Source organism: Oryzomicrobium terrae (assembly GCF_008274805.1).
Classification (GTDB): Bacteria; Pseudomonadota; Gammaproteobacteria; order Burkholderiales; family Rhodocyclaceae; genus Oryzomicrobium; species Oryzomicrobium terrae.
Window position 1 is genome coordinate 2,886,566 of record NZ_CP022579.1, and the last position, 227,290, is coordinate 3,113,855.

Here is a 227,290-nt window from a genome sequence, read left to right on the forward strand (position 1 = left end):
CCAACAAAAAAATTGCTTCGATCGCAAAAATAACCACCACTTTATTTATATAAATTCTTATTTTTTCACAATCCCCTTCAGGGTTGTTTTTAATCAACAAAGTGCCCTGCCCAAGAATTACAACTACAGAAATCATCGCTGCGCTCGCCAATGTTTGAGCGTAAATGCTGTAACTCTTCGCACCAAACGCAGCAACCACCAATGGCAAAAAAATAAAATTTGCGCCTTTTTCAACGCAATAAGCAACAAGCCAAATAATCTTTTCCCGCATCAGAAATTCTTTTATGTGAAAGAAGCAGCCACTTCTGCTTAAACATCAAAAAAAAAAACCAGCGACTTTTAAAAGTCGCTGGTTTTAAAATTTTTACAAAATTGAACGTTGGTGGAGCGGAGGAGGATCGAACTCCCGACCTTCGCATTGCGAACGCGACGCTCTCCCAGCTGAGCTACCGCCCCAAAACATCTTTCGAATTTTAGCATCACTTATATCTTTGTCAAAGGACCTTCTCAGAAAGACAAGTAAACTAAAAATTACGTTTGATCAGCTCCCAAGCCTGCCCCACAAGCCGCACGATCTAACCGATCGTGGATGGCAGCCCAAAGGGCTCCTCTAGGTGGGGACTCGACAAGCAACTGGGCAACACCAAGCTCATCCAGATGGCGTAACGCAGCATAAAGCTCGTGCGCATATGCACTGGGTGTCGTTGGTGCAGAGACCCATATGATATTGGCAGGTAATTCCACTGGTGCCGACCGAGACCAAGCGTAAACCGCCATAGACTGATAACCAGCACGAAAAATTTCGACGTCCAAACCAGCTGATTCAACCAGTGTCATATGTGTGCGCGGGGCGTAATGGGCGGCCAGAGCACCGGAAACTCGAGGAACCTCGGTGTTCCGTAGGTGTGCAGGAAGGGCCAGTGGCTCACCCATTACTGCCTCTAACTGGTCGGGGCGGATGTGCCCGGGGCGGAGAAGGCGTGGTGTACCTGAGGACAGATCCACGATGGTGGACTCGATGCCAACTGGGCATTCTCCGCCATCGAGAACCATGGCCACCCGATCGCCCAATTCATCGCATACATGGCTGGCAGCAGTGGGGCTGATACGACCGAAACGATTGGCCGATGGACCTGCCACGCCACCGCTCCCTCCAGCCCGGGAAAACGCCTGGAGCAGTGCCAATGCCACTGGGTGCCCGGGAACGCGCAGGCCCACGGTATCCTGTCCACCGGTCACAGCATCGGGTACGTAGGGTTGGCGCTTGAGGATCAGAGTGAGCGGCCCAGGCCAGAAATACTCTGCCAGCTCCCACGCAACCGCGGGGATATCCCGCGCCCAGTCCTCCATAGACTGAGAACAGGGCAGATGCACGATGACCGGATGGTCCGCCGGCCGCCCCTTGACAGCAAAAATCTTGGCCACCGCCGCCGGGTTGGCCGCATCTGCTCCAAGGCCGTAAACGGTTTCGGTGGGGAATGCCACCAGTTCGCCGGCCTTGAGCAGGGTCACAGCCCGTTCGATTTCGCTGGCTGGAACTGAGGGACTGGCAGGGGTATCGGGCATGGATGATATAAAGGATGTCGCCGACTAAAACGAGCTAGTCGACAATACCGACAGACGCCCGAGCCGCCCTGGCAGTTTCCAGTGCACGAGCCGGGTCGGCGTCGATCACGGTGAAATGGCCCATCTTGCGGCCATGGCGGGCATGGTGCTTGCCGTAGAGGTGCAGCTTGAGGTTGGGCACGGCGTACAGCTTGGCCCAATCGGGTTCCCGGTAACGCTCGTTGCCATCGGCATCCTTCTCGAACCAGATGTCGCCGAGCAGGTTCACCATCACCGCCGCCGAGTGGGCACGGGGCTCGCCCAAAGGCAGACCACACAGGGCGCGCACCTGCTGCTCGAACTGGTTGGTGATGCAGGCATCCAGGGTGTAGTGGCCGCTGTTGTGGGGGCGTGGCGCCATCTCGTTCACGTACAACTGGCCACGGGAGATGAAGAACTCCACCCCCAGGGTACCGATATAACCCAGCTTTTCGGCGATGCGTTCGGCCACTTCTTGGGCACTGTTGGCAGTGCAGGCAGTGGCTCGGGCAGGGACGATGGAGATATCGAGGATACCCTTGCGGTGGATATTCTCGGCCGTGGGAAAGCAGCGAGTCGCCCCTTGCTCGTCACGGGCCAGGACCACCGAGACTTCGTAATCCAGGTGCAGTTTCTGCTCCAGGACGCAGGTCTCTCCCTTGAAGCCCTGAAAGGCGGCAATGGCCTCCTCGCGGCTGTTCACCACCGCCTGGCCCTTGCCGTCGTAGCCGAAGCGGGCGACCTTGAGGATGCCGGGGAAGAGATGGGCGCCCACCTTGGCGGCATCACGCAGGTCATCCTCGCTGATGATGGCGGCGAAAGCAGCGTGGGGGATGCCATTGTCGCGGAGGAAAGACTTCTCCGCCACCCGATTCTGGCAAATCGCCACGGCGGCAGCATGAGGGCGTACCGGGACGAACTTGGCCAGGTAGTCCAGGGTATCGGCCGGCACGTTCTCGAACTCGGTGGTCACGGCCGCACAGCCTTGGGCCAGCTGGTCGAGGGCCGCGTAGTCGTCGTAGGCGGCCTGTAGGTGACGGTTGGCGATCTTGCCCGCCGGGCTATTGGCATCGGGATCGAGGACCCACACCTGGTAGCCCAGCTCGTGGGCCGCGGCAACGAAGAAGCGGCCGAGCTGGCCGCCGCCGAGCATGCCCAGGGTGGCAGGCGGGAGGATAGGAGTGGTCGCGGCGCTCACGATCACACTTCCGGCAGTTTCATGGCCAGCACCTTTTCGCTCTGGGCTTGGCGGAAGGCGGCCAGTTTGGCGACCAACTCAGCATTCTGGGTGGCCAGCTGGGCCACCGCAAACAGGGCAGCATTGGCGGCACCGGCTTCGCCGATGGCAAACGTCGCCACCGGAATACCTTTAGGCATCTGCACGATGGAATAGAGCGAGTCCTGGCCGGACAGGTGCTTGGACGGCACCGGCACGCCCAGCACCGGAACAACAGTTTTGGACGCCAGCATGCCCGGCAAGTGGGCGGCGCCCCCCGCCCCGGCGATGATCGCCTTCAGCCCCCGGTCGCCGGCTGACGCGGCATAGTCGAACAGCAGATCGGGCGTGCGGTGGGCGGAAACCACCCGGGCCTCGAAAGGCACGCCAAATTCCTTGAGCATAACGGCGGCAGCCTGCATCACCGGCCAGTCCGAATCCGAGCCCATGACGATGCCCACCAGGGGATGCTTGACAGTCATTGTGTGTCCTTGTGCGGGTTACTGGCCGGCGGCCCGTTCGGCCGACTCCAGGGTGTTGGCGAGCAGCATGGTGATGGTCATCGGCCCGACGCCACCGGGCACCGGAGTGATGGCGCCGGCCACCTCCTTCACCGAATCGAAATCCACGTCGCCGCACAGCTTGCCGCCCTGCTCCGCCGGCAGGCGGTTGATGCCCACGTCGATCACCACGGCACCGGGCTTGACCATGTCGCCGGTGACGAAGCGGGGGCGCCCCACTGCCGCCACCAGGATATCGGCACGACGGGTATGGAAGCCCAGATCGGCGGTTTGGGAGTGGCACACGGTAACGGTACAGCCGGCGTGCAGCAGCAACATGGCCATGGGCTTGCCAACAATATTGGAGCGGCCGATCACCACCGCTTCCTTACCCTTCAGCGAGCCGCCAGCCTCTTCCAGCAGCTTCATCACGCCATAGGGCGTGCAGGGCAGGAAGCGCGGATTGCCCTGCATCAGCGCACCCACGTTTTCGGCGTGGAAGCCGTCCACATCCTTTTCCGGCGAAATGGCTTCGAGCACCGCGTCCTCGTCGAATTGGGGCGGCAGGGGCAACTGCACCAGGATGCCGTGGATGGCCGGATCGGCGTTCAGTTCGGCGATCTTGGCCAGCACCTCGGCCGGCGCGGCGTCGGCCGGATAGTCGAGCTTGACGGAGTGAAAGCCCGCCTCGGCACAGGCATTGACCTTGTTGCGCACATAGACCTGGGAGGCGGGGTTCTCCCCCACCAGAATCACCGCCAGCCCGGGGCGGGTGCCCTGGGCGGCCAGGGCCTCGGCCCGGGTCTTGAAGTCGGCGCGCAGTTTCTTGGCCAGCGCGTTGCCGTCGAGGAGTTTTGCCGTCATGGTCGTATCCGGAAAAGCAAAAACGGACACGGGGTCCGTGTCCGGTTAATTTTTGTACTACCTATATGCGGTTAATTTTACCCCACTTTTCCCGGGGAATTCCGGGCGACCTCCACACTAGGCATCGCAGCCGGGCCAGGGGGACAAACGCACCCCTTCCTCGGCCAAGGCCGTCGGCAGCCACTCCGCCGCCCCTGGCACCCAATAGGCCGTCCGGGAAATCGCCACCAGCCCCTTGATCGTCTTCAACGGCACAGGCCAAGCCAGGTCCAGGCGCAGGCAGGGCGATGCCGGGTGGCAGGCCCGCACGGTATGCCAGGCCGGGCCTGCCACCAACAGGCCGATGCGACGATCGGCACCGCGCTGCAACTGCCAGGCACCGAGCGCTTCAACATGGTTGGCCAGGGCCACCGCCCGCGCTTCCGCCACCTCAGGCTGGGCAATCGGCACGGGCAAGGGCGCCAGCAAGCGGCAGAGGTGAGCCGGGTCGATCTGCCGGGCAGGAAGCTCGGGCAGCGCCGGGAGCGCCAGGCAGACCGGCGTGGTGAACTCGCGGGACAGCGCCAGGGCCTGTACCAATAGACGCGCAGCCTCGCCCTCGTCGGCGGGCACGAAAACCGGAAAAGGCGCCCGCCCCAGCCAGGGCGACGGGCCGCAGACCACCAGCAGACGCCCTCCTAGCCCCCCGTCCGCATAGGCGGCGATGAGCGGCGCGAGCAAATCGAAATCGCCCCCCTGCAGCGCCAGAAGCCGCGCCCCACCTCGGTCTTCAAGGTAGGCCAGCAGAGCGCCACTATCCACGGGACTCTCCGGGGTGGCATCGACGAGAACCCCGTGCCTCTTGGCTTCCAGGGCAACGGTCTGCCAGGACGGCAGTGCGGGCAGGTCGGAATCGGCGGGGAGCATGGCGGCCGGCGGCGGGAAACCCCAGAAAAATGAATAAAAACCCACCCCGGACACAGCCCGGCGGCGGACAAAACGCTGCCAACAGGGTGACGGAAAACCCCCGGGAAAACCAGCGCCCATCCATATTGCAGCGCAATATTGCGTATTACAAAAAATCATCTTACGATGCGAAATTGTGCGGCGCGGGACATGATCCCCGAATCACGTATTACGCTGTGTTGCGTTTCTTCCTGCGGAAGGGTCCGCCGGGAAGCGCCCGTAGCACTCCGACGACATTTTTCGCCCCCGCACCGGATCAGCGCCCGTTCCACCTTGTCGAAGGGGAACGTTGCCAACAGCGATGGCGCCGATCCGGCGCTGACATAATCAGGAGACGAACCATGGCAGAGACGCCCGAGAACAATCCTTTGGCGGACGTTGACCCCCGGGAAACCCAGGAATGGCTGGAAGCCCTCGGGGCAGTGGTGGAGAAGGAAGGGGCGGAACGGGCCCATTACCTGATCGAACGGCTGATCGATAGCGCCCGCGACGAGGGCGTAGACCTGCCCTACAGCGCCAACACCGGCTACTACAACACCATCCCGGTCAGCCAGCAGCCCAAGTACCCGGGCAATCCGGATCTGGAAGAAAAGATCCGCACCTACATCCGCTGGAACGCCATGGCCATGGTGGTTCGCGCCAACAAGCACACCAACGTGGGCGGCCACATTGCCTCCTTCGCCTCCAGCGCCGTGCTCTACGACGTGGGCTTCAACTGGTTCTGGAACGCCCCCAGCGAAAACCACGGCGGCGACCTGATCTTCTTCCAGGGCCACTCGGTCCCCGGTGTCTATGCCCGCGCCTTCATGCTCGGCCGCCTGACCGAAGCGCAGATGGACAGCTTCCGCCAAGAGGTCGATGGAAAGGGTATTTCCTCCTACCCCCACCCCTGGCTGATGCCGGACTTCTGGCAGTTCCCCACCGTCTCCATGGGCCTCGGCCCGATCCAGGCCATCTACCAGGCCCGCTTCATGAAGTACCTCGACAGCCGCGGCCTGGCCTCTGCCAACGGCCGCAAGGTGTGGGCCTTCCTCGGCGACGGCGAAATCGACGAGCCCGAATCCATGGGCGCCATCGGCATGGCCGGCCGGGAAAAGCTGAACAACCTGATCTTCGTGGTGAACTGCAACCTGCAGCGCCTCGACGGCCCGGTGCGCGGCAACGGCAAGATCATCCAGGAGCTGGAGTCCGACTTCCGCGGCGCCGGCTGGAACGTCATCAAGGTGGTCTGGGGCACCCACTGGGACACCCTGCTGGCCCGGGACAAGAAGGGCATCCTCAAGAAGCGCATGATGGAATGCGTCGACGGCGAGTATCAGACCTTCAAGGCCAAGAACGGCGCCTACGTGCGCGAGCACTTCTTCAACACCCCGGAGTTGAAGGAGCTGGTGGCCGACTGGACCGACGAAGACGTCTGGAATCTCAACCGCGGCGGCCTGGACATGTTCAAGGTATTCGCCGCCTTCAAGGCTGCCTCCGACTCTAAGAGCCAGCCCACCGTCATCCTGGCCAAGACCATCAAGGGCTTCGGCATGGGCGACGCCGGCGAGGCCATGAACATCTCGCACCAGGCCAAGAAGATGGGTACCGAGGCGCTCAAGCGCATGCGCGACCGCTTCAACCTGCCGGTGCCGGACGACAAGATCGAGGAAGTGCCCTACCTGACCTTCCCCGAAGGCTCCCCCGAACTGACCTACATGCGCGAACGGCGCCAGGCCCTGGGCGGCTACCTGCCGGTGCGCCGGCAGAAGGCCGATCCCCTGCCCGCCCCGCCGCTGTCCGCCTTCGAAGGCCTGCTCAAGGCGTCCGGCGAAGGCCGCGAGTTCTCCACCACCATGGCCTTCGTGCGCATCCTCAACACCCTGTTGAAGGACAAGACCCTGGGCCGCCGCGTCGTGCCGATCGTCCCGGACGAGTCGCGCACCTTCGGCATGGAGGGCATGTTCCGCCAGTACGGCATCTGGAACCAGGAAGGCCAGAAGTACGTTCCCGAAGACCATGACCAGCTCATGTTCTACAAGGAGTCGAAGGACGGCCAGATCCTCCAGGAAGGCATCAACGAGCTGGGCGCCATGGCCGACTGGGTCGCCGCCGGCACCAGCTACAGCACCCACGGGGTGCAGATGATCCCCTTCTACATCTTCTACTCGATGTTCGGCCTGCAGCGCACCATGGACCTGTGCTGGGCGGCCGCCGACCAGCGCACCCGGGGCTTCCTGCTCGGGGGCACCTCGGGCCGCACCACCCTCAACGGCGAGGGTCTGCAGCACGAGGACGGCCACAGCCACGTGCTCTCCGCGGTGATCCCCAACTGCGTTTCCTACGACCCGACCTTCTCCTACGAAGTGGCGGTGATCGTGCAGGACGGCCTGCGCCGTATGGTGCAGGAGCAGGAGGACGTTTATTACTACATCACCGTGCTCAACGAGAACTACGAGCACCCGGAAATGCCGGAAGGCAGCCAGCAGGACATCCTCAAGGGGATGTACCAGCTGAAGAAGGGCCACACCTCCGACGGCCCCCGCGTCCAACTGCTGGGCGCCGGCTCGATCCTGCGCGAAGTAATGGCCGCCGCCGAACTGCTGCGCCAGGACTGGGGCGTGGAAGCCGATCTGTGGTCCTGCCCGTCCTTCACCGAACTGGCCCGGGACGGCCAGGCGGTGGAGCGCTGGAACCTGCTGCATCCGCTGGAAAAGCCGCGTGTCACCCACGTCGAGAAGTGCCTGGCCGATACCCGCGGCCCGGTCATCGCCTCCACCGACTACGTGCGCTTGGTGGCCGAGCAGATCCGCCCCTACGTGGATCGCCGCTACGTGGTGCTCGGCACCGATGGCTTCGGTCGTTCCGACACCCGGGAAAAGCTGCGCCACTTCTTCGAGGTGGACCGCCACTGGGTCACCGTCGCCGCGCTGAAGGCCCTGGCCGACGAAGGCACCATCGAGCGCGACAAGGTCGCCGCCGCCATTCTCAAGTACGGCCTCGATCCCGAGAAGCCGAATCCCATGTCCGTTTAAGGGGAGCCACGGAACATGAGCCAAATCATTGAAGTGAAAGTCCCGGATATCGGCGATTTCAAGGATGTGCCGGTCATCGAGGTGTTCGTCAAACCCGGCGACACCGTCAACGCCGAGGACGCCCTGATCAGCCTGGAATCTGACAAGGCCACCATGGACGTACCCTCCTCCGCCTCGGGCGTGGTCAAGGAGGTCAAGGTCAAGGTCGGCGACAAGCTCAGCGAAGGCAGCCTGGTGCTGCTGCTCGAAGCCAGTGCCACGGCCAGTGCGGCCGCCGCACCTGCGCCCGCAGCGGCGCCGGCTCCGGTCCAGGCCCCTGCCCCCGTGGCCGCCGCTCCAGCCCCGGTGCCTGCCGCCGCCCCCGCTACCGCGGGCGGCCTGGTGGACGTTAAGGTGCCGGACATCGGCGACTTCAAGGACGTGCCGATCATCGAGGTCTTCGTCAAACCCGGCGACACCGTCAAGGCCGAGGACCCGCTGATCAGCCTGGAGTCCGACAAGGCCACCATGGACGTGCCCGCCCCCGCCGCCGGCGTGGTCAAGGAACTGAAGGTCAAGTTCGGCGACAAGGTCAGCGAAGGCACCCTGATCCTGGTACTGGAAGCGGCAGGAAGCGCTGTCCCGGCCGCAGCTGCGGCGCCGGCGCCTGCCCCGAGCACTGTCCCGGCAACCGCGCCGGTCGCCGCCAGCGCCCCGGCCGCATCCGCGCCCGCCCCAAGCCTCGCTGCCCCCCTGCCCGCCCTAGGTGGCAAGGTGCACGCCAGCCCGTCGGTGCGCGCCTTCGCCCGGGAACTGGGGGTGGACCTGACCAAGGTCGCCGCCAGTGGCCCCAAGGGCCGCATCCTGGCCGAGGACGTGAAGGCCTTCATCAAGGGCGTCATGAGCAGCGGCGCCGTGCCCGGCGCGGCCACGGCAGCTGGCGGCGGCATCACCGGCGGCGGCACCCTGGACCTGCTGCCCTGGCCCAAGGTGGACTTCGCCAAGTTCGGCCCCATCGAAACCCAGCCCCTGTCGCGCATCAAGAAGATTTCCGGCGCCAACCTGGCGCGCAACTGGGTGATGATCCCGGCCGTGACCTACCACGAGGATGCCGACATCACCGACCTGGAAGCCTTCCGCGTCGCTCTCAACAAGGAGAACGAGAAGGCCGGCCTCAAGCTGACCATGCTCGCCTTCATCATCAAGGCCTGCGTCAAGGCACTGCAGCAGTTCCCGCAGCTGAACAGCTCCCTGGACGGCGACAACTTGGTGTTGAAGCAGTACTACCACATCGGTTTTGCCGCCGACACGCCCAACGGGCTGGTGGTGCCGGTGCTCAAGGATGCCGACAAGAAGGGCATCTTCGAGATCGCCAAGGAAACCGGCGAACTGGCCAAAGCCGCCCGGGATGGCAAGCTCAAGCCTGCCGACATGCAGGGCGCCAGCTTCACCATCTCGTCGGTGGGCGGCATCGGCGGCACCGCCTTCAGCCCCATCGTCAATGCGCCGGAAGTGGCCATCCTGGGCGTTTCCAAGAGCACCATGAAGCCAGTGTGGAACGGCAAGGAATTCGTGCCCCGGCTGATCGTGCCCCTGTCCCTGTCCGCCGACCACCGCGTCATCGACGGCGCCCTGGCGACCCGCTTCAACGCCGAACTGGCCAAGCTGCTGGCGGATTTCCGCCGGGTCATGCTGTAAGGGGGACGCCATGAGCCAACTGGTTGAAGTAAAGGTCCCGGACATCGGCGACTTCAAGGACGTGCCGGTCATCGAGGTGTTCGTCAAAGCCGGCGACACCGTCAACGCCGAGGACGCCCTGGTCAGCCTGGAATCCGACAAGGCCACCATGGACGTGCCCTCCTCGGCCACCGGCGTGGTCAAGGAGGTCAAGGTCAAGGTCGGCGATAAGGTCAGCGAAGGCAGCCTGATTCTGGTGCTGGAAGCCAGCGCTGCCGCAGTGACACCGGCGCCTGCGCCGACGGCGGCCGTGCCGACCCCGGCACCCGCCGCCCCGGCCGCTCCCACAGCCGCCCCCCAGGCCGCAGGCGCCTACACGGGCCCGGTGGATGTGGAATGCGACATGCTGGTGCTGGGCGCCGGCCCGGGCGGCTACTCCGCCGCCTTCCGCGCCGCCGACCTGGGCATGAAGACCGTCATCGTCGAGCGCTACGCCTCCCTGGGCGGCGTCTGCCTCAACGTCGGCTGCATCCCGTCCAAGGCCCTGCTCCACGTCACCGCGGTGATGGACGAAACCGCCCATTTCGCCGACCTGGGCGTGACCTACGCCCAGCCCCAGGTGGACATCGACAAGCTACGCGCCCACAAGGCCAAGGTGGTGGGCAAGCTCACCGGCGGCCTGGCCGGCATGGCCAAGGCGCGCAAGGTGGAGGTGGTGCGCGGCTACGGCAGCTTCCTCGACGCCCACCACGTGGAAGTGGAAGTCACCGACGGCGCCGGCCAGGACAAGACCGGCGCCAAGCAGGTGGTGCGCTTCAAGCAGTGCATCATCGCCGCCGGCAGCGCCGCGGTGCACCTGCCCTTCATTCCCCGCGACCCGCGCATCGTCGATTCCACCGGCGCCCTGGAACTGCGTTTCGTGCCCGAGAAGATGCTGGTCATCGGCGGCGGCATCATCGGCCTGGAAATGGCCACGGTCTATTCCACCCTGGGCGCCCGCGTCGATGTGGTGGAAATGCTCGACGGCCTGATGCAGGGCCCGGACCGGGACGCGGTCAAGGTCTGGGAAAAACAGAACCTGCACCGTTTCGACCAGGTCATGCTCAAGACCAAGACCGTCGCTGTCGAAGCCAAGGACGACGGCCTGTGGGTCACCTTCGAAGGCGACAAGGCCCCCGCCGGGCCGCAGCGCTACGACCTGATCCTGCAGGCCGCCGGGCGCAGCCCCAACGGCAAGAAGATCGGTGCCGAGAAGGCCGGCGTGGTCGTCGGTGAGCGCGGCTTCATCCCGGTGGACGCCCAGATGCGCACCAACGTGCCGCACATCTTCGCCATTGGCGACATCGTCGGCAACCCGATGCTGGCCCACAAGGCCGTGCATGAGGCCCACGTGGCCGCCGAGGCTGCCGCCGGCCAGAAGGTCGCCTTCGACGCCCAGGTCATCCCCGGGGTGGCCTACACCCACCCGGAAGTAGCCTGGGTCGGCGTCGGCGAGGACGACGCCAAGAAGGCCGGGCGCAAGGTCGAAGTGGCCAAGTTCCCCTGGGCTGCCTCCGGCCGGGCCATCGCCAACGGCGCCGACTACGGCTTCACCAAGCTGGTGTTCGACGCCGAGTCGCACCGGGTGATCGGCGGCACCATCGTCGGCCCCTCCGCCGGCGACATGATCGGCGAAGTGGCCCTGGCCATTGAGATGGGCTGCGACGCGGTGGATATCGGCAAGACGATCCATCCGCACCCGACCCTGGGCGAATCGATCGGCATGGCGGCCGAAGTCGCCCACGGCTCGTGCACCGACCTGCCGCCGATGAAGAAGCGTTAAAGCACCGACGCAACGCCCCCGGCAACCGGCGGAGCGGCGCGAGCCCTCCGCCGGTTTTCTTTTGTGGCGAACTGTTTCACGATAGGCATGAACTGGTGAAAAGACGCACGGTCTTTCCCTAAGACTTTTGTAATAATGCCTCCCATGTTGAAGAGCCTTGTCTCCCGCATCCGTGGTGAACGCAGCGACCACCCCCTGGGCACTGCGGACAACCTCGCCGCCTTCCTGGCCGAATTGACCGGGAAGCGCCCGGCCCATGGGTTGATGGCTCTGCGCGGCTGGCTGGCCGAAGCGGGCACCTTGGTCGAACAGTTGCCGCGGGAAGCCTGTCAGCGCGCCATCCTGCGCCTCGACGAAGCCGCCCAACCCCTGCTCGCCAGCCTGTGGGACGAGGCGGCTCATCAGCTGCAGACCCTGGACCCCCAGTCCGAGATCACCTTCAAGACCCTGGAGTCCTACTACCACACCGCCGCCCGTGCCCTGGAAGTGGCCCTGCACTTGCAGGAGGCCCTGGCACCTCAGCAGCTCAAGCCGCTCGCCGTGATCCTGGCGCGCATGCTGCATGCCCTCTCCCGGGAAAAGCTAGCGGCACGCATCACCTTCCAGGATCTATCGGGTGAATGGTGGCCCGCCACCCATGCCCTGGTCGAAAAGGCCCGCACCCTCGGGGTGCTGCACATCCGTGAAGCGCTCTACCCTAGCGAGCGCGACGACACATCGCCCTGGCGCGAGTACCGCATCGGCCTGTTCTTCGAATTGGGCCCCCTGGGCAACCTCTCGCCCCGCCAAACCCTGCTGCTCGATCGGATCGTCGCCTGGGCCGAACCCCATTTTGCGCTGGCCGAGACCCCCGGCGCCACCACCCCCTGGCGCCTGCGCACCGACGGGCTACGCAGCCCGGAGCGCATGCTCGACCTGCCGCCTGCGGAACAGGCCGCCGAGCCGGGCTGGCGCTACCTGGGCCCGGGGCGGGTGAGCATGCTGCTGTTCCCCCTGAAGAGTGACATCACCCGCCAGCGCCAGTTGCCGGACTGGCTGATCGTTCCGCCAGCCAACGACAAGGAGGTCGTGGCCCTGCTGCTGCGCCTGATGCAGCACTGGTCGCAAACCCCGCCCAAGCGCCGCCATTCGCGCAAGGACGCGCAAAGTACCTTGCGCGTCGTGCCTGGCTTCGACTTGGCGCGGCGCATGGTGGCGGCCGGGGAATACGCCCGCTCGGGCCGCCAGCTCGAATACGCCGCAGAAAGTCAGGAAGCCCTGCGCCAGGCGTTTTCCCTGACCCCGGACGTGACCGAGACCCTGACCCCGGAGCAAGTCCTCGATCAACTCGAAACCGCCGGAGACCGGCAGATGATGGAACGCTGGGAACTGCGCGACATCAGCCTTTCCGGTCTGGGCACGCGCCCAGCGGCCAAGCGCCAGTGGCATGGCGTCGGCGCCCTGCTCGGGCTGCGCACCGACCACTCCCTGCACTGGCGGTTGGCCATCATCCGGCGCATGACCCGCAGCCATGGCCGCAGCAACGTCGGCCTGGCTCTGCTACCCGGGGAGCCCCGCTGCGCCCAACTGGTCGGACTGCGACGCCCGGACGACCCGTGGGCAAGGGAGCGGGGTGGTCTGCGCGGCACGGTGGACGCCCTGATCGTCGACGACAAGAGCGGCCATTTGCTTGCCCCGCTCGGCACGTTTTCCCCCGGCGGCGTCAGCATGGCCCTGGTGGTTGGCGGCGCCCGCCAGACCATCGTGCTCCAGCACCTCCTGGAAAGCGGGCCGGACTACGAATTGATCGCCTACACCATCGGCAGCGACGAAGCCGAACCGAGCGCGGCAGCATAAGCGCCCGCCGCGCCACCGCTAGCTTGGCGCAGCACCGTTTCGAAATCCGTCACCACCTGATCCCAGGAACAAGCCAGGGCCTTGGCCCGGGCGGCCTGGGCCAAGCGCTGCCGCCCGGCCGCATCGGTAGCCACACCTACCGCCGCCGCCACGAAGGCGGCCTCATCCCCCGGATTGACCGTCACGCCGTGCTCCCCGTCCCGGATCAGCTCCGCCGCCGCAGCGCTGCGGTAGGCCACGGTCGGCAGCCCGCTGGCCAAGGCTTCCAAGGTGACATTGCCGAAGGTCTCGGTCAGGCTGGGAAACAGGAAAAGATCGCCGGAGGCGTAATGAGCCGCCAGATCCTCGCCGACCCGCACCCCGGCAAAGTGATGGTCCGGGTGGGCCGCTTCCAAACTGCGCCGTAGCGGCCCATCCCCCACCACCACCAGCCGGGCATCGGGCCGCTGGGCCCGGATGGCCGCAAAAGCCTTCAGGGTCAGGGGCAGGTTCTTTTCCGCCGCGACGCGCCCCACCGACAGCACCGCCAAACCGCCCTCGGCCACCCCCCAACTGGCGCGCAGGGCCCCATCGCGCCGCTGGGGATCGAACAGGGCCGTATCCACGCCCCGTCCGACCACTTTCACCCCGGGGATGCCTTCTCCGGCCAAGGCTGCCGCCAGGGCCACGGTGGGCGCCAGGGTGGCCAGGGTGCGGCGATGAAAGGTGCGCAGATAGGCTGCCACCGCCGGACGCAGGATGCCAAAACCATAATGGATGCTGTAACGGTCGAAGTTGGTGTGGAACCCGGAGGTGGCAGGAATACCTAGCCGCCGCGCCGCGGCCAGGGCTGACCAGCCAAGGGGCCCCTCGGTGACCAGGTGCACCACATCGGGTCGCTCCTGGCGCCAGGCCCGCAGCAGTTTCCCCTTGGCCGGCAGACCGAAGCGTAGACCGGGATAACCGGGCAGGGGCAGACCGCCCAGGGTGGCGTCGCCATCCGCTACCAGGCTTGCCTCCTCCCCCGGCTGGCGCGGCCGGATCACCTGAACCCGGTGCCCTCGGGCGCGCAATCCCTGGACCAGCCGGCCCACCGTCATGGCCACCCCATTCACCTCGGGTGGATAGGTTTCGGTCACCACCGCCACCGACAGGGGGGGGCGCGGCACCTCGACGGCGGGAGCATTCATGGCATCACCTCACAGGAGTATGCAGCCCCATACCAGGGCCACGTTGACCAGCGCGATCAGTACCGCCGCACTGCCGATGTCCTTGGCCCGCTTGGCCAGGCGGTGGTGCTCCAGGGAGACCCGGTCCACCGCTGCCTCCACCGCCGAATTGAGCAGCTCCACCACCAGCACGAGCAGGATGCTGCCGACCATCACGCCCCGCTCCACGCCGGCCACCGGCAGGAAAAAGGCCAGGGGCACCAGCACCGCGGCCAGGTGCACCTCCTGGCGAAAGGCATCCTCACAGGCATAGGCGGCACGCAGGCCGGCCAGGGAGTAATGCAGGGCATTCCAGATCCGTTGCAGGCCGGTCTTGCCCTTGAACGGGCTTTCGTCGTGGGGTGCGTTCATGGCGAAAAAAACAGAGAAGGATCAAGCCCGGCCCTGGGCCATCGGACGCAGCAGGGCAGGTACGGGGTCGGGGTTGCAGTGCGCCCGGTAGCACTCCGCCAGACGGGTGGCCAGGGCCACATCCGACCAGGCAGCAGCCGTTCCCCGGGCGGCACGGGACAGCCGGGGACGGACGTGGGGGTCGTGGCGCAGGCTGGCGAGCAGATCCGCCAGACGCAGGGCGAAATCCGCCACTTCGGCCCGGGGTACGACACAGCCGGGCATGGGCTGGCCGTGGCGATCGAGCAGGATGTCGCGGGTGCCCATCTCGGCCAGGGCGACCACCGGTAACCCGGCGACCAGGGCTTCGAGCAGCACCAGCCCCTGGGTTTCGGTGTGGGAGGCAAAGACGAAGGCGTCGGCGGCGGCGTAGCAGTCGGGCAAGGCACGCTCCCGCTCCAGATAGCCGAGAAAACGTACCGACTCCCCCAACCCCAGGCGGGCGGCCTGGCGCTCCAGGGTGGCCCGGGCCGGCCCTTCGCCGGTCACCAGCAGGAGCAGGTCGGGCAGGTGGCGCCGCGCCAGGGCGTGGGCCTCGAGCAGAAAGGCGATGTTCTTTTCGAAGGCGACCCGACCGACAAACAGGGCCACCGGCCGTTCCTCGGCGATACCGTGGGCCTGGCGAAAGCGTCGGCGCGCGGTGCTGCGCGCTTCGCCCTCGCCGCTGTCGGCAAAGCGCGCCATCGGGATGCCGGTGGGCAGCACGGTCATCGGTGCGGTTACGCCGTAGCCACTCAGGCGCTCGGCCATGGCGTGACTGGGCACCACCACTTCATCCACCCCGTTGCACTGATGGCGCGACAAGCGCCGCGCCAGGCCGCGCAACAGGCTGCCGGGGAGGAACGGCGCGTAGTGGTGCAGGTATTCCTCGAAAAGGGTGTGGTAGGTGGTGAGCACCGGCAAGCGGCGGCGACGCGCTTCGGCCAGGCCGGCGTAATGGGCGAGAAAGGGGGTCTGCAGGTGAATCAGATCGACCCCTTCCGCTGCCGCGGCCACGACACGACGCAGGGCCGTCCAAGCCATCAACCGGTCTTCCGGATCCCGCGGCACCGGCCGGCCGGGCACGCGGCGGATGTCGGCCTGATGCTCATTTTCCAACGCCGTCTCGGCACCATAGTCCGGCACCACCAGGCGGACCGTCACTCCCTGGGGCGCCAGGGCGCGACGGAAGGTTTCGATGGAGGTGGACACGCCGTTGATGCGCGGGAAATAAACGTCGGAAACCATCAGCACCGTCAGGGGACGGGATGGCTGGGCCAAAATGGCGGACATCAGGCGGCCCCTTCGGGATGGGAGGGATAGAAGCCCGGCGCCTCGTCCGATGCCACTCCCCCCTCGGCGCTGCGGGCGGCGACAGGCGAGGGCTGGAGCACGGGGGCAGGCAAGGCGACCGGAGCGTCGGCGGGCGGGCGGAACGGGGAGCCCCAGGCCAGCAACTCCAGGCGCCCGTCGAAGTGTTCGATGATGGCGGTGCACGAGTCGACCCAGTCGCCGCAATTGACATAGGTCAGGCCGTCCACCTGTTTGATTGCGGCCCAGTGGATGTGGCCGCACACCACCCCATCCAATCCCCGGGCTCGGGCGTGGCGGATCACCGCATCCTCGAAGTCGAAGATGAACTGCAGCGCGCTCTTTACCTTGCGCTTGGCGTAACCGGCCAGGGACCAGTAACCGGGGCGACCGAGGCGCCGGCGCACCCAGGAGAGCCAGCCGTTGAGGCGCACCAGGGCGTTGTAGGCCACATCGCCGATCACTGCCACCCAGCGGTGGTAGCGGGTCACCTGGTCGAACTCGTCGCCGTGCACCAGCAGGAAGCGGCGCCCGTCGGCGGTTTCGTGGATCCACTCGGACTCGACCCGGATATCACCGAAAGCGACCCCGACGTATTCGCGCAGGGCTTCGTCGTGGTTGCCGGGAATGAACACGACCTGCTCGCCATGACGGGCACGGCGCAGGATCTTCTGCACCACCGTGTTCTGCGCCGGCGACCAGGCGATCGAACGCCCCATGGCCCAGAAGTCGATGATGTCGCCGACCAGGTAGAGATGGTCGGCGGGGGTCTCCTTGAGGAAGTCGAGGAGGCGTTCCGCCTGGCACGCCCGGGTGCCCAGGTGGAGGTCGGAGATGAAAATCGAGCGGACCTTTGGCATGGCGCCTAGGGTGGTCCCGCCATGTGACCGCACCGTGGCGGGTGCGTGACAAGGCCGTGACAGGTGAATATGTGGCGCCGGACATCGCCAGCCCCGGTTGCCCCCCGTAAAATGGCGGCTTTGCCCCACAGGAGAATTCCCCATGACCCAGGACGAACTGAAGCGAGCCGTCGGCCAGGCCGCCGCCGACTACGTGGCGGCCCACGCCCCCCAAGGCGCGGTGCTCGGGGTGGGGACCGGCTCCACCGCCAACTGCTTCATCGACGCCATAGCTCCCTTCAAGGACCGTTTCCGCGGCGCCGTCTCCAGCTCGGAAGCCTCCACCGTCCGGCTGCGCAGCCATGGCTTTGCCGTGCTCGACCTGAACGACGTCAACGAAATCCCGGTCTACGTAGACGGGGCCGACGAAGTGAACGACCGTCTGCACATGGTCAAGGGCGGTGGCGGGGCGCTCACCCGGGAAAAGATCGTCGCCGCCGTGGCCAGCACCTTCGTCTGCATCGCCGACGCTTCCAAGCTGGTACCGGTGATGGGCAAGTTCCCCCTGCCGGTGGAAGTGATTCCCATGGCCCGGGCCTACGTCGCCCGGGAGCTCACCAAGCTCGGCGGTGAGCCGCGCCTGCGCGAGGGCTTCGTCACCGACAACGGCAACGTCATTCTCGATGTGCACGGCCTTTCCATCGACGATCCGGTGGGCCTGGAAGCCCGTATCAACCAGATCGTCGGCGTGGTCACCAACGGCCTGTTCGCCGCCCGCGGCGCCGACCTGCTGCTGCTCGGCACCCCAGGCGGCGTGGTGCAGCACCTGCCGCGCTAACCCCGATCAGCCCACCGCAACATTTCTGTCATACTGGGGTGGTAGTTTCCCGGTTTTGATCGGCCCCGCCCGCCTTTCCGGACGGGGCTTTTTTCCGGCAAGAGAGACCCCATGCTCGAACACACCTCCAAACAATTCGATCTTGAACTGGAAAGCCTGCGCACCCGGGTGCTGCAGATGGGCGGACTGGTCGAACAACAATTCCGCCTGGCCATGGAAGGCCTCTACTCGGGCGACATCGCACAGCTCGACCGGGTCATCACCGGTGACGCCCGGGTCAATGAACTGGAGGTAGAACTCGATGAGGCCTGCACCCAGGTCATCGCCAAGCGCCAGCCCACCGCCATCGACCTGCGCATGATCACCACCGTGATCAAGGCCATCGGCGACCTGGAGCGCATCGGCGACAAGGCGCAGAAGATTTCCAAGCTGGGGGTTCGCCTCTACAACCAGCACGCCTCGTTCGCCCCGGACGTGGAACTGCGCCACACCGCCGACCTGGCCTTGGCCATGCTGCGCGCCTCCCTGGACGCCTTCGCCCGCCTCGACGCCACCGCGGCCGCCGAGGTGGTGCACAAGGACGACCAGGTGGACACCGAGCACACCGCCATCGTCCGCCAGCTGATCACCTTCATGATGGAAGACCCGCGCACCATCTCGCGCTCCCTCGACATCATGGCCATCGCCAAGGCGGTGGAACGGGTCGGCGACCACGCCAAAAACATCGCCGAATACGTCATCTACATGGTCAAGGGGCGCAACGTGCGCCACGCCTCCCCCGAAGAACTGGACCGGGAAGTCAACGACCACTGACGCACACCTCTGGTGCAACCGGAAACCCAACACAGGCAAGGGTTTCCGGGGCATCGGCGCAGTGACGGCGCCGCCCCCATTCCGCTAGCATCGTTCCCCCCCGGGCGCAATACCCAGCAAGCAAATATTTCTCCGGCAAATTGCTGGCAAACGCTGGCGCAGTGCGGTTTTCCGGGCTATGCTTGCGCCACTCGGAGTCTTAAAGCCACCGTTTGGCGCCTGGCAAAACACGCCTTGCGGGGGTCTGTATAAACAGTCGGGTCTGACGGTCGTTAGCCTGACGACCCGGGGATTACCACTTGTCCTGAATCGGACTTCCAATCTCACGAAGGAGATGTTTGCATGAACAAGAACGAACTGATCGATGCCATCGCCCAGGAAGCGGACGTCACCAAGGCCGCCGCTGGCCGCGTGCTCGACGCCCTGACCTCCACTGTTGTGAAGGCTGTTGCCGCTGGCGACTCCGTCACCCTGGTCGGCTTCGGCAGCTTCAAGTCCAGCAGCCGGGCTGCCCGCGAAGGCAAGAACCCGAAGACTGGCGAAAAGATCAAGATCCCGGCCGCCACCGTGCCGAAGTTCTCCGCCGGCGCCGGCTTCAAGGAAGCCGTGAACAAGCCCGCCAAGAAGAAGTAAGCGACGCTTGACGCCTTGTCTGGGCACCGCGGTGTCCAGACAAAAAAAGCCGCATGGATCACACCATGCGGCTTTTTTGTTGCTCCCGGTCCGACCGGGAGACAGGGGCGAAGCTCAGGACTGCGGGGGGACGTAGCCTTGCACCTGGTCGGCGCCTTCGCCGAAGAAGTGTTTCTCCACCTGCTCCTGCAGGTACTGGCGGTGACGGGCATCGGCCAGGTTGAGGCGGTTTTCGTTGATGATCATCGTCTGCAGCTTGATCCACTGCTGCCACGCTTCCTTGGAAACGTTGAGCCACAGCTTCTTGCCCAGTTCGCCGGGCATGGGCGGGAAATCGAGTCCCTCGGCTTCGCGGCCGAGCTTGATGCAGTTAACGGTACGTGCCATGAAAATCCTCCGCGGATGTGTCGTGATGTAGCGCAGTGTCACCGCGTTGCCGCGGGATGAATAGTTGAGTGATCGCCTCGGGAATTATAACGGCCCCCGCCCGAGGCCGGGCCTTGATCTGTGCCGGGTTGACGCGCCGCGGGCCCGCCCCGTCCTACTCGGCGACGAGGGTCTTGACCATCACCTTGGAGCGGCGCTGGTAGTTGTACATCAGGCGCTTCTCGTCGGGCAGCTCGTCCACCGACGCGAGAGCGAAGCCCCGTTCGAGGAACCAGTGGGAGGTGCGGGTAGTGAGCACGAACAACCGCGACACCCCCGCCACCCGGGCCTGCTGCTCGATGTGGTGCATCAGCCGCTCGCCGTAGCCCCAGCGCCGGTGATCCGGATTCACCGCCAGGCAGGCCAGTTCGGCCATGCCGTTGCCGTAGGGGTAGAGGGCGGCGCAACCGACGATCAGGCCGTCGTGCTCAATCACCGAGAAGCGGTTGATCTCGCGTTCGAACAGCTCCCGGGGGCGGGGCACCAGGGTACCGTCGTTTTCCAGGGGCTCGATGATCGAGAGCAGGCCACCGATATCGTCAGGCTTGGCCACGCGCAGCACGTCGAGGGATTCCCGGGTGATCACGGTGCCCACCCCATCGTGGGTGAACAGCTCCTGAAGCAACGCGCCGTCATCGGTGTAGCCGATAATATGCACCCGCTTGACGCCGCGCCGGCTGGCGCGTACGGCACAGGGCAGGTAGCGCTTGAGGTCCGGGGAGAGCCAGTCGCCGACCCGCATCAGCTGCTCGGCAGCATCCGCGGTCAGCTCGTCGAGCAGCTTGCCTTCGGCATCCGACGCCCCCTGGCTGTCCGTGAGGTAGATCAGCTTGTCGGCCCCCACCGCCACCGCCACCGCCTCGGCCACATCTTCCATGCCCAGGTTGAAGATCTCGCCGGTGGGCGAGGCGCCGATGTTCGACAGCAGCACGATGTTGCCCAGGCCCAGCTGGGCCTTGATGCCCTCGCCGTCGATCTTGCGCACGGCCCCGGTGTACTGCAGGTCCACGCCATCGAGCACCCCCACCGGCCGGGCGGTAATGAAATTGCCGCCGACCACCCGGATGGTGCTGCCGGCCATCGGCGTGTTGGGCAAGCCTTGCGAGAGCAGGGCCTCGATTTCCAGGTAGACGCTGCCCACGGCGTCGATGACGCAATCCAGGGTGGCGGCGTCGGTGACCCGGTAGTTGCCCTGATAGCGCGGCTCGATGCCCTTTTCGCGCAATTCCTCGTCGATCTGCGGCCGTGCCCCGTGCACCAGCACCAGGCGTACCCCCAGGCTGGCGAGCAGGTTCACGTCGTAGGCGAAGGTCTTCGCCAGGGGGCCGGAAATGGCCTTGCCGCCAAAACCGACCACGAAGGTCTTACCGCGAAAGCCATTGACGTAGGGCGCCACCGAACGGAACCAGGCGACGAAATTTTCGGAATGCTGGGATGGCAGGGACTTCGGGAGTTCGGACGAGCCGGACATGGGGGCCTCGTGGTGAGCGGATAGACGGGGCGAACTGAGGGAACCGGCTGGGGCGCGGACGGCACGCCGCAGCGCAGCAATCAAGGCGGGATTCTAGCGCCAAACCCGGCCGTACCGCAGGATCTCGGCACCCCCGGGAATCAACCGGCGCTGTCGTCGAGGGCCGCCTCCAGGCGCTTGACCACCGTCTTCAGCACCTTGATGCGGGCGAAGTTCTTGTCCTCGGCCTCCACCAGGGTCCACGGCGCCACCTCGGTGGAGGTACGGTCCACCATCTGGCACACGGCGGTTTCGTAGGCATCCCACTTTTCCCGGTTGCGCCAGTCCTCGTCGGTGATCTTGAAGTTCTTGAAGCGGGTTTCCTCCCGCTCCTTGAAGCGCCGGTACTGCTCGTCCTTGGAGATGGACAGCCAGAACTTCACCACCACCGCGCCATGGCGCACCAACTGATCCTCGAAGTCGTTGATCTCGCTGTAGGCGCGCATCCAGTCGGCCTCGGCGCACAGCCCCTCGATCCGCTCCACCAGCACCCGGCCGTACCAGGAGCGGTCGAACACGGTGACCCGGCCATGGCCGGGCACGTGCCGCCAGAAGCGCCACAGGTAGGGCTGCTCCCGTTCCTCCTCGGTGGGGGCACCGATCGGCACCACCCGGTAGCTGCGCGCGTCCAGGGCGCCGGTGATGCGCCGGATGGCGCCGCCCTTGCCGGCGGCGTCGTTGCCTTCGAACACCAGCACCAGGGAGCGCTTGGCGAAGCGCTCGTCGCGCACCAGCTGGTTGAGCCGCCCCTGCCAGCGCGCCAGCTCGCTGGCATAGGACTTCTTCGCCAGCTTCCGCGACAGATCCAGGGCGGTCAGCACGTTGGCGCCCGAGGGCACCGGCAGCAGCGGCGCGGCGGCAATGCGCAGGGTCGTATCGGGCTGGGCCAGGCGGCGGCGGATGGCGGCAGCCAGCAGCCGCCCCACGGTCAGGGCGCGGAAACGGGGATCGAAGCCATCCACGGCCACCCAGGGGGCTTGGGCGGTACTGGTCCGGCGCAGCACGTACTCGGCCATGCGGTGGTAGCGATCGTAATTCTCGAAGCGCCACCAGTCCTGCTCGGTGATGCGCCAAGCCGTCTTGGGATCCTTCGCCAGGGTCTTCAGGCGTCGTTTCTGGTTGTCCCGGGAGAGGTGGAACCAGAACTTGAGGATCAGCGCCCCCTCGTCGGCGAGCATCTTCTCGAAGCGCAGGATGCGCTCCAGATGGTGGGCCGCGGCCTCGCGCTTGAGATCCTTGCGCACCCAGCCGGTGATCGGCTCGGCGTACCAGTTGCCGAAGAACACGCCGATCCGCCCCTTGCCCGGCAGGGCGCGCCAGTAGCGCCACATGGTCGGGCGTTGGCGTTCCTCGTCGCTGGGATCGCCGAAGCCTACAGTGTGGATGTGGCGCGGATCCATCCAGGCGTTGAGCAGGTTCACCGTCTCGCCCTTGCCGGCACCGTCCAGGCCGTTGACCAGGATCAGCACGGGAAAGCGGCGGGAGGTGAGCAGGTCGTACTGCAGATCGAGCAGTTCGGCGCGCAGCTGCGGCGCCTCGGCGTCGTAGGCGGCCTTGTCGATACGCTGGCCGAGTTCGGCGGATTCGAACATCACAACCTCCCGACAATGAACGACGGCGACGCAGCGATCAGCCGCCCCGCCTCAGCATGTCCGAACGCCACCGCCCCTCTTGGGCCGGGCCGTCCTGCTCACGGCAGATTAGCGGAAATCGCCGCGCAGCGCGTGCAAGGCAGCCAGGGCCGTGAGCGCCGCCGTTTCGGTACGCAGGACGCGAGGGCCGAGGCGCAGGCCGACGAACCCGGCGGCACGGGCCACCGCTTCCTCCTCCGGATCGAGGCCGCCCTCGGCCCCGACCAAAAGATCGATCTGCTCCCCCGGGGGCAACTGGTCCAGGGTAGTGCCGCCCAGAGGGTCGAGCATCAGGCGCAGGCGCGGGCCATGGGCGGAGGCGGGCTCCCCCAGGGCCGCAGCCAGGGAGGCGATCGGTGCCACTTCCGGCACCTTGTTGCGGCCGCATTGCTCGCAGGCCGACACGGCCACACCCTGCCAGTGGGCCACCCGCTTGGCGGCCCGCTCGCCGGACAGGCGCACCACGCTGCGCCGGCTATCCACCGGCACGATGCGCGCCACCCCCAGCTCCACCGCCTTCTGCACCGTGTAGTCCATCTTGTCGGCGGATTGCAGGGCCTGGTACAGGGTCAGGATCAGGCGCGACTCCCGGTCGGTACCGGTTTCTTCGAGCACGTCCACCCGGGCATCGCGCTTGCCGATCTCGCTCAGCACGGCGCGATATTCGCGGCCGGCGCCATCGAACAGCAGCACTTCGTCGCCGACGGCCAGGCGCAGCACCCGGGCGGCGTGATGGGCGGCTTCGTCGGGCAGCGTAAAGGACGTACCGGGGACGAGGCGGCCAGCGACGTCGGCGGAAACAGGGCAGTGGAATCGGGGAAGGGCCATGGATGCTATTATCGCCCGAACCCCCACGCCGCCCCTACCCCCACGCCTCACCGCCATGGCCTCCCTGCACCCTCCCCTTTGCGATTTCGGCTGGCACGCCCCCGACTTCGACCTGCCCGGCACCGACGGGCAACGCCACACCCTGGCTTCCCTGCGCGGCCCCAAGGGGCTGGTGATCGTCTTCATCTGCAACCATTGCCCCTTCGTCCAGGCCATCGCCGCGCGACTCGTGCGCGACGCCCGGGACTTGCAGGCCAAGGGCATTGGCTTTGCCGCCATTTCCAGCAACGACGTGGTCTCCTACCCGGAGGACGGTTTTGTCGAGATGGGCGATTTCGCCCGCCACCACGGCTTTCCCTTCCCCTACCTGTTCGACGAGGACCAGTCGGTGGCCCGGGCCTATGGTGCGGTGTGCACCCCGGACTTCTTCGGTTTCAATGCCGACCTCGCACTGCAGTACCGGGGACGCCTCGACGACACCGGCCGGGGCCAGCCCAAACCCGATGCCCGGCGCGAACTGTTCGAGGCCATGGTCCAGGTGGCCGACACCGGCCGCGGCCCTGCCGAGCAGATCGCCAGCATCGGCTGCTCGCTGAAGTGGAAGGTCTGATGCCCCACCCAGCGCCCCACGCCCGGAGTCGCCGCAATGCGTGACCCGGCTACGCTCAAGAACATGCTTGACGCCACCATCGGCCTGGTGCGCCTGGTGGCGCGGCAGGAGATCATGCCGCGTTTTCTGCGCGTGGCGCAGCAGCAGAAGGCCGACGGCTCGCTGTTTTCCGAAGCCGACCTGGCCGCCCAGCACTTCCTCGCCCGTGAATTGAAGAAGGTGGCCGATTGCCCGGTGGTCGGCGAAGAAATGACCGAGGACGAGCAGGCCCTGGCCTGGGCCGCCGGCCGGGACGGGCTGTGGTGCATCGACCCGATCGACGGCACCACCAACTTCATCAACGGTATTCCCCTGTTTGCCGTCTCGGTGGCTTTCTTCGAGCAGGGCCGGCCACGTCTGGCAGTGACCTTCGCTCCGGTTACCGACGAGATGTTCTACGCTCGGGAAGGCAACGGCGCCTACCTCAACGGCCAGCGCCTGCCCCTGCGCCCGGTGGCCGACACCTTGGAGCGGGCCGTGGCCGGGGTCGATTTCAAGCGCATTCCCAAGCCCTTGGCGGACCGGCTGGCCTGTGAGCCGCCCTTCTATTCCCAGCGCAATTTCGGCTGCTCGACCCTGGAATGGTGCTTTGTCGCCGCCGGCCGGCTCGACGTGTACCTGCACGGCGGCCAGATGCTGTGGGACTACTGCGCCGGCAGCCTGATCCTCAAGGAAGCGGGCGGAGCCATGGCCACCCTGGAACACACCGACTTCAACGAAGCGCCGGTGTGGAAGCGGCCGGTGATGGCCGCCCTCAACCCCAAGGTATTTTCCGCCTGGCAGACCTGGATCCGCGGCTAAGCGCCCCGCCGCACCGCGGCGCTGGCCCATTCGAAAACCTGACCCGCCGGATCGCCGCGCCAGATAACGATCTTCAGACCCCCATCCCCAAAAGCAAGGCGGGGCGCGCCTCTCCACGGCATATGCCGCGAGAGCCGCGCCCCGCCTTGCGTTCAGGGCTGGTCATTCAGCCGGTCTAGGCCAGCACCGGCTCCCCGGCCGGGGACCAGGCGCCGCGCAGGATCTTGGGCTCGGGGCGGCCGATGTAGTAGCCCTGGGCCAGATCCACGCCCATGCGACGCAGTTCGTCGAGCACCTCGGCGTTCTCGACGAACTCGGCCACCACCTGGATGCCCAGTTCCTGGGCCAGGGACTGCATGCTCTGGACGAAGGCCCGGTCCCGCGGGCTTTGCAGGATGTTCATGACGAAATCCCCCTCGACCTTGAGGAAGTCCACCGGGAAGTGGCGCAGGTAGTGGAACGAGGAGAAGCCGGAACCAAAGTCGTCGATGGCCAGCTTGAAGCCGTCGAACTTCAGGTCGTTGAGGAAGCGCTGCACCAGGCTCAGGTTCTTCACCGTGTCGCGCTCGGTGATCTCGAAGACGATGCGCGACGGATCGACCCCGGAATCGGCCACCACCCGGCGCACCGACTTGGCGAACTCGTTGAGCACCAGGGCCCGGGGCGACAGGTTGAGGAACATCAACCCGTCGTGGCCGGCATCACGCAACTGGCCCAGGGCCGATTCGATGATCAGGCAGTCGAGGCGGTGGATCACCCCCATCTTCTCGGCGATCTCGACGAACTCGTCGGCACGCAGGATGCGCCCTTCGAGCTGCATGCGGCAGAGCACCTCGTAGGCGGCCACGGTGTTGTTGCGCACGTCGAGGATCGGCTGGAAGTGGGGCACCAGCTTGCGCTGCTCGATGGCGTTGAGGATCAGCACGCTCTTGTTGGAGATGTCGCGGAACACCTCGACCACATCCTCGTTGGAGGGGATCGCCACCCGCTCCTTACCCTCGGCCTTGGCCCGGTACATCATGTTGTCGGCGAACAGGAACAGGTCCTTGGCCTCGGTGGCATGGTCGGGGAACACCGCCATGCCGATCGAGGCGGTGGCCCGGATCGGCGTGCCGTCGGGGCCGTCGAGCACCATGTCGCGCACCGCGTGGAGGATGCGGTGGGCCACTTCCGACACCTGGGGCAGCTCGGCCTCGGGCAGGATCACGACGAACTCGTCGCCGCCGTAGCGGGCCAGGATGTCGCCGCCGCGCAGCACGCCGTGGACGGTGCGCGCCAGCATCTGCAGGAAACGGTCGCCGGTGACGTGGTCGTAGTGGTCGTTGACCAGCTTGAAGTTGTCCAGATCGATCAGCAGCAGGCCGAAGGAACAATCGTGGCGCTTGGCCCGGCCGATCTCGTAGCCGAGCATTTCCCAGAACACCCGCTGGTTGAACAGGTCGGTCAGGGGGTCCCGGGTGGCGTAGTACTCCAGATCCCGGGTGTATTTGTAGATGGCCTTCACCGAGCCGACCACGTTGAGCAGGGTGGACAGCACCGAGTCGAGCACCAGGTGGCGGGTCTCGTCTTCCAGCTCGTTGGCATGCACGCCCACCCCGACGATGCCGCCGATCTTGGGCGTATCGACGAAGAACGACTTGACGTGCAGCGCCAGGGTTTCCTCGTCCATGGCCACTTCGGCCGCGTCGGCCTCGGCCACGTGGTGATTGATATTGAAGTGGGTGTAGGCGGAGAAGCGCGGGTGTTTCCCCAGGATCTCGCGGATGTGCCGCTCCACCTGGCTCCGGGCGGCCGCATTGGGCGGGTGGAACCAGAAGATTTCCAGGTCGAACAGTTCGTCGTCGATCTGGAACAGGGAGAACAGCAGGTGGGCCGGCATCACCTTGTTGATGTCGCGCACCAGGTGATTCACGTATTCGTGCCAGTCGCGGATGATCTCCGAGGTAATGACGAATTTTTCCAGCAGGCCGATCTCGAAGGTGAGCATGTCCTTATCGACCGCCACGGCGCGCAGGCGCTGCACCAGCTCCTCAACGGCGGAAAGAATGCGGTGGATCTCTTCGAAGCCCGACTCCTCCCGGGGGAACTCCAGCTTGCGCAGGTCGGCCACGGCGTTGACCTCGGCCACCTTGGCCTCGACTCCTTCCAGGGCCCGGCCGACACGGCGATTGACCAGGAACACGCCGAGCAGGGTGAGAAAGCCCGCCGGCAGCAGCCACCAGGCCGTCTGGGCGAGGAAACCGCCGCGCAGGCCGGCCAACGCACCGGTCAGATCCTGGCGCACCTCGATCACCCCCAGGGTATCGCCGGCGGACACGCCGTCGTGGCACCCCAGGCATTTGCGCTCGGCCTGTAGCGGGTAGAGCAGGCGGATACGCTCATCGCTGACCCGATGGAAGGACTGGCCGCTGGCCAGCACCTGCTGCAATTCGCCATCCAGGGGCGGTTGCTCGATGGCGCCGTACTGGGCCTCGACCCGGGGGCCCCGATAAATCTGCACCACGGCGCCCTGGCCGGCATTGGCCTCCCGGGTGCGGGCGACGAAGCGTTCGGCCTGGGCGCGGCTCCAGCCGGTGGACATCAGCTCGTACATGGCGACGAAGGTGGTCCGGGCGGTGGCCTCGGCCGATTCCCGCGCCTGGGTGGTCACCGCCACGTCGAACGCACGGGACACGGCCAGGTAGCTGCCGGCAAACAGAACGGAGCCGGTCAGAATCGACCCGGCCAGGATGAAGGTGCGAATTTTCATGTGCGTAGGCTCTCCCATGACCCGGGGCACGCCCGGATCCGGCGGCGCTCGGGCCGCCTTCCTGCCAATTTATTTACCGATGGCATATTACCCCACCCCCTCGCCCCGGCGCAGGGCAAATTTCTGTTCCAGAGGGCGAAAAGCCGCTACCGGCGGGCTTCTGCGGCAGCGCAGCACCAGGGCGGGGCATCGCGGTACAATCCGCCGCTGATAGTTGTTATCGCATCCTAGCTTTCGGAGTTTTTCATGCGCCGCATCACCCTCACCCGCTTCCTCATCGAAGCCCAACGCCAGCAAGGCGCCCAAAATAGCGACCTGCGCCTCCTCATCGAGGTGGTGGCGCGGGCCTGTAAAGCCATTTCGGTGGCCATCGGCAAGGGCAGCCTGGGCGGCGTCCTGGGCGATGCCGGCAGCGATAACGTGCAGGGCGAAGCGCAGAAGAAGCTCGACGTGCTGTCCAACGAAATCCTGCTCGAAGCCAACGAGTGGGGCGGCCACCTGGCCGGCATGGCCTCCGAGGAAATGGAACTGCCCCACGCCATCCCCACCGAATACCCCAAGGGCGAATACCTGCTGCTGTTCGATCCCCTCGACGGCTCCTCCAACATCGACGTCAACATTTCGGTGGGCACCATCTTCTCGGTGCTCAAGTGCGCCAACGCCGGCTGTGACCTGCACGACCACGACTTCATGCAGAAGGGCACCCAGCAGGTGGCCGCCGGTTACACGGTGTACGGGCCGTCGACCCTGTTGGTACTGACCCTGGGCAACGGCGTGCACTGCTTCACCCTGGACCGGGAACTGGGCTCCTTCGTGCTGACCAAGGAAAACCTGTCGATCCCCGAGGACACCCGCGAATTCGCCATCAACATGTCCAACCAGCGTTTCTGGGAAAAGCCCGTGCAGCGCTATGTGGACGAGCTGTTGCAGGGCAAGGAAGGCCCCCGCGGCAAGGACTTCAACATGCGTTGGGTCGCCTCGATGGTGGCCGACGTGCATCGCATCCTCACCCGGGGCGGCCTCTTCATGTACCCCTTGGACAGCAAGACCGTGGCCCAGGGCGGCAAGCTGCGCCTGATGTACGAAGCCAACCCGATGGCCTTCATCGTCGAGCAGGCCGGCGGCGCCGCCACCACGGGTCGCGAGCGCATCCTCGACCTGCAGCCCACCGGCCTGCACCAGCGGGTGCCGGTGGTGCTCGGTTCGAAGAACGAAGTGGAGCGGGTCACCCGCTACCACCTCGAAGGCAGCCAAGGCTAAGCCCGCCGGGAGGCCCGCACCCCATGTCGGTCAAGCACCCCATCATCGCCGTCACCGGATCCTCCGGGTCCGGCACGACCACGGTTCGCCACACCTTCGAGCGCATTTTCTGGCGCGAGAACGTCAAGGCCGTGCTGATCGACGGGGACAGCTACCACCGCTACACCCGGGCCGAAATGCATCAGAAGATCCAGGAGGCGGAGACCGCCGGTCACCGCCCCCCCTCCCATTTCGGCCCCGATGCCAACTTGCTGGCCGAACTGGAAATCTTCTTCCGCGAATACGCGGCCAGCGGCACCGGACAGATGCGCCACTACGTTCATGACGAAGCCGATTCGCTGAAGTGGGGCCAACCCCTGGGCACCTTCACCGCCTGGGAAGACATCCCGGCCAATACCGATCTGCTCTTCTACGAGGGGTTGCACGGCGCGGTGGTGACCGACACGGTGGACGTGGCGCGCTACCCGGACCTGCTCATCGGCGTAGTGCCGACCATCAACCTGGAATGGATCCAGAAGATCCACCGCGATACCCGCACCCGGGGCTATTCGCTGGAGGCGGTGACCCACACCATCCTGCGCCGCATGCACGACTATGTGCATACCATCACCCCCCAGTTCTCGCGCACCCACATCAATTTCCAGCGGGTGCCGGTGGTGGATACCTCCAACCCGTTCATTGCCCGGGATATCCCCAGCCAGGACGAGAGCTTCGTCATCATCCGCTTCGCCAATCCGCGCGGCGTCGACTTCCCCTACCTGCTCAACATGATCGCCGACAGCTTCATGAGCCGCCCCAACACCATCGTCGTGCCCGGGGGCAAGATGAACCTGGCCATGGAACTGATCCTCACCCCCTTCGTCTGGCGTCTCATGGAGCGCCGCCTCGGCGCCGGCTGAGCCTCTGCGCCCCATCCCGGGGCATGCACGCGCCCCTGAACAGCCCTGCTCCGGTGGGCAGCCCCGATTGCCGCAGTGCAAAATTTGTTCAAGCCCCCTGTTTTGGCGGATAATTTCGGTTTTTGCTGACTTGGCCGCCGTCGTGTCTTCCTCTGCCTCCGCCACTACCGAATTCCTGCTTTCTCCCCTGACCGGCGCCATCCGTGCCCTTGCCATGGATGCGGTGCAAAAAGCCAATTCCGGTCACCCGGGCATGCCCATGGGCATGGCCGAAATCGCTGAAGTCCTGTGGCGCCGGCACCTCAAGCACAACCCGGCCAATCCGCAATGGCCCGACCGGGACCGTTTCGTGCTCTCCAACGGTCACGGCTCCATGCTGCTCTACAGCCTGCTGCACCTGACCGGCTACGACGTCTCCATCGACGATCTGAAAAACTTCCGCCAGCTGCACAGCAAGACCCCGGGCCACCCGGAAGTGGGCTATACCCCGGGCATCGAGACCACCACCGGCCCCCTGGGTCAGGGCATCAGCAACGCCGTGGGCCTGGCCCTGGCGGAAAAGATCCTCGCCGCCGAGTTCAACAAACCCGGCCACGCCGTCGTCGATCACTACACCTACACCTTCCTCGGCGACGGCTGCCTCATGGAGGGCGTCTCCCACGAAGCCTGCTCCCTGGCTGGCACCCTGGGCCTGGGCAAGCTGATCGCCTTTTACGACGACAACGGCATCTCCATCGACGGCCACGTCGAAGGCTGGTTCACCGACGACACCCCGAAGCGCTTCGAAGCCTACGGCTGGCAGGTCATCCCCAATGTGGACGGCCACAACGCCAGCGCCATCGAGGCCGCCCTGCTGCAGGCCCAGGCCGAGGGCAACAAGCCCACCCTGATCTGCTGCAAGACCAAGATCGGCATGGGCTCCCCCAACAAGGCCGACAGCCACGACGTGCACGGCGCCCCCCTGGGCGATGCGGAAATCGCCGCTACCCGGGCCGCCATCGGCTGGAACCACGCTCCCTTTGAAGTCCCCGCCGACGTGTACGCCGCCTGGGATGGCAAGAAAAAAGGCCAGGCTGCCGAAGCCCAGTGGAACGAGCGTTTCGCCGCCTACGCTGCCGCCTTTCCGGCAGAAGCCGCCGAGTTCCAGCGCCGCATGGCTGGCAAGCTGCCCGCCAACTGGCAGCAGGTGGTGGATGCCTACATCGCCGACACCGCTGCCAAGGCCGAGAACATCGCCACCCGCAAGGCCAGCCAAAACGCCATCGCCGCCCTGGTGCCGAACCTGCCGGAAGTGGTGGGCGGCTCCGCCGACCTGGCCGGTTCCAACCTGACCCTGTGGAAGGCTGCCAAGGGCGTCACCCGCAAGGACGGCGGCAACTACGTCTATTACGGCGTGCGCGAATTCGGCATGACCGCCATCGCCAACGGTCTGGCCCTGCACGGCGGCCTGATTCCCTACACCGCCACCTTCCTGGTGTTCTCCGACTACGCCCGCAACGCCATCCGCATGGCGGCGCTGATGAAGCAGCGCCAGATCATGGTCTACACCCATGACTCCATCGGCCTGGGCGAGGACGGCCCGACCCACCAGCCGGTGGAACACGTGCCTTCCCTGCGCCTGATCCCCAATCTGGACGTGTGGCGCCCCGCCGACTCCACCGAGACCGCCGTGGCCTGGGCCAATGCCGTGGAACGCCATGACGGTCCTTCCGTCCTGGCCCTGTCCCGCCAGAACCTGCCCAATGTCACCGCCGGCATCAGCGCCGAGACCATCCGCCGCGGCGGCTACGTGCTGTCCGAGGCCAAGGGCGAAGCCCAGGTGGTGCTGATCGCCACCGGCTCCGAGATCAAGCTGGCCCTGGACGCCCAGAAGGCCCTGGGCGAAGAAGGCATCGCCGCCCGCGTCGTCTCCATGCCCTGCGTCGAAGCCTTCGAACGTCAGGACGAGGCCTACCGCCAGCAGGTGCTGGGCAGCGTCCCGCGCCGCGTCGCCATCGAAGCCGCCCACACGGGTCTATGGCACAAGTACGTGGGCCGTTGCGGCGCTGTAGTGAGCATCGACCACTTCGGCGAATCGGCCCCCGCCGGCAAGCTGTTCGAACTCTTCGGCTTCACCGTGGCCAACGTGGTGAAGACCGTTAAGGAAGTCCTGCAATAAGGGAGGAGCGCGGCCCGCAAGACCGCGCCATCAGGTTTTTTAGATAGAGGAGAGAAGTACCATGGCTATCAAGGTTGCCATCAACGGTTTTGGCCGCATCGGTCGCTGCACCCTGCGTGCGATCTATGAACAGGGCCTGCAGAACGAGTTCGACGTGGTCGCCATCAACGCCTCCGGCGATCTGGCCACCAACGCCCACCTGCTCAAGTACGACACCACCCATGGCCGCTTTGGCACCTCCGTCGAAACCGAGGGTGAAAACTGCATCATCATCGACGGCAAGAAGATTCCCTTCTACTCCACCAAGGACCCCAAGGGCGTGGACTGGGCCAAGCACGGCGTGGACGTGCTGCTGGAGTGCACCGGTGCCTACACCTCCAAGGCCAAGGCCGTGGCCCTGCTGGAACAGGGCGCCAAGCGCGTGCTGATCTCCGCCCCGGGCGGCGACGACGTGGATGGCACTGTGGTGATGGGGGTCAATGAAGCCGTGCTCAAGGCCGACATGACCGTGGTCTCCAACGCCTCCTGTACCACCAACTGCTTGGCCCCCGTGGCCAAGGTGCTGGCCGAGAATATCGGTATCAAGCAGGGCTTGATGACCACCATCCACGCCTACACCAACGACCAGGTGACCGTGGACGTGCGCCACAAGGACCTGCGCCGCGCCCGCGCCGCCGCCGCCAACATCATCCCCACCAAGACCGGCGCCGCCAAGGCCGTCGGCCTGGTGCTGCCCCAACTGGTGGGCAAGTTCGACGGCTTCTCGCTGCGCGTGCCGACCATCAACGTCTCTCTGGTGGACCTGACCTTCACCTCCGAGCGTCCCACCACCAAGGAAGAGATCAACGCGCTGATGACCGCCGCCGCCAACGGCCCCCTCAAGGGCATTCTGGCGGTGAACAACGAGCCCCTCGTTTCTTCCGACTTCAACCACACCACCGTCTCCTCCACCTTCGACGCCACCCAGACCCGGGTCATCAAGGGCGAAGACGGCTCCACCCTGGTGAAAGTGCTGGCCTGGTACGACAACGAGTGGGGCTACTCCTGCCGCATGCTCGACGCCGCCCGCGCCTGGATGGCCGCCAAGTAAGCCTTTCCTGCGCCAGGCACAAAAAAACCGCCGGCACCCTCACGGGGCCGGCGGTTTTTCTTTAGCCCACTGTCCCAGCAAGACTTGCCGCGTATCCGGTGGCAGCACAGCCACTATCCGCCTTTATGCGGCGCATGGGACGATTATCGTCGCCGCCATATCGGCACATCAGAACAATTCCTATACCGTCCGGGTGTCATTGCCCGCTTCCAGCAGGTAGTTGCGGACTCCCGCTCAGCCAACAGCCACTCCACTTCGCTTCATGACAACACCACCGCTACCCGCTTGGGCTTCTTGAGCCGCTCCAGGCCAGCCAGGACAACTCGACATGCAGCACGTCACGATAGAGGAACAACCAGGCCGCCAAAGCCTGCCGGTGCGTCGATGCGGCCACGTTTTGATCACAAGCCAGATGCCAAAGAAATGCCAGCACCCCGCTCACCCCCATCTCCCGGGCTAGCAGAACGACAAAACCCACTACCCACTCGACATAAATCCGTTCGATTCTTATGCTGTGACGTTTGCAGCGGAGAGGTATGCCGTCCGCTTCACGTTATGCCTCATCAGAAGACGCAGGGGTTGCTTCTTATGAAATGGTTCTTTTTAGCCTTTATTGCACTACTTGCCGTTACTGGCAATGCTGCCATTTTCGAGAGAATTTCCTTGGGTAGGGCGCTTGGTGGTATTGCCTTTAACCTTTTCACCCTTTCTTTGATTTTAATTTGGTTGGCATCGTATTTCTCCGACGCTCCAACGAAAGCACAACGTCTTGTGCTCGGCCATGCGACGCTCATGTTGGCGGCTGGTATTGGAATATCCCGAATCGGCATAAACATGGCATTGGCAAACTCATGTGAGAGCTTGATATTCGGCAACAAACCGAACAGTTTCCTTAGTCTGTTTGCAACCCACCTACAGTCGCTTGGCTATTGCCGAGAGCTTGGATTTGGCGTTTTTATCTTCGGTTTGTTTATGGGATACCCAAGCATTCGTTTATTCGTAGGCATAAAAAGCCGCTCCAGCGGCCCGCCTTACCTTAAATATTAGGCCGCACAATCAGGCCCTGCCGTGCCCTGCTCGTTGCGGCGACAACAGCGCCCCCCCCACCGACGCTGTCTCCGCCCTTGAGTGCCTGAACACCGGCTAGCGCGGGGTCCTTCACTTCGCCGGATTCATCCTTCTTGCCCAGGATTTTCTCCCGCATGCGGCGGCCGATCTCGTCTTCCATCGCCATGCGCTTTTCCGGTGGCAGGGCGTTGAGTTCATCCTCGGTCAGGCCCAGTTCCTTGAGAATTGCTTCGCGCATGTGCTCCATGGGGGAGCGGTTCAGGTAGTCGACCAGATACTGGCGGGCGGTCTCGTTCTCCGCTTTGGCCTTGGCGCTCTTTTCCTCGGCGGTCAGCATCTTCTTGTCGTCCGGAGTGCTGCCGCCCGATGCGGCGGGACTTCCCGCCTGGGCCAGGGCGCCCTGGAAATCTCCGCCGGCGAAGAAGGCCTCGGTCTGATAGCACCGGGCAGTGGACGAAGCGTCGTAGCGAGAATCGACTTTCATGACGGATACTCTGGATGGTTACGGCTATGCATACTGCAAACCCCGTGCCACTTCAGCCGATGCCCCCAAGCGTGGGCACAACGTGCCATTGAGGATCTGCACGCCTCCCGAAGCGGCAAAACCTACCGCTAATCCCGCAGAGATTGCCGCCCATCGCCGTCAGCCGACTCCGAATTTAGTCCCTGAGGCGGTAAAATTCCGCCTTTACCTCACCCCCCGAGAACGCCGTGTCCGGCCTCCCCCGCCCCCTCCGCCTTGCCATCAACGGTTACGGCCGCATCGGCCGCTGCTTTCTGCGCGCCCTGTATGAACGCGGCCTGGCGGACGATCTCCAGGTCGTGGTCATCAATGAACCGGCCAACGCCGAGAGCATTGCCTACCTGACCCGCTTCGACTCCACCCACGGTCGCTTTCCTGCACCGGTGGCCCTGGAAGGCGAAACCCTGATCATCGACGGCCGGCCCATCGCCCTGACCCACGCCACGACGCCGGAAGGGGTGGACTGGCGCAGCCTGAAGATCGACCTGCTGGTGGAATGCTCGGGGCAGTACAGCAACCGGGCCGGCCTGGCGCGCTTCCTCGCCGCCGGCTGCCCCCGGCTGCTGCTCTCCCACCCCGCCAACAGTGCCGCCGACGTGGATGCGACGGTGGTCTATGGCCTCAACCACGGCCGCCTGACCGGGGATGAGCGGCTCATTTCGAACGCCTCGTGCACCACCAACGCGGTGGTGCCGGTGCTCGACCTGCTGCACCGGGAACTGGGGCTGGAGCAGGTGCTGCTCACCACCCTGCATTCGGTCATGAACGACCAGCCCCTGGCCGACGGTTACCACCACGATGATCTGCGCCGCACCCGCTCGGCCATGCAGTCGATGATCCCCGTATCCACCGGATTGGCCCGGGGCGTGGAGCGCCTCCTGCCGGCCCTGGCCGGCCGGGTCCTGGCCAAGGCGATTCGGGTGCCAACCCTCAACGTCTCGGCCATCGACCTCACCGTCACCCTGGCCAGGGACACCACCCCCGCAGCGGTTAACGATCTGCTGCGCCAGGCCGCTCAAGGCCCCTGGCAGGGCGTGCTTGCCACCTCCGGCGATCCCCATGCCTCCATCGACTTCAACCACGACCCCCATTCGGCCATCGTGGACACCAGCCAGACCCGGGCCGGTGGGCCGCGCCTGATCAACCTGTTCATCTGGTTCGACAACGAGTGGGGGTTCAGCAACCGGCTGCTCGATACCGCCGTGGCTCTGGCGGGCGCCAAGTAATACAATCCGTGCCGCATTGATTCCAATGTCAAGATAACTGCCGGCTGCCCGGATCCCGGGCCCGAAACACCACCAGGAGGGGAAACATGTCGTCTGTTCTGCGCACCACCGCACTGGCCGCGGCCCTGGCCATCCTCGGCGCCGGCTGCGCCAGCAAGACGGCCAAGCCCGACGAAGCCACCAAGCCGGCCCAGGAAGCCGCGCCTGCCGCGGCCGCCGCCCCGACCCTGCCACCCTGCCCCGCCCCGGCCAAGGTGACCGACAAGAAGGGCAAGACCACCGGCAAATCCAGCAAGACCAAGGCCGCCCCGGCACCGGCCCCCACCGACTGCACGCCGGCCGACGGCAGCGCCCCCGCTGCCAAGACGGCTCCTGCCCCGGCGGCCGAACCTGCCCCGGCGCCCGCCGCCGGCAAGGACGGCCCGGGCATGAAGAACGGCCTGGTGGTGGACTCGTCCAAGGTTGAGTCCGGCTACGGTCAGAAGGTCAAGGGTATTAACGACTGGGAAGGCGAGATCACCGGCCGCCCCGCCGCCGGCAGCAAGTTCACCCAGCTGAAGATCGGTATGTCGATGTCCCAGGTCACCTATCAGATCGGCCAACCCACCGACCAGGGCGCCTACATCACCGGCAAGGCCTGGATCCCCTTCTACTTCGGCAGCGACCGGCACCGCTACGAACTGGTCTACAAGGGCCAGGGCCGGCTGATCTTTGCCGGCGGCGCCGGCTTCACCGGTGACTGGGGCTCCGGCCACCTGATCTGGATCATCCACAACAGCGGCGAAGGCTGCTGTCGTTAAGCCATTCATTGACGGCACGACGCACCAGCGCCGTGCCGTTTTGTTTTTCCCGTTTTCTTTTTTTCGACGGTTCCCGCCATGCAATTCAAGAAGCTCACCGACCTCGACCTCGCCGGCAAGCGCGTCTTCATCCGCGCCGACCTGAACGTCCCCCAGGATGAAACCGGCCGCATCACCGACGACACCCGCATCCGCGCCTCCATCCCGGCCATCAAGCTGGCCCTGGAAAAAGGCGCTGCGGTGATGGTCACCTCCCACCTGGGCCGTCCCACCGAAGGCGAAATGAAGCCGGAAGACTCCCTGGCCCCCATCGCCCACCGCCTGGCCGAGTTGCTCGACCGCAAGGTCAAGCTGATCGACAACTGGGTGGACGGTAACTTCGAGGTCGCCCCGGGCGAGGTGGTGTTGCTGGAAAACTGTCGCGTGAACAAGGGCGAGAAGAAGAACAGCGACGAGCTGGCCCAGAAGATGGCCAAGCTGTGCGACGTCTACGTGAACGACGCCTTCGGCACTGCTCACCGGGCCGAGGCCACCACCCACGGCATCGCCAAGTACGCCCCGGTGGCCTGTGCCGGCCCGCTGCTGGCTGCCGAGCTGGACGCCCTGGGCCGCGCCCTGGAAAACCCCAAGCGCCCGTTGGTGGCCATCGTCGCCGGCTCCAAGGTGTCCACCAAGCTGACCATCCTCAAGTCCCTGGCCGAAAAGGTGGACCAGCTGATCGTTGGCGGCGGCATCGCCAACACCTTCATGGTCGCCAACGATCTGCCCATCGGCCAATCCCTGGCCGAGCTGGACCTGGTGAACGAAGCCCGCAACATCATGGACGTCATGGACAAGCGCGGCGCCTCGGTGCCCATCCCCGAAGACGTGGTGGTGGCCAACGAACTGTCGGCCCACGCCCGCGGCAACCGGGTGGACGCCAACGACGTGGCGCCCGACGACATGATCCTGGACATCGGCCCCAAGACCTCCGCCAAGTTGGCCGGCATCATCGCCCACGCCGGCACCATCGTCTGGAACGGTCCGGTCGGCGTATTCGAATTCGACCAGTTCGGCGGCGGCACCAAGATGCTGGCGGCAGCCATCGCCCACTCCCCGGCCTTCTCCATCGCCGGCGGCGGCGACACCCTGGCGGCCATCTCCAAGTACGGCATCGAGAAGCAGATCGACTACATCTCCACCGGCGGCGGCGCCTTCCTGGAATTCCTCGAAGGCAAGAAGCTGCCGGCCGTGGAAGTGCTGGAGCAGCGCGCCAACGGCTGATGCCGGCGTTTCACTCCCGCGTAGCAAAAAGGCCCGGAAGATACCGGGCCTTTTTCTTGGGCAGCGACGGCTGGGGGTTTAGCGCGCCCAGTCCCGGCTGAAGGCGTACTTGAGCAGGGCGGCGGTCCCCTCGATGCCGACCTTGCGCTTGATGTTGAGACGATGGGTTTCCACCGTACGCACGCTCAGGCCCAGGGCGCTGGCGATGCGCTTGTTGCCAAGGCCGTCGGCAATCAGGGCCAACACTTCCTTTTCCCGCTGGGTCAGTTGGGGCGAAGGCGACTGCCCTGCCCCGGGCAAGGGGATCACCCCGGCCGAGTAATAAAAACCGCCGGCCAGCACCGCATCGATGGCAGCGAAGATCTCGTCCGAGGGGGCGTCCTTGAGCACGTAGCCCCGGGCACCGGCGCGCATCGCCTCGGCCACGTATTCCGGGTTGTCGTACATGGTCAGCACCACCAGCCGGGTGGCGACCTGCTGCTGGCGTAGCCGGGCGATCAGGTCGATGCCGCTTTCGCCGCGCATGCCGATATCCACCAGGGCCAGGTCGGGACGCTCGGCCAGGATCAGGCGCTCCGCCGCCGCGGCATCGCCGGCCTCCCCCACCACGCGCAGGTGGGACGAGGCTTCCAGGCAGGCCCGTACCCCATCCCGCACCAGGGGGTGGTCGTCCACGATCACCACACGGATGCTTGCCGCTTGCTCACTCATGCACGCTTCCTTCAACCAAAAAAGGGATGGGCCCCGGCGGGGACGAACACGCTCAATTCGGTGCCGCTGGCCCCGGATTCGATCGACAGGGTGCCACGCAGGGCAGCCAGGCGCTCGCGCATGTTGCGCAGGCCGATGCCGCTGCGCGGGTGCTGCTCGACCCCGGCCACGTCGAACCCCTGGCCGTCATCGCGGATCGACAGGCGCAGGCCCAGGGCGTCCTGGGTGGTCTCGATGCTCACCGAGGTGGCCCCGGCATGGCGCTCCACGTTGGACAAGGCTTCCTGGGCGACACGGAACAGGGCCGTCACCACCGCCTCGGGCAACTCGCCTCCGCTGCCCCGGTGCGACACGGAAACCGTCAGCCCGGTTCGATCGGCGAAGTCCCGGCCCAGGTGGTCGAGGGCCGCCGCCAACCCCAGATCGTCGAGCAGCGCCGGACGCAGGGCGTGGGAGATGCGCCGCACCTCGCCAAGGATTTCATTCAGCCGGGTGATGCCCCGCTCCAGCAGCGGCGTCGCCTCCGCCGCCCGCTCCGGCCCCTGGGCGAGGCGGCTGCGCGCCGATTCGAGGAAGAACTTCACCGACACCAGCATCTGGCTGACGCCGTCGTGCAGTTCCCGGGAAAGCCGCGCCCGCTCTTCTTCCTGGGACGACACCACCTGACGCGCCAGGGTGCGCAGCTTGACGTCGGCCAGGCGGTGCTCGCTGATGTTGAGGGCCAGGCCGGCCACGCCCACCAGCAGCGCCGCCACCACGGCGATGGCCGCCACCACCTGCAGGTTGGTATCGATCTGGCGCACCGACTCGCGGTGGATGCGCTTGAGCGCCTCGTCCACGTCGTCCAGGTAGATGCCGGTGCCGATCATCCAGCCCCAGCGTTCGAGCGGAATCACGTAACCGAGCTTTTGCTCCATGCGGCGGGTGGTGGGCCGCTCCCACAGGTAGGGCTCGTAGCCGCCGCCGCCCTTGGCCCGGGCGAGCAGGCGCTGGATGGTGGGGGTGCCGTTGGGATCGCGCAGCTCCCACAGGTTGCGCCCCACCAGCTCGGGCTGGCGCGGGTGCATCAGGTTGTTGCCGTTCTGGTCATAGACGAAGAAGTAGCCGTCCACGCCAAAGGCCAGGCGCGACAGCACGTCCTTCACCTGCTGCTGGGCGGCGGCATCGTTGCGGCCGCTGTCGTAGATCGGCGCGATGGCGGCCCGGGCCAGCTCCATGTAGTGCTTGAGCTCGGCCTCCTTCATGGCGTTGAGCACCGGCGCCACGGCGGCTGCCTCTTCCCGGGCCAGGGCCTCGCCCTGCTGGCGGATCGCCAGGGCGATGGAAATGCAGGCGATCACCAGGGGCACCACCGCCAGCAGCAGGATCTTGCGGCGCAGGCGCCCCTCGGCGGAAGGACGCACCGAGGCCTCGCTACGTGATACCACGTAGTCGGGCTGCGTAGTAGCTCGGATTTTGTCCATTCCCAACTCCTCATACATTTCGCTACCCGGTCGACGTTGCGTCCGGACCGTTAGTTTACCGGCTCGCCCACCGGCGGGACCGGATCGTTTTCATACCAAGGAAAAACGAGGAGATCCATGAAATCCATCCAGCGCCATCTCGGCTGGGCGGCGGTCGCGCTTCTGGGCGCGGCTGCATTCGGTGTCGTCGCCCTGCAGCGCGGCGAGACCATCAACGCCCTGTGGCTCGTCATCGCCGCCGTCTGCACCTACCTGATCGCCTACCGCTACTACAGCCTGTACATCGCCGACCGGGTGATGGAGCTGGACCCGACCCGGATGACCCCGGCGGTGCGCCATAACGACGGCCTGGACTACGTGCCGACCAACAAATACGTGCTGTTCGGCCACCACTTCGCCGCCATCGCCGGTGCCGGCCCCCTGGTGGGCCCGGTGCTCGCCGCCCAGATGGGCTACCTGCCGGGCATGCTGTGGATCCTGGCCGGGGTGGTCTTCGCCGGCGCGGTGCAGGACTTCATGGTGCTGTTCATTTCCACCCGCCGCGACGGCCGCTCCCTGGGCGACCTGGTCAAGTCCGAGCTGGGCGTGGCCCCGGGCGTGATCGCCCTGTTCGGCACCTTCATGATCATGGTCATCATCCTGGCAGTGCTGGCCCTGATCGTGGTCAAGGCCCTGGCCGGTTCCCCCTGGGGCACGTTCACCGTCGCCGCCACCATCCCCATCGCCCTGTTCATGGGCGTCTATTGCCGCTACATCCGCCCGGGCCGCATCGCCGAGATGTCCCTGATCGGCTTCGTGCTGCTGATGGCCTCCATCGTCTACGGCGGCGACATCGCCGCCAGCCCGGTATGGGGCCCCCTGTTCACCTTCGACGGCAAGCAGCTGACCTGGATGCTGATCGGCTACGGCTTCATCGCCTCGGTGCTGCCGGTGTGGCTGCTGCTGGCGCCCCGGGACTACCTGTCCACCTTCCTCAAGATCGGCACCATCGTCGGCCTGGCCATCGGCATCGCCATCGTCGCCCCCAACCTGCAGATGCCGGCCCTGACCAAGTTCATCGACGGCTCCGGCCCGGTGTGGGCGGGCAGCCTGTTCCCCTTCCTCTTCATCACCATCGCCTGTGGCGCCGTGTCCGGCTTCCATGCCCTGATTTCCTCGGGCACCACGCCGAAGCTGCTCGACAACGAGAAGAACGCCCGCATCATCGGCTACGGCGGCATGCTGATGGAGTCGTTCGTCGCCATCATGGCCCTGGTGGCCGCCTCGGTGATCGACCCGGGCGTGTACTTCGCCATGAACAGCCCGGTGGCCGTGATCGGCAAGACTGCCCAGGAAGCCGCCCAGGTGATCTCCCAGTGGGGGTTCGTGGTCACTCCGGACGTGCTGCTGCAAACCGCCAAGGACGTGGGTGAGCAGAGCATCATCTCCCGCGCTGGCGGCGCCCCGACCCTGGCCGTGGGCATGGCCCACATCCTGGCCAGCGTGATCGGCGGCAAGACCATGATGGCCTTCTGGTACCACTTCGCCATCCTGTTCGAAGCCCTGTTCATCCTCACCGCCGTGGACGCCGGCACCCGGGCCGGCCGCTTCATGCTGCAGGACCTGCTCGGCACCTTCGTGCCGTCGATGAAGCGCATGGATTCGATCGTCGCCAGCCTCACCGCCACCGCCCTGTGCGTGGCCGCCTGGGGCTACTTCCTGTATCAGGGCGTGGTCGACCCCCTCGGCGGCATCAACACCCTGTGGCCCCTGTTCGGCATCGCCAACCAGATGCTCGCCGGCGTGGCCCTGATGCTGGCCACCGTGGTGCTATTCAAGATGAAGCGCCAGCGCTTCGCCTGGGTGACCATCGTGCCCACCGTCTGGCTGCTGCTGTGCACCCTCACCGCCGGCTGGCAGAAGGTGTTCCACGAGAACCCCAAGATCGGTTTCCTCGCCGCCGCCAACAAGTACCACGCCGCCATGGACAAGGGCGAACTGCTGGCCCCGGCCAAGACCATGGAGCAAATGCACCAGATCGTGCTGAACAACTACATCGACGCCGGCATGGCGGCCCTGTTCCTGTTCCTGGTGGTGAGCATCCTGTTCTTTGCCGTGCCCGCCTGCCGCAAGGCCCTGGGCAAGCGCGAGCGCACCGACCGGGAAACTCCCTTCGAGCTGATGCCCGAAGGCGTCCGGGTGTAAGGAAGGGCGACCGTGTTTTCCGACCTCGCCCGCGTCGGCAAGTACCTCGGCCAGGCCGCCCGCCTGATGGTGGGCGTCCCCGACTACGACGCCTACGTGCAGCACATGCGCCTGACCCATCCGGAGCAGACGCCCATGAGCTACGAGGAGTTCTTCCGCGAGCGCCAGGAAGCCCGCTACGGCGGCGCCGACGGGCGCCCCGGGCGCTGCTGCTGAGCGCCCGGCCTCATCGCCTCACCGCCGGCCGACCGACCTTGCGTCGTGTCGGCCGGTTTTTCGTTGGACGACCATGAACGTGCCCCACTCCCAACCCCTGCCCCCCATTCCGGTGACCATCCTCACCGGCTTCCTCGGCGCCGGCAAAACCACCCTGCTCAACCGCCTCATCGCCGCCGCCGGCGACACGCGCATCGCCGTGGTGGAGAACGAGTTCGGCGCCGTCGGCATCGACGGCGGTCTGATCGGCACGGCCTCCCGCCCCGACATCACCGTGGTCGAACTGGCCAACGGCTGCGTCTGCTGCAGCGTGCGCGGCGAAATGAGCCGGGCCCTGGCCGACCTGGCCGACCGGCGCGACGCCGGCACCCTGGCCTTCGACCGGCTGGTGCTGGAAACCACCGGCCTGGCCGACCCGGCCCCGGTGGCTCAGGCCTTTTTCGTCGATGAAGGCGTGCGGGAACGCTACGTGCTCGACGGCATTCTCACCCTGGTAGATGCGGTGCACGCCCCCGCCCAGCTCGACGAGCAGCGGGTGGCCGCCGCCCAGGTGGGCTTTGCCGACCGGCTGTTGCTGACCAAGACCGACCTGGTGGACGACGCCCAGGTGGAGGCGCTGACCGAGCGCCTGCGCCGCATCAACGCCCGGGCGCCAATCGCCCCGCCTCCGACGGATGGCCGGGTGGCCGACCTGCTGGCGCTGAACGCCTTCCACCTGGACGACGTGCTGGAGATCGACCCCACCTTCCTCACCGGCCACCACCCCAAGGGGCTGGCCCGCAGCGGGGTCGTGGCCGATGCCAGCGCCGCGGAACACACCCGCTCTTGGGACGACGACGTTTCCTCCCTGGTACTGCGCCACCCCGGCGCCGTTGACGTGGACCGCATCGGCGCCTTCGTCGAGGGCCTGCTCGAGACCAACGGCAACGACATGCTGCGCTACAAAGGCGTGCTGGCGGTGCGCGACAACCCGCAGCGCCTCGTCTTCCAAGGCGTGCACCGCATCACCGGCTTCGACTACGGCCGTCCCTGGGCAGAGGGCGAAGCCCGGGAAAGCCTGATCGTCATCATCGGCCGCCGGCTCGACGCCGCGGCGATCGAGGCGGGTTTTCAAGCGGCCTGCCGCTAAGCCTGCCCGTTACCGGCGTAAAAAAGGCGGCCCCAAAGGCCGCCTTTTTTGTCCTGCCGCCCACCGCGGCGCCAGCGATGGCACCCTAGCGGGCCGCCTCGGCGACGAAGATTTCTACCCGCCGGTTATGCGCCCGGCCAGCGGCGGTGCCGTTGTCGGCCACCGGTTCCCGCGCGCCCCGGCCGTCGATGCTGATCCGGTTCATCGCCACGCCCCGCTCCACCAGGTAGTCCCGGGTGGCACTGGCCCGGTTCACCGACAGGGGCTGATTGATCGCGTCCGAGCCGGTGTTGTCGGTATGGCCGACGATGCGCACCGTGGTCACCGGGTTCTGGTTCAGGGTGGTGGCGAAGCGGTCCAGGATCGGCCGCAGGTTAGGCTTGATCACGTAGCTGCCCGAATCGAAGGAAATGTCGCTGGGGATATCGAGCTTCAACTGGTTGTCAGCGGTCTGGCTGACCTTCACCCCGGTCCCCTGGGTGGCCTGTTCCATGGCGGCTTTCTGCTCCTGCATGTGCCGCGACCACAGGTAGCCGCCCCCGGCCCCAAGGGCCCCGCCGAGCACCGCCCCGGTGGCGGCGCCACGCCCGCCGTGAGTCGCGCCGCCCACCACCGCCCCGGCCAGGGCGCCGATGGCTGCCCCCGTTCCGGTGGTGCGCTGGGTTTCGCTCATGTCGGCACAACCTCCCAGGCCGCCGACCCCGATCACCACAGCCGCAAGCGCGGCACCGATCTTGTTCATGTTCCCGCCTCCAGAGAAACCCGTTGAACTTTATATATAGCCAAACAACGGGGCTTTTTCGCAGGGCGGCACGGACGGGCGGCGTGGAATCACCCTCTCCGCGGCATCTCCCCTCTCCATCCACCCCCAGGCTTGGTCACAGCCACTTGGCCCGCTTGAAGCGGTAGTACAGGTAGCCGCAGGTCATCGCGATCACTCCCAGGGCCATGGGGTAGCCGAATTCCCAGTCCAGTTCGGGCATGGCCTTGAAGTTCATGCCCCAGATGCCGGCGAAGGCGGTGGCCACGGCGAAGATACCGGCCCAGGCGGCGAGCTTCTTGTTCACCTCGTTTTCTTCGATGGTGACCATGGACAGATTCACCTGCATGGCGGTGCCGATGGTGTCGCGGCAGGCGTCGAGGGCGGCGTTGATGCGCACCAGGTGGTCGTAAACGTCGCGGAAGTAGTGCTGGCTGCTGGCGCAGACCTCCGGCACCCGGCCGCCGGCCAGCTTGCCCGCCGCTTCCATGAGGGGCGAAACGGCGTGGCGTAGTTCGGTGACCTTGCGCTTGAGTTGGTAGAGGCGCTCGATGTTGGAGCGGGCGGCGCCCTTGGCGAAGATCTGCTCCTCCACCGTTTCCAGCTCGGCCTCCAGTTCGCTCAGCACCGGGAAATAGCGATCCACCACCGCGTCCATCAGGGCGTAGAAGACGAAGCCGGCGCCGTCCTTGAGGCGGTGCGGCTCGCGCTCGCAGCGGCCGCGCACGCCGAGGAAGTCGTGGCTGCTGCGGTTGCGCACCGACAGCACGTAGTTGTGGCCGACGAAGACATCCACCTCGCCGCAGTTCAGTTCGCCGTCCTGCATTTCGATCAGCTGCATCACGGCAAACAGGGAATCGTCGTATTCCTCGACCTTGGGCCGCTGGTGGCCGTGCAAGGCGTCTTCCACCGCCAGTTCGTGGAGGTGGAACTCCTGGCGCATTTCCTCCAGTTCTTCCCGGGTGGCGTCGCGCAGGGCGACCCAGACGAAACAGCCGGGGAGGACCAGGTAGTCGCTGATTTCGGCAATGGAGATATCGGCGAGTTTTTTGCCTTCTCGGTAGGCGACGCAATTGATCAGCATAGTGGTGCGAAGTGTAGCGGGCCCCAGGCGGGGCGCGGAGATTGGGGTGATGCCGTGGGAGACGGCGGCGCGGGCGCGTTAGAATCCTCACCATAACCACAGAACGGAGGACCGTCCATGCCCCGCCATACCAAGATCGTCGCCACCCTCGGCCCCGCCTCCAGCGATGCCGAGACCCTGACCCGCATGATCGCCGCCGGGGTAGACGTGGTGCGCCTGAACTTCTCCCACGGCAAGGCCGAGGACCACATCGCCCGGGTGGCTGCGGTGCGCGCCGCCGCCGAGCAGGTGGGCCGGCCGGTGGGCATCCTGGCCGACCTGCAGGGGCCGAAGATCCGCGTCGGCAAGTTTGCCGCCGGCAAGGTGACCCTGGCCAAGGGCCAGGCCTTCATCCTCGACGCCGCCTGCGACCTGGGCAACGACGAGCGGGTCGGGCTGGACTACAAGGACCTGCCCAAGGACGTGTCCGCCGGCTCGGTGCTGCTGCTCGACGACGGCCGCATCGTGCTCGACGTGGTGCGCGTGGCCGGTCCGGAAATCCACTGCACGGTGCGCCACGGCGGCGAGCTGTCCAACAACAAGGGCATCAACCGTCAGGGCGGCGGCCTGTCCGCCCCGGCGCTCACCGCCAAGGACATGGAAGACCTGAAGGTGGCCGCCCAGCTGGGCGTCGATTTTCTCGCCGTGTCCTTCCCCAAGAGCGCCGCCGACATGTACATGGCCCGCCAGCTGCTGCGCGCCGCCGGCGGCCGGGCGCTGCTGATCGCAAAGATCGAGCGCACCGAGGCGGTGGAAAACCTGGGCGAGGTGCTCGACGCCTCCGACGGCGTCATGGTGGCCCGGGGCGACCTGGCGGTGGAAGTGGGCGACGCCGCCGTGCCGGCCCTGCAGAAGAAGATGATCCGCATGGCCCGGGAGAAGAACAAGGTGGCGATCACCGCCACCCAGATGATGGAATCGATGATCCATTCGCCGGTGCCGACCCGGGCCGAGGTGTCCGACGTGGCCAACGCCGTGCTCGACGGCACCGACGCGGTGATGCTGTCGGCCGAGACCGCCTCGGGCGCCTACCCGGTGGAGACGGTGGAAGCCATGGTGCGGGTGTGCGTCGAGGCCGAGCGCTCGGCGGAAGTGACCCTGGACCGGGAATTCCTCGACCGTATCTTCACCCGCATCGACCAGTCGATCGCCATGGCCGCCATCTGGACCGCCCACCACCTCAAGGTGAAGGCCATCGCCGCCCTGTCCCAGTCCGGCTCCACCGCATTGTGGATGAGCCGCCTCAACTGCGGCGTGCCGGTCTACGCCCTGACCCCGGACCCGGCCGCCGTGGGGCGCATGACCCTCTACCGGGAAGTCTGCCCCCTGCTGATGGGCGAGCAGCACACCGAGCGGGAACTGCTGCTGGCCGACGCCGAGCAGCTGCTGCTGGCCCGGGGCGTGGTCGACAAGGGCGACCTGATCGTGCTCACCATCGGCGAGCCGATCGGCACCCCGGGGGGCACCAACACCCTGAAGATCGTCCGGGTCGGCGAGCACCAGGCGCCCACCGTTTAAGCCCCTGCCCCAAACCCCAGGCGGGACGGGCATCTTCACGCCTCCATCGCCAAACGCCGCGCCCCTGGCCGATCTCCGGCCCCCCCCTTTGGAGATCGGCCAGGGGCGCGGCGTTTCAGCCAGGCATCCCCACCGGCAGTGGTGCCTGATGGCGTTAGCGGAACACCCCCACCACCTTGAGCAGGGCGATCAGAATCACCGCCCCGAGCACGCCGAAAGCCAGCCCGACCAGGGAAAAGCTGCCGGCGCTTTCTGCTGCGCCGATGCCGATCACGTCGCCGAAGAACCAGCGCCCCAACGCCGAGCCGATGATCCCGACCAGAACGTTGGCAATGATGCCCTGCTGGGCATCGGTGTTCATGATGCGGCTCGCGATCCAGCCGATCAAGCCGCCGACCAGAAGCGTGACGATCCAGCCCATGGCTGTCTCCGGTGGTGGGGGGTAAAACATTAGAGGCCGGCCGGGCCGGATCGTTTCATTGCCGGCGGCAATCCCGCCCCCGCACCTCTGCTAGAATCGCCGCGCCCGGTTCTGCCGGGCAGCATGACACCCACGCCTTCCAGGTGCCCGCAAGGGAGAATCGGGAACGCGGTGCGCCCCGCCACCGGCAGGGCAATTCCGCGACGTGCCCAACGCTGTGAGGGGGACTGCCGACGCACATGCCACTGATCGCCGCCGCTGCGGATTTCCGATCGGGAAGGCGCGCCGGCGGGACGATCCCGAGTCAGAAGACCGGCCTGGAGGAGTTTCGACGGACCGCACGGCCAGGCGGTCCGCCACCGTTCTTCACAAGGGGACTCCATGAAGACCGACTGCAGCATCCCGGCGACCCTCGCCGCCTCCTCCACGCCCGCCGGCCACCAGGCCATGCCCGACTTCACCGCCGAAGCCCGGGAAGCCCTCTACCACACCATCTTTTCGCGCCGCGACGTGCGCGGCCAGTTCCTCCCCGACCCGGTGCCGGACGAGGTGCTGTCGCGCCTGCTCACCGCCGCCCACTTCGCCCCCTCGGTGGGCTTCATGCAACCCTGGAGCTTCATCGTGGTCAAGGACCCGGCCACCAAGGCGGCGGTCCACGGCGCCTTCGACGAGGCCAACCGGGAGGCGGCGGAAATGTTCGAGGCGCACCGCCAGGGCACCTACCGCTCGCTCAAGCTCGAAGGCATCGAGGAAGCGCCGATCAACCTGTGCATCACCTGCGACCGGGACCGGGCCGGCCCGGTGGTGATCGGTCGCACCCACCTCAAGGTGATGGACATCTACAGCGCCGTCTGCGCCGTGCAGAACCTGTGGCTGGCGGCCCGGGCCGAGGGCCTCGGGGTCGGCTGGGTGTCGATCTTCCACCAGGCACGGCTGAAGGAAATCCTCGACATTCCCGAGCGGGTGATCCCGATCGCCTACCTATGCATCGGCCGGGTCAGCCACTTCTTCGACAAACCCGAACTGGAAACCGCCGGGTGGCGTTCCCGCCTGCCCCTGGAAACCCTGGTCCACGCCGAGCGTTTCGGCGCCCCGGTGCCGGCGGCCCTGGTGCCCCACCTGCAGGCCGACCAGGCCCGGGCGGCCCGGGAGCGCAAGCTCTAACCCCCACCATCGCGGCCCTGCGGCCGGGCTCCGGGAGTGCAAGGAAACGGGGTAAAATGCCCGCCTTTGCCCCCGGGGCCTTTGTTATTTTAGGAAGACCACCATGCCTCTCGTTTCGATGCGCCAACTCCTCGACCACGCCGCCGAGAATGGCTATGGCCTGCCCGCGTTCAACGTGAACAACATGGAGCAGGTCTGGGCCATCATGGAAGCCGCCAACGAGGTGAACGCCCCGGTGATCATGCAGGCCTCCGCCGGTGCCCGGAAATACGCCGGCGAGCCGTTCCTGCGCCACCAGATCCTCGCCGCCCTGGAAGCCTATCCCCACATCCCCGTGGTGATGCACCAGGACCACGGCCAGTCCCCCGCCGTGTGCATGGCCGCGATCCGCTCCGGCTTCTCCTCGGTGATGATGGACGGTTCCCTGGAAGAGGACGGCAAGTCCGTCGCCTCCTTCGAGTACAACGTGGCCGTGACCAAGAAGGTCACCGAACTGGCCCACGCCATCGGCGTGTCGGTGGAAGGCGAACTGGGCGTGCTCGGTTCCCTGGAAACCATGAAGGGCGACAAGGAAGACGGCCACGGCGCCGAGGGCACCATGACCCGCGACCAGCTGCTGACCGACCCGGACCAGGCCGCCGACTTCGTCAAGCAGACCAACTGCGACGCCCTGGCCATCGCCATCGGCACCAGCCACGGCGCCTACAAGTTCACCAAGAAGCCCACCGGCGACATCCTGGCCATCGACCGCATCGCCGAGATCCACGCCCGCATCCCCAACACCCACCTAGTGATGCACGGGTCCTCCTCGGTGCCCCAGGAACTGCTGGAAGAGATCCGCCAGTTCGGCGGCGACATGAAGGAAACCTACGGCGTGCCCGTGGAAGAGATCGTCAAGGGCATCAAGCACGGCGTGCGCAAGGTGAACATCGACACCGACATCCGCCTGGCCATGACCGGCGCGGTGCGCCGCTACTTGGTCGAGAACCCCGCCAAGTTCGACCCCCGCGACTTCCTCAAGCCCGCCCGGGAAGCGGCCAAGAAGATCTGCGTGGCCCGTTACCAGGCCTTCGGCTGCGAAGGTCAGGCGAGCAAGATCGTGCCCGTGTCCCTGGACAAGATGGCCGAGCGCTACAAGAAGGGCGAACTGAACCAGATCGTCCGCTAAGCGTTCGCCCAGCGCACCGCTTGCCTGCACCAAGACGGCATCGCCACGGCGATGCCGTCTTGCTTGCAAGTCCCGGAGACTTTTCATGCCCCGTCACTGCTTCACCTACGGTTCCCTGATGTGCGACGACATCATGGCCGCCGTGTGCGGCACCGCCTACCCCGGCCAGCCCGCCCGGCTGGCCGGCCACGTGCGCCACCCGGTGCAAGACGAGGCCTACCCGGGCATGGTGCCGGGGCCCGGCACAGTGGTCGGCGTGCTCTACCGTAACGTGGACGACGCAGCCCTGGCCCAGCTCGACCGCTTCGAAGGGCCGTACTACGAGCGCCGCACGGTCACCGTGACCTTGGACGATGGCAGCCCGGTCGAGGCCGAGACCTACCTTTTCCGCCCCCAGTACGCCTACCTGCTGCAGCCGGGGGAATGGGACGTCGCCGCCTTCCTGGCCCGGGGCAAAGCGGACTTTACCGCCCGCTACGTGGGCTACAGCCGCATCGAGAGCGCCTGAGCCATTCTTGTCAGCCGCCGCCCCGGCTGGCAAAGTCGACCGCCACCCACGCCCCCACCGCCCCATTTATGACCGCCTTCCGCGAACACCCCCTGCGCCAGCGCCTCAACGACGAGGTCCATTCCCGGCCGCCCATGGCGCTGTCCGGCGCAGAATGGATCAGCTATCTGGCGGTGCTCCACGACGGCGGCGATGCCGCTACCGAGGAGGCGCACCTGCACCAGCTGTGCGGCACCCTGGGCACCCAGCTGTGTCCGGTGATCCAGGGCGACCATTGGGTGATGGAAGCCGGCGACCTGCGCCTGAAGTGGGAGCGGCACAACGAATTTTCCAGCTACACCTTCTTCCGCCGCCGCCAGCCCGGCGACCCCCTGTACACCTCGGCCCTGTCGGCCCTGCCCGCCGACTGGCTGGCGGCCATCCCCGGCACCGTGCTAGTGGCCACCCACATCGAACTGCGCCCCGCCGCCGACATGGCGCCGGAAACGGTGCTCGCCGACCTGGCCCAGCGCGGTGACACGGTGGTGGCGAGCCAGGTGGCCGACGGCGCCGCCTGGGTGTATTCCGACTTTCAGCTGCACGACGGCTACTCTCGCTTCCTGGTCCTCGACGATCACCTGACCCACCGCCAGGCCGGGCGCACCGTGCAGCGCCTGCTGGAGATCGAGACCTACCGCATGATGGCCCTGCTGGCCTTTCCGGTGGCCAAGGAAGTGGGCCGCTTCCTGGCCCGGGCCGAGGGCGAGCTGGCCGACCTGATGGACCGCATGGGCGAGGCGCGCAGCACCGAGGACGAGCGCGTCCTGCTCACCCGCCTGACCCGCCTGGCCGCCGAGGTCGAACGCTCGGTGACCCGCACCGCCTTCCGCTTCGGCGCCGCCGAGGCCTACTACGCCCTGGTGCAGCAGCGTATCCGCGACCTGCGCGAGCAGCGCATCGCCGGCTTTCCACCCATCGACGAGTTCATGGAACGCCGCCTGGCCCCGGCCATTAGCACCTGCCTGTCGGTGGCGCGGCGCCAGACCGAGCTGTCCACCCGCATCGCGCGCAAGAGCGCCCTGCTGCGCACCCGGGTGGACATTGAGCTGGAGCGCCAGAACCAGGAGCTGCTGACCCAGATGAACCGGCGCGCCAAGCTCCAGCTGCGCCTCCAGGAAACCGTCGAAGGCCTGTCGGTGGTGGCCATCACCTACTACGCTTCCCAATTGGTGACTTACGTCTACAAGGGGATGAAATCCATGACCGGCGGCCCCTCCTACGAAGTCATCACCGCCATCGCCGTGCCGGTGATCGGCGCCCTGGTGGCGATCAGCATCCGCCGCATGCGCCGCGCCCTGGCCGCCGAAGAAGAAGGGCTGCACTGAGCCACCGCCTTCTCGTCCGTTTCTCGTCTATTTCCGTCCCGTTTTCCCTTTTCATTCCGTCACTTTCAGGAACCCTACCGTGACCGCTGCCCTGTTCGAATCCACCATCACCAGCCTGCCTCTGATCGCCCGGGGCAAGGTCCGGGACATCTACGCCGTGGGCGACGACAAGCTCCTCATCGTCACCTCCGACCGCCTGTCGGCCTTCGACGTGATCCTGCCCAACCCGATTCCGGGCAAGGGCAAGGTGCTCACCCAGGCCGCCAACTTCTGGTTCGACCGGCTCGCCCACATCGTCCCCAGCCAGCTCACCGGCATCGACCCGGAAACCGTGGTGGCCGAGAACGAGCGCGAGCAGGTGCGCGGCCGCTCCCTGGTGGTCAAGCGTTTGAAGCCCCTGCCCATCGAGGCGGTGGTGCGCGGCTACCTGATCGGCTCCGGCTGGAAGGACTACCAGGAAACCGGCACCGTCTGCGGCATCAAGCTGCCCGCCGGCCTGAAAATGGCCGCCAAGCTACCCGAGCCGATCTTCACCCCGGCCACCAAGGCCGAGGTGGGCGACCACGACGAGAACATCTCCTTCGAGCAGGCCCAGACCCACTGCGCCGCGGTGCTCGCCGACGCCCTCTACGGCACCGGCAAGACCGGCGCTCAGCTGGCCACCGAGGCCCGCGACGTGGCGATCCGTCTATACACCGAAGCGGCCGACTACGCCGCCACCCGGGGCATCCTGATCGCCGACACCAAGTTCGAATTCGGCATCGACGACAAGGGCACCCTGCACCTGATCGACGAGGCCCTCACCCCGGACTCCTCCCGCTTCTGGCCTCGCGACGAATGGGCCGAGGGCCGCAACCCACCGTCCTTCGACAAGCAGTTCGTGCGCGACTACCTGGAAACCCTCAAGGACTGGGGCAAGAAGGCCCCCGGCCCGGAGCTGCCCGACGAGGTGATCGCCGTCACCGCCGCCAAGTACCGGGAAGCCTTCGAGCGCCTTTCCGGCAAGCCCCTGGCCGAGTAAGCGGCCATGCCCCGGGCCGCCGCACGCGCCCCGGGGCCACGTGCAGCCGGATCCCTGCCCCGCTGCATATCCGGAGAACCACCGCGCCACCCCGGGGTCATAAGGAGACCCATGCCCCCTGGAGGCGGCGATGTTTACTGGTTCCCAACCGGATTTCACTCCCACCCCACCCCGCTCTGCCCCTTCCCCGCTATCGGCGGGCCGGCTGCGCATCCGCCGAGTCGAATTGAGCCGCCCGTTCGCCTGGCTGCGCCGCGGCTGGGGCGATCTGCAGCGCACCCCCACCGCCAGCCTGGCCTACGGCGCCCTGTTCGCCGCCATCGGTTTTGCCGTGCTGCTGCTCGGCGACCAGCACCCGCGCACGGCCATGGCCGCCCTGTCCGGATTCCTGCTGGTGGGGCCGCTCCTGGCCGTGGGCTTTTACGAACTGTCGCGGCGCAGCGCCGCCGACGAACCGGTGGACGCGGTCATGGCCCTGACCGGGTTGCGCCGCTGCTGGCGCCCCCTGGCGGCTTACGGCGTGCTGCTCGCCCTGTTCTATTTCTGTTGGGAGCGGCTCACCGTGGCCATCCTCGCCTTTCTCCTCGGCAGTGCCGATCTGTGGGATTTCGTCGGACTGTTGCGCGAAATCTTCCTCTCGCCCCACCACCCGATCCTGGCCATGGCCTGGATCCTTTCCGGCGGGGTGATCGCCGCCCTGTGCTTCCTGGTCTCGGTGATCACCGCCCCGGTGCTGGTGGACCGGGGCGGGCGCCTGGCCGACGCTGTGGAGGCGAGCATTACCGCGGTATCGGAAAACGTCTTCCCGATGCTGCTCTGGTCCGGGCTGATCGTCGCCCTGGTGCTGATCGGCTTCGCCACCATCATGGTCGGCCTGGTGGTGATCGTGCCCCTACTCGGCCACGCCACCTGGCATGCCTACCGAGACCTTGTAGAATGAACTGAATGGGCGGAAAGCGGCGCCCAGCCTTGCTGTGCAAGGCCCCTGGCGCAAACCCCGCGCCCCGCCTCGCTCTCCGGGCATGCAGCGCCAAACGCCACGACTGGCGCGGCTTTCCGAAGCACACCTTTTTGCAACGTGTCACCCAATTTTCCGCCGGGCCCGGTACCTGCCGCCCGGCGCCGTTTTGATTTCCGCTCGATCCCCATGACAACAATGACCGCCAATCCCCTGCTCGCAAATCCTTTGCTCGACTTCTCCGGCCTGCCCCGCTTCGACGCCATCACCCCGGCCCACGTCCGCCCCGCCGTTGAGCAGCTGCTCGCCGACGGCCGCGCCCTGGTGCAGACCCTCACCGCCGCCGGCAGCCCGGCCACCTGGGCCGGCTTCGCCGCCCCGCTCACCGACGGCCTGGAGCCCCTGTCCCGGGCCTGGGGCATCGTCGGCCACCTGCACTCGGTGAACGACGTGCCGGAATGGCGCGAGACCTACAACGACCTGCTGCCGGAAGTGACCCGCTTCTACACCGAGCTGGGCCAGAACCTGGCCCTGTTCGAAAAGTACAAGGCCCTGCGCAACAGCGCCGAATACGCCACCCTGACACCGACCCAGCAGAAGATCGTCGATAACGAAGTGCGCGACTTCCGCCTGTCCGGCGCCGAGCTGCCGGAAGACGTGAAGCCCCGCTTCCAGGCCATCCAGGAGGAGCTGGCCGGGCTGTCCGCCAAGTTCTCGGAAAACCTGCTCGACGCCACCAACGCCTTCGCCCACCTGGTCACCGACGCCGCCCAACTGGCCGGCCTGCCGGAGGACGTGCAGGAAGCCGCCCAGGCCGCCGCCGAAAAGGCCGGGGAGAAGGGCTGGAAATTCACCCTGCACGCCCCCTCCTACCTGCCGGTGCTGCAGTACGCCGAGCACCGCCCCCTGCGCGAGCTGATGTACCGGGCCTACGCCACCCGGGCCGCCGAGTTCCCCGAGCACGGCAGCAAGCCGGAATGGGACAACGCCCCGCTGATCGCCCGCCTCCTGGAACTCAAGCGGGAGGAGGCCCAGCTGCTCGGCTACGCCAACTTCGCCGAGATTTCCCTGGTGCCCAAGATGGCCGAATCCCCGGCCCAGGTGCTGGCCTTCCTGCGCGAACTGGCGGCCAAGGCCAAGCCCTTCGCCGAGCAGGACGTGGCCGAGTTGCGCAACTTCGCCGCCAAGGAGCTGAACCTGGCCGACCTGCAGCCCTGGGACGTCTCCTACGCCGCCGAAAAGCTCAAGCAGGCCCGCTACAGCTTCTCCGAGCAGGAGGTGAAGGAATACTTCCCCGAGCCCCAGGTGCTGGCCGGCCTGTTCCGGGTGATCGAATCCCTGTTCTCGGTGCAGGTGAAACCCGATAGCGCTCCCGCCTGGCACCCGGACGTGCGCTTCTTCCGCATCGAGCGAAACGGCGCCCTGGTGGGCCAGTTCTACCTGGACCTGTACGCCCGGGAAACCAAGCGCGGCGGCGCCTGGATGGACGAGGCGGTGACCCGTCGCCTCAAGAACGGCGCCATCCAGACCCCGGTGGCCTACCTCAACTGCAACTTCCCGGCCCCCGTCGGCAACAAGCCGGCCACCTTCAGCCACGACGACGTGATCACCCTGTTCCACGAAACCGGCCATGGCCTGCACCACCTGCTCTCCCAGGTGGAAGAGCTGCCGGTGTCCGGCATCCACGGCGTGGAATGGGACGCGGTGGAACTGCCCTCCCAGTTCATGGAGAACTTCTGCTGGGAGTGGGACGTGCTCGCCCACATGACCGCCCACGTGGATACCCGCGCCCCCCTGCCCCGCGCCCTGTTCGACAAGATGCTGGCGGCCAAGAACTTCCTCGCCGGCATGGGCATGGTGCGCCAGCTCGAATTCAGCCTGTTCGACATGCTGCTCCACGCCGACTTCGACCCACAGGGCCAGCGCAGTGTGCTCGACCTGCTCCACCAAGTGCGCCAGGAGGTGGCGGTGCTGATCCCGCCGCCCTGGCACCGTTTCCCCAACAGCTTCTCCCACATCTTCGGCGGCGGTTACGCCGCCGGCTACTACAGCTACAAGTGGGCCGAAGTACTGTCGGCGGACGCCTACGCTGCCTTCGAGGAGGCCGGCAACCCGCTCGACGCCGCCACCGGCGCCCGCTTCCTGCGCGAGATCCTGGCTGTGGGCGGCTCCCGCCCGGCCATCGAGTCGTTCAAGGCCTTCCGCGGCCGGGAGCCGTCGGTGGACGCCCTCCTGCGGCATAATGGGATGGTCGCTGCCTAGGAAGGAGTCTTCCATGGAAACCACGCACACCGTCGCCCGACGCCCCGTTCGCCTGCCGGCCGCGCTGTTCGCGCTGCTGCTCGGCGTCGGCGCCGGATCCGCCGACGCCCAGATCACCTACCGCTGGGTCGATAAATCCGGACGGGTCGTGGTTTCCGATACGGCGCCGCCCAAGGATGCCCGGGATGTGGTGGTGCTGCGCATGAACGAGGCCACCACGCCGCCCGCCCGCTTCGATGTGCGCACCGCCAGCGGTAAATACCCGGTGGTGCTGTACACCGCCAGCGAATGCGGCGACCGCTGCGACCAGGCCAAGACGCTGCTCTCCAGCCGGGGCATCCCCTTTGCCGAAAGGCCGGTGCGCAGCGAAGCCGATCTGCGCGCCCTGAAGCAGCTGACGAACGATCCGGCCGTGCCCACCCTCACCGTGGGACGGGAGGTCGCTTCCGGCTTCCACGCCGAAGCCTGGAACGACCTGCTCGACCTGGCCGGCTACCCCAAAACCAAATAAATCCGGGCGCGGCGCACGGAGCGGTCCGGGCCCCGGCCCGCCATCTCGTAGCCCCGCCCCTGTCGAGAGAAACCCCGTTGTCCGCCCCTGAATCCACTACGCCGTTCTCGATCGCCACCTGGAACGTCAACTCCCTCAAGGTACGCCTGCCCCATCTGCTCGAATGGCTGGCCGAAGCCAATCCCACCGTGGTCTGCCTGCAAGAAACCAAGCTCGAAGACCACGCCTTTCCCACCGCCGAGATCGAGGCCGCCGGCTACCAGGTCGCCTTTGCCGGGCAAAAGACCTACAACGGCGTGGCCATCGTCTCCCGCCTGCCCCTGGCCGATGTGGTGGTCGGCAACCCCCGCTTCGACGATCCGCAAAAACGCCTGATCTCAGCTACCGTGGCCGCCCCCGACGGCGATGTTCGGGTCGTGGGGGCCTATTTCCCCAACGGCCAGGCCGTGGGCTCCGACAAGTACGCCTACAAGCTTCAGTGGCTCACCGCCCTGCACGACTGGCTAGCCGACGAGCTGGCCAGCCACCCGCGCCTGGCCCTGTGCGGCGATTACAACATCGCGCCGGAAGACGCGGACGTGCACGACCCGGTCGCCTGGGCCGGCCAGATCCTCTGTTCCGACCCCGAGCGCCAGGCTTTCCGCGACCTGATCGCCCTGGGACTGGTGGATGCCTACCGACTGTTTCCCCAGGCCGAACGCAGCTTTTCCTGGTGGGACTACCGCAACCTGGGTTTCCAGAAGAACCTGGGGCTGCGCATCGACCACGTACTGCTCTCCGCCCCTCTGGCGGCCCGCTGCACCGCGGCGCGCATCGAGCGTCATCTGCGCAAGAAGGAACGCCCCTCCGACCACGCCCCGGTGATCGCCACCCTGGGTTGAGCCCGGGCTGAAACGACGACCGCACTTCCTGCCCCCCCACCCCGTCCTGCGCCATGACCACCGCCGATCTTGCCCCTGTTGCGCCCCCGCCGGCCCTGCCCCCGCTGACTGCGCTGACCGAGCGCTACCCCTGCCTGGCCGGGTTGCCGGCGGACACCCTGGCCGCCCTGCCGCCGCTGATGACGGTGCCGGCCGGGACCGTGCTGTTCTCGGAACAGCAGCCCTGCCAGGGTTTCCCCCTGGTGCTCGACGGGACGGTCAAGGTGGTCAAATCCGCCGCGTCCGGGCGTGAATTGATGCTCTACCAGGTAGAGCCCGGCGCCAGCTGCCTGATCACCAGCAGCTGCCTGCTCGGCCGCAGCCCCTACCCGGCCCGGGGCGAAGCCCTGACGCCGGTCACCCTGACCCTGCTGCCCCGCCCCCTGTTCGACCGGCTACTGGCCGAACACGCCCCATTCCGCGAGTTCGTCTTCCACCTCTTCGCCGATCGCCTCGCCGACCTGATGACTCTGGTGGAGGAGGTGGCCTTCCAGCGCCTCGACCAGCGCCTGGCCCGCCTGCTGCTGGCCCGGGGCGGGCTTGGCGCCGATGGACGGATCAATGCCACCCACCAGCAATTGGCCGAAGAGTTGGGCAGCGTGCGTGAGATCGTCTCGCGCCTGCTCAAGCAGTTCGCCGACGCCGGCTGGGTGCGCCTCTCCCGGGGCGGGATCGACCTGCTCGACAGTGCCGCCCTGCGCCGGTTGGCCGACGCCAACCACTGAGCGAGCCCCGCACCAGGCGCGGAGTTTCACGGCATGCCTTTGAAAGTCCGCTCCCAGTCTTGCTTTCCGGGAAGCCATTAGAAAATTGCTTTTTATGTAACCGGGGTCACAGACGAATCCCGGCCCCGGGTCTATCATGAAACGGTGATAAACCTGAGGAGGCAGCCATGAAGGCAAACGTAGGCGGTATGGACAAGGTGGCGCGCATCGGCGCCGGCGTCGTGCTGATCGGCCTGGCCCTGGCCGGCGTGATCGGACCGTGGGGTTACATCGGCGTGGTGCCTCTGGCCACGGGATTGATGGGTTGGTGCCCGGCTTACAGCCTGTTCGGCATCAAGACCTGCTCGACCAAGTAAGCGTCGGGCACCTCTGTCGCCCCATTCCGGAGTGATCCAGTCACGTTGCTCACCCGGCGGTGCAGAGGCATAGCAGTTTCCACCCTTAGCGCGGACAGACCGAGAGGTCGCCTCCGCGCTTTTTTTCGTCCGCACAACGGCTTTCCCGTCTGGGCAGCGAAGGGAGCGGGAACATGCCCCACTCCCCCGGATGCGCCGCAGCTAACACAATGCCTCCTGGCCCGGCGAGGCAAACGACCGTACCGCTGCCGCCATGACGCTAAGCGCCCAGCCCCAGCAACTAAAGGCTTCTGGCGGCCACTAAGCTAAGTGCATGGAGAGCAATCAGTGCAGGTTTTCGCTGGCGAAAACCTCGCCCAGCAGCCGACCTCTGCGATCCGAAGCAATTTTTTGGCGGACCTACACTCTTATAGTGCAATTAGCCCCGAAGAGGAGTGAGTACGACCATGCACCCCAAATTCCTGACTGCTCGCATAACTGAAGAAAACAAAAATGAGCTCAAGAAAAGCGGGCTCATGGCCAAGGCACTGGAAACCTACATTGCCGAAGCGACCATCGAAACCATCATCGATGCGCTCAAAGCCCGCTTCGAAACAGGCCGCGTCGTCGGCGAGGACATCAAGCAGGCCGCCTTCCTGATCGACCCGGCCGTTTGCGCCAAGCTAGACGAATTCGCCGCCCGCACTGGGCTTTCCTGCGACCTGATCGTCCGCCTCATTATCGAGAGCCATCAAAAGGAAGATTAGCCGTCGGCAGAGGGGCGGGCCTGGCGCCGCGGTCGCGTTCCGCCGAGCGCATGCCCGGCCCGGATCAGATCACGCCGCCGGCGGCGGGACAGGCGTCGCCGCCATCCGGTTGGCCAGGGCGACAAAGGCCTCCAGAGTCAGATCCTCGGCCCGGGCCTGGGGATCGATACCCACGGCGTCCAGGTCGGCGGGGGCGCACACCGGCTTGAGGGTGTTGCGCACCATCTTGCGCCGCTGGGAAAAGGCGGCGGTAACCACCCGGTCGAACACCGTCCAGTCCTGCACCGGCAGCAACGCCTCCCGGGGCTTGGGGGTGAGGCGAACCACCGCCGAATCCACCTTGGGTGGCGGATCGAAGGATTCCGGCGGCACGTCGATCAGCCACTCCAGGTCGAAGCGATACTGCAACATCACCGACAGGCGTCCCCGGTCGCTATCACCGGGACCGGCCACCATGCGCTCGACTACTTCTTTTTGCAGCATGAAGTGCATGTCGCGCACGTGCTCGGCAGCCTCGGCCAGATGGAAGAGGAGCGGCGTGGAGATGTTGTAGGGCAGGTTGCCGACGATGCGCAGCCCACCCTGGCCAGGCGCCAGGCGGCTGAAGTCGAAGGCCAGGGCGTCGCCTTCGTGGATGGTCACCCGCTCCGGGGCATGCAGGCGCTTCAGCCGGGCGATCAGGTCCCGGTCGATCTCGACCACATGCAAGTGGTCGACCCGCTTCAGCAGGGGTTCGGTGATCGCCCCCAGGCCGGGGCCGATTTCCACCACCGTATCGCCCCGGGCCGGACTGACGGCGGAGACGATGGCATTGATGAGTTGCACGTCGACCAGGAAGTTCTGGCCGAAACGCTTGCGCGGAATATGTTTCATGAAAACGGACTAGGAGCGGGCCGGGGTCGCCAGGGCGGCCATGCGGCAGGCCTCGTCCACGGCGGTGAACAGGCTGCCCGGGTCGGCCTGGCCGGTACCGGCCAGGGCCAGGGCGGTGCCGTGGTCCACCGAGGTGCGGATCACCGGCAGGCCCAGGGTGACATTGATGCCCTGGCCGAAGGTGGCGTACTTGAGCACGGCCAGGCCCTGGTCGTGATACATGGCCAGCACCGCATCGCCCCGGGCCAGCACCGGCGGGGTGAACAGGGTGTCGGCAGGCAGGGGACCGATCAGTTCGAGACCCTCGCGGCGCAACTGCTCCAGAGTCGGGGTGATCACCTCGATCTCCTCGCGCCCCAGGTGGCCGTCTTCCCCGGCGTGGGGATTGAGGCCGGTGACCAGGATACGCGGCCGGGCCAGACCGTACTTGCGCTTGAGGTCGGCATCGAGAATGGTGATGACCTCGCGCAGCAGGGCCGGGGTGATGGCACCCGGCACATCCTTGAGCGGCAGGTGGGTGGTGGCCAGGGCGACGCGCAGGGGGTGCCTGTCGGCCCCCTCCCCCACGTCGCCGGCGAGCATCATCACCACCCGGGGGGTGGATGTGTGCTCGGCCAAGTATTCGGTGTGGCCGGTGAACGGCACGCCGGCGTCGTTAATCACGCCCTTGTGCACCGGAGCGGTGACCATGGCGGCGAACTCGCCGGAAACGCAGCCGGCCAGAGCCCGGTCGAGCAGGGCGAGCACGTAGGCGCCGTTGCGCGCGTCGAGTTGGCCGGCCTGGGACGGCGCGGCCAGCGGCACATGCAGCACTTCCAGGCAGCCCGGAAAGGGTGCCCGGCCGGCGGGCTGGCCGGGGTCGTAGTCGCGGATCGCCACTACCTGGCCGGTGGCCCGGGCCCGCTCGGCGATCAGCTCCCGGTCACCGAGCACCACCAGACGCGCCGGAAAGCGCGCCTGGGCCAGGCGCACGCACAGCTCCGGACCGATCCCCGCCGGCTCGCCACTGGTAATGGCGATCAGGGGGCTGTGCTCGGCCGCGGCCATTATTCGCGCTCCAGGCGGATTTCCACGTAGGCCCGGTCGCGGATCTGGCGCAGCCAGTCCTGGTAGGCGTCGTCGGAGCGGCGGTCACGCAGGGCTTGACGGGCGATGGAGCGGCGACGCTCGTCGGAAACGTCCTGGACGCGACGCTCCTGAACCTGGATCAAGTGCCAGCCGAAGGGGCTGCGCACCGGTTCGCTGATCTGGCCGGGGGTCAGGGCATTCATGGCCCGCTCGAACTCGGGCACGGTGTCGCCCGGATAGATCCAGCCCAAATCCCCCCCCTTGGCGGCAGAGCCGTCCTGGGAATAGAGGCGGGCCAGTTCGGCAAAGTCGGCGCCGCCCTTTTCCAGACGCTCCTTGACGGCCGCCAGCTTGCGCCGGCCTTCTTCCTCGGAAACCACCTCGTTGACCCGGATCAGGATGTGGCGCACCCGGGTCTGCTGCACCGGGGGCAGATCCATGCCGCCCCCCTTCTTCGCCACCAGCTTGATGACGTGGAAGCCGGCCGGGCTGCGCAGCACGCCGCTGCTCTGACCGGGATTCAGTTCTGCCGCAGCCTGGGCAAAAATGGTCGGCAGACGGTCCTGGGTGCGGAACCCCAGATCACCACCGTTGAGGGCATCCGGCGCATCGGAGTAGGAGGCCGCCAACTGAGCGAAGTCTTCGCCCTGGCGCGCCCGTTCCGCCGCCTGGGCGGCCTTGGCCTGGAGCTTTTGCAGGGCCTCGGGACTGGCGCCTTCCGGCGCGCGCACCAGGATGTGGGCAATCTGCAATTCTTCGCCGCTGGCCGCTCCACCACGCTGCTCGCCGGCAATGAAGTTGTCCACCTCGCCGTCGGAAATGGTGATGCGGTTTTCCACTTCCCGCTCGCGCAGGCGCGAGATGATGATCTCGCTACGGATTTCCTCGCGGAATTTGGGATAGGACACCCCGTCCTTTTCCAGCATGGCGCGGAACTCGACCACCGATACCTTATTGTTGGCGGCAATGCGGCCGATCGCCTGGTCCAGCTCGGCATCGGACACCTTGACCCCGGAATCCCGGGCCAGTTGCAGTTGCACCCGGTCCATCACCAGGCGCTCGAGCATCTGGCGCTCCAGTTCCTCCTTGGGCGGCAGGGAGGTGCCCCGGCTCTTGAGCTGAGCCAGGGCCAGGTCGAGGCGCTGGCGCAGGTCGCTGGCGGTGATCACCTCGTCATTGACCACGGCCACGATGCGGTCGGCCTCCAGCGGCTCGTTGCGCGGGGCCGCCTGCAGACTGGTCAGGGGCGCCAGGACGGCAGCAGAGAAGGTGGCCAGCAACACCAGCCGGTGGGCGCTGCAGGAGCGAAAAACGGCAGGAAGCATGCGGATCATAGGGCTTCTTCGTAAGGGGAAACGGGCACCGAGCCGTCGGACGGCAGGGTGCGGGAATAGCCAGGAATGTTACGCCGCAGGATGCTCAGCGGATTGGAACCGATGCTGGCAAAGTCCGACAGCTCCAATTGCATGAAGAAGGCGCGCACGGGCGTTGCCGAGGTCACGGCCAATTGTTGCATCACCCCGCGTACGACCCAACAGCCACCGTTGTATTCCAGGCCACCGACGCCTTCGAGCAGACGCTGGTCGAGCAAGGAGTAGTTGTAGCGCCCCACGGCATACCAGCGGCCGCCCAAGGGCCATTGCCCGGCCAGGTCGATTTGCCGGATCGAGGCGTTGAACGGCGGCGCGGAATCGCGCGAGATACGGTAACCCGCCTGCAGCACCTTGCCGATTTCCGGACGATAGCGCAGCACGGTGGACAAGCGCTCGGTGCGCGCATCCCGGGGGTTGTACTGCCAGCCGGCATCGAAGGTGGTATAGGGCGCGACCTGGCCGTTCAGGGCGAACAGCCAGTCGGCGCGGCGGACCGTCGACGGGGGGTCCCCGGCGTTGAGCGTCACCTTCTGGTCGCTGAAGTAAAGGCGCTGCCCCACCAGGGCCTTGATCACTTCGGCACCGGTTTCCGGACGGATCAAGCGGCTGGCCAAGGCGACGGTCAACTGGTTGGCATCCCCGACCCGGTCTGCCCCGGTGTAGCGGTTCTCGGTAAAGATCTGGGCAAAGTTGATGTCCGACGCCGAAGTATCGAAGAGAGGAACGTTGCTCTGATCCTTGTACGGAATGTTCACGTAGAAGAGCCGGGGCTCCAGGGTTTGCGTAAAGCCCTGGCCGCCCAATTGCAGATCGCGTTCGAACACCGCTCCCGTATCCACGCTGAAAACGGGGATCGCCCGGGAAACCGAGTTCTCACCACTGGTCTGCTGGCGATTCAGACTGTAGGAGGCCATGTTCAGGCCCACCTTGGGGGTGATGAACAGTCCGCCCGACTGCAGCGGCAGCGCCAGCGTCGGGTAGGCATAGACGCGCTTGCCTTCATCCAGGGTCGGATGGCGGAAATCCGAGTAGGAGCCGGTGAAAGCCAGGTCGGTGGTGTAGAAATCCGGACGCCGGGCTGTCACCGTGATCTGGGGCTCCAGGGCGTACGGTTTGGCTACGGGGGCCAGGGGGTCGGGCTGCAGGGTCTGGTATTTCTGCACCATCCCTGTCGCCGACCACCACCCGCCGGAGTAGGTCAGCATGCCGCGGCGCAGCAGCTGGTTCTGGGAGGTGATGGCGTAGCGGCTGGCCAGATCGGTGTAGTAGGTGTCGTCGGACACCCCCTGCAAATCGAGGCGCCCGGTGAACCCGCGGCCAAAATCCTGGAAGTGCATCAGGTTGTAGGCGTGCCGGCTGGAGCCTTTGAGGCTGTCATTGGGCAGGTATTCCGCCTGCAACTGCCCGCTGTAGCTTGACGACAGGTAGCGGAAGTCTCCATTAACCAGGGCGCCCCGTTTGGTCAGCACACGTGGGGTGACGAGGAGGTCGTAATTGGGCGCCAGGTTGACGTAGTAGGGCAGGGAAAAATCAGCACCGCTGTTGGAGGTCGCCCCGAAGGTCGGCGCCAAGAAACCGGATTTGCGCTGCTGATTGAGACCGAACGACATCAACGGCGCGTAGAGGAAGGGCACGTTCTTGAAATACAGCACCCCATTGCGCCCTTCGCCTTCTTCCCGCTCGTAATCCAGGCCCAGGTCGCTGACACGGCCGTACCAGTCGGGGTTGGGTCCCAGGCAGGTCGAGAAGGTGGCGTTCTCCAGGCGGTACTGCTGCTCGCCTTCGAAGAGGATGCGATCGGCCTTGCCCTGCATCACGGTGTTGCGCCGGATTTCCTCGGTCTTGGTGGCACCGGGGACCGGGATGAAATAGGGGTTGTTGTCCCGGAACACCCGTTGCTGCTGGAAGTTGAATTCGGGGGTGTCGAAGAAGCCGGTCTGAGCATCCACCTGCAGACGCATCAAGGGGCCTTTCACGGTCCCGGTCGGATCCCGTAGCACCACGTTGCCTTCCGCCTCCACTTCGTCCTCGACATGACGATAGGTCATGCGGTCCGCGGTGACGGTCTTGTTGAGGCGGCGCAACTCCGCATTGCCCTCGGCCACCGTCGTGACATCGGTCACCCCCGACAGGCGATCGGCCAGCAGAAAGGTCGGCAGGCTTTCGCCAGTCGGCTCGGGCAAAGCGCCCATACGCGACGAAGCGGCCAGGTGCAGCCCCGGCAGCGGATCGTCGGGCAACGCCTCGGCCGCGACGGCCTCCCCGGTGTTCGCTGTGCGCGGGATGGGCGACGCCACCGGAGCGCCGGAAGCGGGTGCGACCGGAGACTGGCCTGCGCGTGGCGCCTGCGGCCGTAGGCCGAGGAGGGCCGGGTCGACGCGAAAGGGCGCCATCGTCACGACGACGCCCCCGGCTGAAGCCGCATTCCGGGCGGGTGCGGGTGCGGGTGCGGGTGCGGGTGCGGGTGCCGGGGCCGGGGCCGGGGCCGGGGCCGGGGCCGGGGCCGGGGCCGGGGCCGGGGCCGGGGCCGGAGTCGGAGTCGGAGTCGGAGTCGGAGTCGGAGTCGGAGTCGGAGTCGGAGTCGGAGTCGGAGTCGGAGTCGGAGTCGGAGTCGGAGTCGGAGTCGGAGTCGGAGTCGGGGCCTGGGCCGGTACGGGCTCAACCCCGGCGGGGCTGACCGGGCGAACCTCGACACCAGGGCCTGCAGGAGCATCCCCCGTCCCGGACGGGGTGGTCGAAGCAGGCGCCGGGGAGGGGATCGGACGCGTCGCCGGCGGCAACCCGAGCAGGGCCGGATCGACCGAAAAAGGGGTCGTGGAAGAGGCCGCGTGGGCGTGGGCGGCCAGCCCTGCACACAGGCAGAGTGCAAGCGGCGTCAGGCGATAGGGAAAGATGGAGGGGTGCATCGGGTCGGCCGTGGTCAGCCCGGATGGTAAAATCGTCGCATTCTAGCACCATACGCCCTGTGCCCCCGAGGCTGGCGACACCCCGAAAAGCAACGGCGGCGGTGACCAACGGGGGGCGCACAGCGCCCCAGGCATCGTGGCATCGCTCGCCGCCTCGCACCCGATGCCGCGTCCGACTTCTGCTTCCGACTTCTTTCCCCTTGCCCCTCTCTTCCATGCCCCGTCTCGACGACCTCTCCGCCTGGCTTGGCCAGGTGCTCGGCCAGCCGGCCCCGCCCCTGGTGCCGGCCTCCGCCGATGCCAGCTTCCGCCGCTATTTCCGCATCACCCTGCCCGACGGCGCCACCCGCATCGTCATGGACGCCCCGCCGCCCCAGGAGGATTGCCGCCCCTTCGTGCACGTCGCCGGGCTGATCCGGGACGCCGGCCTGACCGCCCCCGAGGTGCTTGCCCAGGACCTGGAGCGGGGCTTCCTGCTGCTCACCGACCTGGGGGGCGCCACCTACCTGGAACACTTCGCCACCTTCGATTTCGCCCCGGCCCAGGCCGATCCCTACATGCGCGAAGCCATCACCGCCCTGGTGCGCTGGCAGGGCGCCTCCCTGGGGGGCGTGCTGCCCGCCTACGACGACGCCCTGCTGCGCCGCGAACTGGGCCTCTTCCCCGAATGGTTCGTCGCCCGCCACCTGGGCCACACCCTGAGTGATGCCGAGCAGGCCGTACTGGCCAAGACCAACGACTTGCTGGTGGCGTCCGCCCTGGCCCAGCCCAAGGTGTATGTGCACCGCGACTACATGCCGCGCAACCTGATGGTGGCCCCCCTGGGCGGCAACGGGCCGGGCATTCTCGACTTCCAGGACGCGGTCTACGGCCCGATCACCTACGACGTGGCCTCCCTGTTCCGCGACGCCTTCCTGTCCTGGGAAGAAGAGCAGGTGCTCGACTGGACCGTGCGCTACTGGGAAGAAGCCCGCCGCGCCGGCCTGCCGGTGAGCGAGGCCTTCAACCACGATTTCGGCGAGTTCTACCGGGCCTTCGAGTGGATGGGCTTGCAGCGCCACCTCAAGGTGCTGGGCATCTTCTGCCGCCTCAACTACCGGGACGGCAAGGAGAAGTACCTCACCGACCTGCCCCGCTTCCTCGGCTACGCCCGCCGCGTGGCCGAGCGCTACATCGCCCTGAAACCCTTCCTGCGCCTGCTCGACACCCTGGAGAACCACCAGGAAAAGGTCGGCTACACCTTCTGACGCCGCCCCATGCCCGCTCCCGCGCTCAAGGCCATGATCCTCGCCGCCGGCCGCGGCGAGCGCATGCGCCCCCTCACCGACACCTGCCCCAAGCCCCTGCTGGAGGCCGGCGGCAAACCCCTGATCGTCTGGCACCTGGAACGGCTGGCCGCCGCCGGCATCCGCGAGGTGGTCATCAACCACGCCCACCTGGGCCACCTGATCGAGCAGCGGCTGGGCAACGGGCGTGAGTGGGGACTCACCCTGGCCTACTCCGCCGAGCCACCGGGCGCCCTGGAAACCGCCGGCGGCATCGCCCGGGCGCTACCGCTGCTGGGGGATGACCCGTTCCTGGTGGTCAATGGCGACGTCTATTGCGATTGGGACCTAGGCCGCGCCCCGGCACTGGCCGCCGGGCTCGCACCCACAACCGCCGGGGTGGCGCTTGCCGAGAACGCAGGCCTCCACCCGCCCCAAGGCTCCATTGACGCCCCCGGCCACCTGGCCCATCTGGTCCTGGTGCCCAATCCGCCCCACCACCCGGACGGCGATTTTATCCTCGACACCGCCACCCAAAAGCTCCGCGCCAGTCCTAGGACTACAGGAGAGCAGGCGCTCACCTACGCCGGCATCGGCCTCTACCATCCGGCCCTGTTCGCCGGGCTGGACGGCCAGACCCCGGCCAAGCTCGCCCCCCTGCTGCGCACCGCCATGGCCGAAGGGCGGATCAGCGGCGAACGGCACGCCGGCCGCTGGGAAGACGTGGGCACGCCGGAACGTCTGGCCGCCCTGGATGCCGAACTCCGTACGGACCGGCGTGGCTGAACGCTCCCGCACCACGGCCGCGAGCCATCGCCCCCCTACCCGGCTGCCGGGCCCGGTAGCACTACCCGTGCCCTGGAAGCCCCACCGGACCAACGCTGCGCTTGTCCGGTGCGCCCTCTCCATCCCCGACCCTGCCCACCTTCCCCATGCCCACCGCGGGGGACGATAATCGCGCCATGAACGCTCCTCTCCACACCGCCCTGCCCCCCCTCGACCCGGCCCCCCTGGCCGCACCCTTCGACCCGGCCCCCTTCGCTGCCCGGCGCCGCCGCCTGCTCGAGCGCATGGCCGCGACCGGCGGCGGCGTGGCGGTGGTACCCACCGCCCCGGAAAAGCTGCGTAACCGGGACACCCACTACCCCTACCGGGCCGACAGCTACTTCTGGTACCTGACCGGCTTCGGCGAACCCGAGGCGGTGCTGGTGCTGGTGGCCGATCCGGCTCACCCGGAAGGCGGGCGCAGCCTGCTGTTCTGCCGCGAGAAGAACGAGGAACGGGAAATCTGGGACGGCTACCGCTACGGCCCCGCCGCCGCCCAGGGCACCTTCGCCGTGGACGAGGCCCACCCCATCGGCGAGTTGGACGCCCAGCTGCCCGACCTGCTCGGCGACCAGCCAGCCCTGTGGCACACCCTCGGCGTGGACAGCTACTGGGACGAGCGTCTGGCCGCCGCCATCAACACCGTGCGCACCCGCAGCCGGGCCGGCATCCGCGCCCCGGGCGAGATCCGCGACCTGCGCCAGGTGCTCGACGCCCTGCGCCTCGTCAAGGACGCCAGCGAACTGGCGCTGATGCAGCGCGCCGCCGACATCGCCAGCCTGGCCCACCGCCGCGCCATGGCGCGCACCCGGCCGGGCCTGGCGGAATTCCAGATCGAGGCCGAGCTGTTCCACGACTTCCGCCTGCGCGGCGCCGACGGCCACTCCTACCCGCCCATCGTCGCCGGCGGCAAGAACGCCTGCGTGCTGCACTACGTCGAGAACAACGCCATCCTCAAGGACGGCGACCTGCTGCTGATCGACGCCGGCTGCGAAGTGGCCGGCTATGCTTCGGACATCACCCGCACCTACCCGGTGAACGGCCGCTTCTCGCCGGCCCAGAAGGACGTCTACGAGATCGTGCTGGCCGCCCAGCTGGCCGCCATCGACGTCATCAAGCCCAGCGCCACCTTCCAGGCCCCCCACGCCGCCGCCCTGCGGGTGCTCACCCAGGGGCTGGTGGATCTCAAGCTGCTGTCCGGCGACCTCGACGGCCTGATCGAGAGCGAGGCCTACAAGCCCTGGTACATGCACCGCACCGGCCACTGGCTGGGCCTGGACGTGCACGACGCCGGCGACTACAAGCGCCCGGTGGAAGGAGGCGGCAGCGACTGGATGCCCCTGGAAGCGGGCATGGTGCTGACCGTGGAGCCGGGCCTCTACATCCGCCCGGCGGACAAGGTGCCCGAGGCCCTGTGGAACATCGGCATCCGCATCGAGGACGACGTGGCCGTCACCGCCGCCGGTTGCCACGTGCTCACCAGCCCGCCCAAGACCGTGGCCGAGATCGAGGAGGTGATGGCCCATGGCTGATACCCCCCTCGCATCCGCTACGGCGTGCGACGCACTGCACGCCGACATCCTGATTTCCGGCGCCGGGCCGGTGGGCCTCACCCTGGCCCTGGCCCTGGCCCGCCGCGGCCAGCCCAGCCTGCTGGTGGACGCCCGCCCCACGAACGCCTCCCGGGCCGACCCCCGGGCCCTGGCCCTGTCCCACGGCACCCGCCAGCTGCTCGAACAGCTCGGCGCCTGGCCGACGCAAGCCGCCACCCCGATCACCACCATCCACGTCTCCCAGCGCGGCGGCTTCGGCCGCACCCTGATGAACGCTGCCGAAATGGGCGTGCCGGCCCTGGGCTACGTGGTGCGCTACGGCGACCTGTGGGCCGCCCTGGCCGCCCGGGCCGAACGGGAAGGCATCGCCTGGCGGGGCGACACCCGGGTGGCGGATCACGGCAGCGTGGCCGACGGCCGCCGCCGCGTCACCCTCACCAGCACCGGCCAGGGTGACGCGGCGGCGCAGCCCTGCGCCACCCGGCTGCTGGTCCATGCCGAAGGCACGCCCTACGACGACCCGGCGGTATCGGTGAAGGATTACGGCCAGCACGCGGTGCTCGCCGAAGTCAGTACCGCCCAGCCCCACGGCAACCGGGCCTGGGAACGCTTCACCCCGGACGGCCCACTGGCATTGCTGCCCCTGGAGGACAAGCTGGCGGTGGTATTCACCGTGCCACCGGAAAAGGCCGAGCACCTGCTCGCCCTGGACGACGCGGCCTTCGTCGCCGCCCTGCAAGCCCAGTTCGGCCAGCGCGTCACCTTCACCGGCACCGGCTCCCGGGCCAGTTTCCCCCTGGCCCTGCGCCTGCGCGACACCCTGGCGGGTGAGCGGGAGGTGTGGATCGGCAACACGGCCCAGACCCTGCACCCGGTGTCCGGCCAGGGCTTCAACCTGGGCCTGCGCGACGCCTGGGAACTGGCGGAAACCCTGACCCCGGCCGTGCCCCACCTGGTGCACACGCCGGACCCGGGCGCCGCTGCACCGCTGGCGGCCTACGCCCAAGCTCGGCGCCTCGACCGGCGCGGCGGCGCGGCGTTCACCGACGGCATCGTGCGTCTTTTCTCCAACGACAGCACGCCCCTGACCCTGGCCCGGGGCGTCGGATTGCTCGCCCTAGACCTGCTGCCGCCGGCACGCCGTTTCGTCGCCCGGCGGATGATCTGGGGCGCCCGGGCGTGGTGAGGATAACGGCGCGCGCCGCCCCCAGCCTCGCGCTCCGGGCCACCGTTATCCCCCTCCGGCGGAACGGCTTGCGGTAAATCAAGGGCGTGCGCCGCCACCGCCCGGGGGGCAAATCCCCGGGTGCTATAATCGGCGCGCTTTTTCCGCCTTTCGACCCCTCCCCCATGCGGCTTTATACCCTCGGCATCAACCACCACACCGCCCCCGTCTCGGTGCGCGAACAGGTGGCGTTCGGCGCCGACAAGCTGCCCCAGGCCCTGGCCAGCCTGGCGGGAGGTCCGGCCCGGGAAGCGGCGATCCTGTCCACCTGCAACCGCACCGAGGTGTATTGCGCGGCGGAAACCCCGGAAGATGCCGCCCGCTGGCTGGCCGACTTCCACCGCCTGCCGATCGACCGCATCACCCCCTACCTGTACACCCTGCCCGAGCGGGAAGCGGTGCGCCATGCCTTCCGCGTCGCCTCCGGGCTCGACTCGATGGTCATCGGCGAACCCCAGATCCTCGGTCAAATGAAGGACGCGGTGCGTGCCGCCGAAGAGGCCGGCACCCTGGGCACCCTGCTCAACAAGCTGTTCCAGCGTTCCTTCGCGGTGGCCAAGGAGGTGCGCACCACCACCGCCATCGGCGCCAACATCGTTTCCATGGCCGCCGCCGCGGTGCACCTGGCCGGACGCATCTTCGACTCCATCTCCAACCAGCGCATCCTGTTCATCGGCGCCGGCGAGATGATCGAGTTGACCGCCACCCACTTCGCCGCCCAGGCCCCCAAGGCCATCACTATCGCCAACCGCACCGTGGAGCGGGGCGAGGCCCTGGCCGCCCGCTTCGACGGCAGGGCGATCCGCCTCGAAGACCTGGCCGACGCCCTCCCCCAGCACGACATCATCGTCTCGTGCACCGCCGCGCCCCTGCCGATCATCGGCCTGGGCCTGGCCGAGCGGGCGATCAAGGCGCGCCGCCACAAGCCCATGTTCATGGTGGATTTGGCCGTGCCCCGGGACATCGAGCCCGAAGTCGGCGAACTCGACGACGTCTTCCTCTACACCGTGGACGACCTGTCCCAGGTGGTGGCCTCCGGCATGGAAGCCCGCCAGGCCGCCGTGGTGGAGGCCGAGGCGATCATCGACGCCCGGGTCGAGCACTTCCTGCACTGGATCGAACAGCGCCATTCGGTGCCCACCATCCGCGCCCTGCGCGATTCCGCCGAGCGCATGCGCCGCCACGAGGTCGAGCACGCCATGAAGCTGCTGGCCAAGGGCGAAGCCCCGGAAAAGGTCCTGGAAGCCCTCTCCCAGCGCCTCACCAACAAATTCCTGCACGCCCCGACCCAGGCGCTCAACCAGGCAGCGGCATCCCCTTCCACCTCGGAAACGGGGCTGGACATTCATTCCGCTGTGACAAGGTTGTTCCACCTGCACCAACAAGACTGATAGTCTTGTCATAAGAGGAGAGCATATCTCCCGACAATGCAGGGGGGTCGCCGGCAAACGTTCGGCGTGGCGGCATTGCGTCCGCACGACACAGCATTACCTCCCTGCCCCAGAACAAGAAAAATCAGGGAGGTTGCGCACAGGCCACCGCGTCATGCCGGGGCCGCCATCAGTCATCCCAATACTGCTGCTCATGATCGGGCTTCAAGCCCGAAGGACGCCCACGCCTGCCGTGGCGCGTAGTCGCAACTCGCTCACGTTCCTTCTCATGACAAAAAAATCAACGCAAACGCTGTCAACCCTAGTCGCCGTCTCCGGAACCCTGCTCCTCGGAGGCTGTGCTACCCGCAACGATGTACCGCAGGTCGTCGAACAAGCCGCGCCACGCGTCCAGCAAGCCCAAGCGCAGCAACGCATGGAGCAAACTGAAGCCAAGGGCTTCAAGCGCAAGGTAGCCCTAGGCCGTTTCTCCAACGAGACCCAATACGGCCGCACCTTCTTTACCGACAAGAACCTCGACCCCCTAGGCAAGCAGGCTGCCGACATCCTCGGCAGCCGCCTGGTGGCGTCAAATCGTTTCCTGGTACTGGAACGTCCGGACATCAACCAACTCCGCTCCGAGCAGAAGCTCCAGGGGCTGGAGAGCATCGTCGGTGCTGACGCATTAATTCTCGGCTCGGTAACGGAATTCGGTCGCTCGACCCAGGGGAAGTCCGGCTTCCTAAGCTCGACCAAGATCCAGGTAGCCCGCGCCAAGGTGGAACTACGTCTGGTTGACGTACGTACCGGTCACGTCTTCTTCTCCGCCAGCGGCACCGGCGAGGCAAACACCGAATCTGGCCAGATCGCCGGCTACGGTAGTAAAGCCGATTACGACGGCACCCTCAACGATCGGGCCATCGCCGCCGCCATCTCTGACGTGATCGGCGGACTGATGTCCAAGCTCGGCGAGCGCGAGTGGAAAACCGACATCCTCAAGACCGAAGGCAACACCGTGTACATCTCGGGTGGCGCACGGCAAGGGATTCGTCCCGGCGAAACCCTGCAGGTTTTCCAGGCGGGCGAGAAGGTCAAGAGTGGCCAGAGTGGCTTTGAGGTAGCCCTGCCCCCCAAGCCCATCGCGCAAATCAAGGTTGCGGCCAACTTCGGCGACAGCGAGACCAACGAAGGTTCGGTCTGTGACGTAGTCCAGGGCAAGCTGCCCGCCAACACCGCCAATCTGTTCGTGGGAGAACTCAAGAAATGAAAGCCTTGATCGCTTGGGCGCTCGCCTTGAGCGTCGCCGCCTGCGCACTGCCGGCCTCGACCACCACCTCGGGATCGGTCCGGCCGACCCTGCAGGTAAAAGGTGCGCCGGAAGGCGCGACCCTGTTTGTCGACGGCGTTGCCGTGGGGGCTGCTGCCGACTTTGACGGCAGTTCGAAAGTACTTGCCTTGGAAGAAGGGGCGCACCGCATCGAAGTTCGTCAGGGAGCGACGGTGATCGTCAAACGCTCCGTCTTCGGCTCCGGAGGCGAGCGCATTTCCATCGACGCAGGAGCCAGCCAATGACCCGCACCCTCTTGATTGTCACCGCGCTGGCCAGCGCCCTGCTCAGCGGCTGCGCCTCCCAAGGGGGACGCTACCACTGGGGCGACTACGAACAGTCGCTGTATTCCTACTACAAGGCCCCCACCGATCTGAATGGCTTCGCCCTCTCACTGGAGGACTCGATCAAGCAGGGTGAAACCCTGGGTAAGCGCGTCGCGCCTGGCCTGTATGCCGAATTGGGCTACCTCCTGATGCTCCAGGGCAAAAAGGAGCAGGCAATCGTGCTGTTCGAGAAGGAACGCAGCCTGTGGCCCCAATCCACTCAACTGATGACCACCATGATCCGTCTGGCCTCCGAAGCCCCCAAGGGGGAACCGAGCCAGGCACTCGTTCCGGCGGCAACTGTAGCGGAGGCAGAAAACAATGCGAAAAAGTAGCCTGGTCCTGCTGGCCATCCTTGCCCTGGCGGTGGCAGCCTGTGCTCCGGTGCAGCGCAAATACGACTACAAAGAGTTCCGGGCCGCGGACCCCAAGTCGATCCTGATCGTACCGGCGATCAACAAGAGCGTAGACGTCGACGCGCCGGATTACTTCCTGTCGACCATCTCGCGGCCGATCGGTGAACGGGGCTACTACGTTTTCCCCGTGAATTTGACCAAACGTCTGATGGAAGATGATGGCCTGTCCGATGCAGACATGGTCCACGCCAACGACCCGGTGGTCCTGGGAAAAATGTTCGGTAGCGACGCCATCATGTATGTCTCGATCGAACGCTGGGACGCCCGTTACGCGGTGCTCTCCACCGTGGTCACGGTAGACCTGGCCTACACGCTGAAGAGCGCCAAAACAGGCCAAACGCTGTGGAAACACCGGGAAATGCGGACCTTCGACTCCCAGGCAGGGAACTCTGGCGGCGGCATCGCCGGACTCATCGCCAAGGCCATCGTCGCCGCCATTGAAAAGGCCTCGCCCCGCTACATCCCCCTGGCCCAGCAGGCCAATGCCGGGGCGGTCGGACGTGCGGGGACGGGCCTGCCCGCAGGCCCGCAAGATCCGGCCTACAAGAGCGACATCAGCCAGTTTTAGCGCCCTCCGCACCAGCGTGCGGCCCGGCCGAAGCCACTCAAGCCTCCCGCTACCGCGGGAGGCTTTTTTACTCCTTAGCTGCCACTTTTGAACGGCTGTAATTACTGAAACACCCTTCCCGGGCCCCCTGGGCGGGGCCTTTCCGGACAAAGCCGGCGGTCTTGCCTGGCACAGCGGAAAGCAATAAGCATCTGTCCAGGCGGACGCTGTCGCAAGCAGGACAGGGCGGCACCTGGCCGCCACGCATCAGTGCTTCGAAGGTCGTGGCGCAGTCCTGGCAACGGTAATCGTCAAGCGGCATGATGGTGGTGCTCCTCGGGCAGAATCGTCGCAGCGGGCGGGAATGACCTGGCACGGCACCAGCCGCGCCGGATAAATTGCCGGCTTGACGACAACCCCCGCGACTCACGCCCCGCCTGCCACCACCTGGCAACAACGGCTCCGCATCGACCTCGCCTTCGTACCCACCACAATTCTTTCTGCCACCCGCCATGCCCGACGACGACCTGACCTGGCTGCTCGACCGCCTCGCGCCCCTGGGACGCGTCAGCGCCCGGCGCATGTTCGGCAGCCGCGGGCTGTATTGCGACGGGGTGTTCTTCGCCATCTACAGCGACGGCCAGCTCTATCTCAAGGCCGACGACGGCAACCGGGACGACTTCACCCGGCTCGGCCTCACCCCCCTGACTTTCCAGGCGCCTTCGGGGCGCGTTCAGGTGCTGCCCTACTACCCCCTGCCCGACGAGGCGGCGGATGACGACGGCGCGCTGTGGCGCTGGTGCCGCAGCGCCATTGCCGCCGGTCTGCGCAGAGGACGGCCAACACCGGGCCAACGCGGCCGGCATCGCACCGCCACGGCCGACCCTACGTAAAGGCCCGCCGCCCCGCAGCGGCCGTCGGCAAACTTAGAGGGAGCGCCCGTCAAAGTGGCTGACCGGTAGGGCGGCGATATCCACGTCCTCCAGGCAGCGCACGTTAATCGCCGCTGCCGCCCGTCCGCTCGGGTCCGTGCCCTCGCCGAAGGGATGGATGCCGCACACCGGGCAGAAGCGGTGGCGGATGCGCGCCTTGCCGAAGGTGTAGGTGGCCAGGTTCTCGTCCGGGGTGAGCAGGCGCAGCTTGTCCCGGGGCACGAACCAGAGCAGGGCGCCCTTGCGCGAGCAGATCGAACAGTTGCAATCGGCCACCTGGGTCAGGTCCCCCTCCACCTCGAAGGCGGTGCGGCCGCAATGACAGCTTCCCTTGTAGATCATGGTCCAGCTCCTCTCATGGCGTAATGAAGGATTAGCGGACAGCGGACCATTCCGCCAGCCCGAACCGGCCCGAGGAGCTTAGCCGAGGAAGAGCCGCGGCCCCTGGACAATGGCAAAACCCAGTGCCGCGACGTTGAGCACCACGGTCACCCAGAACTGGGCAAGAAAGGTGGTCTTGCGATGCTTGTGGCGGAACAAGGCCTGGGCGAGCAGAGCGCCGGGCCAGCCACCGAGCAGTGCTAGCAGATGCAGGCGCGTCTCGGCGGTGCGCCAGCCCTGGCGTACCGCCGCACCCTTGTCGAGGCCGTAGGCGACGAAGGTTACCGCGCTCAACCCGGCCAGCACCGCGCCAGCCCAGCCTGGCAGCGCCCCACTGCGGACCAGCCCGTAGAGTACGGCCAGAGCCGCTACGCCCAGCACCAGACGTCCCCACAACGCCCCCTGGCCGCCACCGGGGCGAGGCGGGACGGACCGTGGCGAGGGCCGCGCCCGGGCAGGGTGCGGCGCCGCGGCGGCCCCGACATAGGCGACCTCCTCGGCGCGGCGGCGCCCCTGGGCGTCCCGGACGAGGCGGTAGCGCACCCGGGCCCCCGGCCGGGGGGCGGGGTCGCGAACGGCGAAGGCCTTGATGTGGGCAAACACCTCCTCGCCTCCTTCCTCCGGCGCGATGAAGCCGAAGCCCCGTTCCACCACCCAACGTTCGATCGTGCCCTGCGCCATGGGTATTCCTCGGTCATGATGATTTGCCCCGCATCGTACCCGAGCGCCCCCACAACGCTCTGCCAAGCTGGGAGGATTGGGGCGGAGCAAGTACACTTCGCCCCCATGAAATCCAGCATCCGCGAAAAACTCGACACCCTCGCCCGGCGCCTGGCCGAGGTGGACGCCCTGCTCTCCTCGGAAAACGCCGCCGCCGACCTGGACCAGTTCCGCAAGCTATCCCGGGAGCGGGCCGAACTGGAGCCGGTGGTGACCCTCTACCAGGCCTACCGCCAGACCGAGGCCGACATGGCCGACGCCGAGGCCATGCTCGCCGACCCGGACATGAAGGCCCTGGCCCAGGAAGAGTTGGCCGCCGCCAAGGAAAAGCTGCCCGAGATCGAGCTGGAGCTGCAGAAGCTGCTGCTGCCCCGGGACCCCAACGACGACCGCAACATCGTGCTGGAAATCCGCGCCGGCACCGGCGGCGACGAATCGGCCCTGTTCGCCGGCGACCTGTTCCGCATGTACACCCGCTACGCCGAGCGCAACCGCTGGCAGATGGAAGTGCTGTCCGCCTCCGAATCGGACCTGGGCGGCTACAAGGAAGTGATCTGCCGCATCATCGGCAACGGCGCCTATTCCCGGCTCAAGTTCGAATCCGGCGGCCACCGCGTCCAGCGCGTGCCCGAGACCGAGACCCAGGGCCGCATCCACACCTCGGCCTGCACCGTGGCGGTGATGCCCGAGGCCGACGACGTGTCCGACGTGGACATCAACCCGGCGGACCTCAAGATCGACACCTACCGGGCCTCCGGCGCCGGCGGCCAGCACGTCAACAAGACCGAATCGGCGGTGCGCATCACCCACCTGCCCACCGGCACCGTGGCCGAGTGCCAGGACGGCCGCTCCCAGCACCAGAACCGGGAATCGGCGATGCGCGTGCTGGTGGCGCGCATCAAGGATGCCCAGATCCGCGCCGCCCAGGCCAAGGAGGCGGCCACGCGCAAGAGCCTGATCGGCTCCGGCGACCGCTCCGAGCGCATCCGCACCTACAACTTCCCGCAAGGGCGCATCACCGACCACCGCATCAACCTGACCCTGTACAAGATCGCCGCGATCATGGACGGGGACCTGGACGAGCTGATCGGCGCCCTGGCCAACGAGCATCAGGCCGAGCAGCTGGCCAACCTGGCCGAGCAGGCGTGACCGGAATGAGCGGCAACGCCGGTGCCCCCACCCGGGAACAGGCCTGGCGCGAGGCCAGTGCCCGCATCGCCCGGCTGGATGCGCGGCTGCTGCTCGAACACGTCTGCGGCATTAGCCACACCGAGCTACGGGTGCGCCCCGAAACGCCCCTCACCGCCGACGAGGCCGCCACCTACGCCACCCTGGTAGCGCGCCGCGCCGCCGGCGAACCCCTGGCCTACCTGACCCGCCACGCCCATTTCCGCGGCCTCAATCTGGCCGTCACCCCGGACGTGCTGATTCCCCGGGACGACACGGAAGTGCTCGTCGATAGGGCACTCCAGGCCATCGCCGCCCGGAAGCAAGGCAGGACGCCACTCTCCGAAGGGGGATCGCCAAACCCCGCGCCAGTCCTCGATCTCCGGGCAGCCCCTGCGGCGGAGTTGCCCACCCTGCCCCTCCAGGTGCTCGACCTGGGCACCGGCAGCGGCGCCATTGCCCTGGCCCTGGCCCGCGAGGCCAGCCCCGGGGTGGCGGTCACCGCGGTGGACCGTTCCCCCGCCGCCCTGGCGGTAGCCGAAGGCAACGCCCGGCGCCTCGGCCTGGCGGTGCGTTTTGTCGCCTCCGACTGGTTTTCCGCCCTCCCTGGCGAGCGCTTTCACGTCATCGCCAGCAACCCGCCCTACGTGGCCGAGGGCGACCCGCACCTGGACGGCGACGGCCTGCCCTTCGAACCCCGCGGCGCCCTCACCGACGGGGTGACCGGTGGCGACGGTGGCGCCTGCCTGCGCGCCATCATCGCCGCCGCCCCGGCCCACCTGCATCCTGGCGGCTGGCTGCTGCTCGAGCACGGCTACGACCAAGGCCCCCTGTGCCGGCAATTGCTCAGCGCCGCCGGGTTTGGCGAGGTCGCCACCTGGCCCGACCTGGCCGGCCTCGACCGGGTCAGCGGCGGCCGCTGGCCGTCGGCCGGCGCGACTCAGAATTGATCCGGATCGCGCCCACAGCGACGCCCCTCGGCTAGAATTTCCCACCCGGCGACGGAACCCGGCCCGGCCCGATCCGTCCAAATACTGCTTTACCCCTAGGAGAAACCAGCATGACCGTAGACACCGGCGCCCACGTGGACCCCACCAGTCCCGCCATCCAGGACCTCATCCGCGAACAGGTCACCGGCCACCCCGTGGTGCTGTACATGAAGGGCACGCCCCAGTTCCCGATGTGCGGCTTTTCCGGCACCGTGATCCAGATTCTCAAGGCCTGTGGCGTCAAGGACATCTTCAGCGTGAACGTGCTCGAGCACCCGGCCATCCGTGAAGGCGTCAAGACCTACGCCAACTGGCCGACCATCCCCCAGCTGTACGTCAATGGCGAGTTCGTCGGCGGCTGCGACATCGCCCGCGAGATGTACCAAAGCGGCGAGCTGCAGCAACTGCTCGGCACCACGCCCCAGGCCTGACCCTTTCGGTCACCCCCTGCGGCCTGCCGCCGTCAAGGAGCGCCCACCCGGGCGCTCCTTTTCTTTTCGCCGTCCGTTGCCCGCAGCGCCCCAACCGGCCTACCATCGGACGTATCGACACTTGCCCAGGAGCTTCCCATGCGGATCGACGCCGCCGCCGCCCAAACCTTCGCCCAAGAGAGCCTCGTCGCCCTGGGCTGTTCCCCGGCGGTTGCCGCCACGGTCGCCGAGCACATGATCCACGCCGACCTGGTGGGGTATTTCAGCCACGGTTTTTCCATGCTGCCGACCTACGCCAAGGCCGCCCAAAGCGGTGGCGTCGACGCCACCGCCGAGGGGGTGGAAGTCTCGCGCCTGGGCGCCATCTCGGTGTGGGATGGCCAGATGGCCTTTGGCCACATGGCGGTCAAACGCGCCACCGAAGCCGGCATCGAAATCGCCAAGCAACTCGGCGTGGCCGCCGTGGCGGTGCGCCGCAGTTACCACTGCGCCCGGGTCGGCCACTTCGTGGAAATGGCCGCCGAAGCCGGTCTGGCCTCGATCATCATGGCCAACGTGATCGACATCGAACCCAACGTGGTGCCCTACGGCGGCCGCGACCCGCGCCTCACCACCAACCCCATCGGCATGGGCGTGCCGCGTCCCGACGGCAAGCCGCCGGTGGTGCTCGACTTCGCCACTGCCGCCATGGCGCTGAACAAGGTGCGGGTGGCCCACGCCCGGGGCGAACAGCTGCCGCCGGGCATTCTGGTGGACGCCGATGGCAACCCGACCCTGGACCCGGGCGCCCTCTTCTCCACCCCGCCGGGGGCGATCCTGCCCTTCGGCGGCGAGCAAGGCGGGCACAAGGGCTACGCCCTGTCGGTGATGATCGAGCTGCTCGCCGGCGCGGTCACTGGCGGCGGCGCCGAGCTTGGCCAGCCCGAAGGCAAGCCCCGGGTGATCACCAACAACGTGCTGATGGTGCTGATGGACCCCTACAAGATGGGCGCCAGCGCTTTCGAGGACCAGGTGCGCGCCGCCACCGAATGGATCCTCGGCTCCCGCCCGATCGACCCGGCCCGGCCGGTGGTACTGCCGGGGGAACTGGAGGCGGCCAAGCGCGCCGAGCAGTTGGCCAAGGGCATCGATTACGGCGACAAGGTGTGGGCCCAGATCACCGCCACCGCCCGGGAACTGGGCGTGGCCGAAAGCCACTTCCCGGTGCCTGTCGATGCCTGAGTCGAGCCCCCGGCGGCTGCGGCCGTGGCCCGCTCGGCTGGCCACGTCGCTCCTGGTCGTCCTGCTTGCCGGCTGCGCCCTGGCCGGCCAGTACAGCGGCCGCGGCCTGGAGCCGGGGCGCGCCGACGAAGCGGCGGTGCGGGCCCGCATGGGCGAGCCGGCCCTGGCCTTCACCGAGGACGATGGCCGGGGCCAGCGGGTGCTGCTCTACCCGCGCGGCCCTGAGGGCTACCACACCTTCCGCGTCACCCTGGACACGAGCGGGCGTTTGGTCGGCATCGAGAATGTCCTCGAACCCCGCGGCTTCGCCCGGGTGCGGCTCGGCGACGACCGGGAGGCGGTGCGTCGCACCCTGGGCCCGCCCCGGGAAATCACCCTGTTCGAGCGGCGCCACGAAGAGGTCTGGGAATGGCGCTTCTGCGACGATTTCGCCGAGGCCGCCCGCTTCTACGTGGTTTTCGACCAGCCGAGCGGCCGGGTGACGCGCACCGAGCAATTGACCGAGGCCCAGATCACCTGGAACCACCGGCGCGTCATCTGCGCACGCTGAGCCCAGGCCGACCCGGCCAAGGTCCGCGCCAGTGCTTGCTCTCCGGGCAATGCCCGGGTTGTGCCGCGCCTAGCGGCCGGCCATCAGCTTGGCCTGCAACTCCGGGGAGGCGGCCACCGCCGAGAACGGCAGCAACCGGCCGCCCCGTTCGGTGACGAAGCGCTGACCCGCCTCGCGGCTGGCGAAGGCGGGCAGGCCGGCGTCGCCCATGGGGCCGCTGAGGTTGGAATCGATCACCACCAGGGCGTCGTCGCCGGGCAGCCATTTGCCGCTGTCGTAGTCGGTGAGGTACAGGTCGGCCACGTCCTCGCGGCGCCGTTGCGGCGCATAGCGCTCCAGGCGGTTGAGGAAGCGGAACAGGTTCACCGCCGAATCGAAGGCGGCGCCGCTGCGGTCGCGGAACACCACCTGGGTGCGCCACTTGGGAAAGCGCGCCGGATACATGCCGCACACCGGGCAGCGCTCGCTCTCACCGATGCGCCGGGGCGGGTAGTCGCGCTGCTGCAGGGGATCGAACCAGCGCGGCGCCACCTCGGCCACGGCGCCGGCGAGAAAGCCCACCACCAGAGCCAGCAGCAGGGTACGCAGGGGGATCAGCCACCAGCCGCGCCGCGCCCGGTCGGCGCGGCTGGCCCGGGATGACGTGGCCGAAGCCCGGTCCGGCCGGGTACGCGACGCGTCCGGATCGGCGGCAGGAGAAGATGGCGGGCGATCCATGGCCAGGCTCAGTCGATGTGGCTGCCGAGCAGAGGATCGTCGGCCAGGGCACGCACCAGGGCTTCCAGGTTCTCCAGGGGCGGAGCGCCGGGGACGGTGACCGGCGCCGGCACGACGCTGCCGTCGGGCCGGTGCAGGTGGGCCCGGGCGGCGCCCAGGGCAGCGTCCGCCGGGCGCGGTGCGGTATCCAGGCACAGCTCGGCCTCGCCCCAGGTCCAGCGGTAAGCGTAGGCATCGGGGTCAGCCCAGCGCGCCTCGAGGCGCACGCCGCCGTCGATGAACACCAGCAGGGCATCCTGCTTCACTTCCACCGGGTGCTCCAGGCATTCGCCGCAGCGCTCTTCCAGGGGCTCGGCCACTTCCAGTAGCCACACCGCGGCGGGGGCGCTGTTGGCGGCGGCCTCGTCGGCGGCCAGGGGGGCGCCGTTGAGGGCCAGGGTGCGGGTCTTCAGGTCGGCGCGCACCGCCTCCTGGGTGGCGGACAGGGTCAGGGCCGACAGGTAGCTCTCGTAGCCCGGGTGCTCGGCCACGCTGCCGGCCGCGATCGCCGCCAGCAGGGCGGCTTCATCGGCGGCACCGTGGGCGGCCAGGATCTGCTGGCGGTTCTCGCGCAGTTCGTAGAGCAGCTTGGCCAGTTGTTCCAGGGCCAGGGCCTCGTCGGGGGCAAGGCCTTCGTAGAAGACGTGCATGGTCATGTTCCTCGGGAGGGGTTGGGGGGCCGCTTACATGCGCTTGTCGTGGAGGGCGCCGCCGTCGAGCACCACCATTTCCGGGGTGACCTGGTCGAAGCGCAGCACGGTGCCGCCGTTTTTTGCCACGAAGGCCTGGGCATCAGCCTCCTGGGCGAAGGACGCCAGGGTGCCGCCCATGGAGCCGCGCTTCTTGCTGTCCTTGACGTAGAAGGCGCTCTTGGCGTCGATCCAGTGGCCTTGCGGCGCATCCCAGTCGGTCTGGGCCATATCCTGGACGTAGAGGGCGCGCACCCGCTTCTGCTGCTCGGGCTTCAGGTAGAGGGAGAACATCTCCACCGTGTCGCAGAAGAAATCGGGCTTGTCGGCGCCGACGTAGTGGATCTGGGCCTTGGGCCCGGGAAAGTCGGCGAGCAGCATGCCGTCCAGGGCGCAGGAGGTGTCCCGGGAGACTTCCACCGGTACGCTCGGGCCGGATGCGCTCTGGCCGCAACCGGCCAGGAGCACCACCAGGGCGGCGGCGGCCAGGCCGGCCAGGGGCCCGGCGCCGAGGGCCGGGCGGGCAACGGAAACGAAGGGGATCATGGCTTGAATCTCCACATGGCCACGCCCAGGGGCGCGGCGATCCAGGCGCCCATCACCGCGCAGAGCAGGGCGGGATGGGACAGGGCGGGGGGAAAGACGGTGGCCAGCCCGTACAGGGTGCGCACTTCGTCGAGGGAAAAGACGTTGAGGACCCGGAACACGTCGGCCGGGTTGAGCAGCAGCAGGTAGGGGAAAACGTCGCCACCGAACTGGCCGCCGCTCACCACCAAGGCGCCGAGGATGAGCAGGTCGAAGATGAGGACGAAGAAGAACCACAGGGCGATGGCCAGCCCCGAGGCCCGGGTGCGGTCCAGGGCGAACACCGAGACCATCACCGCCAGGGAGAGGAAGGCCAGGCCGAGCAGGATGGCGCTGCCCATGAAGCCGGCGTAGTGGCCCAAGGCGGAAACGCTCAGCTGGGGCGAGAGGATCAGCCCGACCAGGCCGAAACCGGTCACCGACGAGAAGGTGAGCGCCCCGGCCAGGCCCAGGTACTTGCCGAGGATGACCTCGACCCGGGTCACCGGCAGGGTCAGCAGCAGGTCCAGGGAGCCCCGCTCCTTTTCGCCGACGATGGCATCGAAGCCGAGCATCAGGGCGATCAGGGGGATCAGGTAGATGACCAGGCTGACCAGGGAGGCGATGGTCAGGTCGATGGAGCGAAAACCGACGCTGCCCTGCTGGGCGGTGCCGAAATAGGCGATCGACAGGGCGAAGACGGTGAACACCAGGGCAACCGCCAGCACCCAGCGGTTGCGGATGCGGTCCCAGAATTCCTTGCCGGCGATGACGGCGATGGGGTGCAAATCGAGCGTGGCCATGGCTTATCCCCGGGTTCCAAAAAAGACGTCTTCCAGGGACGGCTCGCGCACCTGGAGGTCGAGGAGCCGGTCGCCCAGCCCCATCAGGGCGGCCACTACGGCCAACTTGGCGTCCCGCGGGCAGGACAGAAGCAGGTGAGCCGCATCCACCGGAGCGGACGCACCCTCTTCCGCCGTCACCTCGCTCACCGGCAGCCCGGTCAGCACCGCCTGGAGCAGCGGGCCGTGACCCTCGGCCAGGCGCAGCGCCAGGGTCACCGGCAGGTTCAGGCCGTCGCGCAGCTGCTGCACCGTGCCCTGGGCCTTGATGCGACCGGCTTCGAGGACGGCCAGGCTATCCACCCGCTCCTGGATTTCGGCCAGGATGTGGGAGGTCAGCACCACCGTCACGCCGTCGCCGCGCAATTCGGCGATGATGCGGTAGAAGTCGCGGATGGCCTCCGGATCAAGGCCGGTGGTGGGCTCGTCGAGGAACAGCAGGCGCGGGTTGCCGAGCAAGGCCTGGGCGAAGCCGAGGCGCTGGCGCATGCCTTTCGAGTACTCGCGCACCCGCCGCACCGCGGCGTGGGCCAGGCCGACCCGCTCCAGCACCGCCGGGCAGCCGGCGTGGGAAACCCCCTTCAGGTCGGCAAAGAAACGCAGGGTCTCCAGGCCGGTGAGGTTGTCGTAGAGCACCACGTTTTCCGGCAGGTAGCCGATGGAGCGGCGCACCTGACGGAAGTCCGGGCCGTTCACCGGCCGGCCGAGCACGGTGATGCTGCCGGCGCTGGGGGTGATCAGGCCGAGCATCATCTTGAACAGGGTGCTCTTGCCCGCGCCGTTATGGCCGATCAGGCCGAACAGGGCACCAGCCGGGATATCCAGATCCACGCCGGCCACGGCGCGGATCTGACCGGCGGGACCGAAGCGCTTTTCCACACCGCGCAGGGCAATCGGGGCCGCCGGCGGCGGAGCCGTCGCGATGGCCGCCAGGGAGAGGGACGTATCAGCGTTCATGAGTATTCAGCCATTGGTTCCAGTGCGGGTCCGCCGGGTGCATCGCCGGGTAGCGGTCCACCACGCTGGGGGCGCGGAGCAGGGGGAATTGCTGGGCAATCAGGCGCAAGGTCTGGATGGCCGGGCTGGCGAGCAGCAGCTTGACCATGGGGTGGCGCCAGGAGAGCCGGTCCACCAGGTCGTTGGCCTCGTAGCCGACGTCGCCGATACCGTCGCCGTCCCGGTCCCAGCCCACGTAGTTGCTCCAGTGGTTGCCGTGACCCTTGATGCCCTTGCCGTCGCCCTTGCCGCCCCACACCTCGTCCCGGGCGCCGACGTACTTGACCTGCTCCCGGTTGGCGATGAAGTCGTTGTTTTCCACCGTGTTGCGGGTCGAGCCGGCCCACAGGTGCACGCCCACATCGTTGTCGATCACCCGGTTGCCGCACAGGGTGTTGTATTCGGCGTCGTAGATGAAGAAGCCCCGGGCGTTGCCGGCCACCACGTTGTTCTCGACGATGGCATCCTGGATGGTGCGCAGCATGATGCCGTGGTCGGAGTTGCCCCACACCCGGTTGTTGCGCACCACCTGGTCGCGCACTTCCATCAGCGCCAGGCCGCCCCGGTTGCGGTACACCTCGTTGTCCTCCCAGACGTTGTGGTAGGAGTTCATGTAGTGGGTGCCATAGCGGCTATCGTGCAGGCGATTGCCGCGGAACAGGGCATGGTGCGAGACATCGACGTAGAGGGCGTCGCGCACGAAACTGATGCGGTTGTTCTCGACCCGGGCGCGCTCGGTGTTGTACAGCTGGATGCCGTTGCCGCGCTGGGAAGAGCCCAGGTCGCGCTTGCCGGTGATGACGTTGCCGCTCACCGCCACATCTTCGACGCCCTCGATCCAGAGGCCGAACAGGGTGTCGGCCAGGGTGCAGCCGCTCACTCGGGCGCGATGGGCGCCGGGTTGGATGTAGATGCCGGCGTTCTGCTCGCCCAGGTCCTCGCCGGAGGCCACCACGTTGAGGTCGGCCACGGTCACGTCGGTGGCGACGATGCGGATGGTGTCGCCCTTGAGGCCACCGTCCACCGTGGGCTTTTGCTCGGGCCGCTCACCACGCAGGGTGAGGGGCTTGGCGATGCGCAGGTTTTCCCGGTAGTGGCCCCGGGCCACCGTGACGGTGTCGCCGGCGGCCGCCCGGTCGATGGCGGTCTGGATCGACTGGCCTGGAACGACGCGCCAGTCGGCCGCCTCCAGCCCCCCTGCCCGAAGAACGAGCAAGGACGCGGCGATCCACAGGCACCGCCCGAAGATCGAGGACTGGCGCGGGGTTTGACCCCGCGGCCTGAACGAATCGATGGTCACACCACCACCCGGCCGAGGGCCTTCAGGGTGAGGAACAGCAGGGCGCCCACCAGCAGGTTCTTGAAGGCCACGTAGCAGATCAGATCCATCAGGCTGGCGGCCCGGTAACGCCGCCCCCACCAGGGGCCTTCCTTGACGTAGGGCTTGGCCGAACGGCGCACCAGCACCTCGCAGGCGCTCCAGCCGACCCACCAGCCGATCAGGGCGCCGGCGCCCATCTCGCCCATGCCGGCCAGCACCCAGACGGTGGTCACCGCCACCGCCAGGGCCAGGCCCAAGGCCTGGACCAGCTTCTGCTGCGTGAACCCCACCCGGCTCCACGGCCACAGGTGGTCCCAGGCCTCGGCCAGCAGGCGTCGGGGGGCGGCCCCGTCGGCATAGGCCGGCTGGACCGGGTCGGTGAGCATGGTCGGATCAACCATGGGTCGTCTCCTTGAGGGGTGCGGCAGGCACCGGGATGATGGGGATGAAGTAACCGTCCTGGCCGATCGGGGTCAGGGGCTGGCCGGCCTTGGTGCGGCGCTTGCGCTCCTGGACCAGGGGCGGGCAGGCGTGGTCGTCATGATAGAGGACCATGCAGTCGAGGCAGAGCAGACATTCGCGCTGGTCGATGCGGCCGTCCTTGTCGATGGCCTGGGAGCCGCAGCCGTGGGCGCAGGCGTTGCAGCTGGTGCACTCCTGCTTCCGCTTCAGGCCGAACCAGCGGAAGGTGGTGGGCATGGCCAGGGAGGCGCCCAGGGGGCACAGGTACTTGCAGAAGGGCCGCTCGACGAAGATCGACAAGCCGAGCAGGCCGGCGGCGAACAGGGTGTAGGGCCAGGAGCGGTTGAACAGGCCGACCAGGAAGGTGGTCTTGAACGGTTCGACCTCGGCCAGTTTTTCCGCCAGGGGCATGGAGAAGAACGACACTGCCAGGAGGCCGAGGAAGATGGCGTACTTGAGCCACTTCAGCTTGTCATGCAGCGCCTTCGGCAGCTGGCGCTGGAAGCGCTTCAGGCCGATGCGCTCGCCCACCTTGTAGAGCAGCTCGGAGAGCGAGCCGAAGGGGCACAGCCAGCCGCAGAACAGGCCCCGCCCCCAGAGGAAGACAGTGACGATGATGAAGACCCAGAAGATGAAGATGAACGGGTCGGACAGGAACAGCTCCCACTTCCACTGGAACAGCAGGGAGTGGAACCAGGTGAGCACCTGGGTGATCGACGGCTGGGCCATGGCGTAAAAGCCGACGAAGCCGATGGACACCACCCAGCCGGTGTACTTGAAGGCGTTAACCGGCCACTTGTTCTTGCGGCTGGCGCGGCGCACCAGGGCGTCGCGACGGGCATAGACGGTAGCCACGGCGATGAGCAGGACGACGAAGCCGGCGATCTGCCAGGCCCGGTCCTTCCACATCTTCAGCCAGGGCGCATCGGGCTTCTTCACCACCGGGCGACCACCTTCCAGGTAGCGGGCGGGCAGCCACACCTCCCGGTCGAAGTTGGCGAAGGTCTTGGCCCCGGTGCTCTTGTCCAGCTTGTTGGCGAGGAAGACGAACTGCCAGGGGTAGGCGGCGGAGAAGGTCTTGCCGCGCACGATGAAGATGGCCGACTCGGTGTAGCTCGGCGCCCCGGCGGCGGAAACGCCATACAGGTTGAGGTAGTCCAGGTCGCGGAAGGTGTAGGTGTCGCGCTCCTGGCGCACCTGGACCCGGTCGTACAGGCCGCCGCGGACGAAGCCGGAGCCCTTGAACGATTCGATGCCGTCGCTCTTGATGACGAACAGGGCCTGCTCGCCCGGGTGCAGCCCGGACATCAGGCGCTCGTAGCCGTCCTTGCCGAGAATGCTGCGGCCCACGGTGGGCACGTTGAGCAGACCGAACCAGAGATCCACGTAGGGCCGACCGTCGCTCACCAACCCCACGTCCTGAGGCTTGACGGTGAGCCGGGCGATGCTGCCCTCGGCGACCAGCTGGTCCCAGGTGAGAGTCTCACCGGTGTCGATGAAGGTGGCGGGCGGGCGCACCTGGGGCTTGAGGATGCCGACCTGCTTGGCCACCTCGCCACCCGAGACCATCATCACCTGGTTCTGGGCAATCACGGTGACCGTGGCGCCGGTAATGGCGTCCAGGCCGATGATGCTCTCTTCGGGACGGGCCTTGCCGATCTCGATCTGGTCGCCGACAAACTTGCCCAGGTACTGCTCATTGAACTTGATCAGGGCCGACTCGGGGATGCCGAGCAGCAGGATCGGTTCGGAGTGCTTGAGGATCTTCACCCCGGCGAAACGGCCGGCGGTATCCATGCCGATCAGGGTGACCACCGGTTTGCCCGAGTAGGCGGGGATATCGACGATGTCGGTGGACAGCATGACGTAGCCGACCAACTTCTTCTCGCCCCCCTCGGTCTTGTAGGCCTCGACGAAGGGCGGCTGGCCGCGCCGCTCGGAAAAACTGTCGGCGCCGGGCATCACCTCGCGGCACGGCACGTAGTCGCACATGCGCGGTGAGGTATGCAGTTCAGGCGGCAAGGCAGCTTCGTAAGAATCGGCGCGAACCGTGCCGACAGCCCCGGGCAGGAGCACCATGGCGCCGGCCAGGACCGTGCCGAGCAGACCGCCGGCGAGGGTCCGGGAAAAACGCCGGCAAAGGCGAGCGAACATCATCTACGACTCCCTGATCTGTAATTCAGCAAATGGTGATTTACAGCGCCCCATCTGCCCTTAACGCAAATCAAGACGAAAAATTACGGGGAACATCCCGCGCCCGTAATCCGGACGCGCCAAGGAAAAAAAGGGAGACGCAAGCGTCTCCCCCAACTCTCCATGCGGGTGAATCAACCGAGGATTACTTCTCCACGATCATGCGCGAACGCATCTCTAGGTGCAGGGCGTGGCAGAAGTGGGTGCAGTAGCACCAGAACACACCCGGCTTGTCGGCCTTGAAGGTGACCGACTTGGTTTCCTGCGGGTTGACGATGAAGTTCACGTCGTACTTGGGAATGGCGAAGCCGTGGGTCAGGTCTTCCACCTTGTCCAGATTGGTGAGGATGATGGTGACTTCGTCGCCCTTCTTGAGCTTGAACTCGCGCATCGAGAAGGCCGGCGCCTGGGACACCAGGTGCACGGTGACCTTGTTGCCGTTGCGCTCGATGCGGGAATCCTTGGCATCCTTGGTGGCCAGGGGGAAGTCGTCCAGGTTGTACACCTGACGCGGCTTGATCTTGTCGCGCTTGACGATGATGAAGTCGTGGGGCTCCGGGTAGACCGGGTGGTCGGCCAGCAGCACCATCTTCTCGCCACGGATGTCGATCAGCTGTTCGTTCTCCGGATGCAGCGGCCCCACCGGCAGGAAGCGGTCCTTGGAGAACTTGCAGCCCACGCCGAGGAATTGGCCATCGGCTTCCTTGGTCTCGCTCATGGACGCGTTGGTGTGGCCCGGCTGGTACTGGACGTCGAGGCGGTCGATGACGTACTTGACGTTCTTGTCCTTGAAGGCCTTGATCGCCGCTTCCACGTTCCACTTCACCATCTGGCTGTCGAGGAACAGGGTGGTGAAGGCGTTGCCACGGCCGTCGAAGGCGGTGTGCAGGGGGCCAAGACCCAGTTCAGGTTCGCCGACCACGGCATCGCGGGGATCCTTCAGTTCGCCGGCGAAGAACTTGTGCACCAGGGCGATCTCGATGATCGTGGCGGTGGGGGACAGCTTGCCGGAGCAGATGAAGTACTTGCCGTCCGGGCTGGCGTTCACGCCGTGGGGGTTCTTCGGCACCGGCACGTAGCAGGTCAGGGCGGTCTTCGGGTCCTGGTTGGACTCGCGGGTACCGTCCACCACGGGGACCTTGGAATCGCCGATGGTCTTGAACTTGCCGTCCTTGATCGCCTGCTCGATGCGGGCGATGTTGAAGAACACGCAGGCATCGCGTTCGGCGGACATCATGTCCTCGTACTTGGCGCCGCCTTCGGTGTTGTACTGGTTGGTGGCGGCGAACTTGCCGTCGTAGGAGGTGGCCACCAGGTCGCAGTTACCGTCGATCTTCACCTGCCAGCGCACGTCCATGGTCTCGGCATCGACGCAGGTGAACAGGGTGCCGTATTTCTTCGGATCATCCATGTCCCGGCCGTCGTTGGGCTGGGGCAGGTGGAATTCGCTGCCGCAGAAGACGCGGGTGGTGTGGTTGATCTTCTCGTCCACCGGGTCGCAGCGGTCCGGGAAGATGCCGTGGAAACCCTGGATGTTGGGGATGTCGGTGATCTTGTCGCACTCGAAGGTATCGAGGCGGATGCGGGCCAGGCGGCTGTTGATCTTGTCGTTCACCCAGGCGTACTTACCGTCGTAGGTGCCGTCGGTGTACGAGGCATGGACGTGGTGGGTATCGCCGATGTGGTACTTGAGCGAGCCGTCGGGCTTGGTGCCCATGATCTTCTTCGACTCGTTGGTGATGCCCCAGCCGCTCATGCAGTCCATGTTGAACACGGGGATGCGCTTGATCTCGCGGCCGGAAGGCAGGCCCAGCACGCGCATCTCGCCGGAGTGGCCGCCGGACCACAGGCCGTAGTAGGTATCCAACTCGCCCGGGGCCATGTGGATCTTCATCCCGCCCTCGGCGTGGCTGGCCGCAGCGGGTGCGGCGGCGCCGGCAGCCGGCTTGTCTTCCTTACAGGCGGCCAGGCCAGTGGCCAGCCCCGCCCCCGCCAGGCCGGTCAGGGCTGCGGTATTGAGGAAGCGACGACGGCCGAGGTCGGCCTGGGCCACTTCCAGTTGCGTTTCCACCTGATGCTTGTCTTGCTTGTCCATTGTGATCTCCCTGGGGGCGCATTCCCCCGTTGTGTGCCGCTTCACTCGCCGGCGTGCCGTCCGCGGCGATTTGTCGCAGGTGGGACTCTAGGCCCGCCCTCGCCCAGGGAATTTGATCTGTGCAAAAACGGCAAAATAGTCGTCAAAACCTTGCGCACGAGCGCTATTGCGCCAGCCCACAACGCTCTACCATCCTCCCCAGCCGCGCCCTCATTTTGGAGACTCCACCATGACACCGCCGATCATTGCCACCCTGGAAAAGCTGCTCGGCGGCCCCCGGGATAACGCCCTGCTGCGCTTTTCCCTGGGTACCGAGTGGCGCAAGGCCGGCGATCCGGCCAGGGCGGCCCTCTATTTCCGTCAGGCGGTGGAACTGGATCCCCGCTACTCAGCGGCATGGAAAGGCCTCGGACATGCCCTGGTCGACACGGGCGACAGCGACGGGGCCCTGGCCGCCTGGCGCGACGGCATCGCCGCCGCCAACGCCCGGGGCGACGTGCAGGCCGGCAAGGAGATGGCCGTATTCGCCCGGCGCATCGAAAAGGCCCGGGCACAAAACACAACGGCCGACGGGACGAACGTCCCGCCGGCCGGCGGTGAGGAGCGGCCTTGACGGCCAGGAATGTAGCGACCGCCGAAAGCGGTCCTGCGGCGGGAACGGCGCCCTAGCGCCGTGCAGGTGGCAGCAGCACCCCCTCGACGCCCAGGGCTTTGAGCTTGGCACGGGCAGCGGCCGCTTCGGCCCGGTTCTTGAACGGCCCCACCACCACCCGGGCTTCCAGATGGGAAGGAATGCCGTTGAGTTGAAGCTTGGCGTGCAACTCCTCGGCCCGCTTCACTTCGGAAAATACCCCGGCCTGCACCGCATAGCCCGAGAACAGCCGGGCCGGCGCCGGAGGCGCGGCCATCATGGCGGGAGCCGCAGGAGCGGCGGGGGCCTGAGGGGCTGCTGCAGCGGCAGGGGCGACGGGAGCCAAGGGCGCGCTGGGCGCCGCCACGGCGCGGCCGTTGCCCGCCTGCCGCTCGCTGCGCAATGGTGCTGTGCCCTCCCCTTCGCCAACCCGGGGCGTCCGGGTTACGGCCGCTGACGACGGCGTTGCCCGAGGCGCGGCCACGGCAGCGCTGGGACGGCCGGACGCTGCCGGCTGGGCGGCCACCTGGGGCGGTTCGGGCAAGGCGGAGGCGGGAGCCGCCGACGTCGCTTCGGGGGCAGCGGCCACGACGGGAGGCTCGACCTTGATTTCTTCGGCCTTGGGCTCCACCGGCGTAACCGGCTGGGTCACCTCGGTGCGCGGCGGTGGCGCCGCCGGCCGGGGGGCGGCGGGCGCCTCCACCTCGACGGTGGTGGACAGGTGGTCGAACAGCACCAGGGTGCCGAGCAGAATGGCGATCAGCACCGCGGCCAGGGACATGCGCTTGACCAGGGTCCGCTTGAGCTGGTCCTGAGGCGCTTGGGCCTCGGCGGCAGGAGCGGCCTTCTTGGCCGCCGGCTTCGGGCTGGGGCGTTTCTTGACGGGGGGTTCGGCCATCGCGTCGCTTTCTTGCCTGAGGGCGGAGAGGGAAACAACGGGCAGTGCAACGGCACTCGCCCGGCTCAATCAACGGCTTTCGCCGGCCTTAACCTGACTTAGCCGCCGCCCTGGTTGCGCACCAGGGCCACCACCAGGTCGGCCTCGGCCCGGGCGATGTTGCAGCGGTCGGCAATGGTCTGGGCATCGTGGCCGGCGGCAGCCATCTGCATGGCGTCGCTGTACAGGGGCGACATGTGCTGGGTCGCCTGGAGCTGGGCAAAGCGCTCGCGCATCTCATCCTGGACCACCGCCAGCTCACCCTGCAAGCGCACGATTTCCTGGCGCAACTGGGTCAGGTCGCGCTCGATGGCCTGCACCACCGGGGTATCGGCCACTTCGGCGGCCAGGTTGATGGGCCGGGGCGGAATCACCGGCGCGGCCGGCGCCATGGCCGGCTCCCGCGGCTGTTCGCGCACGGGGGCGACGGAAGGCGGGGCCGTCTCCTGGACGGCCGCGTAGAGCCGGGCGCCCGTGGCCGGCCCTGCCTCGGCCCGTTTGGCCACCGGCACGGCCGGCGCGTCCTCGGGCGATACGCTCTCGCTGGCGGCCTCGACCTCGGCCTGGCGGCGCAGGCGGCGGTAGCGCAACACCACCGCCAGGATGTAGACGGCAAGCAATACGACGATCGCCAACAGGGCGTCGCGCACGCTCAGGACGGTGCCCGCAGGAAAACCAAGGGCTGCCAAATCAAACATGGGCAAACACGAAAACAGTCATTGCAGCGGGGAAGGGAAAGGGGGAAATCGGGCCGTCTGGCACCACGACCAAGCATTATGCCAGAGGCCTCGCCCCCACCGCCCCGCCAGGGCCGTGGTTTTCTTGCCCAGCCGGTGGGCAGGCCCGGACAGCCGCCAGCGCCGTGCACCGGGCGGAATTGATCGACTGCGCAGGGGCCGCCGGGTGGCAACCGGCGACCCGATCACCGCCCCCCTTGGCGCAGACTCGCCGCCAGGCCGGTCGCCAGCCGCGCCGCCAGAGCGTAGAGGGTCAGCTGCGGATTGACCCCGAGGGAGGTGGGCAGCAGGCTGCCATCGGCCACGCTGAGGCCTTCCAGTTGGTGGTGGCAGCCATCGGGCCGGGTCACGCCGCCCCGGGGTTCCGGGCTCATGGCACAGCCGCCCATGACGTGGGCGCTGACCACCCGGGCGCGGCCGGTCTTGAGGGGCAGTCGCGCCAACTGGGCCTCCGCCGCACTCCCCGCCGCCATGGGGCGGGCGTCCAGATGCACCGGCATGACGCTGCCGGCGCCAGCGGCGAACTGAATCTCCGCCATGGCCTGCCAGGCGCGCCGCGCCGCCTGCCAAAAAGTGGCATTGAGCGGATAGTCGAGACGCGGGTCGCCGTAGCCGTCGAGCACCACCCGCCCCCCGGGGCTGTCCGGCGAGAAGCCGTCGCGCACCAGGGCCAGCACGATGTGGCTGTGGGCCAAGCCAGCCATGAACTCCTGGTGGCGGGTGCCGAAATCGCCCATCACCACCGCGGCGATGAGGGGATGGACCGGCGGCACCTCGAGTTTGAAGCCCAGGGAGCCATCGCTCGGCCACAGGTAATCGTCCACGTAGATCGACTGAGGCGCCCCGGCAAAGGGATTGACCGCCTCGGCAAAGGTGGCGGCGGACAGCAGCACCGGGTGGAGGAAGGTGCGGGCGCCCAGGGTGCCGTAGGGGTCGGGCACCCGGGAGCGCAGCAGCAGGGCCGGGCTGCCAATGGCCCCGGCAGCCACCACCACGTGGCGGGCGCGCAGGGTCAGGGTCACGCCCCGGCGCACCTGGCCGAAGGCATCGACCGGATGGGCGCGCAGGCCCTGGACCCGCGAGCCGTCGTGCAGCAGCGCCTCGGCGCGTACCCGGGAGAGCAGGGTGGCGCCGGCGGCCATGGCCGCCGGGATGGTGGTGACCAGCATCGACTGCTTGGCGTTGGTCGGGCAGCCCATGCCGCAATAGCCCAGGTTCCAACAACCCTTGACGTTACGCGGGATGACCTTGGGCGCAAGCCCCAGGCGCGCCGCCCCTTCGGCCAGCAGACCGTTGTGGCGGTTGGGCGGCACCGACCAGGGGGCCACCGACAGCCGCGTCTCCATGCGTTCGAACCAGGGCGCCAGGACCTCCGGGGTGAACTCGGCCAGCCCATGGACGTCGCGCCAATGGGCCAGAGTCGCCGCCGGGGTGCGGAAGCTGGAACACCAGTTGACCAGGGTCGAACCGCCCACGGCCCGCCCCTGGAGGATGCCCACCCCCTCGTCTACGGTCTTGCGCCCGGCGGACTCCTGGTAGAGGGCCGGATAGGCCTCCCGCTCCAGCATGTTGAAGTCCCGGGAGGTGCGCAGGGGCCCCTCTTCCACCAGGAGCACCGACAGCCCGGCCTGGGCCAGGATCTCGGCGCATACCCCGCCGCCGGCGCCGCTGCCGACGATGACCACGTCGGCGGACAGGGCGCGGTCTTCGCCCAGCGTGGCGCCGTCCAGATGGCGCGCGCGCCAGGGGCCGGCGAAGGCGTCGCCGACGGGATCGGGAAGCTGACTCATGACAGGAGCCTCACAGGCGGGGCGGGCCGGCGTAGCCGGTCCCGGCCCAGTGCTCCGGGTCGCCGTACCAGACGCCCAGAACCAGATCGTGAAGACCGGCGTAAGCCTTGTTGAGCAAGGCCAGGTCGGCATCGCGCCAGGCCGCCAGGGCCCGGGCGGCCTGCGCCGGGCTGATGTGCTGCCAGGGTGTCGCCGCATCGGCCAGGCCACCCAGGCCGAGCAAGGCGGCCCGGCCGCCCCGGGCGGTGAGCAGATCGAAGAGCGTGCGCAGATCGTCCCGGGTGCGCGGCGGCAGGCCGGCGATGGCAATGTCCACGCCCTGGGCCAGGGCCGCGCCATGCTCCCGGGAGAAGGCGGGACGGACTCCGACAAGCAGTGCGCCGGCCAACGCCACCAAAACCGCCCGGTCGGCGGCATCGAGGAAGTGGTAAACGTGGCCCGGGTCGTCGAGGCGCGAGCCGTCGCCCCGGCTGCCCCACCAGGCGGCGGATGCCAGGGCCAGGCCGCCGGCCAGGGTCGCGGCCAGGACGCGGCGGCGCCCCGGGGAGGCGAGCCCCTCGGCGACGCCGGGGGAATGTGGCGTAGGCGTGCTCATGGGCACGGCGGCCGGCCGAGCATCAGCCGCAGGATCAGGCGCTGCAGGCGCCCCCGCCAAGTGCCGCCCGACGCTCCGTAGGGCGGATGAAGCAGGGATGCCGGAGTCCAGCGCCCCTGGCGCAACACGGCGCGCACCTGGGAAAAGGTGAGAAAGCCCTCATGTCCGTGGTAGCGCCCCATCCCGGACGCCCCGACCCCGCCAAAAGGCAGGTCGTCCACGCCGACGTGGAGCAGGCAATCGTTCACCCCCACCCCGCCGGAAGCGGTGGCGTCCAGAGTGGCCGCCACCCGCAGCGGGTCGGGATCGAACAGGTAGAGGGCCAGGGGGCGGTCGCGCCGATTGATGTAGGCCAGCGCATCCTCATGGCGGTCGTAACTCACCAAGGGTAGCAGGGGGCCGAAGATTTCTTCCTGAAGCAAGGCTGCATCCTCGGCCACCCCGGTGAAGATGGCCGGCACCAGACGCCGCCCGACCGAGGCCTGATCCGGCAACAGCGGATGGCGCACGGCGCCGCTGGCCAACGCCTCGTCGGACCAGGCACGCAGGCGCTTGTAGTGATGCTCGTGGGCGATGGCGGCGTAGTCGGGGCTGGCGGCATGGCCGTAGAGGCGTACCGCCGCGGCCTGGGCATGGGCGATGAACGCGTCTTCCTGCCCCCGCGGCAGCAACACGTAGTCCGGGGCGACGCAGGTCTGCCCAGCGTTGGCCAGCTTGGCAAAGACGATGCGGTCGGCAGCCAGGGCCAGGTCGGCGCCGGGGGCCACCAGGGCCGGCGACTTGCCGCCCAGCTCCAGGGTCACCGGGGTGAGGTTGGCGGCGGCGGCCGCCATCACGCGCCGCCCCATGGCGGTGGAGCCGGTGAACAGCAAATGGTCGAAGGGTTGGCGAGTGAATGCCCGGGCAAAGGCCAGGGGGTCATCACCGGGAGCCTCGCGTACCACCCGTACATGGTCCGGCGCGAAGGTGGCGGCGATCAGTTCGGCAAAACGGGCAGCAAAGGCCGGCGAATGCTCGGAGCACTTGATCAACACCCGGTTGCCGGCAGCCAGGGCGGCGGTGAGGGGCCCCACGGCGAGGAACAAGGGATAGTTCCACGGCACCACGATGCCGACCACGCCGAGAGGCTGGTAGCGCACCTGGGCGCGGGCCGGCCAGAACCACAGCCCGGCGTGACGCTTGCGCGGACGCATCCAGCCGGCCAGGCGGCGCCGGGCGTCGGCGATGCCGGCCAGGCTGGGAAAGAGTTCGAGCAACTCGGTTTCCCGGACCGGGCGGCCGCCGAAGTCGGCAGCGATGGCCGCGGCCAGTTCCGGCCCCTGCCGGCGCAATGCATCGGCGAGAGCGGCCAGGTGGGCGCGACGCACGGCCGCCCGGGGCATCGGCTGGGCGGCGAAGCCACGGCGCGATTCGGCGAAGGCCGCATCCAGCGCCGGGAACGTGCCGGAGGAGACGGCCGGGGAATGGCCGGTACCGGGAAAGGGGGAGACGGTCATGACGGCTCCAGGCAGGGTATGGCGTTCAGGCGGCGTGTTGGCGGGTAGCGCCAGGCGCCGGCCCAGCGGCGGGGCGTTCCAGCTGCACCAAAACCTCCGGTGGTGGCAGGGACGCGTCTCCCGTTCCGTCTTCCGCCTCGGCCCGGGCCGCCAGCTTGGCCTTGTAGAAAGTCTTGGTGGCCACGTAGACGGTTTTTTCCAGCTCCACGTGGGCCACGCCGTGGCGGTCCTTGAGTTCGACGCAGAACGTCGGTGTGCACTCCCCCTTGTCCAGCACCTCGCGGCGGATCGCCTCGACCCGCTCGACGGGAATGTAAAAATCGGCGAACAGGTGGCTGCGCCCAGGACGCTTATAGCGGATGCTGCCGGCCTTATCCCAGACGATCACGTCATTGCCCAGTTGCAAGGCGAGCAGCATGGCGAACATGGGATCGGTAAAGGCATACAGACTGCCGCCAAACAGGGCGCCGGCCGGATTGCGGGTTTTCCACGAATAGGGCAGCACCACCTTGATCCGGTCCAGGTCGCGGGAGACATGCACCACCCTTCCGCCGGTAGCGCGGTAGGAGGGGTAGAGGTTGAACCCCCACTTCAAAAGCGTTGCCCGCCAGGCGGCGGGCACACGGTCGATCAGTTTGGGACGCATAGCAGTGGGTACCGAAAAAACGGGACGACCGAAGAGGAGGGAGAGACGGCCGTCCCGTTCTGCCTAGGACAGTGACCGGGCAGAATCGGCAGGATCAAAGGGACTCGAACACCCCGGCAGCCCCCATGCCGGTGCCGATGCACATGGTCACCATGCCGTACTTGCCGCCGGTGCGCTTCAGGCCGTGCAGCAAGGTAGCGGTACGGATCGCGCCGGTGGCGCCCAAAGGATGGCCCAGGGCAATAGCGCCACCCAGGGGGTTCACCTTGTCCGGGTTCAGCCCCAGTTCGCGGATCACGGCCAGGGACTGGGCGGCAAAGGCTTCGTTGAGCTCGATCCAGTCCAGATCCTCGTGCTTCAGGCCGACCTGCTTGAGCACCTTGGGGATGGCGGCGATGGGGCCGATACCCATGATCTCCGGCGCCACCCCGGCCACGGCGAAACCGACGAAGCGGCCCAGGGGGGTCAGGTTGTACTGCTTGAGGATCTTCTCGGAGACCAGCAGCACCGCCCCGGCGCCGTCGGACATCTGGGAGGAGTTGCCGGCGGTGACCGAACCCCGGGCGTTGAACACGGGTTTGAGCTTGGCGAGCTTTTCCAGGCTGGCGTCGGCCCGGGGGCCTTCGTCGGTATCGGCCAGCTTCTCGACGATGCGCACGGTGCCGGTCTTGAGGTCCGGCAGGTGGGCACGGATGGTGTAGGAGCTGGTCTCGGCCTTGAAGTGGCCGGCGGCAATGGCCGCCACCGCCTTCTGGTTGGAGGCCAGGGCGAAGGCGTCCTGATCCTCGCGGCTGACCTGCCACTGCTGGGCGACCTTCTCGGCGGTGAGGCCCATGCCGAAGGCGATGGCCCGGTTCTCGTCGTGGGCGAACACTTCCGGGTTGATCGAGACCTTGTTGCCCATCATCTGGTTCATCAGGCTCATGGTCTCGGTGCCGGCGGCCAGCATCACGTCGGCTTCACCCAGGCGGATGCGGTCGGCGGCCAGGGCCACCGCCTGCACGCCGGAAGAGCAGAAACGGTTGATGGTCAGCCCAGACACGCTCTGCGGCAAGCCGGCCAGCAGCGCGCCGATGCGCGCCACGTTCATGCCCTGCTCGGCTTCGGGCATGGCGCAGCCGACGATCACGTCGTCGATCAGGGCCGGGTCCAGGCCGGGGGCCTGAGCCACCACCGATTTGAGGGCGTGGGCCAGCATGTCGTCCGGACGGGTGGTGCGGAACATGCCGTTGCGCTTGCCCACGGGCAGGCGCGTGGCGGCGACGATGTAGGCGTCTTGGATTTGCTTGGTCATGAGTATTCTCCTCCGGCCGCTCAGTTACGCAGGGGCTTGCCGGTTTCCAGCATGTGCGCGATGCGCTGCTGGGTCTTTTCGGTCTTGAGCAGTTCGACGAACTCGCGCCGTTCCACGGTGAGCAGCCATTCCTCGTCCACCAGGCTGCCCGGCTCCACGTCGCCGCCGCACAGGGCCACCGCGGCGGAACGGGCCACCCGGTAGTCGTAGGGGGAAATGAAACCGCCCTCGGCCATGTTGGTCAGCATCAACTCCAGGGTGGCGATGCCGGGACGGCCGCAGACCTTGATGTTGCGCGCCGGCAGGGGCGGCCGGTAGCCGGCGTCGGCCATGGCCCGGGCGCGTTTCAGGGCGATGTAGAGAAGCTCGTGGGGGTTGAAGACCACATCGTCGGCTTCCTGGATGAAGCCGTAGTCCTTCGCTTCCAGAGCACTCTTGCCGACCTTGGCCATGGCGATGGTGGTGAACACGTTCTGGATGTAGGGGAACGGGTCGTTGCCGGCCTGGGTCTTGGCCAGCTCGGAGGCGCGCCGGGCGAATTCCTTGCTGCCGGCGCCGGCGGGGATCAAACCGACGCCCGCTTCCACCAGGCCGATGTAGGACTCCAGGGCCACCACCCGGTGGGCGGCGTGCATGACGAACTCGCAGCCGCCGCCCAGGGCCATGCCCTGCACCGCGGCCACGGTAGGCACCTTGGCGTAACGCAGGGTCATGGAGGCACGCTGGAACTTGGCCACGGTCTTTTCCAGCAGGTCGAACTGGCCGGCCTTGATGGCCTCGCTCACCTGCTGCAGGTTGGCGCCCACGGCAAACGGCGGCTCGTGCCACAGCACCACGCCGTCGAGCTGACGTTCCGCCCGGGCCACGGCCTCGATGACGCCGTCCAGGACCTCGTCGCCGATGGCGTGCATCTTCGACTTGAACGAGACGATGCCGATGCGGGCGTCGGCCTGGGGAAGGGTCCACAGGCGCACCCCGTCGTTCTCCCAGAGGGTCTCGCCCTGGCTCCGCGGAGTCTCGCCGAGCACGGTCTCGGGGAACAGCTGGCGCTGGTACACCGGCAGGCTGGAGCGGGGCTTGAGGGCCTGTTCCGCGGCAGACCAGGAGCCGGCGGGCTCATGCACCCCATTGCGTTCGAGCACCCAGGCGGGCAGCGGGGCGGAAGACATGGCGCGGCCGGCGGCGATGTCGGCCTGGACGGCTTCGGCAATGGCTTTCCAGCCGGCGGCCTGCCAGGTCTCGAAGGGCCCCTGGGTCCAGCCAAAGCCCCAGCGCATGGCGAAGTCCACGTCCCGGGCGTTGTCGGCGATGTCGGCCAGATGGTAAGCGCAGTAATGGAAGATGTCGCGGAAGATGGCCCAGAGGAATTGGGCTTGTTTGTGGCTGGAAGCGCGCAGGGCGGCGAATTTCTCGGCCGGATTGCGGATCTTGAGGATGTCGGCGACTTCCGGGGCAATCTCGCCGGCGGAGGGAAGGTAGCCCTGGCTGGCCAGGTCGAGCACGTGGATGGCCTTGCCTTCTTTTTTGAAGATGCCGCAGCGGGTCTTTTGCCCCAGGGCGCCGTTCTGGATGAGGGCGGCGAGCCAGGCCGGAGCGGCGAAGTGGGGGTGCCAGGGGTCGTTCGGCAGGGTGGATTGCATGGTGCCGATGACGTGGGCCAGGGTGTCCAGGCCGACCACGTCGGCGGTGCGGTAGGTGGCGCTCTTGGGCCGGCCGATCTTGGGACCGGTGAGGGCGTCCACCTCGTCGAAGCCGAGGCCGAAGGCCTGGGTGTGGTGCATCACCGCCAGGATGGAGAACACGCCCACCCGGTTGGCGACGAAGTTGGGGGTGTCCTTGGCGCGCACGATGCCCTTGCCCAGGCGCGAGGTGACCCAGGTTTCGAGCTGATCGAGCATGGCCGGGTCGGTGTCGCGGGTGGCGATCAGCTCGACCAGGTGCATGTAGCGCGGCGGGTTGAAGAAATGGATGCCGCAGAAACGGGCGCGGCGATCGGCCGGCACGGTGTCCGACAGTTTGTTGATCGACAGGCCGGAGGTGTTCGAGGCGATGATGGCGCCGGGCGCCAGATGGGGCGCGATCTTGCGATAAAGGTCTTCCTTCCACTCCATCTTCTCGGCGATCGCTTCGATTACCAGGTCGCATTCGCCGAGCAAGGCAAGGTTCTGGTCGTAGTTGGCGGCGTCGATGTAGTTGAGCCGGTCCCGGGTCGCCCAGGGCGCCGGATCGAGCTTCTTGAGCCCGTCGATGGCCTTCTTGACGATACCGTTCGGATCGCCCTCCTTAGCGGGCAGGTCGAAGAGGACCACCGGTACGTCGGCGTTGGCGAGATGGGCGGCAATCTGGGCCCCCATCACCCCGGCACCGAGCACGGCGGCCTTGCGGACGATGAAGTTGCTGTTCCCGTTCATGATCTTGTCTTTATGAAGGTCGCGGCCCGACCCGGATGACACCTGCCGGGCCGCGACGTGTTGCAGGAGTACGGCTTAGAACTTGATGGAGTACTGGGCGCCGAGGATGTAGGCACTGTCCTTGTAGGTGCCGACGACATTGCCGCGATTCTCAGTCGCTGCGGTCTGGTTATTGTTGATCTTGGCGTCCGGCACCAGCAGGTAGGCAAAGCCCACATCCACCGCCTGATCCTTGGCCGGCTTCCACTGGGCGCCGATCGAGAACCAGGTACGGTCGTTGTCCGGCAGGGAAGCCAGACGGGTAGAGGCATTCTTCACCGGGGTCTGGTCATAAGCGATACCGAGCTTCAGTTTCCAGGCGTCGTTGACCTTGTAGTTGGCGCCGAGGGCCACCCGCCAGGCATCCTGGAACTCGGTATGCAGAATCTGCGCCACGCCACCGTTGGCCCGTGCTGCCTGCGAGTTGGACAACACATCCAGCTTCTTGATCGTGGACCAGCGCGTGAGGGACACATCGCCGAGCATTTCCCAGCGGTCGGACAGGGCCTGGGTCACCGAGAGAATGAACGTATCGGGAAGATTGACGCTGACCTTGGCGTTGCCATTGGCGGCGGAGAAGCCGCTACTCAGGTTGCCCTCCACCTCATGCTTCACCTGGGAGCGGTAGGAAACCCCCACCTTGGTGCTCGGTGCCAGAGTGAACAGGGCCCCCACGTTCCACCCCCAGGCCCAGTCGTCAGCTTTTAGAGTAACGAACTGCGTACCCAAATAAGAGGTTGGCGGAGTCCCGAAGGGGATGTTGTTCTGAGGAACAATGCGGCGCACATATTCCACGTCCAACTTCTGGTAGCTCACCCCAGCCCCCAGAGAGACCGTGTCGTTGACCTTCCAGGAGATTGACGGGTTGATGTTGATAGTCTTGACGTCGAACTTGATCGACTGGGCCGAACCAACCCAATCCGGGTTGTATTCGGACTTGAGGCCGAAGGGAGCGCCAAGCCCCAAGCCAACGGAAATATCCTTGGTGATGCCATAGGCCAAATACGCATTGGGCACATAACCCGTATCGCCAGCATCACCACCATTGGAACCTTGAGCAGATTGACCACCGAGCCCTTTGGAACCTTCGTTGGAAAACTTGTAGCTCGGCGTAATGGCGTTGAAGCCCACCGACACCGACGCACCTTCACCCAGGACGCTCATGGCCGCCGGGTTGTAGAACTGCACCGAGGCGTTTTCCGCATTGGCAGCGGAACCGGCGTAGGCGTTGCCCAGTCCGCTGGCGTTCTGTTCGAGCAGCTGGAAACCGGACGCGGAGGCATAGCCGGAGGTCAGGGCGAGAATCGCCGCGGGGATGACGCGCAAAGCAGTCCCTTTTTTCATGGGTGAAGTCTCCTCTTTCACTGATGGTGATGGTTATGGTGCTTATATTCGGAGAGCGGGCTCTCCGTGCTTTCGCCCACCGGCCATAGCCGATGGGAAGAAACGGGAACAGGGACGGCTCGTGCGCATGGGCGTCATGCCTGAGTGGGCAACGGCCGCTTATTGCCATCGGCATCGATGGCAACGTAGGTCAGGGTGGCCTCGGTGACCTTCACCGTGACCGGATCGGACGGGTTGCGCTCGGCATAGACCTCCACGTCCACCGTGATCGAGGTGGTGCCTTCACGGACGATGCGGGTATAGAAACTGACCACGTCGCCCACCGAGATCGGCTGCTTGAACTGAAAGGCATTCACCGACACGGTGGCGACCCGCCCCTTGGCACGACGCATGGCGTCGATGGCGCCGGCCACGTCAACCCGGGCCATCACCCAGCCGCCAAAAATGTCGCCGTTCTGGTTCAGATCGGCTGGCATGGGGACCACCCGCAGGGCAGGCTGGCGGTTGGGGATGAGGACGGGATCGTTGGACATGGCAGGCTCCGAAGCAATGGCGCCGTCAGCCGTGGTTCGTGGAACGGCCGGCGGCGCGCTGGTTGGCGTAATGAAGGGGGCCGCCGGTAAAGGGTGCGAACCCCGTGCCGAATATTACGCCGGCGTCCGCCAGCTCCGCGTCGGCCACGATGCCTTCATCAACCAGTTGTTGCGTCTTCGCCAGCAAGGGGGCCACCAGGCGTTGCGCCAATCCGGCAGGAACCGTCCCGGCGCCCCCCTTGGCCGGCTTGCCGCTGGCGAAGTCGTAGAAGCCGCGACCGCTCTTCTTGCCCAGGTTACCGGCGGCCACTTTCTCGGCCAGGCAGCGCGGCGGCTCGACGTTGCCACCCGCGCCGGCAGCCAGGGTCTTGCCCGCCGCCATGGCGATGTCCAGGCCCACGGTGTCGGCCAATTCGATAGGACCCATCGGCATGCCGAAGGCTTCCATGGCCGCATCCACGGTTTCCGGGGCAATGCCTTCATCGACGCAGCGCATGGCTTCGAGCATGTAGGGGGCCAGCACCGCGTTCACCAGGAAGCCCGGGGCGCTTTTCACCGGCAGGGGCAGCTTGTCGATCTGCTTGACGAAGGCGCAGGCGTTGCGGAAGGCCGCGCCGTCAGTACCGCCGGCTTCCACCACCTCGACCAGGGGCATCATCGGCACCGGGTTGAAGAAGTGGATGCCCACCAGCCGCTCGGGCCGGTTCAGCACCGTGCGCAGGTCCTCGATCTTCAGGCTGGAGGTATTGGTGGCCAGCACGGCCTCGGGCTTCATGCGCGCTTCCAGACTCTTGAGCAAGGCGTGCTTGGCCTCCAGATTCTCGAAGATGGCCTCGATCACCACGTCGGCGTGGGCGGCTCCGGCACCGCTCGGGTCGGGAATCAGGCGGTCCATGGCGGCGCGTACCAGCAGCTTGTCCTTCAAGCGCCGCTCGAACAATTTCTTTGCCCGGGCAATGGCCGGGGCAATGCGGGACAGATCCTGGTCCTGCAGGGTCACGGTGATGCCCTTCAGGGCCGCCACGGCGGCGATGTCGCCACCCATCACCCCGGCGCCGACCACATGCAGACGCTGGGCCTTGAAAGCGCCATCCTTGCCGAAGCCCTTGAGGCGTTCCTGCAGGTGGAACACCCGCACCAGGTTCTTGGCCGTATCGTTGCCGGTGATGCGCGCCATGACCTCGGGGGCGGCCAGGGCGTTACCGTTGTGGTGCTGCCAGAAGTCGATGATGGCGTAGGGGGCCGGGTAGTGCTCGGGGCGGGCCTTCTTGGCCACCTGCTTGCGCGCGCCGTTGGCCACCACACCCTTGAGCGGACCGTTGAGCAGGCGGGCCATGAAGGGCATGCGCCGGGCCGGCTTGCCGGAGAGCACCAAACCCCGGGCGGCGTTGTGCATCACCCGGGGGGCGACGCACTCGTCGGCCAGGCCCAGGCGCTTGGCCTTTTTGGCGTCCACGTTGCGGCCGGTGAGCATCATGTCCAGAGCTACCTGGGGGCCTACCAGGGCCGGCAGGCGCTTCATGCCGCCCCAGCCGGGGAAGATGCCGAGCATGACCTCGGGCAGGGCGAACTTGGTGCCCGGCTCATCCACCGCCACCCGGTAGCGACAGGCCATGGCCAGTTCCAGACCGCCGCCCAGGCAGTGGCCGCGCACCAGGGCCAGGGTCGGATAAGGCACGGCGGCGAGCCGCTCGAAAACGTTCCAGCCCAGGGCGACGAAGCCCTTGGTGGCTTCCGGGGAGGCCAGGGCGGTGAATTCGCCGATGTCCGCCCCGGCGACGAAGCCGGCGCTCTTGCCCGAGGTGATGATCAGGGCCTTCGGGGGCTGGCCGTCGAGATGGGTGAGCAGGCGGTCGAGCTCTTCGAGCACCGCCTTCGACAAAGTATTGGCCGATTCGCCGGCCCGGTCCAAGGTCGCCCAGGCGATCCCAGCGGCGTCGGTGCGCAGTTGCCAGTGGCTGAGCTGCTGCATGTTCAGGTCGTTCATGTTCATGGTCGCGGAGGAATTCGTAAGTCAGTAAAAGGCGCTCAGCGGGCCGTGTCGGCCTGGTCAACCGGAGATTCGCGGCTGACGAAAGCCAGAGAAACGGCACCGGGACCGACGTTGATCGCCGCCGTGGCGCTCATCGGCGCCACCAGGATCTGCACGCCCTGCTCCCGGGCGGCCTTGGCCAGGTCGCCGTAACCCGGCAAATCGGGCACCGCGTCCAGGTCGCCGCCGTAGCTCAGGCAGACGAAGGGGGCTTCAAGGCCAGCGCGGATCTGATGCACGGCGTTTTCGAACATTCGCTCCACGCCGCTTGCGAAGCCGCGCACCTTGGCCACCGGCCCGGTCTCGTCCATATGGCAGTGCAATATCGGTTTGACGTCGAGCATCGAGCCCAGGGCGTAGGACCCCCAGGTGACGCTCTTGTCGCCCTTCTTCTGGGCGCGCTTGAAGATGTGGAACAGGTCGGTGGGCACCAGGTAGGTATGGGTGCCCGCCACCAGCTTCTGCAGCCGGTCGCCGATTTCGCTGGGGGTCTTGCCGGCGGCCACCAGGCGGGCCAGTTCGGCCACCTGCACCGCCTGGCCGGTGAACATGTTGCGCGACGAGGCCACCGCCAGGCCGAAGCGTTCCGGCAGTCCGGCGGCGCGGCGCACGTCCTTGTATTTGGCCAGGATAGTGCGGGAGGCCCGGGTGGCGTTGTCGAAGATCGGGCTGCGCTTGGCGGTGATGGTCAGGCAATAGACGAAATCGAACTCCAGGGCCAGTTTCTCCAGAAACAGGCGCTCGATCTGCTCAACGGTGTAGGGGATGGACTCGGCGAAATCCTCGTCGCGCTTGTCCAGGTACTTGCGGTAGAACTCCTGGGTTGCCAGCGGCTCCCGTTTGTCCTCGACGATGCGCCCGCCCACGCGCAGAGCGATGGGCAGCATCACGATGCCGTGCTCGTCGATGAACTCGCGGGGCAGATCACAGCAGGAATCCACCACGATGCCGATCCTGAGTTTGGCCATGGCCGTCGTCCCGGATGGCGCTCAGAGGGTTTCCACCAGCATGGCGCCGCCTTGGCCGCCGCCGATGCAGATCGAGGCGATACCGCGCTTCTTGCCCTGACGGCGCAGCACGTGCAGCAGGTGCAGGACGATGCGCGCGCCGGAGGCGCCCACCGGGTGGCCCAGGGCCACGGCCCCGCCATCCACGTTGAGGCGGGCGGTATCCAGCGTGCCCAGGGGCGCGTCCAGCCCCAGCTCGTCGCGGCAGTAGGCCGGGTCGGCCCAGGCGCGCTGGCAGGCCAGCACCTGGGCAGCGAAGGCTTCGTTGATTTCCCAGGCATCCAGGTCGTTGAGGCCCAGGCCGTGGCGTTGCAGGATCGGCGTGGCGGCATGGACGGGGCCCAGGCCCATCTGGGCCGGATCGAGACCGGCCCACTGACTGTCGCTGATCTTGCCCAGGGGGTCGAGCTTCCAGCGTTCCACTGCCGCTTCCGACGCGAGTAGCAGCCAGGCAGCGCCGTCGGTGACCTGGGAGCTGTTGCCGGCGGTGACGTTGCCGTACTTGCGGTCGAACACCGGCCGCAGCTTCTTCAGGTTGTCCAGGGATGAATCGGCGCGCACGCCGTCATCCTCCGGGTAGATCTTGCCGTTGCCATCGACCAGGGGAACGATCTCGCCCATGTGGCCGGCGACCCGGGCGGCCACGGCGCGGCGGTGGGATTCCACGGCGAAAGCATCCATGTCCGTGCGATCCAGGCCGAAGCGGAAAGCCAGGTTTTCGGCGGTCTGGCCCATGGTCAGGCCCAGCACCGGATCGGTGAGGCCCTTCAACAAGCCGATCACCGGCGCCAGGTAGCCGAGCTTGAAGCAGCGCAGGGCGGCCAGCTTCTGCCCGGCGGTCTTGGTGGCGTACCAGCGCGACAGCCACACCACCATCTGTTCGGAAAACAGCAGGGGTGCCCGGGACAGGGCATCGACACCGCCGGCCAGAACCAGCTCGGAACGGCCCGACTGGATGTTGGCAATGGCCGAATCCAGGGCCTGCATGCCCGAGGCGCAGTTGCGCATCACCGTCCAGCCCGGGACGTAGTCGCCGCAGCCCAGGCGCAGCGCCACCATGCGACCGATGTTGGCCTCGTCGGCCGACGGCGCGGCACAGCCAAGGATGACCTCGGACAGGTCGGTAGGCAGGAAGGGTTGGCGCGCCAGCAGGGTGCGACCAGCCTGGGTCGCCAGGTCGGACGCCCAGAACGGGCCGGGAGCGTTGCGCGCCTTGAGGAAGGGGGTGCGCGCACCGTCCACCACGTAAACGGGCTGGAAAGGCCGGGATTGTGGATGGGAGTGCTGTTGGGCTTGCACGGTCATGCTGTCTCCTCCTACTGCATTCTGCGGGGCCCGCGCCGCGCCGAAGCTCAAGGCATTCGCGCGGGCCACCCCGGCCAGGCTCTTGGCTCGGCCGAGTCCGGGGTGGCGCGGGGAGTGGCGTTACGGGATCAGGCGGCCTTCTTCGCGCTTGGCTGGGCGGCAGTCGCCACCCCCAGGTCGAAGGGGAAGTCGTCAACCCGGATGACGATGTCGCGCAGGTGGTTGCGGCGCTTGACCACCTCGTACTCCGCGGCACTGATGACCTTGGCCTCGAAGGCGGCGTGGGCGATGTCGCGCACGTTGGCCAGGGGGTTGTTGTCGAAACGGCCAGCCTTTTCGGCGTCGCGGATCTTGGCTTCCACCCGTTCGGCCGCCAGGGTCGCTTCCAGGGCCAGTTCGATGGCGCCCACCGCATCCTCTTCGCGGCGATCGACGAAGGTGTCCGAGGCCAGGCGTTCCCGGGCGGCCGAGGGGTTGATCAGCAGCTTGGCTACCTGATGGCCGACGTCGTCGGACGGCACCACGTAGGGATGGCCCAAGGGGAAGATGACGCGCTTGAGGAACCAGCCCACCAGCTTGTTCGGGTAGTTGGCGATGACGCCGTCGAAGGCTTCCTGGGCCTGGTACATGGCATCCCACACTGCCCAGTGCACCAGGGGCAGGTCGTCCCTCTGCCGGCCGTCGTCCTCGAAACGCTTGAGGGTGGCGGAGATCAGGTACATCTGGGAGAGGATGTCGCCGAGGCGGGCCGACAGCTTCTCGCGCCGCTTCAGGCCGCCGCCCAGCACCAGCATCGACACGTCGGCGAGGAAAGCGAAGGCCGAGGAGAAGCGGGTGAGCTGCTGGTAGTAGCGTTTCACTTCCGGGGCCACGTCCGCATTGACGCCGACGAAGTGGCTGCCGGTCAGGCCCATGCCCAGGGCGCGCAGGCCGTTCTTGAGGGTGTAGCCGACGTGGCCGAACAGGGCGGCGTCGAAGTCGTTCAGGCCGGCCGCGGCATCGGGGTTCTGGGCGGCGCGCATCTCGGCGAGGACATAGGGGTGGCAACGGATGGCACCCTGGCCGAACAGGATCAGGCTGCGGGTGAGGATGTTGGCGCCTTCCACGGTGATGCCGATGGGAATCTGCTGGTAGGCGCGGCCGAGGAAGTTGGAGGGGCCAAGGCAGATGCCCTTGCCGCCGATCACGTCCATGCCGTCATTGACCACTTTTCGGGCCCGCTCGGTGACATGGTATTTGGCGATGGCGGAGACCACAGAGGGTTTCTCGCCCAGGTCCACCGCCCCGGCAGTCATCGTGCGGGTGGCGTCCACCAGGTAGGTGTAGGCACCGATGCGGGTCAGGGCCTCTTCGACCCCCTCGAACTTGCCCACGGCCATCTTGAACTGGCTGCGCACCCGGGCGTAGCCGCCCACGGCACGGGCCGTCATCTTGGCCATGCCGGTGTTGGACGACGGCAGGGAGATGGAGCGGCCGGCGGCCAGGCACTCCATCAGCATGCGCCAACCCTGGCCGACCATTTTCGGCCCGCCGATGATGAAGTCCAGGGGCATGAACACGTCCTTGCCCCGGGTCGGGCCGTTCATGAACACGGCGTTGAGCGGGAAGTGACGGCGGCCCACATCCACGCCCGGGTGGTCATGGGGAACCAGGGCGCAGGTGATGCCGATATCTTTCTTGTTACCCAGCAGGCCATCCGGGTCGTAGAGGCGGAAGGCCAGGCCGAGGAGGGTGCACACCGGCGCCAGGGTGATGTAGCGCTTGTCCCAGGTGACGCGCATACCGAGCACTTCCTTGCCTTGCCAGGTGCCCTTGCAGACCACGCCATAGTCGGGGATCGAGGCGGCGTCGGAGCCGGCCCAGGGGGAAGTCAGGGCGAAGGCCGGCACTTCCAGGCCCTTGGCCAGGCGCGGCAGGTAGTGGTTCTTCTGCTCGTCGGTGCCGTAGTGCAGCAGCAGTTCGGCCGGCCCCAGGGAGTTGGGCACCATCACCGACACGGCCAGGGCCGAGGACCGGGTGGACAGTTTGGTCATCACCTGGGAGTGGGCGTAGGCCGAAAAGCCCAGGCCACCGTACTGCTTGGGGATGATCAGGCCGAGGAAGCCCTTGTCCTTGATGTACTGCCAGGTCTCGGCATCCAGGTCATAACGATGGTGCGACACCTCCCAGTCGTTGGTCATGCGGCAGGCGGTTTCCACCTCGTTGTCGAGGAAGGAACGCTCTTCGGCCGTCAGCACCGGCTTGGGGTAGGCGTGCATCTTCTTCCAGTCGGGCTTGCCGCGGAACAGATCGCCTTCCCACCACACGGTGCCGGCTTCGAGCGCTTCGCGCTCGGTATCGGACATGGACGGGAGGATGCGCTTGTAGATCCCAAAAAGAGGCCGGCTGATCAGCGCCCGCCGCAGGGGACGGATGCTGATCAGCGCGACTAAAGCCAGCAGTACTCCGAGGAGTACCAGTGTTACCGCTGGCAGAGGGATGACCGAAATCGTCATGGCTGTCTCCAATTTATGGTCTTGGCCGGTGTCCGGCTCTGATGTGCGTGTGGATGGGGTAAGACGAAAACGTGGCTCAGGCGCCCGGCGGCAGGCGGCCGGGCGGCAACTGGGGCAAGGGGGCGCGTAGGCCGCCGAGCAGGAAGGGCATCAGGCGGGCCTTGAGCTGGCGGGCCGCTTCGGCCTCGACGTCGGATTCGGACACTTCGAAGCCGTCGATCAAGGACAGGATGTCGGTTTCGGCGATGGCGTAAGACATGGCGCCGAGCATGAAGTGGAAGCGCCAGGCGATCTCTTCCCGGGGCACGTCGGGCAGGGCACGGAAGAGCGCATCCTTGAAGCGGTCCATCACCTCGGCGTACTCGCCGGCAAAGAAGGTGCGGATGAAGGCGGCGGGCTCGGTCATGGTGCGGCCCAACAGGCGGAGAAAGGTCATGCCGCCCAGGGCCGGATCCTCACCCATCTTGAGCAGGGTGCCGAAGAAGGCTTCGACGATCAGGGACGGCTTGAGCGGCTTACCGCCGGCTTCCGTCTCCAGGGCATCGAGCACCGCCAGACGCTCGGCGTTGAGCCAGGCGAGACGGCGGCGGAACACTTCACGCAGCAGGTCTTCCTTGGAGCCGAAGTGGTAATTGACCGCCGCCAGGTTGACCTGGGCTTCGCCGGTGATCATGCGCATCGAGGTGCCGTCGTAGCCGTGGGCCATGAACAGGCGCTCCGCCACATCGAGGATGCGCTCAGCGGTGTCGCTGCTCTGGGCGGCGGATTTGGCGTCTTTGGTATCCGGGACGGTCATTTTCGGGACGGCGCTCATGGGTTGGCTGCTTTATCTGGCTATGATTCAAACGTTCGTTTAAATCATAGGGAAGATTATCGCCCCGTGCAAGCACCCCCACGACATTTTTTCTTGGTACCAACGAAAACGCCCCGGCAAGCCGGGGCGTCGTCCGATGCAATACCAGCTTTCGTCGCGTTAGCCGGCCATCACGTGCTCGATCAGGCGGCGCACCGTGGCCGGCTCGAAGGGTTTGTCGCACACCGCCGAAACACCGGCCTGCTCCACGGCGGCGAGGCGCCCCTGATCCTGCTCGCTGGTGACCATCAGCACCGGCACGGCGTTCTGCCAGCTCTGGGTGCGGATGTATTCGGTCAGCGCCTTGCCGTCCATTTCCGGCATGTTGTAGTCGGTGACCACCAGGTCCACCAGGGTTTCCGAAAGCAGACCGATGGCCTCGCGGCCGTTCTCGGCTTCGAGGATGCGCTCGATGCCCAGGCTCTCCAGCATGCGACGGATGTGACGGCGGGCCATCGGGCTGTCGTCCACCAGCAGCACCTTGAGGCTCTCCACGTCCAGGTTGAGGCTTTCGTGGTGGGACTCGAAACTGAGCACGGCGCGCAGCGCCCGGGCCAGGCGCTCATCGTCGAAAGGCTTTTCCAGGATGCAGCAGGCACCGGACTGGCGCACCGGATCGAGCACCTGGGGACGGGTTTCGCTGGAGATGAGCACGAAAGGCACGGTTTCCAGCCCCTCCTCGCCGCGCATCGCCGCCACCAGGGCGGTGCCGGTGCCGTCGGGCAGGTACAGGCTGCTCACCACCACCGACGGCCGGGCCTCGCGCAGGGCGCCCAGGGTGGCAGCCTGGGAGGTGAACACATCCACCCGGGTGGCACCGGCGCGCAGCAACATCTGCTCGACCAGCCGCGCCTGGGTGGCCGACGGTTCGACCAGGTAGACGGTGATCCCGGAAAACGACGAAACCTGCACCATGAATCCTCCCTTTTATGTTTTAAGAATGTGGCGGCGAGGATAGCACGGGCCTGTTACGGCGCGGCTTCACGGCCCCGGGCGTCCAGGTCGGCGCGAACCAGGGCGATGTGGGTGCGCAGGGTGTATTGCAGGTCGAGGAAGGCCAGGGGCAGGCGGCGGCGGAAGGCCTGCTCCTCGATGCGCGCCAGGCGCTCCCGGTAGCTGGCCAACTGGGCCGGATCGAAGCGGTTGCGGATGTCGCTTTCGAGGAACTTCAGCTCGCCGTAAAGGCGGAATACCCGGGAGCGCACCCGCCAGGTGTACAGCGCCGGCGCCAGGCGGAACACCGGCAGGAGCAGCGCCAACAGGGGGATCAGCAACACCAGCAGCCGGTCGGCGAGCACCGCCGCCCAGAACGGCAGGTAGCGCTGCAGCAGCGGCGGGCCGGACTTGTAGTAACGCTCGGCCTGGGGCGCCAGAGGGAAGGTCTGCTCTTTCACCGCGGGGAAATCGCCGCGTCTCTGGAAGAAGCCGGCCTCCCGATGCACCTCGCTGGCGGCCTCGAGAAACAGCCCGGCCAGCGCCGGGTGCAGGTCTTCGTGGATCACCAGGTTGGCCGTGGGCGCCAGCAGCACCACATCGTCGGCCGGATAGTCGCGGACCAGGTCCACCGCCCCCCGGGGCAGGACGATGCGCGACAGGAAGGGAAAGCGCCGGGTGTAGGCGTCGGCCTGGGCAAAGCTCATCAGCGCCACCCCGGGACTGTGCAGCAGCGCCTGCACCGCCGGCGCCTCCGGCCCGGCGATCAGGAAGGCCGCGTCGATGCGCCCCTGGGTCAGGGCTTCCGCGGCCTTCAGCCCGGTCAGGTCGGAAAGACGCGCCTCGACCCGGTTGGCGTCGAGCAACTGGGTGGCGAGCAGGCGCACGCCGCTGCCCTCGCCGCCGATGGCCAGGCGCTTGCCGGCCAGCTGGGTGAGTCGGGCCACGGGGCCGGCAGGGAAGGCGGCGGGCCGATAGAACACCCACAGCGGCTCGTAGTACATCGCCCCGAGGGAGTGCAGCGGCAGCGGCTCCTCCGCCGTCACGTTGCCCGGCGCCGGCTGGATGCCGCCCTGGACAAAGGCGATCTTGGCCGGATCGTCCGGATTGAGCAGACGCGCCAGGTTGTCAGCGGAGCCATTGCTGGTCTGGACCTCGACGCTGATGCCATTGCGCGCCAGGATCGCCGCGTAGCGCTTGGCAAAGCCGTAATAGGCACCGCTCTCGGCGCCGGCGGCAAACACCACGTGGCGAGGCGGCGCCGGCTTGACGTACTGGAAGGCGATGGCAAACCCGGCCAGCACCAGCAACACCCAGGGCCAGAAGGTGGCGATCAGGTCGCGCCAGGTGGCGAGAAAGGCGAAGCGTCGCGGGGGTTCAGCGGTGACGGGCCCCGGATCGGCAGCCGGGGCGGCGTCTCGGGACGGTTCCGGCGGAGGAGCGGAAGCAGGAGGCATGGGCGAAGCTCAGGGGCATGTGCTGGAAAGGCGCACCAGGCGCGGATCTCCAGCATGGCACCCCGGAAAGCCGCGCCAGATCTAGCGCTGCGGACAGGCACCGTGAAGATGCCCGTCCCTTCTAGGTTTCCGGCATGGTCGAAAACCAATGCCGGAAACTCGGCATTACGGAATGAGCACCGTGGAGCCGACCGTCTTGCGCGCTTCCAGGTCGCGATGGGCCTGAGCGGCATGCTTGAGGGCATAGGTCTGCTTGACCTCGATCTTGACCTTGCCCGACAGCACCACATCGAACAACTCGGTGGCCAGGGCCTCCAGATCGGCTCGCTTGCCGGTGTAGTCGGCCAGCTTGGGCCGGGTGAAGAACAGGGACCCCCGATTGGTCAGTTCCAGAGCTTCGAAGGCCGGCACCGCGCCGGAGGCGTTGCCGAAACTGACCATCATGCCCAGGGGGCGCAGGCTGTCCAGGGACGCCCAGAAGGTGTCCTTGCCGACGCCGTCGTAGGCCACCGCCACGCCTTCGCCGCCGGTCAGCTCGCGCACCTTGGGCGCCACCGCCTCTTTGGTGTACAGGATGACGTGGTCGGCGCCATGGGCGCGGGCCAGGGCGGCCTTCTCCTCGCTGGAGGTGGTGCCGATCACCGTGGCGCCGAGGGCCTTGGCCCACTGGCAGGCGATCAGCCCGACCCCGCCGGCGGCGGCGTGGATCAGCACGTTGTCACCAGGCTGGACCCGGTAGGTGCGGCGCAGCAGGTAGGCCGTAGTCAGCCCCTGCAGCATCATCGCCGCACCGGTTTCGAAGGAGATCGCGTCAGGCAGGCGCACCAGCCGATCGGCGGGGATCAGGCGCACCTCGGAATAGCCGCCCAGGGGGCCGCCGGCATAGGCGACCCGGTCGCCAATCTTGAGGTGCTGCACGCCCTCGCCCACCGCCTCCACCACCCCGGCGCCTTCCAGGCCAATGCCGGAAGGCAGGGGCACCGGGTACAGGCCGGTGCGGTGGTAGGTGTCGATGTAGTTGAGGCCGCAGGCATGGTGGCGCAGGCGCACCTGGCCAGGGCCGGGGGCACCGACGTCGACGGCCTCCCATTGCAGGACTTCGGGGCCGCCGGTCTGGTGGAAACGGATCGCGTGATTGGTCATGGGAAACTCCTGGGGAAGGAAACAGCGTTGTTGTTGTACGACAAAAAAGCGCGCGACGCTCACCCCGCCGGCGGGGCCAGGAAGGCCTGCAGCAGGGTGGTGAAGTAATCTGGGCAGCACAGGTTGGACAGGTGGGCGGCACCGCCGATCACCTGCAGCCGGGCGCCGGGAATGGCGGCGGCGATCGCCTCGGCCATGGCCGGCGGGGTGCCCGCGTCCTGGTCGCCGACGATCACCAGGGTCGGGCAGCGGATCAGGGGCAGGCGCGATGCCAGGGTCGGTTCCTCGCCCATCCGGGCAATGGCGTGGCAGCAGCCGGCATAACCGGCTGTGGCGGTGGCGGCGACGATCTCGCCGACCCGGGCCACCAGTTCGGGCCGGGCCTGGCGCACTTCGGCGGTGAACCAGCGTTCCAGGGTCGCGGGCACCAGGGGCGCCACGCCCCCCTCCTCCACCTGGCGGATGCGTTCCGGCCAGGCGGCCTGGGCCTCGGGGGGATAGGCGGCGGTGGTGTCGGCCAGCACCAGCCGGGCGATCTTGGCGGGATGGCGCAGGGCCAGGGTCATGCCGACCATGCCCCCCAGGGAAATGCCGACCAGGGAAACGGGGGGCAGGCGCAGGGTGTCGATCAGGGCGGCGACGTCGTCGGCCAGGCACTCCAGGGTGTAGGGCCCGGGGGGGACCTCGCTGCCGCCATGGCCGCGCAGGTCCACGGCGACGCAGGTGTGGGTGGCGCGCAGGATCTCGATCTGGGGAGCCCAGATGGTGTGGTCGGCCCCCAGGGAATGGAGGAACACGACCGGCGGGCCATCGCCGCGCCGATCGCAGGCCAGCACGACACCGTTGGCGGAAATATCCATGGCAAGGGAAGGACGCCCGCGACGGCGCCCCGGGGTTGATGGCGGGCTACGACTATAGCGCCAGCGCCGGGGGGCTCCAAGCCCGTCGCCCGTGCCGCCCGATGAACGGAAACACGCGCCCACTCAAGCCCGGCCGCCCGGGGCCCCGGCGGCCGGACCGCTTACCTTCAGGCGCCGGGCAGTTCGATGCCCTTGAGGCGCCGGTACAGGGTGACGGCGTAGGAATCGGTCATGCCCGAGATGAAATCCACCACTTTGAGCAGGCGCAGGTAGGGATCTTCATCGGGGCGCCCCGCCGGCCCGAGGAACTGGGCGGGCAACAAGGTAAGCAGCACCTTGCTGCGGGTGGAGGGCTTGGCCCCGCCGGCCAACTGGGCGGCCTTTTCCTCCACGGCGGTGACGAAGCACTCCAGCAGGCCGGCCAGCACCTCGCAGCCAGCCGCTTCCACCTCCATGGCGGCACGGCAGATGTAGATCTTCTCGTAGGAAATGCGCTCGATCTCGTCGAGGGAGTCCTTGACCCGGGACTGGGCAAGCAGTTCGTCGTCCCAGGTCCCATCCACGATCGCGGCCTCGTTCTCCAGGAAGCAGGCACCGGCCTCTTCCACCAGGCGGCCAATGGCCTTGGCGCGCAGGTATTCGATGCGCTCCTTGGGCTCGACGATGTGGGCCAGGCGGCTGGCCCGGTCCGGCCCACCGGCCACGGTGAGCAGCAGAGATTCGGCCGTGTCGTAGCTGATCACGCCGAGACGGGCAGCGTCCTCAAAATCCACCACCCGGTAGCAGATGTCGTCCGCCGCCTCCACCAGGAAAGCCAGGGGATGGCGCCGCCACGCCCCGGGCGCCTCGTCCCGGGCCACCAGACCGACGGCTTCGGCCGCCTCGGCAAAGAAATGGGCATCGGCCTGAAAGTAGCCAAACTTCTTGGCGCTGCGCCCAGTCAGGGGCTGCTCGGTCCACGAGGGGCAGGGGTACTTGGCGAAGGAGGCCGCCACCGCCGCGGTGAGCTGCAAGCCCCCCGGGTTGGACGGGCTCTGCAACTGGGCGAGCAGGCGAAAACCCTGGGCGTTGCCTTCGTAACGCTCGAAGTCGGCCCGCTGGGCGCCGGTCAGGCCGTGCTTGTCGAACAGGCCCGAGGCGCAGAACCAGTCGCGGATGGCATCCTCGCCGGCGTGGCCGAAGGGCGGGTTGCCGATATCGTGAGCCAGGCAGGCCGAGGCCACCACGGCGCCGAAGTCGGAGGCGTGCAACTGGTCCTGCAACTGGTGGCGCTGCACCAGGATGCGGCCCACCGCCGTGCCCAGGCTGCGCCCGACGCAGCTCGCCTCCAGGCTGTGGGTCAGGCGATTGCGAACGTAGTCGCTCTGGGCCAGGGGAAAGACCTGGGTCTTGTCCTTCATGCGCCGGAAGGCGGCGGAAAAGACGATGCGGTCGTAGTCCTGCTGGAAGGCGGTGCGGTCCGGTTCGCCCCGGTGGGTGGCGCCGGCAGTGCCGATGCGCTGCACCGACAGCAGCTTCAGCCAGCGTTGCGGCAGGTTGGACGGGGCGTCGTCAGGCAGGAGCAAGGGCATGGTGGATTCCGGAAAAGGCGAAGGAACGGAACGCTCAGACGGGTTCGAGCTTGGCGTACTCCAGGGCCAGCCACTTCACCCCGACGCCGCTGAAATTGACCTGGACCCGGGCGTCGCTGCCCCGTCCCTCGGCGGCGACGATCACCCCGGTGCCGAACTTGGCGTGCTTGACGCTCTGGCCGATGCGCAGGCCCTTGCCCGGGCCTTCCTGGGCGAAAGCCGGGGTGGCTGACGCGGTAGCCCCGGTCATGCCGGCACCGCGACCCTCGCTGCGGGGCAGGGCGCTGTTCCACTTGCTCTGGGACGAAACGCCCCAGCCCGGGTAGGCGGTTTCCCGGGAGGCGACGCTATTGACCCGGGCGAGCAGTTCTTCGGGCAGTTCTTCCAAGAACTTGGACGGCAGGCAGTAGCGGGTCTGGCCGTGCAGCATGCGGGTCTGGGCATGGGCCAGGTAGAGGCGCTTGCGCGCCCGGGTGATGGCCACGTACATCAGGCGGCGCTCTTCTTCCAGGCCGCCTTCTTCCATCACCGCGTTCTCGTGGGGGAACAGGCCCTGCTCCAGGCCGGAGATGAACACCACGTCGAACTCCAGGCCCTTGGCGGCGTGCACGGTCATCAGCTGCACCGCCTCCTCTTCCGCCCCGGCCTGGTGGTCGCCGGCTTCCAGGCTGGCGTGCTGGAGGAAGGCCGCCAGTACCGCCCCCAGGTCGTCGCCATTGACCGGCGTGCCGTCCAGGGTGATTTCGCCGCCGGCGAATTCCCGGTCGAAGTTGGCGGCGGCGTTGATCAGTTCGTCCAGGTTCTCCAGCCGGTCCTGGCCTTCCTTCTCGCCCAGGTAGTGCTGGCGCAGGGTGGAGCGCTCGATGACATGCTCCACCGCTTCGGGCAGGGGCAGGCCGGCGGTTTCCTGGCGCAGGCTTTCCACCAGGCGGATGAAGGCGGCCACGGCGGTGCCGGCCTTGCCGGTGAGACTGGCGGCGGCGTTGTACAGGCTGGAGTTGGTCGTATGGGCAACGCCCTGGAGGGCTTCCAGGGAACGGGCACCGATGCCCCGGGTGGGGAAGTTCACCACCCGCATGAAGGCGGTGTCGTCGTCCGGATTGGCGATCAGGCGCAGGTAGGCCAGGGCGTGCTTCACCTCCTGGCGCTCGAAGAAGCGCAGCCCGCCATAGACCCGGTAAGGCACGCCGTGGCTGAACAGTTCGTGCTCCAGCACCCGGGACTGGGCGTTGGAGCGGTACAGCAGGGCGATCTGGCTGCGCTCGGTGCCGTCGCGCACCAGCTCGCGGATCTCGTCCACCACGAAACGGGCCTCGTCCAGGTCGGACATACCCTCGTAAACCCGGATCGGCTCGCCGGCACCGGCATCGGTCCACAGGGTCTTGCCCAGGCGATCCCGGTTGCGCGTGATGAGGGCGTTGGCGGCGTCCAGGATGTTGCCGTGGGAGCGGTAGTTCTGCTCCAGGCGGATCACCGTCTCCTGGGCGAAGTCGCGCTCGAACTCGCGCATGTTGCCCACCTCGGCGCCGCGGAAGGCGTAGATCGACTGGTCGTCGTCGCCCACGGCGAACACCGCCGCCGGCGGGGCGTCGGTAGCCCGCTGTTCGAAGCCGGCCATCAGCTTCAGCCAGGCATATTGAAGCCGGTTGGTGTCCTGGAACTCGTCCACCAGGATGTGGCGGAAGCGGGCCTGGTAATGGGCGCGCAGGGGCTCGTTGTGGGACAGCAGCTCATAGCAGCGCAGCAGCAGCTCGGCGAAGTCCACCACCCCCTCGCGCTGGCACTGGGCCTCGTATTCGGCGTAGAGGGCAACGCGGCGGCGGGTGTAGTCGTCCCAGGCCTCGGCTCGGTTGGCGCGGATGCCCTGCTCCTTGTGGCCGTTGATGAAGTGCATCAGCTCCCGGGGCGGGAACTTCTCGTCGTCCACGTTGAGGTTCTTCAACAGCCGCTTGATCGCCGAGAGCTGGTCCGCCGAATCGAGGATCTGGAACAGCTGGGGCAGACCGGCGTCCTTGTAGTGGGCGCGCAGCAGCCGGTTGCACAGGCCGTGGAAGGTGCCAATCCACATTCCGCGCGGGTTCACCGGGATCAGGGCGCCCAGGCGGGTGACCATTTCCTTGGCCGCCTTGTTGGTGAAGGTCACCGCCAGGATGCCGTGGGGGCTGACCTGGTGGGTGGCGATCAGCCAGGCGATGCGGGTGGTGAGCACCCGGGTCTTGCCCGAACCGGCGCCAGCCAGGATCAAAGCCGATCGGGCCGGCAGGGTGACCGCCTGGTGTTGAGGTGGGTTGAGATTGGCCAGCAGGCCGGAGTCGGGGGAAGAATCGATCATCGAGGCGGGGAAAAGTAGGCAGATGGGCGCCGGCAAAGGCGCGCCGCCGCATGGGCAATGAGGAAGGATTATAGCCACCCCGGCCGCCCCCGCCGTTTGCCGCCCTCTTGCCCCGCCGGGAATCGGACGCGGCGCCAAGCCTCTGCCCATGACTTTTGCATTGCAACATTGAATCGTTACAAATATGAACAAAAGTCAAAAAACATGCTCGAACAACCGGGTTATAATTCTGCTGCATCGCACAATAACCCATCCGGATCCCCACAAGGCCATCCGGATCGCCGGGCTCTACGCCTACGCTGGTCCAGCGCCCCCGGCACCTTGACCTCCGTCCATCCGACGAGGAGAAAACCGCATGAACACCCCGAAAATCCTTCCCTGGGTGGCCCGCAAAGCCGGGATCACCGACGACCACGCCATCAAGCTGTGGAAGCGCTCCGTGCGCGAGGCCGCCACCATCGCCGGCCGCCAGGATGGCTCTGATTTCCACAAGCTGTCGGTAGAACGCTTCCTCGACCACGTCGAGGCCGCCGCCTTCGGCACCGTGCGCCACGGCTACAGCAACACCCCCACCCGCCTCTCCTGGTTCTGGCGCCACCAGGGCCGCATGGCCATCTTCGGCCTGATGGCGGCGGAGAACGCCACCCGCTTCTGGCAGAACGCCTGGAGCGACACGATGTCCGGCATGCTCGCTCAGAAACGCAGCAACGGTCGCTAAGCACCGCCCCCTGAGCAGGAGGGCTTACACCGCCCTCCCCGCTCGTTCGACCGGCAACGATGCCCGCCCTTCGGCGGGCATCGGCGTTTTTGCCCGCTGTTTTCCCGGTAGCGCTGGGGGAGAGGCCGCCCGGCCGCTATAATCTGCGGTTTATCCCATTTGCCGCACTCACGTGCCGAAGCAGGAAGCCATGCAGGAAAAATACAACGCCGCCGAGATTGAGCGCGCCGCCCAAGCCCACTGGGACCAGACCGGTGCCGCCCGGGCCGTCGAAGACGCCAGCAAGCCCAAGTACTACTGCCTGTCCATGTTCCCCTACCCCTCGGGGAAGCTGCACATGGGCCACGTGCGCAACTACACCATCGGCGACGTGCTTTCCCGCTTCTACAAGATGCAGGGCTACAACGTGCTGCAGCCCATGGGCTGGGACGCCTTCGGCATGCCGGCGGAAAACGCCGCCCTGGCCAACAACGTGCCCCCGGCCAAGTGGACCTACGCCAACATCGACTACATGCGCAGCCAGTTGCAGCGCCTGGGCTTTGCCATCGACTGGTCCCGGGAACTGGCCACCTGCACGCCCCAGTACTACCGCTGGGAGCAATGGCTGTTCACCCGCCTGTTCGAGAAGGGCCTGATCTACAAGAAGCTGGGCACGGTGAACTGGGACCCGGTGGACCACACCGTGCTGGCCAACGAGCAGGTCATCGACGGCCGCGGCTGGCGCTCCGGCGCCCTGGTGGAAAAGCGCGAGATCCCCATGTACTACATGAAGATCACCGCCTACGCCGAGGAACTGCTGGCCGACCTGGACCAACTGCCGGGCTGGCCCGAGCAGGTGCGCCTGATGCAGAAGAACTGGATCGGCAAGAGCACCGGCGTACGCTTCGCCTTCCCCCTGGCCGACAACAGTGACGAAAAGCTGTGGGTGTTCACCACCCGGGCCGACACCATCATGGGCGTCACCTTCGTCGCCGTGGCCGCCGAACACCCCCTGGCCACCCGCGCCGCGGCGAACAACCCGGCCCTGGCCGCCTTCATCGAGGAATGCAAGAAGGGCGGCGTGGCCGAGGCCGACATCGCCACCATGGAAAAGAAGGGCATGCCCACGGGCATCTTCGTCCGGCACCCCCTCACCGGCGAGCAGGTGGAAGTGTGGGTCGGCAACTACGTGCTGATGGGCTACGGCGAAGGTGCCGTGATGGCCGTGCCCGCCCACGACGAGCGGGACTTTGCCTTTGCCAAGAAGTACAACCTGGCCATCAAGCAGGTCATCGCCGCTGAAGGCGAGACCTTCAGCCTGGACGGCTGGCAGGAATGGTACGGCGACAAGAGCCGCGGCACCTGCGTCAATTCCGGCAAGTACGACGGCCTGGCCTACGAGGCCGCCGTGGACGCCATCGCCGCTGACCTGGCCGCCAAGGGTCTGGGCGAGAAGAAGGTGCAGTTCCGCCTGCGCGACTGGGGCATTTCCCGCCAGCGCTACTGGGGCTGCCCCATCCCGGTGATCCACTGCGAGTCCTGCGGCGACGTGCCGGTACCCGACGACCAGCTGCCCGTGGTGCTGCCGGAGAACGTGGAAATCACCGGCGCCGGCTCCCCCCTGGCCAAGATGCCCGAGTTCTACGAGTGCACCTGCCCCAAGTGCGGCAAGCCGGCCCGTCGCGAAACCGACACCATGGACACCTTCGTCGAGTCCTCCTGGTACTTCCTGCGCTACGCCTGCCCGGACAACACCCAGGCCATGGTGGACGAGCGGGTCGCCTACTGGTGCAAGGGCGGCATCGACCAGTACATCGGTGGCATCGAGCACGCCATCCTGCACCTGCTCTACTCCCGCTTTTTCACCAAGCTGATGCGGGACGTGGGCCTCTTTGGCGAGCAGAAGCTGGACGAGCCCTTCGCCAACCTGCTGACCCAGGGCATGGTGGTGGCCCCCACCTTCTACCGCGAGGGTGAAGGCGGCAAAAAACTGTGGATCAACCCGGCCGACGTGGATGTGACCACCGACGAACGCGGCCGCCCCACCGGCGCCACCCTCAAGGCCGACGGCCAGCCGGTGGTCATCGGCGGCACCGAGAAGATGTCCAAGTCCAAGAACAACGGCGTGGACCCGCAATCCCTGATGGACGAATACGGCGCCGACACGGCCCGCCTGTTCATGATGTTCGCCGCCCCGCCCGACCAGTCCCTGGAATGGTCCGATGCCGGCGTCGAAGGCGCTTACCGCTTCCTGCGCCGTCTGTGGAAGCTGGTCTACGACCACGCCCAGGCCGGCATCGTCACCGCCAGCAACAGCAGCGACGGCCTCGCCGCCCCTCAGCAGGACCTGCGCCGCAAGCTGCACCAGACCATGGCCAAGGTGGCCGACGACTACGGCCGGCGCAAGCAGTTCAACACCGCCGTGGCGGCGATCATGGAGCTACTCAACAGCTACGACAAGACCGACCTCGGCGATGCCGCCGGCCGGGCCCTGGCCCAGGAAGTACTCGAAGCCGCCGTGCTGATGCTGTTCCCGATCGTCCCCCATATCGGCCAGACCCTCTACGCCGTGCTCAAGCCCGGTGCCGACGCGGTGCACGCGCCCTTCCCCAAGGCCGATCCGGCCGCCCTCAAGCAGGACGAGATCGAGCTGATGATCCAGGTGAACGGCAAGCTGCGCGGCAGCCTGAAGGTGGCGGCCGACGCCGACAAGGGCAGCATCGAAGCCGCCGCCCTGGCCTCGGAAGCGGCCCAGAAGTTCATGGAAGGCAAACCGGCCAAGAAGGTGGTGGTGGTGCCGGGGCGCCTGATCAACATCGTGGTCTAACCGGAAGCCAAGTCATGAGGACATTCCGTCCCTGGCTGCTCGCCCTGGCCGCCAGCCTGCTGCTGGCGGCCTGCGGCTTTCAGCTGCGCGGGGCCCAAACCCTGCCGTTCAAGTCGATCTACGTGGCGGTGGCCGATTCGTCCGAATTCGGCGCCCGTCTCAAACGGGCGGTGCGTTCGAGCAACTCGACCACCCTGGCGGCAAGCCCGGCAGAAGCCGAAGCGGTCTTCAGCGTCACCCAGGACACCATGGAAAAGTTCGTGCTGGCCGTCAACAACTCCGGCCAGGCTCGGGAATATGAACTGCGCTACCGCTTTGCCTACACCCTCACCGACGCCCAGGGGCGCACCCTGGCGACGCCCACCACCCTGACGCAGCAACGGGTGGTGACCGTGAACCCGGCAGTGGCCCAAGAAGTGCTCTCCAAACAGCAGGAAGAGGAATTGCTGCGCCAGGACATGCAACGCGACCTGGTGCAGCAGGTCATGCGCCGCCTGGCCACCACCAAACCCCTGCCGCCCGCAGTCGACAGCAGCAAATGATTCTCAAGGGAGACGCTCTCGCTGCGCACCTGGAAGGCGGGCGGCCACTCGCCGCCCTCTACGTGCTGCACGGGGACGAACCCCTGCTGGTCATCGAGGCCGGCGACGCGATCCGGGCCGCCGCCCGGCAGCGCGGCTTCACCGAACGGGACGTCCTCACCGTCCTGCCCGGCTTCAACTGGGGCGAACTGTTCTCCCGGGGCGGCAATCTTTCCCTGTTCGGCGACAAGAGCCTGCTCGACCTGCGCATCCCCTCGGGTAAGCCCGGACGGGACGGCTCCGAGGCCCTGCAACGCTACTGTGGCCAGCTCGCCGACGACAGCCTGATGCTGGTCACCCTGCCGGAACTCAACTGGCAGGATGAAAAATCCGCCTGGTTCACCGCCCTGGAAAAGGCCGGGGTGGTGATCAAGCTGAATGCTCCCCGGCTCAACGAACTACCCGCCTGGATCGCCGGGCGGCTGGCCCGGCAGCAGCAGCGCGCCAGCCGGGACGCCCTGCACTTCCTGGCGGAACGGGTGGAAGGCAACCTGCTCGCCGCCCACCAGGAAATCCAGAAATTGGCCCTGCTCTATCCGACGGGCCGGGAAGCTGCGGAACTGACCCTGGAACAGATCAAGGATGCGGTTCTCGATGTGGCCCGCTACGACCTGGACAGTCTGCGCGAAGCCCTGCTGGCCGGCGACACTGGCCGAATGGCGCGCATTCTCGACGCCTTGCGCCAGAGCGGCGAAGCCCTGCCCCTGGTGATCTGGGCGGTGACGGAAGAAGTGCGGGCCCTGGCAACGTTGAGCCAGGGCGTGGCGGCGGGCCGCCCCCTCGATACGCTACTCAAGGAAGCCCGGGTGTGGGGGCCGCGCCAAGGGATGCTCAAGCAAGCCTTAGGAAGACTGGATGGGGATCGGACAACCCGTGCGCTGAAGCGGGTGGCGCGAATCGACAGGATCGCCAAGGGGATCGAAGATGGCGATCCCTGGCTGGAACTGCTGCGACTGGGAATGGAAATCGGGGCTCCCGCGCGGCGGCGCCCCATGGCGGCAACCCGTTAGCCGCCGACGACCTTGCGCGGGGTTTCGAGATCGACGGACTCGTCCACCGGGTCCGGATCCAGGTGTTCCCACAGGCAGTCATGATCATCGGGGAAAGCGGCCAACCCGGGCAATGCGGCCGAGCGCACCAGGCATTCACCGGAAGCGCAGTCGGACACCACGACAACGTTATTGTCATCGCTGACCTTGCGCTCACCATCCCAGTAACTGCACGTTGCACACACCTTTACTTCAGCAGGCAGAATCAATTTCTTGGACATAACGGCACAACGTCTGACGACGCGGGAAAGTGGAAAAAAGGTGACAAAAAAACCATTCACCAACAATGGTCTTGCAAGAATATCCCGTTAGACATTGAGTACGAAAGTGGTTCCCGACTATTTTTGGTTTAGCGCAAACCTGCGCAACAACGTACTCCCCTCCCCCAGCGCGTGAATCCCGCCCTATAATCAACTGCTTCTCTATTTGCTGTGAGCGCTATCGTTGCCCCTGGCAACGCCGCCTCACCGGAAGCCTTCGATGGACATTCACGCGTACATGCAGACCCTGGGCCAGCGCGCCCGGGCCGCCTCCCGGGCCGTGGCTCGGGCCGACACCGGCCTCAAGAACAAGGCCCTCGCCACCATTGCCGCCGCCCTGCGCCGCGACGAAGCCAAGCTGCTCGCCGCCAACGCCGAGGACGTGGCCACCGCCCGGGCCAACGGTCTGGAGCCGGCCATGATCGACCGCCTGACCCTGTCGACCAAGACCATCGCCACCATGGCCGAAGGCGTCGAGCAAGTCGCCGCCCTGCCCGATCCGGTGGGCGAAATCTCCGACCTGAAATTCCGCCCCTCCGGCATCCAGGTGGGCAAGATGCGCGTGCCCCTGGGGGTCATCGGCATCATCTACGAGGCCCGCCCCAACGTGACGGTGGACGCCGCCGCCCTGTGCCTCAAGTCGGGTAACGCCTGCATCCTGCGCGGCGGCTCCGAAGCCATCCGCAGCAACCGGGCCATCGCCGCCTGCGTTCAGGAAGGCCTGGCCGCCGCCGGCCTGCCCGCCGACGCGGTGCAAGTGGTGGACACCACCGACCGGGCCGCCGTGGGCGAATTGATCACCATGCGCGAATACGTGGACGTGATCGTGCCGCGCGGCGGCAAGGGTCTGATCGCCCGCCTGCTGGCCGAATCCCGGGTGCCGATGATCCAGCACCTGGACGGCAACTGCCACGTTTACGTGGACGACAAGGCCGATCCGGAAAAGGCATTGAAGATCGTCGAGAACGCCAAGACCCAGCGCTACGGCACCTGCAATACCGCCGAGTCCCTGCTGATCGCCCGGGCCATCGCCCCGACCCTGCTGCCGCGCCTCGCCGCCATGCTCCAGGGCAAGGGGGTGGAAATCCGCGGCTGCGCCGAGACCGCCGCCCTGGTGCCGAACACGGTGCCGGCCAGCGACGAGGACTACGCCACCGAATTCCTCGCCCCGATCATCGCCGTCAAGGTGGTGGCCGGCCTGGACGAGGCCATGGACCACATCGCCCGCTATTCCTCCGGCCACACCGAGGCCATCGTCACCGAGGACTACACCCGGGCGCTGACCTTCCTGCGCGAAGTGGATTCGGCCTCGGTCATGGTCAACGCCTCGACCCGCTTCGCCGACGGCTTCGAGTACGGCCTGGGCGCCGAGATCGGCATCTCCACCGACAAGATCCACGCCCGGGGCCCGGTGGGCCTGGAAGGGCTGACCAGCCAGAAGTGGGTGGTGCTGGGCACCGGCCAGGTGCGCGCCTGATCGAAGCAAACCACCAGCCCCGCCGCTCCGGCGGGGCCGGCCGCGGCATCACGCGACATCATGTAGTAGCAGCGCAACAATCGCCGGGCCGCGTTTTACGCGGGGTCCGGCGCGCAGTACCGGCAGGCAGAGGGACGCCACCGCTCACGGGGTGAAGCGGCGGCGCATAACACATAACAACCCCGATGACCGTTGAGGAGACTATGAACCATCCCCTGCCTGAGGCGTCCCGCCGGACGCTACGGAGCGCGGGGCGCCGTTTGGCGCCTGCCGCCTCCACCCTTGCCCTGTCCTTATCCCTCTTCCTCGCCAGCGGCGCCGTCCACGCCGCCGAGTTCGGCGGCGTCGCCTTCGACGACCGTGCCAAGGTCGGCGCCAGCGAGCTCCAGCTCAACGGCGGCGGCCTGCGCACCAAGGTGTTCTTCAAGGTGTACGCCATGGCCCTGTACCTGCCGGAAAAGGCCGCCACGGCCGAAGCCGTGCTGGCCGGCAAGGGCGCCAAGCGCATCGGCATCACCCTGCTGCGCGACCTGTCGGCCCAGCAGTTCGCCGACGCCCTCAACGAGGGCATCGTCAAGAACAGCTCGGAGGCCGAACTGGCGGCGCTCAAGCCCAAGGTGCAGGCATTCACCGACACCCTGCTGTCCCTGGGCGAGGCCAAGAAGGGCACCGCCGTGACCCTCGACTACACCCCGGAAAAGGGCACCCAGTTGCTGGTCAACGGCAGCGCCAAGGGCGCCCCGATCCCCGGCGAGGACTTCAACCGGGCCCTGCTGCGCATCTGGCTCGGCGCCAAGCCGGCTCAGGACGATCTGAAAGAGGGGCTGCTCGGCAAGAAGTAAGGCGCCCTCTCAAACAGCCCCCCAGCGACGGCGGCCCGGCAGATTCGGGCCGCCGTTTTTTTTCGCACTACGTCTCCGTTTCGGCCGAACCCACCCGGAACACCGCGCCAGACGGGCATCTCCAGGGCCGCCATGCGAAACCCCGCGTCCCTATTGGCTTTCCGGCATGTCACCTCGGAAAGCCAATAGGGACGCGGGGTTTGCTTTGCCGGCGTTCAGGATCGGCGCGCCGTGTGCCCCGGCCGTCCGAACGACCGCTCTAGGCGAACGCCGTCGACGGGCGAAGGGGTACCGGACCGCCGCCTACCCTGCCGCCGCCTCGATCGAGCGGGCCAGGTACACCAGGCGCGGCCCCAGGTCGTCATCGATGCGCTGGGGCGTCAGGGCGAAGGCCGGGCCGGACAGGGACAGGGCCAGCACCTCGCCGTCCGGGCAGGTGAGGGGGGCGGCCACAGCGTTGGTGTCGCGCTGCCATTCACCGATGGACACGCAGTAGCCCCGGGCCGCCACGTCGGCGAAGGCCTTGTCCAACCCGGCCCGCTGTTCGGCCCAGGCGTCGCCCTCGCGGCGGGCCAGCTGGTCCATCAGGAACCCCCGCTCGGCCGCCGGCAACGCGGCCAGGAAGGCGCGGCCGATGGAGGTGCTGGCCATGGGCATCTGCATGCCGACGCTGACCTTGAGGGTGGTCAGGGAGCGGGGCCGGCAGTTTTCCAGGTAGATCATGGCCAGCCGGTCCCGGGTGGCTAGGGACACCAGGGCGCTGGCGTAGTCGGCCAGGTCCTGCATCAGCGGCCGAGCCTGCTCGCGCACGCCGATGTTGCCCAGGGCCACGTAGCCCAGGGCGAGCACGGAGGGACCGACCCGATAGCGGCCGGCGGTGCCCGCCGCCTCGTCCCAGCGCAGGTAGCCCAGGGTGGTAAGGGTGTAGGTAAGCCGGGATACGGTGGATTTGGCCAGGCCGGTGCGGGCGGCGATCTCGCCGTTGCTCAGGCCGCCCCGGTCCCGGGCGGTGAAGCAGCGCAGGATGGCCAGCCCCCGCTCCAGGGCGGTGACCCGGTTGCGGTCGGTGGTGTCGGCCTCACTCATCTCGACCGCATTGTTCTGCACTGCGGAACCACCATCTTCTTTATTGGCAATTTTCCCCATCGCCACTTCCATTTCGTTTGGTTTTTTGCCAAGATGATTCCACTTTATTAAATCACAGTTCCGCACAACGGAACAAGCAACACCACTGCGCCCCACCCCGACCGCGCACTGCCCGATCCGCCGCAGCACCGAACCGCTTCCCGAGGCCGCACGCCCCGGGCCCGAATCGAGACGAGGAGACATTCATGGCCGACAAAGCCCGCTTCCAGTGGGAAGACCCCTTCCTGTTCCGCGACCAGTTGAGCGACGAGGAGCGCCTGATCGCCGACACCGCCCACGCCTACTGCCAGGACAAGCTGATGCCCCGGGTGCTGATGGGCCATCGCCACGAGACCTTCGACCGGGACATCTTCTCCGAGATGGGCGAACTGGGCTTTCTCGGCTGCACCATCGAGGGCTACGGCTGCGCCGGGCTGTCCAACGTCGGCTACGGCCTGATCGCCCGGGAGGTGGAGCGGGTCGATTCCGGCTACCGCTCGGCCATGAGCGTCCAGTCGTCCCTGGTGATGTACCCGATCTGGGCCTACGGCTCCGAAGCCCAGCGCGAGAAGTACCTGCCCAAGCTGGCCCGGGGCGAATGGGTCGGCTGCTTCGGCCTGACCGAGCCCAACGTCGGCTCCGACCCGGGCGGCATGCTCACCCGGGCCAAGAGCGTGGACGGCGGCTTCGTCCTGCACGGCGCCAAGATGTGGATCACCAACTCGCCCATCGCCGACGTCTTCGTGGTGTGGGCCAAGCTCGACGGCGACAAGGCCGAAGACGTGCGCGGCTTCATCCTGGAAAAGGGCATGAAGGGCCTCTCCGCCCCCAAGATCGAGGGCAAGTTCTCCCTGCGCGCCTCGATCACCGGCGAGATCGTCATGGACGAGGTGTTCGTCCCGGCCGAGAACCTGCTGCCCAAGAGCGGCGGCCTGAAGTCGCCCCTGGGCTGCCTGACCAAGGCCCGCTTCGGCATCGCCTGGGGCGCCCTGGGCGCCGCCGAGTTCTGCTGGCACGCGGCGCGCAACTACACCCTGGAGCGCAAGCAGTTCGACCGCCCCCTGGCGGCCAACCAGCTGATCCAGAAGAAGCTGGCCGACATGCAGACCGAGATCGCCCTGGGGCTGCAATCGGTGCTACGTGTCGGCCGCCTGATGGACGAGGGCCGCGCCACCCCGGAGATGGTGTCCCTGATCAAGCGCAACTCCTGCGGCAAGTCCCTGGACATCGCCCGGGTGGCCCGGGACATGCACGGCGGCAACGGCATCTCGGACGAGTACCACGTGATCCGCCACGTGCTCAACCTGGAGGCGGTGAACACCTACGAGGGCACCCACGACGTGCACGCCCTGGTGCTCGGCCGCGCCCAGACCGGCATCCAGGCCTTCTTCTGAGCACCGCCATGGGCGCCAGCGCAACCGCCAGCCACGCTCCGGCCGCCGCCGGAGCCCTGGCCGGCATCACCGTCCTCGACCTGTCCCGGGTGCTGGCCGGCCCCTGGGCCACCCAGCTGCTCGCCGACCTGGGCGCCACCGTGATCAAGGTGGAACGCCCCGGCGCCGGCGACGACACCCGGGCCTGGGGCCCGCCCTGGCTGGCGGACGGCGAAGGCCAGCCGACCACGGACGCGGCCTACTTCCTGTGCACCAACCGCAACAAGCAGTCGGTGACGGTGGATTTCACCCGACCCGAGGGCCAGGCCCTGGTCAAGCAATTGGCTGTCCGGGCCGACGTGGTGGTGGAGAACTTCAAGGTCGGCGGGCTGGCGCCCTACGGCCTGGACTACGCCAGCCTCAAGGCGCTCAACCCGAGGCTGGTCTATTGCAGCATCACCGGCTTCGGCCAGGACGGCCCCTACGCGCTCCGGGCCGGCTACGACTTCCTGATCCAAGGCATGGGCGGGTTGATGAGCCTGACCGGCCGCCCCGACGGGGAGGAGGGCGAAGGGCCGCAGAAAGTGGGGGTGGCCCTCACCGACATCCTCACCGGCCTGTATGCCGCCAACGCCATCCAGGCCGCGCTGCTGCACCGGGCCGCCACGGGCGAAGGCCAGCACATCGACGTGGCCCTGCTCGACGTGCAGGTGGCCTGCCTGGCCAACCAGGCCCTCAACTACCTGGTATCGGGCGCGGTGCCCAAGCGCATGGGCAACGCCCACCCCAACATCGTCCCCTACCAGGACTTTCCCACCGCCGACGGCGACATGATCCTGGCCATCGGCAACGACGGCCAGTTCGCCCGCTGGTGCGCGGTGGCCGGGCACCCGGACTGGGCCCACGACCCGCGCTTCGCCACCAACCCGGCCCGGGTGCGCCACCGCGCCGAGTTGATCCCCCTGATGCGGCAAATCACCGTGACCCGCACCACCGACGCCTGGATCGCCGCCCTGGAGGCGGAGGCCGTGCCCTGCGGCCCGATCAATACCCTGGACCGGGTCTTCGCCGACCCCCAGGTGCAGCACCGGGGCCTCAAGCTCGACCTGCCCCATGCCGCCGGTGGCCGCGCCCCCGGTGTCGGCAACCCGCTGCACCTGTCGGCCACCCCGGTGGCCTACCGCCAGGCGCCGCCGGTCCTGGGCGAGCACACTGACGCCGTGCTGACATCGCTGGGGTATAGTCCCCAGGACATCGCCGGGCTGCGTGCCGGCGGTATCGTTTAATCCGGTTCAACCCCACACGCGACGGAGACATCCCCCTTCCCCACACCCCGCAGTGTTCAGGTCCACCTAAAAAATCAACGGAGACAAACCATGAGCAAACTGCTTCACACCCTGCTGTTGTCCACCACCCTCGCCCTCGGCACGCTCGGTACCACCACGGCCCAGGCGGCGGAATTCATCAACGTTCTGACCGGCGGCACCAGCGGGGTGTATTACCCCATGGGCGTGGCCCTCTCCCAGATCTACGGCAAGGCCCTGCCCAACGCCAAGGCCTCGGTCCAGGCCACCAAGGCCAGCGCCGAAAACCTCAACCTGCTCCAGGCCGGCCGCGGCGAGATCGGCTTCACCCTGGGCGACGCCCTATCGGACGCCTGGAAGGGTGACGAGGAAGCGGGCTTCAAGACGGCCCTGAAGAAGCTGCGCACCGTCGCAGGCATCTATCCCAACTACATCCAGATCGTCGCCAGCGCCGATTCCGGCATCCGCACCCTGGCCGACCTCAAGGGCAAGCGCATCTCGGTGGGGGCGCCCAAGTCCGGTACCGAGCTCAACGCCCGGGCCGTGCTCAAGGCCGCCGGCCTCACCTACAAGGATTTCGCCAAGGTCGAGTACCTGCCCTTTGGCGAGTCGGTGGAACTGATGAAGAACCGCCAGCTCGACGTCACCCTGCAATCCGCCGGCCTCGGCGTCTCGGCCCTGCGCGACCTGGCCACGGCGCAGAAGATCGTGGTGGTGCCCGTGCCCGCCGAGGTGGTGGCCAAGATCGGCGACGCCGCCTACCAGCCCGGCGTGGTGCCGGCCAAGACCTACGAAGGCCAGAACGCCGACGTGGCCACGGTGAAGATCCAGAACTTCCTGGTCACCCACGAGGGCGTGCCCGCCGACACGGTGTACGCCATGACCAAGTCGATGTTCGACAACCTGGACCAGCTCACCGCCGCCCATGCCGCCGCCAAGGCGATCAGCAAGACCGATGCGGCCAAGAACCCGCCGGTGCCGCTGCACCCGGGCGCCGAGCGCTACTACCGGGAAGCCGGGCTGCTCAAGTAAGCGGCAATCCACTCCCCGGCCCAGCCAAACCCCGCGCCAGTCCTTGATCTCCAGGGCATACCCATGAAGATCGAGAATTGGCGCGGCTCTCAGGCCACCCACCTCCGAACACCGCGCCCCGCCTGGTTTTCCGCCATGCCAGTTTCGCGGCAACAAACCCCCGCAGAGGTTTGACCATGACATCCCCCCACGCCCTGCCCGGCCTGGCGCCGGAATCTTCCGATCGTGCCGGCCGCGCCGATCACGCCGACGGCGCCGCCGAGGAATTCAACGAGCACGGCACCCAGCGCAAGCTGGGCGGCTGGGCGCTGAAGACCTTCACCGCCATCTGCCTGGCCTTTTCCACTTACCAGCTGGTGGTGGCCGCCTTTCATCCCCTGTCCAGCCTGGCCACCCGCTCGCTGCACGTGGGCTTTCTGCTCGCCCTGACCTTTCTCCTCTACCCCTGGAGCAAGCACGGCAAGCTGAACCGCATCGCGCCCCTGGACGCCGTGCTGGCCCTGGTCTCCTTCACCCTCGGGACCTACCACTGGGTGTTCGAGGCCGACCTGATCCAGCGCTCCGGCGACCCCTCCACCACCGACCTGGTGGTGGGCGCCGCCCTGGTGGTACTGCTCTTCGAAGCGGCCCGACGCATCCTCGGTCTGGCCCTGCCCCTGGTCTGCGCCAGCTTTCTCGCCTACGGCTTCTTCGGCCAGTACCTGCCTGAGGTGGTGGCTCACCGGGGCTACGGCTTCGACCAGATCGTGAACCAGCTGGCCCTGGGCACCGAAGGCATCTTCGGCATCCCCACCCTGGTGTCGGCCACCTACATCTTCCTGTTCATCCTGTTCGGCGCCTTCCTCGAACACGCCGGCATGATCCACCTGTTCAATTCCCTGGCCCTGGGCCTGGTCGGCCACGCCAAGGGCGGCCCGGCCAAGGTGGCGGTGATCTCGTCCGGCTTCATGGGCACCATCTCCGGCTCCGGGGTGGCCAACGTGCTCACCGTGGGCCAGTTCACCATTCCGCTGATGAAGCGCTTCGGCTACTCGTCGGTGTTCGCCGGGGCGGTGGAGGCCACGTCCTCCATGGGCGGCCAGATCATGCCGCCGGTGATGGGGGCGGTGGCCTTCATCATGGCCGAGACCCTCAACGTGCCCTACGCCGAGATCGTCAAGGCGGCAGTGATCCCGGCCCTGCTCTACTACTTCACCGCCTTCTGGATGGTGCACCTGGAAGCCGGGCGCAAGGGCCTGTTCGGCCTGCCCAAGGACCAGTGCCCCAATCCCTGGCGCGCCCTCAAGGAAAACTGGTACCTGGTACTGCCCCTGGCGGTGCTGGTGTACATGCTCTTCCACGGTTTCACCCCGATGTTCTCGGGCATGATGGGGCTGGCCCTGACCGCCATCCTGATCCTGGGGGCCGCCGTGGCCGCGCGCATCAGCCACCAGGCCTTCCGCTACGTGTTCTGGCTGGCCTGCGGCCTGGGCGCCGCCACGTTCATCGAGTGGGGCATCGTCCCGGTACTGGGGACCATCGCCCTGCTGGTGGCGGTGGTGATCGGCCTCAAGGGCGGGGGCAAGACCCTGCACACCCTCAAGCTGTCCCTGGCCGACGGGGCCCGCCAGGCCCTGCCGGTGGGGGTGGCCTGCGCCATCGTCGGCGTCATCATCGGCGTGCTGACCCTGACCGGCGCCGCCTCCAGCTTCGCCGGCTTCATCCTGCACGTGGGCGAGCAGAGCCTGTTCCTCTCCCTGGTGCTGACCATGATCGTCTGTCTGATCCTGGGCATGGGCATTCCCACCATTCCCAACTACATCATCACCAGCTCGATCGCCGCCCCGGCCCTGCTCAAGCTGGGCGTGCCCCTGATCGTCAGCCACATGTTCGTTTTCTACTTCGGCATCATGGCCGACCTGACACCGCCGGTGGCCCTGGCCGCCTTCGCCGCGGCGTCGATCGCCAAGGATTCGCCGATGAAGATCGGCTTCAAGGCCACCCAGATCGCCATCGCCGGCTTCGTCGTGCCCTACATGGCGGTCTACGACCCGCTGCTGATGCTGCAAGGCGACTGGACCGTGCTCGGGGTGGCCTACATCGTCGCCAAGGCCCTGCTCGCCATCGGCCTGTGGGGCGCCGCGGCGGTGGGCTACCTGTGGCAGCCCCTGTCCTGGCCGGCCCGGCTGCCGGCCGCCCTGGGGGCCGGCTTTCTGGTGGCCGCCGCGCCGATCACCGACGACATCGGCTTCGTCCTGGCCGCCGCCTTCCTCGCCTGGCAGGCCCTGCGCCGGCGCGGCCAGTCGGCACCGGCCGCCGCCGGCTGACCGGCGGCCATGGCCGCGGCGCTGGCCCTGTGCCTGGCCCTGGCGGGGGACCTCGCCGGGGCCGCCCCCGCCCGGGCGACGGTCCTGCCCGCCGCCACCGCCACCCTGGCCTGGACCCACTCCATCGAAAAAATCCGCTGGGAAGAGGACTGGGCGGTCGCGGCTTCGGCCCCTTCCGCAGCCCTTCCCCCGGTCACCGCCTCGACCCCGCCCATGGCCGGGCCCGGGGTGACGATCACCGAGGCCCGCATCCGCGGCAGCGGTGCCGGCATGGAGATTCCCGAAGGCGCCGTGCTACGCGACGGGGTCTGGCACTACCGCCCCGGCCTGCCGCCCCTGCCAGCGGTGCGCCTGACCCATTCCCCTTACGTGGCCCCCTACACCCTGTGCGTGGCCGGCGACTGCCGGCCCCTGCCCGGCTGGCTGGCCGGCGGCGGTGCGATCCCCGATAATGCGGTGATCGAACTGCGCCCCTGCCCGGCTTCGCCATGACCGCCTCTCCCCCGCCCTACCAGGCCATCGTCGCCATGCCCCCCGCCCGCCCGGTGTTCGCCCTGGGCATCCGTTGCGACCGGGACTGCATCACCGAAATCGACTTCCTCCCGCCGGAAGCCGCCGCCGCGGCGCCGCAAATCGCCTCGCCCCTGGCCGCCCTGGCGGCGCGGCAGCTGGAAGCCTACGCCGCCGACCCCAGCGTCCCCTTCACCCTGCCCCTGGCCCCCTGCGGCACCTCGTTTCAGCGCCGGGTGTGGGACGGCATCGCGGCCATCCCGCCGGGGGAGACCGTCACCTACGGCGCCCTGGCCAAGGCCATCCACAGCGCCCCCCGGGCCGTGGGAGGTGCCTGCGGCGCCAACCCCTACCCCCTGGTGGTGCCCTGCCACCGGGTGGTGGCGGCCAACGCCGGCTTCAATGATGGACTGGGCGGCTTCGCCCGGGAACGGGGCGGCTTCCTGCTCGCCATCAAGCGCTGGCTGCTCACCCACGAAGGCATCCTGCCGGCATGACCCCCCGCCGGCACGACGCCCCCCCTCCCGCCACGTCCGCCCCCCTGCCCATCGACGGCGAGGAAGGGGCGGCCGACGACGCCCCGGAGGTACGTGATGCAGATCAGGCCGAGATCGACCTGTTCTGCGACGCCCTGTGGCTGGAGGACGGGCTGGCCAAGGCCACCCTGGCCAGCTACCGGGCCGACTTGACCGGTTTCGCCCGTTGGCTGGCGCAGGGCAAGGCCCCCAACCTGGTCGAGGCCACGGCCACCGATCTGGGCCATTACCTGGGACACCTGGCAAGCGGGCACAAGGCCACCTCCCAGGCCCGCCACCTGTCCACCCTGCGCCGCTATTACCGCTGGTTGCACGCCCGGGGACGCCGCCGCGACGACCCCACCGCTACCCTGGCCATGCCCGGGCGCGCCACCCGGCTACCCAAGGTGCTCTCGGAAGCCAACGTCGAGGCCCTGCTCGCCGCGCCGGACGTAACCACCCCCTTGGGGCTGCGCGACCGGGCCATGCTGGAAACCCTCTACGCCACCGGTTTGCGCGTCTCCGAGCTGGTGAACCTGCGCCTGTTCGAGGTCAGCTTCGACATGGGGGTGGTGCGGGTATTGGGCAAGGGCGCCAAGGAACGGCTGGTGCCCCTGGGTGAAATCGCCCTGGAATGGCTGCAGCGCTACCTGGCCGAGGCCCGCCCCGGCCTGATGGGACAACGCAGCGGCGATGACCTGTTCGTCACCGCCCGGGGCGCGGCCATGACCCGGCAGATGTTCTGGACCCTGATCAAGCGCTACGCCCCCCTGGCCGAGATCGACGCCGCCCGGCTGTCGCCCCACGTGCTGCGCCACGCCTTCGCCACCCACCTGCTCAACCATGGCGCCGACCTGCGGGTGGTACAACTGCTGCTCGGCCACGCCGACATCTCCACCACCCAGATCTACACCCACGTCGCCCGGGAGCGCCTGAAAACCCTGCACGCCCTGCACCACCCGCGCGGTTGAAGGCCCCGCCCGGCCGGTCGGCGACACCGGCTGGTATGCTATCGGGGTCACGCGACCCACTGCGGGTCGCAGCCACTGCCGTCCTCCCCGACATCTTCATCCCGCTCGTCTTGACCGTACCGTCCCCTTCCGCCCCGCTCCTTCCCGAGACGGCCGAGGCGTCCGCCCCAGCGGATGCGCTGCCGCCCGATGGGGGCCATGACGCGCCGCCGGATATGCCGCGCGGCACCACGCCATTCTTCCCGACCCTGAGCGGCTACGCCCGGGGGGACGAACCGGATGCGCGCACCCCCAGCCCGGTGCTGTACGCCTATGGGCTGTTCACCGTGTTCGTGGTGCTGATCGCCTTCGTGGTGGACATCCTGGTGGCCCGCAACCAGGAACTGAAGGCCGGCGAACTGGAGCTCACCCAACACGCCCGGCTGCTCGCCGAGCACGCCGCCCGCTCCTTCGACAGTGTCGAGGTACTGCTCGACGAGCTCAACCGGGACCTGTCCGGCGGGCACCGCTGGTGGGAATGGTCCGACGCCCACGGCCACGAATTCCTGCGCCAGCGCATGACCCGGACCCTGCCCCAGATCCGCCACCTGATCGTTTTCGACGGCCAGGGCACCCAGCGCTTTTCCGGTTCGTTCTACCCGTCCAATCCGATCAACATTTCCGACCGGGTGTATTTTCAGCGCCTCAAGGATGGCGACGCCCGCACCCGCTACGGCCCCTACGTCGGCCGCAACAGCAACCGCCACACCTATGCCGTAGCGCGGCGCCTGGAACGTCCCAACCACGTCTTCGCCGGGGTGCTGATGGCCGCTCTGGAGCCCCAGTACTTCGAGGACTTTTGCTGGAGCACCCGGCCCGACGACTCCTTCCAGGCAGCCCTGGTCAACAACGCCGGCATCCTGGTCGCCCTGTGCCGCCAGGATGCGGACGACCAGGACGAGTTTCTGGGCCGGGACTTCCGCGAGGTAATGGCCGAGCGGGATTTCCGCCACGCCAGCCCCCTGGCCGAATCCCTGCGCAGCGAGCGCCATCTGCTGGCCCAGGTGGAGGTGCCGGGCTATGACGACCTGCGCCTGATCACCGTGCGCACCACCGAAAGCACCCTGCGCCAGTGGCGCACCCGCCAGGTCCAGGTGATAGCCCTGGCCCTGGTTGCAGCGGTCTCCCTGCTGATCGCCGGCCTGCTCATCCGCCGCCAGTTCATCGGCCTGCGCACCCTGACCGTGGAACTGACCGGCCACCGTGACAATCTGGCCCAGCGGGTGCGCCAGGCGACCCGGGAAATCGAAACCCGGCGCCGCGACGCCGAACGGGCCAACCGGGCCAAGACCCGCTTCCTCGCGGCGGCCAGCCACGATCTGCGCCAGCCCCTGCACGCCCTGCACATGTTCCTCTCCGACCTGCGCCAAACCCCCCTGGCGCCGGATCAGCAGTCGGTGCTGAAGCGGATTGAAGTTGCCACCGGGGCCATGGGCGACCAACTGGAAAGCCTGCTGGAAATCTCCCGCCTCGACCTGACGCGCATCGAGCCGGAACGGCAGGCTGTACCGGTGACCGATCTGTTTGCCGGACTGACCGCCACCTATGCCCCCCTGGCCGAGGCCAGCGGGGTTACGCTGCGCTTTCATCCACCGCGGCGTGGTTCCGGCGTACTGGAAACCGACCCCGCCCTGCTGTCGCGCCTGCTCGGCAACCTGATCGACAACGCCATCAAGTTCACTCCCGGGGGCCGGGTACTGGTCTGCGCCCGGCGCCATGGCCCCGACCACCTGCGCATCGAGGTCCGCGACAACGGCATCGGGGTGCCTGCCGAGCACCAGGAAGGCATCTTCGAAGAGTTCTACCAGGTCGGCAATACGGCCCGCCAGGCAGAAAAAGGCCTGGGCCTGGGCCTGGCCATTGTCCGTCGCCTCGCCGACCTGCTCGGCCACCGGGTGCGTTTTGCCTCGCGCCCCGGGGTGGGCACGGTCTTTGGCGTGGTCATCCCCAATCCGCCACGTCCGCGCTTCGGCACCGCGCCCCGGGGGCCCGGGGTCACCGTGCTGTCGGCCTTTCCGCCCAACGAGGACGAGCGTGCCCTGTTGGCAACCTTGAGCGGCTGGGGCTACGCTATCCGCCACGAGGAACTGCCCTTGCCCGCCGGAAGGCTGCTGCCCGGGCGCCACGATCCCTACCGGGTGACCCTATACTGCAAACGACAGCCTGGCCCCTTTGGCGATGAGGAACTCGCCACCCTGCTGCAAGGCACGGTGATCGTCATCGCCCCCGAGAAGGAAACTCACCCGGCCTTGCCCAATGTATTGAACCGCCCCCTGCGCCCGGCCCGGCTGCGCGCCCTGCTGCGCAGTCTCGCCCCCCAGCAGGAGAACGGCCTGGGCCGTCTGGGCGAATTCCCCCATCCTTGACGGAGAAGCACCATGTCCCGCCACGACGCCGACAATCACGGCGGCCACGCCCCGGAAACCCCGGCTACCCGTTTTCTCAAGGGCCAGCACGTCCCCTACTCGACCCACCTGTACGCCTACGAAGAACACGGCGGTACCAAGGTCTCGGCGCGGGAACTGAATGTGGACGAGCACGCGGTGGTGAAAACCCTGGTGTTCGAGGATGAACTGAAGAAGCCCCTGATCGTGCTGATGCACGGCGACCGCAAGGTTTCCGCCAAGGAGTTGGCGCGGCAGATCGGCGCCAAGCATGTCGAACCGTGCAAACCGGAAGTGGCCAACCGCCATACCGGCTACCTGGTAGGCGGCACCAGCCCCTTTGGCACCAAGAAGACAATGCCGATCTACCTGGAGCAGACCATCCTTGACCTGCCCCTGGTGTATATCAACGGCGGGAAACGCGGTTTTCTGGTGGGGGTGCATCCCCACGACCTGCTGCGCGTGCTATCGCCCAAGCCGGTGTCCGCCGCCCTGGAGAAGTAAGCACGCCTAGGGGGCTCAGGACGAGCGCTCGATCACCACGCCGACACGTTTCACCCCGGGCATCATGCCCAGCTTGGCGATGGACACCTGGACCCATTGGGCGCCGAAATCCTCCAGCAGCAAGGTGGCGATGTATTCGGCCAGTTTTTCGATCAGCCCGAACTGGCGTACGCCCAACTCCTGACGCAGACGCCCGACCACTTCGGCATAGTTGATGGTGTCGTGAATGTCGTCGCTGGCCCCGGCCGAGGCCGTGGACAAGCCGATCTTCAACGACACCTCGATGGTCTGGCGCATTTCCCGCTCCCGCGGGTAAATGCCGATCAGGGTGTCGATACGCAGGTCGTCGATGAAGATGATGTCCATGAAGAATCCGGGGCTGGGCAGTGCGCCGCGACACGCTGCAGCGGTGCCCGGACAGGGCTGCCGAAGGAGGTGGCGGTGACGCGGTGTACAATCCGCCGGATTTTACCTGTCGCCCTCCCGGGCCACCTACCTTTATGCCGTCCTCCACTGCTCTCGCTGCCGCCGCTCCCGCCCTGCTGATGTACTTGGCCATCGGTTACCTGCTCGGTTCCCTGCCCTTTGCCGTGCTCGTCTCCCGGGCATTCGGTCTGGCCGACCCGCGCAGCTATGGCTCGGGCAATCCCGGCGCAACCAACGTGCTGCGCTCGGGCAACAAGAAAGCCGCCCTGTTCACCCTCCTCGGCGATGCCCTCAAGGGCGTCGCCGCCGTGGTGCTGGCCCGCTCCCTGCACGCACCGGAAGCGGTGGTGGCCCTGACCGGCCTGGCCGCCTTTGTCGGCCATCTGTTCCCCCTCTTTCTCAAGTTCAAGGGGGGGAAGGGCGTGGCCACCGCTGCCGGGGTGCTGCTCGCCCTCGATCCCCTGGTCGGCCTGGTGACCCTGGCAACCTGGATCGGCGTCGCGGCGATCTCCCGTTATTCGTCCATGGCGGCACTGATCGCCGCGCTGACGGCCCCCCTGGCCGTCGGTTTGAGCGGCGGTGAAGGCAGTCGCTTGCTGGTGGTCGGCCTCATGGCCCTGGGTCTGATCGCCAAGCACTGGGCCAACATCCAGCGCCTGCTGGCCGGCCAGGAGCCCAAGATCGGCGCCAAGAAAAAGGCCGCCTGAGTACGGCGGCCCTGCTCCGGTTCCAACGCCACACAAGCGCCTGAGTTTTGCTCAGGCAGGCGTCATCAATTCGGCCAAGGGCCAGCGCGGACGCACGGCAAAGGTGCCAGGCGCCCGGGCGACCGAAGCATCGGCGACCAACCGCAAGGCTCCGGCCAAGGCGATCATGGCGCCGTTGTCGGTGCAAAACTCCAGTTCCGGATAATGGACACGCAAACGATGACGCCGGGCGGCGGCATCGAGCATTGCCCGCAGATGCCGGTTGGCACCGACCCCACCGGCCACCACCAGCCGCTGCAGACCGCTCTGCTTGAGCGCCTTGAGGGACTTTTTCACCAGGACCTCGACGATGGCGTCCTGGAAGGCCCGGGCGACATCGGCACGCACCGCCTCGTTGAGCGCCTCTCCCGCCGGACAAAGGTCCCGGACCCGGGTCAGCACGGCAGTTTTCAACCCGGCGAAGGAAAAATTGAGATCGTCGGAGTGCAGCATTGGCCGAGGCAGTTTGATGGCATCGGCTCGTCCGCCTTCCGCCAGCTTCGCCAGCGCCGGGCCACCGGGATAGGGCAGACCAAGGAGCTTGGCGGTCTTGTCGAAGGCCTCACCGGCGGCATCGTCCAGCGTCTCGCCGAGCAGGGTATAGCGCCCCACGCCATCGACACGCATCAACTGGGTATGACCGCCGGAAACCAGCAGCGCCACGAAGGGAAAGGTTGGTGGATCCGCGGACAGCAAGGGGGAGAGCAGGTGGCCTTCGAGGTGATGCACCGGCACCACGGGCCGGTCGAGGGCCGTGGCCAATGCCTCGGCAAAAGCACAACCGACCAGCAGAGCACCCGCCAATCCGGGCCCCTGGGTGTACGCGATGGCATCCACGTCCGCCAAGGTCCGCCCGCTACGGCCCAGCGCTTCGCGCAGCAGCGGCACTACTCTACGGATGTGGTCCCGGGACGCCAGCTCCGGCACGACGCCGCCGTAGGCGCGGTGCAGTGCGATCTGGCTATGGAGAGTATGGGCGAGCAGGCGGGGAGAGCCAGGGGCAGAGGGGGCATCGGGCGACGCCACCTCCACCAGGGCTACACCGGTCTCGTCGCAGGAAGATTCGAATCCGAGCACAAGCATAGGGCCGATTTTACCGCAGCACCCCATGCCGCCGCGCCTTGGCGAAGCCCACCCCGGCTAAGACGTTGACCCGCTTGAAATTTATTGACTTTTCTGTTTATAATCGCCGCCTTTCTGTCGAAACCAATCGGGGACTGATTTCAATGCCTGCTATCCGCGTCAAGGAAAACGAGCCGTTTGAAGTGGCCATTCGCCGCTTCAAGCGCACTGTCGAAAAAACCGGCCTGCTGACCGAACTGCGCGCCCGCGAGTTCTACGAGAAGCCCACCGCCGAGCGCAAGCGCAAGGCCGCTGCCGCCGTGAAGCGCCACCACAAGCGCATCCGCAGCCAGCAACTGCCGCCGAAGATGTATTAATCGACGCTCGGTCCTGACATCCCAGCGGTTTCGGCAAGTCAAATAGCTTGTCCGCACCGCCCAACGTCAGACGCATTACCTGCAGCACTGCAGTATCCGCAGCAAAGCCGCCGATCCCCGATCGGCGGCTTTCGGCGTTTTTGGGCTCCCACTGCCCGCGTCCCCTGGAACTTTCGCCATGAGCCTCAAGACCCGCATCAGCGATGACATGAAATCGGCCATGAAGGCCAAGGAAGCCGCCCGCCTCGGCGCCCTGCGCCTGCTGCTTGCCGCGATCAAGCAAAAAGAGGTGGACGAGCGCATCGAACTGGACGACACCGCCGTCGCCGGCGTGGTCGAAAAGTTGCTCAAGCAACGCCGCGACAGCATCACCCAGTACGAGGCGGCAGGACGGGATGACCTGGCCGGCGCCGAGCGTTTCGAAGCCGAAGTTTTGACTGCTTACCTCCCGGCCCAGTTGTCGGTGACCGAGATCCAGGCTGCTGTTGCCGCTGCTGTTGCCGCCAGTGGTGCAGCGGGACCGGCCGACATGGGCAAGGTAATGGCGATCCTCAAGCCCCAACTGGCCGGCAAGGCCGACATGGGCGAAGTCTCCAAGCAGGTCAAGGCCGCCCTGGCCGGTTGAGCGCAACGCCCTTGGCTCACCTCCCCGCACCGCGCCTGCCTTGATCCCCGAGTCGTTCATCCAGGATCTGCTGCACCGGGTCGACATCGTCGACGTGATCGACCCGCTCGTACCGCTGAAGAAGGCGGGGGCCAACTACGCCGCGCGCTGCCCGTTCCACAACGAGAAGTCGCCCTCGTTTACCGTCAGTCCGTCAAAGCAGTTCTACCACTGCTTCGGTTGCGGCGCCCACGGCAGCGCCATCGGCTTTCTCATGGAGTACCAGGGCCTTTCCTTCGTCGATGCGATCAAGGCCCTGGCCGATCGGGTCGGCCTCCAGGTTCCCCAGGAACCGCGCCGTGGTGGAAGCTCCGGTTCTCATGGCGACTTCGAATCCGCACCGCGTCCGGCTGCCCAGACCCGCGCCCTGACCGACCTGCTGTCCGCGGCAGCCCGCTACTACTACGAGCAGCTCAAGCGCTCGGACAAGGCCATCGCCTACCTTAAGCAACGCGGCCTGTCCGGCGAGATCGCCGCCAAGTTCGGCATCGGCTACGCCCCGGACGGCTGGCAGAATCTGGAGAGCATCTTCCCCAACTACCAGGACCCGCAACTGCTGGCCGCCGGCCTGGTGATCAGGAACGATCAGGGACGCCTCTACGACCGTTTCCGCGACCGGATCATGATCCCGATCGTGAATCAAAAGAATGAGGTGATCGGCTTTGGCGGCAGGGTGCTGGGTAGTGGCGAACCGAAATACCTGAACTCGCCGGAAACCCCGGTATTCGAGAAGGGGCGCGAGCTGTTCGGCCTGCCCCAGGCGCGAGTCGGCCTGCGGGAAACCGATACGGCGATCGTGGTCGAAGGCTACATGGATGTAATCGCCCTGGCCCAGCACGGCGTCGGCAACGCTGTAGCGACACTGGGCACTGCCACGACTGCCACCCATATCCAGAAGCTGTTCCGCCAAGTGGATCGGGTCGCTTTCTGCTTCGACGGCGATGCTGCCGGTCGCAAAGCAGCATGGCGGGCATTGGAAAATGCGCTGGACTCCTTGTCGGACCAGAAGACGGTCGCCTTTGTCTTTCTTCCCCAGGAACACGACCCGGACAGCTTCGTGCGCGAACGGGGCAAGCCCGCCTTCGAAGCGGCGGTCGCCCAAGCCACCCCGTTGTCGGACTTCCTTATTCAGCACTTGGCCGCTGAAGCCGACCCCCATACCGCCGAGGGCCGGGCCAAGTTGCTAGCGGACGCCAAGCCGTTGCTGCTCAAGCTCTCCGCACCGCTGCTGCGGCTGCAACTGGTCAAGCGACTGGCCGAGGTCACCGGGTTCTCCCAGCGCGAAGTGGAACGCCTCTGCGAACTCCGCCCCATCGCGCCACCGGCACCGGCTCGCGCTCCGCGCCAAGCCCCCTCCCTAATGCGGGGATTGATCGAGGTCCTGCTGCAGAAACCGGAGCTGGCCCACGATCTGCCCTTGACGCTGCTGCCCGGCAACGACCCGGAGGCACGGGTCGTGACACGCCTTGCACAGCTGATCCTGGCCTCGGACGCGCCCCTGCCCTACGCTACCTTGATCGAGCGGCTACGTGACAGCAGTGAAGAGGGACTGATCCGGGAAGTGGCGGGACGCCTATTGCAGAACCCGGTTGGCGAAGACGGCGACAACGGCACCGTGCTTGACGAGGTTTGGCGTGGCTACCTCGATCAGCTGACGCGGGATCAGCTCGACCAGGAATTTCAACGTCTCACCAAGAAGGCCCAGGAAGCGGGCCTGGATGCAGACGAAAAGCAGGAATACGCCCGGCTGGTGGTGGAAATGAACCGCCTTGGGCGCGTGAGCCGCCGCCGCTAAGCCCCAATGCCCGGGCACGGGCAAAAGGAAGGGGCTAAGCGGTGGTATAATTTGAGGTTTTTCGAATTCGATCGGATTTAGGGTCATGGCAAAGGAAAAGGCAAAGGACGCCGCTAAGGAAATCCTCAAGGCCAAGGCTGCCAAGGCAAAAGCCTCGGCCGAGGCCTCGGAGGCGGGCTCCCCGTCCCCGGTGGACGCCGAGACGCGCAGAACGCGACTCAAGAACCTGATCAAGCTCGGCAAGGAGCGGGGTTACCTGACCTACGCCGAGATCAATGACCACTTGCCGGACGATGTGGTGGACGCCGAGCAGATCGAGTCCATCATCACCACGTTCAGCGACATGGGGATCAAGGTCTTCGACGAGGCGCCGGCTGCCGAAGAGTTGCTCATGTCCGACACGGCAGCAGCCGCCACCGACGACGAAGACGTCGAGGAGCAGGCCGAAGCCGCCCTGTCCACCGTGGACTCCGAATTCGGTCGGACGACCGACCCGGTGCGCATGTACATGCGCGAAATGGGCACCGTCGAGCTACTCACCCGGGAAGGCGAAATCGAAATCGCCAAGCGTATCGAAGAGGGCCTCAAGCACATGGTGCAGGCCATCTCCGCCTGCCCCTCCACCATCGCCGAAATTCTCGAGATGGCGGAGAAAGTGGAAAAGGACGAGATGCGCATCGACGAACTCGTCGACGGTCTGATCGATCCCAATGCTTCCGAGGAAGAAGCCGCTCCGGCGGAAATTGCCAGCGATGAGGACGAAGGGCTGGATAGCGACGAGGACGAGGATGGCGACGGTGGCGCCGTCTCTGCCTCCTTGCTGCAGCTCAAGGCTGATGCGCTCGAACGCTTTGCCACCCTCAAGTCGGCCTACGGCAAGATGGCCAAGGCCCTGGCGAGCAAAGGCACTCAGGACAAGACCTACCTCAAGCACCAGAAGCAGATCACCGATGAACTGATGATGATCCGCTTCACCTCGCGCACCATTGAGCGGCTGTGCGATGGCGTGCGCGGTATGGTCGAGAGCGTCCGGGAACGGGAGCGCAAGATCCTCGACATCTGTGTGGAAAAGGCCGGCATGGCCCGCACTCACTTCATTAAGTCCTTCCCGGGCAATGAGGTGAACCTGGAATGGGCCGACGCCGAAGTCGCTCATGCCGGCAAGGCGGCTTACGCGGCAGTATTGGCGCGCAATATTCCGGCCATCCACGAAGAGCAGAAGAAGCTCCTCGACATTCAGAACAAGATCGGGATTTCGCTCAAGGAATTGAAGGACATCAACAAGCAGATGTCCACCGGTGAAGCCAAGGCTCGCAAGGCCAAGCGTGAAATGACCGAGGCCAACTTGCGCCTGGTGATTTCTATCGCCAAGAAGTACACCAACCGTGGCTTGCAATTCCTCGATCTGATCCAGGAAGGCAACATCGGTCTGATGAAGGCGGTCGATAAGTTCGAATATCGTCGCGGCTACAAATTCTCGACCTACGCTACTTGGTGGATCCGCCAGGCGATCACCCGCTCGATTGCCGACCAGGCGCGCACCATCCGCATTCCGGTGCACATGATCGAGACGATCAACAAGATGAACCGAATCTCCCGCCAGATCCTACAGGAAACCGGCCTCGAGCCGGATCCCGCGACCCTGGCGGAAAAGATGGAGATGCCCGAGGAGAAGATCCGCAAGATCCTCAAGATCGCCAAGGAGCCTATCTCCATGGAAACGCCGATCGGCGACGACGACGATTCCCACTTGGGCGACTTCATCGAAGATACGGCCACTACTGCCCCGGTGGAAGCCGCCATGTACGCCAGCCTCAAGGAGGTTACGGGAGAAATCCTGGACAGCCTGACTCCGCGCGAGGCTAAGGTACTGCGCATGCGCTTTGGCATTGAAATGAACACGGATCACACGCTTGAAGAAGTCGGCAAACAGTTCGACGTAACCCGGGAGCGGATCCGCCAAATCGAAGCCAAAGCTCTACGCAAACTGCGCCACCCTTCCCGTTCCGACAAACTACGTAGCTTTCTCGATACCAACGGCAATTAACTCCCACGCCGCAACCAAGTGCTTTCTTCCTGGTTGCGGCGCATCCCCAAAAACAAAAACTATCGGCTCCTCACAGTCAGTTGAGAATGTCGATAAAATTTAGCTTTCGGGCCTGTAGCTCAGTCGGTTAGAGCAGAGGACTTAACGAAACTGACCTAAACATCGCAGCAGCAATGCATGGTTAGTTTCTCTGGGTTGCCTGTCGCCAAGTTTGCTCTGGGGGCAGGTAGAACTGGTCAAATTCGGTGAACGCTGTCGGTCATCACGGCCATGCCAATACCGAGCCAAGCTCCACAATTCGTGGAGAAGGTGTAGAGACTAGACGGCCAGCCTGTAATGGGAAGGTATAGTCCAGACCACAAACTCGAAAGAGGCGGCGAAAGCCGTAGTGGTACGCATAATCCTTTGGTCCAGGGTTCGAGCCCCTGCGGGCCCACCACTAAATCAATAGCCCGGCTTTAAGCCGGGCTATTTTTTTGCTACAAGCGGTCGATATCAACTTGCGTGTGACCTGCTCCCCAATTTAGTCCGCGAACGACATAGATTCTGCGGTTAAGAAACTGCCTGCGAATTGGTTGGGGGTGAGATAGCCCAGCGAACTGTGGGGCTGCTGGGAATTGTATTCCTGCCGCCAGTCTTCGATGACCTGGCGGGCATGGCGCATCGACACGAACCAGTGCTCGTTCAGACATTCATCCCGGAACTTACCGTTGAAGCTTTCGATGTAAGCATTCTGCTGTGGCTTGCCTGGCTGAATGAAGCTCAAGCGCAGTCCTTGGCGATATGCCCATTCATCGAGCACCTTGCCGGCGAATTCAGAGCCGTTATCGACGGTGACTGACTTCGGTAGGCCTCGCCGCTCAGCCAGCCTCTCCAGTACGCTGACGACACGCCGGCCTGGGAGAGATGAATCGACCTCGATGGCCAGGCACTCTTTGGTGAAATCATCAACGACGTTCAAGCACCGCAGCCGCCGGCCATCGGCCAAGCCATCCGAGACGTAATCCATTGACCAGCTCTCGTTCGGCGCCGAGGGCGCGACCTTGATCTGGCGCTCGCCCCCGGCAATGCGCTTGCGCTTTCGTTTGCGCACCATCAGGCCGGCCTCGTGATACACGCGATAGGTACGCTTGCGGTTAATTTCCCAGCCTTCCCGGCACAGCAGGACATGCAAACGACGATACCCGTAGCGTCGCTTCTGCGCCGCCAACTCGCACAACCGTTCCCTGAGTTCCTGATCTGCTGGCCGTTTGGCCTGATAGCGATACAGCGACCGGGAAATGCCAATCAGCCCACAAGCCCGTGTGACGCCCATCTGGTGAGTTGCTATCAGATGGGAAACCACCGCCCGCTTGGCTTGTGGGCCTACCACTTTCGACCCACCACCTCTTTCAAGGCGGCGTTATCCAGCATCGATTCTGCCAATAAACGCTTGAGGCGGGCGTTCTCTGTCTCTAGCGCCTTGAGCCGCTACACGTCCGACACGGTCATGCCGCCAAACTTCGCTTTCCAGTTGTAGTAGGTCGCATCGCTGATGCCGTGCTTGCGGCACAACTCTGTCACCTTCAGACCCGCTTCGGCTTCCTTCAGGATGCCGATGATCTGTTCTTCCGTGAAACGCTTCTTCATGCTGCCTCCCTATGAGGCAGACTCTAAGTCAATACCGGACTAAATTGGGGAGCAGGTCAAAGCAGGTCCAAGCGAATCCCGCGGCGTTGCGGGTTTCCGATCGGGGGGTGCGGGGCGAGGGAGAGGATTTCTCTCGTGGGGTCTGGGGATTGTGGGGAGGGGGTGAAAGTAAAAAACCCCTGTTAGCGGTTGCTAACAGGGGTTTTTATGGGGAGCCTGGCGGTGACCTACTTTCGCGAGCGGAAGCTCACTATCATTGGCGCGATCTCGTTTCACGGTCCTGTTCGGGATGGGAAGGGGTGGGTCCAAGATGCTATGGCCGCCAAGCGAAGCTTGGGGCGACTGTGGATGCAGTCGGCCGATATACGGGAGTAGGTTGGTTGTTGTGATTGCGTGCTGGTATGCCGCTGTGAATCTTAGGGTTATAGGATCAAGCCTCACGGGCAATTAGTACTGGTTAGCTTAACGCATTACTGCGCTTCCACACCCAGCCTATCAACGTCCTGGTCTTGAACGACCCTTGAGGGAGATCGAGTCTCCAGGGAAGTCTCATCTTGAGGCGAGTTTCCCGCTTAGATGCTTTCAGCGGTTATCTCTTCCATTCTTAGCTACCCGGCGATGCGACTGGCGTCACAACCGGTACACCAGAGGAATGTCCACTCCGGTCCTCTCGTACTAGGAGCAGGCCCTCTCAAACTTCCAGCGCCCACGGCAGATAGGGACCAAACTGTCTCACGACGTTTTAAACCCAGCTCACGTACCTCTTTAAATGGCGAACAGCCATACCCTTGGGACCGGCTACAGCCCCAGGATGAGATGAGCCGACATCGAGGTGCCAAACACCGCCGTCGATATGAACTCTTGGGCGGTATCAGCCTGTTATCCCCAGAGTACCTTTTATCCGTTGAGCGATGGCCCTTCCATACAGAACCACCGGATCACTATGACCTGCTTTCGCACCTGCTCGACTTGTGGGTCTCGCAGTCAAGCACGCTTTTGCCATTGCACTTTGCGAACGATTTCCGACCGTTCTAAGCGTACCTTCGTACTCCTCCGTTACCCTTTAGGAGGAGACCGCCCCAGTCAAACTGCCCACCATGCACTGTCCCCGACCCCGATTCAGGGGCCTAGGTTAGAACCGCAAACAAACCAGGGTGGTATTTCAAGGACGGCTCCACCAGAACTAGCGTCCTGGTTTCATAGCCTCCCACCTATCCTACACAGATCGGTTCACAGTCCAATGCAAAGCTACAGTAAAGGTTCATGGGGTCTTTCCGTCTAGCCGCGGGGAGATTGCATCTTCACAAACATTTCAATTTCGCTGAGTCTCAGCAGGAGACAGTGTGGCCATCGTTACGCCATTCGTGCAGGTCGGAACTTACCCGACAAGGAATTTCGCTACCTTAGGACCGTTATAGTTACGGCCGCCGTTTACCGGGGCTTCGATCAAGAGCTTGCACCCCATCACTTAACCTTCCGGCACCGGGCAGGCGTCACACCCTATACGTCCACTTTCGTGTTTGCAGAGTGCTGTGTTTTTATTAAACAGTCGCAGCCACCATTTCACTGCAACCTCTTACGGCTTCGCCCGCGAGGGACTACACCTTATTGAGGCGCACCTTCTCCCGAAGTTACGGTGCAAATTTGCCGAGTTCCTTCTGCTGAGTTCTCTCAAGCGCCTTAGAATTTTCATCCTGCCCACCTGTGTCGGTTTGCGGTACGGTCCCGCTGTAACTGAAGCTTAGAGGCTTTTCTTGGAAGCTGGGTATCAACCACTTCGTCTGCAAGCAGACTCGTCATCACGCCTCAGGATTGACCCTCCGGATTTGCCTAGAGGATCTCCCTACACGCTTAAACCACCTATTCCAACAGATGGCTGGCCTAACCTTCTCCGTCCCCCCATCGCATTACAGCGAGGTACAGGAATATTGACCTGTTTCCCATCGACTACGCTTTTCAGCCTCGCCTTAGGGGCCGACTCACCCTACGCCGATGAACGTTGCGTAGGAAACCTTGGGCTTTCGGCGAGCGGGCTTTTCACCCGCTTTATCGCTACTCATGTCAGCATTCGCACTTCTGATACCTCCAGCATCCCTTACGAGACACCTTCGCAGGCTTACAGAACGCTCCCCTACCATGTCACAAGGACATCCGCAGCTTCGGTTATATGCTTGAGCCCCGTTACATCTTCCGCGCAGGACGACTCGACCAGTGAGCTATTACGCTTTCTTTAAAGGATGGCTGCTTCTAAGCCAACCTCCTGGCTGTCTATGCCTTCCCACTTCGTTTCCCACTTAGCATATCATTTGGGACCTTAGCTGGCGGTCTGGGTTGTTTCCCTCTTGACACCGGACGTTAGCACCCGATGTCTGTCTCCCAAGCTGGCACTTCTCGGTATTCGGAGTTTGCTATCGCGGGGTAGATCGCAATGACCCCCCCAACGATTACAGTGCTCTACCCCCGAGAGTGATACTTGAGGCACTACCTAAATAGTTTTCGGGGAGAACCAGCTATTTCCAGGTTTGTTTAGCCTTTCACCCCTATCCACAGCTCATCCCCTAACTTTTCAACGTTAGTGGGTTCGGACCTCCAGTGCGTGTTACCGCACCTTCATCCTGGCCATGGATAGATCACCTGGTTTCGGGTCTACGCCCAGCAACTAAGACGCCCTATTCGGACTCGGTTTCCCTACGCCTCCCCTATTCGGTTAAGCTCGCTACTGAACGTAAGTCGCTGACCCATTATACAAAAGGTACGCAGTCACCCCACGAGGGGGCTCCCACTGTTTGTATGCATGCGGTTTCAGGATCTATTTCACTCCCCTCCCGGGGTTCTTTTCGCCTTTCCCTCACGGTACTGGTTCACTATCGGTCGATCACGAGTATTTAGCCTTGGAGGATGGTCCCCCCATCTTCAGACAGGATTTCACGTGTCCCGCCCTACTTGTCGCACGCTTAGTTCCACACCCAGGTTTTCGAATACGGGGCTATCACCCTCTGTGGCCGGACTTTCCATTCCGTTTTTCTAACGTAGATGCTATATCGTGCAGGCTGGTCCCATTTCGCTCGCCACTACTTTGGGAATCTCGGTTGATTTCTTTTCCTCCGGCTACTTAGATGTTTCAGTTCGCCGGGTTCGCTTCCACAGACCTATGTATTCAGTCTGGGATACTCCTTGCGGAGTGGGTTTCCCCATTCGGACATCTCCGGATCAAAGCTTCATTGCCAGCTCCCCGGAGCTTTTCGCAGGCTTGCACGTCCTTCATCGCCTGTGATCGCCAAGGCATCCACCACATGCACTTAGTCGCTTGATCCTATAACGCTAAGATCTCTTACGAGACGCGTCACAGGAAGCATACTCAGCTTGTGACGTACCGGGCTGACTTGCCGGTACGCACGATGCAATCACAACCGTATCTCTGGTCTTGGTTGTCGGCAACCAGAGATACAACCTACTTCCGTATTGTTAAAGAGCACAGTCTGGTTAAAACCAGAAACAGCAACCGGCAATTGCTTACCATTTGTTGTTTCGGATTTCATCCTGAACAGCCGATCAGACACGCGAGTGCGTGGTGGAGGATGACGGGATCGAACCGACGACCCCCTGCTTGCAAAGCAGGTGCTCTCCCAGCTGAGCTAATCCCCCATCTTGATAAGCCAACGATGAACAGGTTCAAACGTTGGTGGGTCTGGTTGGAATCGAACCAACGACCCCCGCCTTATCAAGACGGTGCTCTAACCGACTGAGCTACAGACCCTCCGTCTGTGCAGCTAACTTGAACAACCGATAGGCTGTAGGTACTTGACCAAGCAGTATTTACTCTAGAAAGGAGGTGATCCAGCCGCAGGTTCCCCTACGGCTACCTTGTTACGACTTCACCCCAGTCACGAACCCCGCCGTGGTAAGCGCCCTCCTTGCGGTTAGGCTACCTACTTCTGGCGGAACCCGCTCCCATGGTGTGACGGGCGGTGTGTACAAGACCCGGGAACGTATTCACCGCGGCATGCTGATCCGCGATTACTAGCGATTCCGACTTCACGCAGTCGAGTTGCAGACTGCGATCCGGACTACGATCGGCTTTCTGGGATTAGCTCCCCCTCGCGGGTTGGCAACCCTCTGGACCGACCATTGTATGACGTGTGAAGCCCTACCCATAAGGGCCATGAGGACTTGACGTCATCCCCACCTTCCTCCGGTTTGTCACCGGCAGTCTCATTAGAGTGCCCAACTGAATGATGGCAACTAATGACAAGGGTTGCGCTCGTTGCGGGACTTAACCCAACATCTCACGACACGAGCTGACGACAGCCATGCAGCACCTGTGTCCAGGCTCCCTTTCGGGCACCAAGCCATCTCTGGCAAGTTCCTGGCATGTCAAGGGTAGGTAAGGTTTTTCGCGTTGCATCGAATTAATCCACATCATCCACCGCTTGTGCGGGTCCCCGTCAATTCCTTTGAGTTTTAACCTTGCGGCCGTACTCCCCAGGCGGTCAACTTCACGCGTTAGCTACGCTACTAATGGGTTTAACCCCACCAACAGCTAGTTGACATCGTTTAGGGCGTGGACTACCAGGGTATCTAATCCTGTTTGCTCCCCACGCTTTCGTGCATGAGCGTCAGTACTGGCCCAGGGGGCTGCCTTCGCCATCGGTGTTCCTCCACATCTCTACGCATTTCACTGCTACACGTGGAATTCCACCCCCCTCTGCCGTACTCTAGCCGTGCAGTCACAAACGCAGTTCCCAGGTTGAGCCCGGGGATTTCACGTCTGTCTTACACAACCGCCTGCGCACGCTTTACGCCCAGTAATTCCGAATAACGCTCGCACCCTACGTATTACCGCGGCTGCTGGCACGTAGTTAGCCGGTGCTTCTTATTCCGGTACCGTCATCCACATCCTGTATTAGAGAATGCGATTTCGTCCCGGCCGAAAGAGCTTTACAACCCGAAGGCCTTCTTCACTCACGCGGCATGGCTGGATCAGGCTTTCGCCCATTGTCCAAAATTCCCCACTGCTGCCTCCCGTAGGAGTCTGGGCCGTGTCTCAGTCCCAGTGTGGCGGATCATCCTCTCAGACCCGCTACGGATCGTTGCCTTGGTGAGCCTTTACCTCACCAACTAGCTAATCCGACATCGGCCGCTCTTCTAGCGCAAGGCCCGAAGGTCCCCTGCTTTCCTCCTCGGAGAATATGCGGTATTAGCGTAACTTTCGCTACGTTATCCCCCACTAAAAGGCACGTTCCGATGCATTACTCACCCGTTCGCCACTCGCCATCAACCTAGCAAGCTAGGTCATGCTGCCGTTCGACTTGCATGTGTAAGGCATGCCGCCAGCGTTCATTCTGAGCCAGGATCAAACTCTTCAGTTCAATCTCTCGCTGGCTTGACAAGAATTGGTAATTCGAAAACTACCTATCTATGTGCAAGCGCCTTACTAACTTTAACCAACCGAAGTCGGTCTCCACTTAGCCAAGCACCTACACCTATCGGCTGTTCAATTTTTAAAGAGCTTGCCGTTTCCGGCTTGTTGCTGCTTTGTTGCATTTCGCTGCGTTGTCTGCAGCGAGGAGCGAATTATACAGACATCTAATTCGCTGTCAACTCGTTTTTTAAAACATTTCAAAACGTTTTGACTTGCAGCCAATTCGGAAAATTGCTTTCTAACTCATTGATCAGAAACACGTTTTACCGAACCAACTTTCCCGCTGCAGCAGCGAGAGGGCGAATTATACGGATACAAATCACCGCGTCAACTACTTCACGGAAAAAGATTGGCCCGGCGTTTGCCGGGCCAATCTCTACAGGCGGACCAGATGGCCGGAAAGCCTGTTACTACTTGTTGTTTGCGTACATGAACTGCTCCAGACTGGCCTCGGTGAGGCTGAACCACGTGTGCTGCGTTTTGCGGTACTTGTCCCATTCCGTGAAGATCTTCTTCCACGCCGGATTCTTCCCTGCTTCTTCGTGGTACATCTCGAACGAAGCTTTACGGGCCGCATCCATCACATCGTTGGGATAGCGGCGAACCTTGACGCCCTGACTGATCAGCTTGGCCAGCGCGATGGGGTTCTTGTGGTCGTACTCGGCCTGCATGGTGATGTTGGCCTCGTAGGCAGCCGCCTGGAAGGCTTCCTGATAGACCTTGGGCAGCTTGTCCCACTCCTTCTTGTTAACAAAGAAGTGAATGGTGGGACCCGGCTCCCACCAACCCGGGTAATAGTAGTTCTTGGCCACCTTATAGAAGCCCAGCTTCTCATCATCGTAGGGACCGACCCACTCGGCGGCGTCGATGGTGCCCTTTTCCAGAGCCGGATAGATGTCGCCACCGGCGATCTGCTGGGGAATCGCCCCCAAGCGAGAGAACACTTCCCCTCCCAGACCGGCGATACGGATCTTCAGGCCTTTGACATCGGCCATATTGGTGATGTCCTTACGGAACCAGCCGCCCATTTGGGCGCCGGTATTGCCACCGGCAAAAGACACGATGTTGTAGTTGGAGTAGAACTCGTCGAGCAACTTCTGGCCGCCGCCATAGTAGATCCAGGCGTTCTGCTGACGGGAGGTCAGGCCGAACGGCAAAGAGGTGCCGAAGCCAAAGGTCTTATCCTTACCCACATAGTAGTAGGAGCAGGTGTGGCACAACTCAACGGTACCTTGCTGCACGGCGTCCAGCGCCTGGAGGCCCGGAACGATTTCGCCCGCGGCGAAGACCTGAACAGTAAACTTGCCCTCGGTGATCTTCTTAAGCCGATCAGCCAGCACATCCGCACCACCATAAATGGTGTCGAGGCTCTTGGGGAAACTGGAGGTCAGGCGCCACTTGATGGTGGGCAGGGAATCGGCAATGGCAGGCGCGGCGACGGCAGCAGCGGCGCCGGCAGCGGCACCAATGGAAGCTTTCTTCAGAAAGTCTCGACGTTGCATGGTTAGGTCTCCTCCGGGTTGGGAATACATCCGAATCTGCCCAGCAACATCGAGCCTTCTGAGCCGTCAGTTGCTAAACATGAAATCGATTATAACCAGTTTCATTTGCCGGAAAAGCCCGCCAGATGCGGATCTCAGGAGCGAGACAGGCTGGTGATCAAATAATCCATAACAAATTTCACAAAAATTCCTTGTCCTATGCGCCTGCGACCGTCATACGCTCCAGCAGGATGGAGCCACTTTGTTTCGAACCGCGGACGACCACATCTCTCCCAACAGAGACAATCCGCTGGAACATATCGCGCAAATTGCCCGCGATCGTGATCTCCTCGACGGGATAGGCAATTTCGCCGTTTTCAACCCAATAGCCTGCCGCGCCGCGGGAATAGTCACCAGTGACATAGTTCACACCGTGCCCCAGCAGCTCGGTGACCAGCAGACCTCGTCCCATCTGACGCAGCAGTCCCGGCAGGTCGTGCTGGCCCGGCTGGATGATCAGGTTATGGCTCCCTCCCGCGTTGCCCGTTGGGGCGAGCCCCAATTTGCGCGCCGTATAGACCGAAAGGAAATAGCCCGACAGGATCCCGTCCTGCACCACCTCGCGGTCGTGGGTGGGCAGGCCATCGCTGTCAAACAGGCTGGAAGCCAGCCCCTTGGGCAGGTGGGGGCGCTCGCTGATACGCACCCCTGGAGAAAAAACCCGGTGTCCCAGCTTATCGATGAGGAAAGACGACTTGCGGTAAAGACTGCCTCCCGACGCCGCATGAGTGAAATTGCCCAGCAGGCCGCAGGCCAGGGGGGCCTCGAAGATCACCGGCACCTCGCAGGTTTTGACCTTACGGGCCCCCAGGCGGGACAGGGCGCGCCGCGCCGCGTAGTCGCCGATTTCCTCGGGCGCCGGGAAATCGGCCGGATCCCGATGCGTGGTGTACCAGTCATCACGTTGCATACCGGATTTGTCTTGGGCGATGACCGAGCAGGCCAAATAATGGCGGGAGGTCGGATAACCCCCGACGAAGCCCAGGCTATTGGCGGTGGCGAACTGCCCCTCCTGTACCGAAACCGTCGCGCCTTCGGAGTTCTTCACCTGAGGGCTGACGGCAAAGGCGGCCTGCTCGCAACGCCGAGCCAGGTCTGCAGCCCCGTCCACGTCGAGACGCCACGGGTAATACAGCTGGGGATCCCCGCGGCCATCGGCGAGCAATCCCGCCTCGGGCAAGCCGGCGCAGGGGTCCTCGGCAGTGAACCGGGCAATCGCCAAGGCCGCGTCCACCGTCTGACGAATGGCAGCCGGCGAATAATCGCTGGTGGAAGCATAACCTTTGCGCGTACCGCAATAGACGGTCACGCCGATACCCTTGTCGCGGTTGTGCTCCAGGGTTTCCACTTCACCACAGCGCACCGTCACCGACTGTCCGAACCCTTCGGAAATATCGGCCTCGGCTGCACTCGCGCCGCCCTTCATCGCCACGGCCACCACATCGGCGGCCAAGGCCTTCAGGTCATCGAGGGAATGGGAGAAGCGGGAGGGGGCGGCGCCCCGGGAAACCGCGGTGGAGGGAGAACGCAAGGAACGCTTGGCAGCCATAGGAATTCGGTCTGGACGGGCAAAATCGCTATCATAGCAGTCCACTTTTCCATCCCCGCGGGGCTTTCGCCCTGCCCGCCGTTTAATGACCACCCGCCGCCGTCACCACGACAACCCCCTGTTCGTCGATCTGGACGCCCCGGACGAGAGCTACGACGACCGTCCCCGCCGCCCCTCCCGCACCAAGCGCAAGGAGGCCGTGGAAGCGTTGCAGGCCCTGGGGGTGCGCCTCGTCGAGCTCCCTACCGACCGCCTAGCCAAGGTCGACATGCCGGACTCGCTGCGCGACGCGGTCCGTGAAGCCCAGCGCATCAGTGATTTCGAAGGGCGCCGCCGGCAGCTGCAATATATTGGCCGGCTGATGCGCGACGTCGACCCGGAACCGCTGCAAGCCGCCATCGACGCCTTCGACGGTGTTTCCGCCGTGGAAAATGCCCGGCTACACCGCCTGGAGCGGTTGCGTAACGACATCATGGAAAACGAGCGGGTGCTGGAAAGCGTACTGTCCGAACACCCCGGCGCCGACATCCAGTACCTGCGCCAGTTGCGCCGTAACGCCCTGAAGGAGCGGGAACTGAACAAGCCGCCCAAGGCCTTCCGCACCCTGTTCCAGATTCTCAAGGAGCTGGAAGCCGGCAACGGTGCTGTTCCTCCTGACGAGGATGAGGCAGCGGGTACCGACACCGCAGACCAGTCCTGATTACGGAGAGCCCCCATGGCCAACACCGCCCACCTTTTCAAAATCGGCCTGGTCTCCATCAGCGACCGGGCGTCCAGCGGCGTTTATGAAGACAAGGGTATTCCAGCCCTGCGCGATTGGCTCAGCGCCGCCCTGATCACGACCTTTGAAACCGAAGTCCGCCTGATTCCCGACGAGCAGACGGAAATCGAGCAGACCCTGATCGATCTGGCCGACCATTCCGGCTGCCACCTGATCCTGACCACCGGCGGCACCGGCCCGGCCCGGCGGGATGTCACCCCGGAAGCCACTCTGGCGGTGGCGGACAAGGAACTACCGGGGTTTGGCGAGCAAATGCGACGCATCAGCCTGGAGTTCGTGCCGACGGCCATTTTGTCGCGCCAGGTGGCGGTCGTGCGCGGCAGCACCCTGATCCTCAACCTGCCGGGGCAGCCCAAGTCGATCAAGGAAACCCTGGAAGGCCTCAAGGACGAAGCAGGAAAATCGATCGTTCCCGGCATTTTTGCCGCGGTACCCTACTGCATCGACCTGATCGGCGGCCCCTACGTCGAAACCCAGGAGACGGTCGTGAAGGCGTTCCGTCCCAAATCGGCGCAGCGCCCTCCCGCCCAGTAAGACGATCAGGCCGCCCGGTGCGCCCGGTAGCGGCCGATTTCATAACCGCTGCCCGACTCCTCCAGGGCGGCCGGAGCCAGCACAACCCGGGCGCCCTGGATCACGGTTTCCAGGGGCATATCCGCGGCAAACGTGCCCGGACGCATGACAAAGCGCGCCTCGTTGCCCCGGCTGGCATCGCGCAACCACAGCCCCACGGCAGCCACCACCACGCCGTAGCGCTCGCCGCCCTGGGCTCGCAACGACACCGGTTGGACATGACGGCTCAGGGTCTGTACCCCTACATTGGCCACGGTATCGCTCTCCCGCCCATAGCGGCGGATCACCCCCAAGAGCCAGGCGCTCCCCTCCTCGGGTAACAGACCGACCAGAGTGCCAACCCGCAAGGTTTCTTCGCGCCCCACGACCGAGGCGCCACAGCCTCCCAGACTGATGTCTTCCACCACCCAGCTGGCCGCCTTATCCACCTGGGCCTCGGAGGCCCCGGAAAAAACCTGGCAGCAGGACTCCCAACCAACCACCGCCGCCATCCGGGCATGGACCCGGTGGCGCTGCTGCCCCCGCAGCGGTGGCACCGGCGCCCAGTGCACCACCAAGTGCTGCAACACGGGCAGCAGCAAGGCCGAGGTGACACGGCCATCCAGGTCGCACTGCGCCGGCAAGTGCCCCAGTTCGACCTGGGCAATCAGTGCCTGCACGGCCGCCAACACGTTCCCGGGGGAGAAGAAGCGTAACGACCCTGCCGGCAAGGGCTCCTGGGCGAGACGGGTAGGCGGCTCCGGCAGGGCCAGGTCCACCCAATAGACGCTGTCGGCCCCAGATTCGCGGGAAAAATGGAAATGGGGCAGGAAATGGACAACCAGCCGATCGGCCAGGTCGATCTCCAGCGGACGCAGGCCATCGGGGGCCGAGGTCGCCAAGATCAGGACGCGCAGGTATTCGGCAACGGGCGACGTCACCCCGGTGGCATCCGGACCAAGGCGCACTTCCCGGGCGGCGACGCCCTCCCGCTCAGCAATACCATAGGCCCAGCCGAGGCGGCGCCAGGCATCGCCAGCGATCGGCCCGTAGCGATAGCGGGACCAGCGCATCAGCGCCCCCTGGGCATGCAGCAGACGCGCCACCAGAACGGGCAAGTGAGCCGCCAGCGTCCCCATCCCCGGCTCCAGGTGTCCGCTTTCAAGGCGCAACAGGCAGGCCTCGTAACGGCTAACGAGCAAGCCCCACACATCGCTATTGAGACTGGCCAGACGGCGCTCTTCGCCCCGGGACAGGTTGGGCGCCCACAGATAGTCCCGGGTCAATTTCGCCAGGGGCGCCCGGGCCGCATCCTCCAGGGCGCACAACACACCGAACAGGGTATCGACACGCCAGCTGCGGCTATCAGCCAGGGACTCCAGCCATCCCGCCAGGGCATCCACGGCCTTGAACGGATTGACCCCAGCCACGGCCGTCAGGGCCAGGCGCAAGCCCGCCGGGTCGGCAAGGGGATGATCGCTGGCGGCGGTTACGACGGGGGGCGACTCGGCCATAAGGACTCTCCGCCCGGGGGCTCCGGGATGGTCGGCGTCGCGCCGGGGCAGCGAGACGATCTCGCCGGGTCGGCGCGCGGGAGCAGGCAAGGTACAATTTGAGCCGTTCATTATAGCCACGCCCCATTCCAGCCGCATGAAACCCTACCTCGACCTGATGCGCCACGTGCTCGAGCACGGCCACAAAAAGACCGACCGCACCGGCACGGGCACCCTGTCGGTGTTCGGCTGGCAAATGCGCTTCAACCTGGCCGATGGCTTCCCCCTGGTGACCACCAAGAAATTGCACTTGCGCTCGATCATCCACGAGCTGCTGTGGTTTCTGCAGGGCGACACCAACATCCGCTACCTCAAGGACAACGGCGTCTCGATCTGGGACGACTGGGCCGACGAAAACGGCGAACTGGGCCCGGTGTACGGCAAGCAGTGGCGGCGCTGGGAAACCGCCGACGGACGCACCGTGGACCAGGTCGGCCAGCTGGTCGAGGCCCTGAAGAAGAATCCGGATTCGCGCCGCCACCTGGTGTCGGCCTGGAACCCGGGCGAAGTGGACCGCATGGCCCTGCCCCCTTGCCACGCCCTGTTCCAGTTCTACGTCGCCCCGGGCAACCCGGACGCGGCCGATCCGCGCCCCAAGCTGTCGTGCCAGCTCTACCAGCGCAGCGCCGACATCTTCCTCGGCGTGCCGTTCAATATTGCCTCCTACGCCTTACTCACCCACATGATGGCCCAGGTGTGCGACTACGGCGTGGGCGACTTCGTACACACCCTGGGCGATGCCCATATCTACTCCAACCACCTGGAGCAGGCGCGCCTACAGCTGTCCCGGGAGCCCCGCCCCCTGCCGACCCTGCACCTCAACCCGGAGGTACGCGACCTGTTCGCCTTCCGCTTCGAGGACATCCGCCTCGACGGCTACGACCCCCACCCCCACATTGCCGCCCCGGTGGCGGTGTAACCCGCCGCCCCCGCGCCGCACGCACAAGAAGAACGCCAAACCGACCGCCATGACCGCTCAGGACGTCTGCCTCCTCCCGATCACCCACACCACGGCCTGGCAGGCCCTGGCCGCCCACCGCGACAGCCTGCGCGGGCGCCACCTGCGCGACTTCTTCGCCGCCGAGCCGGACCGCTTTGCCCGCATGGGCCTGTCCCTGGGCGACCTGCTGGTGGATTTTTCCAAGCAGCGCATCGACGCCCGGGGTCTCGCCCTGCTCACCGACCTGGCCCGGGCCGCCGACGTGGAAGGCTGGCGCGCCAAGCTCTTTGCCGGCGAGACGATCAACGCCAGCGAGAAGCGCGCCGTGCTGCACCCGGCCCTGCGCCACCTGGACCCGACGCCGTTCCCCTCCGCCGCCTTCGACGTGATGCCGGAAGTGCGCCAGGTGCGCGACCAGATGCGCGACTTCGCCGAGCGGGTGCGCGCCGGCCTGTGGCGCGGCTACACCGGCGAGGCGATCCGCCACGTGGTCAACATCGGCATCGGCGGATCGGACCTGGGGCCGAAGATGGCGGTGCGCGCCCTGTCCGCCTTCGAGCACCCCGGGCTGCACCTGCACTTCGTCTCCAACCTGGACGGCGCCCAGCTGGCCCCCCTGCTGGAAACCCTGGACCCGCGGGCAACCCTGTTCATCGTCGCCAGCAAGACCTTCTCCACCCAGGAAACCCTGATCAACGCCCGCACCGCTCGGGACTGGCTGCTTGCCGCCGTAGGCAACGAAGAACGGCACCAGGCCGCCCTGGCCCGGCACTTCGTGGCCGTCACCGCCGAAGTGGCCAAGGCCAACGAATTCGGCATCCCGGCAGAAAACACCTTCGCCTTCTGGGACTGGGTCGGCGGCCGCTACTCCCTGTGGTCGGCGGTGGGCCTGTCGGTGGCCCTGTCCATCGGCATGAGCGGCTTCGAGCGCCTGCTCTCGGGTGCCGCCGCCATGGACGCCCATTTCCGCGAGGCGCCCCTGGAGCGCAACCTGCCGGTGCTGATGGCCCTGCTCGGCATCTGGAACACCAACTTCCTCGGTGCCGAAACCTCGGCGGTGCTGCCTTACAACGAATCCCTGCGCTCCCTGCCGGCCTACCTGCAGCAGTTGGAAATGGAGAGCAACGGCAAGGCCATCTCCCGGGAAGGCCAGCCCCTGCCCTGCCGCACCAACCCCATCGTCTGGGGCGAGATCGGCGTCAACGGCCAGCACGCCTTCTTCCAGCTCCTGCACCAAGGCGGCTGGCTGGTACCCTGCGACTTCATCGCCGCCGCCGCCAGCGACTACCCCCTGCCCGGCCACCACGCCCCGTTGCTGGCCAACTGCCTGGCCCAGAGCGCGGCCCTGGCCTTCGGCCGCACCGAGGAGGAGGCCCGCCGCGAGCTGGAAGCCGAAGGCCTGTCCGCCGACGAAATCGACGCCCTACTACCGTTCAAGGTGTTCCAGGGCAACCAGCCCTCCACCACCCTGCTGCTGCCGCGCCTGGACGCCTACCACCTGGGCGCCCTGGTGGCCCTCTACGAGCACAAGGTGTTCGTCCAGGGCGTGGTCTGGGGCATCAACTCCTTCGACCAGTGGGGCGTGGAGCTGGGTAAGCGGGTCGCCTCCCGGGTGCTGCCGGTGCTCGAAGGCGCCCCGGCCGACGACCTGGACGCCTCGACCCGGGGCCTGGTGGCCTACTGCCAGCGCCACGGCCACCGCTGACCCGGCGGTGCCATCCCCCACCAGCGGCGCATCGGGGCGCCTGGCCGTGTTGCCGCACCGCCTGCGGCGCCCCGCCCCGTGAGCCGGCTGGCTGCCCCCATACGACTCCCTTAATCGCTCCGCCACGACCATGACCACCACCCTGATCGCCGCCGTCGCCGCCAACGGCATCATCGGCCGCAACAACGCCCTGCCCTGGCACCTGCCGGAGGATCTGAAGCACTTCAAGGCCGCCACCCTGGGCCATCCGGTGGTGATGGGGCGCAAGACTTGGGAATCCCTGGGCCGGCCCCTGCCCGGCCGGGAAAACGTGGTGGTGACCCGGGACGGCGCCTATGCCGCTCCTGGCGCCACGGTGCGCACCAGCCTGGAGGCCGCCCTGGCCCACGCCGCCGCCGCCCCCGGCGGGGACGAGGTGTTCCTGATCGGCGGCGCCGAGCTGTACCGCCAGGCCCTGGCGCAGAATCTGGTAGACCGGCTGGTGCTCACCGAGGTGGCCCTGGTGCCGGAGGGCGACGCCCGCTTCCCGGACTGGGAGCGCAGCCAGTGGCGCGAAGCGGATCGCCAGGCCCACACCGGCGCCAACGGCACCGCCTACGCCTTCGTCACCTACGAGCGCCTCTGAGCCAGGCACCGGCCCATCCTCGAGAAGCCGCCACGGGGCAGGTGCAGGAAGGGCGGGACAGGCCGCCCCTTACTCACCCGAGGCCGGACGCAACACCACTCGCCCACTCGTGCAGCTGGGTCCGCCACGTGCGCCGCCGCCCCACATTCGCCCCTGCCGCCCAGACAGCGCGCCCCATGCCGCCGTGATGGCAGCATCGCGGAGCGCCGCGCCAGTCCTTGTTCTCCAGCCATGCGCCTCGCAACGCAAGCACTGGCGCGGCGTTCCAGACCTACCCTCTGAAAGTCCGCGCCACGCCTAGGGTTTGAGGCACCACATTTTCCACACACCACCGGCCCGCCCCCCCTTTCATTCCCCCAGCCGGTGGGGTGCCGCCCGTGCCGCTGCGATGGCAGCACCGCGGAGCGCCGCGGAGCGCCGCGCCAGCCCTTGTTCTCCAGCCAGGCACCCCGCAACGCAAGCACTGGCGCGGTGTTCCAGATATATCCTCTGAAAGTCCGCGCCCCGCCTAGAGTTTGGGGCTGCTCGTTTTTTTGCGTGCGACGCCGGCCCGGTCCAATGGCGTCAAACGGCAGAAACGGGGCGCGCGAGGTCGCAACCGGCGCAACTGCCCACCCGGCCGCACCACCGACACCCCTGCCGCGTCGTGCCGCGCCACGCCAGTTCCGGGTGCTCCGTTCGCTCCCCACCGCTCAATCCGGCTGGAAGCGGTAGCCCACCCCGGTTTCGGTGAGGAAGTGGCGCGGCCGGGCCGAATCAGCCTCCAGCTTCTTGCGCAAGTTGCCCATGTAGATGCGCAGGTAGTGGCCGTCCTCGGCGTGGCTCGGCCCCCACACTTCGCGCAGCAACTGGCGCTGGGTCACCACCTTGCCGGCGTGGGCCACCAGCTGGGTGAGCAAGCGGTATTCGATGGGGGTGAGATGCACCTCGGCGCCAGCCCGGGTGACGCGCCGCGCCGCCAGGTCCAGGGTCACGTCGCCGAAGCAGACCAGGGGCTCGCCGCCGGCAATGCGGCCGCGGCGCAGCAGGGCCCGGGTGCGGGCAAGCAGTTCGGCGACGCCGAAGGGTTTGGCCAGGTAGTCGTCGGCGCCGGCGTCCAGGGCTGCCACCTTGTCGGCTTCCAGGCTGCGTGCCGACAGCACCAGCACCGGGGTGGCGGACCAGGCGCGCAATTCCTTGATCAGGGTGCCGCCGTCGCCGTCGGGCAGGCCCAGGTCGAGGATCACCAGATCGGGCTTGCGTGTGCCGGCGTCGATCAGTCCCTGACGCACCGTCTCGGCTTCGTGCACGTCGCAGCCGGCCTCTTCGAGGGCGGCGCGGACGAAGCGGCGGATCGGTTTTTCGTCTTCGACGAGCAGGACGACGGGGGCGGTCATCGGGGCGACTCCAGGGCGAGGGGCGGGAGAGGGGAAGCGGCGGCGGCCTCTTCGCCATCGTCTTCCAGGCGCGGCGGGGTGCCCAGGGGCAGGGTGAACACGAAGCGGGCGCCGGTGGATTGTGATGGGCGCGGACCTTCCTGGCCGGAGACGGCAAGCGCCGGTACGGCCTCCTTATTTTCCGCCCAAATGCGCCCGCCATGGGCTTCGACGATGGCGCGGCAGATGGCCAGGCCGAGGCCGACCCCAGGCACGTTCGACTCGACCCGGCCGCGGCTGAACTTGGCGAATACCAACTCCTCCGCCCCGGGCGCCAGGCCCGGGCCGTTGTCGCTCACCGCCACCTGCACCTGCCGCCCGCCGCTTTCCGCCACGACCGCGGCGCTGACCGTCAGGGTGCTGCCCGGCGGGGTGTACTTGGCGCCGTTTTCCAGCAGATTGCACAGCACCCGTTCGATCAGCACCCCGTCGCATTCGACCAGGGGCAGGTCGGCGGGCAAGTCGGTAACGATGCGGTGGCCGGCCAGGGCCTGTTCCCGGGCGGCCAGGGCGCTGCCGAGCAGTTCCTCGAGGGCATGCCACTGGCGGTTGAGCTGGACCTGGCCCGATTCGAGCCGGGCCATGTCGAGCAGATTGTTGACCAGGGCATTCATGCGCAGGGCCTCGTCGCGCAGGCTGGCCGCCAGTTCCCGCTGGCGCGGCGTCAGGGCCGGGACGCCGGGCCCCTGGCCGGTCAGGACCAGAGCCTCGGCGCTGCCCACCAGGGACGTCAGGGGCGTGCGCAGATCGTGGGAGAGGGCCGACAACAGGGAATTGCGCAGCCGTTCCGACTCCATGCTGACCAGGGCCTCCTGAGCCACGGCGATGTAATGGACCCGTTCCAGGGCGATCGCCACCAGGGCGGCCAGGGTGTCGAGCTGGCGCCGCTCCTCGGGCACCAACAGCCAGCGCGCCGCCCCCGGCGGCGGCTCCAGGGCGAGCACGCCCCGAGTGCGCATCGGCGCCTTGAGGGGCAGGTACAGCCAAGGTGAGGACGGCAGGGTATCGGTGCCGATACCCGCCGGCTGGCCCTTGTCGAATACCCAATCGGCAATGCCCGCATCCAGGCTGCTGTCGCCCGGCACCACCAGCCGGTCGTCGGCGTCGGGCAGCAGCAGCCGCGCTGTGGCGCCAAACGAGGCCTGCACAGAGCGGTCGCAGATGTCGACGATCTGCTCCGGGGCGAAGGCCCCGGCCAGTTCCCGGGCCAACTCGAACAGGGCGCGGGACCGGAGTTCGCGCCGCGCCGAGGCTTCGGCCTGAAAGCGCAGGTTGGCGGTGAGCTGGCCGGTCACCAGGGCCACCACCAGCATCACCAAGAAGGTGAGCAGGTACTGGGCGTCGGACACGGCCAGGGAAAAGCGCGGCGGGACAAAGAAGAAGTCGAACACCAGCACCGACAAAAAGGCGGCCAACACCGCCGGGCCACGGCCGAACTTCATGGCCACCGCCAGCACGGTGAGCAGGAACAGCATGACGATGTTGGCCAGGTCCAGGTAGGGCAGCAGGGGCGTGGTCAGCGCCGTGGTCAGGGCGCACAGCCCGGTGGTGGCCACATAGGGAAAGAGACGCCTGGCCACCGCTTCGTCGCCGCCTCGCCCATCGGCGGCGTCACCCGGGCTACCCGAGCCCTGCCGGCCGCGGATGCGCTGGTCGGCGTCGCTGCGCGGCACCTCGACGATATCCAGGTCGTCGCCGCGCCGCGCCAGGCGCCCAGCCATGGTCGGGCGGAAGGCGCCGGACAGCCAGGTCCAGGGCCGTTCCACCCGGGCAGCCCGGGGCGAGCGCCCCACCACCACCTTGGCCAGGTTATGGCGCCGGGCGTAATCCACCAGGGCGGCCGCCGCCTCCTGCCCCGGCAGGGTGGCGGTCTGGGCCCCCAGTTCCTGAGCCAGGGCGAGCACCGCCAGGATGCGCGCCCGCTCGCCCTCCCCCAGGCGCTGCAGGCGGGGCGTCTCCACGTACACCGCGTGCCACGGCACTTCCAGCCGAGCCGCCAGGCGGGCGGCGGTGCGCACCACCTTCTCGTCCCCCGGCGCCGGACCCACCGCCACCAGCAGGGAATCCCGGGTACGCCACACCGTATCCACCGACTGGTCGCGACGCCAGGCGCGCATTTCCCCGTCCACCCGGTCGGCGGTACGGCGCAGGGCCAGTTCGCGCAGGGCGATCAGGTTGCCCTTGCGGAAGAAGTTCTGAATCGCCCGCTCGGCCTGGCGCGGCAGATACACCTTGCCTTCCTGCAGGCGCTTGAGCAGCTCGTCCGGCGGCAGATCCACCAGCACCACTTCGTCAGCCCGGTCGAACACCCGGTCGGGCACCGTCTCCCACACCCGCACCCCGGTAATGCCGCCGACCACGTCGTTGAGGGATTCCAGGTGCTGCACGTTCACCGTGGTGAACACGTCGATGCCGGCGGCGAGCAGTTCCTCCACATCCTGCCAGCGCTTCTGGTGGCGCGAGCCTGGCGCATTGGTGTGGGCCAGTTCGTCCATCAGGATCAGGGATGGATGACGGGCCAGGGCACCGTCCAGGTCGAACTCGCGCAGGCGGTGGCCCCGGTAGTCCTGCTCGCGCAGCGGCAGTACCGGCAGACCGGCGAGCAAGGCGGCGGTTTCGTCCCGGCCGTGGGTTTCGACCACGCCGACCAGCACATCCCGCCCCTGCTCGCGCAGGCTCTGAGCCGTGGCGAGCATGGCGTAGGTTTTGCCGACGCCGGCATTGGCGCCGAAGAACACCTTGAGCTTGCCCCGGGCGGCCTGGGCGTCGGCCTGCTGGAGCTGTTCGAGCAGGGCGTCGGGGTCGGGACGGGAGGAGGAATCGGCCATGGACGGAGTATGGAATCAGCGTGGCAGGGCGTCGAGGGCCAGGTTGAGCTCCAGCACATTCACCCGGGGCTCGCCGAGCAGGCCCCAGGTGCGCCCCTCGGTGTGACGCTCGATCAGGGCATGGACCTGGGCCACTGCCATGCCCCGGGCTCGGGCGACGCGGGCCGCCTGGTAGCGGGCCGCCTCCGGCGAGATGTGGGGGTCCAGGCCACTGCCCGAGGCGGTCACCAGATCCTGGGGAATCGGCAACGTATTGCTCGGGTCGGCGGCCCGTAGCGCCGCCACCCGGGCGGCCACGGACTCGGCCTGGGCCGGGTTGGTGGGCCCCAGGTTGCTACCGCCGGAGGCCAGGGCGTTGTCCGGCTGGGGCGCGGTGGCCGAGGGCCGGCCCCAGAAGTAGCGGGGCGAGGAGAAGGGTTGGCCGATCAGGGCCGAGCCCACGGGCTGGCCGTTGCGCACGATCAGACTGCCGTGGGCCTGGTAAGGGAAGGCCACGGCGGCGATGCCGGTGACGACCAGGGGATAGGCCAGGCCGGTGATCGCCGACAACAGGACGAACAGGGTAACGGCGGGCCGCCACAGGCTGGCCGTGCGGGCCTGGGGTGCCACGCTAACGGCATCGGGCAGGGTGGGATTGAGGGAACGGGTAGTCATGGCCGACTCCAGGATCAGGCGAAGAGGTTGAGGACGGGGCCGAGCAGCAGGTCGATCAGCTTGATGCCGATGAAGGGCACCACCAGACCGCCGACACCGTAGATGAGCAGGTTGCGCTTGAGCAGCGCCGCCGCCCCCAGGGCGCGGTAATTGACGCCCTTCAAGGCCAGGGGAATGAGGGCAACGATGACCAGGGCGTTGAAGATGACCGCCGAAAGGATGGCCGAGGCCGGACTGTTGAGGCGCATCACGTCGAGCATGGCCAGTTGCGGGTAGGTGGTGGCAAAGGCCGCCGGGATGATGGCGAAGTACTTGGCCACGTCGTTGGCCACCGAGAAGGTGGTAAGCGCCCCCCGGGTCATCAGCATCTGCTTGCCGATCTCGACGATCTCGATCAGCTTGGTCGGGTTGGAGTCCAGGTCCACCATGTTGCCGGCTTCCTTGGCGGCCTGGGTGCCGGTGTTCATGGCCACCGCCACGTCGGCCTGGGCCAGGGCCGGGGCGTCGTTGGTGCCGTCGCCGGTCATGGCCACCAGGCGGCCCTCGCCCTGGGTCTGGCGGATCAGGGCCAGCTTGGCTTCGGGCGTGGCCTCGGCGAGGAAGTCATCCACCCCGGCCTCGGCGGCGATGGCGGCGGCGGTGAGGCGGTTGTCGCCGGTGATCATCACCGTCTTGATGCCCATGCGGCGCAGTTCGGCAAAGCGCTCCTTGATACCGCCCTTGACGATGTCCTTGAGGGCGATCACCCCCAGCACCTTGGCGTCGTCACTCACCACCAGGGGGGTGCCGCCGCCCCGGGCCACCTCGTCCACCTGGCGCTGCACCCCGGCGGGGAAAGCCGCGCCCTGGGCCTCGACATGGCGGCGGATGGCGTCCGCCGCGCCTTTGCGCAGCTGGCGGGGCTTTTCCGGGTCGCCCAGATTGACGCCGCTCATGCGCGACTGGGCGGTGAAGGGCACGAAGCTGGCTTCGAGGGCATGCAAGTCCCGCTCGCGCAGGTTGAAGCGCTCCTTGGCGAGGATGACGATGGAGCGCCCTTCCGGCGTCTCGTCGGCCAGGGAGGCAAGCTGGGCGGCATCGGCCAGCTCCCGCTCGCTTACGCCTTCGGCGGCGATGAAGGCCGAGGCCTGGCGGTTGCCCAGGGTGATGGTGCCGGTCTTGTCCAGCAGCAGCACGTCCACGTCGCCGGCAGCTTCCACCGCCCGGCCCGAGGTGGCGATCACGTTGGCCTGCATCATGCGGCTCATGCCGGCTACACCCACGGCCGAGAGCAGGCCGCCGATGGTGGTGGGGATCAGGCAGACCAGCAGGGCCACCAGCACGGTCACCGTCACCGGCGAGCCCAGGCCGGCGGCCGCCACCGAGAACAGGGAGAAGGGCAGCAGGGTCGCCACCGCCAGCAGGAAGACCAGGGTAAGGGCCACCAGCAGGATGGTCAGGGCGATCTCGTTGGGGGTCTTTTGCCGCTTGGCGCCTTCGACCATGGCGATCATGCGGTCGAGGAAGGCTTCGCCCGGGTTGGTGGTGACCCGCACCACCAGCCAGTCGGACAGCACCCGGGTGCCGCCGGTGACGGCCGAGAAATCGCCGCCGGATTCCCGGATCACCGGGGCCGATTCGCCGGTGATGGCCGACTCGTCCACCGAGGCCACGCCCTCGATCACCTCGCCGTCGGCGGGGACGAACTCCCCGGCGGTGATCAGCACCACGTCGCCGCGGCGCAAATCGTCGGCGGGCACGGTGTAGGTGGCGGCGCCGAACTGGGGCTTTTGCAGCTTCTTCGCCCAGGTGGTCTTCTTGAGCCCCTTGAGGGCGGCAGCCTGAGCCTGGCTGCGACCTTCGGCCAGGCTCTCGGCGAAGTTGGCGAAGAGCACGGTGAACCACAGCCACAGCGACACGGCCAGGATGAAGCCGGCCGGGGCCTCGCCCTCGCCGGTAAGGGCCTGGGCAAACAACACGGTGGTGAGGATGCTGCCGACGTAGACCACGAACATCACCGGGTTTTTCATCTGCACCCGGGGCGACAGCTTGGCGAAGGCACCCGCGATCGCCGGGCCGAGCAGGGCGCGGTCGAACAGGGGGAGCGGAGCGGAATGTTTCATAGTGATTCTCCCGGAAGGCGCGCCGAGGGGCTCAACGCGCCGGGAACAGGATCAGGTGCTCGACGATGGGGCCCAGGGCGAGCGACGGCAGGTAGGTCAAGGCACCGACGATCAGTACCGTGGCGCAGAGCAGCACGACGAACAGGGGACCGTGGGTCGGCAGGGTGCCCGCCCCCTCCTTGAGACGCTTCTTGGCGGCCAGGGAGCCGGCCACCGCCAGCACCGGCAAGATCACGCCGAAGCGACCGAGGGCCATGGCGGCGGCAGTGAGCAGATTCCAGAAGGGGGTATTGGCGGACAGGCCGGCAAAGGCGCTACCGTTATTGTTGGCGGCCGAGGACAGGGCGTAGAGCACTTCGGAGAAGCCGTGGGCGCCCGGGTTGAGGATGCCCGCCCGGCCGGCCTCGGCCATCACCGCCAGGGCGCTACCGGCCAGCACCAGCAAGGGCGTGACGAGAATGGCGATGGCCACCAGCTTCATCTCCCGGGCCTCGATCTTCTTGCCCAGGTATTCCGGCGTACGCCCGACCATCAGCCCGGCCAGGAAAACGGCCAGGATGGCGAACACCAACATGCCGTAGAGGCCCGAGCCGACCCCGCCGAAGACCACTTCGCCCAGCTGCATCAGCAGCATCGGCACCAGTCCGCCCAACGGGGTGAGGGAATCGTGCATGGCGTTGACCGCGCCGCAGGAGGCCGCCGTGGTAATGGCGGCGAACAGGGCGCTGGCGTTGATGCCAAAGCGCACCTCCTTGCCTTCCAGGTTTCCTGCGGCGGTGGCGCCCTGGGCGGTCAGATACCCCGGCGTCTGACTTTCCGCCACGGTGACAGCCGCCACCGCGACGACGAACAGCACGGTCATGGCCGCCAGCACCGTCCAGCCCTGGCGGCGATCCCCGACCATCTGGCCGAAGGTGAAGCACAGCGCCGCCGGAATCAGGAAGATGGCGAGCATCTCCACCAGGTTGGTGAACGGCGTGGGGTTCTCGTAAGGGTGGGCCGAGTTGGCGTTGAAGAAACCACCGCCATTGGTGCCCAGCATCTTGATCGCCTCCTGGGAGGCCACCGGCCCCATGGGCAGGCGCTGTTCCTGGGTGGTGACCTCTTCCTGCGCCGGCTTGCCGTCGGCGCCGAGCAACGGCTGTCCGGCCGTGTCGACCTTGGGCTGGCTGAAAGTGACCGGCTCCATCAGGGGCACCGCTCGGTAGCCGTCCAGGTTCTGGATCACGCCGCCCCCGGCGAGCAACAAGGCGACGATGACGGACAGGGGCAGCAGTACGTAGACCGTGCCCCGGCTGACATCCACCCAGAAGTTGCCGATGGTGCGGGCGGAGTGCCGGGCCAGGCCACGAATCAGTGCCACCACTACCGCCAGGCCAGTGGCCGCCGAAAGGAAGTTCTGCACTGCCAGGGCGAGCATCTGGGTCAGGTAGCTCATGGTGGACTCCCCGCCATAGCCCTGCCAGTTGGTGTTGGTGACGAAGGACACGGCGGTGTTGACGGCCGAATCCCAACTCATGGCGCCGAACCCTTCCGGGTTGAGCGGCAGCCCCCCTTGCAGCAGCTGCAGGGCGAACACGGCAACGAAACCCAGGGCATTGAACAGCAGCACCGCCAGGGCGTAGCGTACCCAGCCCATCTCCTCGCCCGGATCAACCCCGCAGCCACGCAGGACGCGGGCCTCCAATCCGGCACCGAAAGGCAACCGCCCGTCGAAGACCCGGGCCAGATAGCCCCCCAGGGGCCAGGCGCACAGCAACAACAGACCGAGGTACAGGGTCAGTTGCCCCCCGGCAAGCGCAAATGAGGACAGGTCGTTCATGAAAAGTCCTCCGCGCGAAACAGCGCAATCAGCAGATAGACAGCCAGCCCGAGCGCCACCAGGCCGACCAGCAAGTACAAGGCGTTCATACGCACCTCGATGCAAGCAGAGCAGGTTGGAAGAAACGCGGTTGCCGAACGGCGAACCAACGCTTTTGTCACGCTCTGCAGCGTAGGGACGAGGGCGGAAAAATGCTGCCAAGAGGTGCGAGGGGCCTGTAAAGACGGCGTAAATACCTTGCGCTGCCAAGCCCCGCCCGTGGGCTCCCCCTGGATGCGAGGCCTAGCCTCCCAGGGTGGCCTTGCGGCGGCGCAAAATAATGTTTGCCATCCCAGCCCCGAAGCCCCATACTCGCGACCTCGGGATTTACAAGTAGCAACGGCAGCACCTATTTTTGCAGTACCTCTTCACGTGGTACTCCAGTTAGCCAGCGGTTCTCCTTGATTCTCGTACTCCGGGCATTCGCCTTTTTCATTCTTTTCTCAAGGAAGCTATTCATCATGGCAACTGGTACCGTCAAGTGGTTCAACGACTCCAAGGGTTTCGGTTTCATCTCCCCCGACAACGGTGGTGAAGACCTCTTCGCCCACTTCTCCGCGATTCAAAGCCAAGGTTTCAAGACCCTGGCCGAGAACCAAAAGGTCTCCTACGATGTGACCACGGGCCCGAAGGGTCTGCAGGCGACCAACATTCGCCCGATCGAATAATCAGACAGAACTGCTGATTGTTTGAAAAAAAGCCCGGTTCGCCGGGCTTTTTTCGTTTACACCCCGATTTGTCGCCGGCCCTCTGCCGGGGGCGGAGAACTTGGCCATGGCCAAAGAAGAGCTGATCGAATTACAGGGCGTCGTCGCCCAGGTCTTGCCGGATACCCGCTTCCGCGTCCTGCTGGAAAATGGTGTCGAGGTCGTCGCCTACGTCTCCGGAAAGATGCGCAAACACCGCATCCGCATCCTTGAAGGAGACCGGGTCACCCTGGAAATGTCCCCCTACGACATGAGCAAAGCACGCATCAGCTTCCGCCATAAGGGCGACGCCCTACCGCGCACCGCCTGAACGCGATGCGGCAATGAAAAAAGCCCACCTCGGCATACCGGGTGGGCTTTTTTCATTCGACTCTGAATTCGCGGGAGCGTGGTGCCCATGGGCAGGATTGAACTGCCGACCTCTCCCTTACCAAGGGAGTGCTCTGCCACTGAGCTACATGGGCAACCTGGGCAAGCGAAGCCCGGAAGAGAATTCTGGACGACGCTTTGCGCCTTACAGCAAAAAGCCCAACCTTCGGCTGGGCTTTTTCTGGAATTCGCTGGTGGCCAGGGACGGAATCGAACCGCCGACACGCGGATTTTCAATCCGCTGCTCTACCAACTGAGCTACCTGGCCAACAAAGAAGGCCGCATTATAGGCAGGGAACACGGCCGTGTCAAAGAATTTCAGCAACAACCGCAGCAGAGGCCGGGAGCGTTTCCCGCTCCCGGCTGCCACTTACAGCCCCAGGAGATCGAGTCGGTAGTGTTGACGCAGCCAGGCCTTGAAGCTTTCCACGGTTTCCAGGGCGGCGGTTAACAGATCGGCCTCGACGCGATTAAGGGACATGGGATCGAGATGGTTCCGATCATCGCCCCCCGCCTCGGCATTGGCGAGGCCCGCCACCAGGCGCATCCGCGACAGGACCAGAAACGCCTCTTCCACCTCGGCGGCGAAGGCTGCGGACAACACGCTGCGCTCCTTGAGCGCGGCCAGACGGGATAGCGTGCCGGTTGCCTCGACCCGCGCCTCCAGCGCCAGGGCCCGCAAGCCATGTACGAGGGGGAAGACGCCACGTTTTTTCAGGTCCACCCACCCCTTATGCTCCCCTCCCCGCTCCCCCACCAGACGGTTGAACCAACTCAAGGCACCCGGGAACAGCAGCGCGGCGGCGGCAAAGCGCGCCAGGAACGCGTTGTTGCCGGCACAAAGGTCGAACAGCAGCGTACGCACCTCGGCCAGCAGGCCCACATCCCCGGCCAAGGCATGAGCATCGAGAAGAATCGCCAGATTCAGCATATTCCCCTCGGACGGGGCCAGAACCCAGTCACGCACCTTGTCGTGTAGCTCGTCCACGGTCAGCACCCATTCGGGGTTGCGCACCATGATGTTGCCGGGACATTCCGGGTAGCCCAGCTCGAGCAGGGCCGCACTGACGGCACGCCCCAAGGCCAGCGCCTCGTCGCGGCAACGGGCGTCGCGCAGGATGAAGGCATTGTCCTGATCGGTGGGAAGAATCTGCTCGCCACGCCCTTCGCTCCCCAGGGCAACGAAGCAAATCTGGCTCGCCAACGACGGTGGCGCCAGGAGAGCGAAGACCCGGGCAAATACCTGCCCGGTCAGATGGCTCGCTTCACGAGCGATGTGATCCACCCGCACCTGCTCCGCCGCCAGGGCGGCAATCAACCGCAGCAAGCTGGTATGGGCCGGAGCCAGATCGCCGAGATGGGCCGCCGCCTCGATCTGCAGGCTGACGGTATCGGCGTGGCTGGCCAGGTGGCGCAGGATTTCCCCCTCTTCGAGCACCCCCAGGGGGACACCATCCTCCTCCACCAGCAGGCGGTGGAAACCGGAGCGGTTAAACAGCAGCAGGGCATCGAGCAACGAATGATCGGCCGGCACCGCCAGGGCAGGGAACGTTGCCACCTGAGCCACGGCAGTTTCCGGCGGGCACTCGCCGACCAACACTTCACGCCGCAGATCAGTGCCGGTGGCAATCCCCAGGGCCCCGCCGTCGGCGGGAGCCACCAGGACAAACGCCAGGTCATGGGCATCCATCAAGCGGGCGGCCTGGCGCAGGCTCTCCCCTGCCGCCACGGTCAACGGCGGCTTGAGGCGGGCCTCACGGACCGGGAGCATGAGCAGGGTGCGCATGCTGGCGCGGGAATCGGGAGCTACGAGCGCATTCATGTTCATGATGAAAAAAACCCCGGGGGAAACCCGGGGTTGAAGTGGTTCGACCGAAGTCGATGTCGGAATCGTTGTTGTTAGTGCGCGGAGGCCGCAGCGGCACCGAGACCGGTTTCGGAACGGACCTCCTGGGCAGCGTAGGACTCACGTTCTTTCTTGGCCTGGGCGCTGGAGTCGAGGATCGAGAACAGCCAGATCCCGACGAAGCCCACGGTCATGGAGAACAGGGCCGGCGAAGCATAGGGGAAGAGTTCCTTGGCGTTGCCGAACACATCCACCCACACGGCCTTGGAAACCACGGTCAGGGCGACCGCAGTGATCAGGCCGAGGAAGCCGCCGATGAAGGCGCCGCGGGTGGTGCAGCCCTTCCACAGCACGGACAGGAACAGCACCGGGAAGTTGGCCGAGGCGGCGATGGCGAAGGCCAGGGCGACCATGAAGGCCACGTTCTGCTTCTCGAAGGCGATACCGAGGATCACCGCTACCACGCCGAGCACCAGGGTGGTGATCTTGGACACGCGGATTTCGGAACCTTCGGGGGCGTGGCCCTTGCAGAACACCGAGGCGTACAGGTCGTGGGACACGGCAGAGGCGCCGGACAGGGTCAGGCCGGACACCACGGCGAGGATGGTGGCGAAGGCCACGGCCGAGATGAAGCCGAGGAACACGTCGCCGCCCACGGCCTTGGCCAGGTGGACCGCCGCCATGTTGCCGCCGCCCTTCAGCACGCCCTTGGCATCCAGGAAGTCGGGGTTGGTACCCACGAGCACGATGGCGCCGAAGCCGATGAAGAAGATGATGATGTAGAAGTAGCCGATCCAGGTGCAAGCCCAGGCCACGGACTTACGGGCTTCCTTGGCATCGGGCACGGTGAAGAAGCGCATCAGGATGTGGGGCAGACCGGCGGTACCGAACATCAGCGCCATGCCGAAGGAGATGGCGGAGATGGGGTCCTTGATGAAGTTGCCCGGAGCCATGATGGAGAAGCCCACCTTGGCGGCCTCTTCGGCGGACTTGCCGGCAGCCAGCGCCTTCTCGGTCTTGATCTGCACGGCCTTGGCGAACAGGGCTTCGGGAGAGAAACCGAACTGGGCCAGGACCATGAAGGCCATGAAGGTCACGCCGGAGAGCAGCAGCACGGCCTTGATGATCTGCACCCAGGTGGTGGCGATCATGCCGCCGAAGGTGACGTAGAGGATCATCAGGATGCCGACCATGATCACCGCGGTGGAGTAGTCGAGGCCGAACAGCAGCTTGATCAGCTGGCCGGCACCCACCATCTGGGCGATCAGGTAGAAGGCCACGGTCACCAGGGTCCCGGTGGCGGCCAGCGCCCGGATCGGGGTCTGGGAGAAGCGGTAGGCGGCAACGTCGGCGAAGGTGAACTTGCCCAGGTTGCGCAGCCGCTCGGCCATCAGGAACATGATGATGGGCCAGCCCACCAGGAAGCCGATCGAGTAGATCAGGCCGTCGTAGCCGTTGGCGAACACGGCAGCGGAAATACCCAGGAACGAAGCCGCGGACATGTAGTCGCCGGCGATCGCCAGACCGTTCTGGAAGCCGGTGATGCCACCGCCGGCGGTATAGAAGTCAGACGTGGTCTTGGTGCGCTTGGCCGCCCAGTAGGTGATGCCCAGGGTGCCGATCACGAAGGCGACGAACATGCCGATGGCCAGCCAGTTGGTGGCCTGCTTCTCGACCGTGCCTTCCAGGGCGCCCGCGGCCAGGGCCACGGAGCTGCCGCCGAGCAGAACGGCGGAAAGGAGGATTTGGGTGAGGCGGCTCATTACTTCACCTCCTTGAGGATTTCTTCGGTGAGGCTGTCGAACTCGGCGTTCGCCCGCTTCACGTAGAAGATGGTGATGGCGATGGTGAACACGATCAGACCGAAGCCGACGGGGATGCCGAGGGTGGTGACGCCCTCGCCCACGCGCTGGGCGAACAGTTCCTTATCGAACGCGATCACGCCCACATAGCCGTAGTAGGCCAGCAGCATGATGATGGTGAGCAGCCAACCAAACGCGTTGCGCTTGGACTTGAGCTGGTGATACTTGGGATTCGCCTGAACTTTGGCGACCAGATCGTCCCGCATGAGACTCCTCCTTTGGATTTCTCTATACGTCACCCGGCCGGGATGGACGGGAATGTCGCTAATCTAGGAGGAGAACCTTACGTTTTACTTACGAGCAACGAATTGTGCACTGCGTAATAACATAATTCGGGAAAGCGCCCTAGCCCTAGGCAACACCCGACATGATCGGATTGGGCGGCGGCGGAGGTGCCACAGGCGCTTCAGGGCGATGCAAGGGGAAGGACACGGAAGCCACCGTGCCGCGCTCCAGGGGGTTGGGCACCAGCCGGGCCACCGCATCGTGCAAGGTGGCAATCTCGCGCACGATCGGCAATCCCAGGCCGCTGCCCTTGCTGTCCACCACGCCGCCGGTCACTTCCTCGCTGCGATAGAAGCGCTCGAACACCAGCTCGCACTCCTCGGGACGGATACCGATGCCGTTATCCTCGACCTCCAGCACCACCCGATCGGCGGCGCTCCCCTCACCCAGTTCCCGCCGTACTCGACAGGTGACCCGGCCATCGGCCGGGGTATAGCGTAAGGCATTGTCCACCAGGTTGTTGATCAACTCGCGCAGCCAGAACGGATAGCCGCGGATCAACACTGGCGCCCCGGCATCCTCGAAGCCCAGGTCGATGTGTTTTTCCAAGGCGGCAAAGACCCACTCGCTGGCGCATTCCTTGAGCAACTGGTTGAGGTCCACCTCGACCTGGCCGGCATCGCCCGTGACTCCCTCAGCCCGGGCCAGGGCCAGCAGTTGGTTCACCAAATGAGAGGCCCGGTCGACACTGAAATCGATCTGGGCGAGGGCATGGCGAACCTGTTCCGCATCGTTTTCGCGCAGGGCCAGTTGAACCTGGGCCTTAAGACCGGCCAGCGGCGTGCGCAGTTGGTGGGCCGCATCGGCGATGAAACGGGTCTGCACCTCCAGGTTGCGCTGTACCCGCTCCATCATGGCGTTGAACGCCTCGATCAGGGGACGCAACTCCTCGGGCACCCGCCGGTTGGGAATCGGCGACAGGTCGTCCTCGGCCCGGGCCTCGATGCGCTCGCGCAGCCAGGTGAGGGGACGCAACCCCTGGGACAGACCGAACCAGACCAGCACCACCGCCAGGGGGATGATGATGAACTGGGGCAGGATGACGCTGGCGATGATCTTGTTGGCCAGCTGGGAACGCTTTTCCAGGGTTTCGCCGACCTCGACGATCAGCCACTTGTCCCGGGGCACCCCCGGATCGCCCAGGACCGAGTAGGCGACACGCAGATCCTGACCGCCCACTTCGGTGTCACGGAACTGGATTTCGCCCTGCTCTCCGGCCATCGTCGCGGGGTCGTCCGGCAGGGGCAGTTCCGGATCGCCGACAATGCGCTGACCCTGGCGATTGATGACGTGAAAATAGACGCTATCCACCTCGTCGGCACGCAGGATGGCCCGGGCCGAGAGGGGCAGGTTCACCACCGGTTTGCCGTCGACGAACTTGATCTGGCGGGTGACGACGTTGACGTGCTCGCGCAGCGATTGGTCGTAGGGGTAGGCCGCCACCGAGTTGGCGAAGTAGTGAGTGATGGCGATCGACACCGGCCAGACGAACAGCAACGGGGCCAGCATCCAGTCCAGTATCTCGCCGAACAGGGAGCGCTGGCTGTCCCCGCCCCGCCGCCGACGCCGACCGCCCCCGCCAGGGGCGACGTCTGCCTCAACGGGAACGGGCATCGTCCTGGGGCTTTTCAAGGCAATAGCCCAGGCCGCGCACCGTGGCGATACGCACTCCCGGCTCGAGCTTCTTGCGCAGGCGGTGGATGTAAACCTCGATGGCGTTGTGGGACACCTCTTCCCCCCAGCCGCACAGGTGATCCACCAGCTGATCCTTGGAGACCAGGCGGCCGGCGCGGGACAGCAGGATTTCCAGCAGGCCGAGTTCCCGGGCCGACAGATCCAGGCTGACGCCGTTCAACTGGGCGACCCGGCCCACCTGGTCGTAGGTCAGGGCGCCGCACTGGATCAGAGGCGCCGTGCCCGACGAACGCCGGGTCAGGGCGCGCACCCGGGCCTCCAACTCCTGCAGGTCGAAGGGCTTGCCCATGTAGTCATCAGCCCCCAGGTCGAGCCCCTTGACCCGGTCGGTGGTGCCATCGAGCGCAGTCAGGATCAGTACCGGCACGGCGCTCTGGCGCGAACGCAGGCGCTTCAGTACGTCCAGGCCGGGCAGGCGCGGCAAGCCCAGGTCGAGGATCACCAGGTCATAGGTATTGGCCACCAAGGCATTGTCGGCATCCAGGCCGTTGGTCGCCACGTCGACGGCGTAGCCGGTAGCCTTGAGCGAACGGGCTAGGCCGTCGGCGATGATCTTGTCGTCTTCTGCTACGAGAATGCGCATGAAATCCTGGTGAGTGCAGACGGAGAAGCAGCAACCCCATTGTCATCGCAGCGGCGTTGCCGCGGCGCCATCGACAACGGGAAAGGTACGAAAAACATGGCGTAAGCATCTTGTAAGTGAGGATGCGTAGCCTGCGCCTCGCTGTTCTCCTTTTATGGTCTTGGGGTCGGCGGCAGGTCCGAGCTTCTTACCGGAAGCCCATTCGGACTGGGGCTGCCAACCTGGGGAGCGGATGCAGAGGCAACGCATTTGCGACGCCACGCGTCGCGGCTGCGGCGGATTCTTCCGCCCTCACCAACGCTCCCCGCCGTTTTTTTGGCCCGGCTTCCGTCCTGGACCGGTCTGGCTGCTGACCATTTTCCCCCTTCTTGTTTTACCTGTCTGTGGGCATTGTCACGCCCGGCCGTATCGCTTGACCGGCCCGGCAACCCCGCCATCTGCCAAGCCCGTGCCGACATGGGCGATTCATGAGCACGAATGGGTTATTGCCAGCGGAATAGCCAGGACGAGTGTAACAAATCGCCCCAGGCTTGGTTTCCGCGCCGCAGCACGACGCGTACGGCGCAAGCGCGCCAGGATCAGGCGAAGCGTTGTGCCAGGGACGTCTGGTAGGCCGTGGCCGCCGCATCCCCTTCGGCCGGCGCCCAAGGCGCCCGTTCCGCCGCCTGCATCGCCACGTACGGGCCGGCCTTGGCCTCGAAGAAAACCGAGCCAGGCTGCAACCCCAGCACCGAGTGCCAGGTTCCGGCGGGGAGATCGATACCGACCACTTCGCCCCCCGCGACCAGGCGGTGGGTTGCCGTAACCGCCCCCTCGTCATCGAACAGGACGATGCCAACCGCCCCGCGGACCACCACGATGGTTTCCCCCTTGGCCGGATCGAGGTGGCGGTGGGGCATCACATAGGAGCCGGGCTCGATGGCGTTGAGCAACCGGTGGGCGGGGAAATCGTCGCTCGGATGGAAGTTGCGGTTCTTGCGTCCGCGGGGCGCCTGGCGGGCCTCGGTGGACAGGGCGTCGAGCAGGGTCTGGTCGATCAGGGTCATGGCTATCGCGTGAGAAATGGCGCAGTAGTTGGTAAGAAGGAGCCCCGGTCCGGGAGCAGTCGCCCCCAGCCCGGGGAAGCGGACCGGGGCACCCGATGACCGGTGCGTCAGCGCTTTACCGCTGACAGGGTCCGGAACGGCCGGACGAGGCGGAGCAGGCCCTGCCGTTGCACCAGGTTACCCCAGCCCCATCGCGGAACGCCGCGCCCCGCCTCATTCTACAAGCATGGCGCCGCGAAAGCCGCGTGGTTGCTCGTTCTCCAGACAGCCCCCTCGAAACTCAAGGACTGGCGCGGGGTTTGCGACGGGGGGCTTAATCCCCGGCGTAGGCCACGGTCACCCCATCGTTGCCCAGCCAGCGGCGGAAGTCGGCGAGCAGGGGCTCTTCGAGGCGCACCCGGGTCGCCTCCCCCAGGATCAGTTCACAGCTGGCCGCGTCGTTGCGGTAGCGCAGTCGCACCGGGCAGGGACCGGGCACGTAGGGGGCGAGCAGGGCCTTGAGCTTCTTGGCATCGGCCTGGCCGTTCATGGACAGGGCCAGGTAGCGGGCAAATTCGCTGCGGGCGTCGGCCAGGGTCATCAGTTTTTCGGCGACGAAGCGAATGCCGTCGCGAAAGTCGTCGCGGCTGACCTTGCCCTCGACGATCAGCAGTTCGTCCACCTTGAGTTTGCCGCGGCTGGCGTCGAACAGTTCGGAGAAGACCGTCACCTCGACCTGGGCGGTGCCGTCGTCGAGCAGGATCAGGGCCATCTTGCCGCGCTGGCTCATGCGCGTGCGCACGTCGGCGATGATGCCGGCGGCCACCTGGAAGTCCCGGGCCGGCTCCAGCTGGGACAGGGTCTTTTTGACGAAGCGCCGGGCCTCGTGCTTGACCGCATCGAAGGGATGGCCGGAGTAGAAGAAGCCCAGGGCGATCTTTTCCTCGGTGAGACGCTGTTTCTCGTCCCAGGGGGCGGCCGGGCGCACGTAGTCGGGGGCATGCTCGGTGGCCTCGCCGCTGGCGGCGAACATGTCGAACAGCCCGCCCTGGTGGGCCGAGGCGGCGGCCTGCTCGGCGGCCTCCATGGCCACGCCGACCGAGGCCAGCAACAGGGCCCGGTCGCCCTCCTCCGGGGCGATCGAGTCGAAGGCGCCGGCGCGCACCAGGGCCTCGACCGTGCGGCGGTTCACCAGGCGCTTGTCTACCCGGCGACAGAAATCGAACAGATCGGTAAAGGGTCCGCCCTCGGCCCGGGCGGCGAGGATGCAATCCACCGCCTGCTGGCCGGTACCCTTCACCGCCCCCAGGCCATAGCGGATGGTTTTGGCGTCCACCGGCACGAAACGGTAGTCGGAGTGGTTCACGTCCGGCGGCAGCACGGCGATGCGGTTCTTCACCGTGTCTTCATAGAAGATTTTCACCGTGTCGGTGTTGTCCATGTCCGACGACAGGGTCGCCGCCATGAACGCCGCGCAGTGGTGAGCCTTGAGCCAGGCGGTGTGGTAGGTGACCACGGCGTAGGCGGCGGTGTGCGACTTGTTGAAGCCGTACTCCGCGAACTTGGTCATCAGGTCGAACAGTTGTTCGGCCAGGGCCGGGTCGTAGCCCTGCTTCTTGGCGCCCTCGGCGATGGTCTCCCGGTGCTTGGCCATTTCCTCGGGCTTTTTCTTGCCCATGGCCCGGCGCAGCATGTCGGCGCCGCCCAGGGTATAGCCGCCGATGATCTGGGAGATCTGCATCACCTGTTCCTGGTACACGATGACGCCGTAGGTGGGCGACAGGCTCGCTTCCAGGTCCGGGTGGAAATAGTCGATGGCCTGCTGGCCCTTCTTACGCAGGATGAAGTCGTCCACCATCCCCGAACCGAGCGGGCCGGGGCGGTACAGGGCGAGCACGGCGATGATGTCTTCGAAGCGGTCGGGGCCGAGCTTTTTCAGCAGCTTCTTCATCCCGTCCGATTCCACCTGGAAGATCGCCGTGGTGTTGGCTTCTTTCAGGATGCGGTAGGCGTCCGGATCGGTGAAGGGCAGCGCCGCCAGATCGGGGCGGGTGCCGGTGAGCCGCTCCACGTAGTCCAGGGCCAGCTCGATAATGGTCAAGTTGCGCAGGCCGAGGAAGTCGAACTTCACCAGGCCGACCTTCTCCACATCGTCCTTGTCGTACTGGGACACCACCGACTCGCCGCCGGGCTGGCAATAGAGGGGGCAGAAGTCGGTGAGCTTGCCCGGGGCGATCAGCACGCCGCCGGCGTGCATGCCGACGTTGCGCGACAGGTTTTCGAGCTTTTCCGCCAGGGCGAACAGTTCCTGAACCTCCTCCTCCTGTTCGATCCGCTCCTTGAGCTGAGGCTCGGCCTCGATGGCCTCCTTCAGCCCCAGGGGCTTGTTCTGCTCGACCGGAATCAGCTTGGACAGCTGGTCGCAGAAGTTGTAAGGCATGTCGAGCACGCGCCCCACGTCACGGATCACCGCCTTGGACGACATGGTGCCGAAGGTGGCAATCTGGGACACGGCATCGGCGCCGTATTTGCCGCGCACGTACTCGATCACCCGCCAGCGGTTGTCCTGGCAGAAGTCGATGTCGAAGTCGGGCATCGACACCCGCTCCGGGTTGAGGAAGCGCTCGAACAGCAGGGCATAGGCGAGCGGATCGAGGTCGGTGATCTTGAGCGAGTAGGCCACCAGGGAGCCGGCGCCGGAACCCCGGCCCGGCCCCACCGGCACCCCGTTGTTCTTGGCCCACTGGATGAAGTCGGCCACGATCAGGAAGTAGCCGGGAAAGCCCATCTGCACGATGGTGTCGCACTCGAACTTGAGGCGCTCCTCGTAGCGCGGCCGCTGCCGCTCACGCTCTTCCGGATCCGGGTAAAGGTGGGCAAGGCGCTCTTCCAGCCCTTTTTTGGCCTCGTCGATCAGGAAGTCATCGAGGGTCATGCCCTCGGGGGTGGGGAACTGGGGCAGGTAGTTCTTGCCCAGAGTCAGGGACAGGTTGCAGCGCTTGGCGATCTCCACCGTGTTGGCCAGGGCCTCGGGCAGATCCTTGAAGCGCTCGGCCATTTCCGCCTGGGTGAGGAAGTACTGCTGCTCCGTATAGGGCCGCGGGCGCCGGCTGTCGGCCAGCACGTAGCCCTCGGCGATGCACACCCGGGCCTCGTGGGCGAGGAAGTCGTCCGGGGAGAGGAACTGGATCGGGTGGGTGGCCACCAGGGGCAGGCCGGTTTCCGCCGCCAGGGCGGCGGTGGCCTGGACCAGCACTTCCTGTTGGGGCTGGCCGTAGCGCTGCACTTCCAGGTAGAACGCATCGGGAAACAGCTCGGCCCAGCGGCGCGCACGCTTTTCCGCCTCGTCCTTATGGCCGGCCAGCAGGGCCTCGCCGACGTCGCCGAAATGGGCACCGGACAGGGCCAGCAGGCCGTCGCAGCCGACCTCGGTGAACCACTCGCGCTTCAGTTCCGCCCGGTCGCGCCGGCTCGGTTCCAGGTAGGCCCGGGAAATCAACTCGCACAGTTGCAGGTAGCCCGCATGGGAGCGCACCAGCAGCAGCAGGCGATAGGGCCGATCCGGTTCCTGGTCGTTGGCGATCCACAGATCGGCACCGGCGATCGGCTTGACCCCCTTGCCCCGGGCAGCCAGGTAGAACTTGACCAGGCCGAAGGCGTTAGACAGATCGGTCAGGGCCAGGGCCGGCATGCCGTCGCCGGCCGCCTTGGCCACGGCGTCGTCGAGACGGACGATGCCGTCGGTGATGGAATACTCGCTGTGGAGGCGGAGGTGGATGAAGCGCGGATCGGTCATGGGCGAATTTTACTCCACCCCTCCCGGTCATGACGCGGCAAGCCACCTCCCCAAACCCCGCGCCTGGCGCGGAGTTCCAAGGGAGCATCGCCAAGAACAAGGACTGGCGCGGGGTTTGACGATGCCTCCATGAAGACGCCCATGCCGCGGGCACGTTGCCGCTCCTGCCGCAACGAGACGAAAGCGGGGCGGGCGGGGCATACTGGGACCTACCCGAGTTTTCCCGTCTTTTCGCTCTCCGCCTCCGGGCCCCGTCATGCGCCGCTCCCATTCCGCCCCTTACCTGCCCGCCACTGGGCCCGCCCCAGAACTGCACGTACTCGCCACCCTGCGCACCCTGCTGCCTTACGTCTGGCAGTACCGCGGACGTGTAGCCCTGGCCATGGCCTGCCTGATCGCCGCCAAGTTCGCCAACGTCGGCACGCCGATCATCTTCAAGCACATGATCGACGACCTGTCCGGCCCCCAGCAGGCCCTGGCCCTGCCGGTGCTGTTATTGCTGCTGTACGGCCTGCTGCGCTTTTCCACCGCCCTGTTCACCGAACTGCGCGAGATGCTGTTCACCCGGGTGACCCAACGCATGGTGCGTTCCATCGCCTTGCAGGTGTTCAGCCACCTGCACTCCCTGTCGCTGCGCTTTCACCTGGAGCGGGAGACTGGCGGCGTGTCCCGGGACATCGAACGGGGCACCCGCTCCATCGGCAGCCTGATCAGCTACCTGCTCTACAGCATCCTGCCCACCCTGGTGGAACTGGCTCTGGTGATGGGCATCCTGTTCGTCCAGTACGACGTGGGCTTCGTGCTCATCACCCTGGTGTCGCTGACCGCCTACATCGTGTTCACCGTGGTGGTGTCCAACCGGCGCATCACCATCCGCCGGGCGGTGAACGAATCGGACTCGGCCGCCAACAGCAAGGCCATCGACAGCCTGCTCAACTTCGAGACGGTGAAGTACTTCAACAACGAGCAGTACGAGGCACGCCGCTACGACACCGCCTTGCAGAAGTGGGAAGGCGCGGCGGTGAAGAGCCAGCTGTCCCTGTCGGCCCTCAACCTGGGCCAGCAGGCAATCATCGCCCTGGGGGTGACCGCCATGATGTGGCGTGCCGCCAGCGGCGTAGCCGAGGGGCGCATGACCGTGGGCGACCTGGTGCTGGTCAATGCCTTCCTGATCCAGCTGTACATGCCCCTCAACTTCCTCGGCATCGTCTACCGGGAGATCCGCACCGCCCTGACCGACATCGAGCGGATGTTCACGCTGCTCGGCGAACACCGGGAGATCGCCGACCGCCCGGACGCCCGGGACCTGCCTAGCGGCCCCCTGGAGGTGCGTTTCGAGAACGTGCAGTTCCACTACGACGCCAAGCGGCCGATCTTGCACGGGGTGTCGTTCACCGTGCCGGCCGGGCACAAGGTGGCCGTGGTGGGCCATTCCGGCGCCGGCAAGAGCACCCTGTCGCGCCTGCTGTTCCGCTTCTACGACGTGACCGGCGGCGCCGTGCGGGTCAACGGCCTGGACATTCGCGACTTCCGCCAGGAGAGCCTGCGCAGCGCCATCGGCATCGTTCCCCAGGACACGGTGCTGTTCAACGACACCCTGCTCTACAACCTGCGCTATGGCCGGCCTGAAGCCAGCCGGGAGGAGATCGTCGCCGCGGCGCGCACCGCTCAGCTGCACGAGTTCATCGAGAGCCTGCCGGACAAGTACGAAACCCGGGTGGGCGAGCGGGGCCTCAAGCTGTCCGGCGGCGAGAAGCAGCGGGTGGCCATTGCTCGGGCACTGTTGAAGCAACCGCGCATCCTGATTTTTGACGAAGCCACCTCGGCCCTGGACAGCAAGACCGAGCAGGCCATCGGTGAGAGCCTGCGCGCCGCGGCCCGGGGCCACACCACCCTGGTGATCGCCCACCGCCTGTCCACCGTGATGGATGCTGACGAGATTCTGGTACTCGACGGCGGCCGCGTCGTCGAGCGGGGCAGTCACGGCCAGCTGCTGGCCGCAGGCGGCGCCTACGCCCAGCTGTGGGCCTTGCAACAAAACGAGGAAGGCCGCCAGCCCGACGGCTCGTTCGTCGCAGCCTGACTGTCCGCTCTCACCGGATGCCGAGCCGCCTGGTTGATGCGCCGCAATACACCGCCGGGCTTAGAAGTGGTTAAATCGCCCCACTGACGCCGTGCGCCGGAGTCATGCATCGCTCGTCGATATTTAGCTCCGGTAGCGGCAATGCCCGGAAAAACGCCCCAGTCCGCCGCATTTTCTGCGCAGTGCGTAGGCCCCGCCTGGAAATGTGCGTGATAACCGGCAACTTTTTCGCCCTTTCCCGCTCTGTTGTCATACACCGTTCATAACGAGAGGAATGCCCAGATGAACATGATCGCCAAGTCCCTCACGGTAGCGTTTGGTTTGTCCGCCCTGGCGGTATCCGCGACCGCCGTCGCCCAGGACACCGGTACCCTGAAGAAGATCAAGGAAACCAACGCCATCACCTTGGGGCATCGGGAGTCCTCCATTCCCTTTTCCTACTACGACGATAAGCAGCAGGTCATCGGCTATTCCCAGGAGTTGATGCTGAAAGTGGTCGATGCGGTCAAAGCCGAACTGAAGGCCCCGAACCTGCAGGTCAAGCTGATGCCGGTGACCTCGGCCAACCGCATCACCCTGGTGCAGAACGGCACGGTGGACATCGAATGCGGCTCCACCACCAACAATTCGGAGCGCGCCAAGCAAGTTTCCTTCTCCAGCACCATCTTCATCATCGGCACCCGGCTGATGACCAAGAAGGACTCGGGCATCAAGGACTTCGCCGACCTGGCCGGCAAGAACGTGGTGACCACCGCCGGCACCACCTCCGAGCGCCTGCTGCGCAAGATGAACGAAGAGAAGCAGCTGAAGATGAACATCATCAGCGCCAAGGATCACGGGGAATCCTTCCTCACCCTGGAAACCGGCCGGGCTGCAGCATTCATGATGGACGACGCCCTGCTCTACGGCGAAATGGCCAAGGCCAAGCGCCCGGCGGACTGGGTCGTGGTGGGGACGCCCCAATCCTACGAAGCCTATGGCTGCATGCTGCGCAAGGACGATCCCCAGTTCAAGAAGCTGGTGGACACCGCCCTGAACAAGGCGATGACGTCCGGCGAAGCGGAGAAGATCTACACCAAGTGGTTCCTCAACCCGATCCCGCCGAAGGGTCTTAACCTCAACTTCCCCCTGTCGGATTCGATGAAGGCCCTGTACAAGGCTCCCAACGACAAGCCCTTCGAATAAGCGACAGGCGCGTCACCACGGCGCACGGAGACGGAAGGGCCTGCGCCCTTCCGTTTTTCTTTTCACCCCTGAAAGACATTTCCCATGAGTTACAACTGGAACTGGTCCGTCTTTCTGCAGACAGTGCCGTCAGGCGAGACGACCTATCTCGGCTGGCTGGGCGTCGGGCTGCAGTGGACCGTCACCCTGTCGCTCTCCGCCTGGGTCATCGCCTTGCTGGTCGGCGGCCTGATGGGCGTGTTGCGCACGGCTCCAAGCAAGCCGCTGTCCTTCCTGGCCACTTGCCATGTCGAGCTGTTCCGCAATGTGCCCCTGCTGGTTCAACTGTTCGTGTGGTATTTCGTGCTGCCTGAACTGTTGCCCCTTTCCTGGGGGGACGCCTTCAAGCAGATGAATCCGCTGTCGCAACAGTTTCTCGCGGCAGTCTTGTGTCTCGGGTTGTTCACCTCCGCGCGGGTAGCCGAACAGGTCCGTGCCGGTATCGAATCCCTGCCGCGCGGGCAGAAGAACGCCGGACTGGCCATGGGTTTCACCCTACCCCAGACCTACCGCTATGTGATCCTGCCGATGGCCTTCCGCATCGTCATCCCGCCATTGACCTCCGAGTTCCTCAATATCTTCAAGAACTCGGCCGTCGCCACCACTATCGGCCTGATCGAACTCTCGCGCCAGGCACAACAGCTCGTTGACTACACCGCCCAGCCTTACGAGGCGTTCATCGCCGTTACCCTCCTGTACATGTTGATCAACGTGACGGTGATGTTCCTGATGCGCCGGCTGGAGCGTAACATTCAGGTACCGGGCTTCATCGGAGGCGGAAAATGACCTACGAATTCGATTGGAGCTCGATTCCCGGCGCCCTACCCCTGCTTGCCAAGGGTCTGGTGGTAACGCTGGAGATCACCCTCACCGCCATCATCATCGGCATTCTGTGGGGAACCATCCTGGCCGTGGCACGCATGTCGTCGAACCGCTTCCTGGCCTTTGCCGCTGCCGGCTACGTCAACCTGTTCCGCTCGGTCCCTCTGGTGATGGTCATCCTGTGGTTCTACCTGATCGTGCCGCAGTTGCTCAAAAGCATCTTCGGGGAAGGGCTCGCCGATATCCGCTTCGTTTCGGCGCTGGTGGCCTTCACCCTGTTCGAGGCGGCCTATTATTCGGAGATCATCCGCGCCGGCATTCAGAGCGTGGCCAAGGGGCAGATCAATGCCGGCCTGGCCTTGGGCTTCACGCCGGGGCAGACAATGCGCCTGATAGTGTTGCCCCAGGCCTTCCGCAACATGGTGCCGCTGCTACTGACCCAAGCGATCATCCTGTTCCAAGATACTTCCCTGGTCTACGTCATCGGCCTGGCCGATTTTTTCGGCACGGCACAGAAAATCGGCGACCGCGACGGGCGCATCGTCGAACTACTGCTCTTCGCCGGGGCGATCTACTTCGTGCTTTGCTTCAGCCTGTCCCAGATTGTCAAACGCTTTAACAAGAGGATCGGTTCATGATCTCCATCCGTAACGTCTCCAAATGGTATGGCCAGTTCCAGGTCCTCACCGATTGCTCCACCGAAATCCGCAAGGGCGAGGTCGTCGTTGTTTGCGGCCCCTCGGGATCGGGCAAGTCGACCTTGATCAAGTGCGTCAATGGCCTGGAGCCTTTTCAGCAAGGCGATATCGACGTCAATGGCACGTCCATCGCCAACCCCAAGACCAACCTGCCGAAACTCCGCTCTCACGTGGGGATGGTGTTCCAACACTTCGAGCTTTTCCCGCACATGACCATCACCGACAATCTGACGATCGCCCAGATCAAGGTGCTTGGCCGAAGTAAGGAAGAAGCCCGGGCAAAGGGCTTGAAGCTGCTCGACCGGGTCGGCCTCAAGGCCCATGCAGACAAGCACCCCGGTCAGCTTTCCGGTGGGCAGCAGCAGCGCGTAGCGATAGCCCGCGCCCTCTCCATGGACCCGATCTGCATGCTCTTCGACGAGCCGACCTCCGCCCTCGATCCGGAAATGATCAACGAAGTGCTCGACGTGATGGTCGAACTGGCTCAGGAAGGCATGACCATGATGTGCGTCACCCATGAAATGGGGTTCGCGCGCAAGGTCGCCAACCGGGTCATTTTCATGGACCAAGGCAAGATCGTCGAAGATGCCGGCAAGGAGGAATTCTTCGGCACGCCGCGCTCCGAACGTGCTCAGCAATTTCTGTCAAAGATCCTGCAACACTAATTGCAATGGGATAGGGGCCGTACCGGCCCCTTCTCTAGCGCTCTACAGATCGACAGCAGACAGCAGCAATGAAAAAAGCCAGGCAGATTGCCTGGCTTTTTTCATGGGCGACGGTGAAAGCTTAAGCCTGCTCGGCCACTTCGCCTTCAACCACCTCGCCGCCTTCGGGACGATCCAGCAGTTCCACGAAAGCCATCGGAGCGTTATCGCCAGGGCGGAAACCGCACTTGAGGATACGCAGATAGCCGCCGGGACGGGTCTGGAAACGGGGGCCCAGTTCGTCAAAAACCTTCACCACCATTTCACGATCGCGCAGGCGGTCGAAAGCCAGGCGACGGTTGGACAGACTCGGGGTCTTGCCCAGGGTGATGATCGGTTCGATGACCCGGCGCAGTTCCTTGGCCTTCGGCAGAGTGGTACGAATCGCTTCGTGACGCAGCAGAGCGTTGGTCAGGTTGCGCAGCAGGGCCTGACGGTGGGCGCTGGTACGGTTAAGTTTGCGAAGACCGTTACGGTGACGCATGGTTGAGTTCCTTTATCGATGCGCTGGGTCAGACCTTCTCGAGGCCGGCGGGAGGCCAGTTCTCGAGTTTCATCCCCAGGGTGAGGCCGCGGGCGGCCAGCACTTCTTTGATCTCGTTGAGCGACTTGCGACCCAGGTTCGGGGTCTTGAGCAACTCGTTCTCGGTACGCTGAATGAGATCACCAATGTAATAGATGTTCTCGGCCTTGAGGCAGTTGGCGGACCGGACGGTCAGCTCCAGATCGTCTACCGGACGCAGCAGGATGGGATCCACCTGCATCGGCTTGGCAGCTTCGACCGGAGCCGGAGTGCCTTCCAGATCGGCGAACACCGACAGTTGCTCGACCAGGATGCGGGCCGCATTGCGGATCGCTTCTTCCGGATCGATGGCACCGTTGGTCTCGATGTCGATCACCAGCTTGTCCAGATCGGTACGCTGTTCAACACGGGCGCTCTCGACGCTGTAGGCAACCCGACGCACCGGGCTGAACGAGGCATCCAGCACCAGATTGCCGATGCTCTTCGAACCATCGGGGGACTGACGCATGGTACCGGGGACATAGCCGCGGCCCTTTTGCACCTTCAGTTCCAAGTCGATCTTGCCACCGGCGGAAATGTGCGCGATCACATGATCCGGATTGATGATTTCCACGTCGTGGGAAATCTCGATATCACGGGCACGCACCACGCCCTCACCCTCTTTCTTCAGGGTCAGGACCGCTTCCTCGCCCCGGTGCAGCTTGAATACGACACCTTTGAGGTTGAGGAGGATGTCAACGACATCCTCCTGGACACCATCAATGGTGGAGTACTCGTGCAGCACGCCGTCGATGCTTACCTCGGTCGGCGCAAAGCCGTCCATGGACGACAGCAGGATGCGGCGCAGCGCGTTACCAAGGGTGTGACCGAAGCCGCGTTCAAACGGCTCCATGACCACGCGCGCCTGGACCGGCGAGAGGTTCTGCACATCGATGATGCGCGGTTTCAGTAGTCCACTGCTTTGCATTGGCTGTCCTTTGGCTGTTCGTCGAACCGACCCGGATTACTTCGAGTACAGTTCGATGACGAGGCTCTCGTTGATGGTGGCGGGCAGTTCGCTACGCTGCGGGCGAGCCTTGAAGGTACCCTTGCCAGCCTTGATATCCACTTCGAGCCATTCGGGGAAGCCACGGGATTCAGCCGCAGCCATCGCAGCCTTGACGCGCAGGTGGCCCTTGGCCTTCTCAGCCAGTTCCACGACGTCGCCGGGACGCACGATGAAGGACGGGATATTGACGCGCTTGCCGTTCACCAGCACACCATTATGGCGAACCACCTGGCGGGACTCGGAGCGGGAAGCACCGAAGCCCATGCGGTAGGCCACGTTGTCGAGGCGGGATTCCAGCAGCTGCAGCAGGTTTTCGCCGGTCTGGCCCTTCTTGGCAGCAGCGGTCGCGAAGGTGCGACGGAACTGGCCTTCGAGGACGCCGTAGATGCGTCGGATTTTCTGCTTTTCACGCAGGTGCACGCCGTAGTCCGACAGACGGGCACCGGATTTTTGACCATGCTGACCGGGCGCGTAGGAACGACGCTCGATGGCGCACTTGTCGGTGAAGCACTTTTCGCCTTTCAGGAAAAGCTTCTCACCTTCGCGGCGGCACTGACGGCACTTCGGATCAAGATTTCTTGCCACGGCAAACTCCTGTTAGATGCGGCGCTTTTTCGGCGGACGGCAGCCGTTATGCGGAACCGGAGTCACATCGGTGATCGCGGTAATCTTCATGCCCAGCGCGTTGAGCGCACGGACGGAGGATTCACGACCCGGGCCGGGGCCCTTGATGCGAACTTCCAGGTTCTTCACGCCGCACTCAACCGCAACGCGACCGGCCGCATCAGCAGCGACCTGGGCGGCGAACGGGGTGCTCTTACGGGAGCCCTTGAAGCCGGCACCACCAGCAGTCGCCCAAGACAGGGCATTGCCCTGACGGTCGGTGATGGTGATGATGGTGTTGTTGAAAGAGGCGTGGATGTGGGCGATGCCCTCAGCTACGTTCTTTTTGACTTTTTTGCGAACTTTGGCGGCAGTTTTGGCCATGATTCGTCCCTACTTATTTCTTGCCAGCGATGGCTTTACGCGGCCCCTTGCGGGTCCGAGCATTGGTACGGGTCCGCTGACCGCGGCACGGCAGGCCACGACGGTGACGCACCCCACGGTAGCAGCCCAAGTCCATCAGGCGCTTGATGTTCATGGTCACTTCGCGGCGGAGGTCACCCTCAACCGTGAACTTACCCACCTCGTCACGCAGGCGCTCCATCTCGGCTTCGGAAAGATCTTTCATCTTCGAAGCGCGATTGACGCCAGCCGCGTCACAGATTTGCTGTGCGCGAGTGCGGCCAATGCCAAAAATCGCGGTCAACGCGACCTCAGCATGTTTGTGGGCCGGAATGTTAACCCCTGCAATACGGGCCATGGATTCACCCTAGAAAGCGAAACTACTGATTATATTTCACAATCGCCTTGCGTATCAACGCAAACGCGATCAGCCCTGGCGCTGCTTGTGCCGAGGATCGCTACAGATCACCCGCACCACGCCGTGGCGACGAATGATTTTGCAGTTACGGCAAATACGCTTAACCGAAGCCAGCACTTTCATGATCAACTCCTAATCGTCGGTGGTTTGTGGCGCAGCCAGCCCCTTACCACCTAAGTTACCGCGTAGAGATTCGTTTTTGCAGGAGCTTTCGCCCCTTACTTGGTTCGGAAGACGATCCGGGCTTTGGACAAGTCATAAGGCGTCAGTTGAACCGTCACCTTGTCGCCGGGAAGAATGCGGATGTAGTGCATCCGCATTTTTCCGGAGATGAATCCCAGTACTACGTGCCCGTTTTCCAGCTTCACCCGGAAAGTTGCATTGGGGAGGTTCTCGACAACCTCGCCCTGCATTTCGATAACGTCTTCCTTGGCCATATCGTTTAATTATTTCGCTGCCAGACCGCCTTTGAAATTGGCTTTCTTGAGCAGACTTTCATACTGGTGGGACATGATGAACGCCTGGACTTGAGCCATGAAGTCCATCGTCACCACCACGATGATCAGGAGGGACGTTCCACCGAAGTAGAAGGGAACATTCCACTTGAGAATCAGGAATTCCGGCAGCAGACAAACCAGAGTGATGTAGGCAGCACCCACCAGGGTCAGTCGCATCAAAATCTTGTCGATATACCGCGCAGTGTGATCGCCCGGCCGGATACCCGGCACGAAAGCACCACTCTTCTTCAGATTATCGGCCGTCTCCTTGGAATTGAAGACCAACGCCGTGTAGAAGAAACAGAAGAAGATGATCGCGGCAGCGTAAAGCATCACATACAGCGGCTGGCCAGGTGACAGCGTGGCGGCGACATCCTTGAGCCAACGCGCCTTATCACCAGAGCCAAACCAGCCGGCTACCGTCGCGGGGAACAGGATGATCGAGGATGCGAAGATCGGGGGAATCACGCCAGCCATATTCAACTTGAGAGGCAGGTGTGAACTTTGACCACCATAGATCTTGTTACCGACTTGGCGCTTCGCGTAGTTCACCAGGATCTTCCGCTGACCTCGCTCCACGAAGACCACGAAGGCGGTAACCGCGAACACCAGTGCCACGATCACAATGGCGGTCAGCGGATGCATCGCACCGGTACGCACTAACTCCAGCAAACCGCCAATCGAGTTTGGCAAGCCTGCAGCGATACCGGCAAAGATGATCACGGAGATGCCGTTGCCCAGACCACGCTCGGTAATCTGCTCACCGAGCCACATCAGGAACATGGTCCCAGTAACCAAAGTGGTCACCGCCGTAATACGGAACATGAAACCCGGATCGATTACCAGACCAGGCTGGGCTTCGAGCGCGATGGCAATGCCGAGCGCCTGGAACAACGCGAGCAGCACGGTCCCATAACGGGTGTACTGAGTGATTTTACGCCGGCCTGCCTCGCCTTCCTTCTTGAGTGCCTCAAGTTGCGGGCTGGCCACGCTCATCAGTTGCATGATGATCGACGCCGAAATGTACGGCATGATCCCCAGTGCAAAAATCGTAAAACGCGACAGGGCGCCCCCGGAGAACATGTTGAACATGCCCAGGATGCCGCCCTGCTGCGAGCGGAAGAGATCGGACAGAGCCGCGGGATCGATGCCCGGTACGGGAATATGCGCCCCGATCCGGTATACCACCAATGCACCGAGCAAGAACCACAGCCGCCGCTTCAAGTCGGCGAACTTTCCACCTTGCTTGATGAGCGAATTATTCGTCGCCACCGTCCGACTTTCCTATAAAAACGAGTAAAAACTTACTCGGCGATGCTACCGCCGGCGGCTTCAATGGCAGCCTTGGCACCTTTGGTGGCGCCGATGCCCTTGAGGACCACCTTACGGGAGATCTCACCAGAAAGAATGACCTTGGCAGACAGAGCGTGGATATCCACGATCCCTGCTTGCTTCAGGGTCAGCAGGTCGATTTCATCAACCGGCAGAGCCTGCAGATCACCCAAACGGATTTCCACATTCCGCGCGTTGGTCAAAGAAACAAAACCGCGCTTGGGCAGCCGGCGCTGCAGCGGCATTTGGCCGCCTTCGAAACCGACCTTGTGGAAACCACCGGCACGGGACTTCTGACCCTTGTGACCACGGGTAGCAGTTTTGCCCATACCGGAGCCGATACCGCGCCCGACGCGCTTGGCAGCGTGCTTGGCACCGACGGCAGGCTTGATGGTATTCAGTTCCATATCAACCCTCGTACTTCAGCAGGTACGAAACCTTGTTGATCATGCCGCGGTTGGCCGGGGTGTCGATCACTTCAACGGTATGGTTGATGCGACGAAGGCCGAGGCCGCGCACGGTAGCGCGGTGCGACTGCTTGGTACCGATCAGGCTCTTTACGAGCGTGACCTTGATTTTATTGTCAGCCATGACTTACCCCAGAATCTCTTCAACGGATTTGCCACGCTTAGCAGCGATCACGGACGGCGTATTCATCGACAGCAGGCCGTTGATCGTTGCGCGGACAATGTTGTAAGGGTTGGTGGAGCCGTGGGCCTTGGCCACGATATTGGTCACGCCCATCACCTCGAAGACGGCACGCATGGCGCCGCCGGCGATGATGCCGGTACCATCAGCAGCGGGCATCATCAGCACTTTCGAAGCGCCGTGCTCACCGACCACTGCGTGGTGCAGGGTGCCATTCTTCAGGGCAACCTTGGCCATCTTGCGACGCGCCTCTTCCATCGCCTTCTGCACGGCGACAGGCACTTCACGGGACTTGCCCTTGCCCATGCCGATGCCACCATCGCCATCGCCGACGACGGTCAGGGCAGCGAAGCCCATGATCCGACCGCCCTTGACGACTTTGGTGACGCGATTGATGGAGACCATCTTCTCGCGAAGACCGTCATCACGCTCGTCAGCCTGCTGAACTCGTTTGTTTTGCGGTTTAGCCATTTTCAACCTCTACTGGTACCGGGCCTTAGAACTGCAGACCGTTTTCACGGGCAGCATCGGCCAGGGCCTTGACGCGGCCGTGGTACTTGAAACCAGAACGGTCGAAGGACACGGTTTCGACACCGGCCTTCTTCGCGCGCTCGGCAATCAGCTTGCCAATCACGATGGCGGCATTGACGTTGCCACCGTGGGAGAGGTCCTTGCGGACTTCGGGCTCGAGGGTAGAGGCCGAAGCCAGAACCTTGGAGCCACAAGGGGAGATCACCTGGGCGTAGATGTGACTGTTGGTGCGATGCACCGACAGACGCACGGCTTTGAGCTCGGCAATCTTGGCCCGGGTTTTGCGGGCCCTGCGCAGTCGCGCCTGCTTCTTGTCGATCATGATTAGCCCTTACTTCTTCTTCGTTTCCTTGAGCACGACAACTTCGTCGGCATAACGCACGCCCTTGCCCTTATAGGGTTCGGGTTTGCGGTAGGCGCGGACTTCCGCCGCCACCTGGCCAACAACCTGCTTGTCGACGCCCTTGATCACGATTTCCGTCTGGGACGGGGTCTCGACCTTGATGCCAGCCGGCATCTTGTGCGCCACGGGGTGGGAAAACCCCAGGGTCAGGTTCAGGATGTCGCCCTGGGCTTGAGCGCGATAGCCCACACCCACCAGGGTCAGCTTGCGCTCAAACCCCTTGGACACACCAGTCACCATGTTATTCACGAGAGCACGGGTGGTACCGGAGAGGGCGCCGGCATTTGCAGCACCATCAACCGGCTTCACCAACAGCTGTGCGCCATCTTGCACGAGACGCACAGCCGGATTGGCCGTGAATTTGAGAGAGCCCAGCGGCCCCTTTACGGTCACATCCTGGCCGGCCAGGGAGACTTCAACACCCTGGGGCAGCGGAATTGGATTCTTACCAACGCGGGACATGATGACTCCTTACGCCACAACGCAGAGCACTTCGCCGCCAACCTTGGCAGCCCGCGCCTTGCGGTCGGTCATGACACCCTTGGGAGTGGACACAATGGCCACACCCAGGCCGTTCAGGACGCGAGGAATATCCTGGGAGCCCTTGTACACACGTAGGCCAGGACGGGAGACGCGCTCAATGCGCTCAATCACCGGGCGGCCAGCGTAGTATTTCAAGCCAATCTGAAGCAGGGGCTTCTCAGCTTCGCCACGTACGGCGAAATCCTCGATATAGCCTTCGTCCTTCAGCACTTTAGCAATCGCCACTTTCAGCTTGGAGGAGGGCATTTCAACTTCAGCCTTCTCCGCCATCTGGGCGTTGCGGATGCGGGTCAGCATGTCCGCGATCGGATCGCTCATCGCCATTTACAAATCCTCCTGCTTACCAGCTGGCCTTGGTCATGCCCGGGATTTCACCCTTAAAGGCAATCTCACGGATCTTGTTGCGGCACAGACCGAACTTGCGGAACACGCCACGGGGACGACCGGTCAGCTGGCAACGATTCACCAGACGCACGGGGCTCGTATTGCGGGGCAGCGCCTGAAGCTTCAGACGCGCCTCAAAACGCTCGGCGTCGGTCAGAGCCACGTTGTCGGCGATTGCCTGCAGCGCTTCGCGCTTCTTGGCAAACTTAGCAACGAGGACACGACGCTTTTCTTCGCGGTTGATCAGGGCTTTCTTCGCCATAATCGCCTCAATTCTTGAACGGGAACTTGAAGGTCGCGAGGAGAGCACGAGCTTCCTCATCGGTCTTCGCCGTGGTGGTGATGCTGATATTCATCCCGCGCAGCGCATCGATCTTGTCGTACTCGATCTCGGGAAAAATAATCTGCTCTTTGACGCCCATGTTGTAGTTCCCGCGGCCATCGAAACCCTTGCCGGAAATACCACGGAAGTCGCGAACGCGCGGCAGGGCCACGGTCACCAGGCGATCCAGGAATTCGAACATGCGGGGACCACGCAGGGTCACCATGCAACCCAGCGGGTAGCCGTCGCGAATCTTGAAACCTGCGATCGAGGTGCGCGCCTTGGTCACCACCGGCTTCTGACCGGCGATCTTGACCATGTCGCCCACGGCATGCTCGAGAACTTTCTTGTCAGCCACCGCCTCACCCACACCCATGTTCAGGGTGATCTTGGTGATGCGCGGCACTTCCATGACGGACTTGTAACCGAACTGCTTGGTCAGCTCGGGCACAACAGTCGTCTTGTAAAAATCAGCCAAACGCGCCATGTCTGTTCCTTAAGCGTCCACGACCTCGCCGGTCGCCTTGAACACGCGCACCATCCGACCGTCATCCAGCTTCTTGATGGCCACACGACCACCCTTGCCAGCCTTCGCGTCGAAGAGCGCGATGTTGGAGATGTGAATAGGCATGTCCTTCTCGACAATGCCACCCACCACGCCGCTCACCGGATTCGGGCGAACGTGCTTCTTGGCACGGTTAACCCCTTCCACGACGACGTAATCGGCATCGACACGCCGCAGCACGGAACCGCGCTTGCCCTTGTCCTTGCCAGTCAGAACGATGACTTCGTCACCCTTGCGAATCTTCTCCATGGTGACTCCTTAGAGAACTTCGGGCGCCAGGGACACGATCTTCATGAACCGTTCGTTACGCAGCTCGCGCGTAACCGGCCCGAAGATACGAGTGCCAATGGGCTCCAGCTTGTTATTGAGGAGCACGGCAGCGTTGCCGTCGAACTTGACAAGGGAGCCATCGGGACGGCGCACACCCTTGGCGGTGCGAACGACGACGGCGTTATAGACGTCACCCTTCTTCACGCGACCACGGGGCGCAGCATCCTTGATGCTGACCTTGATGATGTCTCCAATACCGGCATAGCGGCGCTTGGAACCACCCAACACCTTGATACACATGACCGAACGTGCGCCGGTGTTGTCGGCGACATCCAGAATCGTCTGCATCTGAATCATTGTTTAACTCCAACTTATCCCGCGGAGGCCGCGGTCAGTCTTGGAACCCGTATATGGGGTAGATCCCGTCGGGGCAGCGCCGTTTCCGACACTAGACTTGCGATCCCCTCGGGGTCGAGGCAAATGCAACGGTGCCCGGCAGGACCGGGCACCGCAGAAAAGAAGCCGGATAGTATCAGGACTTCTCAATACAAGCAAGCGTTATGCAACAACTGCTTTTTCGAGCAGCTTCACAACACGCCACGCTTTGGTACGGGACAACGGGCGGCACTCCTCGATCTGAACCAGATCACCGGCTTGAGCCTCGTTATTCTCGTTGTGAGCGTGATACTTCTTGGACAGCTGGATCACCTTGCCATACTTCGGGTGGTTAACACGGCGCTCGACCAGGACAGTTACCGTCTTGTCCATCTTGTCGCTCACCACGCGGCCGATCAGCGTCCGCTTGATGCTGGAGGTCTCGGTCATTGCTGCACCGCCTTTTCACGAAGAATGGTACGGACACGGGCGATGTCGCGACGAACCTTACCGATCTGACTAGTATTCGCCAGCTGTTGCGTCGCCTTCTGCATACGAAGGGAGAACTGAGCCTTGAGGAGCTCGACCAGCTCCTTGTTCAGTTCCTCAACGCTTTTCGCTTTGAGTTCATTGGCTTTCATGATTACCCCAACTGACGGGTCACGAAGGTCGTCGCGATGGGGAGCTTGGCCGCAGCGAGCTTGAACGCTTCGCGGGCCAGCTCGACGCTGACGCCATCCATTTCATACAGGACCTTGCCCGGCTGGATCTCGGCCACCCAGTACTCAGGGTTACCCTTACCGTTACCCATACGGACTTCGGCGGGCTTCTTCGAGATGGGCTTGTCCGGGAACACACGAATCCAGATGCGACCGCCGCGCTTGATGTGCCGGGTCATGGCACGACGGGCAGCTTCTATCTGGCGCGCAGTCAAACGACCGCGACCGATGGCTTTCAGGCCAAATTCACCGAAGGAAACCTTGGCGCCACGAGTCGCCAGGCCAGTGTTACGGCCTTTGTGTTCCTTGCGGTACTTGCGACGTGCGGGTTGCAGCATTTACGCACCTGCCTTTCTGACACGCTTGGCCGGAGCCTTGGCATCACCCTCGCCGTCGGCTTTAACCGTACGACCGCGGGGCTTGCCTTCGCCTTCACCAGGACGACCACGGCGCGCCGGGCGCTTGTCGTCACCTTCCGGGGAAGCGGCGGGCTGTTCGTTGCGGCCCATGTTTTCGCCCTTGTACACCCACACCTTGATACCGATGATGCCGTAGGTGGTCTTGGCTTCCGAAGTGCCGTAGTCGATATCGGCGCGCAGGGTGTGCAGAGGCACACGACCTTCGCGATACCATTCGGTACGGGCAATTTCAGCGCCATTGAGGCGACCGGAGCTCATGATCTTGATGCCTTGTGCACCCAAGCGCATGGCGTTCTGCATCGCGCGCTTCATTGCGCGACGGAACATGATGCGCTTTTCCAACTGCTGGGCAATGGAGTCGGCGATCAGCTTCGCATCGATTTCCGGCTTACGGATTTCTTCGATGGAAACGTGGACCGGCACACCGAGGATGCCCTGCAGGCCGGAACGCAGCTGATCGATCTCTTCGCCCTTCTTGCCGATGACCACGCCCGGGCGGGCTGAAAAAACGGTCACGCGAGCGTTCTTGGCGGGGCGCTCGATCACCACGCGACCTACGGAAGCGTGGGCGAGTTTCTTTTTCAGGTACTCCCGAACTTCCACATCCTCATTCAGCATCGACGCGAAATTTTGGTTATTCGCGTACCAGCGGGAGGACCAGTCGCGGGTTACCGCGAGGCGGAAGCCGGTCGGATGAATCTTCTGTCCCATAGCCTATCCTCAGTTGCCGACGGTCAGGAAAATGTGGCAGGTCGGCTTGAGAATCCGGTTGCCACGACCCTTCGCACGAGCCGTCCAGCGCTTGAGCGTCGCAGCCTGCTCGACGTACACGGTCTTCACTTTCAGCTCGTCAATGTCAGCACCGTCATTGTGCTCGGCGTTGGCGATAGCAGATTCGAGGACCTTCTTCATGATTTCAGCACCCTTTTTCGGGCAGAAGGCCAGGACGCTGAGCGCCTGGTCGACCCGCTTACCGCGGATCAGGTCAGCCACGAGGCGACCTTTCTGGGCCGAGAGGCGGACGCCGCGCAATACAGCACGAGTTTCCATATCCACTCCTTATCTCTTGGCCTTTTTGCCCGCGGTGTGACCCTTGAAGGTACGGGTCAGCGCGAACTCGCCCAGCTTGTGGCCGACCATGTTCTCGGTGACGAACACCGGGATGTGCTGCCGACCGTTATGGACGGCGATGGTCAGACCGATGAAATCGGGCAGTACGGTCGAGCGGCGGGACCAGGTCTTGATCGGCCGCTTGTCGTTACCCGTGCGAGCCGCTTCCACCTTCTTCCAGAGGTGAGCGTCGACGAACGGGCCTTTCTTGAGAGAACGTGCCATTCTTTACCTCTTAGCGCTTATGACGACGCTGCACGATCATGGAAGTCGTGCGCTTGTTGCTACGAGTACGGTAACCCTTAGCCGGGGTACCCCACGGGCTGACAGGCACACGACCTTCACCAGTGCGGCCTTCGCCGCCACCGTGCGGGTGATCCACCGGGTTCATGGCCACGCCGCGAACCGTCGGGCGAACACCGCGCCAACGGGTAGCACCGGCCTTACCCAGCTTGCGCAGGTTGTTTTCCTCGTTGCCAACTTCGCCAATGGTGGCGCGGCACTCGATATGCACCCGACGGATTTCGCCGGAGCGCAGACGGAGCTGAGCGTAAGAACCTTCGCGGGCGAGCAGCTGCACGGAAGTACCGGCAGCACGCGCCAACTGAGCACCCTTGCCCGGGAGCATTTCCACGCAGTGAATGGTGGAACCCACGGGGATATTGCGGATGGGCAGAGCGTTACCGGCCTTGATCGGAGCCTCCGAACCACTCATCAGCTGCTGACCGACCACCACCCCCTTGGGAGCGATGATGTAGCGGCGCTCGCCGTCGGCGTAGCACAACAGAGCAATGTGAGCAGAGCGGTTGGGGTCGTACTCCAGGCGCTCAACCTTGGCCGGGATTCCGTCCTTGTTGCGCTTGAAATCGACCACACGGTAGTGCTGCTTGTGACCGCCACCTTTGTGACGGGTGGTGATGTGGCCATTGTTGTTCCGGCCCGAGCCCCGGACCTGCTTCTCCAGCAGGGAGGCAACGGGGCGGCCCTTGTACAGCTCGGGGCTGACCACCTTGACGACCGCGCGACGACCGGCGGACGTGGGTTTGACTTTCATCAGTGCCATGACTTACTCCCCGGCCACGAAATTGATTTCCTGGCCCGGCTTCAGGCAAACGAAGGCTTTCTTCCAGCCCTTGCGACGACCCAGACCATGCCGGGTGCGCTTGACCTTGCCCTTGACGTTCGCAACTTGCACGGACTCGACCTGCACCTTGAAGAGCAGCTCGACGGCAGCCTTGATCTCCGGCTTGGTAGCGTCGGACGCCACGCGGAAGATCACCTGCTCGTTCTTGTCGGCTACGTAGGTCGCCTTCTCAGAGATCTGGGGCGCCAGCAGCACTTGCATCAGACGTTCCTGATTCATCCCCACATCTCCTCAAACTTGGCCACTGCACTCTTGGTGAGCAGGACCTTGGGGAAACGCACCAGGGACACCGGATCGGCTTCCTGCGGCTCGAGGACGAGCACATTGAACAGGTTCCGCGAAGCCAGGAAGAGGTTCTCGTCCAGGTTGTCGGTGATCACCAGCACGGATTCCAGGCCGAGATTCTTCAGCTTCTCGACGAAGAGCTTGGTCTTGGGGGCATCGACAGCAATGTCGTCCACCACGGCCAGCCGGTCTTCACGAGCCAGTTGAGAGAAGATGGCGGCCATGCCGGCACGGAACATCTTCTTGTTAACCTTTTGGCTGAAGTTTTCTTCCGGGGAATTCGGGAAAATCTTACCGCCCCCACGCCACAGCGGGCTGGAGGACATACCGGCGCGAGCGCGGCCCGTACCCTTCTGCTTCCACGGCTTGCGGGTGGTGTGCTTGACGTTGGCGCGGTCCTTCTGGGCGCGATTGCCGGACCGGGCGTTCGCCTGGTAGGCCACCACCAGCTGGTGGATCAGCGCTTCGTTGTACTCGCGACCGAACAGGATGTCCGAGGCCTGCAGACGGCTCGCCTCTTGACCCTTATCGTTGATGACTTTCAGTTCCATTGTCGCCCTCGCTTAGGAGCCAGCCTTGACCGCAGGCCGAACGATCACGTCCGAACCCTTGGAACCCGGCACCGCACCCTTCACCAGCAGCAGCTGGCGATCGGCATCCACGCGAACCACTTCGAGGTTCTGCGTGGTGCGCTGAACGGCACCGAGGTGACCGGCCATGCGCTTACCCGGGAAAACACGACCCGGATCCTGCGCCATACCGATGGAACCCGGCGCACGGGTGGTCACGGAGTTACCGTGGGATGCGCGGTTGGAGCTGAAATTGTGACGCTTGATAGCGCCCTGGAAGCCCTTACCCTGAGTCGTTCCGGTCACATCAACCAGCTGACCAGCAGCAAAGAGGGTGACCGCGATCTGGTCACCCGGCTTCAAATTGGCGAGGTCCGCCGGAGCCACATTGAACTCCTTGAGGACGTGACCGGCCTCAACCCCTGCCTTGGCCAGATGGCCGGCAAGAGGCTTGACGACGCGGGAAGCGCGGCGCTGGCCGAAAGTCACCTGGACCGCGGCATAGCCGTCGGTTTCAGGGGTCTTGATCTGGGAGACGCGATTGTTCGACACATCAAGCACCGTCACCGGGATGGTTGCACCATCTTCAGCAAAGATGCGAGTCATGCCGACCTTGCGCCCGACAAGGCCTAGACTCATGGTTTTTCTCCTGACGCCGGCTACGGTTGGCCGGCGAGCATTCAAGACAAACCGGGCGCTCCCAAAGGAAACGCCCGCCGAAAAGCTGCGGATTATAACTGCAATCAACCCGCTAGCGCAAACCGTTGTTACTGCAGCTTGATTTCCACGTCGACGCCAGCCGGAAGATCCAGCTTCATCAGCGCATCCACAGTCTTGTCGGTGGGGTCGATGATGTCCATCAGACGCTGATGGGTACGGATTTCGAACTGGTCGCGAGAAGTCTTGTTGACGTGGGGGGAACGCAGAATGTCAAAACGCTGCTTGCGAGTGGGGAGAGGCACGGGGCCGCGCACCACGGCGCCGGTCCGCTTGGCGGTTTCGACGATTTCCTGAGCAGACTGGTCGATCAGGCGATAGTCAAAGGCCTTGAGGCGGATGCGGATTTTTTGGTTTTGCATGATAGTTCCTAAAGAGCAGATCAAAGAGCGAATCAAAGAACAAGGGCCGGCGCGTGGGCGCCGGCCCCGTTGCTTACATCGAAGTTACTCGATGATTTTGGCGACGACGCCGGCGCCGACGGTACGACCGCCTTCACGGATGGCGAAGCGCAGACCTTCTTCCATGGCGATCGGCGCAATCAGCTTCACAGTCATGGCGATGTTGTCGCCCGGCATCACCATCTCGGTGCCTTCCGGCAGAGAGATCGCACCGGTCACGTCGGTGGTGCGGAAGTAGAACTGGGGACGGTAGTTGTTGAAGAACGGGGTGTGACGACCACCTTCGTCCTTGGACAGAACGTACACTTCGCCAGTGAAGTGGGTGTGCGGGGTGATGGAGCCCGGCTTGGCCAGCACTTGGCCGCGCTCGACTTCTTCACGCTTGGTACCGCGCAGCAGCACGCCGACGTTGTCACCGGCCTGACCTTGGTCCAGCAGCTTGCGGAACATTTCCACACCGGTGCAGGTGGTCTTGACGGTGGGCTTGATGCCGACGATTTCGATTTCTTCGCCAACCTTGACGATGCCGCGCTCGACACGACCGGTCACCACGGTGCCACGACCGGAGATGGAGAACACGTCTTCGATGGGCAGCAGGAAGGGCTTATCCACGGCACGCTCAGGCGTGGGGATGTAGCTGTCGAGGGCGTCGGCCAGACGGAAGATGGCGGGTTCGCCGATCTCGGACTGGTCGCCTTCGAGGGCCTTCAGGGCGGAGCCCTTGATGATGGGGATGTCGTCGCCCGGGAAGTCGTACTTGGACAGCAGGTCGCGCACTTCCATTTCCACCAGCTCGAGGAGCTCGGCGTCGTCGACCATGTCGCACTTGTTCAGGAACACGACGATGTAGGGCACACCCACCTGACGGGCCAGCAGGATGTGCTCGCGGGTCTGGGGCATGGGGCCGTCAGCGGCGGAACAGACCAGGATCGCGCCGTCCATCTGGGCGGCACCGGTGATCATGTTCTTCACGTAGTCGGCGTGACCCGGGCAGTCCACGTGGGCATAGTGACGGGTCGCGGTTTCGTATTCGACGTGGGCGGTGTTGATGGTGATACCGCGGGCCTTTTCTTCCGGCGCAGCGTCGATCTGATCATAAGCCTTCGCTTCGCCACCGAACTTCTTGGACAGAATGGTGGTGATAGCTGCCGTCAGCGTGGTCTTACCGTGGTCAACGTGACCAATGGTGCCAACGTTCACGTGCGGCTTCGTACGTTCGAACTTTTCCTTAGCCATTACGCTTCCTTATCTCAATAAACTAAATTATTTCTTGTTGCTGATCACAGCCTCAGCGACGTTCTTCGGCGCCTCGACGTAGTGCTTGAATTCCATGGAGTAGGTGGCACGACCTTGGCTCAGGGAGCGCAGGGTAGTGGCATAGCCGAACATTTCAGCCAGGGGCACTTCCGCCTTGATCGCCTTGATACCACCGGGGATGTCTTCCATGCCTTGGATCACGCCGCGGCGTCCCGAGAGGTCACCCATGACGTTACCCATGTAGTCTTCCGGCGTCTCCACTTCGACGGCCATCATCGGCTCGAGCAGAATCGGACTTGCCTTGCGCATGGCATCCTTGAATGCCATCGAAGCCGCCATCTTGAAGGCGTTTTCGTTGGAGTCCACGTCGTGGTAGGAACCGTCGAACAGGGTAACCTTGACGTCGACCACCGGGAAGCCGGCCAGCACGCCGTTGGGCAGGGTGTCTTGCAGGCCCTTGTCCACCGCCGGGATGTATTCGCGCGGAACCACACCACCCTTGATGGCATCGACGAACTCGTAACCCTTGCCCGGCTCGTTCGGCTCAAGCTTAATCCACACGTGGCCGTACTGACCGCGACCGCCGGACTGCTTGACGAACTTACCTTCTTGCTCGACTGCTTTCTTGATCGCCTCGCGGTAAGCCACCTGAGGAGCGCCCACGTTGGCTTCCACGCCGAATTCGCGCTTCATGCGGTCAACGATGATCTCGAGGTGCAACTCACCCATACCGGAAATGATGGTCTGACCGGATTCTTCGTCAGTCCGCACGCGGAAGGACGGATCCTCCTGCGCCAGACGGTTCAGGGCGAGACCCATCTTTTCCTGGTCAGCCTTGGTCTTCGGCTCGACCGCGACGTGGATCACAGGATCCGGAAATTCCATGCGCTCAAGGATGATCGGAGCCTCGGGATCGGCCAGGGTTTCACCCGTGGTCACTTCCTTCAGACCGACGCAAGCGGCGATATCACCGGCGCGGACTTCCTTGATTTCTTCGCGGTTGTTGGCGTGCATCTGCAGCAGGCGACCGATCCGCTCCTTACGCCCCTTGATCGGGTTGTAAATGGTATCGCCAGAGTTCAGCACCCCGGAGTACACGCGAATGAACGTCAGCTGACCAACGTACGGGTCGGTCATCAGCTTGAACGCCAGCGCCGAGAACTTGGCGTTGTCGTCAGCAGCACGGGTATCCGGCTCGCCATTTTCCTTCTCGCCTTCGACCGGGGGGATATCCACCGGAGAGGGCAGCAGCTGGATCACCGCATCGAGCATGCGCTGCACGCCCTTGTTCTTGAAGGCGGTGCCACACAGCATCGGCTGAATTTCGCAATTGATGGTGCGAGTGCGCAGACCTTTGATGATGTCCGCTTCGGAGAGCTCACCCTCTTCCAGGTACTTGTTCATCAGGTCTTCGCTGGCCTCTGCGGCGGCCTCGACCATCTGGGCACGCCATTCGGCCGCCTTTTCCTGCAGATCAGCAGGAATGTCGCGATAGTCGAACTTCATCCCCTGGGAAGCTTCGTCCCAAATGATGGCCTTCATCTTGAGCAGATCAACCACGCCGGTGAAGGTATCTTCAGCACCGATCGGCAGGACGATGGGCACAGGATTGGCCTTCAGGCGGGTCTTCATCTGGTCGTAGACCTTGTAGAAGTTCGCGCCGGAGCGGTCCATCTTGTTCACGAAGGCGAGGCGGGGCACTTGGTACTTATTGGCCTGGCGCCACACGGTCTCGGACTGGGGCTGCACGCCACCCACGGCACAGTACACCATGCAGGCACCGTCCAGAACGCGCATGGAACGCTCCACCTCGATGGTGAAATCCACGTGCCCCGGGGTGTCGATGATGTTGAAGCGATGCTCGGGAAGGGACATGTCCATGCCCTTCCAGAAACAGGTGGTAGCCGCGGAGGTGATGGTAATACCCCGCTCCTGCTCCTGCTCCATCCAGTCCATGGTAGCGGCGCCGTCGTGAACCTCACCGATCTTGTGGTTCACGCCAGTGTAGAAAAGAATCCGCTCGGTAGTGGTGGTTTTGCCGGCGTCGATGTGCGCGCTGATACCGATATTACGGTAGCGCTCGATGGGAGTCTTGCGAGCCACGATTTAACCCTAGTGGTAAATGTTAGAAGCGGAAGTGGGAGAAAGCCTTGTTGGCTTCTGCCATCCGGTGCACTTCATCGCGCTTCTTCACGGCACCGCCACGGCCTTCGGCCGCTTCCAGCAGTTCGTTGGCCAGACGCTGACCCATGGACTTCTCGGAACGCTTACGGGCGGCATCGCGCAGCCAGCGCATGGCCAGGGCCATACGACGGGACGGGCGGATTTCCACGGGAACCTGATAGTTGGCACCACCAACGCGGCGGCTCTTCACCTCAACCATGGGACGGGCATTGCCAAGCGCGGCAACGAACACTTCCACGGGGTTCTTGCCACCCTTGGTTTCGATCTGAGAGAAAGCACCATAGACAATGCGCTCGGCCACAGACTTCTTGCCGGACTGCATGATGGTGTTGATGAATTTGGAGACATCCTGATTGCCGAATTTAGGATCGGGCAGAATCTCACGCTTGGGTACTTCGCGACGACGAGGCATCTTGCTTCCTTCGATTGAATATGAACCGACCGCTTAGGCGGCTTTCGGGCGCTTGGCGCCGTACTTGGAGCGGGACTGCTTACGATCCTTGACACCTTGGGTATCGAGGGAGCCACGCACAGTGTGGTAACGCACACCCGGCAAGTCTTTCACACGACCACCGCGAATCAGAACCACGGAGTGTTCCTGCAGGTTGTGACCTTCACCGCCGATATAGGAGATGACTTCGTAGCCGTTGGTCAGACGAACCTTGCACACCTTACGGAGCGCGGAGTTCGGCTTCTTCGGGGTGGTGGTGTAAACACGGGTGCAGACGCCACGCTTTTGCGGGCAGCCTTGCAGCGCCGGGACCTTGCTCTTGGTGACTTCCGCCACGCGCGGCTTGCGCACAAGTTGGTTAATGGTCGGCATAGTTCAATTCCCAAAAAGCCGCGCGGCGGCTGACGCCGCACGGCACTGGCTTATTTTCCTAAGCAGAAGCAATGGTTAGCCTCTGCCGACAAAGACCGCAGATTCTATTTTTTTTCAAGCCCCCCGTCAACGAAGTGACAGGGGGCAAGAATCATACATCCATCTGCGGCGCGTCTCCAGCGGAGGTTTCCACCGCCGCAGGAGCTTCCTCTTCGAGAGGCCGGTCTGCTGCCAGATCGTCCCCGGCGGACTGGGCCTTCCGGGTACGGTGGTAAGCAAGACCGGTACCGGCCGGGATGAGACGGCCGACGATGACGTTTTCCTTGAGGCCGCGCAGTTCGTCGCGCTTGCCCATGATGGCGGCTTCGGTGAGTACCCGGGTGGTTTCCTGGAAGGAAGCCGCCGAGATGAACGAGTCGGTAGACAGCGACGCCTTGGTGATACCCAGCAGTACCGGCTCGAACACCGCCGGCTGCTTGCCTTCAGCCATCATGCGGTCGTTGGCGATCAGCACTTCGGAGCGCTCCACCTGCTCGCTGCGGATGAAGCCGGTATCACCCGGGTCGGTTACCTGAACACGACGCAGCATCTGACGGACGATCACCTCGATGTGCTTGTCGTTGATCTTCACGCCCTGCAGACGGTACACGTCCTGGACTTCGTCGGTGATGTAGCGGGCCAACTCTTCAACGCCCTTGAGGCGGAGGATGTCCTGGGGATCGGGTTCGCCGTCCACAATCGATTCACCCTTGTTCACCACCTGACCGTCGTGCACCAGCACGTGCTTGTCCTTGGGGATCAGGTAATCGTGCGCCTGACCTTCCAGATCGGTGATCACCAGGCGCTGCTTACCCTTGGTGTCCTTGCCGAAGGAAATGGTACCGGTAACCTCTGCCAGCATGCCGGCGTCTTTGGGGGTGCGAGCTTCAAACAGCTCCGCCACCCGCGGCAGACCACCGGTGATGTCGCGGGTCTTGGCCGATTCCTGGGGAATACGGGCCAGCACTTCACCGCCACCGACCTGGAGACCGTCGGTCACGGTGATGATCGCCCCCACCGGGAAGGAAATCACCACGGACTGTTCCGAATTGGCGATCTTCACTTCGTCGCCGTTGGCGTCGATCAGCTTGACCTGAGGACGCAGCCCCTTGGACTGGGCCTTGCCGCCGCGCTTCGGATCGATCACCACCAGGGTGGACAGGCCGGTCACGTCGTCGATCTGCTTGGCGACGGTCACACCCTCTTCCACGTTCTCGAACTTGGCGGTACCGGAGTACTCGGTGATGATGGGACGGGTGTGGGGATCCCAAGTCGCCAGCTTGGTACCGGCCTTGACCTGCTTGCCCTCGTCCGCCTGCAGCACGGCGCCGTAAGGCACCTTGTGGCGCTCGCGCTCACGACCCATGTCATCGGTAATGATGATTTCGCCGGAACGACCAACCACCACTTTTTCACCCTTGTTACTGGTGACGTAGCGCATGGTGGAGGTAAAGCGCACCGTACCGTTGGACTTGGCCTCGACGTTGTCGGCCACGGCGGCACGGGAGGCGGCACCACCCACGTGGAAGGTACGCATGGTGAGCTGGGTACCCGGCTCACCGATCGACTGGGCGGCGATGACGCCGACGGATTCGCCGGTATTGACCAGGGAGCCGCGGCCCAGATCGCGGCCGTAGCACTTGGCGCACAGACCGTAGCGGGTATCGCAGGTCAGCGGGGTGCGCACCTTGACTTCGTCGATGCCGAGGCGGTCGATCAGATCGCACAGATCTTCGTCGAGCAGGGCTCCGGCAGAGATCGCCACTTGCTGGGTTTCCGGGTCGAGCAGGTCGTCGGCGGTGACACGGCCGAGGATGCGCTCACGCAGGGGCTCGATCACTTCACCGCCTTCGATCAGGGCCTTCATGACAAAGCCGTTGGCCGTGCCGCAATCGTCCTCGGTGATCACCAGATCCTGGGTCACATCCACCAGACGGCGGGTCAGGTAACCGGAGTTGGCGGTCTTCAGCGCGGTATCGGCCAGACCCTTACGGGCACCGTGGGTGGAGATGAAGTACTCCAGCACGTTCAGACCTTCGCGGAAGTTCGAGTAAATCGGCTCTTCGATGATCGAGCCGTCAGGCTTGGCCATCAGGCCCCGCATACCGGCCAGCTGCTTGATCTGGGCGGCGGAACCCCGGGCGCCGGAGTCGGCCATCATGTAGATGGAGTTGAAGGACTCCTGCTTCACCTTGGCGCCAGCGCGGTTGACCGTTTCCTCGAAGGACAGCTGGTCCATCATCACCTTGGCAACCTGGTCGCCGGCACGCCCCCAGATATCCACCACCTTGTTGTAGCGCTCGCCCTGGGTCACCAGACCGTTCTTGTACTGGTCCTCGATCTCGCGTACTTCGTCACGGGCGGCACCGATGATCTCGTTCTTCTGGGTCGGCACACGCATGTCGCTGGCGCAGAAGGAGATACCACCGCGGGTAGCCAGCCGGAAGCCGTTCTGCATCAGCTTGTCGGCGAACACCACGGTTTCCTTCAGGCCGCAGCGGCGGAAGGATTCGTCGATCAGCTTGGAGATCGCCTTCTTCTTCAGCGGCTGGTCGATGGCCTTGAAGGGCAGGCCCTTCGGCAGGATCTGCGACAGGATGGCACGACCAACGGTGGTCTCGACCCGCACCAGACGCTCGGACCAGCCACCGTCGGCAGTCTTGTCGTAGTGCTTGAGGCGCACGGCGATCTTGGTGTGCAGTTCGACCTGGTTGGTCGCATAGGCCCGCTCCACCTCGGCCACGTCGGCGAAGAACATGCCTTCGCCCTTGGCGTTGATGCGGTCACGGGTAGCGTAGTACAGGCCCAGCACGATGTCCTGGGACGGCACGATGATCGGGTTGCCGTTGGCCGGGGAAAGCACGTTGTTGGAGGCCAGCATCAGGGTGCGGGCTTCCATCTGGGCTTCCAGGGACAGGGGCACGTGGACGGCCATTTGGTCGCCGTCAAAGTCGGCGTTGAACGCCGCGCACACCAGCGGGTGCAGCTGGATGGCCTTGCCTTCGATCAGGGTCGGCTCGAAGGCCTGGATACCCAGACGGTGCAGGGTCGGCGCACGGTTGAGCATGACCGGGTGTTCGCGGATCACGTCTTCCAAGATGTCCCACACCACCGGTTCCTGGGATTCGACCATCTTCTTGGCTTGCTTGATGGTGGTGGCCAGGCCGAGCACTTCCAGCTTGTGGAAGATGAAGGGCTTGAACAACTCCAGGGCCATCAGCTTGGGCAGGCCGCACTGGTGCAGACGCAACTGCGGGCCCACCACGATCACGGAACGGCCGGAGTAGTCGACACGCTTACCCAGCAGGTTTTGACGGAAACGACCGCCCTTACCCTTGATCATGTCAGCCAGGGACTTGAGCGGACGCTTGTTGGCGCCGGTCATGGCCTTGCCGCGGCGGCCGTTGTCGAGCAGGGAGTCCACGGACTCCTGCAGCATGCGCTTTTCGTTGCGCACGATGATGTCCGGGGCCTTCAACTCGAGCAGACGCTTGAGACGGTTGTTCCGGTTGATGACGCGGCGATACAGGTCGTTCAGGTCGGAGGTGGCGAAGCGGCCACCGTCCAAGGGCACCAGCGGACGCAGGTCCGGCGGCAGCACGGGCAGCACTTCGAGGACCATCCAGTCGGGCTTGATGCCGGACTTCTGGAAGCCTTCGAGAATCTTCAGGCGCTTGGCGATCTTCTTGTTCTTGGCTTCGGAACCGGTGGTTTCCAATTCCTGACGCAGACGCTCCACGTCCCGATCGACGTCGATCGAACGCAGCAGTTCGCGCACGGCTTCGGCGCCCATCAGGGCCTGGAATTCGTCACCGTATTCTTCCACCTTGGCCAGGTAGTCGTCCTCGGTGAGGAGCTGGCCGCGCTGCAGCGGGGTCATGCCCGCTTCCACCACGACAAAGGCTTCGAAGTAGAGGACACGCTCGATGTCGCGCAAGGTCATGTCCAGCACCATGCCGAGACGGCTGGGCAGGGACTTGAGGAACCAGATGTGGGCGACCGGCGAAGCCAGTTCGATGTGGCCCATGCGCTCGCGGCGCACCTTGGCCAGGGTCACTTCGACGCCGCACTTCTCGCAGATTACGCCGCGGTGCTTGAGGCGCTTGTACTTACCGCACAAGCACTCGTAGTCCTTGATCGGGCCAAAGATCTTGGCGCAGAACAGACCGTCCCGTTCGGGCTTGAAGGTACGGTAGTTGATGGTTTCCGGCTTTTTGACTTCGCCGAAGGACCAGGAACGAATTTTCTCGGGCGACGCGAGACCGATGGTGATCGCGTCGAATTCCTCTTCCTGGGTTACCTGTTTGAACAGATCCAGCAGTGCTTTCATTGCTCACTCCTTGGAGGGGTGAATACTTCAAATCCGGTGCCAATCAGGCCTCGTCGGTAGACAAGGCATTCCGGTCCGGCGTTCTTGGCGGAAACGCCGGACCGGGGGCGATGCTTAGTAGCGCTCCAGGTCGATATCGATGGCCAGGGAGCGGATTTCCTTCACCAGCACGTTGAAGGATTCCGGCATGCCGGCATCGATCTTGTGTTCGCCCTTGACGATGTTTTCGTACACCTTCGTCCGGCCGTTCACGTCGTCCGACTTCACCGTCAGCATTTCCTGCAGCACGTAGGACGCGCCGTAGGCTTCCAGGGCCCACACTTCCATTTCACCGAAACGCTGGCCACCGAACTGGGCCTTACCACCCAGCGGCTGCTGGGTCACCAGGCTGTAGGGGCCGGTGGAACGGGCGTGCATCTTGTCGTCCACCAAGTGGTGCAGTTTCAGGAAGTGCATGTAGCCCACGGTAACCGGACGGTCGAAGGCTTCGCCGGTACGACCATCGAACAGCACCAGCTGAGTCTTGTCGGTCCACACCCGGCCGGTTTGCGGATCGGTGACCTGGCGGAAACGCAGTTTCTCGGTACGCTCGTCATCGTCCGGGAAGGCGAAGTCGAGCATGGTGCGAATGTCCTGCTCCTTGGCACCGTCAAACACCGGGGTGGCGAACGGCAGGCCGCCCTTGAGGTTGTCCGCCAGCTCCAGCACTTCGGTATCGGTCAGGGACTTGATGTCCTCGGCCTTGCCACCGGCGTTGTAAACCTTATCCAGGTAATTGCGGACTTCGGCGGCATTGCGCTCCTGGCGCAGCATCTCGTCGATACGGCGGCCGATGCCCTTGGCCGCCCAGCCGAGGTGGACCTCAAGAATCTGACCGACGTTCATCCGCGACGGCACGCCCAGCGGGTTCAGCACGATGTCCACCGGCATACCGTCGGCCATGTGCGGCATATCTTCCACCGGGGTGATCTTGGAAACCACACCCTTGTTACCGTGACGACCGGCCATCTTGTCGCCAGGCTGCAGGCGACGCTTCACCGCCAGGTAGACCTTGACCATCTTCTGCACGCCCGGGGGCAGTTCATCGCCCTGGGTGAGCTTCTTGCGCTTCTCTTCAAAGGCGACGTCGAAGTCCTTGCGGGTCTGTTCGATACCTTCGCGCAGACCTTCCAGCTGCTGGGCCACCTCCTCATCCGCCATGCGGATGTCGAACCAGTGGTGCGGATCGATGCTATCCAGATAGGCAGTGGTGATCTCGGTGCCACGCGCCAGCTTCTTCGGGCCACCGTTGGCGATCTTGCCGTTGAGCAAACGACCGACACGCTCAAAGGTGTCGCGCTCCACGATACGCATCTGGTCAGCCAGATCCTGCTTGTAGTGGCGCAGGTGCTCGTCGATGATCGACTGAGCGCGCTTGTCGCGCTCGATACCTTCGCGGGTGAACACCTGGACGTCGATCACCGTGCCGGCGATACCGGAGGAGACGCGCAGCGAAGTGTCCTTCACGTCGGAAGCCTTCTCGCCGAAGATGGCGCGCAGCAGCTTCTCTTCAGGGGTCAGCTGGGTTTCGCCCTTCGGCGTCACCTTGCCCACCAGCACGTCGCCAGCCTCGACTTCGGCGCCGATGTAGACGATGCCCGACTCGTCCAGACGGGACAGCTGACCTTCACCCAGGGACGGGATGTCACGGGTGATTTCCTCAGGCCCCAGCTTGGTGTCGCGGGCCACCACGGTGAGTTCCTCAATATGCACCGAGGTGTAGCGGTCATCGGCCACAACCCGTTCGGAGATCAACACCGAGTCCTCGAAGTTGAAGCCGTTCCAGGGCATGAACGCGATCAGCATGTTCTGCCCCAGGGCCAGCTCGCCCTTGTCGGTGGAAGCGCCGTCGGCCACCACGTCGCCCTTGGCGATGCGGTCGCCCATCTTCACCATGGGCCGCTGGTTGATGTTGGTGTTCTGGTTGGAACGGGTGTATTTGGTCAGGTTGTAGATGTCCACACCGACTTCGCCCGGCACGGTTTCATCGTCATTGACCCGGACCACAACACGGGAGGCGTCCACGTAGTCCACCAGACCACCGCGCAGCGCCTGGACAGCGGTACCGGAGTCCACCGCCACGGTGCGTTCGATACCGGTTCCGACCACAGGCTTTTCCGGGCGCAGGCAGGGCACGGCCTGACGTTGCATGTTGGCGCCCATCAGCGCGCGGTTTGCATCGTCGTGCTCGAGGAACGGCACGAGGGACGCGGCCACGGACACGATCTGCGACGGCGCCACGTCCATGTACTGGACCTGGTCCGGCGAAGCCAGCATGAATTCACCGCGGTTACGGCAGGAAACCAGTTCGCCGGTCAGGGTGCCGTTGGCATCGACTTCGGCGTTGGCCTGGGCGATCACGTACTGGCCTTCCTCAATGGCGGACAGGTACTCGATCTCGTCGGTAACGCGCAGATCCACCACCTTGCGGTAGGGAGTCTCCAGGAAGCCGTAGTCGTTGGTCCGGGCGTAGATGGCCAGGGAGTTGATCAGGCCGATGTTCGGGCCTTCCGGCGTTTCAATCGGGCAGACGCGGCCGTAGTGGGTCGGGTGCACGTCGCGCACTTCGAAGCCGGCGCGCTCCCGGGTCAGACCGCCCGGGCCAAGGGCCGAGACGCGGCGCTTGTGGGTGATCTCGGACAGCGGATTGGTCTGGTCCATGAACTGGGAGAGCTGGCTGGAACCGAAGAACTCCTTGATCGCGGCCGAGATCGGCTTGGCGTTGATCAGGTCATGGGGCATCAGGTTGTCGGACTCGGCCTGGGACAGGCGTTCCTTGACGGCGCGCTCGACGCGCACCAGGCCGGCACGGAACTGGTTTTCGGCCAGTTCGCCGACGCAGCGCACGCGGCGGTTACCCAGGTGGTCGATATCGTCGATTTCGCCGCGACCGTTGCGCAGTTCCACCAGCAGCTTGATCGACTCGACGATGTCGCGGGGCGACAGGGTCAACTGGTCGCGCACTTCGGAGGTCACCCCCAGGGACTTGAGCTTGACCACCAGGGCTTCGGCTTCTTCCTTGGTCAGGTTTTCCGCCGCGGCACGGGGGCCGTACTGCATCTCGGCCAGGGTGTCGCGAATATTGGCTTCCTTGCCACCGGTGGCTTCCACCAGCGCCTTGACCACGGCGGCCTGTGCATCGGCCTTGCCCGGCACGTGGGTCATCATGACCTTGTGTTCAACAACGTCCTTGCGCCCCAGGCGACGGTTGAACTTCATGCGGCCCACAGCCGACAGGTCGTAACGCTCGTCGGAATAGAACAGGCCCTGGAAGAGGATCTCGACAGCCTCCTCGGTGGGCGGCTCGCCCGGGCGCATCATGCGATAAATGGCAACGCGGGCAGCCTGCTTGGAAGCGGTTTCATCCGCGCGCAGGGTCTGGGAAATGAACGCCCCCCGATCCAGGTCGTTGGTATACAGGGTCGGGATCAGATCAACGCCGGCTTCCTGCAGCTTGGTCAACAGGGATTCGGTAATTTCGTCGTTGGCATTGGCCACCACTTCACCGGTTTCGGTGTCGACGATGTTACGAGCGATGGTACGACCGACCACGAAGTCTTCGGGCACGGCGATGCGCTTGATGCCGGCAGCGTCGAGGTCGCGGATGTGCTTGGCGGTGATGCGCTTGTCTTTGGGGACAATAACCTTGCCGGCACGGTCGACGAAATCGAAGCGCGCTACTTCGCCGCGCAGACGCTCGGGGACCAGTTCGAATTCCAGGCCGCCCTTCTTGGTAACGTGGAAGGTGTCGAATTCGAAGAAGTTGGCCAGGATTTCCTCGGCATTCATGCCGATGGACTTGAGCAGGGTGGTCACCGGCATCTTGCGACGGCGGTCGACGCGGAAGAACAGGGTGTCCTTCGGGTCGAACTCGAAGTCCAGCCAGGAGCCGCGATAAGGAATCACGCGGGCCGAGAACAGCAGCTTGCCGGAAGAGTGGGTCTTGCCGCGGTCGTGCTCGAAGAACACGCCGGGGGAGCGGTGCAGCTGGGAAACGATGACCCGCTCGGTACCGTTGATGACGAAGGAGCCGGTGGTGGTCATGAGCGGCAGTTCGCCCATGTAGACTTCCTGCTCCTTCACTTCCTTGACGGTATCGGGAACTTCCCGATCCATGATCACCAGGCGCACGCGGGCACGCAGCGCCGAAGCGAAGGTCAAGCCCCGCTGCTGGCATTCCTTGACGTCGAAGGTTGGTTCAGCCAGGTTGTAGCTGACAAATTCGAGTCGTGCATTCCCGGAATGGGAAACGATCGGAAAGATGGAGCTAAAGGCGGCCTGCAGACCCTGGTTGTGGCGTTTACCGGGGTGCACGTCCGCCTGCAGGAAGGACGTGTAGGACTCCAGTTGCGTCGCGAGGAGGAAGGGCACATCGAGCACGCCAGAACGCTTGGCGAAGCTCTTGCGGATGCGCTTTTTCTCGGTGAAGGAGTAGGTCATGGTCGCTCCGAGAGACTGAAATCGATAAACCGTCGGGGCTTACGCCGGGCGACGGTCGGCCTGTCACAGGCCGCACATGGTGAAACAGACAAACGGGAGGGCGGTGATCAGCAGAGCCTTGATTGCTGCCCCGACCAGGGGGCAAAGGCACAAACCGCACTCTCGTTTAACCGCTTTTACTGCTGTTGCAGGCCTCCGGGAAAAATCTTTTCCAGAAAGCGCAAAAGGGCTGACGGCAAATGCCGCCAGCCCAAACACCCGGAAAGCGAGATTACTTGATCTCGACCTTCGCGCCGGCGTCTTCCAGCTGCTTCTTGATCGCTTCGGCGTCGGCCTTGGCGATGCCTTCCTTGACAGCCTTCGGAGCGCCGTCCACCAGGTCCTTGGCTTCCTTCAGGCCCAGACCGGTCACAGCACGCACGACCTTGATGACTTCGACCTTCTTCTCGCCGGCACCGGCCAGGATCACGGTGAATTCGGTCTGCTCTTCGGCAGCAGCGGCAGCACCGCCACCAGCGCCAGGGGCAGCCACGGCCAGAGCGGCAGCGGACACACCGAACTTCTCTTCGAACGCCTTGACCAGGTCGTTCAGGTCCATCACGGTCATCGCGCCGACGGCTTCGAGGATGTCTTCTTTGGAGATAGCCATTTAAATCACTCCTAATTCGGAATTCAGTTGAGTTCTGTCGATCAGCTTGAACAAGGGCCGGCCGATTAGGCGGCGGCGCCTTCTTCTTCGCGCTTCTTGGCGAGGGCGGCCAGCGCACCGGCGAAGCCGGAAACCGGCGCCTGCATGATGCCCAGCAGCTTGGCCAGGAGTTCGTCGCGGCTGGGGATGGAGGCGAGCGCCTGCACACCGGCCTTGTCGAGCACCTTGCCGGCATAGCTGCCAGCTTTCAGCACGAGCTTGTCGTTGGTTTTTGCGAAGTCGTTGAGCACCTTCGCCGCAGCCACCGGATCCGCCGAGATGCTATAGATCAGCGGGCCGGTCATCTGGTCGGCGAGCGAAGCGAACGAGGTGTCCGCCACGGCACGGCGAACCAAGGTGTTCTTCAGCACACGCAGATACACACCAGACTCGCGGGCCTTCTTACGCAGCACGGTGAGATTGCCCACCTCAATGCCACGATATTCGGCCACGACGATGGTCTGGGCGTTGGCAACCTGCGCCGACACCTCAGCTACGACGGCTTTCTTTTCGTCGAGATTCAGACTCAAGGTCTTTCCTCCTTTCAAGTCAACACACGGCACGCGAGTCTCGCGAATCGCTGCCGCACCCACGGCGACCTGAACCAGGAGCACTACCGCAGCAAGGCTGCTGCAGCAAAAATCCTGTTTCGGGATACACCATCTGCGCAGGTCGCCGCCATTGCGGCCATTAAGCCCACCCTGACAGCGGGTTGGCACCTGCGGTCTTTGACGATCTGCCGCTTACGAAAAGCGGCAGCCCAAAGTACAAAACGGAGCCGCCCATGGCAGCTCCGTGCATTTCTTGCTACTTACTGCGCCTGCAGGGAACCGGCATCGACGCGGACGCCAGGACCCATGGTGCTGGAAAGAGCGATCTTCTTCAGATACACGCCCTTCGCGGCAGCCGGCTTGGCCTTTTGCAGCGCATCGATAAGCGCGCGCAGGTTTTGCTCCAGCTTGTCGGCTTCGAAAGAAGCGCGGCCGATGGTGGCGTGCACGATACCGGCCTTATCGGTACGGTACTGCACTTGACCCGCCTTGGCGTTCTTCACCGCAGTGGTGACGTCCATGGTCACGGTGCCGACCTTGGGGTTCGGCATCAGACCACGGGGGCCGAGGATCTGGCCGAGAGCGCCCACGACGCGCATGGCGTCGGGAGTGGCGATGACCACATCGAAGTTCAGGTTGCCGGCCTTGACCTGTTCGGCCAGGTCGTCGAAGCCAACGACTTCGGCGCCAGCAGCCTTGGCGGCCTCGGCCTTTTCGCCCTGGGCGAAGACGGCGACGCGCACGGACTTACCGGTACCGGCCGGCAGCACCACCGAGCCACGGACCACTTGGTCGGACTTGCGGGGATCAACGCCGAGATTCACGGCGATGTCGACGGACTCATCGAACTTGGCCGTTGCGGTTTCCTTGATCAGGGACAGGGCCTCACCGAGGGCGTAAGCCTTGTTCCGGTCGATCTTGCCCGCCAGGGCCTTTTGCTTCTTGGACAGCTTAGCCATGTTAGAGACCCTCCACCGTGATACCCATGGACCGGGCAGAACCGGCGATGGTACGCACGGCTGCTTCCAGGTCGGCCGCCGTCAGATCGGGAGCCTTGGTCTTGGCGATTTCTTCGCACTGGGCGCGGCTGATCTTGCCGACCTTGTCAGTGTGGGGCTTGGCGGAACCCTTTTGGATACCGGCCGCCTTCTTGATGAGGATGGTCGCCGGAGGCGTCTTCATCACGAAGGTGAACGACTTGTCCGCATAGGCGGTAATCACCACCGGAATCGGCAGACCCGGCTCGACGCCTTGCGTCTGAGCGTTAAAGGCCTTGCAGAATTCCATGATGTTCAGGCCGCGCTGACCCAGCGCGGGACCGATCGGGGGCGACGGGTTCGCCTTACCGGCCGGCACTTGCAGCTTAATAAAGCCGACGATCTTCTTGGCCATGATGGCTCCTATATCGTGAGTTTTAACGCGACTTCAGCCCCATATGGGGCTTACTCTCGCTCCTCTTCCGGGAACATGCTGGCAATGATCGCTCATCGCCACGGGGGCCCGGCCCCGAATTCCTTGTGGCGATCAGGCCTTTTCGACCTGACCGAAATCCAGCTCCACCGGCGTAGCACGGCCAAAAATGGTAACCGAGACGCGCAGCTTGCTCTTCTCGTAGTTCACATCTTCGACGCTGCCATGGAAGTCGGTAAACGGGCCTTCCTTGACACGCACCACCTCGCCAATTTCGAACAGGATCTTGGGACGGGGCTTCTCCACCCCTTCCTGCATCTGCTGCAGGATCTTCTCCACTTCCTTTTCCGAAATCGGCGTGGGCTTCGTCGCGGTACCTCCGACGAAACCGGTAACCTTCGGCGTGCTCTTTACCAAGTGCCAGGTGTCGTCGTTCATATCCATCTCGACGAGCACGTAACCCGGGAAGAACTTCCGCTCGGTAATGCTCTTTTGGCCGCCCTTCATTTCCACGACTTCTTCGACGGGAACAAGGATCTGACCAAACAGGTCTTGCATACCGCTGCGGGCGATACGATCGACCAGCGCCCGCTGAACGCTCTTTTCGAAGCCCGAATAGGCGTGAACCACGTACCAGCGCTTGCTCATGATTTCTTCCACCCCAGAATCAGGTCGTACAACGCCCATTCCAGGCTCTTATCCGTAACCCAGAGAAAGATCGCCATGACGACCACAAAGGCGAATACCGCCCCCGTCATCTGCAGCGTCTCCTTGCGCGTCGGCCACACCACCTTGCGGGCCTCGACCGCCGCCTCCTGGGCAAAAACGAAAAAACGCTGCCCCGGCTCAGTGAACCAGGCCAGCGCAGCAGCAGCAGCCACCCCCACCAGCACCACCAGGATGCGCAGGATCATGGCCTGCTCGGCCAGCAAATAAAAGCCGACCACGCCGGCCGCGAGAAGCGCGATCGCCAGCGCAAATTTAATCTTATCGGCCATTCGTGATCGTTCAGTAAAGTTGGCAGGGGCAGAGGGTCTCGAACCCCCAACCTTCGGTTTTGGAGACCGACGCTCTGCCAATTGAGCTATGCCCCTGCAGCAGAGACTACAAAGCGCCCCGGCGGTTGGACCGGGGCGCTTGCTTAACTACGAATCAGTCGATTACTCGATGATTTTGGCGACGACGCCGGCGCCGACGGTACGACCGCCTTCACGGATGGCGAAGCGCAGACCTTCTTCCATGGCGATCGGCGCAATCAGCTTCACGGTCATGGCGATGTTGTCGCCCGGCATCACCATCTCGGTGCCTTCCGGCAGGGAGATCGCACCGGTCACGTCGGTGGTGCGGAAGTAGAACTGGGGACGGTAGTTGTTGAAGAACGGGGTGTGACGACCACCTTCGTCCTTGGACAGAACATACACTTCGCCAGTGAAGTGGGTGTGCGGGGTGATGGAGCCCGGCTTGGCCAGCACTTGGCCGCGCTCGACTTCTTCACGCTTGGTACCGCGCAGCAGCACGCCGACGTTGTCACCGGCCTGACCTTGGTCCAGCAGCTTGCGGAACATTTCCACACCGGTGCAGGTGGTCTTGACGGTGGGCTTGATGCCGACGATTTCGATTTCTTCGCCAACCTTGACGATGCCGCGCTCGACACGACCGGTCACCACGGTGCCACGACCGGAGATGGAGAACACGTCTTCGATGGGCAGCAGGAAGGGCTTATCCACGGCACGCTCAGGCGTGGGGATGTAGCTGTCGAGGGCGTCGGCCAGACGGAAGATGGCGGGTTCGCCGATCTCGGACTGGTCGCCTTCGAGGGCCTTCAGGGCGGAGCCCTTGATGATGGGGATGTCGTCGCCCGGGAAGTCGTACTTGGACAGCAGGTCGCGCACTTCCATTTCCACCAGCTCGAGGAGCTCGGCGTCGTCGACCATGTCGCACTTGTTCAGGAACACGACGATGTAGGGCACACCCACCTGACGGGCCAGCAGGATGTGCTCGCGGGTCTGGGGCATGGGGCCGTCAGCGGCGGAACAGACCAGGATCGCGCCGTCCATCTGGGCGGCACCGGTGATCATGTTCTTCACGTAGTCGGCGTGACCCGGGCAGTCCACGTGGGCATAGTGACGGGTCGCGGTTTCGTATTCGACGTGGGCGGTGTTGATGGTGATACCGCGGGCCTTTTCTTCCGGCGCAGCGTCGATCTGATCATAAGCCTTCGCTTCGCCACCGAACTTCTTGGACAGAATGGTGGTGATAGCTGCCGTCAGCGTGGTCTTACCGTGGTCAACGTGACCAATGGTGCCAACGTTCACGTGCGGCTTCGTACGTTCGAACTTTTCCTTAGCCATTTCAGCCCCTCAAATTTCGAGACAAAAGAATGAAAAACCGTGGTGCCCATGGGCAGGATTGAACTGCCGACCTCTCCCTTACCAAGGGAGTGCTCTGCCACTGAGCTACATGGGCGATCCAACAAAACCTGTTACCGCGCGCTGGAGCGGGTGAAGGGAATCGAACCCTCGTCATAAGCTTGGAAGGCTTCTGCTCTACCATTGAGCTACACCCGCCCAATTTCCAGCCAACTCTACGAGCTTTCGGTCTTCACCCTGCAGGCAGCCACATGACTACGCTGCAAGCAATTTGGTGGAGGAGGAAGGATTCGAACCTTCGAAGGCAGTGCCGTCAGATTTACAGTCTGATCCCTTTGACCGCTCGGGAACTCCTCCGGATCGAAACGGCTAATTGCACCTATCAGGCATTGCAGCCGAATAGTCGTTCGAGCCGAGAGGCGGAAGTATAGCAACAAATCCCCGGTTGTCTACTTTTTTTTAGCTTTTCCCTCATCAAAGCGTCTTTGCCCACTTTTTTCCCTATCGACCCCGTGCCAATATGCGAAATTGCGTGCTCTGCCCGCGGTTTTCCGCCGCTTGCCAAACGGGGCGATGCGCTTCCCCGTCCTGGCAGGCAGCGGCACTAGGGGCTACTACCTCTTTGAAATTAGGCTCCGCGCCCGGCTGCACGCCCCAACACACGATTAACACGAAGCAATACGGCATGAATCCCCATTCCCACACGCCCCCTCCTCCGCTTTCCCCCGTCCTGATCGCCGCCCTCCGCGAACGCTTTGGCGAGCGCTTTTCGCAAGGTGACTCCGTGCGGCTTCAGCACGGCCGCGACGAGTCGGTGCACGTCCCGATGCTGCCCGACGGGGTTGTGTTTGCCTTGAGCACCGAGGAGGTGGCTGCCGCCGTCCGGCTGTGCCATCAGCACAACACGCCGGTCATTCCCTACGGTACCGGCAGCTCGGTGGAAGGTCACGTACTGGCCCCTCGGGGCGGGATTTCCATCGATCTGGCCGGTATGAACCGGGTTTGCCACATCCATGCCGAAGACCTGACCGCCACCGTCGAGGCCGGCGTTACCCGTACTCAACTCAATACCGAGCTGAAGGGCACCGGTCTGTTCTTCCCCATCGACCCGGGTGCCGATGCTTCCCTGGGCGGCATGACCGCCACCCGGGCCTCCGGCACCAATGCCGTGCGCTACGGCACGATGAAGGAAAACGTCCTGCAACTGACCGTGGTACTACCCGACGGCCAGGTCATCAAGACCGGAACCCGGGCGCGCAAGTCGTCCGCCGGCTATGACCTGACCCGCCTGTTCGTCGGCTCCGAGGGCACCCTGGGCATCGTCACCGAACTGACCGTACGGCTCTACCCGGTACCCGAGGCCATTTCCGCGGCGGTATGCGCCTTCCTCAGCGTGGACGAGGCCGTCAATTGCGTCATCCAGACCATCCAGTTGGGCGTTCCAGTGGCCCGGGTCGAACTGCTCGACGCCGTGACCATGGGCGCCATCAACCGCTTCTCCAAGACCGACTACCCGGAATCCCCCACCCTGTTCTTCGAGTTTCACGGTTCCGAAGCCGGGGTGGCCGAACAGGCCGAGACGGTGCAGGCCCTGGCCGCCGAGCACGGCGGGCAGAACTTCCAGTGGGCCGCCCGGCCGGAGGACCGCACCCGCCTGTGGCAGGCCCGCCACGACGCCTACTTCGCCTGCCTGCAGATGCAGCCGGGCTGCCGCGCCTTTCCCACCGACGTGTGCGTGCCCATTTCCCGGCTGGCCGAGTGCATCCACGCCACCAACGAGGACATCGCCCAGGTCGGCCTGAAAGTGGCCCTGTTCGGTCACGTCGGCGACGGCAACTTCCACCTAGTGGTACTGGTCGATCCGGACAGCGAACAGGACATGGCCGCCGCCGAATGGCTCAATGAGCGGGTGGTCGGCCGCGCCATTGATATGGAGGGAACCTGCACCGGCGAACACGGCATCGGCCTGGGCAAGCAGAAGTTCTTGGTCCCGGAGCATGGTCAGGGTGCGGTCGACCTGATGCGGGTCATCAAGCGGGCCATCGATCCGGCCAACCTGATGAATCCCGGAAAGATTCTCCCCCCCGCCTAAGCCCACTGGGATCGGACACACGAGATGGATACCCCCACGCCGCCCCGGATGACTTCCGACGTGAAATCCAACCGTCCGATCCCGCTTCTCCACCCGGCCGCCCTGCAGGTCGCCCTGGGTTACGCCCTGGCCGCCCTGGCCTGGATCGCCCTGTCCGACTATGTGCTGGATCTCCTGGCGCCGCCCAGGGCCATGGGCGCCCTGCAGAGCCTCAAGGGCGGTATCTTCGTCCTGCTCACCTCCCTGCTGCTCTACCGCCTGGTCTATCGCCACCTGCCCGGCCGTAACGAAGCCCAGACTTGGCCGCGGCAACGGCTGTGGCGGCCGATTCTCTTTTACCTGGCCTTCGCCACAGCCCTGAGCGCCCTGGCCTTCAACATTTACCGCGCCGCCGAACAAGGCATCGACGAGGCGGTTGCCCGGGACCTGGATGCGATCGCCCAGCTCAAGACCGACCAAATCGCCCGCTGGCTCAACGAACGCCAGAGCGACGCCCGGGCCATCGGCCTCAATCCCCTGTTCATCACCGCCATCGAAGACTGGCAGCACACCCCGGCCGACGCCAAGGCACGTGCACGGTTGAACGGCGCGCTACGGGCCTACCGCAACGCCCTCGGCTACCGGGAACTCCACCTGCTCGACTCGACCGGCCAGCGCGTACTGTTCACCACCGCTGCCACCGCGCCGACCGCCGCCGAGCTCGCCATCGAAACCCGCGGCCTGACCCAGAACCAGCCGACCCTGACCGACTTCCATTACCGGGGCCAGGACAGCCAGCGCCACATCGCCCTGGCCCTGTCCTTTCCCATCCTGGACTCAGAAGAGCGCCCCCTGGCCATCCTGTACCTGGAAATTGCCCCGGAACGGGAGCTCTACCCCACCCTGCTGCAATGGCCCACTCCCAGCCGATCCGCCGAAACCCTGCTGGTCAGCCAGGACGGCCAACAGATCGTCTACCTGAGCGATACCCGGCTGGCACCGGACATGGCCCTGCGCCTGCGCACGTCGGTCGATGACGACCGGCTCCTGGCCGCCCAGCTCATCCGGAGTGCCACCAAGCCGCTACGCGCCCTCGACTACCGCCACGTTCCGGTGATCGGCGTCGGACGCAACATTCCGGGCACGTCCTGGCTGCTCATCACCAAGATCGACAGCGACGAAGCCTTCAGCCGGCTAACCCTGGTGGGCAAGCTGACCGCCCTGATCCTGGCCGCCCTACTGCTCGGCACCGCCTTCGCCGGCATTCTCTACTGGCGCGGTCTGATGGCCCGCCAGCGCGCCGACCAGGAGCAGCACCGGCTGCAGCAGGAAGCCCTGCGCGAGCACTACGCCCTGCTCGCCAAGTACGCCAACGACATCATCTACCTGGCCGACGCCCAGGGCCGGCTGGTGGAAGGCAATGACCGGGCCCTGGCCGCCTACGGCCGGACCCGCGAAGAATTCCTCGCCCTCACCCTGCCCCAGTTGCGTGCCGACAGCACCCGGGCCGAACTGCCGGCGCTGCTGGAGCGCCTGTGGCGCGAGCACCACCTGATCTACGAAACCGTGCATCAGCACCGCGACGGTACCCCCTTTCCGGTCGAAGTCAGTACCCGGGCGCTGAACATCGAGGGGCAGCGCTTCCTTCATGCCGTGGTGCGCGACATCAGCGAGCGCAAGGCCGCCGAGGCGCGCATCGATTTTCTCGCCGGCCACGACGCCCTGACCGGCCTGCCCAACCGCAGCCTGCTCGCCGACCGGGCCCACCTGGTGCTCGACCTGGCGCACCGCTCCGCCAGCCCAGTGGCCCTGATCTACCTGGATCTGGACCGTTTCCAGGCGATCAACGACTCCCTCGGCCATAACCTGGGCGACCAGCTCCTCCAGGAAGTCGCCCGGCGGCTGCAAAGCCAGATAAGGGCCGCGGACACCCTGGCCCGCCTCGGCGGCGACGAATTCGCCCTGTTGCTGCCGGACACCGGCGCCGACGGCGCGGCCCACATCGCTGGCAAGCTGCAGCAGGCCCTGGCCACCCCGATCGCCCTCGACGGCCATACCCTGCGCATTTCGGTCAGCCAGGGGATCAGCCTCTACCCGCTCGACGCGGAAACCTACTCCGACCTGGTGCGCAACGCCGACGCCGCCCTGCTCGCCGCCAAGAACGCCGGGCGCAACGGCTACCGTTTCTACGAGGCGGCCATGAACGCCCGCATCGCCGACCAGCTGGCGCTGGAAATGGACCTGCGCGAGGCCCTGGAGAACAACGCCCTGCATCTGCACTTCCAGCCCCAGTTCACCCTGAACGAGGCCCGCCTGGTCGGGGCTGAGGTGCTGCTGCGCTGGAACCACCCGGTGCACGGTCCGATCTCGCCGGCGCGCTTCATCCCGGTCGCCGAGGAAACCGGCCTGATCCTGCCCCTGGGCGCCTGGGTGCTGCGCCAGGCGTGCCAGCAATGGCGCATCTGGCACGAGGCCGGGCTGAACCCGCCGCCCCTGGCGGTGAACCTCTCCGCCGCCCAATTCCAGGCCAGCGGCCTGCCCGAGGAAGTCGCCGCAGTCCTGGCCGAAACCGGCATGCCGGCGACCAGCCTGGAACTGGAGCTGACCGAGACCATCGTCGCCGAAGACGCGGAGCGGGCCGAAACGACCATGCACCGCCTTGCCGATCTGGGCATCCACCTGTCGATCGACGACTTCGGCACGGGCTATTCGAGCCTGGCCTACCTGCGCCGTTTCCCGTTGCACAAGTTGAAGATCGACCAGTCGTTCGTGCGCGAACTGGCCAACGCCGGCGGCAGCGACGTGATCGTCATCGCCATCATCCAGCTGGGTAAGGCCCTCGGCCTGACGGTCATCGCCGAGGGGGTCGAAACCCCGGCCCAGCGCGACTTCCTGCACCAGCAGGGGTGCGACGAGGTACAGGGCTACCTGTTCGGCCGGCCCATTCCGGCCGACCAATTCACCGCCCTCCTCGGCACGCCCGCCCCGGCCCCCGCCGCCAACCGGCTCTCGTCCTAGCCCCTCCTCGCCAGGCCGCGCCAGTCGGCCATCTCCAGCAGGCCACCCCCAAGACCCGCGTGGTTGCTTGTTCTCCACGGCGGCACCTTGAAGATCGAGCATTGGCGCGCCTTTCCAGCCTGCCACACGACTAGCGCGCCCCGGCGAACCGCGCCAACTGCTGCAACGCAACGTTACGACCGCGGCGAAGTCCAATACAGTGTCCCCGCCGCCCACCCGCGGCACTTCACACAATGGCCGGCAGCGCCCACAAGGTGCTGACCGAATCGCTAACCCCCGCCGCCCCGTCGCTCACGGGACGGATCATCGGAGGAGACACCATGAGCGATCTCTCGTCCTTCACCCTCGAGGACAAATACACCGTCACGTCCGGACGGATCTACCTCACCGGCATCCAGGCCCTGGTCCGCCTGCCCATGTTGCAGCGGCTGCGCGACGAGGCCGCCGGGCTCAACACCGCCGGCTTCATTTCCGGCTACCGGGGCAGCCCCCTGGGCGGGCTCGACCAGACCCTGTGGAAGGCCAAGGCCCATCTCGAACGCCAGCACATCGTCTTTCAACCCGGCATCAACGAAGACCTGGCCGCCACCGCGGTGTGGGGCAGCCAGCAGGTCGGCCTGACCCCGGGGGCCAAGTACGACGGGGTGTTCGGCATGTGGTACGGCAAGGGCCCCGGCGTGGACCGCTGCGGCG

At 65.4% G+C, this 227,290-nt stretch carries 204 protein-coding genes, 9 tRNA genes, 3 rRNA genes, 1 pseudogene and 1 riboswitch (2 of these 218 cut by a window edge); of the genes and pseudogenes, 84 read left to right on the forward strand and 133 right to left on the reverse strand.

Going from position 1 to position 227,290, the window contains the following annotated elements; translation table 11 throughout:
* The 7 genes from OTERR_RS13060 to OTERR_RS13090 form a co-directional block, all read right to left on the reverse strand.
* Positions 1–271, reverse strand: partial view of a lipopolysaccharide biosynthesis protein gene (locus tag OTERR_RS13060; RefSeq protein WP_149426038.1) — the 5' portion only. It extends 956 nt beyond the left edge of the window; the window shows 271 of its 1,227 coding nt (coding positions 1–271); it begins with the start codon at positions 269–271; its stop codon lies off the left edge, out of view.
* Between the two features lie 109 nt (positions 272–380).
* Positions 381–456 (reverse strand) — tRNA-Ala (locus OTERR_RS13065).
* Between the two features lie 75 nt (positions 457–531).
* Entirely contained in the window at positions 532–1,566 is a 1,035-nt protein-coding gene (locus tag OTERR_RS13070; RefSeq protein WP_149426039.1) for an L-threonylcarbamoyladenylate synthase, read from the reverse strand.
* A 34-nt stretch (positions 1,567–1,600) separates the two neighbouring features.
* Positions 1,601–2,737 carry a 5-(carboxyamino)imidazole ribonucleotide synthase gene (locus OTERR_RS13075; protein WP_246154503.1) on the reverse strand — a complete coding sequence of 379 codons (1,137 nt, stop codon included), beginning with the start codon at positions 2,735–2,737 and terminating at the stop codon, positions 1,601–1,603.
* 47 nt (positions 2,738–2,784) lie between these two features.
* Complete coding sequence (purE, locus tag OTERR_RS13080; RefSeq protein ID WP_149426041.1) at positions 2,785–3,282, reverse strand: 5-(carboxyamino)imidazole ribonucleotide mutase; 498 nt, start codon at positions 3,280–3,282, stop codon at positions 2,785–2,787.
* Between the two features lie 18 nt (positions 3,283–3,300).
* Positions 3,301–4,164, reverse strand: coding sequence for a bifunctional methylenetetrahydrofolate dehydrogenase/methenyltetrahydrofolate cyclohydrolase FolD (gene folD / locus OTERR_RS13085; protein ID WP_054622162.1), 864 nt, complete (start codon positions 4,162–4,164; stop codon positions 3,301–3,303).
* 117 nt (positions 4,165–4,281) lie between these two features.
* On the reverse strand, positions 4,282–5,070 hold the full coding sequence (locus tag OTERR_RS13090) for a hypothetical protein (protein WP_149426042.1): 789 nt from the start codon (positions 5,068–5,070) through the stop codon (positions 4,282–4,284).
* 380 nt (positions 5,071–5,450) lie between these two features.
* Between OTERR_RS13090 and aceE the strand changes: the two genes are divergently transcribed.
* From aceE to OTERR_RS13110, 4 genes are all read left to right on the forward strand, one after another.
* Complete coding sequence (gene aceE / locus OTERR_RS13095; protein WP_149426043.1) at positions 5,451–8,123, forward strand: pyruvate dehydrogenase (acetyl-transferring), homodimeric type; 2,673 nt, start codon at positions 5,451–5,453, stop codon at positions 8,121–8,123.
* 15 nt (positions 8,124–8,138) lie between these two features.
* On the forward strand, positions 8,139–9,800 hold the full coding sequence (gene aceF, locus OTERR_RS13100) for a dihydrolipoyllysine-residue acetyltransferase (protein ID WP_149426044.1): 1,662 nt from the start codon (positions 8,139–8,141) through the stop codon (positions 9,798–9,800).
* A gap of 10 nt (positions 9,801–9,810) precedes the next feature.
* Positions 9,811–11,601, forward strand: coding sequence for a dihydrolipoyl dehydrogenase (lpdA, locus tag OTERR_RS13105; RefSeq protein WP_149426045.1), 1,791 nt, complete (start codon positions 9,811–9,813; stop codon positions 11,599–11,601).
* A 144-nt stretch (positions 11,602–11,745) separates the two neighbouring features.
* Positions 11,746–13,437 (forward strand): hypothetical protein, encoded by a 1,692-nt coding sequence (locus OTERR_RS13110; protein ID WP_149426046.1) that lies wholly within the window; start codon positions 11,746–11,748, stop codon positions 13,435–13,437.
* Here OTERR_RS13110 and OTERR_RS13115 read toward each other — a convergent pair.
* From OTERR_RS13115 to OTERR_RS13130, 4 genes are read right to left on the reverse strand one after another with little or no spacing between them, the layout of a single operon-like run.
* Positions 13,392–14,606: a glycosyltransferase family 4 protein gene (locus tag OTERR_RS13115; protein WP_149426047.1), complete on the reverse strand. Its 1,215-nt coding sequence runs from the start codon at positions 14,604–14,606 to the stop codon at positions 13,392–13,394. The two genes, OTERR_RS13110 and OTERR_RS13115, sit on opposite strands and share 46 nt — an antisense overlap.
* A gap of 9 nt (positions 14,607–14,615) precedes the next feature.
* The gene (locus tag OTERR_RS13120; protein WP_149426048.1) at positions 14,616–14,996 is read right to left on the reverse strand and encodes a diacylglycerol kinase; all 381 of its coding nucleotides are present in this window, start codon (positions 14,994–14,996) and stop codon (positions 14,616–14,618) included.
* Between the two features lie 21 nt (positions 14,997–15,017).
* Positions 15,018–16,307 carry a glycosyltransferase gene (locus OTERR_RS13125; RefSeq protein ID WP_149426049.1) on the reverse strand — a complete coding sequence of 430 codons (1,290 nt, stop codon included), beginning with the start codon at positions 16,305–16,307 and terminating at the stop codon, positions 15,018–15,020.
* Entirely contained in the window at positions 16,307–17,185 is an 879-nt protein-coding gene (locus OTERR_RS13130) for a UDP-2,3-diacylglucosamine diphosphatase (protein WP_149426050.1), read from the reverse strand. Before OTERR_RS13130 ends, OTERR_RS13125 begins: the two co-directional genes overlap by 1 nt.
* A 142-nt stretch (positions 17,186–17,327) precedes the next feature.
* Here OTERR_RS13130 and rpiA point away from each other — a divergent pair, with 142 nt between their 5' ends.
* The 3 genes from rpiA to OTERR_RS13145 all read left to right on the forward strand — a co-directional run bounded on the left by rpiA (position 17,328) and on the right by OTERR_RS13145 (position 19,448).
* On the forward strand, positions 17,328–18,002 hold the full coding sequence (rpiA, locus tag OTERR_RS13135; protein WP_149426051.1) for a ribose-5-phosphate isomerase RpiA: 675 nt from the start codon (positions 17,328–17,330) through the stop codon (positions 18,000–18,002).
* 111 nt (positions 18,003–18,113) lie between these two features.
* Entirely contained in the window at positions 18,114–18,815 is a 702-nt protein-coding gene (gene phoU / locus OTERR_RS13140; RefSeq protein WP_054622152.1) for a phosphate signaling complex protein PhoU, read from the forward strand.
* A 342-nt stretch (positions 18,816–19,157) separates the two neighbouring features.
* Positions 19,158–19,448, forward strand: coding sequence for an HU family DNA-binding protein (locus OTERR_RS13145; protein ID WP_054622151.1), 291 nt, complete (start codon positions 19,158–19,160; stop codon positions 19,446–19,448).
* 114 nt (positions 19,449–19,562) lie between these two features.
* Here OTERR_RS13145 and OTERR_RS13150 read toward each other — a convergent pair whose 3' ends face one another.
* The 4 genes from OTERR_RS13150 to OTERR_RS13165 all read right to left on the reverse strand — a co-directional run bounded on the left by OTERR_RS13150 (position 19,563) and on the right by OTERR_RS13165 (position 23,843).
* Positions 19,563–19,835, reverse strand: a complete 273-nt coding sequence (locus OTERR_RS13150; RefSeq protein WP_054622150.1) for an oxidative damage protection protein — start codon at positions 19,833–19,835, stop codon at positions 19,563–19,565.
* A 154-nt stretch (positions 19,836–19,989) separates the two neighbouring features.
* On the reverse strand, positions 19,990–21,345 hold the full coding sequence (argA, locus tag OTERR_RS13155; RefSeq protein WP_054622149.1) for an amino-acid N-acetyltransferase: 1,356 nt from the start codon (positions 21,343–21,345) through the stop codon (positions 19,990–19,992).
* A 140-nt stretch (positions 21,346–21,485) separates the two neighbouring features.
* Entirely contained in the window at positions 21,486–22,976 is a 1,491-nt protein-coding gene (gene pap, locus OTERR_RS13160) for a polyphosphate:AMP phosphotransferase (RefSeq protein ID WP_149426052.1), read from the reverse strand.
* Between the two features lie 108 nt (positions 22,977–23,084).
* Positions 23,085–23,843 (reverse strand): 16S rRNA (uracil(1498)-N(3))-methyltransferase, encoded by a 759-nt coding sequence (locus OTERR_RS13165; RefSeq protein WP_149426053.1) that lies wholly within the window; start codon positions 23,841–23,843, stop codon positions 23,085–23,087.
* Here OTERR_RS13165 and OTERR_RS13170 point away from each other — a divergent pair.
* Entirely contained in the window at positions 23,842–24,453 is a 612-nt protein-coding gene (locus OTERR_RS13170; RefSeq protein WP_246154176.1) for a thioredoxin family protein, read from the forward strand. The two genes, OTERR_RS13165 and OTERR_RS13170, sit on opposite strands and share 2 nt — an antisense overlap.
* A 36-nt stretch (positions 24,454–24,489) precedes the next feature.
* Positions 24,490–25,293, forward strand: coding sequence for an inositol monophosphatase family protein (locus tag OTERR_RS13175; RefSeq protein ID WP_223115950.1), 804 nt, complete (start codon positions 24,490–24,492; stop codon positions 25,291–25,293).
* Positions 25,294–25,468: 175 nt separating this feature from the next.
* Here OTERR_RS13175 and OTERR_RS13180 read toward each other — a convergent pair whose 3' ends face one another.
* Entirely contained in the window at positions 25,469–28,042 is a 2,574-nt protein-coding gene (locus OTERR_RS13180) for a putative bifunctional diguanylate cyclase/phosphodiesterase (protein WP_054622146.1), read from the reverse strand.
* Positions 28,043–28,288: 246 nt separating this feature from the next.
* Between OTERR_RS13180 and OTERR_RS13185 the strand changes: the two genes are divergently transcribed.
* The 4 genes from OTERR_RS13185 (at position 28,289) to gap (ending at position 33,449) form a co-directional block, all read left to right on the forward strand.
* A complete protein-coding gene (locus tag OTERR_RS13185) occupies positions 28,289–29,302 on the forward strand; it encodes a class 1 fructose-bisphosphatase (protein WP_149426054.1) in 1,014 nt (337 codons plus the stop codon).
* A gap of 23 nt (positions 29,303–29,325) precedes the next feature.
* Entirely contained in the window at positions 29,326–30,201 is an 876-nt protein-coding gene (locus OTERR_RS13190; RefSeq protein ID WP_054622144.1) for a phosphoribulokinase, read from the forward strand.
* A 214-nt stretch (positions 30,202–30,415) separates the two neighbouring features.
* A complete protein-coding gene (gene tkt, locus OTERR_RS13195) occupies positions 30,416–32,359 on the forward strand; it encodes a transketolase (RefSeq protein ID WP_246154504.1) in 1,944 nt (647 codons plus the stop codon).
* A gap of 61 nt (positions 32,360–32,420) precedes the next feature.
* Positions 32,421–33,449: a type I glyceraldehyde-3-phosphate dehydrogenase gene (gene gap, locus OTERR_RS13200; protein ID WP_054622143.1), complete on the forward strand. Its 1,029-nt coding sequence runs from the start codon at positions 32,421–32,423 to the stop codon at positions 33,447–33,449.
* A 277-nt stretch (positions 33,450–33,726) separates the two neighbouring features.
* On the opposite strand, the gene OTERR_RS16755 is transcribed toward gap, so the two are convergent.
* Positions 33,727–33,927 carry a phage integrase N-terminal SAM-like domain-containing protein gene (locus OTERR_RS16755; RefSeq protein WP_425466016.1) on the reverse strand — a complete coding sequence of 67 codons (201 nt, stop codon included), beginning with the start codon at positions 33,925–33,927 and terminating at the stop codon, positions 33,727–33,729.
* Between the two features lie 110 nt (positions 33,928–34,037).
* On the opposite strand from OTERR_RS16755, the gene OTERR_RS13210 reads away from it, so the two are divergent.
* Entirely contained in the window at positions 34,038–34,496 is a 459-nt protein-coding gene (locus OTERR_RS13210; RefSeq protein ID WP_149426055.1) for a hypothetical protein, read from the forward strand.
* On the opposite strand, the gene OTERR_RS13215 is transcribed toward OTERR_RS13210, so the two are convergent.
* Entirely contained in the window at positions 34,486–35,001 is a 516-nt protein-coding gene (locus OTERR_RS13215) for a hypothetical protein (RefSeq protein ID WP_149426056.1), read from the reverse strand. The two genes, OTERR_RS13210 and OTERR_RS13215, sit on opposite strands and share 11 nt — an antisense overlap.
* A gap of 227 nt (positions 35,002–35,228) precedes the next feature.
* On the opposite strand from OTERR_RS13215, the gene OTERR_RS13220 reads away from it, so the two are divergent.
* The 3 genes from OTERR_RS13220 to OTERR_RS13230 all read left to right on the forward strand — a co-directional run bounded on the left by OTERR_RS13220 (position 35,229) and on the right by OTERR_RS13230 (position 38,329).
* Positions 35,229–36,266, forward strand: a complete 1,038-nt coding sequence (locus OTERR_RS13220; protein WP_082397250.1) for a type I glyceraldehyde-3-phosphate dehydrogenase — start codon at positions 35,229–35,231, stop codon at positions 36,264–36,266.
* 86 nt (positions 36,267–36,352) lie between these two features.
* Positions 36,353–37,066 carry a hypothetical protein gene (locus tag OTERR_RS16415; protein WP_246154178.1) on the forward strand — a complete coding sequence of 238 codons (714 nt, stop codon included), beginning with the start codon at positions 36,353–36,355 and terminating at the stop codon, positions 37,064–37,066.
* A gap of 78 nt (positions 37,067–37,144) precedes the next feature.
* Complete coding sequence (locus OTERR_RS13230; RefSeq protein WP_054622141.1) at positions 37,145–38,329, forward strand: phosphoglycerate kinase; 1,185 nt, start codon at positions 37,145–37,147, stop codon at positions 38,327–38,329.
* Positions 38,330–38,407: 78 nt separating this feature from the next.
* Here OTERR_RS13230 and OTERR_RS13235 read toward each other — a convergent pair whose 3' ends face one another.
* Together OTERR_RS13235 and OTERR_RS13240 are read right to left on the reverse strand one after the other, a co-directional pair.
* Complete coding sequence (locus OTERR_RS13235; protein ID WP_054622140.1) at positions 38,408–39,040, reverse strand: response regulator; 633 nt, start codon at positions 39,038–39,040, stop codon at positions 38,408–38,410.
* Between the two features lie 11 nt (positions 39,041–39,051).
* Positions 39,052–40,503 carry a cache domain-containing protein gene (locus tag OTERR_RS13240; protein WP_149426057.1) on the reverse strand — a complete coding sequence of 484 codons (1,452 nt, stop codon included), beginning with the start codon at positions 40,501–40,503 and terminating at the stop codon, positions 39,052–39,054.
* 117 nt (positions 40,504–40,620) lie between these two features.
* Between OTERR_RS13240 and OTERR_RS13245 the strand changes: the two genes are divergently transcribed.
* From OTERR_RS13245 to OTERR_RS13255, 3 genes are all read left to right on the forward strand, one after another.
* Entirely contained in the window at positions 40,621–42,687 is a 2,067-nt protein-coding gene (locus tag OTERR_RS13245) for a carbon starvation CstA family protein (protein WP_149426058.1), read from the forward strand.
* A 12-nt stretch (positions 42,688–42,699) separates the two neighbouring features.
* Complete coding sequence (locus tag OTERR_RS13250) at positions 42,700–42,903, forward strand: YbdD/YjiX family protein (protein WP_054622138.1); 204 nt, start codon at positions 42,700–42,702, stop codon at positions 42,901–42,903.
* 73 nt (positions 42,904–42,976) lie between these two features.
* A complete protein-coding gene (locus tag OTERR_RS13255) occupies positions 42,977–44,032 on the forward strand; it encodes a CobW family GTP-binding protein (protein WP_149426059.1) in 1,056 nt (351 codons plus the stop codon).
* Positions 44,033–44,117: 85 nt separating this feature from the next.
* Here the strand turns inward: OTERR_RS13255 and OTERR_RS13260 are convergent, their stop codons facing one another.
* Both OTERR_RS13260 and corA read right to left on the reverse strand, forming a co-directional pair.
* Positions 44,118–44,774 carry a YiaD family glycine zipper/OmpA-like lipoprotein gene (locus tag OTERR_RS13260; protein WP_149426060.1) on the reverse strand — a complete coding sequence of 219 codons (657 nt, stop codon included), beginning with the start codon at positions 44,772–44,774 and terminating at the stop codon, positions 44,118–44,120.
* A gap of 136 nt (positions 44,775–44,910) precedes the next feature.
* The gene (gene corA, locus OTERR_RS13265; RefSeq protein ID WP_054622135.1) at positions 44,911–45,876 is read right to left on the reverse strand and encodes a magnesium/cobalt transporter CorA; all 966 of its coding nucleotides are present in this window, start codon (positions 45,874–45,876) and stop codon (positions 44,911–44,913) included.
* A gap of 117 nt (positions 45,877–45,993) precedes the next feature.
* Here corA and pyk point away from each other — a divergent pair, with 117 nt between their 5' ends.
* Positions 45,994–47,433 carry a pyruvate kinase gene (pyk, locus tag OTERR_RS13270; RefSeq protein ID WP_149426061.1) on the forward strand — a complete coding sequence of 480 codons (1,440 nt, stop codon included), beginning with the start codon at positions 45,994–45,996 and terminating at the stop codon, positions 47,431–47,433.
* Between the two features lie 154 nt (positions 47,434–47,587).
* Here the strand turns inward: pyk and OTERR_RS13275 are convergent, their stop codons facing one another.
* A complete protein-coding gene (locus OTERR_RS13275; protein ID WP_149426062.1) occupies positions 47,588–47,854 on the reverse strand; it encodes a GlsB/YeaQ/YmgE family stress response membrane protein in 267 nt (88 codons plus the stop codon).
* 124 nt (positions 47,855–47,978) lie between these two features.
* A riboswitch (cobalamin riboswitch) is annotated at positions 47,979–48,189 on the forward strand.
* A gap of 46 nt (positions 48,190–48,235) precedes the next feature.
* Here OTERR_RS13275 and bluB point away from each other — a divergent pair.
* The 12 genes from bluB (at position 48,236) to OTERR_RS13335 (ending at position 59,557) form a co-directional block, all read left to right on the forward strand.
* Entirely contained in the window at positions 48,236–49,018 is a 783-nt protein-coding gene (bluB, locus tag OTERR_RS13280; protein WP_149426063.1) for a 5,6-dimethylbenzimidazole synthase, read from the forward strand.
* Positions 49,019–49,121: 103 nt separating this feature from the next.
* Entirely contained in the window at positions 49,122–50,186 is a 1,065-nt protein-coding gene (gene fba / locus OTERR_RS13285; RefSeq protein ID WP_054622132.1) for a class II fructose-bisphosphate aldolase, read from the forward strand.
* A gap of 85 nt (positions 50,187–50,271) precedes the next feature.
* Entirely contained in the window at positions 50,272–50,694 is a 423-nt protein-coding gene (locus OTERR_RS13290; RefSeq protein WP_054622131.1) for a gamma-glutamylcyclotransferase family protein, read from the forward strand.
* Between the two features lie 68 nt (positions 50,695–50,762).
* A complete protein-coding gene (locus tag OTERR_RS13295; RefSeq protein WP_149426064.1) occupies positions 50,763–52,058 on the forward strand; it encodes a DUF3422 family protein in 1,296 nt (431 codons plus the stop codon).
* Between the two features lie 79 nt (positions 52,059–52,137).
* Positions 52,138–53,079: a phosphoribosylaminoimidazolesuccinocarboxamide synthase gene (locus tag OTERR_RS13300; protein ID WP_149426065.1), complete on the forward strand. Its 942-nt coding sequence runs from the start codon at positions 52,138–52,140 to the stop codon at positions 53,077–53,079.
* A 226-nt stretch (positions 53,080–53,305) separates the two neighbouring features.
* Positions 53,306–54,019, forward strand: a complete 714-nt coding sequence (locus OTERR_RS13305) for a DUF2189 domain-containing protein (protein WP_187775244.1) — start codon at positions 53,306–53,308, stop codon at positions 54,017–54,019.
* A gap of 216 nt (positions 54,020–54,235) precedes the next feature.
* Entirely contained in the window at positions 54,236–56,299 is a 2,064-nt protein-coding gene (locus OTERR_RS13310) for a M3 family metallopeptidase (RefSeq protein WP_187775245.1), read from the forward strand.
* Between the two features lie 13 nt (positions 56,300–56,312).
* Positions 56,313–56,810, forward strand: coding sequence for a glutaredoxin family protein (locus tag OTERR_RS13315; protein WP_187775246.1), 498 nt, complete (start codon positions 56,313–56,315; stop codon positions 56,808–56,810).
* 77 nt (positions 56,811–56,887) lie between these two features.
* The gene (gene xth / locus OTERR_RS13320; RefSeq protein ID WP_246154180.1) at positions 56,888–57,691 is read left to right on the forward strand and encodes an exodeoxyribonuclease III; all 804 of its coding nucleotides are present in this window, start codon (positions 56,888–56,890) and stop codon (positions 57,689–57,691) included.
* 53 nt (positions 57,692–57,744) lie between these two features.
* Positions 57,745–58,455, forward strand: coding sequence for a Crp/Fnr family transcriptional regulator (locus OTERR_RS13325; protein ID WP_054622126.1), 711 nt, complete (start codon positions 57,745–57,747; stop codon positions 58,453–58,455).
* 167 nt (positions 58,456–58,622) lie between these two features.
* On the forward strand, positions 58,623–58,811 hold the full coding sequence (locus OTERR_RS13330) for a YgaP family membrane protein (RefSeq protein ID WP_054622125.1): 189 nt from the start codon (positions 58,623–58,625) through the stop codon (positions 58,809–58,811).
* A 446-nt stretch (positions 58,812–59,257) separates the two neighbouring features.
* Positions 59,258–59,557, forward strand: coding sequence for a hypothetical protein (locus OTERR_RS13335; protein WP_054622124.1), 300 nt, complete (start codon positions 59,258–59,260; stop codon positions 59,555–59,557).
* Positions 59,558–59,626: 69 nt separating this feature from the next.
* Here OTERR_RS13335 and rsmA read toward each other — a convergent pair whose 3' ends face one another.
* From rsmA to OTERR_RS13355, 4 genes are read right to left on the reverse strand one after another with little or no spacing between them, the layout of a single operon-like run.
* Positions 59,627–60,430 (reverse strand): 16S rRNA (adenine(1518)-N(6)/adenine(1519)-N(6))-dimethyltransferase RsmA, encoded by an 804-nt coding sequence (rsmA, locus tag OTERR_RS13340; RefSeq protein ID WP_149426068.1) that lies wholly within the window; start codon positions 60,428–60,430, stop codon positions 59,627–59,629.
* Between the two features lie 9 nt (positions 60,431–60,439).
* Positions 60,440–61,477 carry a 4-hydroxythreonine-4-phosphate dehydrogenase PdxA gene (pdxA, locus tag OTERR_RS13345; RefSeq protein WP_149426069.1) on the reverse strand — a complete coding sequence of 346 codons (1,038 nt, stop codon included), beginning with the start codon at positions 61,475–61,477 and terminating at the stop codon, positions 60,440–60,442.
* Positions 61,477–62,823 carry a peptidylprolyl isomerase gene (locus OTERR_RS13350; RefSeq protein WP_149426070.1) on the reverse strand — a complete coding sequence of 449 codons (1,347 nt, stop codon included), beginning with the start codon at positions 62,821–62,823 and terminating at the stop codon, positions 61,477–61,479. Before OTERR_RS13350 ends, pdxA begins: the two co-directional genes overlap by 1 nt.
* A 5-nt stretch (positions 62,824–62,828) precedes the next feature.
* Positions 62,829–65,168, reverse strand: a complete 2,340-nt coding sequence (locus tag OTERR_RS13355; RefSeq protein WP_149426071.1) for an LPS-assembly protein LptD — start codon at positions 65,166–65,168, stop codon at positions 62,829–62,831.
* An 824-nt stretch (positions 65,169–65,992) separates the two neighbouring features.
* Between OTERR_RS13355 and OTERR_RS13365 the strand changes: the two genes are divergently transcribed.
* From OTERR_RS13365 to OTERR_RS13415, 10 genes are all read left to right on the forward strand, one after another.
* Complete coding sequence (locus OTERR_RS13365; protein WP_149426556.1) at positions 65,993–67,024, forward strand: aminoglycoside phosphotransferase family protein; 1,032 nt, start codon at positions 65,993–65,995, stop codon at positions 67,022–67,024.
* A gap of 9 nt (positions 67,025–67,033) precedes the next feature.
* Positions 67,034–67,828, forward strand: coding sequence for an N-acetylmuramate alpha-1-phosphate uridylyltransferase MurU (murU, locus tag OTERR_RS13370; protein WP_149426072.1), 795 nt, complete (start codon positions 67,034–67,036; stop codon positions 67,826–67,828).
* A 176-nt stretch (positions 67,829–68,004) separates the two neighbouring features.
* A complete protein-coding gene (locus tag OTERR_RS13375; protein ID WP_149426073.1) occupies positions 68,005–69,399 on the forward strand; it encodes an aminopeptidase P N-terminal domain-containing protein in 1,395 nt (464 codons plus the stop codon).
* Positions 69,392–70,606, forward strand: coding sequence for an FAD-dependent monooxygenase (locus OTERR_RS13380; protein WP_149426074.1), 1,215 nt, complete (start codon positions 69,392–69,394; stop codon positions 70,604–70,606). The genes OTERR_RS13375 and OTERR_RS13380 overlap by 8 nt, the downstream gene beginning before the upstream one ends.
* A gap of 164 nt (positions 70,607–70,770) precedes the next feature.
* The gene (gene hemA, locus OTERR_RS13385) at positions 70,771–72,036 is read left to right on the forward strand and encodes a glutamyl-tRNA reductase (protein WP_149426075.1); all 1,266 of its coding nucleotides are present in this window, start codon (positions 70,771–70,773) and stop codon (positions 72,034–72,036) included.
* 415 nt (positions 72,037–72,451) lie between these two features.
* The gene (locus tag OTERR_RS13390; protein ID WP_223115951.1) at positions 72,452–73,282 is read left to right on the forward strand and encodes a CsgG/HfaB family protein; all 831 of its coding nucleotides are present in this window, start codon (positions 72,452–72,454) and stop codon (positions 73,280–73,282) included.
* The gene (locus tag OTERR_RS13395) at positions 73,279–73,587 is read left to right on the forward strand and encodes a hypothetical protein (protein WP_149426077.1); all 309 of its coding nucleotides are present in this window, start codon (positions 73,279–73,281) and stop codon (positions 73,585–73,587) included. Before OTERR_RS13390 ends, OTERR_RS13395 begins: the two co-directional genes overlap by 4 nt.
* Positions 73,584–74,003 (forward strand): DUF4810 domain-containing protein, encoded by a 420-nt coding sequence (locus OTERR_RS13400; RefSeq protein ID WP_149426078.1) that lies wholly within the window; start codon positions 73,584–73,586, stop codon positions 74,001–74,003. The genes OTERR_RS13395 and OTERR_RS13400 overlap by 4 nt, the downstream gene beginning before the upstream one ends.
* Positions 73,990–74,652, forward strand: a complete 663-nt coding sequence (locus OTERR_RS13405) for a DUF799 domain-containing protein (RefSeq protein ID WP_149426079.1) — start codon at positions 73,990–73,992, stop codon at positions 74,650–74,652. Before OTERR_RS13400 ends, OTERR_RS13405 begins: the two co-directional genes overlap by 14 nt.
* 491 nt (positions 74,653–75,143) lie before the next feature.
* Entirely contained in the window at positions 75,144–75,524 is a 381-nt protein-coding gene (locus OTERR_RS13415) for a TfoX/Sxy family protein (protein WP_149426081.1), read from the forward strand.
* Positions 75,525–75,557: 33 nt separating this feature from the next.
* On the opposite strand, the gene OTERR_RS13420 is transcribed toward OTERR_RS13415, so the two are convergent.
* Together OTERR_RS13420 and OTERR_RS13425 are read right to left on the reverse strand one after the other, a co-directional pair.
* A complete protein-coding gene (locus OTERR_RS13420; RefSeq protein WP_054620239.1) occupies positions 75,558–75,905 on the reverse strand; it encodes a GFA family protein in 348 nt (115 codons plus the stop codon).
* 78 nt (positions 75,906–75,983) lie between these two features.
* Positions 75,984–76,625 (reverse strand): DUF1294 domain-containing protein, encoded by a 642-nt coding sequence (locus OTERR_RS13425; RefSeq protein WP_054620238.1) that lies wholly within the window; start codon positions 76,623–76,625, stop codon positions 75,984–75,986.
* A gap of 105 nt (positions 76,626–76,730) precedes the next feature.
* Between OTERR_RS13425 and prfA the strand changes: the two genes are divergently transcribed.
* The 5 genes from prfA (at position 76,731) to OTERR_RS13450 (ending at position 81,022) form a co-directional block, all read left to right on the forward strand.
* Positions 76,731–77,813, forward strand: coding sequence for a peptide chain release factor 1 (gene prfA / locus OTERR_RS13430; RefSeq protein WP_054620237.1), 1,083 nt, complete (start codon positions 76,731–76,733; stop codon positions 77,811–77,813).
* Between the two features lie 5 nt (positions 77,814–77,818).
* A complete protein-coding gene (gene prmC, locus OTERR_RS13435; RefSeq protein ID WP_149426082.1) occupies positions 77,819–78,781 on the forward strand; it encodes a peptide chain release factor N(5)-glutamine methyltransferase in 963 nt (320 codons plus the stop codon).
* A 110-nt stretch (positions 78,782–78,891) separates the two neighbouring features.
* Entirely contained in the window at positions 78,892–79,251 is a 360-nt protein-coding gene (grxD, locus tag OTERR_RS13440; RefSeq protein WP_054620235.1) for a Grx4 family monothiol glutaredoxin, read from the forward strand.
* Between the two features lie 138 nt (positions 79,252–79,389).
* Positions 79,390–80,472 (forward strand): Ldh family oxidoreductase, encoded by a 1,083-nt coding sequence (locus OTERR_RS13445; protein WP_054620234.1) that lies wholly within the window; start codon positions 79,390–79,392, stop codon positions 80,470–80,472.
* Positions 80,465–81,022, forward strand: a complete 558-nt coding sequence (locus OTERR_RS13450) for a hypothetical protein (protein WP_149426083.1) — start codon at positions 80,465–80,467, stop codon at positions 81,020–81,022. The genes OTERR_RS13445 and OTERR_RS13450 overlap by 8 nt, the downstream gene beginning before the upstream one ends.
* Before the next feature lie 69 nt (positions 81,023–81,091).
* Here the strand turns inward: OTERR_RS13450 and OTERR_RS13455 are convergent, their stop codons facing one another.
* From OTERR_RS13455 to nosZ, 9 genes are all read right to left on the reverse strand, one after another.
* Positions 81,092–81,739 (reverse strand): nitrous oxide reductase accessory protein NosL, encoded by a 648-nt coding sequence (locus tag OTERR_RS13455; protein WP_149426084.1) that lies wholly within the window; start codon positions 81,737–81,739, stop codon positions 81,092–81,094.
* Positions 81,740–81,747: 8 nt separating this feature from the next.
* Positions 81,748–82,434, reverse strand: a complete 687-nt coding sequence (locus tag OTERR_RS16420) for a hypothetical protein (protein ID WP_246154182.1) — start codon at positions 82,432–82,434, stop codon at positions 81,748–81,750.
* Positions 82,435–82,461: 27 nt separating this feature from the next.
* Entirely contained in the window at positions 82,462–83,013 is a 552-nt protein-coding gene (locus OTERR_RS13470; RefSeq protein ID WP_054620231.1) for a nitrous oxide reductase accessory protein NosL, read from the reverse strand.
* Positions 83,010–83,834, reverse strand: a complete 825-nt coding sequence (locus OTERR_RS13475) for an ABC transporter permease (protein WP_054620230.1) — start codon at positions 83,832–83,834, stop codon at positions 83,010–83,012. Before OTERR_RS13475 ends, OTERR_RS13470 begins: the two co-directional genes overlap by 4 nt.
* A gap of 3 nt (positions 83,835–83,837) precedes the next feature.
* Positions 83,838–84,830, reverse strand: coding sequence for an ABC transporter ATP-binding protein (locus tag OTERR_RS13480; RefSeq protein WP_149426085.1), 993 nt, complete (start codon positions 84,828–84,830; stop codon positions 83,838–83,840).
* Complete coding sequence (locus OTERR_RS13485; protein ID WP_246154185.1) at positions 84,820–86,085, reverse strand: nitrous oxide reductase family maturation protein NosD; 1,266 nt, start codon at positions 86,083–86,085, stop codon at positions 84,820–84,822. Before OTERR_RS13485 ends, OTERR_RS13480 begins: the two co-directional genes overlap by 11 nt.
* Positions 86,086–86,165: 80 nt before the next feature.
* Positions 86,166–86,591 carry a hypothetical protein gene (locus OTERR_RS13490; protein ID WP_054620229.1) on the reverse strand — a complete coding sequence of 142 codons (426 nt, stop codon included), beginning with the start codon at positions 86,589–86,591 and terminating at the stop codon, positions 86,166–86,168.
* Positions 86,584–88,731: a NosR/NirI family protein gene (locus OTERR_RS13495; protein WP_187775356.1), complete on the reverse strand. Its 2,148-nt coding sequence runs from the start codon at positions 88,729–88,731 to the stop codon at positions 86,584–86,586. The genes OTERR_RS13490 and OTERR_RS13495 overlap by 8 nt, the downstream gene beginning before the upstream one ends.
* Positions 88,732–88,990: 259 nt before the next feature.
* Complete coding sequence (gene nosZ / locus OTERR_RS13500) at positions 88,991–90,940, reverse strand: TAT-dependent nitrous-oxide reductase (protein ID WP_054620228.1); 1,950 nt, start codon at positions 90,938–90,940, stop codon at positions 88,991–88,993.
* A 229-nt stretch (positions 90,941–91,169) separates the two neighbouring features.
* Here nosZ and OTERR_RS13505 point away from each other — a divergent pair, with 229 nt between their 5' ends.
* The gene (locus tag OTERR_RS13505; RefSeq protein ID WP_223115952.1) at positions 91,170–91,553 is read left to right on the forward strand and encodes a tetratricopeptide repeat protein; all 384 of its coding nucleotides are present in this window, start codon (positions 91,170–91,172) and stop codon (positions 91,551–91,553) included.
* A 52-nt stretch (positions 91,554–91,605) separates the two neighbouring features.
* Here the strand turns inward: OTERR_RS13505 and OTERR_RS16605 are convergent, their stop codons facing one another.
* The 21 genes from OTERR_RS16605 to OTERR_RS13610 form a co-directional block, all read right to left on the reverse strand.
* Positions 91,606–92,469 carry an SPOR domain-containing protein gene (locus OTERR_RS16605; RefSeq protein ID WP_054620226.1) on the reverse strand — a complete coding sequence of 288 codons (864 nt, stop codon included), beginning with the start codon at positions 92,467–92,469 and terminating at the stop codon, positions 91,606–91,608.
* 98 nt (positions 92,470–92,567) lie between these two features.
* The gene (locus OTERR_RS13515) at positions 92,568–93,206 is read right to left on the reverse strand and encodes a DUF2802 domain-containing protein (protein ID WP_149426087.1); all 639 of its coding nucleotides are present in this window, start codon (positions 93,204–93,206) and stop codon (positions 92,568–92,570) included.
* A gap of 224 nt (positions 93,207–93,430) precedes the next feature.
* Positions 93,431–95,035 carry a GMC family oxidoreductase gene (locus OTERR_RS13520; RefSeq protein WP_149426088.1) on the reverse strand — a complete coding sequence of 535 codons (1,605 nt, stop codon included), beginning with the start codon at positions 95,033–95,035 and terminating at the stop codon, positions 93,431–93,433.
* A gap of 10 nt (positions 95,036–95,045) precedes the next feature.
* A complete protein-coding gene (locus tag OTERR_RS13525) occupies positions 95,046–95,630 on the reverse strand; it encodes a hypothetical protein (RefSeq protein WP_149426089.1) in 585 nt (194 codons plus the stop codon).
* Positions 95,627–97,126, reverse strand: a complete 1,500-nt coding sequence (locus OTERR_RS13530) for an aldehyde dehydrogenase family protein (RefSeq protein ID WP_149426090.1) — start codon at positions 97,124–97,126, stop codon at positions 95,627–95,629. Before OTERR_RS13530 ends, OTERR_RS13525 begins: the two co-directional genes overlap by 4 nt.
* 25 nt (positions 97,127–97,151) lie before the next feature.
* The gene (locus OTERR_RS13535; RefSeq protein ID WP_149426091.1) at positions 97,152–97,772 is read right to left on the reverse strand and encodes a DUF4442 domain-containing protein; all 621 of its coding nucleotides are present in this window, start codon (positions 97,770–97,772) and stop codon (positions 97,152–97,154) included.
* Positions 97,773–97,866: 94 nt separating this feature from the next.
* On the reverse strand, positions 97,867–99,066 hold the full coding sequence (locus OTERR_RS13540; RefSeq protein ID WP_054620221.1) for an acetyl-CoA C-acyltransferase: 1,200 nt from the start codon (positions 99,064–99,066) through the stop codon (positions 97,867–97,869).
* Between the two features lie 20 nt (positions 99,067–99,086).
* Positions 99,087–101,477 (reverse strand): 3-hydroxyacyl-CoA dehydrogenase/enoyl-CoA hydratase family protein, encoded by a 2,391-nt coding sequence (locus OTERR_RS13545; RefSeq protein WP_149426092.1) that lies wholly within the window; start codon positions 101,475–101,477, stop codon positions 99,087–99,089.
* Positions 101,478–101,552: 75 nt separating this feature from the next.
* Positions 101,553–102,860 carry an OmpP1/FadL family transporter gene (locus OTERR_RS13550; RefSeq protein WP_149426093.1) on the reverse strand — a complete coding sequence of 436 codons (1,308 nt, stop codon included), beginning with the start codon at positions 102,858–102,860 and terminating at the stop codon, positions 101,553–101,555.
* Between the two features lie 134 nt (positions 102,861–102,994).
* The gene (locus OTERR_RS13555; protein WP_149426094.1) at positions 102,995–103,393 is read right to left on the reverse strand and encodes an acyl-CoA thioesterase; all 399 of its coding nucleotides are present in this window, start codon (positions 103,391–103,393) and stop codon (positions 102,995–102,997) included.
* 25 nt (positions 103,394–103,418) lie between these two features.
* Positions 103,419–105,380: a 3-hydroxyacyl-CoA dehydrogenase NAD-binding domain-containing protein gene (locus tag OTERR_RS13560; protein ID WP_149426095.1), complete on the reverse strand. Its 1,962-nt coding sequence runs from the start codon at positions 105,378–105,380 to the stop codon at positions 103,419–103,421.
* A gap of 41 nt (positions 105,381–105,421) precedes the next feature.
* Entirely contained in the window at positions 105,422–106,393 is a 972-nt protein-coding gene (locus OTERR_RS13565; RefSeq protein ID WP_054620216.1) for a DegV family protein, read from the reverse strand.
* A 21-nt stretch (positions 106,394–106,414) separates the two neighbouring features.
* Positions 106,415–107,737 (reverse strand): acetyl-CoA C-acetyltransferase, encoded by a 1,323-nt coding sequence (locus OTERR_RS13570; RefSeq protein ID WP_149426096.1) that lies wholly within the window; start codon positions 107,735–107,737, stop codon positions 106,415–106,417.
* A gap of 128 nt (positions 107,738–107,865) precedes the next feature.
* Positions 107,866–110,232: an acyl-CoA dehydrogenase gene (locus OTERR_RS13575; RefSeq protein WP_149426097.1), complete on the reverse strand. Its 2,367-nt coding sequence runs from the start codon at positions 110,230–110,232 to the stop codon at positions 107,866–107,868.
* Between the two features lie 76 nt (positions 110,233–110,308).
* Positions 110,309–111,046: a TetR/AcrR family transcriptional regulator gene (locus tag OTERR_RS13580; RefSeq protein WP_223115954.1), complete on the reverse strand. Its 738-nt coding sequence runs from the start codon at positions 111,044–111,046 to the stop codon at positions 110,309–110,311.
* A 159-nt stretch (positions 111,047–111,205) separates the two neighbouring features.
* Positions 111,206–112,000, reverse strand: coding sequence for a response regulator (locus tag OTERR_RS13585; protein WP_149426098.1), 795 nt, complete (start codon positions 111,998–112,000; stop codon positions 111,206–111,208).
* A gap of 53 nt (positions 112,001–112,053) precedes the next feature.
* Entirely contained in the window at positions 112,054–113,475 is a 1,422-nt protein-coding gene (locus OTERR_RS13590; RefSeq protein WP_149426099.1) for a TAXI family TRAP transporter solute-binding subunit, read from the reverse strand.
* A gap of 165 nt (positions 113,476–113,640) precedes the next feature.
* On the reverse strand, positions 113,641–114,618 hold the full coding sequence (locus OTERR_RS13595; protein WP_149426100.1) for a quinone oxidoreductase family protein: 978 nt from the start codon (positions 114,616–114,618) through the stop codon (positions 113,641–113,643).
* 59 nt (positions 114,619–114,677) lie between these two features.
* Complete coding sequence (locus OTERR_RS13600) at positions 114,678–115,478, reverse strand: alpha/beta fold hydrolase (protein ID WP_149426101.1); 801 nt, start codon at positions 115,476–115,478, stop codon at positions 114,678–114,680.
* Positions 115,479–115,645: 167 nt separating this feature from the next.
* Positions 115,646–117,049, reverse strand: a complete 1,404-nt coding sequence (locus tag OTERR_RS13605) for a deoxyguanosinetriphosphate triphosphohydrolase (protein WP_149426102.1) — start codon at positions 117,047–117,049, stop codon at positions 115,646–115,648.
* A 34-nt stretch (positions 117,050–117,083) separates the two neighbouring features.
* Positions 117,084–119,381 carry a UvrD-helicase domain-containing protein gene (locus tag OTERR_RS13610; RefSeq protein ID WP_187775247.1) on the reverse strand — a complete coding sequence of 766 codons (2,298 nt, stop codon included), beginning with the start codon at positions 119,379–119,381 and terminating at the stop codon, positions 117,084–117,086.
* Between the two features lie 355 nt (positions 119,382–119,736).
* On the opposite strand from OTERR_RS13610, the gene OTERR_RS13615 reads away from it, so the two are divergent.
* The 4 genes from OTERR_RS13615 to holA all read left to right on the forward strand — a co-directional run bounded on the left by OTERR_RS13615 (position 119,737) and on the right by holA (position 124,496).
* The gene (locus OTERR_RS13615; protein WP_149426103.1) at positions 119,737–120,099 is read left to right on the forward strand and encodes a hypothetical protein; all 363 of its coding nucleotides are present in this window, start codon (positions 119,737–119,739) and stop codon (positions 120,097–120,099) included.
* Between the two features lie 190 nt (positions 120,100–120,289).
* Positions 120,290–122,905, forward strand: coding sequence for a leucine--tRNA ligase (leuS, locus tag OTERR_RS13620; RefSeq protein WP_149426104.1), 2,616 nt, complete (start codon positions 120,290–120,292; stop codon positions 122,903–122,905).
* 14 nt (positions 122,906–122,919) lie between these two features.
* The gene (locus OTERR_RS13625; RefSeq protein WP_149426105.1) at positions 122,920–123,447 is read left to right on the forward strand and encodes an LPS-assembly lipoprotein LptE; all 528 of its coding nucleotides are present in this window, start codon (positions 122,920–122,922) and stop codon (positions 123,445–123,447) included.
* The gene (holA, locus tag OTERR_RS13630; protein WP_149426106.1) at positions 123,444–124,496 is read left to right on the forward strand and encodes a DNA polymerase III subunit delta; all 1,053 of its coding nucleotides are present in this window, start codon (positions 123,444–123,446) and stop codon (positions 124,494–124,496) included. The genes OTERR_RS13625 and holA overlap by 4 nt, the downstream gene beginning before the upstream one ends.
* Here the strand turns inward: holA and OTERR_RS13635 are convergent.
* On the reverse strand, positions 124,493–124,756 hold the full coding sequence (locus OTERR_RS13635; RefSeq protein ID WP_149426107.1) for a hypothetical protein: 264 nt from the start codon (positions 124,754–124,756) through the stop codon (positions 124,493–124,495). The genes holA and OTERR_RS13635 overlap by 4 nt on opposite strands.
* A 259-nt stretch (positions 124,757–125,015) precedes the next feature.
* Between OTERR_RS13635 and OTERR_RS13640 the strand changes: the two genes are divergently transcribed.
* Positions 125,016–126,272, forward strand: coding sequence for a glutamate-5-semialdehyde dehydrogenase (locus OTERR_RS13640; RefSeq protein ID WP_149426108.1), 1,257 nt, complete (start codon positions 125,016–125,018; stop codon positions 126,270–126,272).
* A 260-nt stretch (positions 126,273–126,532) separates the two neighbouring features.
* Positions 126,533–127,114 carry a chalcone isomerase family protein gene (locus OTERR_RS13645; RefSeq protein WP_246154187.1) on the forward strand — a complete coding sequence of 194 codons (582 nt, stop codon included), beginning with the start codon at positions 126,533–126,535 and terminating at the stop codon, positions 127,112–127,114.
* Positions 127,115–127,417: 303 nt separating this feature from the next.
* Here the strand turns inward: OTERR_RS13645 and OTERR_RS13650 are convergent, their stop codons facing one another.
* On the reverse strand, positions 127,418–128,200 hold the full coding sequence (locus tag OTERR_RS13650) for an IclR family transcriptional regulator (protein ID WP_149426110.1): 783 nt from the start codon (positions 128,198–128,200) through the stop codon (positions 127,418–127,420).
* A 245-nt stretch (positions 128,201–128,445) separates the two neighbouring features.
* Here OTERR_RS13650 and OTERR_RS13655 point away from each other — a divergent pair, with 245 nt between their 5' ends.
* The 9 genes from OTERR_RS13655 (at position 128,446) to ybaK (ending at position 139,177) form a co-directional block, all read left to right on the forward strand.
* Positions 128,446–129,633 (forward strand): acyl-CoA dehydrogenase, encoded by a 1,188-nt coding sequence (locus OTERR_RS13655; protein ID WP_149426111.1) that lies wholly within the window; start codon positions 128,446–128,448, stop codon positions 129,631–129,633.
* An 8-nt stretch (positions 129,634–129,641) separates the two neighbouring features.
* Entirely contained in the window at positions 129,642–130,898 is a 1,257-nt protein-coding gene (locus tag OTERR_RS13660; RefSeq protein ID WP_149426112.1) for a CaiB/BaiF CoA transferase family protein, read from the forward strand.
* 90 nt (positions 130,899–130,988) lie between these two features.
* Positions 130,989–131,948 carry a TAXI family TRAP transporter solute-binding subunit gene (locus OTERR_RS13665; protein WP_149426113.1) on the forward strand — a complete coding sequence of 320 codons (960 nt, stop codon included), beginning with the start codon at positions 130,989–130,991 and terminating at the stop codon, positions 131,946–131,948.
* Between the two features lie 176 nt (positions 131,949–132,124).
* Positions 132,125–134,254 carry a TRAP transporter permease gene (locus tag OTERR_RS13670; protein WP_149426114.1) on the forward strand — a complete coding sequence of 710 codons (2,130 nt, stop codon included), beginning with the start codon at positions 132,125–132,127 and terminating at the stop codon, positions 134,252–134,254.
* Positions 134,255–134,263: 9 nt separating this feature from the next.
* A complete protein-coding gene (locus tag OTERR_RS13675; RefSeq protein ID WP_054620201.1) occupies positions 134,264–134,746 on the forward strand; it encodes a DUF1850 domain-containing protein in 483 nt (160 codons plus the stop codon).
* Positions 134,743–135,261, forward strand: a complete 519-nt coding sequence (locus OTERR_RS13680; RefSeq protein WP_149426115.1) for a methylated-DNA--[protein]-cysteine S-methyltransferase — start codon at positions 134,743–134,745, stop codon at positions 135,259–135,261. The genes OTERR_RS13675 and OTERR_RS13680 overlap by 4 nt, the downstream gene beginning before the upstream one ends.
* The gene (xerD, locus tag OTERR_RS13685; protein ID WP_054620199.1) at positions 135,258–136,250 is read left to right on the forward strand and encodes a site-specific tyrosine recombinase XerD; all 993 of its coding nucleotides are present in this window, start codon (positions 135,258–135,260) and stop codon (positions 136,248–136,250) included. The genes OTERR_RS13680 and xerD overlap by 4 nt, the downstream gene beginning before the upstream one ends.
* 215 nt (positions 136,251–136,465) lie before the next feature.
* Positions 136,466–138,655, forward strand: coding sequence for a sensor histidine kinase (locus tag OTERR_RS13690; protein WP_149426116.1), 2,190 nt, complete (start codon positions 136,466–136,468; stop codon positions 138,653–138,655).
* 12 nt (positions 138,656–138,667) lie between these two features.
* Positions 138,668–139,177 carry a Cys-tRNA(Pro) deacylase gene (gene ybaK / locus OTERR_RS13695; protein WP_054620197.1) on the forward strand — a complete coding sequence of 170 codons (510 nt, stop codon included), beginning with the start codon at positions 138,668–138,670 and terminating at the stop codon, positions 139,175–139,177.
* Between the two features lie 15 nt (positions 139,178–139,192).
* Here the strand turns inward: ybaK and OTERR_RS13700 are convergent, their stop codons facing one another.
* Positions 139,193–139,543 (reverse strand): dihydroneopterin aldolase, encoded by a 351-nt coding sequence (locus OTERR_RS13700; RefSeq protein ID WP_149426117.1) that lies wholly within the window; start codon positions 139,541–139,543, stop codon positions 139,193–139,195.
* Between the two features lie 134 nt (positions 139,544–139,677).
* On the opposite strand from OTERR_RS13700, the gene plsY reads away from it, so the two are divergent.
* Positions 139,678–140,310: a glycerol-3-phosphate 1-O-acyltransferase PlsY gene (gene plsY, locus OTERR_RS13705; protein WP_187775248.1), complete on the forward strand. Its 633-nt coding sequence runs from the start codon at positions 139,678–139,680 to the stop codon at positions 140,308–140,310.
* A 51-nt stretch (positions 140,311–140,361) separates the two neighbouring features.
* Here plsY and tsaD read toward each other — a convergent pair whose 3' ends face one another.
* The gene (tsaD, locus tag OTERR_RS13710; RefSeq protein WP_149426118.1) at positions 140,362–141,432 is read right to left on the reverse strand and encodes a tRNA (adenosine(37)-N6)-threonylcarbamoyltransferase complex transferase subunit TsaD; all 1,071 of its coding nucleotides are present in this window, start codon (positions 141,430–141,432) and stop codon (positions 140,362–140,364) included.
* Positions 141,433–141,575: 143 nt separating this feature from the next.
* On the opposite strand from tsaD, the gene rpsU reads away from it, so the two are divergent.
* The 4 genes from rpsU to rpoD all read left to right on the forward strand — a co-directional run bounded on the left by rpsU (position 141,576) and on the right by rpoD (position 146,294).
* Positions 141,576–141,788, forward strand: coding sequence for a 30S ribosomal protein S21 (rpsU, locus tag OTERR_RS13715; protein WP_054620193.1), 213 nt, complete (start codon positions 141,576–141,578; stop codon positions 141,786–141,788).
* A 178-nt stretch (positions 141,789–141,966) separates the two neighbouring features.
* Positions 141,967–142,413 carry a GatB/YqeY domain-containing protein gene (locus OTERR_RS13720; RefSeq protein ID WP_149426119.1) on the forward strand — a complete coding sequence of 149 codons (447 nt, stop codon included), beginning with the start codon at positions 141,967–141,969 and terminating at the stop codon, positions 142,411–142,413.
* 40 nt (positions 142,414–142,453) lie between these two features.
* Complete coding sequence (gene dnaG / locus OTERR_RS13725) at positions 142,454–144,247, forward strand: DNA primase (RefSeq protein WP_149426120.1); 1,794 nt, start codon at positions 142,454–142,456, stop codon at positions 144,245–144,247.
* An 85-nt stretch (positions 144,248–144,332) separates the two neighbouring features.
* Entirely contained in the window at positions 144,333–146,294 is a 1,962-nt protein-coding gene (gene rpoD, locus OTERR_RS13730) for an RNA polymerase sigma factor RpoD (RefSeq protein WP_149426121.1), read from the forward strand.
* Between the two features lie 523 nt (positions 146,295–146,817).
* Here the strand turns inward: rpoD and OTERR_RS13735 are convergent.
* From OTERR_RS13735 to pmbA, 8 genes and pseudogenes are all read right to left on the reverse strand, one after another.
* Positions 146,818–147,923, reverse strand: a pseudogene (locus tag OTERR_RS13735) (IS3 family transposase).
* Between the two features lie 214 nt (positions 147,924–148,137).
* Positions 148,138–148,250: ribosomal RNA gene (rrf, locus tag OTERR_RS13740) — 5S ribosomal RNA — on the reverse strand.
* A 99-nt stretch (positions 148,251–148,349) separates the two neighbouring features.
* Positions 148,350–151,236 (reverse strand): 23S ribosomal RNA (locus OTERR_RS13745).
* A gap of 256 nt (positions 151,237–151,492) precedes the next feature.
* Positions 151,493–151,568 (reverse strand) — tRNA-Ala (locus OTERR_RS13750).
* Between the two features lie 35 nt (positions 151,569–151,603).
* A tRNA-Ile gene (locus tag OTERR_RS13755) sits at positions 151,604–151,680 on the reverse strand.
* Positions 151,681–151,748: 68 nt separating this feature from the next.
* Positions 151,749–153,292, reverse strand: a 16S ribosomal RNA gene (locus OTERR_RS13760).
* Together the 16S, 23S and 5S rRNA genes with 2 tRNA genes alongside form the textbook arrangement of a ribosomal RNA operon.
* 463 nt (positions 153,293–153,755) lie before the next feature.
* Positions 153,756–154,847: a TRAP transporter substrate-binding protein gene (locus OTERR_RS13765; protein WP_054621670.1), complete on the reverse strand. Its 1,092-nt coding sequence runs from the start codon at positions 154,845–154,847 to the stop codon at positions 153,756–153,758.
* Between the two features lie 196 nt (positions 154,848–155,043).
* Positions 155,044–156,435, reverse strand: coding sequence for a metalloprotease PmbA (gene pmbA / locus OTERR_RS13770; protein ID WP_082397112.1), 1,392 nt, complete (start codon positions 156,433–156,435; stop codon positions 155,044–155,046).
* 85 nt (positions 156,436–156,520) lie between these two features.
* Between pmbA and yjgA the strand changes: the two genes are divergently transcribed.
* A complete protein-coding gene (yjgA, locus tag OTERR_RS13775; protein ID WP_149426122.1) occupies positions 156,521–157,135 on the forward strand; it encodes a ribosome biogenesis factor YjgA in 615 nt (204 codons plus the stop codon).
* Between the two features lie 15 nt (positions 157,136–157,150).
* Positions 157,151–157,750, forward strand: a complete 600-nt coding sequence (mog, locus tag OTERR_RS13780; protein ID WP_149426123.1) for a molybdopterin adenylyltransferase — start codon at positions 157,151–157,153, stop codon at positions 157,748–157,750.
* Positions 157,751–157,755: 5 nt separating this feature from the next.
* Here mog and OTERR_RS13785 read toward each other — a convergent pair whose 3' ends face one another.
* Positions 157,756–159,282: a hypothetical protein gene (locus OTERR_RS13785; protein ID WP_149426124.1), complete on the reverse strand. Its 1,527-nt coding sequence runs from the start codon at positions 159,280–159,282 to the stop codon at positions 157,756–157,758.
* Positions 159,283–159,418: 136 nt separating this feature from the next.
* Between OTERR_RS13785 and OTERR_RS13790 the strand changes: the two genes are divergently transcribed.
* The 3 genes from OTERR_RS13790 (at position 159,419) to OTERR_RS13800 (ending at position 162,591) form a co-directional block, all read left to right on the forward strand.
* Positions 159,419–160,240 carry a thymidylate synthase gene (locus OTERR_RS13790; RefSeq protein WP_149426125.1) on the forward strand — a complete coding sequence of 274 codons (822 nt, stop codon included), beginning with the start codon at positions 159,419–159,421 and terminating at the stop codon, positions 160,238–160,240.
* A gap of 49 nt (positions 160,241–160,289) precedes the next feature.
* Positions 160,290–161,966 (forward strand): glucose-6-phosphate isomerase, encoded by a 1,677-nt coding sequence (gene pgi, locus OTERR_RS13795; protein WP_149426126.1) that lies wholly within the window; start codon positions 160,290–160,292, stop codon positions 161,964–161,966.
* 130 nt (positions 161,967–162,096) lie between these two features.
* The gene (locus tag OTERR_RS13800) at positions 162,097–162,591 is read left to right on the forward strand and encodes a dihydrofolate reductase (protein WP_149426127.1); all 495 of its coding nucleotides are present in this window, start codon (positions 162,097–162,099) and stop codon (positions 162,589–162,591) included.
* Between the two features lie 692 nt (positions 162,592–163,283).
* Here OTERR_RS13800 and kdpE read toward each other — a convergent pair.
* From kdpE to OTERR_RS13830, 6 genes are read right to left on the reverse strand one after another with little or no spacing between them, the layout of a single operon-like run.
* The gene (gene kdpE, locus OTERR_RS13805) at positions 163,284–163,967 is read right to left on the reverse strand and encodes a two-component system response regulator KdpE (protein WP_054621677.1); all 684 of its coding nucleotides are present in this window, start codon (positions 163,965–163,967) and stop codon (positions 163,284–163,286) included.
* A complete protein-coding gene (gene kdpD / locus OTERR_RS13810; protein ID WP_149426128.1) occupies positions 163,964–166,834 on the reverse strand; it encodes a two-component system sensor histidine kinase KdpD in 2,871 nt (956 codons plus the stop codon). Before kdpD ends, kdpE begins: the two co-directional genes overlap by 4 nt.
* Before the next feature lie 15 nt (positions 166,835–166,849).
* Positions 166,850–167,488, reverse strand: coding sequence for a potassium-transporting ATPase subunit KdpC (gene kdpC / locus OTERR_RS13815; RefSeq protein WP_149426129.1), 639 nt, complete (start codon positions 167,486–167,488; stop codon positions 166,850–166,852).
* Between the two features lie 14 nt (positions 167,489–167,502).
* The gene (gene kdpB / locus OTERR_RS13820) at positions 167,503–169,590 is read right to left on the reverse strand and encodes a potassium-transporting ATPase subunit KdpB (RefSeq protein WP_054621679.1); all 2,088 of its coding nucleotides are present in this window, start codon (positions 169,588–169,590) and stop codon (positions 167,503–167,505) included.
* Between the two features lie 31 nt (positions 169,591–169,621).
* Positions 169,622–171,412: a potassium-transporting ATPase subunit KdpA gene (kdpA, locus tag OTERR_RS13825; RefSeq protein ID WP_149426130.1), complete on the reverse strand. Its 1,791-nt coding sequence runs from the start codon at positions 171,410–171,412 to the stop codon at positions 169,622–169,624.
* Positions 171,409–171,501, reverse strand: a complete 93-nt coding sequence (locus OTERR_RS13830) for a potassium-transporting ATPase subunit F (protein ID WP_149426131.1) — start codon at positions 171,499–171,501, stop codon at positions 171,409–171,411. Before OTERR_RS13830 ends, kdpA begins: the two co-directional genes overlap by 4 nt.
* 411 nt (positions 171,502–171,912) lie before the next feature.
* Here OTERR_RS13830 and OTERR_RS13835 point away from each other — a divergent pair, with 411 nt between their 5' ends.
* On the forward strand, positions 171,913–172,119 hold the full coding sequence (locus tag OTERR_RS13835; RefSeq protein ID WP_054621681.1) for a cold-shock protein: 207 nt from the start codon (positions 171,913–171,915) through the stop codon (positions 172,117–172,119).
* Positions 172,120–172,225: 106 nt separating this feature from the next.
* Positions 172,226–172,468 (forward strand): translation initiation factor IF-1, encoded by a 243-nt coding sequence (gene infA, locus OTERR_RS13840; protein ID WP_054621682.1) that lies wholly within the window; start codon positions 172,226–172,228, stop codon positions 172,466–172,468.
* Between the two features lie 79 nt (positions 172,469–172,547).
* Here infA (OTERR_RS13840) and OTERR_RS13845 read toward each other — a convergent pair.
* From OTERR_RS13845 to dnaE, 9 genes are all read right to left on the reverse strand, one after another.
* Positions 172,548–172,622: transfer RNA gene (locus tag OTERR_RS13845), tRNA-Thr, on the reverse strand.
* A gap of 97 nt (positions 172,623–172,719) precedes the next feature.
* Positions 172,720–172,795: transfer RNA gene (locus OTERR_RS13850), tRNA-Phe, on the reverse strand.
* Between the two features lie 102 nt (positions 172,796–172,897).
* Positions 172,898–174,349: a putative nucleotidyltransferase substrate binding domain-containing protein gene (locus OTERR_RS13855; protein WP_187775249.1), complete on the reverse strand. Its 1,452-nt coding sequence runs from the start codon at positions 174,347–174,349 to the stop codon at positions 172,898–172,900.
* A gap of 77 nt (positions 174,350–174,426) precedes the next feature.
* Complete coding sequence (locus OTERR_RS13860) at positions 174,427–176,136, reverse strand: cation acetate symporter (RefSeq protein WP_149426133.1); 1,710 nt, start codon at positions 176,134–176,136, stop codon at positions 174,427–174,429.
* Positions 176,136–176,441, reverse strand: coding sequence for a DUF485 domain-containing protein (locus OTERR_RS13865; protein WP_149426134.1), 306 nt, complete (start codon positions 176,439–176,441; stop codon positions 176,136–176,138). Before OTERR_RS13865 ends, OTERR_RS13860 begins: the two co-directional genes overlap by 1 nt.
* 145 nt (positions 176,442–176,586) lie before the next feature.
* Positions 176,587–178,029: a sensor histidine kinase N-terminal domain-containing protein gene (locus OTERR_RS13870; protein WP_149426135.1), complete on the reverse strand. Its 1,443-nt coding sequence runs from the start codon at positions 178,027–178,029 to the stop codon at positions 176,587–176,589.
* 88 nt (positions 178,030–178,117) lie between these two features.
* Positions 178,118–178,798, reverse strand: coding sequence for a response regulator transcription factor (locus OTERR_RS13875; protein WP_054621686.1), 681 nt, complete (start codon positions 178,796–178,798; stop codon positions 178,118–178,120).
* Between the two features lie 578 nt (positions 178,799–179,376).
* Positions 179,377–179,844 carry a WbuC family cupin fold metalloprotein gene (locus OTERR_RS13880; protein ID WP_054621687.1) on the reverse strand — a complete coding sequence of 156 codons (468 nt, stop codon included), beginning with the start codon at positions 179,842–179,844 and terminating at the stop codon, positions 179,377–179,379.
* Positions 179,845–180,157: 313 nt separating this feature from the next.
* The gene (gene dnaE / locus OTERR_RS13885) at positions 180,158–183,619 is read right to left on the reverse strand and encodes a DNA polymerase III subunit alpha (protein ID WP_149426136.1); all 3,462 of its coding nucleotides are present in this window, start codon (positions 183,617–183,619) and stop codon (positions 180,158–180,160) included.
* 256 nt (positions 183,620–183,875) lie between these two features.
* Between dnaE and OTERR_RS13890 the strand changes: the two genes are divergently transcribed.
* The 5 genes from OTERR_RS13890 (at position 183,876) to OTERR_RS13910 (ending at position 189,111) form a co-directional block, all read left to right on the forward strand.
* Positions 183,876–185,702, forward strand: a complete 1,827-nt coding sequence (locus OTERR_RS13890; protein ID WP_149426137.1) for an ABCB family ABC transporter ATP-binding protein/permease — start codon at positions 183,876–183,878, stop codon at positions 185,700–185,702.
* Between the two features lie 291 nt (positions 185,703–185,993).
* A complete protein-coding gene (locus OTERR_RS13895) occupies positions 185,994–186,887 on the forward strand; it encodes a glutamate/aspartate ABC transporter substrate-binding protein (RefSeq protein WP_246154508.1) in 894 nt (297 codons plus the stop codon).
* A gap of 84 nt (positions 186,888–186,971) precedes the next feature.
* The gene (locus tag OTERR_RS13900; RefSeq protein WP_054621690.1) at positions 186,972–187,712 is read left to right on the forward strand and encodes an amino acid ABC transporter permease; all 741 of its coding nucleotides are present in this window, start codon (positions 186,972–186,974) and stop codon (positions 187,710–187,712) included.
* On the forward strand, positions 187,709–188,386 hold the full coding sequence (gene gltK / locus OTERR_RS13905) for a glutamate/aspartate ABC transporter permease GltK (protein ID WP_054621691.1): 678 nt from the start codon (positions 187,709–187,711) through the stop codon (positions 188,384–188,386). Before OTERR_RS13900 ends, gltK begins: the two co-directional genes overlap by 4 nt.
* On the forward strand, positions 188,383–189,111 hold the full coding sequence (locus OTERR_RS13910; protein WP_054621692.1) for an amino acid ABC transporter ATP-binding protein: 729 nt from the start codon (positions 188,383–188,385) through the stop codon (positions 189,109–189,111). Before gltK ends, OTERR_RS13910 begins: the two co-directional genes overlap by 4 nt.
* Before the next feature lie 121 nt (positions 189,112–189,232).
* Here the strand turns inward: OTERR_RS13910 and rplQ are convergent, their stop codons facing one another.
* The 46 genes from rplQ to OTERR_RS14140 all read right to left on the reverse strand — a co-directional run bounded on the left by rplQ (position 189,233) and on the right by OTERR_RS14140 (position 221,865).
* The gene (gene rplQ, locus OTERR_RS13915; RefSeq protein WP_054621693.1) at positions 189,233–189,634 is read right to left on the reverse strand and encodes a 50S ribosomal protein L17; all 402 of its coding nucleotides are present in this window, start codon (positions 189,632–189,634) and stop codon (positions 189,233–189,235) included.
* 28 nt (positions 189,635–189,662) lie between these two features.
* Positions 189,663–190,640 carry a DNA-directed RNA polymerase subunit alpha gene (locus OTERR_RS13920; RefSeq protein WP_054621694.1) on the reverse strand — a complete coding sequence of 326 codons (978 nt, stop codon included), beginning with the start codon at positions 190,638–190,640 and terminating at the stop codon, positions 189,663–189,665.
* Positions 190,641–190,676: 36 nt separating this feature from the next.
* The gene (rpsD, locus tag OTERR_RS13925) at positions 190,677–191,306 is read right to left on the reverse strand and encodes a 30S ribosomal protein S4 (protein ID WP_054621695.1); all 630 of its coding nucleotides are present in this window, start codon (positions 191,304–191,306) and stop codon (positions 190,677–190,679) included.
* A gap of 12 nt (positions 191,307–191,318) precedes the next feature.
* Positions 191,319–191,708 carry a 30S ribosomal protein S11 gene (gene rpsK / locus OTERR_RS13930; RefSeq protein ID WP_054621696.1) on the reverse strand — a complete coding sequence of 130 codons (390 nt, stop codon included), beginning with the start codon at positions 191,706–191,708 and terminating at the stop codon, positions 191,319–191,321.
* 13 nt (positions 191,709–191,721) lie between these two features.
* The gene (gene rpsM / locus OTERR_RS13935) at positions 191,722–192,084 is read right to left on the reverse strand and encodes a 30S ribosomal protein S13 (protein WP_149426138.1); all 363 of its coding nucleotides are present in this window, start codon (positions 192,082–192,084) and stop codon (positions 191,722–191,724) included.
* A gap of 69 nt (positions 192,085–192,153) precedes the next feature.
* Positions 192,154–192,267, reverse strand: coding sequence for a 50S ribosomal protein L36 (gene rpmJ / locus OTERR_RS13940; protein WP_082397123.1), 114 nt, complete (start codon positions 192,265–192,267; stop codon positions 192,154–192,156).
* A gap of 95 nt (positions 192,268–192,362) precedes the next feature.
* Positions 192,363–192,581: a translation initiation factor IF-1 gene (gene infA, locus OTERR_RS13945; protein WP_054621698.1), complete on the reverse strand. Its 219-nt coding sequence runs from the start codon at positions 192,579–192,581 to the stop codon at positions 192,363–192,365.
* A 9-nt stretch (positions 192,582–192,590) separates the two neighbouring features.
* On the reverse strand, positions 192,591–193,913 hold the full coding sequence (secY, locus tag OTERR_RS13950; RefSeq protein WP_149426139.1) for a preprotein translocase subunit SecY: 1,323 nt from the start codon (positions 193,911–193,913) through the stop codon (positions 192,591–192,593).
* A gap of 32 nt (positions 193,914–193,945) precedes the next feature.
* Positions 193,946–194,380, reverse strand: a complete 435-nt coding sequence (gene rplO / locus OTERR_RS13955) for a 50S ribosomal protein L15 (RefSeq protein ID WP_054621700.1) — start codon at positions 194,378–194,380, stop codon at positions 193,946–193,948.
* A 1-nt stretch (position 194,381) separates the two neighbouring features.
* Positions 194,382–194,564, reverse strand: coding sequence for a 50S ribosomal protein L30 (gene rpmD, locus OTERR_RS13960; RefSeq protein ID WP_054621701.1), 183 nt, complete (start codon positions 194,562–194,564; stop codon positions 194,382–194,384).
* A 3-nt stretch (positions 194,565–194,567) separates the two neighbouring features.
* Positions 194,568–195,092: a 30S ribosomal protein S5 gene (gene rpsE, locus OTERR_RS13965; RefSeq protein WP_054621702.1), complete on the reverse strand. Its 525-nt coding sequence runs from the start codon at positions 195,090–195,092 to the stop codon at positions 194,568–194,570.
* Between the two features lie 25 nt (positions 195,093–195,117).
* Positions 195,118–195,471: a 50S ribosomal protein L18 gene (gene rplR / locus OTERR_RS13970; RefSeq protein ID WP_082397127.1), complete on the reverse strand. Its 354-nt coding sequence runs from the start codon at positions 195,469–195,471 to the stop codon at positions 195,118–195,120.
* Between the two features lie 12 nt (positions 195,472–195,483).
* Positions 195,484–196,017, reverse strand: coding sequence for a 50S ribosomal protein L6 (gene rplF / locus OTERR_RS13975; RefSeq protein ID WP_149426140.1), 534 nt, complete (start codon positions 196,015–196,017; stop codon positions 195,484–195,486).
* Positions 196,018–196,026: 9 nt separating this feature from the next.
* Complete coding sequence (gene rpsH, locus OTERR_RS13980; RefSeq protein ID WP_054621705.1) at positions 196,027–196,422, reverse strand: 30S ribosomal protein S8; 396 nt, start codon at positions 196,420–196,422, stop codon at positions 196,027–196,029.
* 16 nt (positions 196,423–196,438) lie between these two features.
* Positions 196,439–196,744, reverse strand: a complete 306-nt coding sequence (gene rpsN / locus OTERR_RS13985) for a 30S ribosomal protein S14 (protein WP_054621706.1) — start codon at positions 196,742–196,744, stop codon at positions 196,439–196,441.
* 7 nt (positions 196,745–196,751) lie between these two features.
* Positions 196,752–197,291, reverse strand: a complete 540-nt coding sequence (gene rplE, locus OTERR_RS13990) for a 50S ribosomal protein L5 (RefSeq protein WP_054621707.1) — start codon at positions 197,289–197,291, stop codon at positions 196,752–196,754.
* Between the two features lie 9 nt (positions 197,292–197,300).
* Complete coding sequence (gene rplX / locus OTERR_RS13995) at positions 197,301–197,618, reverse strand: 50S ribosomal protein L24 (RefSeq protein WP_054621708.1); 318 nt, start codon at positions 197,616–197,618, stop codon at positions 197,301–197,303.
* A 9-nt stretch (positions 197,619–197,627) separates the two neighbouring features.
* Positions 197,628–197,996, reverse strand: a complete 369-nt coding sequence (gene rplN, locus OTERR_RS14000) for a 50S ribosomal protein L14 (protein ID WP_054621709.1) — start codon at positions 197,994–197,996, stop codon at positions 197,628–197,630.
* A gap of 201 nt (positions 197,997–198,197) precedes the next feature.
* On the reverse strand, positions 198,198–198,464 hold the full coding sequence (rpsQ, locus tag OTERR_RS14005; protein WP_054621710.1) for a 30S ribosomal protein S17: 267 nt from the start codon (positions 198,462–198,464) through the stop codon (positions 198,198–198,200).
* On the reverse strand, positions 198,461–198,655 hold the full coding sequence (rpmC, locus tag OTERR_RS14010) for a 50S ribosomal protein L29 (RefSeq protein WP_054621711.1): 195 nt from the start codon (positions 198,653–198,655) through the stop codon (positions 198,461–198,463). The genes rpsQ and rpmC overlap by 4 nt, the downstream gene beginning before the upstream one ends.
* Before the next feature lie 2 nt (positions 198,656–198,657).
* The gene (rplP, locus tag OTERR_RS14015; RefSeq protein WP_054621712.1) at positions 198,658–199,071 is read right to left on the reverse strand and encodes a 50S ribosomal protein L16; all 414 of its coding nucleotides are present in this window, start codon (positions 199,069–199,071) and stop codon (positions 198,658–198,660) included.
* Positions 199,072–199,863: a 30S ribosomal protein S3 gene (rpsC, locus tag OTERR_RS14020; protein WP_054621713.1), complete on the reverse strand. Its 792-nt coding sequence runs from the start codon at positions 199,861–199,863 to the stop codon at positions 199,072–199,074. It abuts the gene before it with no gap.
* Positions 199,864–199,872: 9 nt separating this feature from the next.
* Positions 199,873–200,202, reverse strand: a complete 330-nt coding sequence (gene rplV, locus OTERR_RS14025) for a 50S ribosomal protein L22 (RefSeq protein ID WP_149426141.1) — start codon at positions 200,200–200,202, stop codon at positions 199,873–199,875.
* A gap of 9 nt (positions 200,203–200,211) precedes the next feature.
* The gene (gene rpsS, locus OTERR_RS14030; RefSeq protein WP_054621715.1) at positions 200,212–200,487 is read right to left on the reverse strand and encodes a 30S ribosomal protein S19; all 276 of its coding nucleotides are present in this window, start codon (positions 200,485–200,487) and stop codon (positions 200,212–200,214) included.
* A 10-nt stretch (positions 200,488–200,497) separates the two neighbouring features.
* Positions 200,498–201,325 (reverse strand): 50S ribosomal protein L2, encoded by an 828-nt coding sequence (rplB, locus tag OTERR_RS14035; RefSeq protein WP_149426142.1) that lies wholly within the window; start codon positions 201,323–201,325, stop codon positions 200,498–200,500.
* A gap of 3 nt (positions 201,326–201,328) precedes the next feature.
* Positions 201,329–201,625 (reverse strand): 50S ribosomal protein L23, encoded by a 297-nt coding sequence (rplW, locus tag OTERR_RS14040; RefSeq protein ID WP_082397125.1) that lies wholly within the window; start codon positions 201,623–201,625, stop codon positions 201,329–201,331.
* On the reverse strand, positions 201,622–202,242 hold the full coding sequence (gene rplD / locus OTERR_RS14045) for a 50S ribosomal protein L4 (protein ID WP_054621717.1): 621 nt from the start codon (positions 202,240–202,242) through the stop codon (positions 201,622–201,624). The genes rplW and rplD overlap by 4 nt, the downstream gene beginning before the upstream one ends.
* Before the next feature lie 12 nt (positions 202,243–202,254).
* Positions 202,255–202,899: a 50S ribosomal protein L3 gene (rplC, locus tag OTERR_RS14050; RefSeq protein WP_054621718.1), complete on the reverse strand. Its 645-nt coding sequence runs from the start codon at positions 202,897–202,899 to the stop codon at positions 202,255–202,257.
* Positions 202,900–203,027: 128 nt separating this feature from the next.
* Positions 203,028–203,339 carry a 30S ribosomal protein S10 gene (gene rpsJ, locus OTERR_RS14055; protein ID WP_054621719.1) on the reverse strand — a complete coding sequence of 104 codons (312 nt, stop codon included), beginning with the start codon at positions 203,337–203,339 and terminating at the stop codon, positions 203,028–203,030.
* 84 nt (positions 203,340–203,423) lie between these two features.
* Positions 203,424–204,614 (reverse strand): elongation factor Tu, encoded by a 1,191-nt coding sequence (gene tuf / locus OTERR_RS14060; protein WP_149426143.1) that lies wholly within the window; start codon positions 204,612–204,614, stop codon positions 203,424–203,426.
* A 27-nt stretch (positions 204,615–204,641) separates the two neighbouring features.
* Positions 204,642–206,738: an elongation factor G gene (gene fusA / locus OTERR_RS14065; RefSeq protein ID WP_054619993.1), complete on the reverse strand. Its 2,097-nt coding sequence runs from the start codon at positions 206,736–206,738 to the stop codon at positions 204,642–204,644.
* Positions 206,739–206,760: 22 nt separating this feature from the next.
* On the reverse strand, positions 206,761–207,231 hold the full coding sequence (rpsG, locus tag OTERR_RS14070) for a 30S ribosomal protein S7 (RefSeq protein WP_054619994.1): 471 nt from the start codon (positions 207,229–207,231) through the stop codon (positions 206,761–206,763).
* A 33-nt stretch (positions 207,232–207,264) separates the two neighbouring features.
* Positions 207,265–207,642: a 30S ribosomal protein S12 gene (rpsL, locus tag OTERR_RS14075; RefSeq protein WP_054619995.1), complete on the reverse strand. Its 378-nt coding sequence runs from the start codon at positions 207,640–207,642 to the stop codon at positions 207,265–207,267.
* 151 nt (positions 207,643–207,793) lie between these two features.
* The gene (gene rpoC, locus OTERR_RS14080; RefSeq protein ID WP_149426144.1) at positions 207,794–212,011 is read right to left on the reverse strand and encodes a DNA-directed RNA polymerase subunit beta'; all 4,218 of its coding nucleotides are present in this window, start codon (positions 212,009–212,011) and stop codon (positions 207,794–207,796) included.
* 114 nt (positions 212,012–212,125) lie between these two features.
* Complete coding sequence (rpoB, locus tag OTERR_RS14085) at positions 212,126–216,490, reverse strand: DNA-directed RNA polymerase subunit beta (RefSeq protein ID WP_054619997.1); 4,365 nt, start codon at positions 216,488–216,490, stop codon at positions 212,126–212,128.
* Between the two features lie 271 nt (positions 216,491–216,761).
* On the reverse strand, positions 216,762–217,139 hold the full coding sequence (gene rplL, locus OTERR_RS14090) for a 50S ribosomal protein L7/L12 (protein ID WP_054619998.1): 378 nt from the start codon (positions 217,137–217,139) through the stop codon (positions 216,762–216,764).
* Between the two features lie 65 nt (positions 217,140–217,204).
* On the reverse strand, positions 217,205–217,708 hold the full coding sequence (rplJ, locus tag OTERR_RS14095) for a 50S ribosomal protein L10 (RefSeq protein WP_054619999.1): 504 nt from the start codon (positions 217,706–217,708) through the stop codon (positions 217,205–217,207).
* Between the two features lie 281 nt (positions 217,709–217,989).
* Positions 217,990–218,688 (reverse strand): 50S ribosomal protein L1, encoded by a 699-nt coding sequence (rplA, locus tag OTERR_RS14100; protein WP_054620000.1) that lies wholly within the window; start codon positions 218,686–218,688, stop codon positions 217,990–217,992.
* Between the two features lies 1 nt (position 218,689).
* Positions 218,690–219,121, reverse strand: coding sequence for a 50S ribosomal protein L11 (gene rplK, locus OTERR_RS14105; RefSeq protein ID WP_054620001.1), 432 nt, complete (start codon positions 219,119–219,121; stop codon positions 218,690–218,692).
* 132 nt (positions 219,122–219,253) lie between these two features.
* Complete coding sequence (gene nusG / locus OTERR_RS14110) at positions 219,254–219,787, reverse strand: transcription termination/antitermination protein NusG (RefSeq protein WP_054620002.1); 534 nt, start codon at positions 219,785–219,787, stop codon at positions 219,254–219,256.
* A complete protein-coding gene (gene secE, locus OTERR_RS14115) occupies positions 219,784–220,137 on the reverse strand; it encodes a preprotein translocase subunit SecE (RefSeq protein ID WP_054620003.1) in 354 nt (117 codons plus the stop codon). Before secE ends, nusG begins: the two co-directional genes overlap by 4 nt.
* A gap of 20 nt (positions 220,138–220,157) precedes the next feature.
* Positions 220,158–220,233 (reverse strand) — tRNA-Trp (locus tag OTERR_RS14120).
* Between the two features lie 66 nt (positions 220,234–220,299).
* Positions 220,300–221,490 (reverse strand): elongation factor Tu, encoded by a 1,191-nt coding sequence (tuf, locus tag OTERR_RS14125; protein ID WP_149426143.1) that lies wholly within the window; start codon positions 221,488–221,490, stop codon positions 220,300–220,302.
* 40 nt (positions 221,491–221,530) lie between these two features.
* Positions 221,531–221,605, reverse strand: a tRNA-Thr gene (locus OTERR_RS14130).
* A 27-nt stretch (positions 221,606–221,632) separates the two neighbouring features.
* A tRNA-Gly gene (locus OTERR_RS14135) sits at positions 221,633–221,706 on the reverse strand.
* 74 nt (positions 221,707–221,780) lie between these two features.
* A tRNA-Tyr gene (locus OTERR_RS14140) sits at positions 221,781–221,865 on the reverse strand.
* Between the two features lie 328 nt (positions 221,866–222,193).
* Between OTERR_RS14140 and OTERR_RS14145 the strand changes: the two genes are divergently transcribed.
* The 3 genes from OTERR_RS14145 to OTERR_RS14155 form a co-directional block, all read left to right on the forward strand.
* Entirely contained in the window at positions 222,194–223,600 is a 1,407-nt protein-coding gene (locus OTERR_RS14145) for an FAD-binding oxidoreductase (protein ID WP_149426145.1), read from the forward strand.
* Positions 223,601–223,624: 24 nt separating this feature from the next.
* Entirely contained in the window at positions 223,625–226,597 is a 2,973-nt protein-coding gene (locus OTERR_RS14150; RefSeq protein WP_149426146.1) for a putative bifunctional diguanylate cyclase/phosphodiesterase, read from the forward strand.
* Between the two features lie 320 nt (positions 226,598–226,917).
* Positions 226,918–227,290: the beginning of an indolepyruvate ferredoxin oxidoreductase family protein gene (locus OTERR_RS14155; protein ID WP_149426147.1), read on the forward strand. Its footprint extends 3,191 nt past the window's final position; 373 of the gene's 3,564 nt are visible here — the first part of the coding sequence; it begins with the start codon at positions 226,918–226,920; its stop codon lies beyond the right edge, outside the window.

Excerpts from the sequence above, each read along its gene's own strand:
- OTERR_RS13070 (WP_149426039.1), bottom strand. The coding sequence starts at position 1,566 with ATGCCCGATACCCCTGCCAGTCCCTCAGTTCCAGCCAGCGAAATCGAA.
- OTERR_RS13075 (WP_246154503.1), bottom strand. The coding sequence starts at position 2,737 with ATGCTCGGCGGCGGCCAGCTCGGCCGCTTCTTCGTTGCCGCGGCCCAC.
- purE (WP_149426041.1), bottom strand. The coding sequence starts at position 3,282 with ATGACTGTCAAGCATCCCCTGGTGGGCATCGTCATGGGCTCGGATTCG.
- folD (WP_054622162.1), bottom strand. The coding sequence starts at position 4,164 with ATGACGGCAAAACTCCTCGACGGCAACGCGCTGGCCAAGAAACTGCGC.
- OTERR_RS13090 (WP_149426042.1), bottom strand. The coding sequence starts at position 5,070 with ATGCTCCCCGCCGATTCCGACCTGCCCGCACTGCCGTCCTGGCAGACC.
- aceE (WP_149426043.1), top strand. The coding sequence starts at position 5,451 with ATGGCAGAGACGCCCGAGAACAATCCTTTGGCGGACGTTGACCCCCGG.
- aceF (WP_149426044.1), top strand. The coding sequence starts at position 8,139 with ATGAGCCAAATCATTGAAGTGAAAGTCCCGGATATCGGCGATTTCAAG.
- lpdA (WP_149426045.1), top strand. The coding sequence starts at position 9,811 with ATGAGCCAACTGGTTGAAGTAAAGGTCCCGGACATCGGCGACTTCAAG.
- OTERR_RS13110 (WP_149426046.1), top strand. The coding sequence starts at position 11,746 with ATGTTGAAGAGCCTTGTCTCCCGCATCCGTGGTGAACGCAGCGACCAC.
- OTERR_RS13115 (WP_149426047.1), bottom strand. The coding sequence starts at position 14,606 with ATGAATGCTCCCGCCGTCGAGGTGCCGCGCCCCCCCCTGTCGGTGGCG.
- OTERR_RS13120 (WP_149426048.1), bottom strand. The coding sequence starts at position 14,996 with ATGAACGCACCCCACGACGAAAGCCCGTTCAAGGGCAAGACCGGCCTG.
- OTERR_RS13125 (WP_149426049.1), bottom strand. The coding sequence starts at position 16,307 with ATGTCCGCCATTTTGGCCCAGCCATCCCGTCCCCTGACGGTGCTGATG.
- OTERR_RS13130 (WP_149426050.1), bottom strand. The coding sequence starts at position 17,185 with ATGCCAAAGGTCCGCTCGATTTTCATCTCCGACCTCCACCTGGGCACC.
- rpiA (WP_149426051.1), top strand. The coding sequence starts at position 17,328 with ATGACCCAGGACGAACTGAAGCGAGCCGTCGGCCAGGCCGCCGCCGAC.
- phoU (WP_054622152.1), top strand. The coding sequence starts at position 18,114 with ATGCTCGAACACACCTCCAAACAATTCGATCTTGAACTGGAAAGCCTG.
- OTERR_RS13145 (WP_054622151.1), top strand. The coding sequence starts at position 19,158 with ATGAACAAGAACGAACTGATCGATGCCATCGCCCAGGAAGCGGACGTC.
- OTERR_RS13150 (WP_054622150.1), bottom strand. The coding sequence starts at position 19,835 with ATGGCACGTACCGTTAACTGCATCAAGCTCGGCCGCGAAGCCGAGGGA.
- argA (WP_054622149.1), bottom strand. The coding sequence starts at position 21,345 with ATGTCCGGCTCGTCCGAACTCCCGAAGTCCCTGCCATCCCAGCATTCC.
- pap (WP_149426052.1), bottom strand. The coding sequence starts at position 22,976 with ATGTTCGAATCCGCCGAACTCGGCCAGCGTATCGACAAGGCCGCCTAC.
- OTERR_RS13170 (WP_246154176.1), top strand. The coding sequence starts at position 23,842 with ATGGATGCTATTATCGCCCGAACCCCCACGCCGCCCCTACCCCCACGC.
- OTERR_RS13165 (WP_149426053.1), bottom strand. The coding sequence starts at position 23,843 with ATGGCCCTTCCCCGATTCCACTGCCCTGTTTCCGCCGACGTCGCTGGC.
- OTERR_RS13175 (WP_223115950.1), top strand. The coding sequence starts at position 24,490 with ATGCGTGACCCGGCTACGCTCAAGAACATGCTTGACGCCACCATCGGC.
- OTERR_RS13180 (WP_054622146.1), bottom strand. The coding sequence starts at position 28,042 with ATGAAAATTCGCACCTTCATCCTGGCCGGGTCGATTCTGACCGGCTCC.
- OTERR_RS13185 (WP_149426054.1), top strand. The coding sequence starts at position 28,289 with ATGCGCCGCATCACCCTCACCCGCTTCCTCATCGAAGCCCAACGCCAG.
- OTERR_RS13190 (WP_054622144.1), top strand. The coding sequence starts at position 29,326 with ATGTCGGTCAAGCACCCCATCATCGCCGTCACCGGATCCTCCGGGTCC.
- tkt (WP_246154504.1), top strand. The coding sequence starts at position 30,416 with ATGGATGCGGTGCAAAAAGCCAATTCCGGTCACCCGGGCATGCCCATG.
- gap (WP_054622143.1), top strand. The coding sequence starts at position 32,421 with ATGGCTATCAAGGTTGCCATCAACGGTTTTGGCCGCATCGGTCGCTGC.
- OTERR_RS13210 (WP_149426055.1), top strand. The coding sequence starts at position 34,038 with ATGAAATGGTTCTTTTTAGCCTTTATTGCACTACTTGCCGTTACTGGC.
- OTERR_RS13215 (WP_149426056.1), bottom strand. The coding sequence starts at position 35,001 with ATGAAAGTCGATTCTCGCTACGACGCTTCGTCCACTGCCCGGTGCTAT.
- OTERR_RS16415 (WP_246154178.1), top strand. The coding sequence starts at position 36,353 with ATGTCGTCTGTTCTGCGCACCACCGCACTGGCCGCGGCCCTGGCCATC.
- OTERR_RS13230 (WP_054622141.1), top strand. The coding sequence starts at position 37,145 with ATGCAATTCAAGAAGCTCACCGACCTCGACCTCGCCGGCAAGCGCGTC.
- OTERR_RS13235 (WP_054622140.1), bottom strand. The coding sequence starts at position 39,040 with ATGAGTGAGCAAGCGGCAAGCATCCGTGTGGTGATCGTGGACGACCAC.
- OTERR_RS13240 (WP_149426057.1), bottom strand. The coding sequence starts at position 40,503 with ATGGACAAAATCCGAGCTACTACGCAGCCCGACTACGTGGTATCACGT.
- OTERR_RS13245 (WP_149426058.1), top strand. The coding sequence starts at position 40,621 with ATGAAATCCATCCAGCGCCATCTCGGCTGGGCGGCGGTCGCGCTTCTG.
- OTERR_RS13255 (WP_149426059.1), top strand. The coding sequence starts at position 42,977 with ATGAACGTGCCCCACTCCCAACCCCTGCCCCCCATTCCGGTGACCATC.
- OTERR_RS13260 (WP_149426060.1), bottom strand. The coding sequence starts at position 44,774 with ATGAACAAGATCGGTGCCGCGCTTGCGGCTGTGGTGATCGGGGTCGGC.
- corA (WP_054622135.1), bottom strand. The coding sequence starts at position 45,876 with ATGCTGATCAATTGCGTCGCCTACCGAGAAGGCAAAAAACTCGCCGAT.
- pyk (WP_149426061.1), top strand. The coding sequence starts at position 45,994 with ATGCCCCGCCATACCAAGATCGTCGCCACCCTCGGCCCCGCCTCCAGC.
- OTERR_RS13275 (WP_149426062.1), bottom strand. The coding sequence starts at position 47,854 with ATGGGCTGGATCGTCACGCTTCTGGTCGGCGGCTTGATCGGCTGGATC.
- bluB (WP_149426063.1), top strand. The coding sequence starts at position 48,236 with ATGAAGACCGACTGCAGCATCCCGGCGACCCTCGCCGCCTCCTCCACG.
- fba (WP_054622132.1), top strand. The coding sequence starts at position 49,122 with ATGCCTCTCGTTTCGATGCGCCAACTCCTCGACCACGCCGCCGAGAAT.
- OTERR_RS13290 (WP_054622131.1), top strand. The coding sequence starts at position 50,272 with ATGCCCCGTCACTGCTTCACCTACGGTTCCCTGATGTGCGACGACATC.
- OTERR_RS13295 (WP_149426064.1), top strand. The coding sequence starts at position 50,763 with ATGACCGCCTTCCGCGAACACCCCCTGCGCCAGCGCCTCAACGACGAG.
- OTERR_RS13310 (WP_187775245.1), top strand. The coding sequence starts at position 54,236 with ATGACCGCCAATCCCCTGCTCGCAAATCCTTTGCTCGACTTCTCCGGC.
- OTERR_RS13315 (WP_187775246.1), top strand. The coding sequence starts at position 56,313 with ATGGAAACCACGCACACCGTCGCCCGACGCCCCGTTCGCCTGCCGGCC.
- OTERR_RS13325 (WP_054622126.1), top strand. The coding sequence starts at position 57,745 with ATGACCACCGCCGATCTTGCCCCTGTTGCGCCCCCGCCGGCCCTGCCC.
- OTERR_RS13330 (WP_054622125.1), top strand. The coding sequence starts at position 58,623 with ATGAAGGCAAACGTAGGCGGTATGGACAAGGTGGCGCGCATCGGCGCC.
- OTERR_RS13335 (WP_054622124.1), top strand. The coding sequence starts at position 59,258 with ATGCACCCCAAATTCCTGACTGCTCGCATAACTGAAGAAAACAAAAAT.
- rsmA (WP_149426068.1), bottom strand. The coding sequence starts at position 60,430 with ATGAAACATATTCCGCGCAAGCGTTTCGGCCAGAACTTCCTGGTCGAC.
- pdxA (WP_149426069.1), bottom strand. The coding sequence starts at position 61,477 with ATGGCCGCGGCCGAGCACAGCCCCCTGATCGCCATTACCAGTGGCGAG.
- OTERR_RS13350 (WP_149426070.1), bottom strand. The coding sequence starts at position 62,823 with ATGCTTCCTGCCGTTTTTCGCTCCTGCAGCGCCCACCGGCTGGTGTTG.
- OTERR_RS13365 (WP_149426556.1), top strand. The coding sequence starts at position 65,993 with ATGCCCCGTCTCGACGACCTCTCCGCCTGGCTTGGCCAGGTGCTCGGC.
- murU (WP_149426072.1), top strand. The coding sequence starts at position 67,034 with ATGCCCGCTCCCGCGCTCAAGGCCATGATCCTCGCCGCCGGCCGCGGC.
- OTERR_RS13375 (WP_149426073.1), top strand. The coding sequence starts at position 68,005 with ATGAACGCTCCTCTCCACACCGCCCTGCCCCCCCTCGACCCGGCCCCC.
- OTERR_RS13380 (WP_149426074.1), top strand. The coding sequence starts at position 69,392 with ATGGCTGATACCCCCCTCGCATCCGCTACGGCGTGCGACGCACTGCAC.
- hemA (WP_149426075.1), top strand. The coding sequence starts at position 70,771 with ATGCGGCTTTATACCCTCGGCATCAACCACCACACCGCCCCCGTCTCG.
- OTERR_RS13390 (WP_223115951.1), top strand. The coding sequence starts at position 72,452 with ATGGAGCAAACTGAAGCCAAGGGCTTCAAGCGCAAGGTAGCCCTAGGC.
- OTERR_RS13395 (WP_149426077.1), top strand. The coding sequence starts at position 73,279 with ATGAAAGCCTTGATCGCTTGGGCGCTCGCCTTGAGCGTCGCCGCCTGC.
- OTERR_RS13400 (WP_149426078.1), top strand. The coding sequence starts at position 73,584 with ATGACCCGCACCCTCTTGATTGTCACCGCGCTGGCCAGCGCCCTGCTC.
- OTERR_RS13405 (WP_149426079.1), top strand. The coding sequence starts at position 73,990 with ATGCGAAAAAGTAGCCTGGTCCTGCTGGCCATCCTTGCCCTGGCGGTG.
- OTERR_RS13415 (WP_149426081.1), top strand. The coding sequence starts at position 75,144 with ATGCCCGACGACGACCTGACCTGGCTGCTCGACCGCCTCGCGCCCCTG.
- OTERR_RS13420 (WP_054620239.1), bottom strand. The coding sequence starts at position 75,905 with ATGATCTACAAGGGAAGCTGTCATTGCGGCCGCACCGCCTTCGAGGTG.
- OTERR_RS13425 (WP_054620238.1), bottom strand. The coding sequence starts at position 76,625 with ATGGCGCAGGGCACGATCGAACGTTGGGTGGTGGAACGGGGCTTCGGC.
- prfA (WP_054620237.1), top strand. The coding sequence starts at position 76,731 with ATGAAATCCAGCATCCGCGAAAAACTCGACACCCTCGCCCGGCGCCTG.
- prmC (WP_149426082.1), top strand. The coding sequence starts at position 77,819 with ATGAGCGGCAACGCCGGTGCCCCCACCCGGGAACAGGCCTGGCGCGAG.
- grxD (WP_054620235.1), top strand. The coding sequence starts at position 78,892 with ATGACCGTAGACACCGGCGCCCACGTGGACCCCACCAGTCCCGCCATC.
- OTERR_RS13445 (WP_054620234.1), top strand. The coding sequence starts at position 79,390 with ATGCGGATCGACGCCGCCGCCGCCCAAACCTTCGCCCAAGAGAGCCTC.
- OTERR_RS13450 (WP_149426083.1), top strand. The coding sequence starts at position 80,465 with ATGCCTGAGTCGAGCCCCCGGCGGCTGCGGCCGTGGCCCGCTCGGCTG.
- OTERR_RS13455 (WP_149426084.1), bottom strand. The coding sequence starts at position 81,739 with ATGGATCGCCCGCCATCTTCTCCTGCCGCCGATCCGGACGCGTCGCGT.
- OTERR_RS16420 (WP_246154182.1), bottom strand. The coding sequence starts at position 82,434 with ATGACCATGCACGTCTTCTACGAAGGCCTTGCCCCCGACGAGGCCCTG.
- OTERR_RS13470 (WP_054620231.1), bottom strand. The coding sequence starts at position 83,013 with ATGATCCCCTTCGTTTCCGTTGCCCGCCCGGCCCTCGGCGCCGGGCCC.
- OTERR_RS13475 (WP_054620230.1), bottom strand. The coding sequence starts at position 83,834 with ATGGCCACGCTCGATTTGCACCCCATCGCCGTCATCGCCGGCAAGGAA.
- OTERR_RS13480 (WP_149426085.1), bottom strand. The coding sequence starts at position 84,830 with ATGAACGCTGATACGTCCCTCTCCCTGGCGGCCATCGCGACGGCTCCG.
- OTERR_RS13490 (WP_054620229.1), bottom strand. The coding sequence starts at position 86,591 with ATGGTTGATCCGACCATGCTCACCGACCCGGTCCAGCCGGCCTATGCC.
- OTERR_RS13495 (WP_187775356.1), bottom strand. The coding sequence starts at position 88,731 with ATGGTGCTCCTGCCCGGGGCTGTCGGCACGGTTCGCGCCGATTCTTAC.
- nosZ (WP_054620228.1), bottom strand. The coding sequence starts at position 90,940 with ATGGACAAGCAAGACAAGCATCAGGTGGAAACGCAACTGGAAGTGGCC.
- OTERR_RS13505 (WP_223115952.1), top strand. The coding sequence starts at position 91,170 with ATGACACCGCCGATCATTGCCACCCTGGAAAAGCTGCTCGGCGGCCCC.
- OTERR_RS16605 (WP_054620226.1), bottom strand. The coding sequence starts at position 92,469 with ATGGCCGAACCCCCCGTCAAGAAACGCCCCAGCCCGAAGCCGGCGGCC.
- OTERR_RS13515 (WP_149426087.1), bottom strand. The coding sequence starts at position 93,206 with ATGTTTGATTTGGCAGCCCTTGGTTTTCCTGCGGGCACCGTCCTGAGC.
- OTERR_RS13520 (WP_149426088.1), bottom strand. The coding sequence starts at position 95,035 with ATGAGTCAGCTTCCCGATCCCGTCGGCGACGCCTTCGCCGGCCCCTGG.
- OTERR_RS13525 (WP_149426089.1), bottom strand. The coding sequence starts at position 95,630 with ATGAGCACGCCTACGCCACATTCCCCCGGCGTCGCCGAGGGGCTCGCC.
- OTERR_RS13530 (WP_149426090.1), bottom strand. The coding sequence starts at position 97,126 with ATGACCGTCTCCCCCTTTCCCGGTACCGGCCATTCCCCGGCCGTCTCC.
- OTERR_RS13535 (WP_149426091.1), bottom strand. The coding sequence starts at position 97,772 with ATGCGTCCCAAACTGATCGACCGTGTGCCCGCCGCCTGGCGGGCAACG.
- OTERR_RS13540 (WP_054620221.1), bottom strand. The coding sequence starts at position 99,066 with ATGACCAAGCAAATCCAAGACGCCTACATCGTCGCCGCCACGCGCCTG.
- OTERR_RS13545 (WP_149426092.1), bottom strand. The coding sequence starts at position 101,477 with ATGAACGGGAACAGCAACTTCATCGTCCGCAAGGCCGCCGTGCTCGGT.
- OTERR_RS13550 (WP_149426093.1), bottom strand. The coding sequence starts at position 102,860 with ATGAAAAAAGGGACTGCTTTGCGCGTCATCCCCGCGGCGATTCTCGCC.
- OTERR_RS13555 (WP_149426094.1), bottom strand. The coding sequence starts at position 103,393 with ATGTCCAACGATCCCGTCCTCATCCCCAACCGCCAGCCTGCCCTGCGG.
- OTERR_RS13560 (WP_149426095.1), bottom strand. The coding sequence starts at position 105,380 with ATGAACGACCTGAACATGCAGCAGCTCAGCCACTGGCAACTGCGCACC.
- OTERR_RS13565 (WP_054620216.1), bottom strand. The coding sequence starts at position 106,393 with ATGGCCAAACTCAGGATCGGCATCGTGGTGGATTCCTGCTGTGATCTG.
- OTERR_RS13570 (WP_149426096.1), bottom strand. The coding sequence starts at position 107,737 with ATGACCGTGCAAGCCCAACAGCACTCCCATCCACAATCCCGGCCTTTC.
- OTERR_RS13575 (WP_149426097.1), bottom strand. The coding sequence starts at position 110,232 with ATGACGATTTCGGTCATCCCTCTGCCAGCGGTAACACTGGTACTCCTC.
- OTERR_RS13580 (WP_223115954.1), bottom strand. The coding sequence starts at position 111,046 with ATGAGCGCCGTCCCGAAAATGACCGTCCCGGATACCAAAGACGCCAAA.
- OTERR_RS13585 (WP_149426098.1), bottom strand. The coding sequence starts at position 112,000 with ATGGTGCAGGTTTCGTCGTTTTCCGGGATCACCGTCTACCTGGTCGAA.
- OTERR_RS13590 (WP_149426099.1), bottom strand. The coding sequence starts at position 113,475 with ATGCCTCCTGCTTCCGCTCCTCCGCCGGAACCGTCCCGAGACGCCGCC.
- OTERR_RS13595 (WP_149426100.1), bottom strand. The coding sequence starts at position 114,618 with ATGACCAATCACGCGATCCGTTTCCACCAGACCGGCGGCCCCGAAGTC.
- OTERR_RS13600 (WP_149426101.1), bottom strand. The coding sequence starts at position 115,478 with ATGGATATTTCCGCCAACGGTGTCGTGCTGGCCTGCGATCGGCGCGGC.
- OTERR_RS13605 (WP_149426102.1), bottom strand. The coding sequence starts at position 117,049 with ATGCCCTTGCTCCTGCCTGACGACGCCCCGTCCAACCTGCCGCAACGC.
- OTERR_RS13610 (WP_187775247.1), bottom strand. The coding sequence starts at position 119,381 with ATGATCGATTCTTCCCCCGACTCCGGCCTGCTGGCCAATCTCAACCCA.
- OTERR_RS13615 (WP_149426103.1), top strand. The coding sequence starts at position 119,737 with ATGAACACCCCGAAAATCCTTCCCTGGGTGGCCCGCAAAGCCGGGATC.
- leuS (WP_149426104.1), top strand. The coding sequence starts at position 120,290 with ATGCAGGAAAAATACAACGCCGCCGAGATTGAGCGCGCCGCCCAAGCC.
- OTERR_RS13625 (WP_149426105.1), top strand. The coding sequence starts at position 122,920 with ATGAGGACATTCCGTCCCTGGCTGCTCGCCCTGGCCGCCAGCCTGCTG.
- holA (WP_149426106.1), top strand. The coding sequence starts at position 123,444 with ATGATTCTCAAGGGAGACGCTCTCGCTGCGCACCTGGAAGGCGGGCGG.
- OTERR_RS13635 (WP_149426107.1), bottom strand. The coding sequence starts at position 124,756 with ATGTCCAAGAAATTGATTCTGCCTGCTGAAGTAAAGGTGTGTGCAACG.
- OTERR_RS13640 (WP_149426108.1), top strand. The coding sequence starts at position 125,016 with ATGGACATTCACGCGTACATGCAGACCCTGGGCCAGCGCGCCCGGGCC.
- OTERR_RS13650 (WP_149426110.1), bottom strand. The coding sequence starts at position 128,200 with ATGAGTGAGGCCGACACCACCGACCGCAACCGGGTCACCGCCCTGGAG.
- OTERR_RS13655 (WP_149426111.1), top strand. The coding sequence starts at position 128,446 with ATGGCCGACAAAGCCCGCTTCCAGTGGGAAGACCCCTTCCTGTTCCGC.
- OTERR_RS13660 (WP_149426112.1), top strand. The coding sequence starts at position 129,642 with ATGGGCGCCAGCGCAACCGCCAGCCACGCTCCGGCCGCCGCCGGAGCC.
- OTERR_RS13665 (WP_149426113.1), top strand. The coding sequence starts at position 130,989 with ATGAGCAAACTGCTTCACACCCTGCTGTTGTCCACCACCCTCGCCCTC.
- OTERR_RS13670 (WP_149426114.1), top strand. The coding sequence starts at position 132,125 with ATGACATCCCCCCACGCCCTGCCCGGCCTGGCGCCGGAATCTTCCGAT.
- OTERR_RS13675 (WP_054620201.1), top strand. The coding sequence starts at position 134,264 with ATGGCCGCGGCGCTGGCCCTGTGCCTGGCCCTGGCGGGGGACCTCGCC.
- OTERR_RS13680 (WP_149426115.1), top strand. The coding sequence starts at position 134,743 with ATGACCGCCTCTCCCCCGCCCTACCAGGCCATCGTCGCCATGCCCCCC.
- xerD (WP_054620199.1), top strand. The coding sequence starts at position 135,258 with ATGACCCCCCGCCGGCACGACGCCCCCCCTCCCGCCACGTCCGCCCCC.
- OTERR_RS13690 (WP_149426116.1), top strand. The coding sequence starts at position 136,466 with ATGCCGCGCGGCACCACGCCATTCTTCCCGACCCTGAGCGGCTACGCC.
- ybaK (WP_054620197.1), top strand. The coding sequence starts at position 138,668 with ATGTCCCGCCACGACGCCGACAATCACGGCGGCCACGCCCCGGAAACC.
- OTERR_RS13700 (WP_149426117.1), bottom strand. The coding sequence starts at position 139,543 with ATGGACATCATCTTCATCGACGACCTGCGTATCGACACCCTGATCGGC.
- plsY (WP_187775248.1), top strand. The coding sequence starts at position 139,678 with ATGCCGTCCTCCACTGCTCTCGCTGCCGCCGCTCCCGCCCTGCTGATG.
- tsaD (WP_149426118.1), bottom strand. The coding sequence starts at position 141,432 with ATGCTTGTGCTCGGATTCGAATCTTCCTGCGACGAGACCGGTGTAGCC.
- rpsU (WP_054620193.1), top strand. The coding sequence starts at position 141,576 with ATGCCTGCTATCCGCGTCAAGGAAAACGAGCCGTTTGAAGTGGCCATT.
- OTERR_RS13720 (WP_149426119.1), top strand. The coding sequence starts at position 141,967 with ATGAGCCTCAAGACCCGCATCAGCGATGACATGAAATCGGCCATGAAG.
- rpoD (WP_149426121.1), top strand. The coding sequence starts at position 144,333 with ATGGCAAAGGAAAAGGCAAAGGACGCCGCTAAGGAAATCCTCAAGGCC.
- OTERR_RS13765 (WP_054621670.1), bottom strand. The coding sequence starts at position 154,847 with ATGCAACGTCGAGACTTTCTGAAGAAAGCTTCCATTGGTGCCGCTGCC.
- pmbA (WP_082397112.1), bottom strand. The coding sequence starts at position 156,435 with ATGGCTGCCAAGCGTTCCTTGCGTTCTCCCTCCACCGCGGTTTCCCGG.
- yjgA (WP_149426122.1), top strand. The coding sequence starts at position 156,521 with ATGACCACCCGCCGCCGTCACCACGACAACCCCCTGTTCGTCGATCTG.
- mog (WP_149426123.1), top strand. The coding sequence starts at position 157,151 with ATGGCCAACACCGCCCACCTTTTCAAAATCGGCCTGGTCTCCATCAGC.
- OTERR_RS13785 (WP_149426124.1), bottom strand. The coding sequence starts at position 159,282 with ATGGCCGAGTCGCCCCCCGTCGTAACCGCCGCCAGCGATCATCCCCTT.
- OTERR_RS13790 (WP_149426125.1), top strand. The coding sequence starts at position 159,419 with ATGAAACCCTACCTCGACCTGATGCGCCACGTGCTCGAGCACGGCCAC.
- pgi (WP_149426126.1), top strand. The coding sequence starts at position 160,290 with ATGACCGCTCAGGACGTCTGCCTCCTCCCGATCACCCACACCACGGCC.
- OTERR_RS13800 (WP_149426127.1), top strand. The coding sequence starts at position 162,097 with ATGACCACCACCCTGATCGCCGCCGTCGCCGCCAACGGCATCATCGGC.
- kdpE (WP_054621677.1), bottom strand. The coding sequence starts at position 163,967 with ATGACCGCCCCCGTCGTCCTGCTCGTCGAAGACGAAAAACCGATCCGC.
- kdpD (WP_149426128.1), bottom strand. The coding sequence starts at position 166,834 with ATGGCCGATTCCTCCTCCCGTCCCGACCCCGACGCCCTGCTCGAACAG.
- kdpC (WP_149426129.1), bottom strand. The coding sequence starts at position 167,488 with ATGACTACCCGTTCCCTCAATCCCACCCTGCCCGATGCCGTTAGCGTG.
- kdpB (WP_054621679.1), bottom strand. The coding sequence starts at position 169,590 with ATGAAACATTCCGCTCCGCTCCCCCTGTTCGACCGCGCCCTGCTCGGC.
- kdpA (WP_149426130.1), bottom strand. The coding sequence starts at position 171,412 with ATGAACGACCTGTCCTCATTTGCGCTTGCCGGGGGGCAACTGACCCTG.
- OTERR_RS13830 (WP_149426131.1), bottom strand. The coding sequence starts at position 171,501 with ATGAACGCCTTGTACTTGCTGGTCGGCCTGGTGGCGCTCGGGCTGGCT.
- OTERR_RS13835 (WP_054621681.1), top strand. The coding sequence starts at position 171,913 with ATGGCAACTGGTACCGTCAAGTGGTTCAACGACTCCAAGGGTTTCGGT.
- infA (WP_054621682.1), top strand. The coding sequence starts at position 172,226 with ATGGCCAAAGAAGAGCTGATCGAATTACAGGGCGTCGTCGCCCAGGTC.
- OTERR_RS13855 (WP_187775249.1), bottom strand. The coding sequence starts at position 174,349 with ATGAATGCGCTCGTAGCTCCCGATTCCCGCGCCAGCATGCGCACCCTG.
- OTERR_RS13860 (WP_149426133.1), bottom strand. The coding sequence starts at position 176,136 with ATGAGCCGCCTCACCCAAATCCTCCTTTCCGCCGTTCTGCTCGGCGGC.
- OTERR_RS13865 (WP_149426134.1), bottom strand. The coding sequence starts at position 176,441 with ATGCGGGACGATCTGGTCGCCAAAGTTCAGGCGAATCCCAAGTATCAC.
- OTERR_RS13870 (WP_149426135.1), bottom strand. The coding sequence starts at position 178,029 with ATGCTGGCCCCGTTGCTGTTCGTCTGGCCGGTGTCGATCGCCATCACT.
- OTERR_RS13875 (WP_054621686.1), bottom strand. The coding sequence starts at position 178,798 with ATGCGCATTCTCGTAGCAGAAGACGACAAGATCATCGCCGACGGCCTA.
- OTERR_RS13880 (WP_054621687.1), bottom strand. The coding sequence starts at position 179,844 with ATGACCCTGATCGACCAGACCCTGCTCGACGCCCTGTCCACCGAGGCC.
- dnaE (WP_149426136.1), bottom strand. The coding sequence starts at position 183,619 with ATGACCGATCCGCGCTTCATCCACCTCCGCCTCCACAGCGAGTATTCC.
- OTERR_RS13890 (WP_149426137.1), top strand. The coding sequence starts at position 183,876 with ATGCGCCGCTCCCATTCCGCCCCTTACCTGCCCGCCACTGGGCCCGCC.
- OTERR_RS13900 (WP_054621690.1), top strand. The coding sequence starts at position 186,972 with ATGAGTTACAACTGGAACTGGTCCGTCTTTCTGCAGACAGTGCCGTCA.
- gltK (WP_054621691.1), top strand. The coding sequence starts at position 187,709 with ATGACCTACGAATTCGATTGGAGCTCGATTCCCGGCGCCCTACCCCTG.
- OTERR_RS13910 (WP_054621692.1), top strand. The coding sequence starts at position 188,383 with ATGATCTCCATCCGTAACGTCTCCAAATGGTATGGCCAGTTCCAGGTC.
- rplQ (WP_054621693.1), bottom strand. The coding sequence starts at position 189,634 with ATGCGTCACCGTAACGGTCTTCGCAAACTTAACCGTACCAGCGCCCAC.
- OTERR_RS13920 (WP_054621694.1), bottom strand. The coding sequence starts at position 190,640 with ATGCAAAGCAGTGGACTACTGAAACCGCGCATCATCGATGTGCAGAAC.
- rpsK (WP_054621696.1), bottom strand. The coding sequence starts at position 191,708 with ATGGCCAAAACTGCCGCCAAAGTTCGCAAAAAAGTCAAAAAGAACGTA.
- rpsM (WP_149426138.1), bottom strand. The coding sequence starts at position 192,084 with ATGGCCCGTATTGCAGGGGTTAACATTCCGGCCCACAAACATGCTGAG.
- rpmJ (WP_082397123.1), bottom strand. The coding sequence starts at position 192,267 with ATGAAAGTGCTGGCTTCGGTTAAGCGTATTTGCCGTAACTGCAAAATC.
- infA (WP_054621698.1), bottom strand. The coding sequence starts at position 192,581 with ATGGCCAAGGAAGACGTTATCGAAATGCAGGGCGAGGTTGTCGAGAAC.
- rplO (WP_054621700.1), bottom strand. The coding sequence starts at position 194,380 with ATGGAACTGAATACCATCAAGCCTGCCGTCGGTGCCAAGCACGCTGCC.
- rpmD (WP_054621701.1), bottom strand. The coding sequence starts at position 194,564 with ATGGCTGACAATAAAATCAAGGTCACGCTCGTAAAGAGCCTGATCGGT.
- rpsE (WP_054621702.1), bottom strand. The coding sequence starts at position 195,092 with ATGGCTAAACCGCAAAACAAACGAGTTCAGCAGGCTGACGAGCGTGAT.
- rplF (WP_149426140.1), bottom strand. The coding sequence starts at position 196,017 with ATGTCCCGCGTTGGTAAGAATCCAATTCCGCTGCCCCAGGGTGTTGAA.
- rpsH (WP_054621705.1), bottom strand. The coding sequence starts at position 196,422 with ATGGCGATGAGCGATCCGATCGCGGACATGCTGACCCGCATCCGCAAC.
- rpsN (WP_054621706.1), bottom strand. The coding sequence starts at position 196,744 with ATGGCGAAGAAAGCCCTGATCAACCGCGAAGAAAAGCGTCGTGTCCTC.
- rplE (WP_054621707.1), bottom strand. The coding sequence starts at position 197,291 with ATGGCGCGTTTGGCTGATTTTTACAAGACGACTGTTGTGCCCGAGCTG.
- rplX (WP_054621708.1), bottom strand. The coding sequence starts at position 197,618 with ATGGAGAAGATTCGCAAGGGTGACGAAGTCATCGTTCTGACTGGCAAG.
- rplN (WP_054621709.1), bottom strand. The coding sequence starts at position 197,996 with ATGATTCAGATGCAGACGATTCTGGATGTCGCCGACAACACCGGCGCA.
- rpsQ (WP_054621710.1), bottom strand. The coding sequence starts at position 198,464 with ATGACCGAGACCTCCAGCATCAAGCGGACGCTGATCGGCCGCGTGGTG.
- rpmC (WP_054621711.1), bottom strand. The coding sequence starts at position 198,655 with ATGAAAGCCAATGAACTCAAAGCGAAAAGCGTTGAGGAACTGAACAAG.
- rplP (WP_054621712.1), bottom strand. The coding sequence starts at position 199,071 with ATGCTGCAACCCGCACGTCGCAAGTACCGCAAGGAACACAAAGGCCGT.
- rpsC (WP_054621713.1), bottom strand. The coding sequence starts at position 199,863 with ATGGGACAGAAGATTCATCCGACCGGCTTCCGCCTCGCGGTAACCCGC.
- rplV (WP_149426141.1), bottom strand. The coding sequence starts at position 200,202 with ATGGAAACTCGTGCTGTATTGCGCGGCGTCCGCCTCTCGGCCCAGAAA.
- rpsS (WP_054621715.1), bottom strand. The coding sequence starts at position 200,487 with ATGGCACGTTCTCTCAAGAAAGGCCCGTTCGTCGACGCTCACCTCTGG.
- rplB (WP_149426142.1), bottom strand. The coding sequence starts at position 201,325 with ATGGCACTGATGAAAGTCAAACCCACGTCCGCCGGTCGTCGCGCGGTC.
- rplW (WP_082397125.1), bottom strand. The coding sequence starts at position 201,625 with ATGAATCAGGAACGTCTGATGCAAGTGCTGCTGGCGCCCCAGATCTCT.
- rplD (WP_054621717.1), bottom strand. The coding sequence starts at position 202,242 with ATGGAACTGAAAGTCATCAACGATAAGGGTCAAGAGGCGAGCCGTCTG.
- rplC (WP_054621718.1), bottom strand. The coding sequence starts at position 202,899 with ATGAGTCTAGGCCTTGTCGGGCGCAAGGTCGGCATGACTCGCATCTTT.
- rpsJ (WP_054621719.1), bottom strand. The coding sequence starts at position 203,339 with ATGCAAAACCAAAAAATCCGCATCCGCCTCAAGGCCTTTGACTATCGC.
- tuf (WP_149426143.1), bottom strand. The coding sequence starts at position 204,614 with ATGGCTAAGGAAAAGTTCGAACGTACGAAGCCGCACGTGAACGTTGGC.
- rpsG (WP_054619994.1), bottom strand. The coding sequence starts at position 207,231 with ATGCCTCGTCGTCGCGAAGTACCCAAGCGTGAGATTCTGCCCGATCCT.
- rpsL (WP_054619995.1), bottom strand. The coding sequence starts at position 207,642 with ATGCCGACCATTAACCAACTTGTGCGCAAGCCGCGCGTGGCGGAAGTC.
- rpoC (WP_149426144.1), bottom strand. The coding sequence starts at position 212,011 with ATGAAAGCACTGCTGGATCTGTTCAAACAGGTAACCCAGGAAGAGGAA.
- rpoB (WP_054619997.1), bottom strand. The coding sequence starts at position 216,490 with ATGACCTACTCCTTCACCGAGAAAAAGCGCATCCGCAAGAGCTTCGCC.
- rplL (WP_054619998.1), bottom strand. The coding sequence starts at position 217,139 with ATGGCTATCTCCAAAGAAGACATCCTCGAAGCCGTCGGCGCGATGACC.
- rplA (WP_054620000.1), bottom strand. The coding sequence starts at position 218,688 with ATGGCTAAGCTGTCCAAGAAGCAAAAGGCCCTGGCGGGCAAGATCGAC.
- rplK (WP_054620001.1), bottom strand. The coding sequence starts at position 219,121 with ATGGCCAAGAAGATCGTCGGCTTTATTAAGCTGCAAGTGCCGGCCGGT.
- nusG (WP_054620002.1), bottom strand. The coding sequence starts at position 219,787 with ATGAGCAAGCGCTGGTACGTGGTTCACGCCTATTCGGGCTTCGAAAAG.
- secE (WP_054620003.1), bottom strand. The coding sequence starts at position 220,137 with ATGGCCGATAAGATTAAATTTGCGCTGGCGATCGCGCTTCTCGCGGCC.
- tuf (WP_149426143.1), bottom strand. The coding sequence starts at position 221,490 with ATGGCTAAGGAAAAGTTCGAACGTACGAAGCCGCACGTGAACGTTGGC.
- OTERR_RS14145 (WP_149426145.1), top strand. The coding sequence starts at position 222,194 with ATGAATCCCCATTCCCACACGCCCCCTCCTCCGCTTTCCCCCGTCCTG.
- OTERR_RS14150 (WP_149426146.1), top strand. The coding sequence starts at position 223,625 with ATGGATACCCCCACGCCGCCCCGGATGACTTCCGACGTGAAATCCAAC.